This is a genomic window from Pseudomonas sp. CMR5c (assembly GCF_003850545.1).
In the GTDB taxonomy this organism is placed as follows: domain Bacteria; phylum Pseudomonadota; class Gammaproteobacteria; order Pseudomonadales; family Pseudomonadaceae; genus Aquipseudomonas; species Aquipseudomonas piscis.
Genome location: NZ_CP027705.1, coordinates 167,943 through 393,392 on the forward strand (window position 1 = coordinate 167,943; position 225,450 = coordinate 393,392).

Annotated in this window: 214 protein-coding genes and 3 tRNA genes (2 of these 217 running past the window's edge); 111 read left to right on the plus strand and 106 right to left on the minus strand. The window is 63.9% G+C overall.

Translation table 11 applies throughout. The features are described from left to right. The 3 genes from C4K40_RS00745 to C4K40_RS00755 all read left to right on the plus strand — a co-directional run. A protein-coding gene (locus C4K40_RS00745) for a glycosyltransferase family 39 protein (protein WP_053132909.1) crosses the window boundary here: on the plus strand, positions 1-589 show its final stretch. Its footprint begins 998 nt before the window's first position; only the last 589 of its 1,587 coding nucleotides appear in the window; the start codon falls outside the window, past its left edge; the stop codon is at positions 587-589. Positions 590-742: 153 nt separating this feature from the next. After that, positions 743-1,204, plus strand: a complete 462-nt coding sequence (locus tag C4K40_RS00750; protein WP_031321297.1) for an aminoacyl-tRNA deacylase — start codon at positions 743-745, stop codon at positions 1,202-1,204. Positions 1,205-1,218: 14 nt separating this feature from the next. Next, positions 1,219-1,464: a DUF2789 domain-containing protein gene (locus C4K40_RS00755; protein WP_022643262.1), complete on the plus strand. Its 246-nt coding sequence runs from the start codon at positions 1,219-1,221 to the stop codon at positions 1,462-1,464. A gap of 1 nt (position 1,465) precedes the next feature. On the opposite strand, the gene C4K40_RS00760 is transcribed toward C4K40_RS00755, so the two are convergent. Together C4K40_RS00760 and C4K40_RS00765 are read right to left on the minus strand one after the other, a co-directional pair. After that, positions 1,466-1,753, minus strand: coding sequence for a type II toxin-antitoxin system RelE/ParE family toxin (locus C4K40_RS00760; RefSeq protein ID WP_022643263.1), 288 nt, complete (start codon positions 1,751-1,753; stop codon positions 1,466-1,468). Then, complete coding sequence (locus C4K40_RS00765; RefSeq protein ID WP_022643264.1) at positions 1,750-2,028, minus strand: hypothetical protein; 279 nt, start codon at positions 2,026-2,028, stop codon at positions 1,750-1,752. Before C4K40_RS00765 ends, C4K40_RS00760 begins: the two co-directional genes overlap by 4 nt. A 194-nt stretch (positions 2,029-2,222) precedes the next feature. On the opposite strand from C4K40_RS00765, the gene C4K40_RS00770 reads away from it, so the two are divergent. From C4K40_RS00770 to C4K40_RS00830, 13 genes are all read left to right on the plus strand, one after another. Next, on the plus strand, positions 2,223-2,651 hold the full coding sequence (locus tag C4K40_RS00770; RefSeq protein WP_022643265.1) for a MarR family winged helix-turn-helix transcriptional regulator: 429 nt from the start codon (positions 2,223-2,225) through the stop codon (positions 2,649-2,651). Beyond that, complete coding sequence (locus tag C4K40_RS00775) at positions 2,648-4,735, plus strand: FUSC family protein (RefSeq protein ID WP_053132905.1); 2,088 nt, start codon at positions 2,648-2,650, stop codon at positions 4,733-4,735. The genes C4K40_RS00770 and C4K40_RS00775 overlap by 4 nt, the downstream gene beginning before the upstream one ends. Next, positions 4,732-4,941 (plus strand): DUF1656 domain-containing protein, encoded by a 210-nt coding sequence (locus C4K40_RS00780; RefSeq protein ID WP_022643266.1) that lies wholly within the window; start codon positions 4,732-4,734, stop codon positions 4,939-4,941. Before C4K40_RS00775 ends, C4K40_RS00780 begins: the two co-directional genes overlap by 4 nt. After that, entirely contained in the window at positions 4,938-5,828 is an 891-nt protein-coding gene (locus C4K40_RS00785) for an HlyD family secretion protein (RefSeq protein WP_031321298.1), read from the plus strand. The genes C4K40_RS00780 and C4K40_RS00785 overlap by 4 nt, the downstream gene beginning before the upstream one ends. Further along, positions 5,825-7,270, plus strand: a complete 1,446-nt coding sequence (locus tag C4K40_RS00790) for an efflux transporter outer membrane subunit (protein ID WP_053132902.1) — start codon at positions 5,825-5,827, stop codon at positions 7,268-7,270. The genes C4K40_RS00785 and C4K40_RS00790 overlap by 4 nt, the downstream gene beginning before the upstream one ends. Positions 7,271-7,360: 90 nt before the next feature. Beyond that, entirely contained in the window at positions 7,361-7,996 is a 636-nt protein-coding gene (locus C4K40_RS00795) for a hypothetical protein (RefSeq protein WP_053132899.1), read from the plus strand. A 217-nt stretch (positions 7,997-8,213) separates the two neighbouring features. Continuing rightward, positions 8,214-9,716: a YdgA family protein gene (locus C4K40_RS00800; protein ID WP_053132897.1), complete on the plus strand. Its 1,503-nt coding sequence runs from the start codon at positions 8,214-8,216 to the stop codon at positions 9,714-9,716. 282 nt (positions 9,717-9,998) lie between these two features. Then, positions 9,999-12,476: a poly-beta-1,6 N-acetyl-D-glucosamine export porin PgaA gene (gene pgaA / locus C4K40_RS00805; protein ID WP_053132893.1), complete on the plus strand. Its 2,478-nt coding sequence runs from the start codon at positions 9,999-10,001 to the stop codon at positions 12,474-12,476. Between the two features lie 12 nt (positions 12,477-12,488). Beyond that, positions 12,489-14,486, plus strand: coding sequence for a poly-beta-1,6-N-acetyl-D-glucosamine N-deacetylase PgaB (gene pgaB, locus C4K40_RS00810; RefSeq protein WP_022643273.1), 1,998 nt, complete (start codon positions 12,489-12,491; stop codon positions 14,484-14,486). 3 nt (positions 14,487-14,489) lie between these two features. Further along, positions 14,490-15,839, plus strand: coding sequence for a poly-beta-1,6-N-acetyl-D-glucosamine synthase (gene pgaC / locus C4K40_RS00815; protein WP_053132890.1), 1,350 nt, complete (start codon positions 14,490-14,492; stop codon positions 15,837-15,839). After that, positions 15,839-16,351: a poly-beta-1,6-N-acetyl-D-glucosamine biosynthesis protein PgaD gene (pgaD, locus tag C4K40_RS00820; RefSeq protein WP_022643275.1), complete on the plus strand. Its 513-nt coding sequence runs from the start codon at positions 15,839-15,841 to the stop codon at positions 16,349-16,351. Before pgaC ends, pgaD begins: the two co-directional genes overlap by 1 nt. A gap of 569 nt (positions 16,352-16,920) precedes the next feature. After that, positions 16,921-17,172: a hypothetical protein gene (locus C4K40_RS00825; protein WP_083456924.1), complete on the plus strand. Its 252-nt coding sequence runs from the start codon at positions 16,921-16,923 to the stop codon at positions 17,170-17,172. A gap of 152 nt (positions 17,173-17,324) precedes the next feature. Then, the gene (locus C4K40_RS00830; RefSeq protein WP_124421252.1) at positions 17,325-17,666 is read left to right on the plus strand and encodes a hypothetical protein; all 342 of its coding nucleotides are present in this window, start codon (positions 17,325-17,327) and stop codon (positions 17,664-17,666) included. On the opposite strand, the gene C4K40_RS00835 is transcribed toward C4K40_RS00830, so the two are convergent. From C4K40_RS00835 to C4K40_RS32070, 3 genes are all read right to left on the minus strand, one after another. Continuing rightward, positions 17,622-18,215: a DUF4291 domain-containing protein gene (locus C4K40_RS00835; RefSeq protein WP_022643470.1), complete on the minus strand. Its 594-nt coding sequence runs from the start codon at positions 18,213-18,215 to the stop codon at positions 17,622-17,624. The two genes, C4K40_RS00830 and C4K40_RS00835, sit on opposite strands and share 45 nt — an antisense overlap. A 113-nt stretch (positions 18,216-18,328) precedes the next feature. Beyond that, positions 18,329-18,790, minus strand: coding sequence for a hypothetical protein (locus tag C4K40_RS00840; protein WP_022643471.1), 462 nt, complete (start codon positions 18,788-18,790; stop codon positions 18,329-18,331). Positions 18,791-18,795: 5 nt separating this feature from the next. Then, a complete protein-coding gene (locus tag C4K40_RS32070; RefSeq protein WP_053132887.1) occupies positions 18,796-20,022 on the minus strand; it encodes a PAAR domain-containing protein in 1,227 nt (408 codons plus the stop codon). A 440-nt stretch (positions 20,023-20,462) separates the two neighbouring features. Between C4K40_RS32070 and C4K40_RS00850 the strand changes: the two genes are divergently transcribed. The 5 genes from C4K40_RS00850 to C4K40_RS00870 all read left to right on the plus strand — a co-directional run bounded on the left by C4K40_RS00850 (position 20,463) and on the right by C4K40_RS00870 (position 24,435). Beyond that, positions 20,463-21,023 (plus strand): YbhB/YbcL family Raf kinase inhibitor-like protein, encoded by a 561-nt coding sequence (locus C4K40_RS00850; protein ID WP_053132885.1) that lies wholly within the window; start codon positions 20,463-20,465, stop codon positions 21,021-21,023. An 88-nt stretch (positions 21,024-21,111) separates the two neighbouring features. Next, positions 21,112-22,860 carry a VWA domain-containing protein gene (locus C4K40_RS00855; protein WP_053132882.1) on the plus strand — a complete coding sequence of 583 codons (1,749 nt, stop codon included), beginning with the start codon at positions 21,112-21,114 and terminating at the stop codon, positions 22,858-22,860. Positions 22,861-22,897: 37 nt separating this feature from the next. Then, complete coding sequence (locus C4K40_RS00860) at positions 22,898-23,479, plus strand: RNA polymerase sigma factor (protein WP_022643476.1); 582 nt, start codon at positions 22,898-22,900, stop codon at positions 23,477-23,479. Next, positions 23,476-24,177, plus strand: a complete 702-nt coding sequence (locus C4K40_RS00865; RefSeq protein WP_053132879.1) for a hypothetical protein — start codon at positions 23,476-23,478, stop codon at positions 24,175-24,177. Before C4K40_RS00860 ends, C4K40_RS00865 begins: the two co-directional genes overlap by 4 nt. Before the next feature lie 72 nt (positions 24,178-24,249). Then, positions 24,250-24,435, plus strand: coding sequence for a hypothetical protein (locus tag C4K40_RS00870; RefSeq protein WP_022643478.1), 186 nt, complete (start codon positions 24,250-24,252; stop codon positions 24,433-24,435). Between the two features lie 270 nt (positions 24,436-24,705). On the opposite strand, the gene C4K40_RS31825 is transcribed toward C4K40_RS00870, so the two are convergent. The 5 genes from C4K40_RS31825 to C4K40_RS00895 all read right to left on the minus strand — a co-directional run bounded on the left by C4K40_RS31825 (position 24,706) and on the right by C4K40_RS00895 (position 29,357). Continuing rightward, a complete protein-coding gene (locus C4K40_RS31825; protein WP_256224065.1) occupies positions 24,706-24,915 on the minus strand; it encodes a hypothetical protein in 210 nt (69 codons plus the stop codon). Next, the gene (locus C4K40_RS00880; protein WP_053132876.1) at positions 24,899-25,750 is read right to left on the minus strand and encodes a hypothetical protein; all 852 of its coding nucleotides are present in this window, start codon (positions 25,748-25,750) and stop codon (positions 24,899-24,901) included. Before C4K40_RS00880 ends, C4K40_RS31825 begins: the two co-directional genes overlap by 17 nt. 443 nt (positions 25,751-26,193) lie before the next feature. Further along, entirely contained in the window at positions 26,194-26,826 is a 633-nt protein-coding gene (locus C4K40_RS00885) for a hypothetical protein (RefSeq protein WP_124421253.1), read from the minus strand. Continuing rightward, a complete protein-coding gene (locus tag C4K40_RS00890; protein WP_053132869.1) occupies positions 26,826-28,850 on the minus strand; it encodes a DEAD/DEAH box helicase in 2,025 nt (674 codons plus the stop codon). Before C4K40_RS00890 ends, C4K40_RS00885 begins: the two co-directional genes overlap by 1 nt. A gap of 231 nt (positions 28,851-29,081) precedes the next feature. Then, the gene (locus C4K40_RS00895) at positions 29,082-29,357 is read right to left on the minus strand and encodes a helix-turn-helix domain-containing protein (protein WP_053132866.1); all 276 of its coding nucleotides are present in this window, start codon (positions 29,355-29,357) and stop codon (positions 29,082-29,084) included. A gap of 99 nt (positions 29,358-29,456) precedes the next feature. Here C4K40_RS00895 and C4K40_RS00900 point away from each other — a divergent pair, with 99 nt between their 5' ends. From C4K40_RS00900 to C4K40_RS00915, 3 genes are all read left to right on the plus strand, one after another. Then, positions 29,457-29,996 (plus strand): hypothetical protein, encoded by a 540-nt coding sequence (locus C4K40_RS00900; protein WP_053132863.1) that lies wholly within the window; start codon positions 29,457-29,459, stop codon positions 29,994-29,996. Positions 29,997-30,275: 279 nt separating this feature from the next. Further along, on the plus strand, positions 30,276-30,584 hold the full coding sequence (locus C4K40_RS00910) for a hypothetical protein (RefSeq protein ID WP_053132857.1): 309 nt from the start codon (positions 30,276-30,278) through the stop codon (positions 30,582-30,584). Between the two features lie 777 nt (positions 30,585-31,361). Further along, on the plus strand, positions 31,362-31,946 hold the full coding sequence (locus C4K40_RS00915) for a hypothetical protein (protein WP_053132853.1): 585 nt from the start codon (positions 31,362-31,364) through the stop codon (positions 31,944-31,946). 43 nt (positions 31,947-31,989) lie between these two features. Here C4K40_RS00915 and C4K40_RS00920 read toward each other — a convergent pair whose 3' ends face one another. Continuing rightward, positions 31,990-32,781: a hypothetical protein gene (locus C4K40_RS00920; RefSeq protein WP_083456923.1), complete on the minus strand. Its 792-nt coding sequence runs from the start codon at positions 32,779-32,781 to the stop codon at positions 31,990-31,992. A gap of 208 nt (positions 32,782-32,989) precedes the next feature. Between C4K40_RS00920 and C4K40_RS31470 the strand changes: the two genes are divergently transcribed. From C4K40_RS31470 to C4K40_RS00935, 3 genes are all read left to right on the plus strand, one after another. Continuing rightward, entirely contained in the window at positions 32,990-33,130 is a 141-nt protein-coding gene (locus tag C4K40_RS31470; RefSeq protein WP_157064361.1) for a hypothetical protein, read from the plus strand. 200 nt (positions 33,131-33,330) lie between these two features. Further along, positions 33,331-33,555: a hypothetical protein gene (locus C4K40_RS32075; RefSeq protein WP_097083288.1), complete on the plus strand. Its 225-nt coding sequence runs from the start codon at positions 33,331-33,333 to the stop codon at positions 33,553-33,555. A 10-nt stretch (positions 33,556-33,565) separates the two neighbouring features. Then, the gene (locus tag C4K40_RS00935; protein WP_053132851.1) at positions 33,566-34,138 is read left to right on the plus strand and encodes a hypothetical protein; all 573 of its coding nucleotides are present in this window, start codon (positions 33,566-33,568) and stop codon (positions 34,136-34,138) included. Positions 34,139-34,451: 313 nt separating this feature from the next. Here C4K40_RS00935 and C4K40_RS00940 read toward each other — a convergent pair whose 3' ends face one another. The 4 genes from C4K40_RS00940 to C4K40_RS00955 form a co-directional block, all read right to left on the minus strand. Then, a complete protein-coding gene (locus tag C4K40_RS00940; RefSeq protein WP_027601721.1) occupies positions 34,452-34,805 on the minus strand; it encodes a hypothetical protein in 354 nt (117 codons plus the stop codon). 83 nt (positions 34,806-34,888) lie between these two features. Beyond that, positions 34,889-35,995, minus strand: a complete 1,107-nt coding sequence (locus C4K40_RS00945; protein WP_124421254.1) for a hypothetical protein — start codon at positions 35,993-35,995, stop codon at positions 34,889-34,891. A gap of 901 nt (positions 35,996-36,896) precedes the next feature. Continuing rightward, positions 36,897-37,979 (minus strand): site-specific integrase, encoded by a 1,083-nt coding sequence (locus C4K40_RS00950; RefSeq protein WP_256224052.1) that lies wholly within the window; start codon positions 37,977-37,979, stop codon positions 36,897-36,899. A gap of 105 nt (positions 37,980-38,084) precedes the next feature. Then, positions 38,085-38,161, minus strand: a tRNA-Arg gene (locus tag C4K40_RS00955). 187 nt (positions 38,162-38,348) lie between these two features. On the opposite strand from C4K40_RS00955, the gene C4K40_RS00960 reads away from it, so the two are divergent. The 8 genes from C4K40_RS00960 (at position 38,349) to gabT (ending at position 44,599) form a co-directional block, all read left to right on the plus strand. Continuing rightward, a complete protein-coding gene (locus C4K40_RS00960) occupies positions 38,349-38,891 on the plus strand; it encodes an RNA polymerase sigma factor (protein WP_022643481.1) in 543 nt (180 codons plus the stop codon). Between the two features lie 118 nt (positions 38,892-39,009). Continuing rightward, on the plus strand, positions 39,010-39,237 hold the full coding sequence (locus C4K40_RS00965) for a RebB family R body protein (protein WP_031321382.1): 228 nt from the start codon (positions 39,010-39,012) through the stop codon (positions 39,235-39,237). 24 nt (positions 39,238-39,261) lie between these two features. Further along, positions 39,262-39,894, plus strand: coding sequence for a hypothetical protein (locus tag C4K40_RS00970; protein WP_053132840.1), 633 nt, complete (start codon positions 39,262-39,264; stop codon positions 39,892-39,894). 138 nt (positions 39,895-40,032) lie between these two features. Then, positions 40,033-40,539 carry a hypothetical protein gene (locus tag C4K40_RS00975; RefSeq protein WP_053132837.1) on the plus strand — a complete coding sequence of 169 codons (507 nt, stop codon included), beginning with the start codon at positions 40,033-40,035 and terminating at the stop codon, positions 40,537-40,539. 100 nt (positions 40,540-40,639) lie between these two features. Then, positions 40,640-40,954, plus strand: a complete 315-nt coding sequence (locus tag C4K40_RS00980) for a RebB family R body protein (protein ID WP_022643485.1) — start codon at positions 40,640-40,642, stop codon at positions 40,952-40,954. A 55-nt stretch (positions 40,955-41,009) separates the two neighbouring features. After that, on the plus strand, positions 41,010-41,324 hold the full coding sequence (locus C4K40_RS00985; RefSeq protein WP_022643486.1) for a RebB family R body protein: 315 nt from the start codon (positions 41,010-41,012) through the stop codon (positions 41,322-41,324). Positions 41,325-41,696: 372 nt separating this feature from the next. Further along, positions 41,697-43,139, plus strand: a complete 1,443-nt coding sequence (gene gabD, locus C4K40_RS00990) for an NADP-dependent succinate-semialdehyde dehydrogenase (RefSeq protein WP_053132835.1) — start codon at positions 41,697-41,699, stop codon at positions 43,137-43,139. A 176-nt stretch (positions 43,140-43,315) separates the two neighbouring features. Next, positions 43,316-44,599, plus strand: a complete 1,284-nt coding sequence (gene gabT, locus C4K40_RS00995) for a 4-aminobutyrate--2-oxoglutarate transaminase (RefSeq protein ID WP_053132832.1) — start codon at positions 43,316-43,318, stop codon at positions 44,597-44,599. A 75-nt stretch (positions 44,600-44,674) separates the two neighbouring features. Here the strand turns inward: gabT and C4K40_RS01000 are convergent, their stop codons facing one another. From C4K40_RS01000 to C4K40_RS01025, 6 genes are all read right to left on the minus strand, one after another. Further along, a complete protein-coding gene (locus C4K40_RS01000; RefSeq protein ID WP_053132829.1) occupies positions 44,675-45,688 on the minus strand; it encodes a PLP-dependent cysteine synthase family protein in 1,014 nt (337 codons plus the stop codon). A 55-nt stretch (positions 45,689-45,743) separates the two neighbouring features. Continuing rightward, entirely contained in the window at positions 45,744-46,880 is a 1,137-nt protein-coding gene (locus C4K40_RS01005) for an aminotransferase class I/II-fold pyridoxal phosphate-dependent enzyme (RefSeq protein ID WP_053132825.1), read from the minus strand. Next, a complete protein-coding gene (locus C4K40_RS01010; RefSeq protein ID WP_218188668.1) occupies positions 46,877-48,301 on the minus strand; it encodes an MATE family efflux transporter in 1,425 nt (474 codons plus the stop codon). The genes C4K40_RS01005 and C4K40_RS01010 overlap by 4 nt, the downstream gene beginning before the upstream one ends. Then, positions 48,298-49,296 carry an ornithine cyclodeaminase gene (locus C4K40_RS01015; protein ID WP_053132822.1) on the minus strand — a complete coding sequence of 333 codons (999 nt, stop codon included), beginning with the start codon at positions 49,294-49,296 and terminating at the stop codon, positions 48,298-48,300. Before C4K40_RS01015 ends, C4K40_RS01010 begins: the two co-directional genes overlap by 4 nt. A 27-nt stretch (positions 49,297-49,323) precedes the next feature. Next, a complete protein-coding gene (locus C4K40_RS01020; protein WP_053132819.1) occupies positions 49,324-50,700 on the minus strand; it encodes an alanine racemase in 1,377 nt (458 codons plus the stop codon). A 64-nt stretch (positions 50,701-50,764) separates the two neighbouring features. Then, a complete protein-coding gene (locus C4K40_RS01025; protein ID WP_164485009.1) occupies positions 50,765-52,762 on the minus strand; it encodes a TonB-dependent siderophore receptor in 1,998 nt (665 codons plus the stop codon). Positions 52,763-53,296: 534 nt separating this feature from the next. On the opposite strand from C4K40_RS01025, the gene C4K40_RS01030 reads away from it, so the two are divergent. After that, positions 53,297-54,511, plus strand: a complete 1,215-nt coding sequence (locus C4K40_RS01030) for a response regulator (protein WP_053132813.1) — start codon at positions 53,297-53,299, stop codon at positions 54,509-54,511. Positions 54,512-54,517: 6 nt separating this feature from the next. On the opposite strand, the gene C4K40_RS01035 is transcribed toward C4K40_RS01030, so the two are convergent. The 3 genes from C4K40_RS01035 to desA all read right to left on the minus strand — a co-directional run bounded on the left by C4K40_RS01035 (position 54,518) and on the right by desA (position 57,221). Beyond that, positions 54,518-54,766, minus strand: coding sequence for a hypothetical protein (locus tag C4K40_RS01035; protein ID WP_022643500.1), 249 nt, complete (start codon positions 54,764-54,766; stop codon positions 54,518-54,520). Between the two features lie 69 nt (positions 54,767-54,835). Then, a complete protein-coding gene (locus C4K40_RS01040; RefSeq protein ID WP_053132811.1) occupies positions 54,836-55,828 on the minus strand; it encodes a sensor domain-containing diguanylate cyclase in 993 nt (330 codons plus the stop codon). Between the two features lie 208 nt (positions 55,829-56,036). Continuing rightward, positions 56,037-57,221 carry a delta-9 fatty acid desaturase DesA gene (desA, locus tag C4K40_RS01045; RefSeq protein WP_031321390.1) on the minus strand — a complete coding sequence of 395 codons (1,185 nt, stop codon included), beginning with the start codon at positions 57,219-57,221 and terminating at the stop codon, positions 56,037-56,039. A gap of 145 nt (positions 57,222-57,366) precedes the next feature. Between desA and dibA the strand changes: the two genes are divergently transcribed. The 6 genes from dibA to C4K40_RS01075 all read left to right on the plus strand — a co-directional run bounded on the left by dibA (position 57,367) and on the right by C4K40_RS01075 (position 63,686). Then, positions 57,367-59,286 carry a phosphodiesterase DibA gene (gene dibA, locus C4K40_RS01050; protein WP_022643502.1) on the plus strand — a complete coding sequence of 640 codons (1,920 nt, stop codon included), beginning with the start codon at positions 57,367-57,369 and terminating at the stop codon, positions 59,284-59,286. Between the two features lie 264 nt (positions 59,287-59,550). Further along, positions 59,551-59,733 (plus strand): sulfur starvation response protein OscA, encoded by a 183-nt coding sequence (gene oscA / locus C4K40_RS01055; protein WP_022643503.1) that lies wholly within the window; start codon positions 59,551-59,553, stop codon positions 59,731-59,733. A 157-nt stretch (positions 59,734-59,890) separates the two neighbouring features. Next, positions 59,891-60,901, plus strand: coding sequence for a sulfate ABC transporter substrate-binding protein (locus C4K40_RS01060; RefSeq protein WP_053132808.1), 1,011 nt, complete (start codon positions 59,891-59,893; stop codon positions 60,899-60,901). Between the two features lie 90 nt (positions 60,902-60,991). After that, positions 60,992-61,810 carry a sulfate ABC transporter permease subunit CysT gene (gene cysT / locus C4K40_RS01065; protein WP_022643505.1) on the plus strand — a complete coding sequence of 273 codons (819 nt, stop codon included), beginning with the start codon at positions 60,992-60,994 and terminating at the stop codon, positions 61,808-61,810. 13 nt (positions 61,811-61,823) lie between these two features. Further along, complete coding sequence (gene cysW, locus C4K40_RS01070) at positions 61,824-62,693, plus strand: sulfate ABC transporter permease subunit CysW (RefSeq protein WP_022643506.1); 870 nt, start codon at positions 61,824-61,826, stop codon at positions 62,691-62,693. Between the two features lie 3 nt (positions 62,694-62,696). Next, on the plus strand, positions 62,697-63,686 hold the full coding sequence (locus tag C4K40_RS01075) for a sulfate/molybdate ABC transporter ATP-binding protein (protein WP_022643507.1): 990 nt from the start codon (positions 62,697-62,699) through the stop codon (positions 63,684-63,686). Positions 63,687-63,893: 207 nt separating this feature from the next. Here C4K40_RS01075 and C4K40_RS01080 read toward each other — a convergent pair whose 3' ends face one another. Then, a complete protein-coding gene (locus tag C4K40_RS01080; RefSeq protein WP_053132805.1) occupies positions 63,894-64,418 on the minus strand; it encodes a DUF962 domain-containing protein in 525 nt (174 codons plus the stop codon). A 100-nt stretch (positions 64,419-64,518) separates the two neighbouring features. Between C4K40_RS01080 and C4K40_RS01085 the strand changes: the two genes are divergently transcribed. Beyond that, positions 64,519-65,208, plus strand: coding sequence for a Crp/Fnr family transcriptional regulator (locus C4K40_RS01085; protein WP_053132802.1), 690 nt, complete (start codon positions 64,519-64,521; stop codon positions 65,206-65,208). Between the two features lie 74 nt (positions 65,209-65,282). On the opposite strand, the gene C4K40_RS01090 is transcribed toward C4K40_RS01085, so the two are convergent. After that, positions 65,283-66,287, minus strand: a complete 1,005-nt coding sequence (locus C4K40_RS01090; RefSeq protein WP_031321394.1) for an AraC family transcriptional regulator — start codon at positions 66,285-66,287, stop codon at positions 65,283-65,285. Positions 66,288-66,387: 100 nt separating this feature from the next. Between C4K40_RS01090 and C4K40_RS01095 the strand changes: the two genes are divergently transcribed. Next, on the plus strand, positions 66,388-67,461 hold the full coding sequence (locus tag C4K40_RS01095) for a fatty acid desaturase (RefSeq protein WP_053132799.1): 1,074 nt from the start codon (positions 66,388-66,390) through the stop codon (positions 67,459-67,461). An 81-nt stretch (positions 67,462-67,542) separates the two neighbouring features. Here C4K40_RS01095 and C4K40_RS01100 read toward each other — a convergent pair whose 3' ends face one another. Genes C4K40_RS01100 through C4K40_RS01110 form a run of 3 tightly spaced genes read right to left on the minus strand, consistent with a single transcriptional unit; the run spans position 67,543 to position 71,572 of the window. After that, positions 67,543-69,153 carry an arylsulfatase gene (locus C4K40_RS01100; RefSeq protein WP_053132796.1) on the minus strand — a complete coding sequence of 537 codons (1,611 nt, stop codon included), beginning with the start codon at positions 69,151-69,153 and terminating at the stop codon, positions 67,543-67,545. A 14-nt stretch (positions 69,154-69,167) separates the two neighbouring features. Next, positions 69,168-69,983 carry an ABC transporter ATP-binding protein gene (locus tag C4K40_RS01105; RefSeq protein ID WP_022643513.1) on the minus strand — a complete coding sequence of 272 codons (816 nt, stop codon included), beginning with the start codon at positions 69,981-69,983 and terminating at the stop codon, positions 69,168-69,170. Beyond that, positions 69,980-71,572 (minus strand): ABC transporter permease, encoded by a 1,593-nt coding sequence (locus C4K40_RS01110; RefSeq protein WP_053132793.1) that lies wholly within the window; start codon positions 71,570-71,572, stop codon positions 69,980-69,982. Before C4K40_RS01110 ends, C4K40_RS01105 begins: the two co-directional genes overlap by 4 nt. Positions 71,573-71,908: 336 nt before the next feature. On the opposite strand from C4K40_RS01110, the gene C4K40_RS01115 reads away from it, so the two are divergent. After that, the gene (locus tag C4K40_RS01115) at positions 71,909-72,931 is read left to right on the plus strand and encodes an ABC transporter substrate-binding protein (protein ID WP_053132790.1); all 1,023 of its coding nucleotides are present in this window, start codon (positions 71,909-71,911) and stop codon (positions 72,929-72,931) included. A 170-nt stretch (positions 72,932-73,101) separates the two neighbouring features. On the opposite strand, the gene C4K40_RS01120 is transcribed toward C4K40_RS01115, so the two are convergent. Next, the gene (locus C4K40_RS01120; protein ID WP_022643516.1) at positions 73,102-74,022 is read right to left on the minus strand and encodes a LysR family transcriptional regulator; all 921 of its coding nucleotides are present in this window, start codon (positions 74,020-74,022) and stop codon (positions 73,102-73,104) included. Positions 74,023-74,206: 184 nt separating this feature from the next. On the opposite strand from C4K40_RS01120, the gene C4K40_RS01125 reads away from it, so the two are divergent. Further along, positions 74,207-75,112 carry a TauD/TfdA family dioxygenase gene (locus C4K40_RS01125; protein WP_053132786.1) on the plus strand — a complete coding sequence of 302 codons (906 nt, stop codon included), beginning with the start codon at positions 74,207-74,209 and terminating at the stop codon, positions 75,110-75,112. 224 nt (positions 75,113-75,336) lie between these two features. Here C4K40_RS01125 and C4K40_RS01130 read toward each other — a convergent pair whose 3' ends face one another. Further along, positions 75,337-76,953, minus strand: a complete 1,617-nt coding sequence (locus C4K40_RS01130) for an alkaline phosphatase family protein (protein ID WP_053132783.1) — start codon at positions 76,951-76,953, stop codon at positions 75,337-75,339. Between the two features lie 283 nt (positions 76,954-77,236). Between C4K40_RS01130 and C4K40_RS01135 the strand changes: the two genes are divergently transcribed. Continuing rightward, positions 77,237-78,325, plus strand: a complete 1,089-nt coding sequence (locus C4K40_RS01135) for an ATP/GTP-binding protein (RefSeq protein ID WP_256224049.1) — start codon at positions 77,237-77,239, stop codon at positions 78,323-78,325. A gap of 5 nt (positions 78,326-78,330) precedes the next feature. After that, positions 78,331-78,828 carry a hypothetical protein gene (locus C4K40_RS01140; protein ID WP_031321548.1) on the plus strand — a complete coding sequence of 166 codons (498 nt, stop codon included), beginning with the start codon at positions 78,331-78,333 and terminating at the stop codon, positions 78,826-78,828. Between the two features lie 115 nt (positions 78,829-78,943). Here C4K40_RS01140 and C4K40_RS01145 read toward each other — a convergent pair whose 3' ends face one another. Further along, positions 78,944-79,888 carry a LysR family transcriptional regulator gene (locus C4K40_RS01145; protein WP_053132780.1) on the minus strand — a complete coding sequence of 315 codons (945 nt, stop codon included), beginning with the start codon at positions 79,886-79,888 and terminating at the stop codon, positions 78,944-78,946. 153 nt (positions 79,889-80,041) lie between these two features. Between C4K40_RS01145 and C4K40_RS01150 the strand changes: the two genes are divergently transcribed. Next, complete coding sequence (locus C4K40_RS01150; RefSeq protein WP_022643910.1) at positions 80,042-82,408, plus strand: TonB-dependent receptor; 2,367 nt, start codon at positions 80,042-80,044, stop codon at positions 82,406-82,408. 64 nt (positions 82,409-82,472) lie between these two features. Then, positions 82,473-83,813 carry an aryl-sulfate sulfotransferase gene (locus tag C4K40_RS01155; RefSeq protein ID WP_053132777.1) on the plus strand — a complete coding sequence of 447 codons (1,341 nt, stop codon included), beginning with the start codon at positions 82,473-82,475 and terminating at the stop codon, positions 83,811-83,813. A 37-nt stretch (positions 83,814-83,850) separates the two neighbouring features. On the opposite strand, the gene C4K40_RS01160 is transcribed toward C4K40_RS01155, so the two are convergent. The 8 genes from C4K40_RS01160 to C4K40_RS01195 all read right to left on the minus strand — a co-directional run bounded on the left by C4K40_RS01160 (position 83,851) and on the right by C4K40_RS01195 (position 88,902). Beyond that, positions 83,851-84,192, minus strand: a complete 342-nt coding sequence (locus tag C4K40_RS01160; RefSeq protein WP_031321549.1) for a hypothetical protein — start codon at positions 84,190-84,192, stop codon at positions 83,851-83,853. After that, on the minus strand, positions 84,189-84,617 hold the full coding sequence (locus tag C4K40_RS01165) for an SMI1/KNR4 family protein (protein WP_246196016.1): 429 nt from the start codon (positions 84,615-84,617) through the stop codon (positions 84,189-84,191). Before C4K40_RS01165 ends, C4K40_RS01160 begins: the two co-directional genes overlap by 4 nt. Positions 84,618-84,714: 97 nt before the next feature. After that, on the minus strand, positions 84,715-85,380 hold the full coding sequence (locus C4K40_RS01170; RefSeq protein WP_022643914.1) for a hypothetical protein: 666 nt from the start codon (positions 85,378-85,380) through the stop codon (positions 84,715-84,717). Between the two features lie 87 nt (positions 85,381-85,467). Further along, positions 85,468-85,674, minus strand: coding sequence for a helix-turn-helix transcriptional regulator (locus C4K40_RS01175; RefSeq protein WP_022643915.1), 207 nt, complete (start codon positions 85,672-85,674; stop codon positions 85,468-85,470). A 9-nt stretch (positions 85,675-85,683) separates the two neighbouring features. Next, entirely contained in the window at positions 85,684-86,262 is a 579-nt protein-coding gene (locus C4K40_RS01180) for a hypothetical protein (protein WP_022643916.1), read from the minus strand. Positions 86,263-86,557: 295 nt separating this feature from the next. Continuing rightward, positions 86,558-87,763, minus strand: a complete 1,206-nt coding sequence (locus tag C4K40_RS01185; protein ID WP_022643917.1) for a CynX/NimT family MFS transporter — start codon at positions 87,761-87,763, stop codon at positions 86,558-86,560. Beyond that, positions 87,750-88,211, minus strand: a complete 462-nt coding sequence (locus C4K40_RS01190; protein ID WP_022643918.1) for a nucleoside deaminase — start codon at positions 88,209-88,211, stop codon at positions 87,750-87,752. The genes C4K40_RS01185 and C4K40_RS01190 overlap by 14 nt, the downstream gene beginning before the upstream one ends. Positions 88,212-88,239: 28 nt before the next feature. Further along, complete coding sequence (locus C4K40_RS01195) at positions 88,240-88,902, minus strand: ankyrin repeat domain-containing protein (RefSeq protein ID WP_053132771.1); 663 nt, start codon at positions 88,900-88,902, stop codon at positions 88,240-88,242. Between the two features lie 106 nt (positions 88,903-89,008). Between C4K40_RS01195 and C4K40_RS01200 the strand changes: the two genes are divergently transcribed. From C4K40_RS01200 to C4K40_RS01255, 12 genes are all read left to right on the plus strand, one after another. Beyond that, positions 89,009-89,857 (plus strand): LysR substrate-binding domain-containing protein, encoded by an 849-nt coding sequence (locus C4K40_RS01200; protein ID WP_053132962.1) that lies wholly within the window; start codon positions 89,009-89,011, stop codon positions 89,855-89,857. Positions 89,858-90,035: 178 nt separating this feature from the next. Further along, positions 90,036-90,359, plus strand: a complete 324-nt coding sequence (locus C4K40_RS01205; RefSeq protein ID WP_053132768.1) for a hypothetical protein — start codon at positions 90,036-90,038, stop codon at positions 90,357-90,359. Between the two features lie 398 nt (positions 90,360-90,757). Further along, complete coding sequence (locus C4K40_RS01210) at positions 90,758-91,573, plus strand: energy transducer TonB (protein ID WP_053132766.1); 816 nt, start codon at positions 90,758-90,760, stop codon at positions 91,571-91,573. A gap of 41 nt (positions 91,574-91,614) precedes the next feature. Continuing rightward, entirely contained in the window at positions 91,615-92,340 is a 726-nt protein-coding gene (locus tag C4K40_RS01215) for a MotA/TolQ/ExbB proton channel family protein (RefSeq protein WP_053132762.1), read from the plus strand. A 1-nt stretch (position 92,341) separates the two neighbouring features. Then, positions 92,342-92,743, plus strand: coding sequence for a biopolymer transporter ExbD (locus tag C4K40_RS01220; protein WP_053132759.1), 402 nt, complete (start codon positions 92,342-92,344; stop codon positions 92,741-92,743). Between the two features lie 296 nt (positions 92,744-93,039). Beyond that, entirely contained in the window at positions 93,040-93,621 is a 582-nt protein-coding gene (locus C4K40_RS01225) for an alpha/beta hydrolase (protein WP_053132757.1), read from the plus strand. Between the two features lie 58 nt (positions 93,622-93,679). Next, entirely contained in the window at positions 93,680-94,600 is a 921-nt protein-coding gene (locus C4K40_RS01230) for a sigma 54-interacting transcriptional regulator (RefSeq protein WP_053132755.1), read from the plus strand. A gap of 442 nt (positions 94,601-95,042) precedes the next feature. Further along, positions 95,043-95,825, plus strand: a complete 783-nt coding sequence (locus C4K40_RS01235) for a MetQ/NlpA family ABC transporter substrate-binding protein (RefSeq protein ID WP_053132753.1) — start codon at positions 95,043-95,045, stop codon at positions 95,823-95,825. A gap of 446 nt (positions 95,826-96,271) precedes the next feature. Further along, positions 96,272-96,937, plus strand: a complete 666-nt coding sequence (locus C4K40_RS01240) for an amino acid ABC transporter permease (protein ID WP_053132750.1) — start codon at positions 96,272-96,274, stop codon at positions 96,935-96,937. Then, positions 96,918-97,577 carry an amino acid ABC transporter permease gene (locus tag C4K40_RS01245; protein WP_053132748.1) on the plus strand — a complete coding sequence of 220 codons (660 nt, stop codon included), beginning with the start codon at positions 96,918-96,920 and terminating at the stop codon, positions 97,575-97,577. The genes C4K40_RS01240 and C4K40_RS01245 overlap by 20 nt, the downstream gene beginning before the upstream one ends. After that, complete coding sequence (locus C4K40_RS01250) at positions 97,574-98,356, plus strand: amino acid ABC transporter ATP-binding protein (RefSeq protein WP_022644163.1); 783 nt, start codon at positions 97,574-97,576, stop codon at positions 98,354-98,356. The genes C4K40_RS01245 and C4K40_RS01250 overlap by 4 nt, the downstream gene beginning before the upstream one ends. Further along, on the plus strand, positions 98,353-99,237 hold the full coding sequence (locus tag C4K40_RS01255; protein ID WP_053132745.1) for a transporter substrate-binding domain-containing protein: 885 nt from the start codon (positions 98,353-98,355) through the stop codon (positions 99,235-99,237). The genes C4K40_RS01250 and C4K40_RS01255 overlap by 4 nt, the downstream gene beginning before the upstream one ends. Before the next feature lie 105 nt (positions 99,238-99,342). On the opposite strand, the gene C4K40_RS01260 is transcribed toward C4K40_RS01255, so the two are convergent. After that, positions 99,343-100,539, minus strand: coding sequence for an AAA family ATPase (locus C4K40_RS01260; protein ID WP_053132734.1), 1,197 nt, complete (start codon positions 100,537-100,539; stop codon positions 99,343-99,345). Positions 100,540-100,776: 237 nt separating this feature from the next. Between C4K40_RS01260 and C4K40_RS01265 the strand changes: the two genes are divergently transcribed. The 4 genes from C4K40_RS01265 (at position 100,777) to C4K40_RS01280 (ending at position 108,360) form a co-directional block, all read left to right on the plus strand. Beyond that, positions 100,777-101,871: an efflux RND transporter periplasmic adaptor subunit gene (locus C4K40_RS01265; RefSeq protein WP_053132731.1), complete on the plus strand. Its 1,095-nt coding sequence runs from the start codon at positions 100,777-100,779 to the stop codon at positions 101,869-101,871. After that, positions 101,868-102,938: an efflux RND transporter periplasmic adaptor subunit gene (locus C4K40_RS01270; RefSeq protein WP_053132729.1), complete on the plus strand. Its 1,071-nt coding sequence runs from the start codon at positions 101,868-101,870 to the stop codon at positions 102,936-102,938. Before C4K40_RS01265 ends, C4K40_RS01270 begins: the two co-directional genes overlap by 4 nt. After that, positions 102,935-106,000 carry an efflux RND transporter permease subunit gene (locus C4K40_RS01275; protein ID WP_022644168.1) on the plus strand — a complete coding sequence of 1,022 codons (3,066 nt, stop codon included), beginning with the start codon at positions 102,935-102,937 and terminating at the stop codon, positions 105,998-106,000. The genes C4K40_RS01270 and C4K40_RS01275 overlap by 4 nt, the downstream gene beginning before the upstream one ends. Positions 106,001-106,104: 104 nt before the next feature. Further along, on the plus strand, positions 106,105-108,360 hold the full coding sequence (locus C4K40_RS01280) for a glycoside hydrolase (protein WP_053132726.1): 2,256 nt from the start codon (positions 106,105-106,107) through the stop codon (positions 108,358-108,360). Between the two features lie 24 nt (positions 108,361-108,384). On the opposite strand, the gene C4K40_RS01285 is transcribed toward C4K40_RS01280, so the two are convergent. The 11 genes from C4K40_RS01285 to C4K40_RS01335 form a co-directional block, all read right to left on the minus strand. After that, positions 108,385-109,011 (minus strand): class I SAM-dependent methyltransferase, encoded by a 627-nt coding sequence (locus tag C4K40_RS01285; protein ID WP_053132725.1) that lies wholly within the window; start codon positions 109,009-109,011, stop codon positions 108,385-108,387. A gap of 194 nt (positions 109,012-109,205) precedes the next feature. Continuing rightward, on the minus strand, positions 109,206-109,850 hold the full coding sequence (locus C4K40_RS01290) for a methionine ABC transporter permease (protein ID WP_022644172.1): 645 nt from the start codon (positions 109,848-109,850) through the stop codon (positions 109,206-109,208). Further along, complete coding sequence (locus C4K40_RS01295; RefSeq protein ID WP_053132722.1) at positions 109,840-110,964, minus strand: methionine ABC transporter ATP-binding protein; 1,125 nt, start codon at positions 110,962-110,964, stop codon at positions 109,840-109,842. Before C4K40_RS01295 ends, C4K40_RS01290 begins: the two co-directional genes overlap by 11 nt. Before the next feature lies 1 nt (position 110,965). Beyond that, positions 110,966-111,775 carry a MetQ/NlpA family ABC transporter substrate-binding protein gene (locus C4K40_RS01300; protein WP_053132720.1) on the minus strand — a complete coding sequence of 270 codons (810 nt, stop codon included), beginning with the start codon at positions 111,773-111,775 and terminating at the stop codon, positions 110,966-110,968. A gap of 126 nt (positions 111,776-111,901) precedes the next feature. After that, positions 111,902-113,269, minus strand: coding sequence for an LLM class flavin-dependent oxidoreductase (locus tag C4K40_RS01305; protein WP_053132717.1), 1,368 nt, complete (start codon positions 113,267-113,269; stop codon positions 111,902-111,904). Continuing rightward, positions 113,269-114,468, minus strand: coding sequence for an SfnB family sulfur acquisition oxidoreductase (locus C4K40_RS01310; RefSeq protein ID WP_022644176.1), 1,200 nt, complete (start codon positions 114,466-114,468; stop codon positions 113,269-113,271). Before C4K40_RS01310 ends, C4K40_RS01305 begins: the two co-directional genes overlap by 1 nt. Positions 114,469-114,507: 39 nt before the next feature. Then, entirely contained in the window at positions 114,508-115,749 is a 1,242-nt protein-coding gene (locus C4K40_RS01315) for an SfnB family sulfur acquisition oxidoreductase (RefSeq protein WP_022644177.1), read from the minus strand. A 428-nt stretch (positions 115,750-116,177) separates the two neighbouring features. After that, entirely contained in the window at positions 116,178-116,927 is a 750-nt protein-coding gene (gene tcyN, locus C4K40_RS01320; RefSeq protein ID WP_053132714.1) for an L-cystine ABC transporter ATP-binding protein TcyN, read from the minus strand. 4 nt (positions 116,928-116,931) lie between these two features. Continuing rightward, positions 116,932-117,597, minus strand: a complete 666-nt coding sequence (gene tcyL / locus C4K40_RS01325; protein WP_022644179.1) for a cystine ABC transporter permease — start codon at positions 117,595-117,597, stop codon at positions 116,932-116,934. Next, complete coding sequence (tcyJ, locus tag C4K40_RS01330) at positions 117,597-118,394, minus strand: cystine ABC transporter substrate-binding protein (protein ID WP_022644180.1); 798 nt, start codon at positions 118,392-118,394, stop codon at positions 117,597-117,599. Before tcyJ ends, tcyL begins: the two co-directional genes overlap by 1 nt. A 282-nt stretch (positions 118,395-118,676) precedes the next feature. Then, positions 118,677-119,672 carry a D-cysteine desulfhydrase gene (locus tag C4K40_RS01335; protein WP_022644181.1) on the minus strand — a complete coding sequence of 332 codons (996 nt, stop codon included), beginning with the start codon at positions 119,670-119,672 and terminating at the stop codon, positions 118,677-118,679. 190 nt (positions 119,673-119,862) lie between these two features. On the opposite strand from C4K40_RS01335, the gene epsC reads away from it, so the two are divergent. Together epsC and betT are read left to right on the plus strand one after the other, a co-directional pair. Continuing rightward, complete coding sequence (epsC, locus tag C4K40_RS01340; protein WP_022644182.1) at positions 119,863-120,789, plus strand: serine O-acetyltransferase EpsC; 927 nt, start codon at positions 119,863-119,865, stop codon at positions 120,787-120,789. 412 nt (positions 120,790-121,201) lie between these two features. Beyond that, positions 121,202-123,163 carry a choline transporter BetT gene (gene betT, locus C4K40_RS01345; RefSeq protein ID WP_022644183.1) on the plus strand — a complete coding sequence of 654 codons (1,962 nt, stop codon included), beginning with the start codon at positions 121,202-121,204 and terminating at the stop codon, positions 123,161-123,163. Between the two features lie 45 nt (positions 123,164-123,208). Here betT and C4K40_RS01350 read toward each other — a convergent pair whose 3' ends face one another. Both C4K40_RS01350 and C4K40_RS01355 read right to left on the minus strand, forming a co-directional pair. Next, entirely contained in the window at positions 123,209-123,472 is a 264-nt protein-coding gene (locus C4K40_RS01350) for a hypothetical protein (RefSeq protein WP_053132711.1), read from the minus strand. A gap of 69 nt (positions 123,473-123,541) precedes the next feature. Next, positions 123,542-124,282, minus strand: coding sequence for an SDR family oxidoreductase (locus C4K40_RS01355; protein WP_022644186.1), 741 nt, complete (start codon positions 124,280-124,282; stop codon positions 123,542-123,544). A 133-nt stretch (positions 124,283-124,415) separates the two neighbouring features. Between C4K40_RS01355 and C4K40_RS01360 the strand changes: the two genes are divergently transcribed. Further along, positions 124,416-125,306 carry a LysR family transcriptional regulator gene (locus tag C4K40_RS01360; protein ID WP_053132707.1) on the plus strand — a complete coding sequence of 297 codons (891 nt, stop codon included), beginning with the start codon at positions 124,416-124,418 and terminating at the stop codon, positions 125,304-125,306. A gap of 896 nt (positions 125,307-126,202) precedes the next feature. Next, the gene (gene mgrA, locus C4K40_RS01365; RefSeq protein WP_053132700.1) at positions 126,203-127,240 is read left to right on the plus strand and encodes an L-glyceraldehyde 3-phosphate reductase; all 1,038 of its coding nucleotides are present in this window, start codon (positions 126,203-126,205) and stop codon (positions 127,238-127,240) included. A gap of 84 nt (positions 127,241-127,324) precedes the next feature. On the opposite strand, the gene C4K40_RS01370 is transcribed toward mgrA, so the two are convergent. Further along, on the minus strand, positions 127,325-128,512 hold the full coding sequence (locus tag C4K40_RS01370) for an HlyD family secretion protein (RefSeq protein ID WP_022644189.1): 1,188 nt from the start codon (positions 128,510-128,512) through the stop codon (positions 127,325-127,327). A 76-nt stretch (positions 128,513-128,588) separates the two neighbouring features. On the opposite strand from C4K40_RS01370, the gene C4K40_RS01375 reads away from it, so the two are divergent. Beyond that, the gene (locus C4K40_RS01375; protein ID WP_053132696.1) at positions 128,589-130,181 is read left to right on the plus strand and encodes a DHA2 family efflux MFS transporter permease subunit; all 1,593 of its coding nucleotides are present in this window, start codon (positions 128,589-128,591) and stop codon (positions 130,179-130,181) included. A gap of 6 nt (positions 130,182-130,187) precedes the next feature. Here C4K40_RS01375 and C4K40_RS01380 read toward each other — a convergent pair whose 3' ends face one another. Then, complete coding sequence (locus C4K40_RS01380) at positions 130,188-131,234, minus strand: GlxA family transcriptional regulator (protein WP_235777385.1); 1,047 nt, start codon at positions 131,232-131,234, stop codon at positions 130,188-130,190. A 292-nt stretch (positions 131,235-131,526) separates the two neighbouring features. Here C4K40_RS01380 and C4K40_RS01385 point away from each other — a divergent pair, with 292 nt between their 5' ends. Genes C4K40_RS01385 through lpdA form a run of 8 tightly spaced genes read left to right on the plus strand, consistent with a single transcriptional unit; the run spans position 131,527 to position 140,254 of the window. After that, positions 131,527-133,386, plus strand: a complete 1,860-nt coding sequence (locus C4K40_RS01385) for a fatty acyl-AMP ligase (RefSeq protein WP_022644192.1) — start codon at positions 131,527-131,529, stop codon at positions 133,384-133,386. After that, positions 133,383-134,291 carry an acyl-CoA desaturase gene (locus C4K40_RS01390; RefSeq protein WP_022644193.1) on the plus strand — a complete coding sequence of 303 codons (909 nt, stop codon included), beginning with the start codon at positions 133,383-133,385 and terminating at the stop codon, positions 134,289-134,291. The genes C4K40_RS01385 and C4K40_RS01390 overlap by 4 nt, the downstream gene beginning before the upstream one ends. Before the next feature lie 31 nt (positions 134,292-134,322). Next, positions 134,323-135,279: an acyl-CoA desaturase gene (locus C4K40_RS01395; protein WP_022644194.1), complete on the plus strand. Its 957-nt coding sequence runs from the start codon at positions 134,323-134,325 to the stop codon at positions 135,277-135,279. 51 nt (positions 135,280-135,330) lie between these two features. Then, positions 135,331-135,651 carry an acyl carrier protein gene (locus C4K40_RS01400; protein WP_022644195.1) on the plus strand — a complete coding sequence of 107 codons (321 nt, stop codon included), beginning with the start codon at positions 135,331-135,333 and terminating at the stop codon, positions 135,649-135,651. Positions 135,652-135,669: 18 nt separating this feature from the next. Further along, positions 135,670-137,634 carry an alpha/beta fold hydrolase gene (locus C4K40_RS01405; protein WP_053132693.1) on the plus strand — a complete coding sequence of 655 codons (1,965 nt, stop codon included), beginning with the start codon at positions 135,670-135,672 and terminating at the stop codon, positions 137,632-137,634. A gap of 7 nt (positions 137,635-137,641) precedes the next feature. Beyond that, positions 137,642-137,839: a rubredoxin gene (locus C4K40_RS01410; RefSeq protein WP_022644198.1), complete on the plus strand. Its 198-nt coding sequence runs from the start codon at positions 137,642-137,644 to the stop codon at positions 137,837-137,839. Between the two features lie 37 nt (positions 137,840-137,876). Then, a complete protein-coding gene (locus C4K40_RS01415; protein WP_172681642.1) occupies positions 137,877-138,803 on the plus strand; it encodes an alpha/beta hydrolase in 927 nt (308 codons plus the stop codon). After that, positions 138,800-140,254 carry a dihydrolipoyl dehydrogenase gene (gene lpdA, locus C4K40_RS01420; protein ID WP_022644200.1) on the plus strand — a complete coding sequence of 485 codons (1,455 nt, stop codon included), beginning with the start codon at positions 138,800-138,802 and terminating at the stop codon, positions 140,252-140,254. The genes C4K40_RS01415 and lpdA overlap by 4 nt, the downstream gene beginning before the upstream one ends. Positions 140,255-140,312: 58 nt before the next feature. On the opposite strand, the gene tauD is transcribed toward lpdA, so the two are convergent. The 7 genes from tauD to C4K40_RS01455 form a co-directional block, all read right to left on the minus strand. After that, a complete protein-coding gene (gene tauD / locus C4K40_RS01425; protein ID WP_022644201.1) occupies positions 140,313-141,152 on the minus strand; it encodes a taurine dioxygenase in 840 nt (279 codons plus the stop codon). A gap of 276 nt (positions 141,153-141,428) precedes the next feature. Next, positions 141,429-142,265, minus strand: a complete 837-nt coding sequence (gene tauC, locus C4K40_RS01430) for a taurine ABC transporter permease TauC (RefSeq protein WP_053132690.1) — start codon at positions 142,263-142,265, stop codon at positions 141,429-141,431. After that, entirely contained in the window at positions 142,262-143,053 is a 792-nt protein-coding gene (gene tauB / locus C4K40_RS01435) for a taurine ABC transporter ATP-binding subunit (RefSeq protein ID WP_053132687.1), read from the minus strand. The genes tauC and tauB overlap by 4 nt, the downstream gene beginning before the upstream one ends. 30 nt (positions 143,054-143,083) lie before the next feature. After that, positions 143,084-144,061, minus strand: a complete 978-nt coding sequence (gene tauA / locus C4K40_RS01440) for a taurine ABC transporter substrate-binding protein (RefSeq protein ID WP_053132682.1) — start codon at positions 144,059-144,061, stop codon at positions 143,084-143,086. 231 nt (positions 144,062-144,292) lie between these two features. After that, on the minus strand, positions 144,293-145,876 hold the full coding sequence (gene gshA, locus C4K40_RS01445; RefSeq protein ID WP_022644204.1) for a glutamate--cysteine ligase: 1,584 nt from the start codon (positions 145,874-145,876) through the stop codon (positions 144,293-144,295). Positions 145,877-146,092: 216 nt separating this feature from the next. Further along, positions 146,093-146,476, minus strand: a complete 384-nt coding sequence (locus tag C4K40_RS01450; RefSeq protein WP_022644205.1) for a PaaI family thioesterase — start codon at positions 146,474-146,476, stop codon at positions 146,093-146,095. Next, on the minus strand, positions 146,476-148,800 hold the full coding sequence (locus C4K40_RS01455) for a Tex family protein (RefSeq protein ID WP_053132679.1): 2,325 nt from the start codon (positions 148,798-148,800) through the stop codon (positions 146,476-146,478). The genes C4K40_RS01450 and C4K40_RS01455 overlap by 1 nt, the downstream gene beginning before the upstream one ends. A 349-nt stretch (positions 148,801-149,149) precedes the next feature. Here C4K40_RS01455 and ompR point away from each other — a divergent pair, with 349 nt between their 5' ends. Next, complete coding sequence (ompR, locus tag C4K40_RS01460; RefSeq protein WP_022644207.1) at positions 149,150-149,890, plus strand: two-component system response regulator OmpR; 741 nt, start codon at positions 149,150-149,152, stop codon at positions 149,888-149,890. Positions 149,891-149,991: 101 nt separating this feature from the next. Then, positions 149,992-151,305, plus strand: a complete 1,314-nt coding sequence (locus C4K40_RS01465) for an ATP-binding protein (RefSeq protein WP_031321644.1) — start codon at positions 149,992-149,994, stop codon at positions 151,303-151,305. A gap of 68 nt (positions 151,306-151,373) precedes the next feature. Here C4K40_RS01465 and rimK read toward each other — a convergent pair whose 3' ends face one another. Both rimK and C4K40_RS01475 read right to left on the minus strand, forming a co-directional pair. Beyond that, entirely contained in the window at positions 151,374-152,279 is a 906-nt protein-coding gene (gene rimK, locus C4K40_RS01470; RefSeq protein ID WP_022644209.1) for a 30S ribosomal protein S6--L-glutamate ligase, read from the minus strand. After that, complete coding sequence (locus C4K40_RS01475) at positions 152,276-152,758, minus strand: ATP-dependent zinc protease (protein ID WP_022644210.1); 483 nt, start codon at positions 152,756-152,758, stop codon at positions 152,276-152,278. The genes rimK and C4K40_RS01475 overlap by 4 nt, the downstream gene beginning before the upstream one ends. A 370-nt stretch (positions 152,759-153,128) precedes the next feature. On the opposite strand from C4K40_RS01475, the gene C4K40_RS01480 reads away from it, so the two are divergent. Beyond that, on the plus strand, positions 153,129-153,539 hold the full coding sequence (locus tag C4K40_RS01480) for an RNA-binding S4 domain-containing protein (protein WP_053132677.1): 411 nt from the start codon (positions 153,129-153,131) through the stop codon (positions 153,537-153,539). A gap of 48 nt (positions 153,540-153,587) precedes the next feature. On the opposite strand, the gene C4K40_RS01485 is transcribed toward C4K40_RS01480, so the two are convergent. Further along, on the minus strand, positions 153,588-154,400 hold the full coding sequence (locus tag C4K40_RS01485) for a phosphatase PAP2 family protein (protein WP_022644212.1): 813 nt from the start codon (positions 154,398-154,400) through the stop codon (positions 153,588-153,590). Positions 154,401-154,499: 99 nt separating this feature from the next. On the opposite strand from C4K40_RS01485, the gene hslO reads away from it, so the two are divergent. Both hslO and C4K40_RS01495 read left to right on the plus strand, forming a co-directional pair. Continuing rightward, positions 154,500-155,402 (plus strand): Hsp33 family molecular chaperone HslO, encoded by a 903-nt coding sequence (gene hslO, locus C4K40_RS01490; RefSeq protein WP_022644213.1) that lies wholly within the window; start codon positions 154,500-154,502, stop codon positions 155,400-155,402. Positions 155,403-155,583: 181 nt separating this feature from the next. Then, on the plus strand, positions 155,584-157,125 hold the full coding sequence (locus tag C4K40_RS01495) for a phosphoenolpyruvate carboxykinase (RefSeq protein WP_022644214.1): 1,542 nt from the start codon (positions 155,584-155,586) through the stop codon (positions 157,123-157,125). 109 nt (positions 157,126-157,234) lie between these two features. Here C4K40_RS01495 and C4K40_RS01500 read toward each other — a convergent pair whose 3' ends face one another. Next, positions 157,235-158,089: a DMT family transporter gene (locus C4K40_RS01500; RefSeq protein WP_152899190.1), complete on the minus strand. Its 855-nt coding sequence runs from the start codon at positions 158,087-158,089 to the stop codon at positions 157,235-157,237. Positions 158,090-158,131: 42 nt separating this feature from the next. After that, positions 158,132-158,485 (minus strand): DUF1493 family protein, encoded by a 354-nt coding sequence (locus C4K40_RS01505; protein WP_053132670.1) that lies wholly within the window; start codon positions 158,483-158,485, stop codon positions 158,132-158,134. Positions 158,486-158,719: 234 nt separating this feature from the next. Between C4K40_RS01505 and C4K40_RS01510 the strand changes: the two genes are divergently transcribed. The 5 genes from C4K40_RS01510 to C4K40_RS01530 all read left to right on the plus strand — a co-directional run bounded on the left by C4K40_RS01510 (position 158,720) and on the right by C4K40_RS01530 (position 165,007). Further along, positions 158,720-159,883, plus strand: a complete 1,164-nt coding sequence (locus C4K40_RS01510) for a tetratricopeptide repeat protein (protein WP_053132667.1) — start codon at positions 158,720-158,722, stop codon at positions 159,881-159,883. 69 nt (positions 159,884-159,952) lie between these two features. Next, positions 159,953-161,083, plus strand: coding sequence for a polysaccharide deacetylase family protein (locus C4K40_RS01515; protein WP_053132664.1), 1,131 nt, complete (start codon positions 159,953-159,955; stop codon positions 161,081-161,083). A gap of 139 nt (positions 161,084-161,222) precedes the next feature. Beyond that, the gene (locus tag C4K40_RS01520) at positions 161,223-163,157 is read left to right on the plus strand and encodes an ATP-dependent DNA helicase RecQ (RefSeq protein WP_053132662.1); all 1,935 of its coding nucleotides are present in this window, start codon (positions 161,223-161,225) and stop codon (positions 163,155-163,157) included. A 132-nt stretch (positions 163,158-163,289) separates the two neighbouring features. Continuing rightward, positions 163,290-164,516, plus strand: coding sequence for a 3-hydroxyacyl-CoA dehydrogenase (locus tag C4K40_RS01525; protein WP_053132660.1), 1,227 nt, complete (start codon positions 163,290-163,292; stop codon positions 164,514-164,516). Positions 164,517-164,572: 56 nt separating this feature from the next. Further along, positions 164,573-165,007 (plus strand): thioesterase family protein, encoded by a 435-nt coding sequence (locus tag C4K40_RS01530; RefSeq protein WP_031321646.1) that lies wholly within the window; start codon positions 164,573-164,575, stop codon positions 165,005-165,007. 168 nt (positions 165,008-165,175) lie between these two features. On the opposite strand, the gene C4K40_RS01535 is transcribed toward C4K40_RS01530, so the two are convergent. From C4K40_RS01535 to C4K40_RS01545, 3 genes are all read right to left on the minus strand, one after another. Beyond that, the gene (locus tag C4K40_RS01535; protein WP_022644221.1) at positions 165,176-165,646 is read right to left on the minus strand and encodes a YMGG-like glycine zipper-containing protein; all 471 of its coding nucleotides are present in this window, start codon (positions 165,644-165,646) and stop codon (positions 165,176-165,178) included. A gap of 225 nt (positions 165,647-165,871) precedes the next feature. Beyond that, positions 165,872-168,220 carry an FdhF/YdeP family oxidoreductase gene (locus C4K40_RS01540; RefSeq protein ID WP_053132658.1) on the minus strand — a complete coding sequence of 783 codons (2,349 nt, stop codon included), beginning with the start codon at positions 168,218-168,220 and terminating at the stop codon, positions 165,872-165,874. A gap of 267 nt (positions 168,221-168,487) precedes the next feature. Continuing rightward, complete coding sequence (locus C4K40_RS01545; protein WP_022644223.1) at positions 168,488-169,375, minus strand: LysR family transcriptional regulator; 888 nt, start codon at positions 169,373-169,375, stop codon at positions 168,488-168,490. Between the two features lie 135 nt (positions 169,376-169,510). On the opposite strand from C4K40_RS01545, the gene lysM reads away from it, so the two are divergent. Further along, positions 169,511-169,951, plus strand: a complete 441-nt coding sequence (lysM, locus tag C4K40_RS01550; protein WP_022644224.1) for a peptidoglycan-binding protein LysM — start codon at positions 169,511-169,513, stop codon at positions 169,949-169,951. Positions 169,952-169,996: 45 nt separating this feature from the next. Here the strand turns inward: lysM and yrfG are convergent, their stop codons facing one another. Next, complete coding sequence (gene yrfG / locus C4K40_RS01555) at positions 169,997-170,665, minus strand: GMP/IMP nucleotidase (RefSeq protein WP_053132655.1); 669 nt, start codon at positions 170,663-170,665, stop codon at positions 169,997-169,999. 212 nt (positions 170,666-170,877) lie between these two features. On the opposite strand from yrfG, the gene nudE reads away from it, so the two are divergent. Next, positions 170,878-171,444 carry an ADP compounds hydrolase NudE gene (gene nudE / locus C4K40_RS01560; protein ID WP_053132652.1) on the plus strand — a complete coding sequence of 189 codons (567 nt, stop codon included), beginning with the start codon at positions 170,878-170,880 and terminating at the stop codon, positions 171,442-171,444. 11 nt (positions 171,445-171,455) lie between these two features. Further along, entirely contained in the window at positions 171,456-172,295 is an 840-nt protein-coding gene (cysQ, locus tag C4K40_RS01565) for a 3'(2'),5'-bisphosphate nucleotidase CysQ (protein ID WP_053132650.1), read from the plus strand. 43 nt (positions 172,296-172,338) lie between these two features. Here the strand turns inward: cysQ and C4K40_RS01570 are convergent, their stop codons facing one another. The 7 genes from C4K40_RS01570 to rfbB all read right to left on the minus strand — a co-directional run bounded on the left by C4K40_RS01570 (position 172,339) and on the right by rfbB (position 179,535). Continuing rightward, positions 172,339-172,794, minus strand: a complete 456-nt coding sequence (locus C4K40_RS01570) for a YiiD C-terminal domain-containing protein (protein WP_022644228.1) — start codon at positions 172,792-172,794, stop codon at positions 172,339-172,341. Positions 172,795-172,831: 37 nt separating this feature from the next. Further along, positions 172,832-174,238: a sigma-54 dependent transcriptional regulator gene (locus C4K40_RS01575; protein ID WP_053132649.1), complete on the minus strand. Its 1,407-nt coding sequence runs from the start codon at positions 174,236-174,238 to the stop codon at positions 172,832-172,834. Between the two features lie 79 nt (positions 174,239-174,317). Next, positions 174,318-176,126 carry an ATP-binding protein gene (locus tag C4K40_RS01580; RefSeq protein ID WP_053132648.1) on the minus strand — a complete coding sequence of 603 codons (1,809 nt, stop codon included), beginning with the start codon at positions 176,124-176,126 and terminating at the stop codon, positions 174,318-174,320. Between the two features lie 34 nt (positions 176,127-176,160). Next, positions 176,161-177,042, minus strand: a complete 882-nt coding sequence (rfbD, locus tag C4K40_RS01585) for a dTDP-4-dehydrorhamnose reductase (protein WP_053132645.1) — start codon at positions 177,040-177,042, stop codon at positions 176,161-176,163. Beyond that, positions 177,039-177,584 (minus strand): dTDP-4-dehydrorhamnose 3,5-epimerase, encoded by a 546-nt coding sequence (gene rfbC, locus C4K40_RS01590; RefSeq protein ID WP_053132644.1) that lies wholly within the window; start codon positions 177,582-177,584, stop codon positions 177,039-177,041. Before rfbC ends, rfbD begins: the two co-directional genes overlap by 4 nt. Further along, positions 177,581-178,456, minus strand: a complete 876-nt coding sequence (gene rfbA, locus C4K40_RS01595; protein WP_053132642.1) for a glucose-1-phosphate thymidylyltransferase RfbA — start codon at positions 178,454-178,456, stop codon at positions 177,581-177,583. The genes rfbC and rfbA overlap by 4 nt, the downstream gene beginning before the upstream one ends. Continuing rightward, positions 178,453-179,535 carry a dTDP-glucose 4,6-dehydratase gene (gene rfbB, locus C4K40_RS01600; RefSeq protein ID WP_053132634.1) on the minus strand — a complete coding sequence of 361 codons (1,083 nt, stop codon included), beginning with the start codon at positions 179,533-179,535 and terminating at the stop codon, positions 178,453-178,455. Before rfbB ends, rfbA begins: the two co-directional genes overlap by 4 nt. A gap of 229 nt (positions 179,536-179,764) precedes the next feature. On the opposite strand from rfbB, the gene C4K40_RS01605 reads away from it, so the two are divergent. From C4K40_RS01605 to C4K40_RS01620, 4 genes are all read left to right on the plus strand, one after another. Beyond that, entirely contained in the window at positions 179,765-182,683 is a 2,919-nt protein-coding gene (locus C4K40_RS01605) for an aminotransferase (protein WP_053132632.1), read from the plus strand. A 275-nt stretch (positions 182,684-182,958) separates the two neighbouring features. Next, a complete protein-coding gene (gene aguB, locus C4K40_RS01610) occupies positions 182,959-183,837 on the plus strand; it encodes an N-carbamoylputrescine amidase (protein WP_053132629.1) in 879 nt (292 codons plus the stop codon). Positions 183,838-183,842: 5 nt separating this feature from the next. Then, positions 183,843-184,949: an agmatine deiminase gene (aguA, locus tag C4K40_RS01615; RefSeq protein WP_053132627.1), complete on the plus strand. Its 1,107-nt coding sequence runs from the start codon at positions 183,843-183,845 to the stop codon at positions 184,947-184,949. Between the two features lie 246 nt (positions 184,950-185,195). After that, a complete protein-coding gene (locus C4K40_RS01620) occupies positions 185,196-185,396 on the plus strand; it encodes a hypothetical protein (RefSeq protein WP_031319890.1) in 201 nt (66 codons plus the stop codon). Positions 185,397-185,466: 70 nt separating this feature from the next. Here the strand turns inward: C4K40_RS01620 and C4K40_RS01625 are convergent, their stop codons facing one another. Continuing rightward, positions 185,467-187,566, minus strand: coding sequence for a TonB-dependent siderophore receptor (locus tag C4K40_RS01625; protein ID WP_053132625.1), 2,100 nt, complete (start codon positions 187,564-187,566; stop codon positions 185,467-185,469). A gap of 285 nt (positions 187,567-187,851) precedes the next feature. Here C4K40_RS01625 and C4K40_RS01630 point away from each other — a divergent pair, with 285 nt between their 5' ends. From C4K40_RS01630 to C4K40_RS01650, 5 genes are all read left to right on the plus strand, one after another. Then, entirely contained in the window at positions 187,852-188,547 is a 696-nt protein-coding gene (locus C4K40_RS01630) for a DsbA family protein (protein ID WP_053132622.1), read from the plus strand. A gap of 27 nt (positions 188,548-188,574) precedes the next feature. Next, positions 188,575-188,964 carry a nuclear transport factor 2 family protein gene (locus C4K40_RS01635; protein ID WP_022638836.1) on the plus strand — a complete coding sequence of 130 codons (390 nt, stop codon included), beginning with the start codon at positions 188,575-188,577 and terminating at the stop codon, positions 188,962-188,964. 238 nt (positions 188,965-189,202) lie between these two features. Continuing rightward, complete coding sequence (locus C4K40_RS01640) at positions 189,203-190,489, plus strand: OprD family porin (protein WP_053132620.1); 1,287 nt, start codon at positions 189,203-189,205, stop codon at positions 190,487-190,489. A 158-nt stretch (positions 190,490-190,647) separates the two neighbouring features. Beyond that, on the plus strand, positions 190,648-191,313 hold the full coding sequence (locus C4K40_RS01645) for a hypothetical protein (protein WP_256224033.1): 666 nt from the start codon (positions 190,648-190,650) through the stop codon (positions 191,311-191,313). 35 nt (positions 191,314-191,348) lie between these two features. Beyond that, entirely contained in the window at positions 191,349-192,014 is a 666-nt protein-coding gene (locus C4K40_RS01650; RefSeq protein ID WP_256224032.1) for a tetratricopeptide repeat protein, read from the plus strand. Between the two features lie 233 nt (positions 192,015-192,247). Here the strand turns inward: C4K40_RS01650 and C4K40_RS01655 are convergent, their stop codons facing one another. From C4K40_RS01655 to C4K40_RS01670, 4 genes are all read right to left on the minus strand, one after another. Further along, the gene (locus C4K40_RS01655; RefSeq protein ID WP_053132613.1) at positions 192,248-193,378 is read right to left on the minus strand and encodes a lysozyme inhibitor LprI family protein; all 1,131 of its coding nucleotides are present in this window, start codon (positions 193,376-193,378) and stop codon (positions 192,248-192,250) included. 31 nt (positions 193,379-193,409) lie between these two features. After that, entirely contained in the window at positions 193,410-193,796 is a 387-nt protein-coding gene (locus C4K40_RS01660; RefSeq protein ID WP_022638841.1) for a c-type cytochrome, read from the minus strand. A gap of 123 nt (positions 193,797-193,919) precedes the next feature. After that, a tRNA-Thr gene (locus C4K40_RS01665) sits at positions 193,920-193,995 on the minus strand. Between the two features lie 133 nt (positions 193,996-194,128). Beyond that, positions 194,129-194,920, minus strand: a complete 792-nt coding sequence (locus C4K40_RS01670; RefSeq protein ID WP_022639205.1) for an SDR family NAD(P)-dependent oxidoreductase — start codon at positions 194,918-194,920, stop codon at positions 194,129-194,131. Positions 194,921-195,048: 128 nt separating this feature from the next. Here C4K40_RS01670 and C4K40_RS01675 point away from each other — a divergent pair, with 128 nt between their 5' ends. From C4K40_RS01675 to C4K40_RS01685, 3 genes are all read left to right on the plus strand, one after another. After that, the gene (locus C4K40_RS01675) at positions 195,049-195,945 is read left to right on the plus strand and encodes a LysR substrate-binding domain-containing protein (protein WP_053132611.1); all 897 of its coding nucleotides are present in this window, start codon (positions 195,049-195,051) and stop codon (positions 195,943-195,945) included. A gap of 159 nt (positions 195,946-196,104) precedes the next feature. Further along, positions 196,105-197,115 carry an aldo/keto reductase gene (locus tag C4K40_RS01680; protein WP_053132609.1) on the plus strand — a complete coding sequence of 337 codons (1,011 nt, stop codon included), beginning with the start codon at positions 196,105-196,107 and terminating at the stop codon, positions 197,113-197,115. 85 nt (positions 197,116-197,200) lie between these two features. Further along, the gene (locus C4K40_RS01685; RefSeq protein ID WP_022639208.1) at positions 197,201-197,611 is read left to right on the plus strand and encodes an SRPBCC family protein; all 411 of its coding nucleotides are present in this window, start codon (positions 197,201-197,203) and stop codon (positions 197,609-197,611) included. 73 nt (positions 197,612-197,684) lie between these two features. Here the strand turns inward: C4K40_RS01685 and speB are convergent, their stop codons facing one another. Together speB and C4K40_RS01695 are read right to left on the minus strand one after the other, a co-directional pair. Further along, entirely contained in the window at positions 197,685-198,641 is a 957-nt protein-coding gene (gene speB, locus C4K40_RS01690) for an agmatinase (RefSeq protein ID WP_022639209.1), read from the minus strand. Positions 198,642-198,669: 28 nt separating this feature from the next. Beyond that, the gene (locus tag C4K40_RS01695) at positions 198,670-200,055 is read right to left on the minus strand and encodes a sodium:solute symporter (protein WP_053132607.1); all 1,386 of its coding nucleotides are present in this window, start codon (positions 200,053-200,055) and stop codon (positions 198,670-198,672) included. 217 nt (positions 200,056-200,272) lie between these two features. Here C4K40_RS01695 and C4K40_RS01700 point away from each other — a divergent pair, with 217 nt between their 5' ends. After that, the gene (locus tag C4K40_RS01700; protein ID WP_053132604.1) at positions 200,273-200,917 is read left to right on the plus strand and encodes a hypothetical protein; all 645 of its coding nucleotides are present in this window, start codon (positions 200,273-200,275) and stop codon (positions 200,915-200,917) included. Between the two features lie 49 nt (positions 200,918-200,966). On the opposite strand, the gene C4K40_RS01705 is transcribed toward C4K40_RS01700, so the two are convergent. The 9 genes from C4K40_RS01705 to C4K40_RS01745 all read right to left on the minus strand — a co-directional run bounded on the left by C4K40_RS01705 (position 200,967) and on the right by C4K40_RS01745 (position 211,795). Then, positions 200,967-201,188 carry a formate dehydrogenase subunit delta gene (locus tag C4K40_RS01705; RefSeq protein ID WP_053132601.1) on the minus strand — a complete coding sequence of 74 codons (222 nt, stop codon included), beginning with the start codon at positions 201,186-201,188 and terminating at the stop codon, positions 200,967-200,969. Beyond that, a complete protein-coding gene (gene fdhF, locus C4K40_RS01710) occupies positions 201,185-204,082 on the minus strand; it encodes a formate dehydrogenase subunit alpha (RefSeq protein ID WP_053132598.1) in 2,898 nt (965 codons plus the stop codon). Before fdhF ends, C4K40_RS01705 begins: the two co-directional genes overlap by 4 nt. After that, positions 204,079-205,635 (minus strand): NADH-quinone oxidoreductase subunit NuoF, encoded by a 1,557-nt coding sequence (locus C4K40_RS01715; RefSeq protein WP_053132595.1) that lies wholly within the window; start codon positions 205,633-205,635, stop codon positions 204,079-204,081. Before C4K40_RS01715 ends, fdhF begins: the two co-directional genes overlap by 4 nt. Then, positions 205,635-206,111, minus strand: a complete 477-nt coding sequence (locus C4K40_RS01720; RefSeq protein WP_022639215.1) for a formate dehydrogenase subunit gamma — start codon at positions 206,109-206,111, stop codon at positions 205,635-205,637. The genes C4K40_RS01715 and C4K40_RS01720 overlap by 1 nt, the downstream gene beginning before the upstream one ends. 513 nt (positions 206,112-206,624) lie before the next feature. Then, positions 206,625-207,440, minus strand: a complete 816-nt coding sequence (locus tag C4K40_RS01725; protein WP_022639216.1) for an ABC transporter permease — start codon at positions 207,438-207,440, stop codon at positions 206,625-206,627. Between the two features lie 7 nt (positions 207,441-207,447). Then, positions 207,448-208,284, minus strand: a complete 837-nt coding sequence (locus tag C4K40_RS01730; RefSeq protein ID WP_022639217.1) for an ABC transporter permease — start codon at positions 208,282-208,284, stop codon at positions 207,448-207,450. 10 nt (positions 208,285-208,294) lie between these two features. After that, the gene (locus C4K40_RS01735; protein ID WP_053132592.1) at positions 208,295-209,407 is read right to left on the minus strand and encodes an ABC transporter substrate-binding protein; all 1,113 of its coding nucleotides are present in this window, start codon (positions 209,405-209,407) and stop codon (positions 208,295-208,297) included. Between the two features lie 207 nt (positions 209,408-209,614). Further along, complete coding sequence (locus C4K40_RS01740) at positions 209,615-210,706, minus strand: ABC transporter ATP-binding protein (RefSeq protein ID WP_022639219.1); 1,092 nt, start codon at positions 210,704-210,706, stop codon at positions 209,615-209,617. Between the two features lie 171 nt (positions 210,707-210,877). After that, complete coding sequence (locus C4K40_RS01745) at positions 210,878-211,795, minus strand: LysR substrate-binding domain-containing protein (protein WP_022639220.1); 918 nt, start codon at positions 211,793-211,795, stop codon at positions 210,878-210,880. Positions 211,796-212,097: 302 nt separating this feature from the next. Between C4K40_RS01745 and C4K40_RS01750 the strand changes: the two genes are divergently transcribed. Continuing rightward, positions 212,098-213,681 (plus strand): peptidase M20, encoded by a 1,584-nt coding sequence (locus tag C4K40_RS01750; RefSeq protein WP_053132589.1) that lies wholly within the window; start codon positions 212,098-212,100, stop codon positions 213,679-213,681. Between the two features lie 259 nt (positions 213,682-213,940). On the opposite strand, the gene C4K40_RS01755 is transcribed toward C4K40_RS01750, so the two are convergent. The 5 genes from C4K40_RS01755 to C4K40_RS01775 form a co-directional block, all read right to left on the minus strand. Then, complete coding sequence (locus C4K40_RS01755; protein ID WP_053132586.1) at positions 213,941-215,149, minus strand: methyltransferase; 1,209 nt, start codon at positions 215,147-215,149, stop codon at positions 213,941-213,943. A gap of 46 nt (positions 215,150-215,195) precedes the next feature. Further along, positions 215,196-215,885, minus strand: a complete 690-nt coding sequence (locus C4K40_RS01760) for an ABC transporter permease (protein ID WP_022639223.1) — start codon at positions 215,883-215,885, stop codon at positions 215,196-215,198. After that, a complete protein-coding gene (locus tag C4K40_RS01765) occupies positions 215,882-216,577 on the minus strand; it encodes an ABC transporter permease (RefSeq protein WP_022639224.1) in 696 nt (231 codons plus the stop codon). Before C4K40_RS01765 ends, C4K40_RS01760 begins: the two co-directional genes overlap by 4 nt. A 73-nt stretch (positions 216,578-216,650) precedes the next feature. After that, positions 216,651-217,412 (minus strand): ABC transporter substrate-binding protein, encoded by a 762-nt coding sequence (locus C4K40_RS01770; RefSeq protein WP_022639225.1) that lies wholly within the window; start codon positions 217,410-217,412, stop codon positions 216,651-216,653. Between the two features lie 13 nt (positions 217,413-217,425). Further along, on the minus strand, positions 217,426-218,199 hold the full coding sequence (locus tag C4K40_RS01775) for an ABC transporter ATP-binding protein (RefSeq protein ID WP_022639226.1): 774 nt from the start codon (positions 218,197-218,199) through the stop codon (positions 217,426-217,428). Between the two features lie 1,016 nt (positions 218,200-219,215). Between C4K40_RS01775 and C4K40_RS01780 the strand changes: the two genes are divergently transcribed. Further along, positions 219,216-219,536 (plus strand): hypothetical protein, encoded by a 321-nt coding sequence (locus C4K40_RS01780; protein WP_022639227.1) that lies wholly within the window; start codon positions 219,216-219,218, stop codon positions 219,534-219,536. Positions 219,537-219,610: 74 nt separating this feature from the next. Here the strand turns inward: C4K40_RS01780 and C4K40_RS01785 are convergent, their stop codons facing one another. From C4K40_RS01785 to C4K40_RS01795, 3 genes are all read right to left on the minus strand, one after another. Beyond that, positions 219,611-220,021 (minus strand): hypothetical protein, encoded by a 411-nt coding sequence (locus C4K40_RS01785; RefSeq protein WP_053132583.1) that lies wholly within the window; start codon positions 220,019-220,021, stop codon positions 219,611-219,613. 134 nt (positions 220,022-220,155) lie between these two features. Continuing rightward, on the minus strand, positions 220,156-221,130 hold the full coding sequence (locus C4K40_RS01790; RefSeq protein WP_053132582.1) for an alpha/beta fold hydrolase: 975 nt from the start codon (positions 221,128-221,130) through the stop codon (positions 220,156-220,158). A 38-nt stretch (positions 221,131-221,168) separates the two neighbouring features. After that, positions 221,169-221,501, minus strand: coding sequence for a hypothetical protein (locus C4K40_RS01795; RefSeq protein WP_053132580.1), 333 nt, complete (start codon positions 221,499-221,501; stop codon positions 221,169-221,171). A 124-nt stretch (positions 221,502-221,625) separates the two neighbouring features. Between C4K40_RS01795 and C4K40_RS01800 the strand changes: the two genes are divergently transcribed. The 4 genes from C4K40_RS01800 (at position 221,626) to C4K40_RS01815 (ending at position 224,565) form a co-directional block, all read left to right on the plus strand. Further along, the gene (locus C4K40_RS01800) at positions 221,626-222,216 is read left to right on the plus strand and encodes a hypothetical protein (protein ID WP_152899024.1); all 591 of its coding nucleotides are present in this window, start codon (positions 221,626-221,628) and stop codon (positions 222,214-222,216) included. Between the two features lie 231 nt (positions 222,217-222,447). Continuing rightward, positions 222,448-222,900: a hypothetical protein gene (locus C4K40_RS01805; RefSeq protein WP_053132953.1), complete on the plus strand. Its 453-nt coding sequence runs from the start codon at positions 222,448-222,450 to the stop codon at positions 222,898-222,900. 86 nt (positions 222,901-222,986) lie between these two features. Then, a complete protein-coding gene (locus C4K40_RS01810; RefSeq protein ID WP_053132577.1) occupies positions 222,987-224,006 on the plus strand; it encodes a MerR family transcriptional regulator in 1,020 nt (339 codons plus the stop codon). Between the two features lie 34 nt (positions 224,007-224,040). Further along, positions 224,041-224,565, plus strand: coding sequence for an ATP-binding protein (locus tag C4K40_RS01815; protein ID WP_053132574.1), 525 nt, complete (start codon positions 224,041-224,043; stop codon positions 224,563-224,565). A gap of 202 nt (positions 224,566-224,767) precedes the next feature. On the opposite strand, the gene C4K40_RS01820 is transcribed toward C4K40_RS01815, so the two are convergent. From C4K40_RS01820 to mutY, 3 genes are all read right to left on the minus strand, one after another. After that, positions 224,768-224,843, minus strand: a tRNA-Phe gene (locus C4K40_RS01820). Positions 224,844-224,949: 106 nt separating this feature from the next. Then, positions 224,950-225,222 (minus strand): oxidative damage protection protein, encoded by a 273-nt coding sequence (locus tag C4K40_RS01825; protein ID WP_022639236.1) that lies wholly within the window; start codon positions 225,220-225,222, stop codon positions 224,950-224,952. Next, a protein-coding gene (mutY, locus tag C4K40_RS01830; RefSeq protein WP_053132573.1) for an A/G-specific adenine glycosylase crosses the window boundary here: on the minus strand, positions 225,219-225,450 show its 3' portion. The gene runs 836 nt beyond the window's last position; 232 of the gene's 1,068 nt are visible here — the last part of the coding sequence; the start codon falls outside the window, past its right edge; the stop codon is at positions 225,219-225,221. The genes C4K40_RS01825 and mutY overlap by 4 nt, the downstream gene beginning before the upstream one ends.

The following is a 225,450-nucleotide window of genomic DNA, read 5'->3' on the forward strand; positions in this document are numbered from 1 at the left end:
CGCGGTGTCGTTCATCTCCCCGGTATTCATCGAGCGCTACCTGACGGTGCCAGCCCTCGGGCTGCCGTTGTGCCTGGCCCTGGCCATCGACCGGTTGGCGCAACGCTTCAAGATCCTGGCCGTGGCGCTGCTGCTGGTGGTGCTGGCGGTGTTCGGAGTGGGCCTGAAGAACAACTACACCGTGGATGCCGACGACCAGTTCAACAACATGGTCGAGTACATGAATCGCCATACCCTGCCTGGCGACCAGGTGGTGCTGGGCGACATGTTCTGGTACCTGACCTGGGGTTACTACGACCGCAGTCATACCGCTCCGCGGCTGTTCACGCCGCCTGGCGCGGCAGGCGTGTCGACCCGGCCCAACCGCTATGGCTTCGGCACCCTGATCGATGAAAACGCCGAGGTCAGCCTCGATCGCCTGGACGACCTGCCGCCGGGCAATGGCCGGGTCTGGCTGGTGATGAGCCGGGTCGATCCGGACGAGTTCCCAGTGATTCCAGCTCATTGGCGCAAGCTCGACCAACATGCCGGCGGCGACACCCAGGCCGTGCTCTATGAAACCTGCGGCTGGGCTTGTCCGGGGAGCTGAGCAGGCGCTCTCCCGGCCTGTGGATAACGCCGGCTCGCCGCGAGTGTCCGGGATCACCGTTGGGAAGTTGTTCCGGCACCTGGCCGCACCCGGCCTAGACTTGCATCAGGGAGTCACAGTCCTGTCCCCGTGGCCGGGGCACCGAGGTGCATCATGCGTATGGCAAGAACCGTGCAACACAGTCTGGAGCAAGCCCACTGCCAGTTCGACCTGGTAACCCATCCCCATTCGGCCAGCAGCCTGGAAACGGCTCGGGTGGCGGGAGTGCCGGCAGAGCGCCTGGCCAAGTCGGTGATCCTCGACGACCAGCACGGGCGCTACCTGATGGCGGTGCTACCGGCCAGCCGCCACCTGGACCTGGACAAGGTACGCGGCAGCGACCAGTGGCGAGTCACCCGGGAAAGCACCCTGGCGTACCTGTTCAACGACTGCGAGCGTGGCGCGGTGCCGGCCCTGGGTGAGTCTTACGGGCTGGACGTGGTCATCGACCCATTGCTGACCCGCCAGAAAGACATCTACCTGGAGGCCGGAAACCACCACAGCCTGGTGCACATGAGCATGGCCGAATACTTGCGGATGGTGCCCAATGCCGAGGTCTGCGAAGTCTGTCACTGATCAGGAGCCCTACCATGGAATCACCGACCCACAACCTGCCAGCGCTGTTCAAGCAACTGGGGCTGGCCGATGACCCGGTGAGCATCGACCGCTTCATCACCACCCATTCCCCGCTGAAACCGGAACTGCACCTGGCGGATGCGTTTTTCTGGAGCAAGAGCCAGGCGGATTTTTTACGCGATGAAATCCTCGACGATGCCGACTGGGCCGAGGTGGTGGACCAACTGGATGTGTTGTTGAGGAAGGGGCGGGGAGGTTAGCTCAGCGAGTGCGCATGGGGGGCCACAGGCGAGCGGTATGCAGGAGTGCCAGGATCCAGATTCGCTGTTGGTCGATCTGGTAGACCAGGCGATAACTGGGATGGGGTATCAGTTCACGGGTTCCGGTAACCAGCCCGATCGAGCCGGAATAAGGATTCTTGGCCAGTTGCCCCATGCACTGGCTGAAGCGGCTGTCCATTTCGATGGCCGCCCGTGGATTGTGGGCATGCAGGTAATCCCAGATATCGGCACGATCCTGTATGGCTTCGGGTGTCCAGACAATGTTCATTCTCGCTTTGCTGCCCGCGTGCGCCTGGCCGCGAACTCTGCTTCCACTTCCTCATGGCTGTGGCCCTGTCCAGCCGCCATGGATGTGCGCGCCAATTGCACTTTCTGCTGCAGGAATTCTTCATATTCGCGAGTTTCACGTTGCTTCTGAATGAACTCGCGCATCATCTCCCGCACGATCTGCGAAGCCGGGCGATGCGAGGCCTGCGCTTCGGCCATGAACTGATCACGCAATTCGGTCTCCAGCTTCATGGTGAAAATGGCGTGCTTGGACATGGGGCAAACCTCGAGAAAGTAATGAAAAAGTATATACCTTTTCTGTACTAGGCTCTTTCAGGCGTCGAACTAAGCGAATGACCCGGATATTTGTTACAAAACTTGACTGAAAATATTCGTTGATGTCATATTGATAGTTAGCAAACTATCAGTATGCGAACAGTCTTGTGCCCAATTCCCTTGAATCTCTTCACATGAACATCAGCAGTGGCATGGTGGTCGCGGCGCGGCATTGGCGTCGGATCTGCCAGAACACCCTGATCAACTTCGGGGTCTCCGAAGCCTGCGCAGTGCCCCTGTTGATGATCGGGCGGCTGGGCGAGGGCGTGCGCCAGGTCGCCGTGGCCCAGGCTGCAGGCATGGAAAGCCCGTCCCTGGTGCGCCTGCTGGACCAGCTATGCACCGCCGGTTATGTCTGCCGCAGCGAAGACCCCCATGACCGCCGGGCCAAGTGCCTGAGCCTGACCGACAGTGGTCGCGAGCTGGTGCAGGCAGTGGAGGGCGAACTGGTGCGCCTGCGTCACGAAGTCCTGGCGGGCATCAGTGCCCAGGACCTGGAAGCGGCCTTGCGGGTGATCCAGGCCTTCGAATCCGCCAACCACTCGCCGGTGCAGCCATCTTGAAAGGATTTTTTACCGGTGTGCCTCCCGCGCGGGACTGGTTCTACGGCGTGCGCACCTTCGCCGCATCGATGATCGCCCTGTACATCGCCATGCTGATGCAGATGCCCCGTCCGTATTGGGCCATGGCCACGGTGTACATCGTCTCCAGCCCGTTCGTCGGCCCTACCAGTTCCAAGGCGCTGTACCGCGCCATCGGTACCCTCCTTGGCGCCTCGGCCGCGGTGCTGTTGGTACCGATGTTCGTGCAGAGCCCCTACCTGCTGGTGGTGATCATCGCGCTGTGGACCGGCATCCTGCTGTTCCTGTCCATGCACCTGCGCACCGCCAACAACTATGCGCTGATGCTGGCCGGCTATACCTTGCCGATGATCGCCCTGCCGGTGGTGGACAACCCCCTGGCCGTGTGGGACGTGGCGGAAGCGCGAACCGAGGAAATCTTCCTCGGCATCATCTGCGCGGCGGTGGTCGGCAGCATGTTCTGGCCCCGGCGCCTGGCCCCGGTGTTCGTCGGATCGGCCGGCAAGTGGTTCGCCGATGCCGCGACCTACAGCCGGCGCTTTCTCACCCGCGATGTGCGGCCCGAGGAGGTCAGTGCCCTGCGCGCCTCGATGGTGGCGACCTTCAACACCCTGGAAATGATGATCGGCCAGTTGCCCCATGAAGGCGCGCGGCCGCAGACGGTGCGCAACACCAAGGAACTGCGTGGGCGGATGATCCACCTGCTGCCGGTGGTGGACGCCCTGGATGACGCCTTGTCTGCCCTGGAGCGCCGGGCGCCGGAGCTGGCCGAACGCTTCGCGCCCTTGCTGGCCAAGGCCGACGAGTGGCTGGAAAGTACCGCCCAGGATGCCTCGACGCAGCGCTGGCAAGCCCTGCGCGGCGAGCTCGAAGCCCTGCAGCCCGATGCCCGGGCCCTGGACGACCGGAGCCAGTTGCTGTTCTCCAATACCCTGTACCGCCTGGGCGAGTGGATCGACCTGTGGCAGGACTGCCGCAGCCTGCAGCACGCCATCCAGTGCGAAAGCCAGGACACCTGGCGCGCGGTCTACCGCCATTGGCGCCTGGGCCGGCTGACGCCCTTCCTCGATCGTGGGCTGATGCTGTACTCGGCGGGCTCCACGGTGCTGGCGATCATCGTCGCCTCGGTGCTGTGGATCCTCCTGGGCTGGACCGACGGCGGCAGCGCGGTGATCCTGGCGGCGGTGGCTTGCAGTTTTTTCGCCGCCATGGACGACCCGGCGCCGCAGATCTACCGGTTCTTCTTCTGGACCGCGCTATCAGTACTGTTCGCCAGCCTCTACCTGTTCCTGATCCTGCCCAACCTGCACGATTTCGCCATGCTGGTGCTGGTGTTCGCCGTGCCCTTCATCTGCGTCGGCACCCTGACCGTGCAGCCCAGGTTCTACCTGGGCATGCTCCTGACCATCGTCAACACCGCGTCCTTCATCAGTATCCAGGGCGCCTACGACGCCGATTTCCTGAACTTTTCCAATTCCAACCTGGCAGGCCCCATCGGCTTGCTGTTCGCCTTCATCTGGACCCTGGTCGCCCGGCCGTTCGGTTCGGAACTGGCGGCCAAGCGCCTGACCCGCTTCAGCTGGCGCGACATCGTCAGCCTCTCGGAGCCTGCGACCCTTGCCGAGCACCGGCACATGGGCGCGCAAATGCTCGACCGGCTGATGCAGCACCTGCCGCGCCTGGCCATGACCGGCCAGGACACCGGCATCGCCCTGCGCGAACTGCGGGTGGCGCTCAACGTGCTGGATCTGCTGGCCTATGCGCCCCGGGTCCAGGGCGTGGCCCAGGGCCTGTTGCGCCAGGTGGTGGCCGAGGTGGGCGAGTACTTCAAGGCCTGCCTCAAGGCCGGTGAGCGCCTCGAGGCGCCGAGCCCATTGCTGATGACCCTGGACCGCACCCGCCGGGCCCTGGACAGCCAGCGCCTGCAAGGCGACGACGAAACCCGCCGGCACCTGCTGCACGCCCTCAGTGGCCTGCGCCTGGCGCTGTTGCCGGGCGTCGAGTTCGTGGCCTCGGGCGAACATGAAGCACCCCTTCCCCCTGGCATCGATGGAGCGCCCCTATGATCGGTGATCTGGATATCAGCGGGGTGTTCCTGCCCACGCTGCTGGTGCTGATGGGCATCACCTATGGCGTGTACCTGCTGGTGCACGGATTGCTGACACGCCTGCATTTCTATCGCCTGGTCTGGCACCGGGCACTGTTCAACGTGGGTCTCTACGCCTTGTTGCTAGGCGTCGTCGACTCTCTCAGCCGATACCTGATGACATGAAAAAACCTTTATTGACCATCGGTCGTGTGGTCCTGACGTTATTGGTGGTGACCTTCGCGGTCGTGGTGGTCTGGCGCATGGTGATGTACTACATGTTCGCGCCCTGGACCCGGGACGGGCATATCCGTGCCGATATCGTGCAGATCGCTCCGGATGTCTCCGGGCTGATCCAGCAGGTAGAGGTCAAGGACAACCAGCTGGTCAAGCGTGGCCAGGTGCTGTTCAGCATCGACCAGGACCGCTTCCACCTGGCCCTGCGCCAGGCCCGGGCGAACCTGGCCGACCGCCAGGAAACCCTGGCCCAGGCCCAGCGCGAGGCCAAGCGCAACCGCGGCCTGGGCAACCTGGTGCCGCGCGAGCAACTGGAAGAGAGCCAATCCCGCGAGGCCCGGGCCCAGTCGGCCCTGGCCGAGGCCCAGGTGGCGGTGGACAGTGCCCAGCTCAACCTCGACCGCTCGGTGGTGCGCAGCCCGGTGGATGGCTACGTCAACGACCGCGCGCCACGGCCCCAGGAATTCGTCACTGCCGGGCGCCCGGTGCTGTCGGTGGTGGACAGCAATTCCTTCCATATCGACGGCTACTTCGAGGAAACCAAGCTCGACGGCATCCATATCGGCCAGGCCGTGGATATCCGCGTGGTGGGCGACCGTGCGCGCCTGCGCGGGCATGTGGAGAGCATCGTCGCCGGGATCGAGGACCGTGACCGCAGCAGCGGCAGCAACCTGCTGCCCAACGTCAACCCGGCTTTCAGCTGGGTGCGCCTGGCCCAGCGGATCCCGGTGCGTATCGCCTTCGACGATGTGCCGGCGGACTTTCGCATGATCGCCGGGCGCACTGCCACGGTGTCGATCATCGATGACCAGCCGCGGCAGGAGCCCGGGCAATGAACCACGGCGCGCGTTTGGCCCTGCTCGGGTTCGGCTTGCTGCTCTCGGCCTGCCAGGTCGGGCCGGATTACCAGTTGCCCAAGGATGCGGCGCTGCAACGCCCGGACCTGCAAGGCGAGTTGGCGGGCAAGGGCGCCAATGTGGTCTCGGCCCCGGTGCCCGGCGATTGGTGGCGCCTGTACCACGACCCGCGCCTGGACCAGTTGGTGCAGCAGGCCCTGGCTTCCAGCACCGATTTGCGCGTAGCGGCGGCCAACCTGGCCCGGGCTCGGGCCCAGGTGGACGAAGCCCAGGCCGCTGGTGGCTGGGGCGGTGGGGTCAAGGCCGGGGTCGAGCGCTTGCAGGAGTCCGGCGAGGCCTTTCTGCTGCCGGAGAAAGTGCCGGTGGCCAACGTCGGCAACCTGTCCATCAGCACCTCCTACCAGTTCGACCTGTTCGGCACCCTGCAGCGCGGCATCGAGGCGGCCAAGGCCAATGCCGATGCGACCCAGGCCGCAGCGGACATCGCCCGCATCACCCTGGTGGCGGATGTGGTGCGGGCCTACACCCAGGTCTGCGCGGCCAACGAAGAACGGGAAATCGCCGAGCACTCCCTGGGCCTGCAAGCCCAGAGCACCGAACTGACCCAGCGCCTGCGCGATGCCGGGCGTGGCGATGAAACCCAGGTCACCCGCTCCCAGACCCAGTTCAAGTCCTTGCGGGCCGAGTTGCCGCGCTACGAAGCGGCGCGCCAGTCGGGGCTGTTCCGCCTGTCGATGCTGCTGGCCAGGCCGGTGGACCAGTTGCCGGCCGGCACCGCCAGCTGCGCCGAGCTGCCGCATATCGCTCAGCTGTTGCCGGTGGGCGATGGCGCTGCGCTGCTCAAGCGCCGTCCCGATGTACGCCAGGCCGAACGTCACCTGGCGGCGGCCACCGCGCAGATCGGCGTCGCCACCGGGGCCCTGTACCCGGACATCAGCATCGGTGCCACCGTGGGCACCGTGGGTATCCTCGATAACCTGGGCAAGGCTTCCACCAATCGCTGGGGTTTCGGCCCGGTGATCAGCTGGACGGTGCCGGCCAACGGTGCCCGTGAGCGCATCCGCGAAGCCGAGGCGACGAGCCAGGCGGCCCTGGCGCATTTTGACGGGGTGGTGCTCAACGCCATTCGCGAAACCCAGACCGGCCTGGCCCAGTACAGTGCCCAGCTGCAACGGCGCGATGCCCTGGCCGACGCCGAGCAGTCGGCACAGGTGGCGGCGGACCAGACCCACCGCTTCTTCCAGGCCGGACGGGCGTCGTTCCTCGCCGACTTGCAGGCCACTCGTACCTACACCGACATGCGCGCCCAGCTGGCGGCGGCCAACACCCAGGTAGCGATGAGCCAGATCGACTTGTTCCTGGCCCTGGGTGGCGGTTGGGAAAGCGGACGAACGCAAGCTCCGCCAGCCACGAAACCCTGAGGCCGTTGCTATGCTTTGATCAGTTGGCAAGACGCCGAGTGCCGGGCGCCTTGCCATGATCAAAGCGTGATGGCCATGGGGATTCCAATAATGAAAAACCCTTATGCTCCGGGCTTCTGGTGCGCGCTCTGCGCCCTGATACTGATGTCTGCCACCTACTTCTACGGGGTCATGCTGGCCCACCAGATCGACAAGGCCATGGTGTTTCTCGACAGCGTCAGCGCCTTGATCGCGGTGATGGCCATCGGCGTGGTGGCGTGGTCTTCGTTCCAGGGCCAGAAAATCAAGAAGAGGCAGCTCGAGCAGAGCAAGACCCTGGTGGCCATCTGGGACACCAAGGTGGCCCTGCGCCGGGTCGAAACCGTTTTCGACCGATACTTCTGGGGCAGCTACTGGCAGCCCGGGCGGACCTTCGCCGAGGTCATGGGCGAACTCACCGGCACCCCGCTGGAAAAAAGCCTGGAGGCGCTGAAGGCGCAGTGCATGCGGCTCGACAAGCAGGCCGACGACGGCCACCACTGGCTGAGCAATGCCCGGGAGCTGTCGGATGTCGCCACGGCCATGGCCCGCGAGCGCTACCAACTGGATTTCTGCGACCCCCGCGGCGAGTCCCGAGGCAACAGCGCGGTGATCGATCGCGACTTCGAAGTGCTGGTCTACACCTGGAGCGCTCGGCTCAAGAGCTTCGACCATCAGCTCGATGCCCTCGAGCTCGAATTTTCCTAACGACAGGCGGCAAGCCGCAAGCCACAAGCCAGCAGGCCCCTGCCTTTCGCTTTTGCTTGGAGCTTGCGGCTTGGCGCTTGCAGCTGCGCCACTGTTGCACTCCGCCCCATCGCCAATGCTAATCTGCGCCGGTTTCACGCGGAGTCGAGCCGCGACCCATCATGGGTTCAGGGAAGACCAGCACACTTTCAAACTATGGATATCGATCGGGTCAAACATGAATAAGTCAGCAGGCGTACTGTTAGGAATCGTCGTCGCAGTGGGTGCAATCAGTGCCGGCGGCGCCTGGTACACCGGCACCAAGCTGGAAGGGGTTCTGCAGCAGCAGATCGTGGAGAGCAACAAGGAGCTGCAGGCAGCGCTGATCGGCTACGACGCCACGGCGACCCTGGAACTGGTGTCCCTGGAGCGCGGTGTGTTCAGCAGCAACGCCCGCTATCGCTTGAAGGGCCAGGGCGATGTGTTTCACGGTGACCTGGAACTGCTGATCGCCGACCACATCGAGCACGGCCCGCTGCCGTTCTCGCGTCTGGTTCGCTTCAAGTGGCTACCCGTCATGGCTTCCAGTCATTACGAGCTGGTGAACAACTCCCAGACCGACAAATGGTTTGCGGCCACCAAGGGCGCTGCACCGTTCAGCGGCGTGGTCAATGTCGGCTATGACCTGTCCGCCGAGGGCACCCTGGATTTCGCTCCGATGGAACTGGCCCTGGATGAGCTGAACAACCTCAAGTTCTCTGGCCTGAACGCCATCTTCAGCGTCAGCGAGAATCGCCGCAAGGCCAAGGTCGACGGCTATATGGACAGCCTGGACCTGTTCCTCAGCTCGCCGGACAAAGCTCCGCTCAAGATGGAAATCAAAGGCTTGACCCTGGCCAGCAACCTGCACAAGAGCAGCTTCGACTACTACCTGGGCCAGAACACCCTGGAGCTCAGCGGCCTGAAGGCTACCTTCGGCGACAAGCAGTCGGTACTGACCCTGAAGAACTTCGAACAGAAGACATCCACTGAAGAAACCGGCAGCAACGTGGCCGGTCGCGCGGATTACCGTGTGGGCGAGATTGTCTTCGATGGCAAGGCCGTGGGTTCCGCCGAGATGCTCTGGAGCATGAAGGACCTGGATAGCCAGGGCATGCTGGAGCTGGTCCAGGTCTATCAGAACGTCTTGCAGCCGTACCAAAAAACTGCCGCCGAGGCCTCGGCCAAGGGCGAAGAGGCACCTGAGCTGCAAATGAGCGAAGCCGAGGAGGCCAAGGTCCGTGCGGCGGTGAACAAGGTCCTGGCCGCCAAGCCACAGATCGCCCTGGAAAGCCTGGCGCTCAAGACCGGCAACGGCGAAAGCCGCTTCAGTCTGGGCCTGAACCTGGCCAAGCCGCAGAGCCTGGAACTGCCCACTGCAGAACTGGGCAAGCAACTGATCAGCCAGCTCGACGCCAAGCTGTCGCTGTCCAAGCCGATGGTGGCGGACCTGGCCGCATTGCAGGCCCAGGCCGAAGGCATGACCGACGCCAAGCAGATCGCCGAACAGGGCGCGGCGACCGCAGAAATGCTCAGCGCCATGGCCGTTGCCACCCAGCTGGCGAAGCTGGACGGCAACAACGTGGTTTCGGCGCTGCACTACGCCAACAACGAAGTGAACTTCAACGGCCAGAAGATGACGGTCGAGCAGTTCATCGGCTTCGTCATGAGCAAGGTGGCTGGCGCCGGCGCACAGCAATAAGCGACCGCCGCTCGATCGCCATTGGCGATCGGTTGCATCACCCTCGACGCCCGGTGCCGTGGATGCCACAGCCCGGGCGTCGTGCTGTCCAAGGCCCCGGTGCACGGGGCCTTGGGGACGTTTTGCCGATCTGATTCTGAATAATTATTGCGTTGCAATTTCTGAACTAACCTACGTGGAAGACTTCTCCCGGAAAGCTTCGCCGGGTCGCTTGGTCCCGGTCGCCGGGGCGTACAGGCGTGGACGCGGCACTCCGGCCAGCCATGTAAAGGTGCTGACGAAATGCAATGCACTGTTCATCCTGCTCGCCGCTTTGGCCTGCGCCCGTTGTTTCGTCTGGCACTGTGCAGCCAACTGTTGTTGCCCGGGCTGGCGTTCGCCGACGCCGCCTATGACCAACTGATCATCCAGGCCCGGGCGGGCAGTTATGCCCCGGCCCTGAGCCACTTGCGCCAGGTACCGGCCAACCAGTTGACCAACGGGCTGGTCAGCGACCATTTGCAGATCGCCAGCTGGGCCGGGCTGGATAGTGAAGTGGTGAATGTCTACGAGACCCAGGGGCGCAATCGCGTGCTGCCGGTGCAGGCCCTGACCGCCACCGCCCGGGCCTATCGCAACCTCAAGCAATGGGACAACGCCACCCGGCTCTATCGCCAGGCGCTGGAGCGCAACCCCAAGAACCCCGACCTGCAACTGGGCCTGGCCCTGACCCAGGCCGACGCTGGCCAGCCCGCTGAAGCCGTGGTCCGGGCCCGGGCGCTGGTCGCCGCCAAGCCGGATGATCCGAATCGGCGCCTGGCCCTGGGCTACGCCCTGACCCGGGCCAACCAGCCCCAGGATGCCCTGGTGGAATACGACCAGGCCTTCGTGCGTGCCGGCGAGCGGCCCGACGTACTGCGCGAGTACATCTATGCCCTGCAACGCGCCCGCCTGCCGGAGCCGGCCGTGCGCCTGGCGCACCAGCATCCGGGGTTGATCGATCCGGTCATCCAGCGACGCATGGAAGCCGACCTGGCTGCCGAGCGGGTGCGCCTGTCGGAGCTGGCCAGCCGCAGCGAGAAGGAACGCTTCGTGGTGGCCGATCGCGCCCTGGCCGACTACGACGCGCTGTTCGCCGCCTGGGGCAACGATCCCAAGGCCCAGGACGACGTGACCCGCTGGCGCATCGACCGCCTGGGGGCGCTCAAGTCCCGGGCGCGTACCGCCGAGGTGATCAGCGAGTACGAGCAGCTGACCGCCGCCGGCGTTGCCATCCCTACCTACGCCCTGCGCTGGGTCGCCTCGGCCTACCTCGACCAGCGCCAGCCGGAGGTCTCCGCCGACCTGTACCGCAAGGTCCTGAGCGCGCCGGATGCCGACCGGGGCAACCGCGTCGAAGACACCACCGGCCTGTACTACTCGCTGCTGGAAAGCGAGCAACCCGAGGCGGCGCTGAAAGTGGCCACCGACCTGGCCAACAGCGAACCCCAGCGCATCCAGCTGGTGGGGCAGACGGTGGGCGATCCCAACGACGATTGGCTGGACGCGCAATTGCTGGCGGCCCAGGCCGGCACCTACGGCAATAACCTGCCTGACAGCGAGCAGCGCCTGGACGACCTGGCCACCAAGGCCCCGGGCGACGTCAATGTGCGCCTGGCCCAGGCCAACCTGTACCTGGCCCGGGAGTGGCCGCGCCGCTCCGAATACCTGCTCAAGGAGGTCGAAAGCGTGGCGCCGCGCGACGTCGCCCTGGAGGTCGCCCAGGGACACACCGCCCAGGACCTGCAGGAATGGCGGCAGATGGATGCCCTGACCGACGATGTGGTCGCGCGCTATCCGGAGAACCGCGCGGTGCAGCGCCTGGCCCGGGAGCGTGAGGTCCACGACATGGCCGAGCTGCGGGTCTCGACCTATGGCGGCAAGAGCAATGGCGGTGGCAACAACGGCGCCGGAGCGGTCTCCGGGAGCCGCGATTTCGGCATCGAGAGCCGGCTCTACAGCCCGCCCATCGATGAAGACTGGCGCGTGTTCGCTGGCGTCGGCTACGCCATGGGCGACTTCCAGGAGGGCAAGGGCAACCACCGCTGGCAACTGCTGGGCGTGGAACGGCGCACCCGCGACATGACCCTGGAGGCCGAGGTCTCCAACCACTCCTACGGCTACGGCAATAAGACCGGCGCCCGCATAGCCCTGGCCCGGGACATCGACGACCATTGGCAGTACGGCGGCAGCCTTGACTACCTCACCGCCGCGACGCCGCTGCGGGCCCTCAAGAACGACATCAGCGCCAATGGCGGCAGCGCTTTCCTGCGCTGGCGCGCCAATGAAAGCCGGGAGTGGAAACTGTCCCTGAGCCCCTCGCACTTCAGTGATGGCAACAACCGTTTCGAAGCCCTGCTCACCGGCCGCGAAGGGGTGTACCGCTCTCCCGAAGTCCAGGTCGACCTGGGCCTGGAGGTCGGTACCAGCCACAACACCCGGGACGACGCGCCGTACTTCAATCCCAAGTCCGACTTCAGCGTCCTGCCGACGGTGAACGTCAACCATGTGCTCTACCACCGCTACGAAACCTCCTGGAGCCAGCAGTTCCAGTTCGGCGTCGGCACCTACAGCCAGCGCGACTATTCCACCGGCGGTGTCGGCCTGGTCAGCTACGGCCAGCGCTATAGCTGGAACGACGTGTTCGATATCGGCGCGGTGCTGAGCGTGATCAACCGACCCTACGACGGCGAGCGGGAAACCGACTTGCGCCTGGCCGTGGACCTTACCTATCGCTTCTAGAGGACGGTGACGATGAGCCTGATCGAGCGTTGCATCCTCTTGCTGGGCGCGCTGCTGCTCAGTGCTTGTTCCCAGCCTGCCGCGGACTTCGTCGCCCCGGCGCAACGGCCGCTGCCGAACAACGAAGCGCCCTGGCCGAAGAACCACGTGCTGGGCATCGCCTACCACGATATCGAGGATCGCAACCCGGACCAGCGCGTGGTGGCGGTGCGCACCGACCGTATGCTCCAGCAACTGGCCTGGCTGCGCGAGAACGGCTACAAGCCGGTCACCGTGGACCAGATCCTGGCGGCCCGTCGGGGCGGTCCGGACTTGCCGGCCAAGGCCATCCTGCTGAGTTTCGACGACGGTTACTCAAGCTTCTATACCCGGGTCATGCCGGTGCTGCGCAGTTATCGCTGGCCGGCCCTCCTGGCCCCGGTGGGCACCTGGATCGACACCCCGGCCGACCAGCCGGTGAACTTCGCCGGCGACCTGCGGCCGCGCTCGCAATTCTTGACCTGGGCGCAGATCCGCGAGATATCCCGTTCCGGCCTGGTGGAGATCGCCGCCCACACCGACAGCAGTCACCTGGGCATCCTCGGTAACCCCCAGGGCAACATGCAGCCTGCCGCGGCGACCCGGCGCTACGACCCGCGCACCGGGCGCTATGAAAGCGAGGCGCAGTTCCAGGCGCGCATGCGCAAGGATGTGAGCACCATCTCGGACAAGATCCAGGCGGCTACCGGCTATCGTCCGCGGGTCTGGGTCTGGCCCTATGGCACGGCCGATGGCTCGACGCTGCAGGTGGTCGATGGCCAGGGTTTCAAGCTGGCCCTGACCCTGGACGATGGCCTGGACAGCCTCGACAACCTGATGAGCAGCCCGCGTTTCCTGGTGGTCTCGGACCCTGACGGCATGCACTTCTCCAACAGCATCGTCGGCACCGAGACCATGGCGCCCATGCGCGTGGTGCACGTGGACCTGGACAACGTCTACGACCCGGACCCCAAGCAGCAGGAGATCAACCTCGGCAAGCTGGTGCAGCGCATGGCCGACCTGGGGGCCAATACCGTGTTTCTCCAGGCCTTCGCCGATCCCAAGGGCGACGGGCTGGTGCAGTCGCTGTACTTCCCCAATCGCCACTTGCCGATGCGTGCCGACCTGTTCGACCGGGTTGCCTGGCAACTGCGCACCCGCTCCCACGTCAAGGTCTATGCCTGGATGCCGGTGCTCAGTTTCGACCTGGATGCCAGGCTGCCCCGGGTCACGCGCTGGGATCCGCAAACCGGCCAGGTGGCGGTCGATCCGAAGCAATACCGGCGCCTGTCGCCTTTCGATCCGCAGGTCCGCCGCCTGATCGGCGACCTGTACGAGGATGTGGCGCGCATGACCTCGGTGGACGGCATCCTGTTCCATGACGACGCTGTGCTCTCGGATTTCGAGGACGCCAGCCCCGAAGCCTTGCGTGCCTATGCCGCCCAGGGGCTGCCGGGCTCCATCGCCGGGCTGCGCGACGACCCCGCCGCGTTGCAACGCTGGACCCGCTTCAAGAGCCGTTACCTGATCGACTTCACCCATGAACTGACGGCCAAGGTCCGGGCGATCCGTGGGCCCCAGGTGCAGACCGCGCGCAACCTGTTCGCCGAGCCGATCATCAATCCCCAGAGCGAAACCTGGTTCGCCCAGAACCTCGACGATTTCCTCGCCAGCTATGACTGGACCGCGCCCATGGCCATGCCGCTGATGGAAGGGCAAAGCCCACGGCACTCCGGGCCCTGGCTGGAAGCCCTGGTGGATCAGGTGCGCACACGCCCCGGTGCCTTGCAGCGCACGGTATTCGAACTCCAGGCCCGGGACTGGACCCAGAAGCCCGCCAGCGATTTACCGGCCGGGCAGATGGCCGACTGGATGGGCCGGCTCAAGCGCCAGGGTGCCATCAACTTCGGTTACTACCCGGACAACTTCCTCGAGAACTCACCGGACCTGAAGACCTTGCGGCCCGCGCTCTCCAACAAATGGAGTCCATGAATCATGATGGATCGTATCTTCGCTGTGGTGGTCCTGGCGCTGGTCATGGGCGTGCCCCTGGGCCTGATCTTCGTGGTGACTGGCGAATTCCTCATGGATTTCGTCTTCTACTACCCATTGTTCATGTCGGCCCTGTGGATCGCCGGGGGCCTGTATTTCTGGCTGCACTGGGAGCGGCACTGGCCGTGGGACGACGACACCTTGCCGCCACCGCTGGCCGGCGAGCCGCTGATCAGCATCCTCATCCCTTGCTACAACGAGGGGGATAACGTCGCCGATACCATCCAGGCGGCCCTGGCCCAGCACTATCCGAACATCGAAGTGATCGCCATCAACGATGGCTCCAAGGACAACACCGGGCAGATCCTCGACCAGTTGGCCGTCCTCGACCCCCGCCTGCGGGTGCTGCACCTGGCGCAGAATCAGGGCAAGGCGGTGGCCCTGCGCATGGGCGCGGTGGCGGCCCATAGCGAATACCTGGTGTGCATCGACGGCGATGCGTTGCTGGCGCCCAACACGGCGGCCTACCTGGTGGCGCCGATGCTGGATAACCCGCGCCTGGGCGCGGTGACCGGCAACCCGCGCATTCGCACCCGTTCGACCCTGGTGGGCCGGGTGCAGGTGGGCGAGTTCTCCTCGATCATCGGCCTGATCAAGCGTACCCAGCGGGTGTTCGGTAAGGTCTTCACCGTCTCCGGGGTGATCGTCGCCTTCCGCCGCACGGCGCTGCATCGGGTGGGCTACTGGAGCCCGGACATGATCACCGAGGACATCGACGTCAGCTGGAAGCTGCAACTGGACCATTGGTACGTGTTCTTCGAGCCCCGGGCGCTGTGCTGGATCCTGATGCCCGAAACCCTGCGCGGCTTGTGGAGACAGCGGCTGCGCTGGGCCCAGGGTGGCGCCGAGGTGCTGTTCAAGAACATCCGTGGCATCTGGGAATGGCGGCATCGCTATCTGTGGACCCTGTTGTTCGACTATTGCCTGTCCACCGGCTGGGCCTTCACCTTCCTGCTGTCGGTGATCTTCTGGGCCCTGGGCAAGTTCATCGTCATGCCCGAGGCCATAGCGGTGCACAGCATCGTGCCGCCGGCCTTCACCGGCCTGGTGCTAGCGATGGTCTGCCTGGCCCAGTTCGCGGTGAGCATCCTGATCGACCGCCGCTACGAGAAGGACCTGTGGAAAACCATGTTCTGGGTGGTCTGGTACCCACTGGCGTTCTGGTTCATCAGCCTGTTCACCACCCTGGTGAGCTTTCCCAAGGTGTTGTTCAGCGAGCACCGCAAGCGCGCGCGTTGGATCAGCCCGGACCGAGGGATCAAGCCCATCGATGACAAAGAGGAGGCGCGCTGATGAAAATCATCCGTACCCGCCAGCGCCCCTTTCTGGTGATAGTCGATGTCTTCTTCACCCTGTTGGCCTGGGCCGCGCTCTTCTACTTGCTGGTCCGGGGTCTCTGGCCGCTGCTCTATACCCACGAAGGGCCCAGGTTCGAGGCCGGTGTACTCGATGCCCTGACCACCTTGCAGTTCTATGGGTTGGTGGCGGTGATCAACGCGGTGCTGCTGATCTCCTGGGCCCGCTATCGCCAGCGGCGCAATCGCAAGTACCCGCCACGCCTGCCGGCGCCGGCGGTGGACGACAAGCGCCTGAGCGAGACCTTCAAGATCAGCGACGAGACCTTCGCCCAGATGCGCCAGCCCGGCAGCCTGGTCGTGCACAACGATGCGGAGGGCGGCATCAGCCATGTCACCACCCAGTTCTACCGCATCCAGCCCGAGGACCAGCCTCACCCGCCCCTGGTAGCGGAGCCACCACCACGGGTGATCCACCTGCGCTCGGAGGGGGATGAGGGCAAGACCTAGCGCGATGACCATGACCGAAGCACCAGCATGGCTGGTTTGAAATGAGTAACCCGGGCTTTGAGGCCCGGGTTTTTTATTACCGTTCGTTGGCAATATGAAGTGTGCAATGAGAAATTTATAATTTCTTTTTATATCAACTAGTTAGTTTGATTTATAGGAAATTTCCGAAATTCCGTAAATTATTGACGCCATGGGTGACTGCTGACTTTTTGCCCGGATATGCTCTGCAGCGCTGTTCGGCAACTTGTACGCCAGCGTTTCAAGCAACCTGGCAGTACCTGTGCCTGAAACCGAAATGCCGTTGTTAATGCAGCGCATTTTTTGCGGGCAACCCCCCTGGATCAAAGGGGTTGCCGGTGTTTTGCAGGGCTGGCGCGAATAGCGGATAACACTTTGATATATATGTTTTTTTCATGTTCATGGTGACTATTTAGTGAGGTTGTAGCTTCGTTGAATAGTCCTAAATTTCATACATGAGATAGGATTCGACGATGGCAGTGGTGGCCGACCTAGCAAGATGAATTTGAAGGGTCTATTCGATTTTTTATAATTATATGCTGTGGTAATCAATGGAGATTTTAAGCAAAGAGTGCATTGCAAGTGTCACGCTGTATGATCTTTGCGTCTCTGAGGGCGAATTAATGGTTTTTGCAGATAGCATAGCGATGGTAATGAAAAATTTTAGTGACTCTGAGATTGAACAAAATACAGTTTGCGAGTCTAGAGAAGAGCTTTCTTATTATCTTGATGAACTTAAAGGGCTACTTAAAGGTATGGTTCGGCAAGAGTACCTGCCAGAAAGATTTAAGGATGACTCGTAAGTTTAGGGAAAATTGAAACGAGACCAATTGCAATAGTGGTGGCGACGTAGTTATCGGGTGCGTAGGAGACGAGCAAACGTTGCTTCGGTCGCCGATGCCGATAAGGTCAAGAACAAGGAAGTCGATTTGTCCAGGCTCTCGGCGGAGGAGCAATGGCAGCGCTGGCCACGGTTCTGCTGTATCAAGCATCGACGCCTGACAATCAGGAAAGAATGCGTGGCGCAGCCAATTCGATGGTCGAGAGCGCCAAAAGCGCAGGCGGTACAGCGAAAGGAGAGATAGAGCGGCAGCTGAAGATCTCAATAGGCCTCTGGGAAGTGGTAACCCTAACGGCGTTCCCAATTCACCTGCTTGATGATGAAAACAGAAAGCTGGTCAATCCGATTGTTGATGCGTCAGGCAGGAATCCCACCAGTGGCGGCTATGCTGAAGGTGGCGCGCCAAGCGGTTTACGCAGCAGGGCCCGCCATGGGGTATTCGCGCTCCTGGGGTAGCAGGCGCCGCGCCTCTTCCAGGTCGCCAGCCAGCACCCGCTCATGGATGCGATGCGCCAGCGGCGTGACGTCGCTGATGCGCTGGATCCACTGGTTCACGTACAAGCCCACTGCTTCCTGGCCAAGGCCGATCTGGATGGCCCGGTGTTCCTGGGGCCGCAGGTGCAGGTCGCGTTCCGGGTCCCACTGGATGCGCACCGGCGACTGGTCTTTCAACTGCAACCATTGCTCCTTGCTCATCCCCTCCTCGGCGTGGCTCGGGCAGCTGTGGGCCAGGGCCCATTCGAAGCCTTCGCGGCTGATGTCGATGGCCAGGATGCGGCTCTGCCCAGCGTCTTTGAAGCCCCAGCCGGCGCGATACATCATCCAGAGGAAGGAGGGCTTTATCCAGGTCATGCGCTCCATCTTGAACGGTGGCGAGACGAAGGTGCCATGGGCCAGCGCCGCATCGGCAATGCTTGCCGAGTAGGCCTGGTAGACGCGCAGGGTGCTGGCGTCGTAGACCGCCCGGATCTGGCGCAGAGGGATGTTGTCGGCCGTTGCAGGCATGGTGTTTCCTTGTGAAAACGGGCGGCTGAGTGGCCGCCCATGATGCGCCTGGTGCGCTGCGCCATGCACTGTTGCGCGGTATTTGTGTGCTGATGCAGCAGGCGCAAGGGTATTCAGCGGGAATGCTGTACCGAAAGAATGTCGCCGGTCGCCGCATCGATATCCACCCTGAACATCGCCTGGTCGCGTTGTCGGCTGAACATGCAGGTGAAGACGCTGGGCGAATCCTGCGGGAACTGTTCGAACCAGCTGTAGACCCCGGTCTCGAGCTGGCCATCGATCAGCAACTGGTCGGTAATCCGGATCTGTTGCTGGCGGTCGCCGGAGACCACGTAGAGGGTCGCGGCTATGCCCGTGTCGTCATCGTTCCACAGGATGGCGAGGTGTTGCCGATCCGGTACCACGATCGCCAGCAGGCCGCGGCTGTTGACCACGCTAAGGAGCTGTTCCTGCCAGCGCCAGCGTGCCTCGACGACCAGGCAAGGAGACCACCCGAGGGCGATCATCCGGTCCACTGTCATGTTTTCGTCGATGACCTTGCCGTCTTCCCGGATGCGTTCGAAATCACTGATCACAATTTTCACTCCACAGGCAGCACTTCAGGCGTGCCGACTATTTTCAGAAACCTCTCGTCGAGGAACTCCACTTGCCTCACCCCGCCCTTGTAGTTCTCCAGCGGACCGGTGATGCCACTGTGAATCTTTTGCGGGGCGGTGGTTTCGACGGTGATCACATGGGACACATCTGTCTTGAACCGATCGAGGATCACCAGTTTATCCCGGGCATAGGCCTGGTTGGGAATCGCATCGGGGGTGGCGAAGCCGCCGAAGGCCTTTTTGCCCTGCATGATGGCTTCGGCCTGGCCCTTGGCGACCACCATCTGGTATTGCGTTCCCGGTGGCACTATCTCGGTCTTGACCTGGGTTCCTTCCAGCCATGCTGGCAAGTCGCCCTTGGCGATCATCACCTTGTTGACCTCCGCGGCCGTGCGCACTTCCAGTACCTGTGACTGGTTGGCCAGGCGCGCGGCGTTGCGCTCCGCGCTCATCTTGGCCATTTTCGGCCCGGCGCCGAGCAGTGCCAGGCCGGCGATGCCCTGCAGCAGGTCACGGTAGCCCGGGCCGAGCCGATCGCCGATCTGTCCGAGCAATTCCATGCCGCCATAGATTGCAGCTCCCACCGCCACAGTGGTCAACAGGGCTGCCACGCCGGCCATGGCCGCCAGCACCAGGGCTCCTGCGGCAGCGACCAGGCCCAATGCCTCCAGGCCGGTATGCAGCCAACCCTCGATATCCAGCACGAACTCCACCCGCAGCGTCGGGCCGCCGATGAATGTGTTCTGGCTACCGGACTTGATGTGCGCCCCGCAGGTCATCTTGCTGGTCAGGCGCGCCGCCGGCTTGCCGTTGATGTACACGGTGGCGCTGCCTTCGGCGATGGTGACCGGGAACGGCCAGGGCGGATGCCCCAGGGGAAAGCCGGTACAGGAACTCGATACATCCTCACCGGCCCGCATGGCGTTGCGCAGGTTGACGAAGACGTTGGGGCTGCCTCTTATGAGCTCGCCGGTGGTTGGCTCGGGCAAATCGAAGATGGTCGACAGGCCTTTCACCAGCTGGAACATAGACAGGCCGCCAGCGGCGACCGAGCCCGCCAGGATCACCACCGCCAGGCCGCCTGTTGCGGCAGTTGCCGCGACGATGGCTGCACCGATGAGAGCCCCGGCGACCGCGCCGGCGATCATCGCCGCAACTCCGAATCCATGGGCGATTTCATCGCCAAACCGCGCTGCGGCCTGTACATCCATGCTGAGACTCCGCCCTGGGTGCGCCAAGCACCTTTTTGAGCTACTGATTGTCGTGAGCGGCGGATTATCGAAGAGCGACCCGGGGGCAGCAAGTCCTGGAAGTTACCCGGCATTCGCCAATGCCGGACACCGTCACACCGGCCAGGGCTCGCCGGGTGGGCAAGGCGTGCCAGCGAGCCAATGTCACAAGCCGCAGCAGGGGGGCGGAAGATTCACGCCAATGATGCAACCCTGTTCGAAGAGCCCTCAGCGCCTGATTGCTGGCTTGAACTCAGTGTTCTGAATGGTCGTGGCTGGAAAATTCCACTTTTTTTTAATTTACAACCACCCCTGCGCTCAAGCTCAATCTCCCACCGCGCCTTGCGTGAAGGGGCGCATTCATTCAAGCCGGCTATAGTCTGGTGCTCACCCCGTTTCCATCCGCAAAAAGGTGCTTTCGTATGTCTCGCTTTGCCTCCCGCAATACTTGGCTGGCCGCTGGTGCCGTGCTGTTGTGCCTGCAACTTCCCGTGCAGGCCCAGGAGCGTTTCACCCTGAATGTGCCCGGGGTGTCGGATGACCGGCTGTTCACCACCGGCAATGCCAGTGATGCAAAGGGCTGTGGCGGGCATAACAACTCTCCGGCGCTGAGCTGGACCGCAGGCCCTGCCGGGACCTTGAGCTACGCCATCGTCATGCACGATCCGGATGGCGCCAAGGGCCAGGGTGTCGATCACTGGGTGCACTACGGCCTCAAGGCCAGCACCCGGCAGCTCCCGGCCGGCGCCGGCACCAAGCCGAACCTGGAAGGCCTGGCCGGTATCAACAGCCGCAACAGCACCACCTACATGGGGCCGTGCCCGCCGGTGGGCGACAGCGCCCATCACTACATCATCCAGATCTTCGCCCTGGACATTTCGCCCGAGGCCTTGCCTGCCGGGCTGACCCGCGCCCAGCTGCTGGAGAAGATCAACGGCCATGTACTGCGCAATAGCAGCGTGGTGCGCCGCTACTCGCGCTGACGAATTTTTTTCCGGGGGCTTAACCCGAATCGCCAAGGCGCTTCGTCTGAAGGGGGAATGGATCATTTCTTCCCCGAGGTCAGCCCCCATGTTCCTTCCTCTGCATTTCCTTCGCCCGGCCACCCAGGGTTTCGCCATCGCTGGCTTGCTGCTGGCGATTGCCGGTTGCGGCGTGTCGTCCAAGCCTGAGGCCACTGCGGAGGCTGCGGCCCAGGGCACCCTGCAGGCGGCGCCTGAGGCCCAGTACGATATGCCGCGTGCCGATACGTCCCTGGCCAAGCGTGGCCTGCGCCCGGTATCGATGATCGCGCCCATGCCGGCGCCGGCGGTGTACCGCGAGTCATTCCAGGTCTACCGGGACGAGCCGCGCGAGCAGTACCAGGCCCTGCCGGACAACCCGATCCACAGCGTGGCCGAGGCCCCGGTATCGACCTTCAGCGTCGACGTGGACACCGGCGCCTACGCCAACGTCCGCCGCCTGCTCAACCAGGGCAGCCTGCCGCCCGAAGGCGCGGTGCGCCTGGAAGAACTGGTCAACTACTTCCCCTACGACTACGCCTTGCCCAGCGATGGCTCGCCCTTCGGCGTGACCACCGAGCTGGCGCCCACGCCGTGGAACCCCCATACCCGCTTGCTGCGCATCGGCATCAAGGCTTCGGATCGCGCAGTGGCCCAGTTGGCCCCGGCCAACCTGGTGTTCCTGGTGGATGTCTCCGGCTCCATGGACCGTCGCGAAGGCCTGCCCCTGGTCAAGAGCACCCTCAAGCTGCTGGTGGACCAACTGCGCGACCAGGATCGGGTATCGCTGGTGGTCTATGCCGGTGAATCGCGGGTGGTGCTCGAGCCCACCTCAGGTCGCGACAAGGCCAAGATCCGCAACGCCATCGACCAGCTCACCGCCGGAGGTTCCACCGCTGGTGCCTCGGGTATCGAGATGGCCTACCAGATGGCCCAGCAGGGCTTCATCGACAAGGGCATCAACCGCATCCTGCTGGCCACCGACGGCGACTTCAACGTCGGGGTCAGCGACTTCGACAGCCTCAAGGCCATGGCGGCGCAGAAGCGCAAGAGCGGCGTGTCCCTCACCACCCTGGGTTTTGGTGTGGATAACTACAACGAGCACCTGATGGAGCAGTTGGCCGACGCCGGCGATGGCAACTACGCCTACATCGACAACCTGCGCGAGGCGCGCAAGGTGCTGGTGGACCAGCTCAGCTCGACCCTGGCGGTGGTAGCCAAGGACGTGAAGCTGCAAGTGGAATTCAACCCGGCCCAGGTCAGCGAATATCGGCTGCTGGGCTATGAGAACCGGGCACTCAAGCGCGAAGACTTCAGCAACGACAAGGTCGATGCCGGGGAAATTGGCTCGGGGCATACCGTCACGGCGCTGTATGAAGTTGTCCCGGTGGGCGAGAAGGGCTGGCTGGAGCCGCTGCGCTACGGCCAGGCCAAGACTTCTGCCACCAGTGGTAAGGCCGATGAGCTGGCCATGCTGCGGGTGCGCTACAAGGCGCCGGAAGGGGGCAGCAGCCGGTTGATCGAGCGACCGATCAGCACCCAGCAGCCGACGGAGTTGGCCAAGGCCAGCCCCGACCTGCGGTTTGCCGCCGCCGTGGCGGCGTTCTCCCAACAGCTCAAGGACGGTCGCTACACCGCGGATTTCAGCCTGGCCGACACCGCCAAGTTGGCGCGGGGAGCCAAGGGCGATGACCCCTACGGGTTGCGTGGTGAGTTCGTACAACTGGTGGAGCTGGCGCAAAGCCTGCAAACTCAAGCTCCCAAAGACCGGGCGGCCGATGCGCTGGGCCAGCATGCCGTGCAAAGCCGCCTTGAGTAGAGCCATGACGAGCAGTGAACAGGAGTTCCAGCGCCCTATGTCTGCTCCCCATCCGTCCCCCGACGCCAGCAGCGACGAAGCGCTGCTGGCGCGTTATCGTGCTGGCGAAGGTGCGGCCTTCGAACTGCTGTACCAGCGCCATCGCCAGGGCCTGTACCGTTTCCTGCTCGGTTTGTCCGGCAAGGCGGAGCTGGCCGAAGAGGTCTACCAGGAAACCTGGCTCAGCCTGATCCGCAGCACCAGCGGGCCATCGGGCCGGGCCAGCTTCCGCACCTGGCTGTACCAGATTGCCCGCAATCGGTTGATCGACCACTGGCGCAAGCACGGTGTGCGCAACCCACTGCACGACAGCTATGACGAACAACTGCATGCCGAAGCTGACGAAACCCCAGGGCCCGAGCAGCAATTGAGCCTGTGCCGCGACCGGCAGCGCATCGATGCTGCCCTGCAGGATTTGCCCGAAGACCAGCGCGAAGTGTTCCTGCTGCGGGCCCATGGCGAGCTGGAATTGCCACAGATCGCCAGCCTGACCCAGGCACCTTTGGAGACGGTGAAGAGCCGTTTTCGTTATGCACTGAAAAAACTGCGTCGGCTCCTGGCCGAGGAGGTACTCACATGACTGACGCCCGACAGACCCCATCCGCCGAGGAGCAGATGCTGGCCCATGTGCGCGAGCACAGCGCCATGGAACCGCCCGCCCATCTCGACGCCCTGATCCTGGCTGCTGCCCGCCGCGAGGCTCCCGCCCCCCGTCCCGGGTGGTGGCAGCGCTGGCTGCAGGCCTGCCAGCGCCCGCGTTATCAGGTGGCCTTTGCCAGCCTGTTCGGCGTGGCCTTGATCATCGGTATGGTGCAGCGCACTCCGGAGCAGTACCCGACCCAGGTCTTCGCCCCGGTGCGAGCCCCGGCCCCGGTGCCTGCGGCAGCCAAGGCCAGGCCCCGGACCATGGAACAGGCCGAGATGGCCCCGGCACCAGCCCCGGAACCGGCACCGGCCGAGACATCCGGTGCCCTGAGCGCTCCCGCCCCGGCGGCGCCCACCAGCAGCTTCGCCATGGCACCGCACATGGACCGGCTCGAGGAACGGCTCGCGCAATCGGACGTCCCCACCGAGGCCCATGCATCGCACCTGGCCAAGCGCATGGCCGCGACGCTCGGTCCGAGCCCCATCGAGCGGCTGGACCCGGTCCTGAAGGAGGTGTTGCGCCTGTGGGACGGCGGCCATAACCGAGAGGCGGCCGAGCTGTTGCTCAAGCTCTATGCCGCCTACCCGGACGAGGACCTGGACGGCCGCTTGCACGCCTTGCGTCGGCGGTGAGGCACAAGGATTGGCCCTCAAGGCGGAAAACGCGCACTATCGTGGCCGTTTCCAGAACTTGAGAGGCCGTCCATGGCACCTCGCATCGACCGCATTGCGGCAATGTTGAACTGCCCGATCAAGGGCGCGCAGATCCGTCAGGCCATCAAGGAGAGTCGCAAGGACTTCGACCTTGAACAGGCCGAAGAGGACGATGCCGAAGCGCTGGCGCCGCAGGCCCAGGCGAACCCGCCGGCCGAGGCCGACGAGGCTCAATGAGCCCGGCAGCCTGAACCTTCAGGAAGGCATGGCAGGCAGGTCAAGGAACTCGGCGCAGGCGCCATCCGCGCTCATGCGCCGGGCCCGCTCCGGCAGCAGCCGATGGTGGTTTTCCACTTGCCAGCGATACCAGCTCAGGCGTTGGACGATCCGCCGCTTGCAGGCCGGCGGCAGTTGCCCCAGCAGGTCGGCGCTGCCAGGCGCCAGGTGGGCTCGGGTCGAGTAGTAGTTGAACAGGTTTTCCCGCAGGCCGAAGCAGTCTTCCAGGGTTTACTCGATGCTGTAGGCGTACAGCTCGAAGCTGGCACTGAGCTGCTGCGCGCCGTCGGCGTTGTCGCGCAGGTAGCTGAAGATTCCCGGCCAGTTGATGCAGTACAGGTGCTCATCCCAATCGCCGTCCCGGGTCAGGTACTGGCCCTGGCCACGAAAGAACTGCAGCACTTCCTGGCGCTCCAGCGCCTCTTCAAAGTTGCTTTTCATCTTGTGTTCCCTTGACCTGGGCAATGCTCACAGATAGCGCCACGCATTCGATCACGCTGTCGAAGCCGATCTCCAGGCGCACGTAGTAACCGGGGTTCAAGCGCGTGAGCTGGGTGCGCATGGGCCCATCGAAGCGTGTGCCGCTCATGGCCAGCTCGCTGATGCCCAGGATCTCCAGCACCAAGCGGCAATGGCTTGGCCCTGGCGAGCTGTTCCAGCTGGCGGGCAGCAGTTGGCGGGGCAGCTCCCCGGACAGGGCCAGGCGCAGTCGCTCGCCGTAGAACTGTGGGCCGGGCGTCTCCAGTTCGTAGGGCGTGGCGGCGAGGCCGAATTGCGCTTTCCAGGCCTCGGGGTTATCGACGCTGAACAGCCAGTCGCGGCTGCCGCGATCCCGTTCGGCTATTTCCTGGCATTGCTTGAGCGTGGGCAGCTGCGCACGGGTCAGGTCGTCGTGCCACAGCTCGCGGGCAGCGCGCAGCAGGCGCTGGAAAAAGTCGCGGCTATCGATCACTCGCTCCGGCCAACCACTGGGCCACTGCGGGTCTTCGTAGTCGTCCTCGGGCGGTTCCCAGACCTGCCCGAAGTCGTAGTGCGCATCGGCCACGGCCGCTTGTAGCGCCAGGACCCGCTGCTGCCGATGGCGGAAGTTCTCGCGCACATCGTCCCGCGCCAGGCAATAGCGGCGAATCAGCTGCTCACGGTCGTCGGGATCATTGGGGTCATAGCGGCTCAACTCGGCATCCAGCGCCTCGGGCATGCGGTAGCCGGTGAAACAGGCGATCCAGCTCTGCAAGGTTGGCTGGTACGGTTGGTCGAGCAAGGGGTGGCGCAGCATCGGGACCTCCTGTCCTGGGGGGGAGGAATGTAGCAAGTTGTCCACCGCCTGGGCAGGCCCGGCTGGCCATGCCCTTGTCGTCCGATCTTGGCCGGGCCAACAAAAAAGCCCCGGGCCATGGGCCTGGGGCTTTCTCGTTGAAGCTGGCGCACTCGGCGGGATTCGAACCCACGACCCCTGCCTTCGGAGTCCTAAAAGTCGGCGTTTGGAATCAGTACGTTAGCGGGGATTAGCTGGGAAATCAATGGGTTGTGGTAGCTGCTGTTAGCGGGCTTTCGCCCCGTTTAGCGGGGCGAGTGTGGCAAATTTGTGGCATTTATGAGTGAGGTGGCTACGTTTCCAACCCATAACACCGAGCGTTAACGCTATTCAAAAGAGCCAAAAAGCCTTCATCAAGGGTGAAATTCGAGTTCTCTAATTCAATAGTGATGATAAATTGAATCTTATTTTCTCGGATTTAGATAGTGGCAAGGCGTCTGAGAATCTAGTGCATCGTGTAGATGCCTCCGATCAATCTTCGTGGTCAATCCTATTTTAAATGTCTGGCGAGTCCCGTAGAAAACGTCTAGGTGGTGTAAAGGGTGTATGTCGCCTTTTACATGAACTGGGTCGTGATCATACCTAATGTACCCATCTTCAGCCATCAGCAGCTCTCTCAGTATACTCCACCCTCCTTTGTTGTAGGTGAAGTAATCTGACACGGGAGAGGCAAAGTCGATAATATCTTCATAGTGAAATACGGCCTCGCTTGCCATAACGCCAAGTATGTCTGAAGTCATCTGACTATCAATGGCTACGCCAGATAGCGACTTGAAGATTAGCTGCTCGTTTTCCATTGTTGCATTGAAGGGGAATCCAATGGAAAAGTGCTTGTCCTCCGAATAGAAGAAGAGTCTGCTTGTGTGAGATATTACTAGCTCGAAATATTCGTCCTCAGGAGGCGCAGCAAGAGAAGGTCCGACGTCCATTATTTTTATAACCTTCATCAGCAGGACGATAATGTCCTTTTTTGTTCTGACGGGGCTAAATATCAAATCCGAATTCCAGGGCTCAATTGAAAATGTAAAGCGCTTCATTATCGTCCCGCCATTTTCCGATAGTTAAACTCGACGACCTCCATTACTTCGTCTCGATCAAAACTATCGCCAAGCGTATAACGGACTGTCTCCGTGAGATCGCTGCGGAAAATGGGTAATACATTCAGTTCGTTAAAGATTTCATTCAGGAATTCGTAATAGGACACTGTTCTGCTAGTAAAGTTAATTTTCGTTCGTATTTTTTCAATTTCTTTAGCCGATGGTGCAATCACTTCGATCGCATCAGATTTATTGATGCCGTCCAGGCCAGACGCCAGTTGTTCGTAAATTACTTGGTTTGGGTCTTTTGGAATTAGGAGATAGGTTTTTATAAATGAGCGAGTGAGCATCATGTATAATGCATTGCGGAGGCTATGGCTTCTAGAAATAGTTTCTGCGACGCAAATTACGAAGGGAAACTCAAGTCCCTTTACGTGATTTCGGTTGCTGACAAACAAGGTATCTTTGATCTTGCGCTTGGATTCGTAGGCTTTATTTACTTTCCACGAGATTGTTTTAGGGATCGATTGCTCCAAAACGTCAGCCAGCCTGAAGCTACGTTTATTGGCGCTAAGGAATATTACTCCGATATCTTCTACGGTTGCCGTTGGGTTGGTTTGTTTAATTTCAGATATTAGTTTTATAATTGTGCTGGCCGTATCAGAACCGTCTCGTGCATCATCGTCCCCGGTTAGCACGATTTCAGTACTAGTGAAAGAATTACTGTCCACATCTTCAAAGCGTCTAAGAGGCTCTCTAGAAAGTCTGTAGAGCGTGTTGGTTCTGTCCTTGTCTACAATGTATCCACAAGACTGCCACTCTTCATCTGCTAGCCATTGCAGCTTCTCTTTCTCGAATAATCCCATGCCTAAAGAGTGCGCAAACATTAAGGTTCTGGGGTCAGTCCTGTAGCATTTGCTGAGAAGGAAGTCGGGCTTAATATCTCCTACTACGTCGGAGAAAATATTTTGAAAAATGTCGCCTGCTATATATACGGTGTTGCTTGTGACTTTCTGGCATAACTCAAAGAAAGATTCGGGGAAATCCTGGCTCTCATCAATTAGCATGTAGTCTAGTGCTGGTTCGATTTCATAATCTAGAGCCGCGATTTCTTCAAGCGCAATCTTGCATGCGCGATCAAATGACATTGTAGGGCTGTAGCGATGAAATGTTAGTCCATAGAAATGGCAGATATAGCGATATGCCCCCGAGTTATAGTCTCCACCAGACCCCCATGCGTTATCACACCACAGCCGTTCGGACCATTCAATTTGTTGCTCTACCTTCATGAAGTTGAAGAAGTCGGGGATTCTTTTTTTTAGGCTGTCAGCGAGAATCTTGTTATGACAAGTGAAAAATATTTTTGTGCTTTCAGATGCGGTGTATATTTCTTTGAGTTTGTGAAGGAGTAGTTCAGTTTTGCCTGTTCCAGATAAACCTTGAATTCTGACTACTGGTTTTGTACTTTTTTGGTATACAAATCGGGTCTGCTCGCCATCGAATAGCAAAATTTTCTGCTTGACTTTGTCTAGCAGGTTGTCGGGGACTTGCTCTTTGACTCTGTCGATGTCATTGATGCTGCCGGTAATTAACGATATAAGAAGTTCGCATTTTTTTTGTCTGTCATCGCTTGGGATGAGATGCTCATCTAATATATCAGGAAGACTGAAGCTTTCTGGATCAATTGTTATGCTACTGTAGAGATCGCTCCATGTGCGTGGGCGACCGATAATTGTTTTATATCTATATTTGTCTGCGACAGCGCTGAGGTCCTCTAGGAAGTCTTCTTGAAATTCTTCGAAGGCTTCTTCGTCTGAACCAAAATTGATGAATAGCATCTTGTGCTTGGGGACTAATAAAACAAACCCCTCACTAAAGCTGTACGAGTATTTATTGTCGCCTAATGGTTTATTGACAATGTATACTTGCTCGAGCTCATTTTCGGCATATTTTCTAGCAGCCTCGATGATTGTATGGTTGTTGTCGTCCTCGTCAACGCTCATGTAGAAGAAGCTACTCGACATTTTCGTATTCCTGATCTGTCCGTGAATGCTGAACTCCTTTTAGCATCAAGCTACATCTTCGTCAATGTATGGCGCTGGTGAATAATTGGTTTTTTTAACTTAAGGTTTCAGTCCGAGGTTTTTTCAATGGCTTCGAATCGTTTTTAGAAATTTATTTAGCTGTCTTTTTGATCTTTTTGATCTTTTGGATGTTTGTGGTGGTACATGTTTGTTGTTGCGCAGATCGATAAATTAGATTTCGGGTTTGCTTTTGAAGGTTTCGTCGTTTTTTAGTGCCTGCTCATACGTGATTACGAAGCTTATGAGATTCGTTTTTAGAGCTATGCACAGGTCCCTTAGTTGAACTGTGTCCAAACGTCTGATGCCTCTTTCTACATCGCTCATAAATGATTGCGGCCTTCCCAGCGCAGCAGAGCACTGGGCCTGGGTCATCCCCGACTCGACACGCATGCGCTTTAGCTCCTGCAGGAAGATCACATGCTCTCGTCGATAGATAGCTTTGGTCATAGCCGTATCCGGGCAAAGGGCGGCTGATCAAGCTATATCTGCTTTTGGGATATCTGATTTTCAGGTATTTTAAGTGGTGCAGTCTGTCTAGGAGGTTGTATGAGACTGGTCTGGGAGCTATTTCGAGTCGCGTGGGCCGTGGGGTGCGTGCCGGTGGGTGTGCTCTTACTGGTTGTGGTGGTTTTCTCTGGCTTCAACCTGCCATTTTTTCTTGGGTTCACCAGCGGCGAAGACCCGGCAATCCGCTGGCTGTTCTGGGCCCTGGCCCTTTATTTTGTTGGAGGGGGGTGGCTGTTCTATCGAATCAACCAAAGCTATGCCGAAAAGCTGAGGAGCATGGCCGCTGGTTATCGAGCTGACGGATTCAACCCTGAGGTAGAGGTGTACGCAAAAATCAACGATGCGTACGTTGGTGTCGATCTGAAATCGAATCGGTTGCTAGCCTATCCAGTAGGCCGCGAGGCCCACTTCTTCCGATTAGACGAAGTTCGTTCGTGGCGCATCCTGCCCGTGGGCAAAAGCAATCACCGGCTTGAGCTGTTGACCAGCGATCTGAAGGTCCCAACGTTCAGCCTAGCGCTGAGGTCGTCTGACGTCGCCAATACTGAGGCGCGGTTGCGAACCGTCTTCGACACCTAAACTGCTGAAGGAGCCTTTAGTTATCCATTCGGGGTGGCCTAATGAGTGACGTGAGCGTTGATAATGTTTGGCATGAGGATATCGCCCAGCTGAAACGGGCGAATGCCACCATGCGGTTAGCCAATCAAGCGCTGGTTTCTAGGGACCGTGCCACTTTGTGCGCGCTGGGGTTCTCGCATGCTCACATTCGAGAGCTGGAGATCAAAGGTGGTTTCCGACCATCCACCATTGGGCAGAACACTCGGTTGATCAATCTCCTGCAGAAAAAGGGACTAGCCCATGCTGACTGATCACGAACCGTTAACAATTGCCTCTGGGGTCTTGGCGCGTACGACCATCGATTCTGTCTTCCGGTCGACGTCGTATCACGCACGTGGTTGGAAGATCCTCGACCGCTGGGCACTCAATTCTTCTGGGCGACTTCGTGAGCTTGAAGCCGATGGCGAGTTGTTGTTGCTGGAGCGATTGCTCGAACAGCAACGTCTGGAGCAAGAGGCGCTCGTATCACCTCACGGGCTGGCGCAGCGGGCCCAAGGATTGGCTGAACATGAGATTCTTGCTCTGTGTGGCATACCTGACGGTCTGTGACACATCAGCTTCAGGGGTGTAGATGAACACCATGAGGCTTTTCGCTTCAACGGGTCTCGGGGCTTGCCCTGAGCAGGGACGGTAGGCAAAGCAAGGGAGTGGAACGACTGCCGCTTTGCCGGTTGTACGTACGCCATTCATGGCGGGAGTACAAACCCTACCCTGTCCTGATTCCAGCTAGCTTCGACGTAACAACTTCGGAAATAGGCGAATGAGTTTGCGGGTTGCAGGTTCATAAGGATGCCAAAGTCGAGTATGGGGAAGCAGGAAAAGCATCCTTTGAGGGATGGTGGTGGGGACGTGGCCGATGAGTAGGCAGAGACTCGTCCGCGTACATATTCGCGACCCTAGCGGTTTACGGTATCTGCAAAAAACAGGACCTCGATAAGCTTTCTGAAGAAGCATGTTGAAGACGATTGAGGCAACGGTGAAGTAGCAAGAACGGAAGATTTTTGCCTACCGCTAGCGCACAAATGGCCAGGTACGAGGTGCAGTGAGATGGTGACTGAGTGGTTGAAGAAAAATTGGCGGCTGGCATTACGGTCAGTACAGGAAGCCGAATCTGACAGGAGTGCAGTATTTACCAAATGCGGCACACCATTGGTTTACTCGGGTGAGGTCGAAATTGAGCCCGGCTTGCTCCAGGGCACCCGTCCCAACGGTGGGCAGGTGATGACGGCCCAAAATGAACGAGGGCACCCACAGGGGGCACGAAGGCCACGCTTTGAATAGTTGCATCGCTTTGACAGATCAGCGGAGTGATCGAACAATAGCTGTATGAAGCTAAGCACCCAGGATATCGAGCCAACTGAAGCCCTGCAGGCTGTCTTTCGTGAGATCAAGCATCACCAAGACACCGGCAGGAAAAACTTCGTGGTCCGCGTGCCCGTTGATTTGATCGAGTACCTGTTCACCGGGATTGGCCTGAAATCAGGCATGTCTAAAGTGAAGCTTGAACGTCAGCTTGCTGAGCTGAAAGTGTCTGGCTTCGGAGATGCTGACGGTCGAGTGCTCAGGCGCTACCTCAGCGGGCAATCACGCATGGCTTGGGATACCTTCCAGCGTTTGGTGTTTTGGGCATTTACGAAAGGTTGGATTTCGGACTGGGTGTTTCGAGATCTTCTCATGCGTGCGCATGTGCGAGAGGCAGCCCAGCTCAGCGCTCGAAAGATAATCAATCGGCTAAAGCGACAGGTCTCGGCGAAAATCCTGAATGAGCATGACATCGTTCAATGCTTTGACGATGCCTATCTGCTCAAACAGCGGGAGCGAGATCAAGGACTGGTTAGCCGCCTGCGTGTCGATTCATCCAATCGCGAATTGGCACGGATCCTAGGTTTCGAATCAGTCCCTGACGAATGAAAGCAACCGTCGCCGTCGCCCCGCATTTTTCGCTCGAACGAGCTTACGACCTTGAACCGTTGGCTGAGGGGGCGTTGTTCAGGTGCTCCGCTAAGTACAGTGTGAGGGCCATTGCGTTTTGTGGCTTGCTTGAGGCCGAGCGGTAATTTTCAGCCATTGCGTTAACGACTACCTGGGGCGCAAAGCGGAGCTTACCGCTGGTCATTGCTTTGACTATTCCCCTGTGTACATCTGTCTGGTGTTCGGAAGGGATGCCCGACATATCCAGCTTACGAGAGCTCACGCTCGACGTTTCGGTTAGTGATTTTTGTTGAGGTTTGTTGTTAGGGCGGACGTTGGTGGATAGGGTATCTATACCGCATTGCTGTGGTATCGGTATGTCTGCAGGTGTACGTGGACGGTCTGGTTGGAGCAAGTCCTCAACCAGCCGTTGCTGCTCGCCGGTTAGTCGCTCTTTGAAGTCATCCAGGAATTCATCAAGCCATTCGCCAGGTATGCGACGGATTTCTCCGATCGCTCTGTCTCTCAGCTTCGGACCCGTTACTTGGCTTGCCGAGTGGTGGTCCCACCAAAGGCGCACCCAGACAACGAAGCGTTTCAAGTCATACCTGACAAGGTCTTCGTCCTGCAGCCGATGGATAACCTGTAGCCATTGATCTGCGGTCCATCCAAGCTCTGCGCCCGCAATTCGCGGTACAAGCGGGTAAACACCTGTGATGTTGCTGTCAGGCGCGGTCAGTAGGTGTAGCAACGCAACCTTATCTTCGGTTGTGCAATTCAGGAGGCGTGGCGAGCGCCAGAAGTTCTGATCTCTGATGGTTCTCTGTCTGCCCATGATTATTGCTCCGCGGTAGACAATAATAGGAGCCGGATCGAAGCATCGATCATTGCCGCGCCTCCACTTGTGCCTTTTTCGTAGGCCGGCCCGTGCGCTTCGGCTTTGAAAGCACAACCTCTCTTGGTGGCTGATGCGGGGTACTTGTATCCCCGGTACGCATCCAGGTCCTGAGGTCTCCGAGTCTCCACCTAAGCCTCGATAACCCATGTACTGGCTCAAGGCCGGGCAGTTTGCGCTGGCGTACAGTGAGTACGCTGAACCCGGTCAATGCGGCGACCTCTGCAACACCCACGAGAACGTCGTCGCCGAGCTTCTGTATTTTTTGGATGGTTTCGTAATCTACTGACATCTGGCTATCTCTCAATTGATCTGAGAGGTCAGTTTTTGCTTGTGGCGAAGCGATCAGGTAGGACAGATTTTTAACCGGATCTTCGCTTAGTGATTTCAAGCGGACCGCACTCGCTGAGTAAGGATTCCACGACCATCATCCCTCGCTGATCCTCTACGCCTGAGGTTTGGGCGGTTAACGCTGCGCAACGACACAACATGCTCGAGTCGCTGAACGACCGCTACTGCAATCGGGCGGCGCTGATGAGCAGCCAGATGCCGGTGGACAAGTGGCACGCGCAGTGGCGTAACGAAATTGACGGCGGCGGGGGCTTCAGACTAACAATGCCAACCTGCGTCGATGCACTCCTACTGCCAGCTCGGGCGGCCGGATGCGTTGGAATCCGCGCTGCAGGGACGGTGGTGGATTATGTCGCCAAGTAAGGAGCTAAAAGTGGAAATCGAAAGCAAGCCCTGGCATGTCGCATGTTTCTTGACAATCGTTATGTCGATTGCCACTGGCATAGGCACGGTGTGCTCGTCATACCTTCTTTTGACCGTAAAAAACGAGGAAGAGGTGAGTCGGGCTGAGATTGCTAGGAAAGCAAGAGGGGCAGAAATGCATTGCGACAAACTGCGCGAGGCGGCTTCACTAGCGGCTGAAATCGAATTCAGTGCCGATAGGGGATATCCCAACAGGGTCAGCATCAGTGATCTCCTCGCTGGAGAAACATTTGAGCAGCATCAAAAGGTTCCACGTGAGGTGATCATCGATGAGCAGTTGGCGTACGAGAAAAGAGCATCCGCGCTTGTACCAATGCTCACCGAGAACGAGGCCAGGATTCTTAATAGAGTGACGCTGCACCATTACGTCGTTACGAGTTTGCGAACCAGTAAAGTCCCGCCTGAGTTACGAGCATCTCCCCGTGAAGGGGGATTCAACGCAAATGAGGAGTTGCAAGGTATTCGCGACGGCGGAGCTTTGCTTGCGGCTACCTACAGGCAGATCTGTACTGAAGTGCGGTGAACCCTAAAAGTGGTAATTGCGCTGATTTGCCCCCTGTTTGCATTCGACTTGGCCAGCACCGGATATGACCAGCGCACGGGTACGTCTTGACCGGCTGGAATCGACCCGAAGCTGCCCTTCACGAAGGGCTGAAATCGGCCAATTGCTGCCCTTCGTGGATGGCTTGAACCGGCCATTAGGGATCGTCTGGCGTCTACGAAGCTAGGCGCGCGATTCACCGCGTTTCGGGGGACTGGGTCGGTTTAGTGTCGGGGGCTTGGTGACTACCTGGATGGGTTGGGCGGAGGCTTTGGCCCCCCACCCAACCGTTGGATCAGGTGTTGATTTCCTCGAACAAGGACTCGATTGCATCAGCGCAAGTACCAGTCACCGCGGCGGGCTTTGCATGGTGCAGTTCGGGGACCTTCGGCAGGCTCGCCAGGTGATGGGTAAATTCCGAGCCGCTTAGGTTGCCCAGGTCCTCTTTCACCAGTGCTCGGGCTGCAAGTTTCGTGATGACTGTTGCGGCGTCGATGCTCTTTGCGACATCTCCACCAGTGCTGAGAACAAGGCGCAGATGGATGCGCATGGCGTCTGCGGTGGCGTCGGTGTAATGCATGACCCCATTGGGCATGCCGATGTTCTGTTCAGTGTGCTCAACCTGGGTGCTGGGGGTGAACTCTTTCATGTCGGATCTCCTGAATAGGGAGTAGGAGCGCGCGGCTGCTCTGTAGCTCGCGCACTCAGGGTCAGCGTTGGGAATGGCTCGAATCAGAGCGCCTGGCGCTCTGCGATTTCATCCGCGATGGCGTCTTCCAGTTGCCTGGAGCATCGGGTCGACGCCAGGTGGCGACAGCCTTCCGCCGCAACTCTCAGAGGCTCCAGTTCTAGGAGCTCGAGTGACTCAGCAGTATCAAGCGCCAAATGGAAGGCCTTGTACGACTGCCCCGTGGACATGTGGCCCCAGGCCAGGCCGTCCTTCCAGTTCAGGACGTAGCCAGCCATCCACGCGAGCGAACCGTTTTTCTCTACGGGGATTTCGGCGCACATGCGCCCTGCTGCCCTACCCGCTTCGAATTCGTCATCGTCGAGGTCTTCGCCAGGCTGCACGTACGGTACCTTATCCCGTTCAGCGTCGGTGCGTTGATCGTATGTGGGCGTTTCGTTCAGCTTGAACGTGGGGTAACGCCAGCCTCTACGGCCACTGGGCACTATCCGTACGGTTCCACTGAAGGCGAGCTGGCGGTTGTATTTGAAAAACGAGGCTTCTTGATCGGCGCCCAGATCAAGGTCGTAGCTGACGGTCAGCGGAAAGCTGATGGTGCGGCCCAGGTGGTAGCTGCTTGGGAAGTCGCGCGGGACATTGAGCTCGTAGGTGAAGTGGTCTTCTGGGTTGTCGTCACGAATGAATTTCCAGAACCACCGGCGCAGGGGGCGGTGTTCATCGTCATCCAGATCATCGATGAACTCGCGCTTCAACCTCTCGCGGTTGGCGTAGTCCTTGGTACCGTTTATGAGTGTCCGGGGACCGGAGAGGTCATCGTCATATCCCATGCGGCATTTGACTGCAGGACCGTAGGTGCCGGCGCTCTCAAACAGTCTGACCAGCACCGGCAGCAGTTGCTCGGGGTACTGGAGGCCGTTAACCATCCGTTGCGCGATCATCTTGCTGTCGGGGATGTAGTACCCAACGCAGTGTTCTACGCGGTTTTTGACGGCTTTGAGGTAGTCGAATTGGTTGCGATAGCCGAAGCCGGCTGCTGCAAGAGTTTCAGCGTGGCGCGGAGAGAAGTTCTCCAGCTTGCTGATGGTGGGGTGTTCGTTGAGCAGCTTCGTAAGGTGGGATACGAGCAGTTTGAAACGCGTCTGTGCGCTCATGGTGATCCTCGGTTTTTGTGCCATGTGAGGTGGACTAAGAAAACTTTCGTTGTGGGCTTGTTTTCCTAGCGCACCCACGGACCAATCCGCGGATGAACGGGACAGCCATTGGCAAGCTAATGGCCGTCAGTAACGCACTTTGTACGTAGGTGGTTCACAGACAGGAGATGCCCACGCCTCGTGTCCAAGGAATGCCGTTTAGGCGATTCCAGCCGCTATCTAGCCGTGAGTGGCTCTGCAAAGTCAATCCTTTCGAATCCGTTGAAGGCGCAGCGTACTGACCATGAAGCTTTCAGGGTGGTCCGCCCCGGGCTGAGTGGACACTGACTTAATGAGGAGAATATCCACCGCAAGAAGTGTTCATGACCCAGACCAGACGACGTTTCCCGAATCCTTCAAACGCGAGGCGGTAAACCAGGTGCTTGCCGGCCTTGGAAATATCGAAGGTGCAGGAGTCGGAATGGTCAGCGAAGGTGGTGGCTTTCGACTGGGCTTGATCCTGGAAACCCAAGGAGATTGGCTGCTGTTCAATATCCCTGATGGCGGCCCAACCGGAGGTACAGCTGGTGAGGTCAGGGCCCTCCCAGCGGTAGAGGTGATAGTCACCGACATACCATGACTATCACTTCAGGCGTGCCTACGTCGTGGAGGAAGAGGCACTCTGGAACTAGCGGCCAGTTACCTCGACGCCGGCAAGCCGACTGCTCTGACTCGGCCAGACTGACTGCCCAACGTCCGCTATGGGTCGATTCCTGCCGATCAACACGTACCCGTGCGCTGGTGCATCCGATGTAAAGGGCAGGTCAAGTCGAATGCAAGCAAATGGTCAAGTAGGATGCAAACGCTTGGTCAAACTAGGTGCAATTTCCCAAAAAGCATTCGTTGACACGGCGAGGGGGCGTCACGCCAGCTTCGCTGCCAGCTCCTCCGCCGTAATGTTGTAATACCGCTTCAGCATGTTCACCTCCCGGTGCCCTGTCACGCTTGCCAGCTCAATCAGGTTCGGCAGCTTGGTCGCGAGCCTGCATGTAGCTTCATGCCGTAGATCGTGGAAACGCAGGTCGAGCAGAAAGTCCTCCTGCGGCGCCACACATGCCTGCTCGCAGTCAGCTAAGTATTTTGACCGCGCGCGCTCCAGCCCCCGCGCAAAAGCCTTTTTGAGAGCATCAGCTGTAGTTGGGAATACTCGACCGCACAGGGATCGTGGTATTCCTCTCAACACTTGGATCGCATTGGGTGAGAGCGGAATCGTCCTCGGTAACCCATTCTTGGTCGCTGGCAAATGCGCGGTCCGGCGGTCTAGGTTTACGTGCTTCCAGCGCAGCTCGAAAATCTCGCCACGGCGCATGGCTGTCTCGATCGCTAACTGGACGATGGGCCGTATCCAAGGATTGTGAGAGGCATCAGCATAAGTCCCGTCCGCACGACGTTCGCAAAGCTCCAGCGCGCTCAGGATGTATTGTTCTTCAACTGGCTCGAGCCGCCGTGAGCGTTCGTCGTTGTAGCTTGGGCGGCTAACCATCCGCACTGGGTTCTCCGCAAGATGAATACCCCACTCGCGGCGAGCGACCTCAATCACGCACTGGAACAAAGCCAGCTCACGCTTCACCGTATTGCCCTTGCGGATCTTCAGGCGCTCATCACGGTAGCGGGCAAAATCTGAAGAGGTGAGGGTGGCGACGATGCGCGTCGCCAGCGGATGACGCTTGAGCGCTTCCAGGCGTTTGATTTCCGAGTATGCACCTTTGTGCTTCGGGGCAATCTCGGAGATGTAGCGATCAATGAGTTGATGAAAGGCGGTGCGTTCAGCCTCGACCCGAGAGACAAAGATGCCCCGGTCGATTTCGCTTTCGATCATACGTGCCCAGGCTTGGGCATCGGCTTTCGTTTCGAAGGTTTTGCGCTGGGCTGGATAGCCCTTACGGCGAATTTGCGCTTCCCACTGATACTCGCCGCGATTCCTGATTGTTGCCATTTCGACCATTCCCGCCACGCTTGAGTGTGGCAAATTTGTGGCAAAAACGACTTTCAGGACTAGGACAGGTTTCTGTCAGAAGCGCTAACCCCTTGTGACACAAGGGAAAGAAGATGGCGCACTCGGCGGGATTCGAACCCACGACCCCTGCCTTCGGAGGGCAGTACTCTATCCAGCTGAGCTACGAGTGCAGTGCGGGCGACATCATACCTATGTCGACCCAAGGCGTCCACGCTGGTTTTCATGCGCGTGTGGTTGCCGGTTGCGATCCCCGGAAACCCCGGGGCCAACGGTAGTTTTTCCCGCTGAATCGTCCTCGCGCCTTCGCGCACCCTGCAGCCATGTCCGTGCGATCACGGGGCACAGGGAGGTGCGGGGATGAACTGTTCCATGCAAGGGGAGCTGTCGGCGGCGTTGGCGGACCATCTGTTCGAGTCCAGTTGGCGGGCGGTGCTGCCCGGTTTGCAACGCCGTGCCCGGCAGTTGGCACGAGGCAATGCCGATGGTGCCCAGGAGTGGCTGGCAGCCACGGCGATCAAGGCCTTGCTGTTCTTTCGCCGGTCGCCGGAGCGGATCCGCGACCCCCAGGGTTTCCTGTTCCTGGTCCTGGAGCATGTGTTTCTCGACAGCTGCCGGCGGCGGACCCGGGAACAGCGGTTGTTCGTCGACCTGAGCGATGTCGAGCAAGACCCCTTGCAGCAACTGGAAGCCCCGCAGATCTCGGTGCTCGAGCATGTGGAACTGCAAGAAACCCTGGCCCAGCTCAGCCGACGGGTGGCGCAGTTGCCCCTCAAGAAGCGCAGGCTGTTTGAACTAAAGTTCATCGAGGATCTGCCCTACCCGCACATCGCCGCCGAGCTGGGTATCAACCAGCCCCTGGTCCGCAAGCATGTGCAATTGCTGCGCGAGCAGCTGCGCTGAAGTTCGACGAGGATTCACAACTGGCGCGCCGGAGCGTTTTCTTTCAGTGAGCCTGTTTTCGACGCTGTAGCCGGCGCCGCCGCCCCTGCGGTGGGCCATTCCATCTAAGGAGAGATGTATGCCAGATCCAATGGTCAACTCGCAGATCACCGATGCCGTCACCCAGACCAACGTCAAGGTGGTGGCCGAGGCGCCCGCCCAGTCCATTGCCTCGCTGTACCAGGTGGCCAGCCATTCCGCGGGCTTGTCGTTGCAGAACGCGGTCAACAGCCAGCAGGCGCTGAACCAGATCTCCAACGCGGTGGTGTCCAAGGCCGTGGCCCTGATCATGGCGATCGGCGAGTAGGGCTGATGGCCCGGGAGAAGCGTCATGGCTTGGTTCAAGAAGAAAACCCCGCGTGCGGCTGAAGTCGGTGCAAACCCCGACCCCGTGATAACGCTAGAGCCGGCCCCGCAAAAGGCGCCGGACCCGGCGCCACAGCCTGAGCCGGCCCCGCAAGTGCCGCCGTCCACGGGCGGCGACAAAGTCTCGATCATGGGCATGTTGAACGATCAGTTGCTCAAGAAGGCCAACAACCCGGACACCGGCAACACCTCTGCCTTGAACAGCCAGATCGTGCAGGCGGTGCAGTTCACCAATGCCGAGGCCTTCAGCTATGCCCCGGCGCAGATCGCCGTGCCTCCGGACATGATGATCAGCCAGGCGGCCGGCCTGGTGGCGCAGTCGGCCGCCGGTTATTTCGATGGGGTCAGCAAGCTGGCCCTGGCGGCCCAGGCGGTGCTGATCAAGCAGATGACCGAAAACATCGTCAAGGAAAACGTCACGGGGGCCGCCGAGGATGCATTGGGCGTGCTGGCCACCGACTTGATGGTGGGGGCTGCGGCGGCAGTGGCTGCGGCGGCCGGGGCGATGGAAGCCGATGCCGCGGCCGGGGCCATCGATAAGATTGACGCCAGCATCGCCAAGTACGCCGACACCCTGGCCAACCGTTCGGCATCCTGAACACCGCTCCCCGGGCGTGCAAGACGTCCGGGGAGGTTGTACTTGGGCCCGCGTGGGCTCTTTTTTCATCCCGGGCGCTGAAGCCCGATCAAGCCGACTACCAAGGCTTCAGCGCCATTCATCGACAAGGAGCATGAGATGGCGAATGAAGACCTAAATGCGTTGGAAATGATCCAGCGTTTTGCCGAAGCCTACCTGAATCGCCCGCTGACCCAGGTCGAAAGCCAGGTGCTCGATGCGTTCATCCGCGACAAGCCCCTGGACTTTTCCCAGAACGCCCAGCAGAGCATCGAGCAGGCCCGCAAGCAGGCCATGGAACTGATCCGCTCCGACAGCCAGCGCACCCGCAGCATTCTCGAGCAGGTGACCAGCCCCAGGGCCAACGACAGGGCCGACCCCCAGGCCCGGGAGTTGGTGCTCTCGCAGTTGCTCGCGGCCATCGCGGCCCAGGGCCAGGCGGCGCCACCTGCGCCACCTGCGCCTGCAGGCCCAGCGGACGATCCGGCGCTCAAGGCGATGCTCAGCACCATGGTGCAGGCCGAGGTCAAGAGCGTGATCGAGAAGCAGATGGCCGAGCTCTCGCGGCAGGTCGAGCAAGCGCTCAAGCAGCTCAATGCCTCCGGCGGCAAGCCAGGGGGGCGTTGACGGCGGATCACCGGTATCCGGCCCCGTTCACAGTCCCCAGGCTGCCACGTTCACTCAATGACACGGAATGCTCCGTGTGCCAAACAAAGGAAGTTGAGCCATGCCACTCGTAAATGAACAAATCACCGATGCCGTCACCCAGACCAACGTCAAAGTCGTCGCCGAAGCGCCGGCCATGGCGATGGGCACCATCTACCAATCCATGGCCCAGGCCACCGCGATCCTGTTCCAGAACTCGGTCTCGGCGCAGCAGCAGCAAAACACCCTGGCGCAGGCCGCGACCAACCAGGGCGTGATGCAGATCTACAGCGTCGACACCACCGCCGGTGCCGCGGCTACCGAGAAGGTCGCCCAGGGCGGGGTTGCCGACAACCTCACCAGCCTGCTGACGGTGCTCAAGTCCTTCCAGTCTTGAGGGCCTGACGGTTTAGCCCCGAGTTGATTCTTCTTGCTGAAAAAATGGAGTTTTTATGAGCACAGTTAGTCCGCAAATCACCGACGCCGTGACCCAGAGCAACGTCAAGGTCGTCGCCGAGGCCCCGGCTGTTTCCATGGGTACTGTCTACCAGTCCATGGGCCAGTCCGTGGCCATCCTGTTCCAGAACTCGGTCTCGGCGCAGCAGCAGCAAAACACCCTGGCGCAAGCCGCGACCAACCAGGGCGTGATGCAGATCTACACCGTCGATACCACCGCCGGTGCGGCAACCGCCGAGAAAGTCGCCCAGGGCGGTGTGGTCGACAACCTGACCAGCCTGTTGACCGTGCTCAAGTCGCTCAACAGCTGATCGTCCCCCTGGCAACATGCCAGCGCCCCCGCTGTCTTCCGGCAGCGGGGGCGTTGTCTTTAGGGCGTGACGTTGATCCGAAAGTTTTCGCCTTGGGGACGTTTACGTTCTTTTTTTCGAACGGCCTATTGTCCTTTTACCCCCTTTGCTCCTAGGATTCGTTTGAGATTTCAAACGCTCTTGCCTGGGTGTCCAAGCGCACGTCTATCCTTGTGTGCGACATTTTTCATGCTTCGACCCAGTGAACGATTTTCCTGACGGCAGCTTTGCCTCGGATCGTTGAATGCGCTGCCGCGCTCAATGGCCGACAAGGCGCCTTTTTTACAATCACAATTTGCCCCGCGTATGCGCGGTGCTGTTAAGGAAGCCGACATGCAGCTCAAAGACGCCCAGTTGTTCCGCCAACAAGCCTATATCGATGGTGCTTGGGTGGATGCGGACAGCGGCCAGACGATCAAGGTCAACAACCCTGCCACCGGCGAAATCCTCGGCACCGTGCCGAAGATGGGCGCCGCTGAAACCCGCCGCGCCATCGAGGCCGCCGACAAGGCCCTGCCGGCCTGGCGTGCCCTGACCGCCAAGGAGCGCGCCACCAAGCTGCGCCGCTGGTATGAGCTGCTGATCGAGAACCAGGACGACCTCGGTCGCCTGATGACCCTGGAACAAGGCAAGCCACTGGCCGAGGCCAAGGGCGAGATCGTCTACGCGGCGTCCTTCATCGAGTGGTTCGCCGAAGAAGCCAAGCGCATCTACGGCGATGTGATCCCCGGCCACCAGCCCGACAAGCGCCTGATCGTGATCAAGCAGCCGATCGGCGTGACCGCGGCCATCACCCCGTGGAACTTCCCGGCGGCGATGATCACCCGCAAAGCCGGCCCGGCCCTGGCCGCTGGTTGCACCATGGTGATCAAGCCTGCTTCGCAAACTCCGTTCTCGGCCCTGGCCCTGGTCGAGCTGGCCCACCGTGCCGGCATCCCGAAAGGCGTGCTGAGCGTGGTCACCGGCAGCGCCGGCGACATTGGCGGCGAGCTGACCAGCAACCCGATCGTGCGCAAGCTGTCGTTCACCGGCTCCACCGAGATCGGTCGCCAACTGATGGCCGAATGCGCCAACGACATCAAGAAGGTGTCCCTGGAACTGGGCGGCAACGCGCCGTTCATCGTGTTCGACGACGCCGACCTGGATAAGGCGGTCGAGGGCGCGATCATTTCCAAGTACCGCAACAACGGCCAGACCTGCGTCTGCGCCAACCGCCTGTACATCCAGGATTCGGTCTACGACACCTTCGCCGAGAAGCTCAAGGCCGCCGTGGCCAAGCTGAAGATCGGCAACGGCCTGGAAGAGGGCACCACCACCGGCCCGCTGATCGACGAAAAAGCCGTGGCCAAGGTCCAGGAACACATCAAGGATGCCCTGGACAAGGGCGCCACCCTGCTGGCCGGCGGCAAGCCCATGGAAGGCAACTTCTTCGAGCCGACCATCCTGGTCAACGTGCCCAAGGGCGCGGCCGTGGCCAAGGAAGAAACCTTCGGCCCGCTGGCGCCGCTGTTCCGCTTCAAGGACGAGGCCGAAGTCATCGCCATGTCCAACGACACCGAATTCGGCCTGGCCTCCTACTTCTATGCCCGCGACCTGGGGCGCGTGTTCCGTGTGGCCGAGGCCCTGGAGTACGGCATGGTCGGGGTCAACACCGGCCTGATCTCCAACGAAGTGGCACCGTTCGGCGGCATCAAGGCTTCCGGTCTGGGTCGCGAAGGTTCCAAGTACGGGATCGAGGATTACCTGGAAATCAAATACCTCTGCCTGGGTATCTGATCCGGTTTCAAGCGCGCAGGGCACGAGAGCGCTGTCCCCGCGCGCAGCTTTAAAACCGCACTATTCAAGGTGGCCCGGGACCACGGCGGCAGTCGATCATCGCATGCTGCCGCCGTCGCCTCCCCGCCCCGCAACCCTTGAACCGCACCGCGGCCGCCGCGGTGAATGAGGACACTATGAGCAAGACCAACGCATCCCTGATGAAACGCCGTGAAGCCGCCGTACCGCGTGGCGTGGGCCAGATCCACCCGATCTTCGCCGACAGCGCGAAGAACGCCAGCGTCACTGACGTCGAAGGCCGCGAGTTCATCGATTTCGCCGGCGGTATCGCCGTGCTCAACACCGGTCACGTACACCCGAAAGTCATCGCCGCGGTGACCGAGCAACTGAACAAGCTGACCCACACCTGCTTCCAGGTCCTGGCCTACGAGCCCTACGTTGAGCTGTGCGAGAAAATCAACGCCAAGGTGCCAGGCGATTTCGCCAAGAAAACCCTGCTGGTGACCACCGGCTCCGAAGCCGTCGAGAACGCCGTGAAGATCGCCCGCGCCAGCACTGGCCGCGCCGGCGTGATTGCCTTCACCGGCGCCTACCACGGCCGCACCATGATGACCCTGGGCCTGACCGGCAAGGTCGTGCCGTACTCGGCTGGCATGGGCCTGATGCCAGGCGGCATCTTCCGTGCGCTGTACCCCAACGAACTGCACGGCGTGAGCATCGACGATTCCATCGCCAGCATCGAGCGCATCTTCAAGAACGACGCCGAGCCTCGTGACATCGCCGCGATCATCATCGAGCCAGTGCAGGGCGAAGGTGGCTTCTACGTCGCGCCGAAGGAATTCATGAAGCGCCTGCGCGCCCTGTGCGACCAGCACGGCATCCTGTTGATCGCCGACGAAGTGCAGACCGGCGCTGGCCGTACCGGCACCTTCTTCGCCATGGAGCAGATGGGCGTCGCCGCCGACCTGACCACCTTCGCCAAGTCCATCGCCGGTGGTTTCCCGCTGGCTGGCGTATGCGGCAAGGCCGAGTACATGGACTCCATCGCCCCAGGTGGCCTGGGCGGCACCTACGCCGGTAGCCCGATCGCCTGCGCCGCGGCCCTGGCCGTGATGGAAGTGTTCGAGGAAGAGCACCTGCTGGACCGCTGCAAAGCCGTGGGCGAGCGCCTGGTGACCGGCCTCAAGGCCATCCAGGCCAAGCATCCGGCAGTGATCGGTGAAGTTCGTGCCCTGGGCGCGATGATCGCGGTCGAGCTGTTCGAGAACGGCGACAGCCACAAGCCGAACGCCGCCGCCGTGGCCCAGGTTGTGGCCAAGGCCCGTGACAAGGGCCTGATCCTGCTGTCCTGCGGCACCTACGGCAACGTCCTGCGGGTGCTGGTGCCGCTGACCGCGCCGGACGCGCAACTGGACAAGGGCCTGGCCATCATCGAAGAGTGCTTCGCTGAGCTGGCGTGACCCTCGGGCCTGAAGGCCCGCTGTGCAAAAGCCGCTGGCGCCTCCTGGGCCCAGCGGCTTTTTCTTGCCGGCGACTCAGTCGCCGGCCAGCCAACCGGCCAAGCGTCGCTGGACCTCGGGGTCGAACAGTTGGTGGCGATCCATCCACTCATCGTTGAATACCGTGTCCAGGTACTTTTCCCCGCCATCGCAAACCAGGGCGACGATCACGCTGTGGGCCGGGCAATCCTGGGCTTGGCGCAGCGCGTGGTAAATCACCCCGCCGGCGGAGCCGCCCACCAGCAGGCCGTGATGGCGCGCCAGGTAGCGGGCGGTTTCGAAGGCTTCGGCATCGCTGGCTTTCAGGCCGCGATCGATCAGCGGGTAATCGATCAGTGCACCGATCTCGGCGCCTTCCGGCGTACCGGTGCCGGACTGCAGGTAGGGGCCGCCGGGGCCGCCGAAAATCACCGAGCCTACCGGCTCCACGCCCACCACCTGCACCTGCTGGTGATACGCCTTGAGCGCGCGGGCGGTGCCACACAAAGAGCCGCCGGTGCCGACCGCGCCGAACAGGTAATCCAGGCGCCCGTCGAGGGCCTCCTGCAGCTCCTGCGCCAGGGCCCGGTAGCCGTTGGCATTGGCCGGATTGTGGTGCTGCTGGGTCCAGTAGGCGCCCTGTTCCCGGGCGATGCGCTGGGCGGTGGCGTCACGGTCGGCGGTGGCCAGCCCGCCCTCCGCGCTGCCGACCCGCACCAGCTGGGCGCCGAAGGCCTGCATGCCGCGCAGCTTGTCGACGCTGGAGTGATGATCGACCACTGCGGTAAAGCGGTAGCCGCGCTCGGCGGCGATCAGCGCCAGGCCCAGGCCGGTGTTGCCGGAGGTGGACTCGACGATCTGCCCGCCCGGCAGCAACAGGCCCTGGGCTTCGGCTTCGTCGATCATCTGCCGGGCCATGCGGATTTTCGCGGTGCCGGTGGGGTTGAACTGTTCGAGCTTGAGCAGCACGCGGCTGCCGTTGGCGGTTTCATGGAGCTGGAGCAAGGGAGAAGCGCCGATCAGCTCGGAAACCTGGTGCTTGATGACGCAAGCGGATTGTCGCGAATGCATGGGGATCTCCAGGGAGTGAGCGGCCAGGCAGTGCTGCCGGACCGCGCAGGTGGATTCAGCGCAGGGTTTGTACAGCCCGTTGCAGGCCGGCGAGCAAGCGTGCGTTGTCGTCGGGCCGGCCCAGGGTCATGCGGATGCAGGTTTCATAGCCCGGCTCGCGCCAGGCCTTGATGATCATGGCTTGCTCCAGCAGGCGCCGATTGACCTCCAGGGCATCGATCCCGGTGTCGATGAACAGGAAGTGGGTGCGCGAGGGCGCGACCTGGAAACCGGCCGCGCCCAGTGCCTCGATCATCGGTGCCCGCACCTGGGCGGCGAAGGCCCGGCTGCGGGCCACATGCTGCTGGTCGCCGAGGGCCGCCAGCGCCGCCTGCTGCGCCAGTTGGTTGATGTTGTAGGGCGTGCGCACCCGATCCAGGGCGGCTACCAGACTGGCATCGCTGGCAATCCCGTAGCCCACCCGCAGTCCGGCCAGGCCATAGGCCTTGGAGAAGGTACGCAGGACGATCCAGGGCCGATGCTGGGCGCGCAGCAGGCCCAGCACCTCGGGAAAGTCCGGGTCGGCGCAGGCGTACTCGTAGTAGGCCTCGTCGATCACCAGCAGGGTGTCGCTGGCGCTCGCATCGATCAGTTGGGCCAGGGTCTGCTGGTCGAAGATGGTGCCCAGGGGGTTGGACGGGTTGCTGATCAGCAGCATCTTGCTTGGCCCGGCCAGGGCACTGCGCCAGGCGCCGAGGTTGCAGGAAAAGTCCGCATGCGGCGCGACCTTGGTTACCTGCGCCGCCATCATCAGGGGAAAGATCTCGTGCAGGCCGAAGCACGGTGACTGGGTCACGACCCGGTCGCCAGGGTCGAGAAAGGCCAGGCACAGCAGCTCCAGCAGATTCTCCGAACCGTTGCCGATGATCAGCTGGGCAGGGTCGGTATCCAGCCGCTCGCCCAAGGCCCGGCGCAACGCCAGGCAGGCAGGGTCGGGGTACAGGCCGAGGAGCTCCGGGCGATAGTCGCGCAGCACCGCGAGGGCTGCCGGCGCCACGCCCAACGGGTTCTCATTGTTGCTGAGCTTGAGCAGTGGCTGCCCGGCGCAGTGCTGCGCCACCTGCTCCGGGTCCGCTCCGGGGTCGTACAGGGGCAAGGCCTGGACGCTGGGTCGCAGCAGCTTGAGGACAGCGGCGGATCGATCGCGGGTCATGTCGGTTCCTTGGCAGCATGGATGCCGCCTGCTTGGGTTTGGCTGGGATGACGTTGGGCCAGCAGGGCCTTGATCTGGCGCTCGAACGACAGCACCAGCAGCACTGCGGTAGCAGCGAGGCCGATGGCCAGGCCGATCCAGATGCCGAAGATGCCGTGGGCGCCGAGCACGCCCAGCCCGTAGGCGGCCGGCAGGCCCACCAGCCAGTAGCCGTACAGGGACAGGCGAAAGGGCCCGGCCGTGTCGCCCAGGCCCCGCAGGATGCCGTTGCCGATGTTTTGCGCGGCATCGAAGAACTGCAGCAGCGCGGCAATCAGCAGGCCATTGACAGTCAGGCTCAGCACCTGCTGGTTGGTGGCCTGTTCGGCGGAAATGAACAGCGCCACGATCTGCTGCGCGAACAGCAGGTAGAGCAGCGCGAACAGCAGCATCAATGCGGCGCCGGCCACCAGGCCCATGTGCCCCAGCTGGCGGGCGCGGTGGTACTGGCCGGCGCCATGGGCTTCGCTGATGTGGATCGAGGCCGCGTGGGAGACCCCGGCCGAAAACATGAAGACGATGTAGATGATCTGGTTGAGTACCGTTTGTGCCGCCAGCGCTTCCATGCCCAGGGTGCCGATCAGCAGGGTCAGCACGCTGAAGAAACCGGCTTCCGAAGCGTAGGTTCCTGCAATCGGCAGGCCGAGCCGCCATACCGTGCCCAGGGTCGCCCAGGAGCAGCGCAGCTGCTTGAGGTCCAGGTACTGCGCGAGCTGGCGGTCCTTGAGCACCACCGTGAGGAACATCAGCAGCGACAGCAGGAACACCAGGCTGCTGGTCAACGCCACGCCCTTGAAGCCAAGGGCCGGCAGGCCGAGCTTGCCGAACACCAGCCCGTAGTTCAGCCCGGCGCTGAGCACGATCGATACCAGGGTAATGGCCAGCAGCGGCCCCGGGCGCTTGAGGCCGACGGTGAAATGCCGCAGGGCCTGGAACCACAGGCAGGGCAACAGGCCCGGGGCGATGACGGCGAGGAACTGCACCGTGTCCCTGGCCACCTGCGGGTCTTGCCCGAGCCAGACCAGGGGCCGCTCCAGGAGCAGCAGCACGGCGATGAACAGCACGCCACTGAGGGTCGCCCAGAACAGCCCGGCCACCAGCAGCTGGCGGATCTGTCCGTGGTCCTGGCGTGCGTTGGCCTGGGCCACCAGGTTGCTGACGCCGGTCACCAGGCCGGTGCCGGTGGTGCGCAACTGGTTGAACAGGGCCAGGGCCAGGCCACCGGCGGCGATCTCCCGCGCACCCAGGGCGCCCAGCACCACGATGTCGATGGTGGTCAGGGCGACGTGGGCCAGGTTGGTGAGGATCAGTGGGCCGGCCAGCAACAGCAGCGGCAGGAATTCCTGGCGCCACGGCGATGGGCTGCGGGAAGTCGGGCTCACCATAGCTTGACCCTCTGCCCGCGCCGGCTGGCCAGGGCCAGGTCCGCCAGGTAGCGCCCCAGGGCCACGTCGGTGACTACCATGCCGCTGTTGTAGGCGAACACGATATCCCGCTCATGGCGGCGTGCTGGGGCGTGGCCGAGGAGGATGTCCGGCAGCTGTGCGTCCATGTCCGGCAGGCTGCCGTCGGCGGCGGCCAGGTCGGCGCTGGTGACGCGCATCTGCGCGCTGTCGGTGGCGATGCGGTAGTCGGCGCCGTGCAGTACATCGGCATCGATGCCGTAGCCCACCAGCACCGCCACGGCCCCGGGCTTGAGCCAGGCTCGCTTGACCTGCTGGCGGGCGGTCAGGCCGGCGACGCCGAGGATGATGTCGGCCTGCGCAGCAGCCTGTGGCAAGTCTTCGATCACCTCGACCTCGCGCCCCGGGCAGTGTCGCCGGAGGTTCTCGCGCACCGCCTTGAGGCCGTCGGCGTAGTGGCCGTAGACCTGCAGGCGTTGCAGCCCGGGCAGGGCGGCCAGGAGCATCGGCAAGGCGATCTGCCCCTGCACGCCGCTGCCGACCACCAGTGCCGTGCGGGCGTCGGGGCAGGCAGCCCGGGCCATCAGCGCCGAGGTCGCGCTGGTGCGCATCGGCCCCAACTGGGCCACGTCCATCAAGGCGATGGGCTGTCCGCTGCGGTCGTCGCAGAGAAAGATGAAGGAGTGGAAGCGGTAGGCCTCGCGCTGGCGCTGCGGGTCATGCTCGTACACCACCTTGAAGCCCAGGGTCTGGCTGGCGCCGTCGCGTCCCACCATCGAGTAGCTGATGGAGCGCTGGTCCGCCGGCTCGACGATGGTCTTCAGCGGGTTCTGCGAGTCGCCATTGCGCAGGGCGACATAGGCCTGTTCCACCACTCTGAGTACATCTTCGTGGCGCACCCCGAGGTCTTCCAGGTCGGCCTGTGCAAGCACCCACAGTTCGCCGGGCGCGGCGTATTGCGTTGAGCTGTTCATCCTGACTCCTTGTTGACAAGCAAAACCTCACGCCAGCCCATCGAGCTTCCAGCGCAGGGTGGGGCCGTCGAGTTCGATGACGACCTTGTGGGGCAACCGGGCCTCGTGGAACGGCGACTCGTTGGAGTCCATCTGGTAGCCGGCGGTGTTGAGGTAGATCAGCAGGTCGCCGGGGCGCACCGGGTGGTCGAAACGGATCTTGCGCCAGGTCAGCATGTCGGACTCCAGGCAGGTCGAGCCGCCCACGCAGGCGAAGAAGGGGGCGGCCGGGCGCGGCTCGGTCGGTAGCAGCAAGGGTTCGGGCAGGAACTCGCTGTTGAACCACTGCTCGGAGAGGCTGAAGCTGCTGCCCTGCACGGTGACCACGGCATAACCGTCATCGCGCTCCTTGACCCCCTGGACGCGAAAGACGCTGATGCCGGCCTGGTCGAGCAGGGCCCGGCCGGGCTCGATCAGCAGTTCGATGGCGTCTCGCTCGGCCTTCTGCGCCAGGGTCATGGCTGCCTCCACCGGGGTTGCGAGAATGTCTGCCAGGGCGTCGCTGGCGGCACGTGGCGCGCCGTAGGGGTAGAAGCCGCTGAAGGTGCGGGCACCGTGGTAGTGGCTCGGCCGATCCTGCTGGCGAAAGCGAGCCCAGGCCTCGGGATTGACGTACCGCACGGCAAAGCCGCCCCCCAGGTTCACGCGCCGGCAATGTTCCAGGCCCGCCGCGCGGGTGCTCACGCAGAGGTCGAGCAAGCGATTGGCGGCCTGGACGCGCTGCTCGCTGGAGTAACCGCCGAGGTGGAAGGAAAACCCCATCAGGCGTAGCCAGCGCGGATGCTCCCGGCACAGTGCGATGGCCTGCGTGCACTGCCCAGGATCGAGGCCAAAGCGGCTCTCGGGCTGGCTCTCGGGGCGATAGCGCAGCAGTACCCGGGCTTGTTGTTCACGGCTGCGCGCCAGGTGCAGCAGGCGTTGCAACTCACTGGGCGAATCAATGGCCAACAGGCATTGGTGACTCAGGCACAGTTGCAGCAGGCGATCACTTTTCTCCGGGCCGGAGACCCCGATGGCGTGGCCCGGTACGCCGCCGCCCAGGGCCTTTTCCAGCTCGCCGACGCTGGCCACATCGACGCCGATGCCCTCTTGGCTGCAAGCCTGGATCAGGCAGTCGGCCTTGTTGGCCTTTTTCGCGAATAGCAGCGAGCCCCGGGCCGGCGCCTGTTCGAAAGCGCGCCGGAACCGGCGGATGTTCTCCACGAACACCTGCGGCAGCATCAGGTGCAGGGGCGAACCCAGGCCCTGCACCAGCTCGCGCAGGGTTGCCGGGTGCTGGCGCAGCAAGTCGTCGACGTGGGTGTGTCGCAGGCTGGTCAGCGGGGCGGAGGGTTGGGGAGCGTTGGCGCGGGACGGCAGGTGCATGACAGGCGTTTCATCCTTGGCAGGGACGCGGGCGTCGGCAACCGGGTGTCGACGCCGTGTCAGGTCAGAATTCGAAGCGCGCCGAGAGGAATATCTCGCGTTCGCGACCCACTTCCAGGCCACCCTGGTAATAAGTACTGGCGTAGTAGTAGGTGTTGGTCAGGTTCTTGCCGTGGAGCCGATAGGTCACTGGCGTTTCGCCTAGTCGGGTGCGGTAGCTGGCACCTGCGTCGAGCAGGGCGTAGCCGGGGATGTAACCGCTGTTCTGGGCATCCACCGGACGGCTGCCGACCAGGCTCAGGGTGCTGTCCAGGGACAGGCCGGGAACGCTTTGCAACTGGTATTGGGCACCGAAGGTCCCCTTCCATTTCGGCACGCCTTCGGTGCGCTTGCCGGCGACGCTGAGGTCGTCCACGTTCTCCAGGCGGGTTGCCAGGTAGGCCAGGTTGGCGTCCAGGGTCAGCGAGTCGGTGGGCCGATGGCTGAGGTTCAGCTCGATGCCGCGATGGCGATACTGGCCTTTGCTGACGAAGGTATTGCTGGTGTCCAGGTAACTGGCATTGCGGCGGATCTCGAAGAGCGCAAGACCCAGGTTGGAACGCGAGTCGAGCTCGGCCTTGAGCCCGACTTCGTATTGCTCGGACTCGATGGCATCGGTGGGCTGGTTCTTGTTGGTGGCATTCCAGGGCGCGTAGTCGCCTTTTTCCAGGCCGCGTGAATAGCTGACGTAGGTCATCAGGTTGTCCAGCGGACGGTAGATCAGCGCACCGCTGGGAACGAACACGTCATGGCGCTGGGGCAGGGCGGTGGCCGACAGATGATCGGCGCGGTACCAGATGTAGCGCCCGCCGAGCAGTACCTGGAATTGTTCGTTGAGGGACACCAGGTCGCTGGCGAAGACCGAGCTTTCCTTGATCCGCGAGACGAATTCGATGTCGTTCTCCGGGCCGAAGTGATGCTTGGGCGGCTGCACCGGGTGGCGGATGTTGCCCACCGAAACGTCGCTGACGCGAACGCCGGGATTGGCGCTGTTGATATCGTCCCAGGCCGGGCTACGGTCCTTGAACTGCTTGTAGCCGGTGCCCAGGAACACATCGTGGTAGAGGCTGCCGGTGTTGAATTTGCCGGCCAGGTAGGACTGCAGCGACCAGGTACTGAACACCTCGCCACGGGAAACGTAGAGGTCGGCGGTGCCGATGTCGCCATTGGGCTGGATGTTGAACAGGTCGTTGTAGCCGCCGTGGCGCTCGACTCGCGAGTAGTTGGCCTGGGTGATGGAGGTCCAGTTGTCGCTGAGGGTGTATTCGAACTTGGCGTCCAGGTTCTTGCCCTCGGTCTGGTGGCGAAACCAGGAGCCGGTAAGCAGGTCGCGACGGTTGATCTTCGGCGGCCTGACGTAGCTGGAAGCATCCAGTGGGTTGGCGCGGTGGCTCTGGTCGGCCCGCAACAGGGGGTCGGCCACCGTGGACTTCCACGACCAGTCGCCGTTGAGCTGCAGCAGCGCACGTTCGCTCAAGCGCCAGTCGGTGGCCAGGCCGATGAACTTGCGCTCCATGTCCCGGGCGTGATCGTAGTCGCCGTTCTTTTCGTAGCCGGCATTCAGACGGTAGCCGAACGCGCCGTCGACGGTGGAGTTGCTGTTGTCGATGGCGATGTAGCGTCCGGCCAGGGACGAGCCCTGGACCGTGAGGTTGAGCAAGGGATCGAGGGTCGGGCGCTTGGGGATGTAGTTGATCGTGCCGCCAGGGGAGTTGATCCCATACAGGAATCCCGACGGGCCCTTGAGTACGTCGATGCGCTCGACGTACTCAAGGGGGAAGTCATGGTGCGGGGCCAATGCCAGGCCATCGCGGCGGATGGTATTGAAGTTGTCCATCGCAAAGCCGCGCAGGCGGAAGTTGTCGAAGCCGCTGCCGGCCGAGGCGCTGAGGATGGAGGGATCCAGGCTCAGCACATCGACGGCGGTACGCGCCGACGAATCGGCGATGGTCTTGGCGTCGTAGCTCTGGATGACCAGGGGTATTTCCATGGCCGTCTTGGCACCGAAGGCCCCGGCATTCACCTCGTAGGCCTCGTTGAGGGGGGGGCGAGGATATGGCTGGTGTCCAGGCTCAAGGATGCGGCCTTGCGTTCCTCGGATGCCTCCTGCGCTTCGACGGTGGACAGGCTGCAACAGGCAGAAAAGACGCCGGCCAAGACCGTCCATGCACACCGTGGAGCTGATCCGTACAACTGGTTCATCTGTAGTCCCTTAACTCGACGGAGCATGAAGTTCGCCGCTATCCAGCCCGCTGCCTGCCCTGGCTCGCCGATGAGCCTTGCATTGTTGCCGAGGCCAAAACCGTGCTGGCGGCAATTCCAATCGTGAGAATTGTTCTCGAATGAAACATTATAACGTTTTTATTTTTCATGCAACGCCCACCCCCCGGCAGGCTATCCCAGGGCTTTGGTACGCAGGTTCGGTGATGGTGGTTGAAGTGCTGAAGAGCCGCTTGGCTAGCACTTTTCCTGGTTTTTGCGGGGCGATTGGTGTTTTCGGCTGTATGAATCCGGCCGCTTTGACTAAGGTGCACCCATAGTTACCGGAGCGTGCCGCATGACCGCTGTTGATCTACCTGCTGTTCCCCGCGTGTTGATTGCCGAGGCCGATCCCTGGTCCCGCGACCTGCTCGAGCAAGTGCTGCTTAACGTGCGTTGCGATGCTCGCCTGGATCTGTGCGCCGACGGCCAGGAAGCCATGGACCTGCTCAACGCCAAGCCCTACGACCTGGTCATCGCCGACTGGGAGCTGCCGGGCATCGACGGCCTCTCGCTGCTGCGTGCGGTGCGCCAGCGCAAGCGCAATCCGCCGCAGCCGTTCATCCTGCTCAGCGTGCGCAGCGACAGCGCCAGCGTGCGCGAGGCCCTGCCCCTGGCCCCTACCGCGTACCTGACCAAGCCCCTGAACATGGAAGGCCTGACCCAGCGCCTGCAAGGCTTGCTGCTGGACGCTGGCCAGGAGGTCTCCTGCGAGATCCCGAGCCTGACGCCCGGCACGACCTTGTACAGCTTTCTCGAACACCGCCGCGAACTGGCCGACGGCGCGCCCCTGCTGACCGACGTGCAACTGGCGGTCAAGCGCAGCCTGCATCCCGAGGGGCTGGACCTGCGGCTGCTGGAGGACGAAATCCGCACCGACCCGCAAGTCACCGCCGTGCTGATCGCCGCCGCCAACAGCGCCGCCCAGCACCATGGCGACGGTGTGCAGACCCTGTCCCAGGCCCTGCACCGGCTCGGTACCGGGCAGAGCATGAACCTGATCCTCGGCCTGACCCTCAAGCGCAGCGCCCGCCTCAGCGACCCGGTCCTGGCCGACTATGCCGAGCGCTATTGGGGGCTATCGCTGCACGCCGCCGAGTACGGCCGGACCCTGGCCCGCCTGCTGGACCTGGACCAGGAGCGTTGCTACTGCGCCGGCTTGCTGCACCGCCTGGGCGACCTGGCGCTGCTGCGTTGCCTGCAAGAGTGGAAGCAGGCCGGCGGCGAGCTGGACGACCAGGAAGAGATCGGCGATGCCCTGGAGCGCTATGGCGCGGCCTACGGCTCGGCCCTGCGTACCCGCTGGCGCATGCCCCTGGAGCTGCGCGAGCTGATCGCCGCGGTCTACCAGCTCGGTGGCGGGGTCTACTCCCGCGAAGCCCTGGCGATGAACCTGGCGGGCCAACTGGCGCACCTGACGCCCACCGAGGGCGTCGAGGAAGTGGCCCAGGGCAAGACCGCGCGGTTGCTGAAGATCGGCCTGCCGGAGCTGAGTCGCCTGCGCAAGGGTTGAGTGAAGTCAGTTGCCCATAAGCTCGAACAGCGCGAACCAGCCATCGACCGTCTGGTCTTCGGCCAGGAAGGCCAGGTAGAAGAACGGCCAGGCTGCCAGCAGGGTCAGCAGCTGCGCTGGATGCGGCCCGAGCTTGACGGCCAGGGCCACCCCAAGCAGTACCAGGGCCAGTCCGACCAGGAAGCTCGCCAAGCGTTTGCCTCGATAACCATTGCGTTTGCTGTTGACGCGTTTGAGCAACTGTTCTTCGTTCATCGGGTGATGCGTTCGGCTGGGGCCGCCATGGCCGGGGGAGTCGCAGTCTAGCCTGCTCCTGCTGGCGATTCACCCGGTGACGATGCGGTTCTTGCCCTGGCGCTTGGCTTCGTACATCGCTGCGTCGGCCCGGGCGAACAGGCTATCCAGGCTCTCGTCTTCTGCCAGCAGGCTGGTCAGGCCCTGGCTGACCGTGATGCTGAAGACCTGGCCCTGGTGGCTGAAGTGCTGGCGCTGGATCTCCCTTTGCAGGCGTTCGGCCACCTGGCGCGCCATGTCGGCGGCGCAGCCGGGGAACAGTGCGGCGAACTCCTCGCCGCCGATACGCCCGAACAGGTCGCCCCGGCGCAGGGCGGCGCGTCCGCTCTCGGCGATGCGTTGCAGGACGATGTCGCCCTCGGGGTGGCCGTAGGTGTCGTTGATCACCTTGAAATCATCGATGTCCAGCAACAGGAAGGACAGGGGCGAGCCTTGCAGGCGGGCCTGTTCGAACTCGCGATTGGCACACTCGAAGAAGTGCCGGCGGTTGCTGCTCTGGGTCAGCGCGTCGGTGGTGGCCAGGCGCTGCAGCTCGTTCTCCAATTGCTTCTTTTCGCTGATGTCCTCGGCGATCCCCACCACGATCAGGCGCTGCCCGGGTTCGGCATTGCGGTTGATGAAGCATTTGTCGCTGAGCCAGCGCACCTGGCCCGTGGCGTCGATGATGCGGTACTCGCGGTCTTCCACCGCGCCTTTTTCCAGGACCTGGGCCAGGCTGCGCTCGGCGTATTCCAGGTCGTCGGGGTAGATGCTGTCGCGCCACTGGTTGTAGTCCGCCAGCAGCAGGCCGGCGGGGCGGCCGAAAATGCGTTCATAGGCCGGGCTGACGTACAGCACCTGGCGGCTTTCCCAGTCGAAGGCCCAAAGCACGGCGTTGACGCTGACCAGCAGCGAGTTGAACAGCTGCTCGCGTTCGGTCAGGCGGGCGACTTCGCCCTGGGCATGCATCAGGGCCATGAGGGTTTGCGCGGCCTCGGGCCACAGGGGAAGCGAAGATGGAATATCTGGATTCTTGTTGACCATCGGCACAATTCTCGAAGGGCGTGCCGCGTGGTGTTCGACAGCGGCTACAACCAAGCCCGCCTGGATGGCGAAGTGTTGCTTGAGATAGAGGATGGAACGCTAAGTTCCCGTGTGCTCCGGCGACGCGCCGGACGGTCGGCAGATGCGGGTTGCGGGTGAGGCCGGAGGGGGTGGGCTCCCTCGCCACGGGCGTGGCGAGGGATGCGGGTCAGGCGGCGCTGGGGCGCAGGGAGTAGGTCTTGAGCTGGTTGGCGAAGTCTCGCAGGGACTGGATGCCGCTGGCCTCGGCCTCGTGGACCCAGTCCTTGATGGCGGCCAGCATGTCGTGGCCGTTGGAGCTGGTCTTGACCCAGATCTGCTGCAGCGCCAGGCGCTTCTCGTAGATCACCTTCAACGCCTGGCTGTGTTCCAGCATGTTCTGGATACGCAGGTGGTGGCGGTCTTCCAGCAGGCTGGTTTCCCGGGACAGCAAGCGCTTGGCGCGGTGGAACTGGTGGCGCACCGAGTGATCGACCTTGGCCAGTTCCTGCTTGACCAGCGGGCCGATCACCAGCTTGCGGTACTGGGCCATGATCTGGAAGCGGTTGTTGAGGATCGCCATGGCGGTGTCCATGTCCAGGTGGCCCTTGCCTTCGACCCGATGGGCGATGGGCGCCACTCGCTGGACCTTGGCCAGGCCCAGCAGGCTGAACAGCTTGATCCAGCCCCAGCCCATGTCGAATTCCCACTTCTTCACCGACAGCTTGGCCGAGTTGGGGTAGGTGTGGTGGTTGTTATGCAGCTCCTCGCCGCCGACGATGATGCCCCAGGGCACCAGGTTGGTGGCCGCGTCGCGGCATTCGAAATTGCGGTAGCCCACGGCATGGCCCAGGCCGTTGATCACGCCGGCGGCCCAGAACGGGATCCACATCATCTGCACCGCCCAGATGGTGATGCCGATGGTGCCGAACAGCAGCAGGTCGATCACCGCCATCAGCGCCACGCCACCTAGCTTGTAGCGGCTGTAGAGGTTGCGCTCGATCCAGTCTTCCGGGCAGTTCTTGCCGTAGATGCGCAGGGTCTCGGGGTTGCGCGCTTCCTCGCGGTACAGCTCGGCGCCCTTGCGCATGACTGTGGACAAGCCCTTGATCACCGGGCTGTGCGGGTCGTCGACCGTCTCGCACTTGGCGTGGTGCTTGCGATGGATCGCGGTCCACTCGCGGGTGTTCTGCGCCGTGGTCAGCCACAGCCAGAAGCGGAAGAAATGCTTGAGCCCGGCATTGAGCTCCAGGGAGCGATGCGCGGAGTAACGGTGCAGATAGACCGTGACCGCAACGATGGTCACGTGGGTCATCAACAGGGTGACTGCCACCAGTTGCCAGGCGGACAAGCCAAGTAAACCTTCATACCACATAGGCGATAAGGCCCTCGATAGAGAAAAAACAGCCCAGGCATTATCACTAAGCCCGGTGAGAAAACCAGTCGCCCTTTCAGATAAGAGTGGCGGGATGTTTCTTCCTCTATAATCCCAAACTTTTCGTGTGGAAATAGACGGGCTTATGTCGGTTTCTTATCGCAATGGCTTGCGTGCTGCGCTGCTCTACCTGCTGCTGTCCATGGCCTGGCTGCAGCTCAGTGGCTATTTATTGAGCAGTTTCTTCGATGGATCGATCGACCAGGTCCTGTGGCAGCAAGCCAGCTGCTATGCCTGGGCCCTGGTCAGCGCGGTGCTGATCTTCTTTGCCCGTGCCCGCTTGCTGCGGGTGCTGGGCGCCGATCGCTGGTTGCGCCACCAGCAGAAGGACCGCGAGCGCCTGCGCCAGGCCGCGGCGGTGTTCGACTGTACCCGCGAGGGGGTACTGGTGAGCGACACCCAGGGGCAGATCGTCCACGTCAACCGCGCCTTCATGGAGATCACCGGCTACCAGCGCGAGGAGGTGCTGGGGCGCCAGCCGAGCATGTTCAAGTCCGGCCATCATTCGGTGGATTTCTACAAGGCGATGTTCGGCGCGTTGCGCCAGACCGGCGAGTGGAGCGGCGAAATCTGGAACCGGCGCAAGAGCGGTGAAATCTATCCGCAGTGGCAGACCATCCGTGCGATCCGCGACGAGCAGGGCGAGCTCACCCACTATGTGGCGGTATTCTCCGACATCAGCGCGATCAAGGATTCCGAGCATGAGCTGGCGCACCTGGCCCACCACGATCCGCTGACCGACCTGCCCAACCGCCTGCTGCTCACCGACCGCGCCGAGCAGGCCCTGGCTTCGGCGCAGATCCACAAGCGCGGCTGCGCCATGCTGATGATCGACCTGGACCACTTCAAGATGGTCAACGACAGCCTCGGGCATAACGTCGGCGACCAGTTGCTCAAGGCTTTTGCCCAACGCCTGCGGGAGATGTTCGGCCCGGGCGTGACCCTGGCGCGCCTGGGCGGCGACGAGTTCGCCGTGCTGGCCGAAAGTTGCCCGCAGCTGGTACAGGCGGCCGCCCTGGCCCAGCGCATCCTCGATGGTCTCAAGGAGCCGTTCCAGCTGGACGGCCACCAGGTGCTGATCAACGCCAGCATCGGCATCAGCCTGTTTCCCAGCGATGCCCGCAGCGCCAGCCAGTTGCTGCGCAACGCCGATGCCGCGCTGTTCAAGGCCAAGAGCGCCGGGCGCAATGGTTATGCGTTGTACACCGAGGAGCTCACCGCCCATGCCCAGCAGCGGGTGGAGACCGCCTTCGAGTTGCGCCGCGCCCTGGACCGCCAGGAGCTGCGGGTCTACTACCAACCCGTGCACGACCTGGCCAGCAGTCGCCTGGTGGGCGTCGAGGCCCTGGTGCGCTGGCAGCACCCGCACCGGGGCCTGGTGCCGCCGGCGGAGTTCATCCCTATCGCCGAGCGCACCGGGATGATTGCCGAGATCGATGCCTGGGTCATGGGCGAGGCATGCCGGCAGATGTGCCAGTGGCAGGCCGAGGGCGTGGTGCTGTCGTTCATCGCGGTGAACGTCTCGACCCGCCTGTTCGCCCGTAGCGAGCTGTACCAGCAGGTGGCCCAGGTACTGCACGACACCGGGCTGGACCCGGCCTACCTGGAGCTGGAGGTCACCGAAAGCGCGCTGATGGATGACCCGGAAGTGGCCCTGGAACAGATGCATCGCCTGCGCGAGCTGGGCATCCGCCTGGCCATCGACGACTTCGGCACCGGCTATTCGTCGTTGCTGCGGCTCAAGCGCCTGCCGGTGCAGAAGCTCAAGATCGACCAGGGTTTCGTCGCCGGTTTGCCCTGGGACGAGGACGATGCGGCGATTTCCCGGGTCATCGTGGCCCTGGCCCAGAGCATGGGCATGCAGGTCCATGCCGAAGGTATCGAGCAGATGGAGCAGGCGCGGTTCCTCCTCGACCAGGGCTGCGATCTGGGCCAGGGCTACTGGTTCGGCCGGCCGATGCCGGCATCGCTGCTGGACTGGGACAACGCCCCGCAGATCCTCTGACGCGCCTGATGTAGCTGGCGGGCGCTGCGCCCCCGGTCGCAGCCTCGCTACGCTCGACGACGGCTACAGGTGCTTCGCGTAGCGGCCGCAAGAGGGTGGGCACGGACTCAGGGGCCCGTAACTGCGCGTCCCGCCGAATAATTTCCGTTGGTTATATAAACATTCTTAAATAGTATTTTTAAGAATATCCCTGCCTATCTACTATTGCTCCACGCCACCCGCAGTGCCGCCACTGCACGGCACATCCCACTCAGGAGCAACACCATGAGCGCATCTCTACGTAGCGTCGACGGACAGGACGAAGCAACCATCTTGCGTGAAATTCAAAGTGCACTGCGGGACCTGCGCTTCGGGGCAGTGGAAATCACCGTGCACAACGCCCAGGTCGTGCAGATCGAGCGCAAGGAAAAATTCCGCCTGCAGCAACCTGGCAACAAGCCCAGCTGAATCGCGCGTCACCCTCTCGCGAGCGAGAGGCCCGACTGGTCAACCGGAGGGCGTCACCCATGACCCCCAGTTCGTTCCCCAGCGTTCGCCCGCGAATGCGAGCCTGATTCGCCATAAGAAAAATGCCAGCACATTAGAAAATTTCGGGAGCTCTACCATGTCGTCGATTCGCCGTTATGCCCTGGCTGCCCTCGCCAGCGCCGTTTTTGCCGGTTCCGCCGTAGCCAAGGACTATGAGCTGCTCAACGTGTCCTACGACCCGACCCGCGAGCTGTACCAGGACTACAACGCCGAGTTCGTAAGCTTCTGGAAGAAGGAGCACCCCGGCGACAACGTGAAGATCCAGCAATCCCACGGTGGTTCGGGCAAGCAGGGCCGAGCGGTGATCGATGGCCTGCGCGCCGACGTGGTGACCCTGGCCCTGGCCGGCGACATCGACGAAATCGCCAAGCTCGGCAAGACCCTGCCGGCGGACTGGCAGCAGCGCCTGCCCGACGCCAGCACGCCCTACACCTCGACCATCGTGTTCCTGGTGCGCAAGGGCAATCCCAAGGGCATCAAGGACTGGGGCGACCTGATCAAGAAGGACGTCTCGGTGATCACCCCCAACCCGAAGACCTCCGGCGGCGCCCGCTGGAACTTCCTGGCCGCCTGGGCCTACGGCCTGAAGGCCGGTGGTAGCGAAGCCAAGGCCAAGGAGTACGTGCAAGAGTTGTTCAAGCACGTACCGGTGCTGGATACCGGAGCCCGAGGCTCGACCATCACCTTCGTCAACAACGGCCAGGGCGATGTCCTGCTGGCCTGGGAAAACGAAGCTTTCCTGGCGCTCAAGGAAGACGGTGGCGCCGACAAGTTCGACATCGTCGTGCCGTCGCTGTCGATCCTCGCCGAACCGCCGGTGGCGGTGGTGGACAAGAACGCCGAGAAGAAGGGCAACACGGCGATCGCCGAAGCCTACCTCAAGCACCTGTATAGCCCGGCCGGCCAGGAGATCGCGGCGAAGAACTTCTATCGTCCACGGGACAAGGACGTGGCGGCCAAATACGCCCAGCAATTCCCGAAACTGGAGCTGGTGACTATCGACAAGGACTTCGGCGGCTGGAAAACTGCCCAACCGAAATTCTTCAATGACGGTGGCGTGTTCGACCAGATCTACCAGGCCCAGTAACAGGAGGAGCCACTCTAACCGCCATCGCTTGGAGCCCCGGAATCACTTCGGGGCTTCGTGCGTTTCACCTGCGTTCAACCAAGGACTCTTATGTCGCGTCGTATCTCCCCCGTCATACCCGGCTTCGGGCTGACGCTGGGCTACACCTTGGTGTACCTCAGCCTGATTGTGCTCATCCCCCTGGCGGCGATGTTCGTCCATGCCGCACAACTCACCTGGGACCAGTTCTGGGCCATCGTCTCGGCACCTCGGGTGCTCGCGGCCCTCAAGCTCAGCTTCGGCACCGCCTTGTGCGCGGCGATCATCAACGGCCTGATCGGCACGCTGCTGGCCTGGGTCCTGGTGCGCTACAGCTTCCCCGGACGGCGGATCATCGATGCGATGATCGACCTGCCCTTCGCCTTGCCCACCGCGGTGGCGGGCATCGCCCTGACCGCGCTGTACGCGCCTACCGGGCTGGTGGGCCAGTTCGCCACCGACCTGGGCTTCAAGATCGCCTACACGCCCTTGGGCATCACTCTGGCGCTGACCTTCGTCACCCTGCCGTTCGTGGTGCGCACGGTGCAGCCGGTGCTGGCGGACATCCCCCGTGAAGTGGAAGAGGCCGCCGCCTGCCTCGGCGCCAAGCCCTGGCAGGTGTTCCGTCATATCCTGGTGCCGGCGCTGCTGCCAGCCTGGCTCACCGGTTTCGCCCTGGCCTTCGCCCGGGGCGTGGGCGAGTACGGTTCGGTGATCTTCATCGCCGGCAACATGCCGATGAAGACCGAGATCCTGCCGCTGCTGATCATGGTCAAGCTTGATCAGTACGATTACACCGGCGCCACGGCCATCGGCGTGCTGATGCTGGTGGTGTCCTTCATCCTGCTGCTGCTGATCAACCTGCTGCAGCGGCGTATCGAAACCCCATAAGGAGGCGCGAACCATGTCCCAATCGTCCATCGCCGCCTCGTCGGCCAACGCTGCCCGCCGTGGCAACGCCACTTCGCGGCGGGTATTGATTGGCCTGGGCTGGCTGATCTTTGCCCTGTTCCTGCTGTTGCCGCTGTTCATCGTCGTGTCCCAGGGGCTCAAGCTTGGCCTGGGGGCATTCTTCGAGGCGATCTTCGAGCCCGACGCGCTGTCGGCGCTCAAGCTCACGGTGATCGCGGTGCTGATCTCGGTGCCGCTGAACCTGGTGTTCGGCGTCTGCGCCGCCTGGTGCGTGAGCAAGTACTCGTTCCGTGGCAAGAGCATCCTGGTGACCTTGATCGACCTGCCGTTCTCGGTGTCGCCGGTGATCGCCGGCCTGGTCTACGTGCTGATGTTCGGCGCCCAGGGGCTGTTCGGCCCGTGGTTGTCGGATCACGACATCCAGATCGTGTTCGCCCTGCCGGGCATCGTCCTGGCCACCATCTTCGTCACCGTGCCCTTCGTCGCTCGCGAGCTGATCCCGTTGATGCAGGAGCAGGGCACCCAGGAAGAAGAGGCCGCGCGCCTGCTGGGGGCCAACGGCTGGCAGATGTTCTGGCACGTCACCGTACCCAACATCAAATGGGGCCTGATCTACGGCGTGGTGCTCTGCACCGCCCGGGCCATGGGCGAGTTCGGCGCGGTGTCGGTGGTCTCCGGGCACATCCGCGGGGTCACCAACACCCTGCCGCTGCACGTGGAGATCCTCTACAACGAGTACAACCACGTCGCCGCCTTCGCCGTGGCCAGCCTGTTGCTGATCCTTGCGTTGTTCATCCTGCTGCTCAAGCAGTGGAGCGAATCCCGAATCAACCGCCTGCGCGCCAGCGCCGCGGAGGAATAAGACATGTCGATCGAAGTCCGTAACGTCAGCAAGAATTTCAACGCCTTCAAGGCCCTGGACAGCATCAACCTGGATATCCACAGCGGTGAGCTGGTGGCGCTGCTCGGCCCCTCGGGCTGCGGCAAGACCACCCTGCTGCGGATCATCGCCGGCCTGGAGACTCCCGATGCCGGCAACATCGTGTTCCACGGCGAGGACGTCTCCGGCCACGATGTGCGCGATCGCAACGTCGGGTTCGTGTTCCAGCACTACGCGCTGTTCCGCCACATGAGCGTGTTCGACAACGTCGCCTTCGGCCTGCGCATGAAGCCCAAGAACCAGCGCCCCAGCGAAAGCCGGATCGCCGAGAAGGTCCATGAACTGCTGAACATGGTGCAGCTGGACTGGCTCTCCGATCGCTATCCGGAGCAGCTCTCCGGCGGCCAGCGCCAGCGTATCGCCCTGGCCCGGGCCCTGGCGGTGGAGCCCAAGGTGCTGCTGCTGGACGAGCCCTTCGGGGCGCTGGATGCCAAGGTGCGCAAGGAGCTGCGCCGCTGGCTGGCGCGGCTGCATGAAGACATCAACCTGACCTCGGTATTCGTCACCCACGACCAGGAAGAGGCCATGGAAGTGGCCGACCGCATCGTGGTGATGAACAAGGGCGTGATCGAGCAGATCGGCTCACCTGGCGAGGTCTACGAGTATCCGGCCAGCGATTTCGTCTATCACTTCCTCGGCGACTCCAACCGCCTGCGCCTGGGGGAGGACAACCATGTGCTGTTCCGGCCCCATGAAGTGTCGCTGTCGCGTTCGGAGCTGGAGGACCACCACGCCGCCCAGGTCCGCGATATCCGCCCGCTGGGCGCCACCACCCGGGTGACCCTCAAGGTCGAGGGCCAGGATGAACTGATCGAGGCCGAAGTGGTGAAGGACCATGACAGCCTGGTGGGCCTGGCCAAGGGCGAGACGCTGTTCTTCAAGCCCAAGGTCTGGCAGAAGGTCGCCAACCTCTAACAGGCCGTTTAAAAACTACCTGCGTTGCCATCGCTGCGTTGAAAACAGGCTCGCCTACATTTTTCAACGGCCTGCTAAAGCATCGCGGGCAAGCCGGATCGTCGCCCACTCGCTCCTGCGGATCGAAGTGGTTCGCCAATACTGCGAACGACACGAACCTGTAGGGGCGAGGCTTGCCCGCGATCCGGTTTTGCCTGCGATATCGATCTAGATCGCGGCACGCTTTGGATTGGCCCGCACACCCCCCGCCTGTGCTTCGATCTGCTGCTTGAGGTCATGGCGCAGGCCCAGCAGGAAGGCCAGCTCGGCCACCACGAACAGCGGGCCGATGATCAGCCCGGAGACGTCATCGACGAAGGCCGGCTTGCGCCCTTCGTAGTAATGGCCGACGAACTGGATCACCCAGCCCACAACGAACATGCCCACGCCACTGGCCAGCCAGACCAGGGTGCTCTGTTGCGCCAGTGCCTGGCCAGCCCACACCGACAAGCCCATCAGCACGCTCATCAATAACCCCAGGCGCAGTTCCAGGCGCAGGTAGTACACCGCTGCGAACAGGGCCAGCAGCAGCGCCGGCGAGAGCATCAACCCGGCCACCGGCCAGGCCGGACGGGACAGCAGTACGGCCACGGCGACCACGATCATCGGGATGCCGATGAAGTGGCTGGCGATATTGCGTGGGTCGCGGTGATAGGCCGCGTATTGACTGAGGTGATCGACGAGGCTTTTCATTGTTGTTCCTCCGTTGGGGTAACGGGATCATGCCGGACGCCCGATCACAGCTCTGTCGGCTAGGCGACAATCAAGGCGATGCCCTGGGAAAACACGGTCCATGAATATGCAGCAATGGCGCGAATGCCTGATGGCCGGCCAGTGGTTCAGCCACTTGCCGGCCTCTCTACAGGATAGTCTGCTCGACAATGCCCGCCTGCGGCGGCTGGCGCCGGGGCAGTACCTGTTTCGCCGTGGCGATCCACCCTGCGGCCTGTATGCGGTGGTCGAAGGCATGGTGCGGGTCGGCGCGGTCAGCGAACAGGGCAAGGAGGCCTTGCTCAGCCTGGTGGAGGCGCCCCACTGGTTCGGCGAGATCTGCCTGTTCGATGGCCAGCCGCGTACCCACGATGCCTGCGCCGAGGGCGCCTGCACCTTGCTCCAGGTACCCCAGGCAAGCCTTGTGCGGCTATTGGACGAACAACCCGCCTACTGGCGCCAGTTCGCCCTGTTGATGAGCCACAAGCTGCGCCTGGCCTTCATCAACCTGGAGCAACTGAGCCTGATGCCGGCTCCGGCGCGGGTGGCCAACCGCCTGCTGGCGATGGCCGCCGGTTATGGCGAGGTGGCCCAGAGCCGGCGCCTGCTGCAACTGCCCCAGGAACAGCTGGCGCTGATGCTCTCGCTGTCGCGCCAGACCACCAACCAGATCCTCAAGGACCTGCAGCACCAGGGCATCCTGCGCCTGAGCTACGGCGAGATCGAGATCCTCGATGCCGAACGCCTGCGTGCCCTCGCCAGTTCCGTGTAGCCGCTGCCGCAGGCTCGGCACGCGCCGCCATCTGGCGGTGCCTGGTTCTATGCAGGTCAGGGATGGTTCGGGGATCAGCGCAGGCCGTCGCGAAATTGCCCGGGGGTCATGCCGGTCCAGCGCTTGAAGGCCCGACTGAAGCTGCTGGCGTCGGCGAACCCCAGCAGGTAGCTGATCTCGCTCAGGGAGCAGGCCGGGTCGCGCAGGTGCAGCAGGGCGAGGTTTTCCCGGCATTCGTTGAGCAGGGTGTCGAAGCGCGTGCCTTCGTCCGCCAGGTGCCGTTGCAGGCTGCGCAAACTCAGGTGCAGGGCCTGGGCCACCCGCTCGGCGGACGGTTCGCCATCGGGCAGTTGGGCCTCGATCACCTCGCGCACCTTGCGCTCCCAAGTCAGAGGTCGCAACTGTGCCAGGGCACGCTTGAGCACTTGCTCGTTATGTTCGGCCAGCTCCGGGTTGGCGTCGTCCAGGTGGCTTTCGAAATCCTGCACGCGAAACTCCAGGCAATCCTCGCTGGCCGCGAAGTGCACCGGGCAGCGGAACACCCGGTGCCATTGGCTGGGGTCCTCTGGCTGCGGCCGCCGCAGGTGTACGGCCAGCGGCGCGTACTCACGGCCCAGGCGGCTGCGACAGGTGCGCACGTGGATCGCGGCGAACGCGTCGATGGCCTCGAACGCCGGCTGCTGGGCGCCTTCGGGCATCTTCAGGACGAAGCGGTAGCGGTCCGAGTCGCGGATCAACTGCGGAACCAGGGCATCGCTGACCACCTGGTGATAGCGCAGGATGCGCTCGAACACCTCGCGCAAGCTGCCGCTGGCCACCAGCGCATACCCCAGGGCATGGAAAGTGGTGGGGCTGACGAAGCGCGACACCCGCAGGCCGATGGCCGGATCACCGCTGGCCTGTACCGCCAGTTGCCACAGACGAGTGGTGGCCGACAGCGGATAGCGGGCGTTGGGATTGTCCATCAATTGGGGGTCAAGTCCGGCCTCGCGGCACAGGGCCGCGCTATCCAGGTCCAGGGCATCCAGCTGCTTGCGCAGGGCGCGGGTCCAGCTGGCGAGAGAGGTGGCTTCGGTCATGCGATTGGCGCGTCCGGTCAACAGGTTGGCGTTCACAGCTAGCGCCCCGGGCCGAGGCTCGGGGCAGGATGCACACATCACTGACCCAGAGGATGGAATCATGCACGGTACTTGCGCAAGCCCCGAACGAATGGACGCGCAACAACGCGCGGCGCATATTCGCGAAGTGGTCGTGGCCCGGGGCGACGAACTGCGCCGGCGCTATCCGCTCCTGCGCCACCAGGACGCCCTGGGCGCGGCGATCCTGGCCTTCGCCCTGGCCGGCATGGTCGGTTCCGCGGCGCTCTATCTCAATGGTCACCTGGCCTGGTGGGCCTGCCTGCTGCTCAATGCGTTCTTCGCTTCGCTGACCCACGAACTGGAGCACGACCTGATCCACAGCATGTATTTCCGCAAGCGGCGGGTGCCCCATAACCTGATGATGGGTTTGGTCTGGCTGGCTCGCCCCAGCACCATCAACCCCTGGATACGCCGCCAATTGCACTTGAACCACCACAAGGTCTCGGGCACTGCGGGCGATCTCGAAGAACGTGGCATCACCAACGGCGAGTCGTGGGGCATCGCGCGACTGCTGATGGTGGGCGACAACATGATCTCGGCCTTCGTCCATACGCTCCATGTGCCGGGCTGGAAGGCCAAGCTCAAGCGTTTCGCCCGGCTGATGGCAGCCTATGCTCCCCTGGCGCAGTTGCACTGGGGGGCCTGGTACGTGTTTCTCGGCTTCCATGGAGCCAATGGCGTCGCCGCGCTGCTGGGCACTTCCATCGAGTGGTCGGCCAGCACCCTGGCGCTGATGCAGGTGATCGACATCGCCGTGGTGGTGATCGTCGGCCCGAACGTGCTGCGTACCTTCTGCCTGCACTTCGTCAGCTCCAACATGCACTACTACGGTGATGTCGAGCCGGGCAACGTGCTCCAGCAGACCCAGGTGCTCAACCCCTGGTGGATGTGGCCGCTGCAAGCATTCTGCTTCAACTTCGGCAGCACCCACGGCATCCACCACTTCGTGGTCAAGGAGCCCTTCTACATCCGCCAGATGACCGCGCCGGTGGCCCACCGGGTGATGGCGCAGATGGGCGTGCGTTTCAACGACATGGGTACCTTCACCCGGGCCAATCGCTTCGCCGCCAAGGAGCAGGCGGCGACGGAGGCGGTGCAGGGGGTGAAGGCTTGAGGTGTGTTGGTTGAGCCAATCGCGGGCAAGCCATGCCGGTAGGAGCGAGGCTTGCCCGCGATGGTGATTGCCCGGTCGCTATCAGTCCGGCTGGAACGGCGACTCGCTGAGGATCACCCCGGTTTCGTCCACGTAGCGCTGCCACTCCTGCAACAGGATTTGCAGCTTTTGCGGGTGGCTGCCGGCCAGGTCGTGGATCTCCCCGGGATCGCGCCCCAGGTCGTACAACTGCCAGGTGGCCGGGCCCACGGGGCCTGGAATGTACACCGCCTTCCATTGCCCCTGGCGGATCGCCCGGCGGCCGAACAGCTCCCAGCCGGTGACCGTGTGCTCGTCATGTACCTGCGCGGTCTCGCCGGACAGGAACCCCAGCCACGACTTGCCCCGTAGCGGTGCGATATCGCGCCCGCGCCAGCGCTTGCCCGGATGGCGCACGCCGGCGAGGTCCAGCAGGGTCGGGGTGATGTCCATCACCGTGCCGAAGCCATGGCTGACCTGCCCCTTGAGCGGCAACTGCGGGTAATGCAGCAACGCCGGCACGCGAATCCCGCCCTGGGTGGTGAAGGCCTTGAACAGCCGCGACGGCGCGGTGGCGGCCTGGGCCCAGGCCGGTCCGTACCAGACATAGGAATTGGCCCGGCCGATATTCTGAAGGCGGTTGTCGTAATGCTGGTCCAGGTAGCTCAACAGCTGCGGGCCGAACTTGGGGAAGGCTTCCAGCAGCGCCCCTTCGGCTCCGTTGTCGGACATGAACAGGATCAGCGTGTTGTCCAGCTGGCCCTGCTGGCGCAGGTAATCCACCACCCGGCCGATGTTCCAGTCCATGCGCTCCACCATCGCCGCATACACCTCCATGGCCCGGGCCGAGCGCTGGCGCTGATCGTCGCTGAGGGCGGCCCACTCGGCGTCCAGGCCGATCAGCGGGTGCGGCTCGACCTGGGCGTCCACCAGCCCCAGGGCCTTGAGCTTCTCCAGCCGTTCCAGGCGCAGGGCCTCGGGGCCGGCGTCGTAGCGCCCGCGGTACTTGGCGACGATCTCTTCAGGGGCCTGCAACGGCCAATGAGGCGCCGAGAACGGCAGGTAGGCGAAAAACGGCCGGCTCTGGTCGCGCTCCTTGAGGTACTGCAAAAGCTTGTCGCCGAAGGCATCGGAGGAATAGAACCCCTGCGGCAGCCCGTCGAGGAAGCGATCGTCCTCGATATACAGCGCCGGGGTGGACTTGAGCAGGCCCGGGGTGTGCTCGTCGTAGGTGGGTTCGAAACCATAGTGGTTGGCCGCCCCGGGCAACAACGCGAAAGAGCGCTCGAAGCCCCGGGCGTGGGGTGCGCGGTCCACGGTCAGCCCCAGGTGCCACTTGCCGCTCATCAGGGTCTGGTAGCCGGCTTCGCGCAGCAGTTCGGGCAGGGCCGCTACCCGGTCGTTGAGGTGGCCCTCGTACCCTGGCTTGCCGATCAGCTCCGGGGTCAGGGCCTCGGCCATGGTGCCGATCCCGGCGATATGGTGGTCGGTGCCGGTGAGCAGCATGGAACGGGTCGGCGAGCAGGTCGGGGCGGTATGGAAATCGGTCAGGCGCAGGCCGTTGAAGGCCAGGGCATCGAGGTTCGGCGTGGCGATCTCGCCCCCGAAGGCGCCGAGGTCGGAAAAGCCCAGGTCGTCGGCCAGGATCACCAGGAAGTTGGGACGTTGCGGCATCGAGTCACTCCTGTTCAGCAAGCAATGAAGGTCAAGGGCAGGTCGCTGATCCGTACCGGTGGCGGGGCCTGGTAGTGATCGTCGCTGGTCAGTTCGTGCAGCAGTTCCTCGCGCAACTGGTGGAAGTCGAAGCTGCTGCGCTGGCGCGGATGGGGCAGGGCCACCTCGACCACGCGCTTGATCCGCCCCGGGCGTGGCTCCATCACCACCACCCGGTCGGCGAGGAAGATCGCTTCCTCGACATCGTGGGTCACCAGTATCGTGGTGATCCGTGCCCGCTCGCGGATCGCCAGCAGCTCATCCTGCATCTGCTGGCGGGTCAGCGCATCGAGGGCGCCGAAGGGTTCGTCCAGCAGCAGGATGCGCGGGCTGGCCACCAGTCCCCGGGCGATGGCCACCCGCTGCGCCATGCCGCCGGATAGCTGGTGCGGGTAGGCCTTGGCGAAGTCCTTGAGGCCCACCAGCTCGATGAACTCGGCGATGCGCCGTTGGCGTTCGGCGGCGCCCAGCGGTTCGTTGACCAGGCCCAGGCCGATGTTCTCGGCCACGCTCAGCCAGGGGAACAACCGGTGCTCCTGGAACACGATGCCGCGTTCGCTGCCGATGCCCTCGACGGCCTTGCCGTCGACGCGTATCTGGCCACGGAACTCGGTGTCCAGGCCGATCAGCAGGCGCAACAGGGTGGACTTGCCACAGCCGCTGGAGCCGACGATGGCGACGAATTCGCCTTCGGCGATGTCCAGGTTGAATTCGCGGATCGCCTCCAGTTCGCCACCGGCGACGGGAAAGCTCTTGCCCACGTGATTGAAGCTGACCAGAGGTGCGTTCATGCGTGTCTCCAACGGGTGGCGTGGCGTTCCAGCCATTGCCCAAGGAAGTTGATAAGGGCGCCGGTCAGGCCCACCAGCAGCATCCCGGCCATGATCAGGTCCATGCGCAGCAGCTGCTGGGCGCTGATCATCTGGCTGCCGATCCCACCGTCGGACGGCATGAAGTACTCGGCGCCGATGGTGCCCAGCCAGGCGTAGATCAGGCTCACCCGCAGGCCGGCGAAGATCCCCGGTGCGGCCCCGGGCAACACCAGGCGCCGCAGGCGCTGCCAGAGGCCCAGACGCAACACCTGGGCAGCCTCCGCCAGTTGTGGCGAGAGCTGGGCGACGCTGCGCTGGGTGGCGATGAACAGAGGGAAGAAGGCGGCCAGGGCGACGAAGACCCACTTGGCCAGCTCGCCCAGGCCGAACCAGGCGGTAAGCAGCGGCACCCAGGCGAAGATGGCGATCTGGCGCAGGGCGGCCAGGGTCGGCCCCAGCAGGCGCTCGCTCAGGCGCGACAGGCCCAGCAGCAGTCCCAGCCCCAGGCCCAGGCTGCCGCCCAGCAACAGGCCGGTGAGGGTACGTCCCAGGCTCAGGCCCAGGCCGCCCAGCAGGCTGCCATCGACCAGGCCGTCGAAGGTGGTGGCCAGCACCACCAGGGGGCTGGGCAGGATGTTGGCGTCCAGCCACTGGCGTTCGCTCGCCAGTTGCCACAGGGCCAGCAGCGCCAGGGGCAGCAGCCAGGGTTGCAGGCGCTGCCAGCCCTGGTAGCGCGGGCCACGGCGAAACTCGGCGGTGGCCGGGTGCGGCCAGTACACCAGCTTGCGGTCCAGCCAGCCGATGCCGCGATCCATGGCCATGCCCAGCACGCCGATCACCAGGATGCAGACGAAGACGATATCCAGCATGAACAGCTGCCTGGCCCAGACCATCAGGTAGCCGATGCCTTCGCTGGAGGCCAGCAACTCCACCGCCAGCAACGAGGTCCAGCCGGTGGCCAGGGCCAGGCGCACGCCCGCCATGAAGGCCGGCAGCGCGGCGGGCAGCACCAGGCGCCGCAGCAGCAGGATCGGTGGCAGGCGCAGCACCGCGGCGGCTTCGCGCAGCCGCGGTTGCGCGTCGCGCACGCCCACCAGGGTATGCAGGGTCACCGGGACCACCACCGCCTTGAGCAGCACCACCAGCTTGAGCAGTTCGCCGATACCGAAAAACACCATGAACAGCGGTACCCAGGCCAGGGTCGGGATCTGTGCCAGGGCACCGAAGGTGGGAAACACCAGACGCTCCAGGCGGCGACTGAAGCCCATGGCGCCCCCCAGCAGGGCGCCGGCGCCGATCCCGACCAGCAGGCCCCAGCCCAGTCGCTGCAGGCTGATCGCCAGGTGGCTCCAGAGTTCGCCGGCGGCCAGCTCCCGGGCGCTGTTCCAGACCAGTTCCGGGGCCGGCAGGATCTGCTCGCTCATCCATTGGTTGCGGCTGGCCAGCCACCACAGGCCGAACAACCACAGTGGCAGCAACCAGGGCAGCAGGTGCTTGGCCGCCGGCCAGTGTTGGCGCTGGCCGGAGGGTGCCCACAGGGGCAGGCTGAGCAGGGAAACACGGGCCATGGAGGACCTCCGTCGTCGGGTGCGGCATGGCATGGGGCGGGCCACGTCCAGGCGTGGCGGAACCGATCGCTCCTACAATATGCATTTGTGTTCTATTAAAAATCACATCAATGCTATTGAGCGATAAGAGAGGCCATTTAAGGCTTCACTTCGCCACGCATCCAATGCATTTGGAGAATATTTTCCATGCATTTTCCGCATGTTCCCGGGGGAGCCCCGTACTGACTGATTTATTTCTTTCGGTTATTAAAATGTGAATTTTTAGTATTTAAATGCCTTGCCCTGCTGGGCCTACCTTGGGCTCCTCAACGCCTTTGCCCTCCAGGAGCCGTCCCCATGAACCTTCCCTTCAAACGTGTGATCAGCCTGTTGGCCGCGCCGGCCCTGGCCGGGCTGCTGGGCTACCTGCCGCTGCAGGCCCAGGCTGGCGAACTCAAGGAAATCCGCATCGCCGTGCCCGACCTCAGCGCCGGTACCCAGCACAGTTCCGGCGGGGTGGTGGATGTGCTGCGCCACCAGCAGATCCTGGAGAAGGCCTTCGCCGACCAGGGCATCAAGATCCAGTGGAATTTCTTCAAGGGCGCGGGGCCGGTGATCAACGAAGCCTTCGCCAATGGCCAGGTGGACCTGGCCTACCTCGGCGACTTGGCGGCCATCATCGGCAAGTCCAATGGCCTGGATACCCGCCTGCTCAGTGCCACGGCCCGTGGGGTCAAGCATTACCTGGGGGTTGCGCCGGGGTCGGGGATCAAGACCCTGGAAGACCTCAAGGGCAAGCGCGTGGCGGTGTTCCGTGGCACCGCCACCCAGTTGTCGTTCGATGCGGCCCTGGCCAGCCGGGGCCTGAGCGAAAAGGACCTGAAGGTGGTCAACCTCGACTTCAATGCCGCCGTGGCGGCCCTGGCGGCCAGGCAAATCGACGCTTCCTGGGGCAGCACCGGGCTGTCCGCCCTGCGCAGCAAGGGCCTGGCCGAACTGCCCCTGAGTACCAAGGACCTGGGCGATGCCGGCAGCGTGCAGGCGGTGCTGGTAGGGGCGGGCAAGTTCGTCGACGAGCATTCCGAGGCTGTGGAAAAACTGCTCAAGGCCCAGCAGCAGGCGGTGCAATGGCTGACCCAGGACAGCAACAAGGAGGCCTATATCCAACTGGTGTCGGGGCTGGCCAGTTATCCACCGGTGATTCTCCAGGATGACCTCAAGGACCAGCGCCTGAGCGAGATCTTCCCCTCGACCCTGGACCCGGTGTTCCTCGGCCGGTTGCAGGACGCCGTGGACCTGGCGGCCAAGGAGCGGCTGATCCGCAAGCCGTTCAAGGTCAGCGAATGGGTCGCCCCGCAACTGGCCGCCGCCGGCCTGTAGCACCCGGTCGAAATGTAGCCGCTGCCGAGCTTGCGAGGCTGCGACAAGGTCCGCAGGACCTTCAGCGATCCTTGATACCTGGGCCGTTGCGCGGTTTGCCTGATGCACGGTGTCGCCTGGTTTTGCGGGCGCTGCGCACCCGGTCGCAGCCTTGCGCTGCTCGTCAGCGGCTACAGGGCCATGGCCACTTGCTGCTGGTCCACGCTCACCAGCACTTCGATCATCTTGCGGGCCGCCGGCGACAGGCGAAACCCACTGCGGCTGACGATGCCGCAGCGGGCGTTCAGGCTGTCGATGTTCTGCGGCAGGTTGCGCCAGTGCAGCAGGGCCAGCGAACCCTGGGCGATATCCTCGGCGAACGCCTCGGCGGTGCCCACGCCGATGGCATTGGACTGGCGGACGATCTTCACCAGCGCCGGGAAATGCTCGGTCTCGATGGTCGGCGAAAAATCGATGCGCCCGCTCAGGTTGGCCAGCAGCTTGCGAATGCCCGGCGGGATCAGGGTGGTGGCCAGGGGGTAGTCGAACATGTCGTTGGTGGACAGGCTTTCCTTGGCCAGCAACGGATGCCCGGGACGGCAGAAGAACACCCCGCGCTTGGGCGTCAGGGCCTGGGTCTGGTAGTTGGGGTCGGCCTCGAAGTGGCGGATGTCGGCGATGAAGAACTCGATCTCCTCGCGGTTGAGGCTGCGGCTGAGTTTTTCCCAGTTATCCACGGCAAAGCAGGTACGCACCCGCGGGTGGGCGCTGGTGAACTGCGCCACGGCGTCGGGCACCAGCTTCACCGCGGGCGCCGGGCCGCAGCCGAAGCGCACCTCGCCAGCATCGAGCTTGGTCATCTGGGTCACTTCACTGCTGAGCAGGGCCGCACCCTGCACCAGGCTCAAGGCATGCTGCAGCACCACCTGGCCCTCGGGCGTGGGGCGCAGGTCCTTGTTGCCCCGGTCCACCAGCACGCAACCGAACTCCTGCTCCAGGCCCTGGATACTGCGGCTGAAGGCCGGCTGGGTGATGCCCATGGCATCGGCGGCGCGGACAAAACTGCGGTGCTCGTTGAGGGCGATGAAGTAACGCAATTGGCGAAGATCCATATGCTTTCCCGGCATCCGAAAAATAGCTCGAAGGCATTTGCGACGAGTGAGGAATGAGGTTTTAAATGCAAGCTCTTATTCCGTCAACGAAGCATGTATTTATCTATTAGATCTAAAATGAATATAGATAGAGCGTTGTTTCGCGGCGGTGCCTACCGTGATCAGTCCGCTGAGGGTGTCTTCGATGAGTAATGCCGCATTAGCTGTCAAACCCGTTGTCCAGGCCCTTGAAATCCACCCGGTGGCCGGCCGTATCGGCGCCGAGATCCGTGGCGTGCAACTTTCCGGCGAGCTCGATGCCGCTACCGTGCAGGCCATCGAGCAGGCGCTGGTGCAGTACAAGGTGATCTTCTTCCGTGGCCAGGCCCACCTCGACGACCAGAGCCAGGAAGCCTTCTCCCACCTGCTGGGCGAGCCGGTGGCCCACCCCACCGTGCCGGTGCGCGACGGTACCCGCTATCTGATGGAGCTCGATGGCGCCCAGGGCCAGCGAGCCAACTCCTGGCACACCGACGTGACCTTCGTCGACGCCTATCCCAAGGCCTCGATCCTGCGCTCGGTGGTAGCCCCGGCCTTCGGCGGCGACACCGTGTGGGCCAACACCGCCACCGCTTATAACGAGCTGCCGGAGGAGCTGCGAGCCTTGGCGGACCGGCTGTGGGCGGTGCACAGCAACGAGTACGACTATGCCTCGGTCAAGCCCGACGTTTCGGCGGAACGGCTGGAGCGCTACCGCAAGATCTTCACCTCCACGGTGTTCGAGACCGAGCACCCGGTGGTCCGCGTGCATCCCCAGAGCGGCGAGAAGAGCCTGGTGCTGGGGCATTTCGTCAAGCGCATCAAGGGCTATTCCCAGGCCGATTCGGCGCACCTGTTCAACCTGCTGCAAAGCCATGTCACGCGCCTTGAAAACACCGTGCGCTGGCGCTGGAGCGCCGGTGACGTGGCGATCTGGGACAACCGCTCGACCCAGCACTACGCCGTCGACGACTACGGCAGCCAGGACCGCGTCGTGCGTCGGGTGACCCTCAAGGGCGACGTCCCGGTGGGTGTCCAGGGCCAGCGCAGCCAGACCACCAAGGGGGCTTGAACGCCCCCGACGGTTGCAGGTCACCACCAACCCTGCCGCTGCCGAGCTTGCGAGGCTGCGCAGGGCCCGAAGGCCACACAATCGCCGCAGCGGCTCCGGGACGGTGGCGGATTGGCGTTTTTTCGCGGGCAAGTCGGATCGCCGCCCGCTCGCTCCTACGCAAGAACGCGTATGCCTTTGTAGGAGCGAGGCTTGCCCGCGATGAGGTCCTTGAAGTCAGCGCCTCACCACACACCGATCTGCACCAGCTTCTCCGCCTCCGGTTCGCCGTAGCGGAAACGCTGGCCGCGCAGGTCGATCTCCCCATGGCTGATGGTGGTCCGGCGCTTGAGGCCGCGCAGCCATTCCAGCAGGTAGCCCAGGTGTTCTTCGCGTACCGACGCATAGGCCGGATCGGCCCCCAGGTCGTGCAGCTCCTGCGGGTCGTTTTGCAGGTCGAACAGCTGCGGGCGAAAACCGTCGTAGGCCAGGTACTTCCAGCGCTCGCTGCGCACCATGGTCATGCGGCAACGGTCGATGGGCTGGCCCAGGCGCTCCCGGGCCGGGGCCTGGAAGGCGTAGTCGTATTCGCTGATGGCGTAGCGGCGCCAGGGCGGCGTGGCGCCATGCAGCAGCGGGATCAGCGAGCGGCCTTCCAGGCGGTGCTCGGCACCCGGCAAGCCCAGGGCCTCGAGGAAGGTCGGCAGGGCATCGATGGTTTCCACCAGGCGGGCATCCACCGTGCCCCGGGTGCCGTGCGCCGCTGGCCGTGGATCGCGGACGATCAGCGGCACGCCTACCGCCGGCTCCAGCAGGAATTCCTTTTCCCCCAGGTAGTGATCGCCGAGGAAGTCGCCATGGTCGCTGGTGAAGACGATCAGGGTGTCGTCCCAGCGTCCGCTGCTGTGCAGCACATCGAACAGCCGGCCTAGCTGGTCGTCCACCTGCTTGATCAGGCCCATGTAGGTGGGCACCACGTTGGCGCGCACCTCATCGCGGGAGAAGTTCAGGCTTTCTTCGTGCTGGCGGAAGGCCTGGTACACCGGGTGGTCGCTGGCTTCCTGCGGCGCGGCCCGCACCGGCGCCAGTACCTGCTCTGCACCGTAGAGCGCGTGGTAGGGCGCCGGGGCGATATAGGGCCAGTGCGGCTTGATGTAGGACAGGTGCAGGCACCAGGGGCGCTCGCCCTGTTCGTGGATGAAATCGATGGCGCGGTCAGTGGTGTAGACGGTTTCCGAATGCTCTGCGGCGACCCGCGCCGGCAGGTGCGCGTGGCGCATCTTCCAGCCGCTGAGGATCTGCCCCTGCTCGCCGGCCGCGGCGTTGGCCCAGTCATGCCAGGGGTTGCGCCCGGCGTAGCCGCGCTCACGCAGGTAGTGGGTGTAGGGCGCGGACTCGCGCTTGTCGTCGAACAGCGGGTCGTCGGGGTAGATGCCGTCGTGGCGGAACCAGGGCTCGAAGCCTACTTCGTTCAACTGTTCGGCCTGGGGGCTGTCGGCGGCGATATCCAGCCGCTGCTGGGCATCCAGGTTGGGCGTGGCGTGGGTCTTGCCCACCAGCGCGGTGCGGATGCCGTGGGGCCGCAGGTAGTCGCCCAGGGTCAGTTCCTCAAGCGGCAGGGGCACGGCGTTCCACGCCACCTGGTGGCTGCTGACGTAGCGCCCGGTGTAGGCCGACATCCGCGACGGGCCGCAGATGGTGCCTTGGGTGTAGGCGCGGCTGAAGCGCACTCCGGCGGCGGCCAGGCGGTCGATGTTTGGGGTATGCAGGTGCGGGTGGCCGTAGCACGACAGGTAATCCCGGCGCAGTTGGTCGCACATGATGTAGAGCACGTTGCGCACGGGTTGGGGGGTAGGGGACATGGGCTTCACCGATCGAAAGACAGGTGAGGGTTTTCGCCTTCGCCAGGGGATGCCGGCAAGCGCATTTGCCGAATAGCTTTGATGCATGGCTTGCATAGCGGAAGGCATTGGCTCCGTAGGGGTACGAAAGCGTTTTAGCGGCAGGTGTGCTGGTTATCAGTGGAGCGTCTGTTAGCAGAGCAAGCTATTATCCCCCGTCATGTTTCTGTGTGATCTCAGCGTCATTCAAACCTTGATAACAAGATTTACCAAGGACGATTCCTGACAGTGTTAACGTCTGCCGGTGGCTATTTTTCAAATCGCCGCCGCTCTTATATTCGAGGAAACCATGCTCAAACGACTCCACATCAAAAACTTCACAGTCTTTGAAGAGGCCGATCTGCAGTTCAGTAAACAGCTGAATGTGATCGTGGGGGAGAATGGCGCGGGAAAGACACATCTGTTGAAGCTGGCGTACGCCGGGCTCGCGACCAGTTCCGAGGAGCGCAACCGGCCGAATGCGGCATCCGTGGAACCGACAAAATCTGTTTTGCAGTTGCGAATGGCCGACAAGCTGGTGGGGGTATTCCGTCCTGAGTCACTAGGAAGACTGGCCCGGCGCAAGCGAGGCCGCGAGCGCTGTGATGTGAAGTTTTTCTTCGATAAGAGTGAATACGACCTGGCTTTCAGTTTCGCCACTAACAGCAAGACCGAAGTCAGTGTCGAACATCTGCCCAAATGTTGGCTCAAGGCAACACCTACGTATTTACCGACTCGTGAGTTGCTGAGCATCTACCCAAACTTTCTCGCGGTTTATGAGAACCACTACCTGGAGTTTGAGGAAACCTGGCGCGACACCTGCAGATTGCTTGGCGGGTTATTGCGTAAGGGGCCGACCGAAGATCGTATTCGCGAGTTGCTCGGCCCTCTGGAAACCGCAATGCAGGGCAGTATTGAACTGGATAAAAACGGGCGTTTTTATCTACGTAACGCCAGCGGCAGAATGGAAATTCCACTGGTAGCCGAGGGCTTGCGAAAGTTGGGCATGCTGGCCCGCCTGATCAGTACGGGGGCCCTGCTGCATCAGGGCTATCTGTTCTGGGACGAACCGGAAGCGAACCTGAACCCGCGTTTGATCAAGCAAGTGGCTAAAACCATCGTTGACTTGAGCGCAAGTGGCATCCAGATCTTTATTGCCACCCACAGCCTGTTTTTACTGCGTGAGCTGGAAATCCTGTTAAGTGAGAAGCCTCAGGAGGCGGCGTTTTTTGGTCTTCACAGCAGTGATGGCGGGATTACCGTGCAACAAGGCGGGAGTTTGGAGGACATCGGCGATATCACCGCTCTTGAAGAAAGCCTGCAACAGTCCGACCGTTATCTGGCATTGGAGTGAAGGGCATGCCGGCGTTGAATGTTGATGGGTTGACCTTTACGTTTCCACTCCATTGGCAAGCCAGTAAGTTTGATGAATGGAGCTTTTATCGAAATCATTTCGTTAAGCAACGCTCGAACATTCAAGCTGTGGATATCCTGGCGCTGTCTCCGAGCCAGGTAGCCTTTCTTATCGAAGTCAAAGACTATCGTCACCCTCTGGCGCTCAAGCCATCAGCATTACCCGAGGCAATTGCCAACAAGGTATTTTGCACTTTGGCCGCTTTGCTACCGGCCCGACTGAATGGTAATACCCCAGCCAATGAACAAGCTTTGAGTCAGGCCGTTCTCAACTGCCGGGAGTTGCACGTGGTGGTACACATCGAACAGCCTGCTGCTCATCAACCTAAAGTCGATCTGGCAGACATCAAGCAAAAACTCAAAAAGCTGTTACGCGCTATTGACCCTCACCTGAAAATTGTCAGCAAGCAAAAGCCGCAGGCAATGGCCTGGACTGTTACCTAGCTTTAATCAGAACCTTCGCGACAATCTCGCGGTGTTGGAATTCACTTCCACACCACCTTCAGCAGGTGTCTATCGCCATGCATCCGTGATCCTCGAAGGCCGGTCTTGAGGCGGCTCAGACCGCCAGGTTGTCCAGGTTGCATGCTTCCTCGTCCTGCTCATCGATACGCTTGATCTCCTCGATCATCGCCTGGGCCAGCGGCGACAGCCGATACCCGGCGCGGCTGACGATGCCGTAGCGGGTGTAGAGCTCTTCCAGGTCGTCGGCCAGCCCCTCGATTTTCAGGCACACCAGCTCGCCCTTGGCCTGGTGCAGGGCATCGCTGTAGGAGCCGACGATGCCGATGGCGTCCGAGCACAGCACCACCCCCAGCAGGCTGTAGCTGTTCTCGCATTCCACATTGGGCGTGAAGTCCGGCTTGCCACTGAGATCGACAATGACCTTGCGCAGGTTCGGCGGGCGGATGGTCACCGCCAGCGGGTAGCTCATCAGCTCGCTGGCGCTGACGCTGTCGCGCCCGGCCAGGGGGTGGCCGGCGCGGCAACAGAAGTGCCATTTGCGCGGGCGCAGGCGCTGGGTCAGGTAGTCCGGGTCGGCCTCGAAGTGCCGGGTATCGGCGACGAAAAACTCGAACTCCTCGCACAGCAGGCGCTTGCCCAGGCTCTGCCAATCCTCCACCTGGAACTGCACCCGGGCCTTGGGATAGCGCCCGATGAAGCTGCCGATGGCCCGGGGGATCAGCCCGGCCGCCGGTGCCGGGCCGCAGCCGAAGCGCAACTCCCCGGCTTCCAGGCCATTGAACTGGCTGATTTCGTTGGCCATCTGCTGGGCGCCGCTGACCAGCCGCCGCGCGTGCTCCAGCAGCAGCTGGCCCTGCTTGGTCGGCGCCAGGTCCTTGCGCCCACGGTCCACCAGCTGGCAGCCGACGCTGTGCTCCAGCGCCTGGATGCTGCGGCTGAAGGCCGATTGCGAGAGGTTCACCGTGGCCGCGGCCGCGACGAAGCTGCGCTGCTCGGCGAGGGCGATGAAGTGGCGGAGCTGGCGCAGGTCGATATGCATTTTTCACATAAAAAATATCGGGGAAATGCATTGGCTATGCATTAGGTCGACTCCTTATAAAGGCAATCTCTTATGCAGTAAATCTTTGTAAAAACATAAATAAATAACTTTAGGGAATATACGAGCTGTATGTTTTCTGACCAGGAGCCGCCCATGAGCCCGTTGTCCATCGCTTCACCCCTCACGCCTCGGCGGCTCAAGCGCCTGCCCCTGGCCCTGCTGTTGGCCGGCAGTGCCGGCTGGAGCGCGAGCTGGGCCGAGGAGGCGCCGGTGCCCCAGGCGAGCCCGGCCAAGAGCAGCGCCAACAAGGTCGACGACGGCCAGTTGCAGACCGTGACCGTGACCGCCCGGCGCCGCGAGGAAAGCTCGCAGAACGTGCCCACGCCCATGAGCGTGATCGGCGGCCAGGCCCTGGAGAGCCAGCGGGTCTATCGCATCCAGGACCTGCAACAGCTGGTGCCCAGCGTCAACGTCGCCTACATGCATGCGCGCCAGTCCAGCGTGTCGATCCGCGGCCTGGGCAACAACCCGGCCAGCGACGGCCTGGAAGGCAGCGTCGGGCTGTACATCGACAACGTCTACCTGGGGCGGCCGGGAATGGCGGTGTTCGACCTGATGGACATCGAGCAGCTGGAAGTGCTGCGTGGTCCCCAGGGCACCCTGTTCGGCAAGAACACCACCGCCGGGGTGATCAACATCAGCACCCGCGCGCCGAGCTTCACCCCCGAGCGCAGCATCGAGACCTCCCTGGGCGAGGATGGCTACTTCCAGACCAAAGGCACCATTTCCGGGCCGCTGACCGATGAGCTGGCGGGGCGTTTCTCGGCCTATCGCACCCGCAGCGACGGCGATATCAAGAACGAGCACGACGGCCACGACCTCAACGGCGGTTCGCGCCAGGGCTTTCGCGGCCAGTTGCTGTACAAGCCCAGCGACCGCTTCAACCTGCGCTGGATCGGCGACTACAACGAAGAGGATTCCAGCGCTGGCACCCGGGTGCTGTACAGCACCGGGCCGACCATCAACGGCAGCAATGTCTATGAGTCGCGCGCGGCGGCCGCCGGGGCGACCCTGGTCAACGGCAGCCATCGCAAGGTCAATCTGGACAACGACCAGCACGTCACGGTGTTCCAGGGCGGTACTTCGCTGGAGGCCAACTGGATCCTGCCCAGCGACTTCACCCTGACCTCGGTCAGTTCCTACCGCTGGTGGAACTTCACCCCGCGCAACGACGATGGCCTCAACGTGCCGGCCACCTACAACGCCGGGGTCTCGGTGGAAGATAAACAGTGGTCCCAGGAGTTTCGCCTGGCCTCGCCCAGCGGCGGGTTCTTCGACTACGTGCTGGGGGCCTACTACTTCGGCTCGGACCTGGATAACAAGTCCTTCGCCTACTACGGGCCCAAGGCCGATATCTGGAACGGTACGCCCACCGGTGCGCTGAACGACGTCACCAGCATCGGCAAGGGCAAGATCCGCACCGACAGTTTCGCCCTGTTCGCCCAGGGCACCTGGCACCTCACCGAGCGCCTGGATTTCACCGCTGGCCTGCGGGGTTCCTACGAGGAAAAAACCGCCTCGGTCGGCCGCGACGCACCCCTGGGCGGTGTAGCGGTCACCGGGGCTGCGGCCAATGCCCGGCGTGGCCGGGCCGGGGCCTACGATTCCGGCGACCTGAACCAGTACAGCACCAGCCCCTCGGGGTTGCTCAACCTGAGCTACCGCTTCAGCGATGACCTGCTGGGCTATGCCACCTTGTCCCACGGCGAGAAATCCGGCGGGGTCAACCTGGCGGTAGGTTCGGCGCCCACGGCCGGTGCCGACTCCTTGCTGATCGGCACCGAGCGCGCCAACAACGCCGAGCTGGGCTTCAAGAGCACCCTGTGGGACCGGCGCCTGCAACTCAACGCCAACCTGTTCTGGACCCAGGTCAACGGCTACCAGACCAACGCCTACGACTATGGCAACCGCGTGCAGTACCTGACCAACGCCGGTTCGGTGCGCTCGCGCGGGGTCGAGGTCGAAAGCACCCTGGTGCCGCTGCGCGGCCTGACCCTGAACCTAAACGGTTCCTACAACGACGTGCGCTACCTGTCCTACAAGGATGCTCCATGCCCGCCGGAGGTCAGCTTGCGTCCCGGGGCGCCGGCGTCCTGCGATCTCACCGGACACCAGGTGGTGGGTGCTTCGAAATGGATCGCCAACGCCAACGGCGAATACAAGTGGAACCTGGACAACGGCCTGGAGGAGTACGTCACCGCCAGCTATGCCTTCCGTTCCAAGGCCGTGGGCACGGTGGAGGATTCCCAGTACGGGCAGATCCCCAGCTACGCCGTGGTCAACCTGTCCACCGGCCTGCGGGGCAACTACGAGCAGGGCCAGTGGGACGTCTCGCTGTGGCTGAAGAACGCTTTCGACAAGACCTACTACACCACCCTCTGGACCGGCGGCAACGGTGGTTACGAGGGCCTTTTGGGCACGCCGCGAACCCTGGGCGTGACCGGTCGCTACGACTTCTGAAGTCCGCTTTCGCACCTGGCGCCGGGACTGTCGGCGCCCTTCAATCCGAACAGGAGTGCCTGCCATGCCACGCGCCACAATCCCCTTGGCCTTGTTGACCACCACCTTGCTGGCCGGAGCGCTGCACGCGGCGCCCAGCGTCTACCCCACCGGCGTGACCCGCTACGACCCGGCCAAGGCCTATAACCAGTACGTGATCTTCAGCGGTGCCGACAAGCAGACCCACTTGATCGACATGAACGGCAACGAGGTCAGGAACTGGCCCCAGGCCGGTTTTCCCTCAGCCATCATCGACCCGCAACTGGTGGGCGGCGAGCGTGGCCGAGTGCTGTTGCAGCTCAAGGACAAGGACCCCGGCCCGCTCGGTTCGGCGGGCAACGGCCTGGGCAACCAGAGCGTCGGCGAGCTGGACTGGAACGGCAAGCTGGTCTGGCAATGGGGCGACCAGGCCCCCGGCGGCGCGGCCCAGCAGCACCATGACCAGCGCCGGTTGAGCAATGGCAACACCCTGGTGCTGGCCAACAAGGTGCACAAGGTGGCGGGTTTCAAGGTGCCCCAGGTGATCGACGACGTGATCTACGAAGTCAGCCCCGACGGCCAGGTCAAATGGCAGTGGCTGGCCTCCGAGCACCTCAAGGAGTTCGGCTTCACCCCCGCCCAGTTGCAATTGGTGCGCGGCACCAGCAACCCGGACTACCTGCACATCAACAACCTCAGCGTGGTAGGCCCCAACCGCTGGTTCGACGCCGGTGACAAACGCTTCGCCCCGGACAACCTGCTGATCGACTCACGCAACGCCAACTTCATCGCCATCATCGACAAGCACAGCGCCAAGGTGGTCTGGCGCCTGGGGCCGAACCTGGCGCCGATCGAACCCAAAAGCGCCGGCAAACTGCCGCGCCCGGTGGACCAGTTCGTCGGCCAGCACGATGCCCACATCATTCCCGCCGGCCTGCCGGGGGCCGGCAACCTGCTGGTGTTCGACAACCAGGGTACGGCCGGCTACCCCCCGGTACCCCTGGGGCTGATCGCCGGCTCCCGGGTGCTGGAGATCGATCCGATCAAGCGTGAAATCGTCTGGCAATACAGCGCCGCCAGTTCCAGGCAACCGGGCTGGGCCTTCTACAGCTCGTTCATCAGCAGCGCGCGGCGCCTGCCCAACGGCAACACCCTGATCGACGAGGGCATGAACGGGCGTTTCTTCCAGGTCACCGGTGCTGGCGACATCGTCTGGGAATACGTCAGCCCCTACCTGGGCAAGGCCCAGGGCAGCGAGGCGGTGAGCAACTGGGTGTATCGCGCGCTGCCGGTGAACTACGACTGGGTGCCGGAGGGCACGCCGCGTTCGCAAACCGCCGTGCAGGCGCCAGAGCCGCAGTTGAAACAGGCCAGCGCCGGGATCTGACCCCGCAAGTTCACCCCTGGCGAAGGCGCCTGCCCGTTCAGAAGTAGAAGTACAGGCCGGTGTCCCGCTCCAGGGCCAGTCGATTCAGGGCGATCAGCCTGTGGATAAGTTCATCCCCGGCGGTCGCGGTCTGGGTGAGGATCGCCAGCGCCGTGGCGAGGTCGGCCTGGCCCTGGATCGAGGCGTCTTCGTAGTCGTCGATCAGGGTGCCCAGGGCGCGGTTCAAGCTCGGCAGCAGGTCGCTGCGCCACAGGCTCGCCCACTGCTCTGGGGACAGGGCCAGTTCTTCCAGGTCGCCCGGCAGGCACTGGTCCAGGTCCAGGCGTTGCATGGCGCCCTGGCTGGTGGGCACGACTATCCATCTGCGCGGTGTGTTCATGGCTGCCACAGCTCGACGAAGGCCCGGAAGTCAGCCGCCACCGGGTAGCGATTGGCGCTGTCGGGGTCGAAGATTTCCACCGCCACGCGCGGGCTGTTGAAGTCCAGGCAGACCAGCAAGCCGCCGGCATCCCGGGCAATCGCCAGGCAGCCGGCGGCGAGCCCCGGCACGCGGCCAGGGGTGGCGTACCAGGGCAGGGTCCAGGGTTCGTCGTTCATGCTGAAAGCGAAGAACTCGCTGATGCAGGCGTAGCCGTTGCCATAGGCGAAGGTGCCGATCCCTGGCGTGGCGGCCTCGGCGTAGCGCACCAGCTCCAGGTACAGCGGCGGCAACTCCAGGCCCAGGCGCTGCTGTACCTGGGCGATCAGTTGTTCGTCCACCGTCGATCCGGGTTCTATTTCCCAGGCGTTCCAATCCAGGGTCATGCTCGACATGCACCTTGTGCTCAAGGGCCGTGCCCGCCCGATGGGGGACGGCATCGAGGGGCGATTGTAGGCGCGTCGACTGGTGCGCGGTAGGCGCTTATTTGCAGCTCTGGCCTTCGGGCAGGGTCACGCTGTAGTTGCGCTGGACCCGGTTGCGGAAGTCCAGGTTGTCCAGGCTCTCCTGCACCAGGAAATCCTCGATCTTGGCGTCTTGGCAATCCTCGTTATAGGACGAGGCTCGCAGTACGAACACCGTGCGCCGGCTCTGCTCGTCCTTGGCCTTGATGTTGAAGGTCGAGAGGGTGGTGTAGGCGGTGCGCTCCGAGGAGCCGACGGCGCGGTAGGACATGGTCGGCGTGCTGGTGCACACGGTCTGCTGGTGCTTGCCGGGCATGCACGTGGTCTTGGTACTGCTGGGCACCGAGGCGTAGTCGGTGGCGGTGTAGCGGTAGCTGGTCCTTTTGCTGCCCACATCCAGGGCGATGTTCATGCGAAACGGTGGATGATCCTTCGGCAATGCCGACTCGGTATACACCTTGGTGAAACCCATGCCATGCAGGGCGGCGACCATGTCGCGCAGGTAGTAGCTGGCCTTGAGGGCCTGGGCATCCTTGGCGCCGTTGACGGTCACCAGTACCGGAGCCTGGCGATCGAAGTAGTAGTCTTGGGCGGGGGTGGCGTCGATCGCCACGTCGAGTTTGTTGGCGCAGCCGGTCAACAGGGAGACGAGCAGCAACAGCGGGTAGAGCAGAGTACGAGTCATGAGTCAGCCATTGGATAACAGGAGGGCTTGGAACAGGCTTTAACGGTCTGGACTCGATCAAACACACGCGAAGGGGGAGACGCAGTCTCAGTCTGCCTGGTACTCCAGCAAGTCGCCGGGTTGGCAGTCGAGTGCGGCGCAGAGTTTGTCGAGGGTCTCGATTTTCATCCCCTTGACCTTGCCATTTTTCAGCAACGACAGATTGGCCTCGGTAATGCCCAGGATGGCGGCCAGCTCTTTCGAGCGAATCTTGTTTTTAGCCATGACAACGTCAAGCCGAACGATAATGGTCATCTCATTGTTCTATATGTAGTGACTGTGCTCATCACTGAGGATTTTCGCGTCGCGCATGATAATGGAAAACGAGCACAGCAAGATTCCTTTGACCACCTCGTAAGCGGCGTAGGACGAGAAGCCAGCGGAGATCTGCAGGATGCGTTCGCCGGGCGGCAGGTCGATGGACAGGGCCAGGCCTTGCAGGGTCTCCATCATCGGGAAAGTGGCCGGGGCGATGATCCACAGCATGCCTACGCGCCAGAGGATGCGGATGTTGCGATCGCTCCAGGTTTCCCCCCGGGACAGGCGCATGAAGAACACCCCGGTCAGCCACAGGGCGAAGCTCGACAGCAGCAGTGGCAGGAAGTCCAGGATCACCAGCAGGGTGAAGCTCAGGGTGGAGGGCTTGAAGTCGGCTTCCAGCAGGCGTGGCCAGTGTTCGGCGAACACTCCGAGCAGGGCGCCCAGGACCTGGTCCTTGCTGTAGATCCAGAGCCCGGCGTTGCCGCCGATTTCCACGATGCCCATGACCCAGGCCAGGATCGCGGCCAGCATGCCGACCCGGCGTAACCGGTATTGGGCAGAACCATTGTTTTGGAGGGGCATCGGGTATTCCTTGCAAAGCTGTGGGGGTGGCGGATTATTTATAAATAATTATCGAATTACAATAATTTATTTCACTAATAATTCTCCGACCCCCAACGTCTATTGCTTTGGTCCCCTCCATCGAGTCCCGGCCTGTGGCCGCTCTCCAGAGTTTGCCAGTCGTACTGCGGCGCTGGGTGTTGCGGGCGCTGTGGGCTCGGTCGCAGCCTCGCGCCGCTCGACAGCGGCTACAGGGTTCTGTGTAACCGCTGGCGCCCGGCTCGGCACGAGTCGCCTGCTGGACCCGGCCCCAGGCTCATGCTGCTTGTGCGGCGGTGTCGAAACTGGCCCTGGGCTGGTAGCTGGACGGGCTGAAGATGCGGGTCAGGAGCAGCATCGCCACGGCACCGGCGACCAGCACCCACCAGGCGCTGGTGAACTCGCCGGTGACCTGGCGCAGCCAGCCGGTGAGCCAGGGCGAGACAGCATTGAGCAAGAACCCCACGCCCTGCACGAAGGCCGCCAGTTGCCCGGCTTCCCGGGGGTCGCGGCGGTGGTCGAGGGTGAGGATCAGGCTCAGGCCGAAGCAGGCGCCCAGGCCGAAGCCGATCAGCGCCACCCACAGGTGCGGTGCTTGCAATGGCCACAGCACCAGGCCGAGAAAGCCCAGGGCCTGAGCGGCGAGGCTGATGCCCAGCAGGGGCCGGCGGTCGACGCTGCGTTGGGCCAGGGCCGGCATCAACAGCGCGGCGATGACTTGGAACACGGTCATGAACGCCAGCAGCGAACCGCTCAGCGTGGCGCTCCAGCCCATCTGCAGGTAGTAGGCCGGCAGCCAGGCCACCATGCTCATGTAGCCGCAGTTCACCAGGCCGAAGTACAACGCCAGCAGCCAGGCCCGGCGGTTGTTCCACAGGCTGTCGCTCTTGCTTCGGGAGCCTTGGCGGCGGGCGGCGCCCAGGGGCAGGCAGGTCCACAGCATCAGGGCCGCCATGGCCGGCAGCAGCCAGACCCCCAGGCCCACCTGCCAGTTGGCGAAGTGCAGCGCCACCTGTGGGCTGAGCAGCGCGGCGAGCCCGCCACCGCCCATCAGCGAGGCCGAATACACCCCCATCGCCAGGGCCACTCGATGCTGGAACTGGCGCTTGATCAGCGCCGGCACCAGGGCCTGGATCAGCGCGACGCCGGCACCGCCCAGCAGGGCGGAAGCCAGCAGGGCTGGCGCCTGGCCGAAGTACAGGCGCGCCAGGCAGGCCAAAAGCACCAGCAGCAGGCCCAGGGAAACCCCGTGGCGCTCTCCCAGGCGCGCTTCGATGCGTACGCCCAGCAGTGCCACCAGGCCCATGCAGATCACCGGCAGGCTGGTGAGCCAGGCGCTGCTCTGGAAACTCATGCCGGTGGCCTCGCGGATCTGCCCCAGCAGCGGGCTGACCGAGCTGAGGATCGGCCGCAGGTTAAGCCCCAGGCACACCAGCAAGGCCCAGCCGGCGAAGGTCTTGAACGCTGATTCAGTGCGCGGCATGACGGTCCTGCCAATCCTGGTAGATAGCGTTCATCGCCGCCTGCGGCAGGTGCTGCACAGGCAGCTTTTGGGTCGCCAGGGGCTGGCCCAGTTGTTCGTAGATCGCCGCGGTGGACAGGCCGAACGGCGCCGCCTGCTGGTTGCTGGCGGCGAACACTGCCCGGGATACGCCGCACAAGTACATGGCGGCCAGGCACATCGGGCAGGGCTGGCCGCTGGCGTAGATCACGCAGCCGTCCAGGCGCGGGCCCAGTTGCTGGCTGGCGCTGCGGATCGCCAGCAGTTCGGCGTGGGCGGTGGGGTCCTGGCTGAGGTGGATTTCGTTGACCGCCTCGGCCAGTACCTGGCCGTCGCGTACCAGCAAGGCGCCGAAGGGCCGGCCGCCCTGCTCGACGTTGCGCCGGGCCAGGGCCACGGCTCGTTCGAGGAAGTGTTGATCGTTATGCATGCAAATCTCCGGCGTGCGCCGCGCGAGTTCAGGAGGCCCCGGCCTCGCGCAGCAGTTGGGCAGTGGCCTCCTGGCCGCGTTGTTCGGCATGGCGCAGGGGGCTGATCCCGGCGCGGTCCGGCAGGTTCAGGTCGGCACCGGCGGCGATCAGCCGGCTGACGATGCGCTGGTGCGCCGGGCCGCCATCGGAGAGCAGGATCGCCTCCAGCAGGCAGGTCCAGCCCAGGCGGTTGACGTGGTCCAGGTCGACCCCGGCGGCGATCAGCAACTCCACGGTGGTCTCGTGGCCACGCTCGCAGGCCGGGATCAGCGCCGTGCCGCCGTAGCGATTGGTGCTCTTGAGGTCGGCGCCATGGGCCAGGGTCAGCTTGAGGATCTCGTCGTGGCCGCTGGCACCGGCCAGCAGGTAGGGGCTGTCTTGCATCAGGTTCTTGCGGTTGACGTCGGCGCCGGCCTCGATCAGCACCCGGGCGATCTCCACCTGGTTGCCGCGAGTGGCCAGCAGCAGCGGGCTGCTGCCATCCAGGCCCCGGTCGTCGAGTGGCGCGCCCTGGGCGATGAGCTCGCGTACTTGCTGCAACTGTCCGTTGCGTACCGCTTCGAGCAATGCATTGTCGCTGGCCATTACCACTCCCGCCGTGAGCAGACCGGCGGCCAACAGGCCGCGTTTGAAGGACAGGTTGAACCCCATGCAAACCTCCCGTTCCGACTGATGAGCGACGAGTATGGGCAAGCTCCTGGGTATTCTGAAATTAAATATAATCATGCTAATCAGTGGCTATCAGAATGGTTTGGCGATGTTCGATCCCGTGTTGTTGCGCAGTTTCGTGGCGGTCGCCGACTGCCAGAACTTCACCCGCGCCGCCGAGCGCCTGCACCTGACCCAGTCCACCGTGAGCCAGCAGGTGCGGCGTCTGGAGGAGAGCCTGGGCTGCCAGTTGCTGGACCGCGACCAGCGCCGGGTGGTGGCCACGGTCGAGGGCGAGCGGCTTTTGGCCTATGCCCGGCGCATCCTGGCGCTGCACGAAGAGGCCAGCGATGTGCTGATCAACCAGCGCAGCGAAGAGGTGCTGCGCCTGGGGGTGCCGGAGGACTATGCCGCCGAGCGCCTGATGCCGTTGTTGTCACGGTTTGGCCGCGACTACCCGGCGGTGCGCCTGGAGGTCACTTGCGGCCTGGGGCCGGAGTTGCTGCGCCAATACCGGCGTGGCGAGTTCGACCTGTTGCTGGTCAAGCAGATGGGCCATGGCGACGACTGCCTGGGCTCCTGGCCCGAGCCGCTGTGTTGGGCCGACAGCCTCCGGCAACCGGCCTTCGGTCGCGAACCGCTGCCCTTGGTGGCCTTTGCGGTGGGGGGCTTGTACCGCCAGGAAATGCTCCATCACCTGGAAGTGGGCGGTTGGCCCTGGCGCATCGCCTATTCCAGCGCCAGCCTGGCCAGTGTCTGCTCGGCGGTGGGCGCAGGCTTGGGGATCAGCCTGCTGCCGGTGCGGGTGCTGGGCAAGCAGCACCGCATCCTCGATGCCGACAGCGGCCTGCCGGATATCCAGGGCGTGCGCCTGGCCCTGTATGCCGGCAGCGGCTTGAGTCGGGCAGGCAAGGCATTGCAGGAGCAGTTGCGAGTGCTGGCGGCCGGAAAGTTATAAGTTGCCTTGGCGTGGATATAGCTTATATGGACCGTGCTGGACTCTATAGCTATTTGATTAGTTGTAAATCAAGTTTGTCTTGGACAACTTTCCGGGTGCCGGCCATGCTGGTTTCGTGAGTTCTTTTTGAACTTGCCTCATTGGAAGAAACCTTTAACTGCATAAGGAAACCCGCATCATGTCGAGCATCAATGGCACCTATGTAAACTCCAACGCCGACGCCCGCCTGGTCGTGACCGACGGCAACGATTCCAACGGTTCGTTCAGTGGAGAGTTGACCCAGGCCGGGGTCAAGTACAGCGTCGCCGGGCATTACCACTTCCAGAACAGCACCGGCCAGCCCACCATCATCAACGTTTCCGGCTACAACGATGGCTATGGCTACCAGGCCTGGGCGCTGTTTTCCGCCGATCACAACTACGCTCGGTTGCGCGCTTCCGGAGCCCGCAGCAACTTCAGCGGTGATGTGGTCGGCTTGAGTGGTGAATTCCTCAAGCAGTAACGAGTTCGATAACTGACAGCCGCTGGATATCCGTTAGTTGATATGAAACTTGCGTGATTTTCCAGCGGCTTTGTCGTGCCTGTAGTTTGAATTTAGTTGTGGATCGGTGTTTCTGATTAGTTGTATCGAGGCGGATATCCAGGTGTTTTCGATGCCTTGCGGGAATATTTTTAATGCCGGCAAGGCATGGGCTTTCGCTGTTGTGGCTGCAGCCCTTGATTCACGCGGCCTGCAGGGTTTCACGGGTTTTGTATATTCCATGTAGGTCTATATATAACTTGAAAGATTACTTTAAGAGATAAGCGAGGGGCGCGGATCATGGATCCCACGGCACCGTTGCGCGGGGGAGTCAGAGCGCTGGTGCCGGTTATCCGCAGAAGATCGTAGGGAGTGAATCAATGGGCAATGTCCAGACCGTCGCCAGCGCGCAGGAGGTGCCGTGGCGCCAGGCACCGAGCGGCGAGTTGGTCGATCTTGGCCGGCCGCATCGCTTGCCGCTGGGCCAGGCTCGGCTGCAACGCACACCCAAGCGGGTGCTGCGCCGGCGCGAGGCGATTCTCCTGGGAGTGGCGGCCCTGGTGTTGCACGGCGCGGTGATCTACTGGCTGAGCCAGAAGCCCACTCCGGTGCTGCCCATCGTGCCGCCGGAGATCCCGCCCATGACCATCGAGTTCTCGCATCCGGCGCCACCGGTGGTCGAGCCACCGCCTCCGCAGCCGGTCCAGCCGGTAGTGGAGCCACCGCCGCCGGTGGAGGACGAACTGGCGGTGAAGCCGCCACCACCCAAGCCGGTGCCCAAACCCAAGCCAAAACCGGTGCCCAAGCCCGAACCCAAGCCCGCGCCCAAACCAGTGCAGCAGGCTCCGGCAGCGCCGCAACCGGTTGCGCCGGTGGCCGCCCCGGCCCCACCCGCGCCACCGGCTCCCGCTCCGGTGACGCCGGCTTCGGCCAGCGCCGCGTACCTGAAGAACCCGGCGCCGGAGTATCCGTCCCTGGCCCAGCGCCGGGGTTGGGAAGGCACGGTGCTGCTTCGGGTGCACGTGCTGGCCAGCGGCAAGCCGGGAGAGATCCAGGTCCAGAAGAGCAGTGGGCGCCAGCAACTCGACGATGCGGCCCTGGCCGCGGTCAAGCGCTGGAGCTTCGTCCCGGCCAAGCAGGGCGACGTGGCCCAGGACGGCTGGGTCAGCGTACCTATCGATTTCAAGATCCATTGAGCCGCAAGGCCCGATCCACACGCTTATAGAGGGAACACATCATGACGTTACTGGCATCTCCACTGGAATCCATCGAAAGCGCGGTGATCTGGCTGCTGGTGGTCTTTTCCGTCGCTACCTGGGGCCTGGCCCTGGTCAAGGGCGTGCAGTTCGCCCGCCTCAAGGCCCAGGATCGCAAGTTCCACAATCAGTTCTGGGCGGCATCGAGCCTGGACTCCGCCGCGCCCCTGAGCGAAACCCAGCCCGGTGCGGCGGCGCGAGTGGCCCAGGCCGGCTACGCGGCGATCCAGGTGGGCGATGCCTCCCACGCCGCCGACCTGAGCCAGGCGATCAACCACCAGGACCGGCTCGAGCGCGCCCTGCGCCAGCAGATCGTGCGTGAGCGCCGCTCCCTTGAGACGGGCCTGGCGGTGGTGGCGAGTATCGGTAGTACCTCGCCCTTCATCGGTCTGTTCGGCACCGTGTGGGGGATCATGGAAGCGCTCAAGGGCATCAGCGCCGCTGGTTCGGCCAGCCTGGAAACCGTGGCTGGGCCTATTGGCGCGGCGCTGGTGGCCACTGGCGTGGGGATCGCCGTCGCCGTGCCGGCGGTGCTGGTCTACAACTACTTCCTGCGGCGCCTGAAGCTGACCGCCGCCGATCTCGATGACTTCGCCCATGACTTCTACAGCCTGGCGCAGAAGAGTTCGTTCCGTGTGCTGATCCACCCGGCCGCGCACAAGGTCGCGGCCCAGGGCTCCGGCCACAAAGTGAAGGAGGCCTCCTGACATGGCCTTCTCCACCCAAGACAGCGATGAAGTGCTGAGCGAGATCAACGTCACCCCGCTGGTGGACGTGATGCTGGTGCTGCTGGTGGTGTTCATCGTCACGGCGCCGCTGCTGACCAACGCCATTCCCATCAACCTGCCCAAGACCGAGGCCGTGGCCCCGGTGGAGCAAAAGGACCCGCTGGTGGTGAGCATCGATGGCACCGGCAAGCTGTTTATCAACAAGGACGAGATCCAGCCGGATCTCCTGGAAACCAACCTGCAAGCGGCCAAGCAGAAGGACCCGGAAGTCCGCGTCCAGCTGCAGGCCGACGATGGCGTCAACTACGGCGAGGTGGCCCGGGCCATGGCGTCCATCGAGCGTGCGGGCATCACCAAGCTGTCGGTGATTACCGCCCGCTGATACCGAGCAACAAAGCCACGACTTTTCAGGCCGTCTCCTTGGCAGGGTGCGGCCTTTTTTTTGTTGTGGCGCTGTAGCTGCTGTCGAGCGCAGCGAGGCCCGCAGGGCAGTTCAAGTGTGCGGTCGAACGGGCTCCCTGGCGGTCGCTGCGCGTCCTGCGGCAGTGGTTGCATGAGCCGGAGCAGTGTGGGTTTATATTCTTTATGGGTCTTAATAAATAGCTTCTTATTCCTTAACCAATATAAATCCCCTCCCTATACTCGTTCGGGAACAGACACGCAGCAGGAGAGTTCCCCATGCGCAACGAATCCATTCGCTACTTGATTGTGCCGGGCTGGCAAGGATCGCCAGAAGATCATTGGCAAAGCCACTGGCAGCGCAGCCTGCCCAACAGTGCGCGAGTGGAGCAGGCCGACTGGCTGACGCCGCGCCGGGAAGATTGGGTAGCCGCGCTGGCCGAGGCCATTGCCGCCGATGACACCCCGGTGATCCTGATCGCCCACAGCCTGGGTTGCGTCACCGTGGCCCATTGGGCAGCCCGGGCGCCGTTGGCCGCCCTGCGCCAGGTACGTGGCGCGCTGCTGGTGGCGCCGGCGGATGTGGAACGTCCGGCCTGTGCCCCGGCGCTGCGCAATTTTGCCCCGATCCCCCGGAGCCTGCTGCCGTTCCCCAGCCAGGTGGTCAGCTCGGACAACGACAGCGCGGTCAGCGCGGCGCGAGCCCTGGAGCTGGCCCGGGACTGGGGCGCCGAGGCCGGGATCCTGGCCGGTGCCGGGCATATCAACGTCAAGTCCGGCCACCATCGCTGGGAACAGGGTTTCGCCTATCTCTACCGCCTGCAAAACCGCATGGAACAGCACGCCCTGCGTCGTGCCTGAATTTTCTTCTTTCGTTTAAACGCCCCCGCCCCCAGGCGCCTTGGGGCGGGAGCCAGCCATGAGTTCGCATACCCCCTTCGGCCAGCCGCTGCTGACCTTTCCCGATGCCGAGAAAAGCCCCCTGAGCATCCGCGCCAAGGCGCTGGTGTTCGTCGATCCGCGTTCGCGCCAGCTGCGCGAGGAGCTGGAGCAACTGGCGCCGCGTTCGACCTCGGTACTGATCCGTGGCGAGACCGGCACCGGCAAGGAGCTGCTGGCCCGGCATATCCACCGCGCCAGCGATCGTGGTGGGTTGTTCGTCTCGGTCAACTGCGGGGCCATCAGCCCGACCTATGCCGATGCCGAGCTGTTCGGTTACGCCGCGGGCAGCTTCAGCGGCTCGGCCAGCAGCCGGGCCGGCTGGTTCGGCTCGGCCAATGGCGGGACCCTGTACCTGGACGAGATCGGCGACCTGCCGCTGCCGATCCAGACCAAGCTGCTGGCGGCCCTGGAGAACCACGAAGTGACCCGGGTCGGTGCGCAGCAGCCAAGCCCGGTGGATGTGCGCCTGGTGGCGGCCACCAGCATCGACCTGGCCCAGGCGGTGGCGGCGGGCAAGTTCCACGAGCGCCTGTACCGCTACCTGGGCGAGGGCCAGCTGGAGCTACCGGCCCTGCGTGAGCGGGTGGGGGATATCGAATCGTTGGCCGAATACTTCCTGGGGATCTACAGCCAGCGCCTGGACCTGCCGGTGCCGCTGATCAGCGAAGCCGCGCAGCAGGTCCTGGAGCGCCACAGCTGGCCGGGCAATACCCGCGAGCTGGAGAACGTCATTCACTTCGCCCTGCTGGTCAGCGATGGTGGGGAAATCCTTCCGGAACACCTCAACCTGCCATCCCAGGCCGCGCCCCTGGAGCAGGTGCGCTTGCTGGTACGCGGGATTCTCGAGTCCGGCACCGAGGCGGACCGCGCCGCCCTCAAGCAACTGCTGGCGGTGTAGGCACTGGAGCAGGCTGCGCCTGGGTGCGTAGCGCCTGTCTATCCCGGCGCTACGAGCTTTGGGAGGGGTTCGTTTCGCGAGGACTGCGTCCTCGTGCGCAGCCTCGCAGGCTCGGCAGCGGCTACAGGCTGCGTAAGGGCGCGTAGCGGCCGCCAAGAAGTGCGCTCAATTGCCTACCTGAAGGCCCAGCCTACCTGGACCCAGCCTTGCCGCGCTCGACAGCGGCCACACCACTTCACCGGGCGCCGCGGTAGGCGGGAGCTCTGGCCAGGGGCTTCCCGGCTGTATGAACAAAATGGAATATGAACTTGAATAAAAGATATTGTTCGGGAATAAAAAATCTCGGTATTGTCCGATCCACGCCAAAAGTGGCACTTCACCAGTATCCCGATCCACTTCCTGTTTGAAGCCGTCGTCGGACCCCGACACCTAAGGACATCGCATGAAAAAAGTTCTGTTGTTCACCGCACTGGCGGCAGCCCTGGGCGCCGGTATCGCCCAGGCCGGCGAGAAGCTGGTCGTCGCCGCGACCCCGGTGCCCCACGCCGAGATCCTCGAGCTGATCAAGCCGACCCTGGCCAAGGAAGGCGTGGACCTGGAAGTGAAGGTCTTCACCGACTACGTGCAGCCCAACGTGCAAGTGGACCAGAAGCGCCTGGACGCCAACTACTTCCAGACCCTGCCGTACCTGAAGAACTTCAACGAAGGCAAGGGCACCCACCTGGAGACCGTGATCGGCGTGCATGTCGAGCCTTTCGGCGGCTACTCGAAGAAGGTCAAGAGCCTGGCCGAACTGAAGGACGGCGCCAGCATCGCCATCCCCAACGAAGGCAGCAACAGCGGACGTGCGCTGATCCTGCTGCACAAGGCCGGCCTGATCGAGCTCAAGGATCCGAAGAACGCCGTGTCCACTCCGAAGGACATCGCCAAGAACCCGCACAACTTCAAGTTCAGGGAACTGGAATCGGCCATGCTGCCACGGGTCCTGGATCAGGTTGACCTGGACATGATCAACACCAACTACGCCCTGGAAGCCGGCCTGAACCCGGCCAAGGATGCGCTGGTGATCGAAGGCGCCGACTCGCCCTACGTGAACTTCCTGGTGGCCCGTCCGGACAACAAGGACAGCCCGGCCATCCAGAAGCTGGCCAAGGCCCTGACCAGCCCTGAAGTGAAGGCTTTCATCGAGAAGAAATACAGCGGCGCGGTATTGCCGGCCTTCTGATGGGCTAGGCTGTCCACCGGACCAACCCCTTCAAGGTTCGAACGCCGACGGCTAGGCCAGCGTCGGCGTTTTTTATTGCCCGCAATTTTTGACCAGCGTCAGCCTGCCGGCTGCATGGCCCGGCGCAAGGCCATGAGCCATTTGAGCAAGTCATGGGGATCGAGCGGTTGCGGAGTCTTTTCATTGGCCATGGTCATCGTCCTTGTGAAGCTGCGCGTCCTGGGAAATGCCCCGGTCCTCATGAACCCGGCAGGCAGGCAAAAAGGTAGTCGCTCGACGCCAGCCCGGCAAATCCGCGGGTTAGGTTTTTGGGTGATATCAATATGCCTTAACGGTATTTAAATTCTGCTTTTTATAGCTTTAGAGTCGCGCTCAGCCGGGCGATTACCCATCGCCCCATGGACTGCATCACCGTCGCCGTATCCCGGCGACGTCCAGGACGTTCAATGACCCTCGACTACGCTTTCATCCTCAGCACCCTGCCGGCGTTCCTCAAGGCCGTGGGGGTGACCCTGCAGGTCGGCCTGATCGCCATCGGCACTTCCCTGCTGGTGGCGCTGATCAACGCTGCTTTCCTAGTGTTCCGTACGCCCTATGTGCACCGCCTGATCGGCCTGTACGTGGAACTGGCGCGCAACACGCCGTTGCTGATCCAGCTGTTCTTCGTCTACTTCGCCCTGCCGGCCCTGGGGATCAAGGTCTCCGGCTTCACTGCGGCGATCATCACCATGACATTTCTGGGCGGTGCCTATCTCACCGAGGTGCTGCGCGCCGGGGTCGAGGCGGTGCCGCTGGCCCAGCTGGAATCGGGGCGCTCCATCGGCCTGTCGCGCTGGCAACTGCTGCGCTACGTGATCCTGCCCCAGGCGGGCATCCTCAGCCTGCCGTCGCTGTTCGCCAACTTCATCTTCCTGCTCAAGGAAACCACCGTGGTCTCGGCGGTGGCGGTGCCGGAGATCCTCTACACCACCAAGAGCTACATCGCCCTGTACTACAAGACCTACGAGATGCTGGCGGTGCTGACGCTGATCTGCGTGCTGCTGTTCCTGCCACTGTCGCTGTTGCTCGGCTACCTGGAAAGGAGGCTGCAACATGGCCAGTTCGGGTCTTGAGCTGCTGCTGGTGTCCCTGCCGCAACTGGCCCGGGGCGCCGAGCAGACCTTGTCGATCTCCTTGCTGAGCATTCTCTTCAGCACCCTGGGCGGTGTGCTCTATGGCGTGCTGCGCAGTCTGCAGCGGCGAGTGCTGGATGTACCGCTGCGCATCTACCTGGAGCTGTTCCGGGCGATCCCGGTGCTGGTCTGGCTGTACTTGCTGTTCTTCGGCTTCCCGATCTTCTTCGGTATCAGCATTCCCAGCTTCACCTGTGCGGTGCTGGTGTTGTCGCTGTGGGGCGCCAGCGAGGTCGGCGAGGTGGTGCGCGGGGCGCTGCGTTCGCTGCCCCGGGGCCAGCGTGAGGCGGGGCTGTCCATCGGCCTGTCGACGTTACAGCTGTATGGCCACGTGCTGCTGCCCCAGGCCCTCAAGCGCATGACGCCGCCGACCATCAACGTCTACACGCGGATCATCAAGACCAGCTCCCTGGCGGTGCTGATCGGCGTGGTGGACGTGATCAAGGTCGGCCAGCAGATCATCGAGCGCACCTACGAGTCGGTGCTGATCTACGGCGTCCTGTTCCTGTTCTTCTTTTTCATCTGCTACCCGCTATCGGCCGCCTCCCGCGTGCTGGAGCGGCGCTGGACGCAAGCATGAGCGCATTGATCGAGTTCCAGGGTTTCAACAAGTTCTTCGGCTCGCAGCAGGTGCTGCGCGACATCGACCTGAGCGTAGCGTCGGGCGAGGTGATCGTCATCCTCGGCCCCAGCGGCTGCGGCAAGAGCACCCTGCTGCGCTGCCTCAACGGCCTGGAAAGCGCCCAGGGCGGCCATCTGCGCTTCGCCGGCCGCGAGCTGCTGGACCCGGCCACCGACTGGCGCCAGGTACGCCAGCAGATCGGCATGGTGTTCCAGAGCTATCACCTGTTTCCCCACATGAACGTGCTGGACAACATCCTCCTCGGCCCGCTCAAGGTGCAGAAACGCCAGCGCCGCGAGGCCCAGGCCCAGGCCGAGGCGCTGCTGGAGCGGGTCGGCCTGGCGGACAAGCGCCAGGCGTTTCCCCGGCAACTGTCCGGCGGCCAGCAGCAACGCATCGCCATCGTCCGCTCGCTGTGCATGAACCCCCAGGTGATGCTGTTCGACGAGGTCACCGCGGCGCTGGACCCGGAGATGGTCAAGGAAGTGCTGCAGGTGATCCAGGGCCTGGCCCGGGACGGCATGACGCTGCTGATCGTCACCCATGAAATGGCCTTCGCCCGGGCCGTGGCCGACCGCATCGTGTTCATGGACGCTGGCCGCATCCTCGAGCAGAACACCCCCGAGGCTTTCTTCACGAACCCGCAGACCGTTCGCGCGCAGCAGTTCCTGGAGAAGTTCTCGTTCGTCGAAGCATTACCCAAGAAAGCCCCTAGAAAGGAACTGGAGCTCTTATGAAAACCGTCAAGTCTTCACTGTTGTTGCTGCCACTGTTCGGCCTGGCCCTGCTGGCCGGCTGCGATAAATCCTCCGAGGCCCCCAAGCCTGCGGCCAGTGCCGCCAGCGCTGCGCCGGCGGCCAGCTACCTGGACAAGATCAAGGCCCGGGACAAGCTGATCGTCGGCGTGTTCACCGACAAGCCGCCGTTCGGTTTCGTCGATGAGGCCGGGCGCTACGTGGGCTTCGATACCGACATCGGCCGGCAGTTCGCCAAGGACCTGCTGGGCGACGAGAACAAGGTGGAGTTCGTCGCCGTGGAGCCGGCCAGCCGCATTCCGTTCCTGCAAAGCGACAAGGTCGACCTGATCCTGGCCAACATGACCGTGACCCCCGAGCGCAAGGAAGCGGTGGAATTCACCAACCCCAACCTCAAGGTCGCGGTCCAGGCCCTGGTGCCCGAGGGCAGCCCGGTGCAGAGCCTGGATGACCTGGCGAGTCGCACCACCATCGTCACCACCGGCACCACCGCGGATATCTGGCTGACCCAGAACCGCCCGGACTGGAAGCTGCTCAAGTTCGAGAAGAACACCGAGTCCCTGCAGGCCCTGGCCAATGGCCGTGGCGATGCCTACGCCCAGGACAACCTGATCCTGTTCAGCTGGTCCAAGCAGAACCCGGGCTACCGCGTACTGCCCCAGACCCTGGGCGAGCAAGCGCCGATCGCCCCGGCGGTGAAGAAGGGCAACACCGAGCTGCGTGACTGGGTCAACGCCGAGCTGGCCAAGCTGGGCGAGCAGAAGTACCTGCTCAAGCTGTACGACCAGTACGTGCGCAAGGAACTGAGCGACGACACCAACCCCGACAGCGTGATCGTCGAAGGCGGCAAGTGGCAGGGGTGATCCGCCCCGGGCGCTTGAGGCGCTCTTGAGCACGCCATCGCGGGCAAGCCTCGCTCCTACGCAGACCTTAGGAGCGGAGCTTGCCCGTGATGCTTTTGGGGCTGCTCAATCCGGCCAGTACCAGGCGGGCTCGTCGAGCAGGCGCTGGCCGACGATGCCTGTCTGGCCCAGTTCCTTTTCCAGCACGATGCAGTTGCATTCCGGGTCTTCCTGCAGGGCCGCGATCAGGCGCCGGGCGTGGGACACCACCCACACCTGGCACTGCTCCGAGGCACGGATGATCAGGCGCGCCAGCGCCGGCAGCAGGTCGGGGTGCAGGCTGGTTTCCGGTTCGTTGAGCACCATCAGCGTTGGCGGTCTCGGGGTCAGCAGGGCCGCCACCAGCAGCAGGTAGCGCAGGGTGCCGTCCGATAGCTCCGCCGCCGACAGCGGGCGCAACAAGCCTTCCTGGCGGAAACGCACCTCGAACAAGCCTCCGGGTACAGCATCGATCTCCAGGCTGGAACCCGGGAAAGCATCGCTGATGGTGTCGTGCAAGGCTTGTTGGTCGCCGACCTCGATGATGGTTTGCAAGGCCGCCGCCAGGTCCCGGCCGTCATGGTGCAGAACCGGGGTGCGGGTACCTAGTTGCGCTCGGCGCGCGGGGGCCTGGCTGTCGGTGCGTAAGTGATCGTAGAAGCGCCAGCCGCGGATCTGCTCGCGCAGGTGCAAGACTTCTGGCGATGAGCGCAGGTTGCCCACTTGGTCGAACAGACTGTCGCCGCTGGAGATGTGTTGCGTCAGTACTTCCCACTGTCGCCCGTCGCGAGCCCGTACCATCGGACCCTGGCGATCCACGAGCACGCTGGCCGACCGATACAGCGCACCGCCCCAGATACTTTCGCGCTTGATGCTGGGGTCGAGGGTGAAGCGCGATGGAATCGGCAGGCTGTGGTCGGGAAGCATGAAATGCCCACTGGAGTCGGGTAGTCCGAGGCCGATGGCGTAGCCGAAATCTTCACTGGCAAAGCCCAGTTGCAGGCGCTTCACCGTCTTGCGTGGACCGCCCTGGACTGCCACGTCGCCCCGGCTCATGCGTCGGCTGATGGTTTCCGGCCCGGCCCAGAAGGTCGAGTCCAGGCCGCCTTCGCCGGCCAGGGCGTTGACCACCCCGCCCTGGGCGGTTTCCGCCAGCAGGCGTAGTGCCTTGTACAGATTGGATTTGCCGCTGCCGTTGGCGCCGGTGATCAGGTTCAGCCGAGCGAGGGGAATCACCAGTTTGTTGATGGAGCGGTAATTGGCCACCGCCAGGGTCTTGAGCATGCCGGATCTCCTTTGCGTGCCGCGCAGTGTGCCCAATCCCCATGGCTCTTGTCGCGCCATCCCTGCGGCGGCGACACGAAGCGAACCTGTAGCCGCTGTCGAGCCTGCGAGGCTGCGCCAAGGCCAGTAGGGCCTTCAAGTGCGCGATGTCCAGGCCCGGCAGTGCAAGGGTGGAACCCTGTTCTAAGCTCACAGTCGTAAACGTCACGGCGCATCGATCAAGCAAAAGGAGCCTGCATGGCTGGTCTCGATACGAAGTGGGTAGTGGGGCTTTGCCTGTTGGCCTTGCTCGCTGGTTGCGGGGCGGAGCAACCCACGGAAAAGAATCATCCGCGGGTACGGGTCCAGCAAGTGCAGAGCAGCGAGTTCGCGGCGTCGGTGACCCTCACCGGCGACGTGCAGGCACGGGTCCAGACCGACCTGTCGTTTCGCGTTGGCGGCAAGATCATCCAGCGCATGGTGGATGTCGGCGACCGGGTCGCGGCCCGCCAGGTGCTGGCCCGGCTCGACCCCAAGGACCTGCAGACCAACGTCGACTCGGCCAATGCCGCGGTGTTCGCCGAGCAGGCACGGGTCAAGCAGACCAGCGCCGCGTTCGTCCGCCAGCAGAAACTCTTGCCCAAGGGCTACACCAGCCAGAGCGAATACGACTCGGCCCAGGCCGCCCTGCACAGCAGCCAGAGCGCCTTGAGCGCGGCCCAGGCCCAGTTGGCCAACGCCCGCGAGCAACTGGGCTACACCGCGCTGGTGGCCGAGGTCCCGGGGGTGATCACCGCCCGCCAGGCCGAGGTCGGCCAGGTGATGCAGGCGACGCAGCCGATCTTCAGCCTGGCCCAGGACGGCGAGCGCGATGCGGTATTCAACGTCTATGAGTCTCTGGTGATGCAGCCACCGGGCCAGGAAACCATCCACATCGCCCTGTTGGACAACCCCAAGGTGACCACCACCGGCAAGGTCCGCGAAGTGACCCCGGTGGTCTCGGCCCAGAGCGGCACGGTACAGGTCAAGGTCAAGCTCGATTCGCTGCCGGCGGGCATGGAGTTGGGCTCGGTGGTCAGCGCCACCGCTCGCGCCAATGCCAAGGCCAGCGTGGTGCTGCCCTGGTCGGCCCTGGCCAAGGATTTGCGCGATCCGGCGGTATGGCTGGTGGGCGCCGACGGCAAGGCGCAGTTGCACAAGGTCAAGGTCGGACGCTACCTGACCGGCAAGGTGATCATCAGCGAAGGCCTCGAGGGCGGCGAGCAGGTAGTGGTGGCCGGCGGGCAGTTGCTGTATCCGGGAGTGCCGGTGGAGATCGCCGGCAAGACCACCGGCCAGGAGCAGCAGCCATGAAGCGCCTGGCCTTGTTGTGGTGCGCTGCTGTGCTGCTGCCTGCTTGCTCCAAGCACGACGCGCCGCCGGAACCGGTGCGCCCGGTGCTGTGGATCCAGGTGACGGCGCAGTCCGAGGAAAGCCTGGGGCGCTTTGCCGGCAATATCCAGGCGCGCTATGAGACCAACCTGGGCTTCCGGGTGCCGGGGCGCATCGCCAAGCGCAATGTCGACGTCGGGGCCGAGGTGGCCCCCGGGGACTTGCTGGCGACCCTGGACCCCACCGACCAGCAGAACCAGTTGCGGGCGGCCCAGGGCGACCTGGCCCGGGTCCAGGCGCAGTGGATCAATGCCCAGGCCAACGCCCGGCGCCAGCAGGAACTGTTCGACCGTGGGGTCGGGGCCCAGGCCCAGCTGGACCTGGCCCAGACCGACATGAAGACCACCCGCGCCTCCCTCGACCAGGCCAAGGCCTCGATGCAGCAGGCCCGGGACCAGCTCGGCTACAGCGAGCTGCACACCGATCACGGTGGCGTGGTCACCGCCTGGAAGGCCGAGGCCGGGCAGGTGGTGAGCGCCGGCCAGCAGGTGGTGACCCTGGCCCGGCCGGAGGTCAAGGAAGCGGTGATCGACCTGCCGGCGAACCTGGTGGACCAGCTGCCGGCGGACGTGGTGTTCCAGGTCGCGGCGCAACTGGACCCGAGCATCGGCACCAGCGCCACGGTGCGCGAGATCGAACCCCAGGCCCAGAGCGCGACCCGCACCCGCCGGGCCCGCCTGACCCTCAAGGACACCCCCGAGGCATTCCGCCTGGGCACCGCCATCAGCGTGACCCTGAGCTCGGCCATCGCGCCACGCACCGAGCTGCCGTTGAGTGCGTTGCAACAGGTGGATGGCAAGAGCCGGATCTGGGTCATCGACCCCAAGGCCCTGACCGTCTCGCCCCGTGAGGTGACGGTACTGAGCCGCGATGACGATTCGGTCCTGATCAGCCAGGGCGTGCAGCCCGGCGAGCGGATCGTCAGCGCCGGCGTCAACAGCCTCAAGCCGGGGCAGAAAGTCAAAATCGATGAGGACCGCGCACAATGACGCCCGCCAGCAAAGGGAGCTTCAACCTGTCCGAGTGGGCGATCAGGCATCAATCCTTCGTCTGGTACCTGATGTTCGTGGCGCTGTTGATGGGCGTGTTCTCCTACATGAACCTGGGGCGCGAGGAAGACCCGTCCTTCACCATCAAGACCATGGTCATCCAGACCCGCTGGCCCGGCGCGACCCAGGAGGAAACCCTCAAGCAGGTCACCGACCGCATCGAGAAGAAGCTCGAGGAACTCGACTCCCTGGACTACGTGAAGAGCTATACCCGCCCCGGCGAGTCGACGGTGTTCGTCTACCTGCGCGACACCACCAGCGGCAAGGACATCCCCGACATCTGGTACCAGGTGCGCAAGAAGATCAACGACATCCGTGGCGATTTTCCCCAGGGTTTGCAGGGGCCCGGGTTCAACGATGAATTCGGTGATGTGTTCGGTTCCATCTATGCCTTCACCGCCGATGGCCTGAGCATGCGCCAGCTGCGCGACTACGTGGAACAGGTGCGGGCGCAGATCCGCGAGGTGCCGAACCTGGGCAAGGTGGAGATGGTCGGCGAGCAGGACGAGGTGATCTACCTGAACTTCTCCACCCGCAAGCTGGCGGCTCTGGGGATCGACCAGCGCCAGGTGCTGCAGAGCCTGCAATCGCAGAACGCGGTGACCCCCTCCGGGGTGATCGAGGCCGGGCCGGAGCGGATCTCGGTGCGCACCTCGGGGCAGTTCGCCTCGGAGAAGGACCTGGCCTCGGTCAACCTGCGGCTCAACGACCGCTTCTACCGCCTGGCGGATATCGCCGAGGTCAGCCGTGGCTATGTCGATCCGGCGACGCCGATGTTCCGCTTCAACGGCCAGCCGGCCATTGGCCTGGCCATCGCCATGAAGAAGGGCGGCAATATCCAGGACTTCGGCAAGGCTCTGCATGCGCGCATGGACCAGCTGACCGCCGACCTGCCGGTGGGCGTCGGCGTGCACAAGGTCTCCGACCAGGCCGAGGTGGTGGAAGAGGCGGTAAGCGGCTTTACCAGCGCCCTGTTCGAGGCGGTGGTGATCGTCCTTGTGGTGAGCTTCATCAGCCTGGGGTTTCGTGCCGGATTGGTGGTGGCCTGCTCGATCCCGCTGGTGCTGGCCATGGTCTTCCTGTTCATGGAGTACAGCGGCATCACCATGCAGCGAGTGTCCCTGGGAGCCTTGATCATCGCCCTGGGCCTGCTGGTGGATGACGCGATGATCACCGTGGAGATGATGGTCACGCGCCTGGAGAAGGGCGAGAGCAAGGAGCAGGCGGCGACGTTCGCCTATACCTCCACGGCCTTCCCGATGCTCACCGGGACCCTGGTGACCGTGGCCGGGTTCGTGCCCATCGGCCTGAACGCCAGCTCCGCCGGGGAATACACCTTCACCCTGTTCGCAGTGATCGCGGTGGCGATGCTGGTGTCGTGGGTCGTCGCGGTGCTGTTCGCCCCGGTGGTCGGCGTGCATATCCTGAGCACCGACGTCAAACCCCACTCTGAGGAGCCAGGCCGCATCGGCCGGGCTTTCAACAATGGCTTGCTGTGGGCCATGCGCAACCGCTGGTGGGCCATCGGCATCACCGTGCTGTTGTTCGTTGCCTCGGTGTTCGGCATGGGCCTGGTGCAGAACCAGTTCTTCCCGTCCTCGGATCGGCCGGAGATCCTGGTGGACCTGAACCTGCCGCAGAACGCCTCGATCAACGAGACCCGCAAGGCGGTAGATCGCCTGGAGGCGACCCTCAAGGACGATCCTGACATCGAGCGCTGGAGCACCTACATCGGCGAAGGCGCGATCCGTTTCTACCTGCCGCTGGACCAGCAATTGCAGAACCCCTACTACGCCCAGCTGGTGATCGTCAGCAAGGGCCTGGAGCAGCGCGGGGCCTTGATCGAGCGCCTGCAAAAACGCCTGCGCCAGGACTTCGTCGGCATCGGCAGCTATGTCCAGGCCCTGGAGATGGGGCCGCCGGTGGGCCGGCCGATCCAGTATCGGGTCAGCGGCAAGGACATCGACCAGGTGCGCAAGCACGCCATCGCCCTGGCGGCCGAGCTGGACAAGAATTCCCACGTCGGCGAGATCATCTACGACTGGAACGAGCCGGGCAAAGTGCTGCGCATCGACATCGCCCAGGACAAGGCGCGGCAACTGGGCCTGTCTTCGGAAGACGTGGCGCAGCTGATGAACAGCATCGTCAGCGGTTCCACCGTGACCCAGGTGCATGACGACATCTACCTGATCAAGGTGGTCGGCCGCGCCGACGACAGCGAGCGCGGTTCGCCGGATACCTTGCAGAACCTGCAGATCGTCACCCCCAGCGGCACCTCGATCCCGGTGCTGGCTTTTGCCAGCGTGCGCTACGAACTGGAGCAGCCCCTGGTGTGGCGCCGCGATCGCAAGCCGACCATCACCATCAAGGCGGCGGTGCGCGATGGGATCCAGCCCACCGACCTGGTCAAGCAGCTCAAGCCGACCATCGACAGGTTCGCTTCCGGCCTGCCGGCCGGCTATTCGGTGGCCACCGGCGGCACCGTGGAGGAGAGCGGCAAGGCCCAGGGGCCGATCGCCAAGGTGGTGCCGCTGATGCTGTTCCTGATGGCGACCTTCCTGATGATCCAGCTGCACAGCGTGCAGAAGATGTTCCTGGTGGCCAGTGTCGCGCCCCTGGGACTGATCGGCGTGGTCCTGGCCCTGGTGCCGACGGGGACGCCCATGGGCTTCGTGGCGATCCTCGGGATCCTGGCGCTGATCGGCATCATCATCCGCAACTCGGTGATCCTGGTGACCCAGATCGATGAGTACGAGCAGGCCGGCTACGACCCCTGGGATGCGGTACTGGAAGCCACCCACCACCGGCGGCGGCCGATCCTGCTGACCGCCGCGGCGGCCAGCCTGGGGATGATCCCCATCGCCCGGGAAGTGTTCTGGGGGCCGATGGCCTACGCCATGATCGGCGGCATCATCGTCGCCACCTTGCTCACCCTGCTGTTCCTGCCGGCGCTGTACGTGGCCTGGTACAGGATTCGCGAACCGCAGAAAGAAGCCGGTTGAGGCAGGGCCCTGCGCGTGTTGCGCACAGGGTTTTTCCCGGATGCCGGCGGGACGGGCTGCGCTTGGCTTTACACTCTGGCCATTCATTCGAGAAGAGATTGCCCATGTCCTGCGTTGCCCGGCCTCTTCGTGGCCTGTTACTCGCCGCCGCCCTGCTGCTGTCGCCCTGGGCGCTGGCCCAGCCGTTGTTGGAAAACTCGCTGTGGCAGGTCGAGATCGATCCGGCGACCCTGGCGATTCGCGTCACCCCTGCCGGTCATCCGGCCGTGCAAGCCTCGGCGGGTGTGGACAGCCACCGGGTCAGCGCCTTGCAACAGACGCCGCAGCAGCTCAGCTGGCAATGGGACGATGGCGCCTGGAGCCTTAGCGCGACCCTGCGCCAGCGCGACCTGGTGTTCTCCATCCAGGCCCGGGAGGCGGGCTCGCTGACGTTCCTGCGCCAGCCGGCCAGCGCCATGGGCAGGGGGCTGGTCTGGCCTTTGGCCGAGGGGCACTACGTACCGACGGGGGACCTGCGCTGGCAACGGTTTCTAATGGACCAGGGCGAGGTCAACAGTACCCAGGACCTGAGCCTGCCGCTGTGGACCCTGGATCACGGCGCCTTCACCCTGAGCTGGCTGCTGACCCGACCCTATAACAACCGCCTGAGCCTGAGCGCCGAAGGGCCGGCCATGGCGCTGACGGGGCAGCATCAGTTCACCCGCCTGGAACCCGATGCGCCGCTGACCATGACCTTGTACCTGGGGGACGCCGACCTGCTGGCGGGCGCCAAGCGCTACCGCCAATGGCTGATCGACAACGGGCGCTACGAGACCCTGGAGGCCAAGCTGGCGCGCACGCCGCAAGGCAGCAAGTTGCTGGGGGCCAGTCATGTTTATCTGTGGGGCAACGATCTGCTGGGGGACGCCGATGTGCGCAACTGGCCGCAGTTGCTACAGGACTTGCAGGGTAACGAGCCGCTGGCGATGAAGCTGCGGGCCGGCCTGGACAAGGACAGCGCGAAGATCCTCAAGGCGCCCGCGGCCAACCTGGATGCCTATCAGCGCACCACTCTGTTGCGCAGCCTCAACAGCGCGCTGAACCAGCAGGCCCGTCTGGGCTGGCAGGGCGCGGACGAGCCCGACATGCAAGCCCTGGCCCAGGGGTACGGCGAGCTGCGCACGCAGATGGCCAAGGTCTTCGCCAAGGCCTTGAACACCGACCCGGCGCATTGGGGCAGCAGCCTGTCGCTGGCGACCATGGAGCGTTTGCAGGCGGCCGGGCTGAGCCGTTTGTGGCTGGGCCTCGGCGAAGGTTGGGAGGGCGGGCTATGGCACCCCGAAGCGGTGCGGGCCGGGGTGGCCGCGGGGTATCTGGTGGCGCCCTACGACTCCTACGAGACCGCGTTGCGCAGCAATGAAAACCCCGACTGGAGCACCGCCCACCTGGGCTCGCGGGCCAACCGCGAGTGCGCGATCGTGCTGGAAAACGGCCAGTTCAAAAGCGGTTTCCAGCAGTCCGGGCATTACACTGACCCACGTTGCGTCAGGCCACTGCTGGAGGCCCGGGTCAAGGCCGTGCAGGCCCGGGTCGGGTTCAACAGTTGGTTCCTCGATGCCTACGCCACCGGCATGCTGTTCGACAGCTACCGCGCCGAGAGGCCGATGACCCAGGCGCAGAACGCCGAGGGCAATATCGATGCTTCGCGCTGGATTGCCGAGCAGCAGCAACTGGTCAGCGGTTCCGAAGACGGCAATGGGGTGACGGCTGGCGGCGTGCTGTTCGCCCATGGCATGCAGACCCCGGTCATGGGCTGGGGCGATGAGCAGATGAGCAAGGAGGTGAAGTCGCCCTACTACCTGGGCAACTGGTACCCGCCGGAGCAGCCCGCGGTGTTCTTCAAGAGCGCGCCGCTCAAGGAGCCCTACCGCACGGTGTATTTCGCGCCGGCGACACGTGTGCCGTTGTACCAGGCGGTGTTCCATGGGTCGCTGGTGACCAGCCACCATTGGCTGTTCGACAGCCTCAAATTGAGCAATGTGCGGGTCGAGAACGAATTGGCCCAACTGCTCTACAACGTGCCGCCCTTGTATCACCTGAGTGCCGCTACCCTGCGCCAGCGCCTGCCGCCGATGGTCCGCCAGGATGCATTTTTCCGGCCTTTGCACCAGCGCCTGGGCACCCAGGCCCTCACGGATTTTCGCTGGCTGACGGCGGACCGCCAGGTGCAGCAGACCACCTTTGCCGACGGTTCGCGGCTGCTGGCGAATTTCGATGCCCAAGCCCGTGAAGTGCAGGGCGTGAGGTTGCCGGGGCAGAGCATCAAGGCGCTGCTGGCGGACGGCGAGGTACGTGAGTATCAGGTCGCGCGCCAGCCCTGAGCCGCCCGGCGGCAGGCTGTGGCCTCAGGCCTTGCGCCAGACGCTGGCCAGCCAGGGTTGTTGTTCCCGGGGTAGGCCGGCGGGGCGGTAGTAGTGCTCCAGTTCGATGAAACCTGCGGCGGTGAGCAGTGCCTGCCAAGCCGCGAGGTCGTGGTAGGCGCCGTAGCGTGCGCCGTTCCAGCCTTCCTGGTTGTCGCCCCTGGGGTTGGAGCTGAACAGCACGCCGCCGGGCTTCAAGGTGCCGTGCAGTTGCTTGAGCACCCGGGGCAGTTCCTGGCCGGGAACGTGGAACAGCACGGCGTTGGCGAAGATCCCGTCGAAGCGTGCCGCTGGCAGGTCGAGCTTGAGGAAGTCTTGCTGCCAGACCTCGCAGCCGCTGTCTTGCCGGGCCATCCGGGCGAACTCCTGGCTGCCGTCCAGGCCGACGGCCACATGGCCCAGGCGGGTGAAGGTGCGCAGGTCGCGCCCCGGGCCGCAGCCGAAGTCCAGCAGGATGAAGGGCGCGGTGCCCTGGATATGCCGCAGCAGGGCGTCGATGTTCTGGCTGACGTCGTGGTCGCGGGTGCCTTCGCGAAAGCCTCCGGCCACCTGGTTGTAGTGGCCCAGGGTGGTGGCGGTGATGGTGTCGAGATCGTCGGGGGCGAGTTTCATGGCGGCAGGATGGCGTGATGGGGACCGGCTCAATATACACCTGTGCAAAGGCAAGGTTGGCGGGTGCTGCGCGCCCGTGCGCAGCCTGCGGCAGCGGCTACACGAAGCGGGTCTTGTGGGTACGCGCTTGGAGCCGCTGTCGAGCCTGCGAGGCTGCGCCAAGGCTCGCAGGGCCTTCAGGTGCGCGAAGCGGCTCAGCGCTTGTTGAGGCGCCGGGCCAGGCGGTCGCCGCCGAGCTGGATCGCCGCGACCAGGAGCACCAGCAACACGATCACCGTGAGCATGATCTGGCTGTCGAAGCGCTGGTAGCCGTAGCGGTAGGCGATGTCTCCCAGCCCGCCGGCCCCGATGGCCCCGGCCATGGCCGAGGAGTTGATCATGGTCACCAGGGTGATGGTGAAGCCGCCGACTATGCCCGGCAGCGCCTCGGGCAAGAGCACGTGCCAGACAATGTGCCAGCGTCGGCAGCCCATGGCCTGGGCCGCTTCGATCAGCCCATGGTCGACCTCGCGCAGGCTGACTTCGGCGATCCGCGCGAAGAACGGGGTGGCGGCGATGGTCAGCGGCACCACGGCCGCCCATACCCCGTAGGTGGTGCCGACGATCAGCCGGGTGAAGGGGATCAGCGCCACCATCAGGATCAGGAACGGGATCGAGCGGAACAGGTTGACGAAGGCCCCCAGCGCCCGGTTCAGCGCTGGAGCCTGGTAGATCCCGCCCTTGCCGCTGGTGACCAGGATCACCGCCAGGGGAATCCCCGCCAGCAGGGCGATCAACGACGACACGCCGACCATCAGCAGGGTATCCAGGACGCCCTGGAGCAAACGTTCAAACCACATAACCCAGTACCTCTACCTGTTGTGCCCATTGCCTGGCTCGCTGGCGCAGTTCCTCGGCGCCCAGGGACGAGCCCTGCACCGCCAGCAGCAGCTGGCCCAGGGCATGGCCCTGGATGCGCTCGACCCCGCCTTGCAGCAGCCGCACGCGCCCGCCCAGGGCGTTGAACAGCGCCGCCAGGTCCGGCTCGTCACGTTGTGCGCCGGTAAAGCGCAGGCTCAGTACCACGGCCGCTGCGGCGCTCTCGGGATGGCTGCGCAGGCGTTGGCGCAACTCCTCGGGCAGTTCATGTTGCAAGGGCGCCAGCAGGGTCTTGCTGACCTCGTGCTGTGGGTCGCCGAAGACCTTCCACACCGGGCCCTGCTCGACGATCCCCCCACGCTCCAGGACCACCACCCGGTGGCAGATATCGCGGATCACCGCCATCTCGTGGGTGATCAGGATGATGGTCAGGCCCAGGCGCTGGTTGATCTCTTGCAACAGGCCGAGGATCGACTGGGTGGTCTCCGGGTCCAGGGCCGAGGTGGCCTCGTCGCACAGCAGGATCTCGGGGTCGTGGACCAGGGCCCGGGCGATTCCCACCCGCTGCTTCTGGCCGCCGGACAGCTGCGCCGGATAGGCCTGGTGCTTGTCCTTCAGGCCTACCAGTTCCAGCAGTTCGCGGACCTTGCGCTGGCGCTGGGCCTTGGGCACCCCGGCCACCTTCAGCGGCAACTCGACGTTGTGCCACACGGTCTTGGCCGACATCAGGTTGAAGTGCTGGAAGATCATGCCGATGCGTCGGCGCAGGGCCACCAGGCGGTCTTCGTCGAATTCGCCGATGTCCACCTGGTCGATCAGCACCCGGCCGCTGCTGGGGCGTTCCAGGCGGTTGATGGTGCGGATCAGCGATGACTTGCCGGCACCGCTGCGGCCGATGATGCCGAACACCTCGCCGCGCTGGATCGCCAGGTCGATGCCGTGCAGGGCCTGGACCGGACCCTGCTGGCCCTGGTAGGTCTTGCCCAGGCCGATGAAGCGCACCTGGGCGCGGTTCAGGTCCGGATGCAGCTCGGTCCGTTCGGCGCTCTGGGGTTCGGGTTCGGGGAGCGGGAGCTTGCGTGTGGCGACTGTCATCTCAACCTTCCCAACCGGCCTGGTAGAGCTTGCCGTGGGCCTGGTCCAGGGCGGCGCGCACGGCGGGCGAATGCTGGTAGATATCGACGAACTTGATCAGCCGCGGGTCGTTCTTGCTCTTGGGCTGGATCACGAACTGGATCACGTACTCCTTGTGGTCCAGGCCATCGAACAGCAGCGCCGAGCCGGCATCGAAGGTCTTGGCCAGGCGGATGTAGGCCGGGTAGCCCTGGACCAGGTCGGCGTCGTCGTAGGCGCGCACCAGTTGCACAGCCTCGACCTGGAGAATCTTGATCTTCTTCGGGTTGGCGATGATGTCGTCCTCGGTTGCCTTGTAGCCGACCCCGGGCTTGAGGTCGATCAGCCCGGCCTTGGCCAGCAGCTGCAGGCCGCGACCGCTGTTGATCGGGTCGTTGGCGATGGCCACGCTGGCGCCTTGGGGCAGTTCGTCGAAGCTTTTGTACTTCTTCGAGTACAAGCCGACGTTGTTGATGATCCCCGGGGCGAAGGGCACCAGGTCGAAACCGGCGGCGGCCTTGGCGTTTTCCAGGAACGGGATGTGCTGGAAGTAGTTCACGTCGATGTCGCCGGCGGCCAGGCTGACGTTGGGCGCGATCCAGTCGCTGAACTCCACCAGTTCCACCTTCAGGCCTTGCTTGCCGGCTTCGGCGACGGCGGCCTCCAGGGGAATGGCGAAGGCGGCGGTGGTGCCGACCTTGAGTGGCGGTTCGGCGGCGAAGACGCTGCCGGCGAAGAGCCCGAGGGCGAGGGCCAGTGCTTTGACCGGATGGCGCGGGAGCTTGGTGTTCATGGTCTTGGGTTCCAGTCAGTGCATCGAGGTTTTTGGGGTATTACGGTCTTATCGCGGACAAACCTCGCTCCTGCGCATGCCTCTGCAGGAGCGAGCGGGCGGCGATCCGGCTTGCCCGCGATGCCGTTAGCGGCGGTAGGCCGCGCCGGTGTGGCGAGCGGGCAGCTTGCGGTCCTGGTGGAAGAGCTTTTCGCGCAGGGTCCCGGTCTCGTAGGCGGTCTTGTAGGACCCGCGTCGTTGCAGCTCCGGGATCACCAGGTCGATGAAGTCGACATAGCTTTCCGGGGTGACGATGCGGGTCAGGTTGAAGCCGTCCAGGCCGGTCTCGGCGATCCAGGATTCCAGGTCGTCGGCCACCTGCTGCGGTGAACCGACCACGGTGAAATAGCGTCCGCCCAGGGCGTGCTGCTCCAGGAGCTTGCGCCGGGTCCAGTCGTTGTTCTGCAGGTGCTTGGTGGCCGACTGGATGGCGTTGTTCTTCACGTACTGGATAGGTTCGTCGAGTTCGTACTGGGCGAAGTCGATACCGGTGGAGGCGGAGAAGTGCGCGACCCCGGCCTCGGCGCTGGCATGGCTGCGGTACTCGGCGTGCTTCTTCCAGGCCAGCTCCTCGGTGGCCCCGACGATCACGTTCAGGCCCATGAAGATCTTGATGTCCTCGGGGTTGCGCCCGGCGGCCACGGCGCTGGCGCGGACCTTGTCTACCTGGGCCTTGGTCGCGGCCTTGTTCTGCCCGCTGATGAACACGCATTCGGCGTGGCGCCCGGCGAACACCAGGCCGCGCTCCGAACTGCCGGCCTGGAACAGCACCGGGGTGCGCTGGGGCGAGGGCTCGCACAGGTGATAACCACTGACCTGGTAGAACTCGCCCTGGTGCTCGACCTTGTGCACCTTGTCCGGCCGGGCATAGATGCGCTGCTCGCGGTCGTTGACCACGGCGTCGTCTTCCCAGCTGCCTTCCCAGAGCTTGTACAGCACCTCCAGGTATTCGTCGGCCTGGTCGTAGCGGCGGTCGTGCTCGATCTGCTCCTTGAGGCCCATGGCCTGGGCGGCGCTGTCCAGGTAGCCGGTGACGATGTTCCAGCCGACCCGGCCACGGCTCAGGTGGTCGAGGGTGGAAAGCCTGCGGGCGAACAGGTAGGGCGCCTCGTAGGTGAGGTTGGCGGTGAGGCCGAACCCCAGGTTGCGGGTGACCGCGGCCATGGCCGAGACCAGCAGCAGCGGGTCGTTGACCGGCAGCTGGATCGACTCCTTGAGCGTCACGTCCACCGAGTCCTGGTAGACGTCGTAGACCCCGACGATGTCGGCGATGAACAGCCCGTCGAACAGTCCGCGCTCCAGCAACTGGGCCAGCTCGGTCCAGTACTCGAGGCTCTGGTACTGGGTGGAGGTGTCCCGTGGGTGGGTCCACAGGCCGTGGTTGATGTGCCCGACGCAGTTCATGTTGAAGGCGTTGAGCAGGATCTTCTTCTTGGTGGGAACGAGGGCGCTCATCAGATGGTCCCCCGCAGTGGCGGGTTCTGCTGGTTGAGGTAGTAGTTGCCCACGGCGTGGTACTTCCAGCGCACCGGGTCGTGCAGGGTGTGCACCCGGGCATTGCGCCAGTGGCGGTCCAGGCCGTACTCGGCCAGGGTCGCCTGGCTGCCGGCCAGTTCGAACAGGGTGCTGCCGGCCGCCAGGGAAATTTCCGTGCTCAGGGCCCGGGCCTCGGCCACGGCGATGGAGGCGGCCGCCACGGTCTCGGCGTTGGTCTGGGCCTGGGCGTGGTCGAGGAATTCCCCGGCCCGTTCCAGCAGGGCCTCGGTGGCGTGCAGGCGAATGCTCAGGTGGCCGAAGCTCTTGATGGTCAGCGGGTCGTCGGTGGCCTTGTCGTGGCCGGAATCGATCCACGGCCGGCTCTTGGTCCGTACGAAGCGCAGGGCGTCTTCGTAGGCGGCGCGGGCGATGCCGGTGTCGATGGCGGCGTGGAGAATCTGCGCCAGGGGGCCGACCGGGGTCGGACGCTCGAAGGCGCTCTGGAACGGCACCACGTCGGCGGCGTCCACCGCCACGCTTTCGAAGACCACCGAGCCACTGCCGGTGGTGCGCTGGCCGAAGCCGCTCCAGTCGTCGATCACGTTCAGGCCCTGGCTGTCGGCGGGGACGAAGGCCAGTTGCTGGATGCCGTCCTCATCCACCACCGAGGTGGGGATGCGCTGGGCGTAGATGGCGCCGGTGGCGTAGAACTTGCGCCCGTCGATGCGGTAGCCCTGGCCGCTGCGGTCGCGGCTCAGGCGGGTGGTGCGGTCGTGGGCGGTCTTGGTGCCCAGCTCGGCCAGGGCGTTGCCGAAGCGTCGGCCGGCCAGGACCTCGGCGTACAGCCGTTGCTTCTGCTGCTCGCTGCCGTTCACCCGCAGCACTTCGAGGGCATAGAAATGGTTTTGCGGGATCTGGCCCAGGGAGGCGTCGGCCTCGGCGATCAGCGCGGTGACCTTGGCCAGGGTGACGTTGGAGACGCCAGCGCCGCCGTATTCCTTGGGTACGCTGATGCCCCACAGGCCGGAGCGGCTGAAGGCTTCCAGCTCGGGGTGCGGCAGGCGCCGTTCGCGATCGCGCAGGGCGCTGTCGCGCTTGAAATCTTCCGCCAGGTCGCTGGCGACAATCAGGGCTTGCTCGTCGCTGGTGATGACCGCGACGTGTTGAGAAAGAGACATGTGTTTCTCCAGAGATCTGGTCAAAAGCGTTCTGGGCGGTTAAATCCAGGAGTGACGGGCCGGCAGCGTGCCGTTCAGGTGATAGGCGCCCACGGCGTGGTACTTCCAGCGCACCGGGTCGTGCAGGGTGTGCACCCGGGCGTTGCGCCAGTGACGGTCAAGGTTGAATTCGGCGAGGGTGGCGCGGCTGCCGGCCAGCTCGAACAGTTTCTCGCTGGCTTGCAGGGAGATCTCGGTGGTCAGCACCTTGGCTTCGGCCACGGCGATGGAGGCGCGGGCCGCGGACTCGACGGTGACCGGTGCCGCGTTGACCTGGTCCAGTACTTGGCCGGCCTTGCGCAGCAGGGCCTCGGCGGCGTGCAGTTCGATCTGCAGCTTGCCGATGTCGGCGATCACATAGAGGTCGTCGCTGGCCCGTTCGACGTTGGCGTCGATCCACGGCCGCGAGCGTTCACGGACGAAGCGAATGGCATCGGCCAGGGCTTCGCGGGCGATCCCGGCGTCGATGGCGGCCTGGATCAGTTGCGAGGCGGCGCCCTGGATGTTCGGGGTCTCGTTGATCTTCCAGTTGTCCAGCACCAGATCGGAGTCCACCCGCACGTTGTTCAGCAAGATGGTGCCGCTGGCGGTGGTGCGCTGGCCGAAGCCCGACCAGTCATCGATGATGCGCAGCCCCGGGGTGCCACGGCGGACGAAGGCCAGGACCTGGCGACCATCGTCGTTGAGCGCCTTGACCGCCACCCAGTGGGCGAACAGCGCACCGGTGGAATAGAACTTCTGGCCATTGAGCACATGGCCGTCGGCATCGGCGCTGATCCGCGCCTTGAGTTCCAGGGTGTTCTTGGTGCCGCGCTCCGGGCCGGCATTGCCGATGCGCCAGCCTTCCAGGACGCTTTGCAGCAGCTGTTTCTTCTGGCGCTCGGTGCCGCAACCGAGGATCAGGTTGAGGATCCCGAACTGGTTCTGCGGGATCTGCCCGAGGGCCGGGTCCGCCGCGGAAATGATCGCGAAGACCTCGGCCACGGTCACGTAGGAAACCTGTGGGCCGCCATAGGCCCGGGGAATGGCGATACTGCCCAGGCCGCTGCGGGTGAACTGCTCGACCAGCGCCCAGGGCAGCTTGCGCTGGCGGTCGCGCTGGGCGGCCTGCTGGCGGGCCACGTCGGCCAGTTCATGGGCGGCTTGCAGGGCCTCGGCGTCGTTACGCAAGACCTGTGCGGGCAACAACAGGGGGGCAATGTCCAGGTCGCTCTGGACCTGTGCTTCTACCAGACTGGACATCAGTGCCACTCCTTGGCTGCACGCAATGCCCTGGCGATCTGCACTGGGGTGATTGTGTTCCGAACCATACCTACCTCACATCTTTGGATAGGCCGCGTCATGCGGCGAAATCAGGATCAAGAATGTCCGGTGGTCCGGTGGCATATACCCTAAACGTGGATAAAAATTAAATGAACTAACTTATAGGAATATGTATAGAAGAGGGTTACGTATACGTCAGGCGGGGCATTGGGCGTGTGGGTATCGAGGCTTGTGCAGCTGCTGCCGCAGGCTGCGCATGGGTGCGCAGCGGCTGTGGGTTTTGGGGTTTGAGGGCCCTGCGGGCCTTGGCGCAGCTCGCGCTGCTCGGCAGCGGCTACAGGTGGGGGTGGCGTTTGGCGTGGCCGCTGCCGCAGATTGCGTAGCGGCCTTGGGGTTCTTGGGGTGGGTCAGGCCGAGGTGAGGAACTTGCTGAGGAACTGCCGGGTGCGTTCTTCCCGGGGGTGGGCGAACAGGGCCTTGGCTTCGCCCTGTTCGACGATCACCCCCTTGTCGAAGAAGATCACCCGGTTGGCCACGTCGCGGGCGAAGCTCATCTCGTGGGTGACGATGACCATGGTGCGCTTCTCCTCGGCCAGGCCGCGGATGGTCGCCAGCACCTCGCCCACCAGCTCCGGGTCCAGGGCCGAGGTGGGTTCGTCGAACAGGATCACCTTGGGCTCCATGGCCAGGGCCCGGGCGATCGCCACCCGCTGCTGCTGGCCGCCGGACAGGCGCCTGGGGTAGGCGTCTTCCTTGCCTGCCAGGCCGACCTTGGCCAGGAGCTTGCGGCCCAGGGCCAGGGCCTGCTCGCGTGGGGTCTTCTTCACCACCAGCGGGCCCTCGACGACGTTCTCCAGGGCGGTGCGGTGGGGGAACAGGTTGAAGTTCTGGAACACGAAACCCACTTGCTGGCGCAGTTGGCGGATCCGCCCTTGCTGCTGGCTCAGCGGGACATTGCTGTCGATGGCGATGTCGCCGATGCGGACCCGGCCGCTGGTGGGTTGTTCGAGGAAGTTCAGGCAACGCAGGAAGGTGGTCTTGCCCGAGCCACTGGGGCCGATGATGGCCACCACCTCGCCTTCCTTGACCTCCAGGTCGATGCCATTGAGCACCGTCTGGCCCTTGAACTGCTTGGTCAGTTTTTCCACCACGATCATGGCTTCAAGACTCCTGGTCGTGCCGATTGACCCGCTCTTCCAGACGGTGCTGCAGGTGCGCGAGCACGCTGGCCAGGACCCAGTAGATCAGAGCGGCGGCAAGATACATGGTGAAGATTTCGAAGGTCCGGGCGGTGATCAGCTGCGCCTGGCGGAACAGTTCCGGGACCTGGATGGTGGCGGCCAGGGCAGTGTCCTTGACCAGCGAGATGAAGCTGTTGCCCAACGGCGGCAGGGCGGTGCGCATGGCTTGCGGCAGGATCGCCCGGCGCAGGGTCTGGGCCCGGGTCATGCCGATGCTGGCGGCGGCTTCCCACTGGCCGCGCTCGATGGAACCGATGGCGGCCCTGAGGATTTCACAGGCGTAGGCCGCCATGTTCAGGGAGAAGCCGATCAGCGCCGCAGGCAGCGGGTCCAGCTCCAGCCCCAGTTGCGGCAGGCCGTAGTAGATCACGAAGAGCTGCACCAAGAGCGGCGTGCCGCGAAAGAACGACACGTAGATCCGGGCGATCCAGCTCACCAGCGCGAAGCGCGACAAGCGCATCAAGGCCAGGCCGAAGCCCAGCAGCAGCCCGAAGAACATGCCGCCCAGGCTCAGGATCACCGTGTAGTACGCACCCTTGAGCAGGAATGGCGCCGAGTCCAGCGCCAGTTGCAGGCCTGCTTCCATTATTGGGTGACGTCAGCGTTGAAGTACTTTTCCGAGAGTTTCTTCAGCGTGCCGTCGGCCCGCAGCTCCTCGATCGCCTTGTTCACCGCGGCCAGCAGTTCCGGTTCGCCCTTGCGCAGGGCCACGCCGGATTCCTGGCGGGAGAAGGGGTCGCCGGAGACCACCAGGGTGTCCTTGGTTTTCTTGATCAGCTCGAAGGCCGCCAGGCGGTCCACCAGGATGGCTTCGATACGGCCTACTCGCAGGTCCTGGTACTTGGTCGGATCGTCGTCGTAGGTCTTGATGATGGCGTTGGGCACGTTTTCCTTCAGCCATTGCTCGTAGTTGGTGCCCAGGCCCACCCCGACCTTGTGCCCGGCCAGGTCGGCGGCGGTCTTGAACTTGCCCTCGTCCTTCTTCTGGGTCAGGGCCTGGATGCCGGAGACGGTGTAGGGGGTGGAGAAGTCGTATTTCTTCTTGCGCTCCTCGGAGATGGTCACCTGGTTGACCACGGCGTCCAGGCGCTTGGATTCCAGGGCCGCGAGGATGCCGTCCCACTTGGTCGGCTGCAACTTGACCTTGACCCCGAGCTTGTTGGCCAGGGCTTCGGAGAATTCCACTTCGAAGCCGGTCAGCTTGCCGTTTTCGTCGACATAGCTGAACGGTGGGTAGGTGCCTTCCAGGCCGACGTTGATCACCCCCGCGTCCTTGATCTTCTGCAGTTGCTCGCCGGCAACCGCTTGCCCCATCAGTCCGGCACCGAGGGCCAGGCCCAGTGTGCCAATCAGCAGATTGCGACGCAGTACGGAAAGATTCATGACAAGCCCCTGTGGTTTCTTATGCACGATGCGAATGGGTGGTGCGGGTCGAACGGTGAGCCGGAATGCAGGTTTCATCCTGCCCTAAATGCAGCGTATGCGTCTCCCGGCAAATTCGCCTGCGGCGCGACTATAGGTGCTCTTTTATAGATGTAAAAATAATATAAATTCACATTTATATTCCTGTTGTGAATATTTGATCCGCCTTTCGCAGTCGCTGCCGCCGGCTGCGCACGAGCGCAAGGCACTCGCCTTTGCCGATGTATTTCCTTGCTTTGATCTTCAGCTGAAGGCCCCGGCATAAGCGAACAGCGCCGGGGCTCCGCCGGTGTGCAGGAACAGGATCGGGCCCTCGTCGAATCGCTGGCGACCGATGCCGTCCAGCAACCCGGCCATGGCCTTGCCGGTGTAGACCGGGTCCAGCAGCAAGCCCTCCTGGCTGGCCAGGAGCTTGACTGCGGCCAGGGTGCCAGCATTGGGCTCGCCATAGCGCGGGGCGAAATACTCGTCCCACAGCTGCACGTTGAAACTTTGCGGCAACGGTACGCCCAGCAGTTCGGCGGTGCGCTCGGCCAGCCCCTGGACCTTGGGTCGCTGGTCTTCCTCGGTGCGCGAGACGGTAACGCCGATCACCGGCAGTTGCGGCAAGGCTTCGCTCAGGCCCAGGGCCAGGCCGCTGTGGGTGCCGGCGCTGCCGGAGGCCAGGACTACGGCGGCGAAGCGCAGGCCGCTGTCCTCGATCTGTTGCGCCAGCTCCAGGCCGGCGCGCACGTAGCCCAGGGCGCCCAGGGCATTGGAACCGCCGATGGGCACCAGGTAGGGCTTCTTGCCATTGCTGCGCAGGCGCGCGGCCAGGGCCTGGAGCTGCTCGTCGGCCTGGTCGAGGTTGTCCACCAGCTCGACCTTGGCATCGAACAGTTCCAGCAGCAGGCGGTTGCCGTTGCCCAGGTAGTTGGCATCGTCGGTGCCGATGGGGTTTTCCAGCAGGGCGACGCAACCCAGGCCCAGTTGGGCGGCCAGCGCCGCGGTCTGGCGTACGTGGTTGGACTGGATGGCCCCGGCGGTGACCAGGGTGTCGGCACCCTGGGCCAGGGCATCGGCCGCCAGGTATTCGAGCTTGCGCAGCTTGTTGCCGCCCATGGCCAGGGGCGTGGTGTCGTCACGCTTGATGTAGATGTCGCGGCCGGTCCAGGCCGACAGGCGTTGGAGCTTTTCCAGGGCGGTGGCGTGGCCGAGCAGGTCGAGGCGGTCGAAACGGGCGAGCTGTTGTTTGATCATGAGTCCGCACGGAACAAGGAAGGTGCAACGACTATAGGCAGCGATATTTGGCCGGGCAACCGCCGATCGCTTATGCCAAAAAGTGCTTATATGCGCACAATTAGTTCTTAAGGGTGATCGTGACCGGGCGTAAAGTGATCGCCGTTTGCGCGGCCTGACAGTCCGGCCGCCCGAGTCTAGGAGTCTTATCGTGAGCGAGCGTTCCAGCCATTGGCAATTGCAGACCATCGTCGGTCAACTGCGCGATGCCCGTGATCAGTGGCGTAGCCGCAACGGTCGGGTCAGCGGCGAGCAGGGTGGCCGCGAGCTGCCGTCGCGGGCGGCCATGGCGGAGATCCTCGAGGCCCTGTGCGGTGCGCTGTTCCCCATGCGCCTGGGGCCGGTGGACCTGCGCGAGGAGAGCGAGGATTTCTACGTCGGCCACACCCTGGACGCGGCGCTCAACGCCTTGCTGGCCCAGGCGCGCCTGGAACTGCGCTACGTGGCCCGGCAGAACGGTGAAAGCGATACCGACGTCAATGCCCGGGCGATTCGCCTGATCCAGGATTTCGCCCTGGCCCTGCCCGGCCTGCGCGTATTGCTGGATACCGATGTGCTGGCCGCTTACCACGGCGATCCGGCGGCCCGCAGCGTCGACGAAGTGCTGTTGTGCTACCCGGGCATCCTGGCGGTGATCCACCATCGCCTGGCGCACCACTTGTATGGTGCCGGTCTGCCGTTGCTGGCGCGGATCAGCTCGGAAATCGCCCACTCGGCCACCGGTATCGACATCCACCCGGGGGCGCAGATCGGCAAGAGCTTCTTCATCGACCACGGTACCGGCGTGGTGATCGGCGAGACCGCGATCATCGGCGAGCGGGTGCGCATCTACCAGGCGGTGACCCTGGGGGCCAAGCGCTTCCCGGCGGACGAGGACGGCCAGTTGCAGAAGGGCCATCCGCGCCACCCGATCGTCGAGGACGACGTGGTGATCTACGCCGGCGCGACCATCCTCGGGCGCATCACCATCGGCAAGGGCTCGACCATCGGCGGCAACGTCTGGCTGACCCGCAGCGTGCCGGCGGGCTGCAACCTGACCCAGGCCAACCTGCAGCACGACGACGGCTCGCAGAAGTAACCTGTGGCCGCTGGCGGGCCTGCCACCCTCAATGCAGGCGCTGCGTGCCCGTGCGCAGCGCAGCCTGCGGCAGCGGCTACACGAAGCGGCTACGCATGCCCGGCAGTGCCTTCAGGGGCCGGCCGGGCTTTCTCGCCTCCGATGCGGCCGCAGCGCTGAACGATTGCGCCCGGCATACGTCATACCCTTCCTTGAGCTAGCGTACTGACAGTACCGCTGAGCCCTGCAATTGGTCCTGAACCCCTTATCCATGTTTAACTTGAACGCTTGTTCAAGTTAAACCGGTGGTTCGCTGCCCGCTCACAACAGGAGGCTTGCCTTTGCTGAGTCCGTACATTTCAGCCATGTTTCACCCCTTCGAGGTGCGCCATTCATGAGTGCATCATCCACCCCCGCGAACAGCCTGGTTCGCATGAATCCCCCGGTGTTCTACTTCGCCGCCAGCTTCATCCTGATCTTCGGCGTGGTGGTGATCAGCCTGCCGGAACAGGCCGGTGCCTGGCTGCTGGCCGCGCAGAACTGGGCGGCCAATACGGTCGGCTGGTACTACATGCTGGCCATGACCCTGTACCTGGTCTTCGTGGTGGTCACCGCCTTGTCCGGCTACGGCAAGATCAAGCTCGGTGCCGACCACGACGAGCCCGAGTTCAGCTACCTGTCCTGGGCCGGCATGCTGTTCGCCGCCGGGATCAGCATCACCCTGTTCTTTTTCTGCGTTTCCGAACCCCTGACCCACATGCTCCAGCCGCCCAAGGGCGAGGCGGGCACGGTGGAGGCGGCGCGCCAGGGCATGCAGTTGCTGTTCCTGCACTGGGGCCTGCATGGCTGGGGCGTGTTTGCCTTCGTCGGCATGGCCCTGGCGTACTTCGCCTACCGGCATAACCTGCCGCTGGCCCTGCGTTCGGCGCTGTATCCGCTGATCGGCAAGCGCATCAATGGCCCCATCGGCTATGCGGTGGATGGCTTCGGCATCATCGCCACGGTGTTCGGCCTGGGCGCCGACATGGGGTTTGGCGTGTTGCACCTGAACTCCGGCCTCGACTACCTGTTCGGCATCGCCCACACCCAGTGGATCCAGGTCTTGTTGATCACCCTGATGATGGGCGCGGCGATCACCGTGGCGGTATCCGGGGTCGACAAGGGCGTGCGGGTGATGTCCGACATCAACATGCTGCTGGCGGTAGCGCTGCTGCTATTCGTGCTGTTCGCCGGCCCGACCCAGCATCTGCTCAATACCCTGATCCAGAACCTGGGTGACTACCTGGGCGCGTTGCCGGCCAAGAGCTTCGACGTCTACGCCTATGACAAGCCCAGCGACTGGCTGGGTGGCTGGACGGTGTTCTACTGGGCCTGGTGGATTGCCTGGTCGCCGTTCGTGGGGCTGTTCATCGCGCGGATTTCCCGGGGCCGAACCATCCGTGAATTCGTCTTCGGCGTGCTGCTGATTCCCCTGGGCTTCACCCTGGCGTGGATGTCGATCTTCGGCAACAGCGCCATCGACCAGGTGCTCAACCACGGCATGAGCGCCCTGGGCATGTCGGCCATCGACAATCCATCGATGACCCTCTACCTGCTGCTGGAAACCTACCCCTGGAGCAAGACCGTGATCGCGGTCACGGTGTTCATCAGCTTCGTGTTCTTCGTCACCTCGGCGGACTCCGGCACCGTGGTGCTCTCCACCTTGTCGGCGCGGGGCGGCAGCGCGGACGAAGACGGCCCGAAATGGCTGCGGGTGTTCTGGGGCGCGATGACCGCCCTGGTCACCAGCGGGCTGCTGTTCGCCGGTAGCGTCGATTCGCTGAAGTCGGCGGTGGTCCTGACCTCGCTGCCGTTCTCGCTGATCCTGCTGTTGATGATGTGGGGCCTGCACAAGGCGTTCTACATGGAGTCGCAGAAGCGCATCGCCCAGCTGCATTCCCTGGCGCCGGTATCGGCATCGCGCCGAGGCCGGGGTGGTTGGCGCCAGCGCTTGAGCCAGGCAGTGCATTTCCCGTCGCGGGACGAGGTGTATCGCTTCCTCGACCAGACCGTGCGCCCGGCCATCGAGGAGGTGACGGCGGTATTCGTCGAGAAGGGCCTGAACGTCATCACCCAGCCCGATCCGGCCAACGACAGCGTCAGCCTGGAAATCGGCCACGGCGACCAGCATCCGTTCGTCTACCAGGTGCAGATGCGCGGTTATTTCACCCCATCCTTCGCCCGAGGCGGCATGGGCCCGAAAGAGCTGCGCAACCGCCGTTACTACCGTGCCGAGGTGCATCTGTCCGAGGGTAGCCAGGACTACGATCTGATGGGCTACAGCAAGGAGCAGATCATCAACGACATCCTCGACCAGTACGAACGCCACATGCAGTTCCTGCATCTGGTGCGCTGATCCGGGGTCTTGCGGCCGGGGGCGCTGCTGCCCCTGGCCTGCGGCTCAAGCCCTCGCTCCGCCCATGGCCAGGTACAGCCCCAGGGCTGCCACCGGCAGGGCGAACACCAGGCAGCCGACCAGCAGTTCCGAACCCAGGGGCTGCTTGGCGCTGACCACTCCCACCGCACCGTTGAGCACGCTCAACGCCAGCCACAGCCCGCAAAAGACGTAGCCCAGGGTGTGTTGGCCAAAGCCCAGCCGTTCACCGATATACAGCACCAGGGCCAGCAGGAGCAGGCCGAAGGCAATGACGATGGTGGTGTGCATGAGGGGCATCTCCTGGCGCCAGCCGACAGGCCGGAAAGAGTCCGGCGGCCCTGTTATCCAGCATAGGTCTCAAACCAGCCCGCCGTTGGCCCGCAGCACCTGGCCGTTGATCCAGCCGGCCGCGGGACTGGCCAGGAAGGCGACGATGGCGGCGATGTCCTGTGGCTGGCCCAGGCGCTCCAGGGGCGGCAGCTTGGCGAAGTGCTGCACCTGCTCCTCACTCTTGTCCTGCAGGAACAACTCGGTGGCCACCGGTCCGGGCGCCACGGCGTTGACCCTGATGTTGCGCCCGCGCAGTTCCTTGGCGAATACCCGGGTCATGGATTCCACCGCGGCCTTGCTGGCGATGTACACCGCATAGCCGGGCAGGTCGAGGCCTACGGTGCTGCTGGAGAAGTTGACGATGGACCCGCCCTGGTTGAGGCGCGTGGCCGCCTCGCGCAGGGCGTTGAAGGTGCCCCGGGTGTTGATGGCGAAGGTGCGCTCGAACAACTCGTCGCTGTGCTCGGCCAGGGCCTGGACCTTGAGGATGCCGGCGTTGTTGACCAGCACATCGACCTTGCCCAGCTGGGTTTCGGTGGTTTCGAACAGTTGGCGTACCTGGCTGGCGTCGGCCACGTCGGCCTTGACCGCGATGGCCTGGTGGCCGGCCTGGCGCAACTGCACCACCAGCCGCGAAGCCTCCTGGGCATTGCTGGCGTAGTTGATCGCCACGGCATAGCCGTCGGCGGCCAGTTGGCGGGCGATGGTGGCGCCGATACCGCGCGAGGCTCCGGTGACGATCGCGACTTTGCTGGGTTGAACGGTCATGGCGAGTATTCCTGGGCAAGTGTGGCGGTGAAGGGATGTGGCGCAGGTTCACCGATTTACCCCTGTGGATAAATGCGCCAGAGTTGCCTTGACTGTTCAAGCAACGCCAACAATCTCGCCTGCGGAGCTGCCTGTGGATCAAGTCAAAGCAATGAAAGTGTTCGTGCGGATCTACGAGCGCAGCAGCTTTACCTTGGCCGCCGAGGACCTGAACCTGCCCCGGGCGACCCTGACTCACACCCTCAACCAGTTCGAGGCCTGGCTCGGCACCCGGCTGCTGGAGCGCAGTACCCGGCGAGTGCGGCCGACCCTGGACGGCGAGGCCTATTACCCGCGCTGCGTGCAATTGCTGGCGCAGCTGGAAGAGGCCGAGCTGGCGTTCCGGGCGGTGCAGCCCAAGGGCCGGTTGCGGGTCGACATGCATGGCACCCTGGCAGGGCATTTCGTGATCCCGCGCCTGGGGCAGTTCATGCAGAGTTATCCACAGATCGAGCTGGCCCTCAGCGAGGCCGATCACTTCGTCGACCTGATCGCCGAAGGGGTGGATTGCGTGCTGCGGGCCGGCACCCTGGGCGACTCCACGCTGGTCGCCCGGCGGGTGGCGAACCTGGCCCAGGTGACATGCGCCAGCCCCGCCTACCTGGCGCGCCATGGCGAGCCAGGGAGCCTGCAGGACCTGCCCCGGCACCGGGCGGTGAACTATGTCTCGCGCAGTGCCGGCGGGCCGTTGCCCTTCGAGTTCATGGTGGCTGGCGAGCGGCGTGAACTGGCCATCGACGGCGCGCTCTCGGTGTCCGGCGCCCAGGTCTACGGCGCCGCGGCCCTGGCCGGGCTGGGCATCATCCAATGCCCGCGCTACCACGTGGCCGATTCCCTGGCCCGGGGATTGATGCGCGAGATCCTGGTGGACACCCCGCCACCGCCGATGCCGGTATCGGTGGTCTACCCCCATAACCGCCAGCTTGCGCCACGGGTGCGGGTGTTCGTCGACTGGCTGGCCCAGGTATTCGCCGAAGCCGGCTGACCCACTCCCGCGCTTCCAGGCGCCTGGAGCGCTCCTTTCCACAGGCCAGTCACGGGCTGTTTCTTCTTGCCGACGGTGGCAGCCACGGCCCGGGCAGGAGTGGTTTTTGCCGTCTATAAACAATGGATGCGACCTGCCTGATACCGATCGGTTAAGGCAATGGCAGGAGCGCGGCTTGCCCGCGATGGAACCCAGGGCGCTGTGTTTTCCAGTCAATACGCGCAACCGTTAACGAGCATCGACCGGCTGCTCCTGCAGGAGCTCAACTCGCTTGACTGGCTGGCGTATGGCTTTCGGCGAATTTTTTGCGCGTTGCAAGTGAGTGTCAGCGACTGCGAGCCCTGGGTATTTCTCCAGGACCGGCGTTGGTTGCGGTTTTTGCCTCAGGGGCCGGTGTGGCCACTTTTGAACATCGTCCAGGGGGTGAAAAGGCAAATTGCCATTAGCTACTAAGGATGATTTCGTATTGTACTACGTGGTACGTAATATATTTCATGTCGTGCTTTTCGGCGCGATTCTTCGATCCGTCGATTTCAAGGGTGTGCGATCTGGGTTTCGTGGTACGAAGCGCCAGTCGTTGCGCCTCGTTCAATGCCATTCACGGGGTTTAACCCAGTAAATACGGGACTTCTCGCTGCTGTAGGAAGCCTGGGGCCTGATGCCCTGTGGGCCAGCACTTTTGGGCTGAAAACCGAGAAAAAGGTTGTTTTTCAGCGATTTTATAGTACGGAAACAAGTATGAATTCGGTATGAAATACGGCATTTCATATCGTTTTAGTTTTGCGGAACTGCCTGGAACCGGGTGGTTCACAACAACAGGGGGAGGCTGGCCGTTGCGCCAGCCGCCATGCCGGAACCGGCCATCCAGAGGTGGCCCCAGTCCAGATGAGGATTCGATGACTTATTCAGCTGCTGAACATCGCTACGACTCCATGCCCTATCGCCGCGTCGGCCGCAGTGGCCTGGTGCTGCCGGCCCTGTCCCTGGGGTTGTGGCACAACTTCGGCGACAGCACGCCGATCGATACCCAGCGCGCCTTGCTGCGCACGGCCTTCGACCTGGGCATCAACCATTTCGACCTGGCCAACAACTACGGTCCGCCCTATGGCAGCGCCGAGATCAACTTCGGCCGTCTGCTGCGCGAGGATTTCCAGGCCTATCGCGATGAGCTGATCATTTCCAGCAAGGCGGGTTGGGACATGTGGCCCGGGCCCTACGGCCAGGGCGGCGGCTCGCGCAAGTACGTGCTGGCCAGCCTCGACCAGAGCCTGCAGCGCATGGGCCTGGACTATGTGGATATCTTCTACTCCCATCGCTTCGACCCGGACACGCCCCTGGAGGAAACCGCCAGCGCCCTGGCCAGCGCGGTGCAGCAGGGCAAGGCGCTGTACATCGGTATCTCTTCATACTCCGGAGCGAAGACCCGGGAGATGGTCGCCTTGCTCAAGGAGTGGAAGGTGCCGCTGCTGATCCACCAACCGGCCTACAACATGCTCAATCGCTGGGTGGAAAGGGACCTGCTGGAGACCACCGAGGAGCTCGGCGTGGGAGTGATCGCCTTCACCCCGCTGGCCCAGGGATTGCTCACCGACAAGTACCTGGACGGCATTCCCGAGGATGCGCGGGTCAACCGTCCTGGCGGCGGATCATTGCAGGCCTCCCACTTGTCCGAGACCAACATCGCCCATGTGCGGGCCCTCAACGATATCGCCAGGAACCGTGGGCAGAGCCTGGCCCAGTTGGCCCTGGCCTGGACCCTGCGGGATCCGCGAGTGACCTCGGCCCTGATCGGCGCCAGCCGGCCGGAGCAGATCGTCGAGAACGTCGGGGCCTTGCAGAACCTGGGCTTCAGCGTGGAGGAGCTGGCGGAAATCGATCATTTCGCCCGGGAAGGGCGGATCAACCTGTGGGAAAAACCTTCCACCGCCGAGTAGTGTGTACCGCCGCCAGGGCCATGGGCCTGGCGCCCGGAGCCTGCCGGTCGCCTGGAGCATGGCGCCCGGCAGTGCGCGTGAGCTTCACTGGCTGTTGGCGCTGACCTTGAGCTCGGAGTGGGTACTGCCTGCGTTGCGCTGCTGGGGTTCGTCCAGGTCGACCTTGGCGATCACCGACAGGCCCGGACGCAGCCGTTCCAGGCCTGGCTGGTCGGCATCGAAGCGGATGCGCACCGGCACCCGCTGGACGATCTTGGTGAAGTTGCCGGTGCCCGGCTCGAAGGGCAGCAGGGCGAAGGTCGAGCCCGAACCCGGGGCCAGGCTTTCCACGGTGCCGGTAATGCTGACCCCCGGCAGGGCGTCGATCTTGATGCGCGTCGGCTGGCCGGGAAGCATGTGCTGGGTCTGGGTTTCCTTGAAGTTGGCCAGGACGTAGAGCTCGTGCAGCGGGACCAGGGTCAGCAGGCGCGAGCCCGGCTGTACGTAGTCGCCCACCTGGACCTGGCGATTGCCCACGGTGCCGTCCATGGGTGCATAGATGGTGGCGTGGCTCTGGTCCTGCTGCGCCAGCTCCAGCCGGGCCTTGGCGGTCACCACCTTGGCCTTGGCCATCTGCAATTGCGCTTGCAGGCGTTCGCGCTGGGCTGAAGTCACGGCCTGGTCGTTCTCGGCCACTTGCAGCATGGCCTGGGCATGGGCGTGGTTCTGCTCGGCGGAGATCGCCTGGGTGCTGTATTTCTCCACTTCGTTGCGCGCCACGGCGCCGGTGGTGACCAGGGTGTCGAAGCGGTTGCGCTCGTCCCCGGCGCGCTTGGATTCGGCCTGGGTGGTGCGGATCGAGGTGCGGGCCGCGAGTACCCGGGTATTGGCCAGGCGCTGTTCGGCGTCCTGGATGGTCAGCGCCGCCTGGGCCAGGGCGACCTGGGCCAGGCTATCGGCCAGGTCGCCTTCGGCCAGGGTCACCCGGCTGTCGAACTCTTCGCTGTTGATGCGCACCAGGGGCTGGCCGGCGGTGACGCTCTGGTGGTCCTTGACCAGCACCTCGGTCACCAGGCCGTGGACCCGTGGCGCGACCGAGGTGGCGTCGGCGGCGATATAGGCATCGTCCGTGGATTCGGTGGACGGCGCCATCAGCACCCAGCCCACTCCAACCGCCACCAGGGTCAGGGCGACGGCGCCGGCAATCAGCGGCCGCTTGGAGCGCTTGCGCGGCTTCTCCGTGTCCTGGGCGGCTTGCAGGATAGCGTTCTGGGTCTGGGTGCTCTGCTCCATGTTGAAGCTCCATGCGGTTTTGAATTACGATCATAATATTCACATGACGACCGCAATACTACAGGGAAGTAACCACGTGACGACAAGCGCATCCGACCTCCCTGGCGCGGGCGAGCAGCCGGCTCAAGCGACCCTGCGACGCAAGTTCCTGGTCTTCACCATCATGGCCTTCGGCATGTTCATGGCCCTGATCGACATCCAGATCGTGGCCGCTTCGCTCAACGACGTGCAGGCCGGCTTGAGCGCCGGTCCCGATGAAGTGAGCTGGGTGCAGACCGCCTACCTGATCGCCGAACTGATCATGATTCCCTTCTCGGCCTTCCTCGCCCAGGCGATTTCCACCCGCTGGCTGTTCGCGACCAGCGCGGCGCTCTTTACCTTGTTCAGCGTCGGTTGCGGCATGGCCTGGAACATCGAGTCGATGATCGTGCTGCGGGCGCTGCAGGGCTTCACTGGCGGGGCCATGGTGCCGACGGTGTTCGCCGTCGGCTTCGTGTTGTTCGAGGGCAAGCAGCGAGCGATGGTCCCGGCCATCCTCGGCATGACCGCGGTCCTGGCGCCGACCCTCGGGCCCACCGTAGGCGGGCTGGTGACCTTCTACCTGGACTGGCGCTGGATCTTCTTCATCAACGTGCTGCCGGGCCTGGTGATCTGCATCGGCGCGGCGTTGTTGATCGATGTCGACCGTCCCGACCTGCCCATGCTGCGGCGCATCGACTGGCTGCATTTCGCGGCCATGGCCCTGGCCCTGGGCTGCCTGGAATACGTGCTGGAGGAGGGGCCGCGCAAGGACTGGTTCAGCGATACCGGGATCGTCATCTCGGCCTGGGTGTCCCTGGTGTCCTTCGGGTTGTTCATCGAGCGGTCCTTGTATTCGGACAACCCCATCGTGTCGTTGCGACCGTTTCGCGATCGGACCTTTTCCATCGCCTGCCTGCTCAACCTGGTGATCGGCTTCGGCCTGTACTCCTCGACCTACCTGGTGCCGGTGTTCCTGGGCCGGGTGCGCGGCTTCGACAGCCTGGAGATCGGCACCACGGTGTTCGTCGTGGGCATCGGGCAACTGTTCAGCACCATCATCGCTGCCCGGGCCTCGGAGAAGGTCGACCGGCGCCTGATCATCTCGGTGGGGTTCCTGGGCCTGGCCCTGAGCCTGTGGTTGACCTCGCAGATCACTTCCAACTGGGGTTTCGACGAGTTGCTGGTGCCCCAAGTGGCGCGTGGCCTGTTCCTGATGCTGTGCATCGTACCCAGCGTCAACATGGCCTTGAGTTCGTTCCAGGGGGTGGAGCTGCGCCAGGCGTCCGGCCTGTTCAACCTGATGCGCAACCTGGGCGGGGCCATCGGTATCGCCACGGTCAACACCTGGCTGCAGGACGATGCGCGGACCCAGGTCCTGCACCTGTCGGAGTCCCTTGGCGCCAAGGCGGTGGCGGCCCAGGAACTGATGAGCGAGCTGGCACTGAAGATCGCCGCCGACACCCCGGACCCCAGCCATGGCTTCCTCATGGCCCAGGGCATCCTCGGCCGGCTGGTGGGGCGCGAAGCCCTGACCCTGGCCTTTGGCGACGTGTTCCGGCTGATGGCCATGATGTTCGTGGTGGCGCTGCTGCTGGTGCCGCTGTGCAAGGTGCCCCCGGCCGCCCCCGCGGCCGAGGAGGAACGGTGAGCAGGGCTACATGATGGGCGGGCCGGACCTGGCCTTGCGCAGCTGGCTGGGGGTGCAGCCCATGTTTTTCCACATCAACCGGCGCAGTGCGGTGGAATCGGCATAGCCCACTTTGAAAGCAACTTCTTCAATACTCATATTGGTTGTTTCCAATAAGCTCTGGACATGTTGCAGGCGAACTTTCTGGATGAAAGCCATGGGCGGTTTACCTGTGGCGCTGCGAATCCTGCGGGACAAGGTTTTCTCGGTGATTCGCAGATGTTCGGCGATAGTGCTCAGTGGGGGAACGTTTGGCAGGCAGTCTTCGATGAACTTTTCCAGCATCAGGACTTCGCGATTTTCTGTCTGCAAGTTCGATAAGGCCATGTAGTGGTATTGTGCGGGGCGCCCATCTATCAGCAAGTAGCGCATGGTCAGCTCTGCAACTTGATTACCCATCTTGTTGCGCAGGATATATAGCATCAAGTCCATTTGCGACATGCCAGCCCCGGCGGTAATCATATTTCCGTCATGAATAAGCATGCGTTTGGTATCGAGTATCGCCTCGGGATAACGCTGCTTGAAAGTGTCATACAGTTGCCAGTGGGTAGTGACGGTCCGGTCCTGCAGGATGCCCGCTTCGCCGAGGACGAAAACCGCCGAGCAGGAGGCCGCGGTCTGCTGCCCGCGCAGGTGGTGTTCGCGGACCAGCTTGCTCAGCTTGTGGATGTCGCCATGGTCGAGCCGGGAGAGAAGCTCCGTGGACAGGCTCAGGCCTGGCTGGCGCTTTTCCGTACGGCAACCGAACAGATTCAGCTCCTGGGTGTTCTCCAGGCCCAGCCCGGGGATGACCAGCATGCTGCCTTCGATGGCCTGGACGCGCTCCAGGGGCTGCGCATCCAGGCGCATGCCGTTCCTCATTCTTACCGATTCGCTGCTGCCGATGATTTGCCAGGTGATGGTGGGCCGCCCCATGACTTCGGCGACCTGATTGGCGGTGCGCAACACGTCCAGCGTGATCGCGACACTCGACCCCATAGCTCCTTCCAGTGCGATAAGAGTGAGCACATCCATGTCCATTTTCTCCCTGTAACTGTCCATTTGCGCATTAGCAAAATATACAAGCCGGTGGCAGACTTCACAACGCATCCAGGTTTCACTATCTCTGCCCGCGTTAGTTGTCGCGGGACATAAAAATATGCAGTCACCAAGTGATTGCGTTGTTCTGTCAGCAAAATGACATCTTAACTACTGCCTCTGTAATAGCTCCCTGTCGTTGAGGGGGTGTTTGTTCGGTTCCTTAGTGCTGAAAATAATAAGTGACCATCAGGTCGATATAAGGCTCTCCATTTAAAAAGGATTTTGAATGAACTACGCCGTGCCTAGTGACTATCTAATCGATGTCAATCAGACCTTCTCAGCACAACTAGCAGCCGATGATCAGTCGCTGGCTGCAAACCTGGGTATCGAATGTTTAAGTTCGGTTACCGAAGTGCTGGCCTACCGCGCCTGGCGCCAACCCGAGGCGATAGCCTTCATCCACCTGCTCGACGGCGAGCAGGAGCAGGTCGCCATCAGCTACGCGGAACTCTGGAAGCGTAGTCAACAACTGGCGGGTGCGCTGCAGATCTTCGAACCCCGGGGCAAGCGGGTGCTGATGCTGTTCGAAACCGGCATCGACTACATCGTTTCCCTGTTCGGCCTGTTCCTGGCCGGCGCCGTGGCGATCCCGGCGTTCCCGCCCGTGGGCACCCGGGGGCTGGAGCGGCTGGCGCTGATCTGTGCCGATGCGCATCCGCAGATCGTGCTCACCAGCGCGCGCTTCATGCGTTCCCAGGAACGGGTGAACGCCCTGCTCAGCGGCGAGCTGCCGGCGCCGCAATGGGTCGACCCGGAGCAACTGGCCGCCACGGATTCGGCCTGGAGCGCCCGGGACATCCCTCCCGGCCAGTTGGCGCTGCTGCAGTACACCTCGGGTTCCACCTCGGCACCCAAGGGCGTGATGCTGACCCACGCCAATCTCTACAGTAATTGCCGCAGTGCCAGTCAGTGGATGGGCCCGGCGCAGCAGCGGGTGGGTTGCAGCTGGTTGCCGCCCTACCACGACATGGGCCTGATGGGCGGGATCCTGCAACCGATCTACGACGCTTTCCCGACTGTGCTCATCAGCCCCGGGCATTTCGTCCAGCGGCCGTTGCGCTGGCTGGATGCGGTGTCGCGCTTCGGCGCCAGCGTGACCATCGCGCCGAACTTCGCCTTCGATTTGTGCGTGGACAACATCAGCGATGCCGAGCTGGCCGCGCTCGACCTGAGCAAGCTCAAGGCCATCTATTGCGGGGCCGAACCGGTCAGGCAAGGCACCCTGGCGCGTTTCGCCGAGCGTTTCGCCGCCGCCGGTTTCGATCCGGCGGCCCTGGGGCCTTGCTATGGCTTGGCCGAATCGACGGTACTGGTCTCGGGCAAGCCCCATGACGAACCGGCGTTCGGCGTCCAGGTCGACCGCGACCAACTGGCCACCGGCACCCTGGCGGTGGTCGAGGCCGGTCATGCCCTGGCCTTGCCGCTGGTCAGCAGTGGCCGGGTGGCGCCGGGCCTGCACCTGGCGATCGTCGACCCGGTCAGCCTGCTACCCGTGGCGGACGGCCAGGTCGGCGAGATCTGGGTCCAGGGCGGCAATGTCGGCGCCGGCTACTGGGGCAAGGACGTGCTGAGCGAGCAGGTGTTCCGCGCTCGCCTGCCGGGTGTCGAGGGGCACTTCATGCGCACCGGCGACCTGGGCGCGTTGCACCTGGGCGAGCTGTTCGTCACCGGGCGCCTCAAGGACCTGATCATCATCGCCGGGCGCAATCTTTATCCACAGGACCTGGAGCTGGCGGTGGAGAGCGCCGACCCGCGCATTCGCAGCAATGGCTGCGTGGCGGTGGGCCTGGATAACGGCCAGCAAGAGCAATTGGCGATCGTGGCCGAGATCAAGCGCAGCGAGAAGCTCGACGAGGCCCAGCAGGAACAACTGCGCCAGGTGCTCACCAGCGCCCTGGTCAGCCAGTTCGGCGTGGCTCCGGCGCGCATTCACCTGGCGCCCATGGGTGGCATTCCGCTGACCACCAGCGGCAAGGTCCAGCGCCAGGCCACCCGCAAGGCCCTGCTCGACGGCAGCCTGGCGCGGTACGGCGCCGGACGTGCGGCGGCACAACCTCTCAAAACTGCTACGGATGCCCTGTCATGACCGCGATGAATCCTCCTGTCGATCGTACTGGCCAGCGCGAGCGCCAACTGGCTTGGCTGACTGTCGGCGTACCGGCGGTCGGCACCGTGGTCGCGCTGGTCCTGGCCTGGCACCAGGGGATCAGCTGGCTGGAAGTCGGCGCCCTGGCCAGCATGTACCTGCTGACTGCCCTGGGGGTGGAGGTGGGGATGCACCGCTTCTTCTCCCACCACGCGTTCAAGGCCGGCCCGGTGGTCACCGCGTTCTTCGGGATCGCCGGGTCGATGGCGGCCCAGGGGCCGATCCTGTTCTGGGCCGCGACCCATCGCCAGCACCATGCGTTCACCGACAAGGAGGGCGACCCGCATTCGCCGCGCGCCCTCAAGGAAGGCCTGGCCGGCAGTCTCCAGGGGTGGTGGCATGCCCACCTGGGCTGGCTGTTCAGCCTGCGCAAGCAGAACTGGAGCCAGTTCGTCCCCGACCTGCTGCGCGATCGCCTGGTCATGCAGATCAACCAGCGCTACTACCTGTGGATCATCCTCGGCCTGTTGCTGCCGACCCTGGTCTGCGGGCTGATCACCCGTAGCTGGGAAGGCGCCCTGAGCGGCCTGCTGTGGGGTGGCTTCGTACGGATCTTCCTGGTGGACCACGCCACCTGGTGCATCAACTCCTTCGCCCACAAGGTCGGCGGCCGCGATCACAAGACCCGGGACACCAGCCGCAACGTGTTCTGGCTGGCGATCCCCACCGTCGGGGGCGGCTGGCACAACAACCACCATGCCTTCCCGGCACTGGCCCATGCCGGCCTCAAGCCCTGGCAGCTGGATATCGGTGGGCTGTTCATCGAGACGCTGGCGCTGTGCGGGCTGGTCTGGGACGTGAAGCGCCCTGGCCCGAGCGCGGCGGCGGAACCTTCAGAAAGCTGATAGTCGGTACTCACCTCACAGGAAGCTATTCATGGACGAAATACTTTCAACCACGGCTACTCCCGAGATCGGCGGGGTTGCCCAACTGAGCCCCCAGGCGGCGAAAACCAAGGCGCGCATCGCCCTGGCCGTGATGCTGGTGCCGCTGTTCGGGACCTTCGAGGCCATCCGCCTGTGGGTCACCGGCCAGGCCCATGCCTTGGACTTCATCCTCTTCGGGGTGTTCTACGCGGTGCAGATGTTCGGGGTTTCCATGGGTTACCACCGTTACCTGGCGCACCGGGCCTTCAAGACCTCGCGGCTGATGAGCGGCTTGATGCTGATCGCCGGCTCGATGGCGGCCCAGGGGCCGATTCTGTTCTGGGTCACCACCCATCGGCGCCACCACACCTACAGCGACCAGCAGGGCGATCCGCATTCGCCCAACCTGCTGGGCGAGGACCGTTGGGGCCGGGCCAAGGGCCTGTGGCATGCGCACATGCCGTGGATGCTGACCCCGGACATCTCCAGCTGGAACTACTTCGCTCCCGACATCCTGCGTGACCGGCGGCTGTTCTTCTACAACCAGACCTACCTGCTCTGGGTGGTCCTGGGCGTGCTGCTGCCCGGTGCGATCGGCGGCCTGGTCACCCAGAGCTGGGAGGGCGCCTGGAGCGGCCTGATCTTCGGTGGCCTGGCCCGGCTGTTCATCGCCAACCAGGCGGCCTGGTGCGTGGGCTCGGTCTGCCATCGCTATGGCAGCCGGCCGTTCGTGACCCACGACCAGAGCACCAACAACTGGTTTATCGCGTTCCTCACCTTCGGCGAGGGGCTGCAAAACAATCACCACGCATTTCCTGCCTGGTACCGGCACGGCGTGCATTGGTGGGAGCCCGACCTGTCGGGCTGGACACTGGCGTTAATGGGCAAGCTGAGACTGGTCTCAGACCTGCGTTCACCATCCCAGGCAATGATCGACAAGGTCCGTAAGCGTCAGGCCTCATCCTGAACAGCGGGATTCCCAGGTCGTACAACACCCCACTCATCAAGGAAGAAACCTATGTCCAACTTCATTTCCAATTTGCTGAGCACCTTGAGTTTTTCGGAGAAGAAACAGGCTCCGGTGGAACTCAACGAGGAAAACATCAAGCACTGGCTGGTGCAGCGCATGGCGACCCTGCTGAAGATCGAGCCGTCGCAGGTCGATACCGCGCGCACCTTCGAGGCCTATGGCCTGGATTCGCTGGTGGCGGTGAAGGTGGCGGGCGACCTGGAGAAGTTCATGGAACAACGCCTGTCGCCGGCGTTGCTGTTCGAATACTCCAGCATCGATGACCTGTCCAAATACCTGGCCAGTGAACTGACCACATCCGAAGTTTGACTTCGCAGGAGCTAGGCCATGGCCTTTGTACAGATGCCCACGCAAAAAACGGACAAATTCAACGAGCTGCTCCGACGTTCACAGGAGATCGAGGGCCTGCGTCTGACCGACGCCATTCCCAAGCACCTGTATACACCCCGCGTCTGGCGCGGGATGCTCAGCTTCGTCGTCAGCTATGCGCTCTATATCGGCGCGGTGGTGGCGGTCGCCCATGTGCACTGGGCCTTCTACCTGCCGCTGTGGCTGATCGCCGGCCTGGGGGGCTGGGGCCTGTTCTGCGTGGCCCACGATTGCGGCCACAACTCGTTTTCCCGCAACCGCAGCTTCAACCACATCCTGGGGCACATCGCCTTGCTGCCCCTGCTGTACCCGTTCCACGGCTGGCGCCACATGCACAACATGCACCACGCCAACACCAACAACCTGGAGATGGACGTCGACTGGCGCCCGGTGCTGCGCGTGCAATATGACGCCATGCCCTGGTGGGACAAGCTGGTCTACAGCAGCACCCGCACCTGGCTGTTCTGGCTGGGGACGGTGAACTACCAGCGGCACTCGGGGTTCCGGCCGGAGATGTTCCCCAAGCTCGAGGCGCGCAACGAAGTGCGTCGTTCGATCCTGTTCATGGCCGTGGCCGCGGTGATCTACCTGCCGACCCTGGTGTACTTCACCGGTTTCACCGGGCTGTTCCTGTACTTCGTCGCCCCATGGCTGGCGATCCATGCCTGGTTCAGCCTGACCACCATGATGCATCACATCAGTGACGAGACTCCGTTCCTGACCAAGGAGCACTGGAGCTTCAACAGCAGCCGCCTGCTGCTGACCACCGACTACATGTATCCGAAGTGGCTGCTGTTCCTGACCCACTACATCTCGGTGCACACCGCCCACCACGTGGCGCCGATCATTCCCCACTACAACCTGCCCGAGGCGCAGGCCGCGCTGAAGTCCGCCTTCCCCGGGATGGTCCGGGAAAAACCCCTGACCGTGCAGGACGTCTGGCATGTGGCGCGCCATTGCCACCTGTACGATCCGGTCAACGGCTTCTACGAGTCCTTCGATCGGTCGCCGGCAGCAGGCGACACCCGCACCGGCTACAGCGGCCCGCTGACCATGAAGCAGCAGGCCCTGCGCAGCTACATGAGCGTGCTGGGCTCGCTGGCCCCCGATCGCGCCGGTGCCCGGGCCACCGACCTGTTCGGCTACACCCGCGAATACATCAAGCAGCCGGACAAGGAAATGAGCCCCCTGGGAGCCCAGCGCTTCCACATCAAGGGCATCCCCGGCGTTCCCCATGGCTACCAGTGGGGCACGGGCGAGCAGACCATCCTGCTGGTCCATGGCTGGGGCGCCGACAGCCGCAGCATGTACTCCTTCACCCGGGTACTGCAGCGCCAGGGCTTCAAGGTCGCGACCTTCGATGCGCCGGCCCACGGTATCTCGCCGGGCTCGCTGAGCACCATGACCGAGTTCAAGGACGCGGTAAAAGCCGCCATCGTCGCCCTGGGTGACGTGGTGGGCATCGTAGCCCATTCCCTGGGCGGTATCGCCGCTACCGGCGCCCTGGCCGAGCTGGCCGAGACCCATCGGATCAAGGCCATGTGCCTCCTGGGTTCGCCTGCCAACCTGCCGGTGGTGATCGATCGCTGGGCCAACGGCTACCTGCAGCTCAAGCCGCAGATCGTCCAGGCCATGCACCGCGAGCTGTGGAAGCGCAATGGCGTGCCGGTCCAGCACTGGGACATCCCCGCGCTGGGCAACGCCCTGCAACTGCCGATGCTGGTGCTGCACGACCAGGAGGACCCGACCGTGCCGTTCTGCGAGGCGCAGCAGATCACCACGCTGATGCCGTGGGCCAAGCTGGAGCCGGTATCCGGCCTCGGCCATGTGCGGATCCTCTCCGACGCCGCGGTGCTGGAGCAGGTGGCGCGGTTCCTCGCGGAGAACATCAAAGTGGCCGAAGTGGCCCAGGCCAGCGCATGAGAACGATATGACGACCTATGCTGAAAACGCTGTGGCCGAGTCCGGCCTGTGGATGTGCCTGATCTGCGGCTGGATCTACGACCAACGGCTGGGAGATCCGGATTCGGGGGTGCCTCCGGGCACTGCCTGGGACGACATCGCCGATGACTGGACCTGTCCTGAATGCGGCGTGGGCAAACTGGACTTCAACATGGTGAAGCTGTAACCCGACGCTTGAAATCTGTAGTCGATGAGGAAGGAAGATGGCGACTCAAGAACACCCGCCGGTGGCGGCCAGGGCCCGGCGCAGCAGTTTCAGGAAGGTGCTGTTCAAGGGCATCTACAACACGATCCTGGGCGCGCTGCGCTGCAGCTTCTGGATTGAGTCGCGGCTTCTTCCGCAGCGGGCTGCGCAGCGGGCGTTGAAGATCTTCACCACGCCACAGCGGCTGCGCCAGCATTTCCCGCAGACGCTGCCCAGTGCCACGGTGCAAGACCTGGAAACCGGGGACGGGCGCTTGCGCTGCTTCCGCTGGACGCCTTCGCAGGTCCGGCGCCGGGTGGTACTGGTACATGGCTGGAGTGGTGCCAGTACCCAGTGGCAGTACTTGATCCCGCTATTGCTGGAGCAAGGCTGCGAAGTCTTGTCCTTCGACTGCATCGGCCATGGCGGCAGCGGTGGCCGGCAGGCGTCGCTGCCGACCTTCGTCAGCATGCTCGACCAGGTCCAGCAGCAGTTGGGCCCCTTCGATACCGTGATCGGTCATTCCCTGGGTGGCGCCGCAGCGGGCTACGCTTTGAGCACCGACATCGGCAAGGGTTTCCAGCGCGCGGTGCTGGTGGCGGCGCCGGCCGACATTGAAAACGTCGTCCGGCGTTTCGCGGCGTTCCTCTGGATCAACGACGACGTCAGGCGGCGCATGCAACGCCTGGTCGAGCAACGCTATCAGAAAGACATGGGCAGCCTGGCGGTCAGCCGTTACGGCCAACAGGTAGACATCCCGGTGCTGCTGGTCCATGACCAGCAGGACCAGGAGGTTCCGGCAGACGACCTGCAATCCTTCGCCCAGGGGTTGCGGCACCGGCAGGTCCTGCAGACCCGCGGGCTTGGTCATCTGAAAATTCTCAAGGACAGGGCGACCATGGGAGCCGTGGTCGATTTTGTCTGTGCAAAGGACGGCAACCTATGAGTGAAAGTTACGATGTGATCGTTATCGGCGCGGGCCCCGGTGGTTATGTAGCCGCGATCCGCGCGGCGCAACTGGGACTGAAGACGGTCTGTATCGAGCGCTACAAGGGCAAGGACGGCAAGACCGCCCTGGGCGGTACCTGCCTGAACGTAGGCTGCATTCCCTCCAAGGCACTGCTCGACAGCTCCCATCACTACTATGAGGCGCGCCACGGCTTCGAGGTGCACGGCATCGGCATCAGCAACCCGCAGATGGACGTGGCGACGATGCTGGCCCGCAAGGACAACGTGGTACGCAACTTCAACGGCGGCATCGCCTCGCTGTTCAAGGCCAATGGCGTGGCGGTGCTGGAAGGCCACGGCAAGCTGCTGGCCAACAAGGAAGTGGAGGTCACTGCCGCCGACGGCAGCACCCAGCGCATCAGCGCCGAACACGTCATCCTGGCCCCCGGTTCGCAGCCGATCGACATCCCGGCAGCGCCCCTGACCGGGGAGGTGATCGTCGACTCCACCGGCGCCCTGGAATTCACCAGCGTGCCCAAGCGCCTCGGGGTCATCGGCGCCGGGGTCATTGGCCTGGAGCTGGGTTCGGTTTGGGCCCGCCTGGGAGCCGAGGTGACGGTACTCGAAGCCCTCGACAGCTTCCTGCCGGCGGTGGATGCGCAGATCGCCAAGGAAGCGCAGAAGATCCTCGGCAAGCAGGGCCTGGATATCCGCCTCGGCGCCCGGGTGACCGCTTCCGAGGTGCAAGGCGATAGCGTCAAGGTCAGCCTGACCGAGGCTGGCGAGGACAAGCAGCAGACCTTCGACCGGTTGATCGTTGCCGTTGGCCGGCGTCCCTTGACCACCGACCTGCTGGCCGCCGACAGCGGCGTGCAACTGGACGAGCGGGGTTTCATCCATGTCGACGGCCAGTGCCTGACCAGCGTTCCCGGGGTGTATGCCATCGGTGACGTGGTGCGCGGGCCGATGCTGGCGCACAAGGCTTCGGAAGAGGGCGTGATGGTCGCCGAAAGCCTTGCCGGGCATTCGCATCCGCTCAACTACGAGCTGATTCCCTCGGTGATCTACACCCACCCGGAAATCGCCTGGGTCGGCCAGACCGAGCAGGCGCTCAAGGCCGCGGGCGTCGAGCTGAACATCGGCACCTTCCCCTTCTCCGCCAGCAGCCGGGCCATGGCGGCCAACGACACTGCGGGGCTGGTCAAGGTGATCGCCGATGCCGGCACCGACCGGGTGCTGGGCGTGCATGTGATCGGGCCCGGCGCCGCAGAGCTGGTCCAGGAAGGCGCCATCGGCATGGAGTTCGGCACCAGCGCCGAAGACCTGGGGATGATGGTGTTCTCCCATCCGACCCTGTCCGAGGCACTGCATGAGGCGGCGCTGTCGGTGAATGGCCACGCCATCCACATCGGCAACCGCAAGAAGAAACCGGCCGCCAGCGTCAACTAGCGAGCCGTGCCCGGCCCCGTGATTCAGCGGGGCCGGGACCTGTCAGTGCCGCCGCGTTTCAGCGGAAGAACGGCGCATCCCCGAGAATGGTCGCGCGCTGCATTACCCGGCGCTGTGGACGGTAGTCATCCACGGCGTAGTGCTGGGTCACGCGGTTGTCCCAGAACGCCACGTCGTTTTCCTGCCAGCGCCAGCGAATGGTGAATTCCGGGCGCGTGGCGTGGGCGAACAGCAGCTTGAGAATGGCTTCGCTCTCGCTGTCCGACAGTTCGTTGATCCGGGTGGTGAAGCCATCGTTGACGAACAGCGACTTGCGCCCGCTCACCGGGTGGGTGCGAATCACCGGGTGCGACAGCGGTGGGTTCTTGCGCCGGGTCTCTTCCCAGCGCGCCAGGTCTTCGGGGGTATTGCCGAAGCGCTCCAGGGGGAAGGACTTGATGAACTCGTGGGTGGCGGTCAGGCCTTGCAGCAGGTTCTTCATCGGTTCCGACAGCGCCTCGTAGGCAGCGATGCCGCTGGCCCACAGGGTGTCGCCGCCGAACTTGGGCAGCAGCTTGGCGCTGAGCACCGCGCCCAGTGCCGGGGTCGGCAGGAAGGTGACATCGGTGTGCCAGATGGCGTTGTCGCGCACGTCGGTCTCGGCGGTGTCGAGGATCAGTACTTCCGGCTGTTCCGGTACGTTGGGGTAGATCGGGTGGATATGCAGGTCACCGAAGTTGGCGGCGAAACGCGCCTGCTGCTGCGGGGTGATCGGCTGGTTGCGAAAGAACAGTACCTGATGCTCGAGCAGGGCCTGCTCGATGGCTTCGCGCTGCTTGTCGTCCAGGGGCTGGCTGATATCGATGCCGTCGATCTGCGCGCCGAGGGCGGAACTCAAGGGGGTGATGGTCAGGCTCATGCTGGTTCTCGTGTGCGGCGCCGAACGGTCGGCGTGGTCGGATTCGGTTTTATCTGTATCGATCTGAATGTTGCTGGCTTGCATGGGCCTGGTGGCCCCTGTCGAGCCATGGCGAGGCTGCTATCGAGCGCGTAGCGCTCGCAGCGATCAGCCAGGCAGGCCGCGGTGCATGGCTTGGCGTCTGCTGCGCAGCCGTACGCAGCCTCGCCAGAGCTCGGCAGCGGCTATAGACAGCCGACGCAGCAAGCAACGCAGTCGACGCAAGGCAGGCGCCAGTCAATGGCTCTGGCCATGCCAGGGCACCAGCTTGCGCTGCAGGGCCCGTAAGCCCATCTCCATGGCGAAGGCGATCACCGCGATCACCAGGATCCCCAGCACCACTACATCGGTGACCAGGAACTGCGCGGCGGACTGCACCATGAACCCAAGGCCGCTGGTGGCGGCGATCAGTTCGGCGGCCACCAGGGTCGACCAGCCCACGCCGAGGCCGATGCGGATTCCGGTGAGGATGTCCGGCAAGGCGCTGGGCAGGATCACATGGCGGATCAGCTGGGCCCGGGTCGCCCCCAGGGACTGCGCCGCCCGCAGCTTGGCCGGGTCGACTGTGCGCACGCCGGTGGCGGTGGCGATGGCGATCGGGGCGAAGATCGCCAGGTAGATCAGCAGCACCTTGGACAGCTCGCCAATGCCACACCAGATCACGATCAGGGGCAGGTAGGCCAAAGGCGGAATCGGCCGGTAGAACTCGATCAATGGGTCGAGCACGCCCCGGGCGACGCGGTTGGCGCCGATGGCGATGCCCACCGGGATTGCCGTCAGCACCGCCAGGCCCAGGCCCAGGCCGATACGTTGCAGGCTCGCGGCCAGGTGCTGCCACAAGGTGGCGTCCATGTAGCCGCTGGTGGCCAGCAACCAGCCCTTTTGCAGCACGGCCCCAGGCGAGGGCAAGAACAGCGGTTCCACCAGGCCGCTGGCGGTGACCGCCCACCACAGCGCCAGCAGGCCGACCAGGGTCAGCACGCTGATCCAGCGGGTGCTCAGGCTGCGCCGCGCCGACAACGGCCTGGAGTGGGCCTCGTGGCTGGCGGTGGCGGGAATCTCGTAGCTGCTCATGGGCGCTCCTGCTGCTGGCTGCTGCGTTGGGAGAACACCCGCGCCAGCACGTGCTCGCGGGTTTCGATGAAGCGTGGATCGGACTTGATCGCCCGGGCCGACTCGCCAGCGGCATATCGCTGACCGAAGTCCAGGTGCAGGCGCTCGACGATCTGGCCCGGGTTGGGCGCCAGGAGAATCAGGTCGGTGGCCAAGAACACCGCTTCCTCGATGTCGTGGGTGATGAGGAACACCGGCTTGGCGGTGCGTCGCCAGACTTGCAGCAACAGTTCCTGCATCTGCTCGCGAGTGAAGGCGTCCAGGGCGCCGAAAGGCTCGTCCATCAGCAGCAGCCGTGGATCGGCGGCCAGGGCGCGAGCCAGGCCGACACGTTGCTTCTGACCCCCGGAGAGCTGCCAGATGCGCCGCTTGTCGAAACCGGCCAGGTCCACCAGGGCGAGCATTTCCCGGGCCCGGGCTGCGCGCTTCTCACGCGGCACGCCAGCCAGCTCCAGGCCAAAGGCGACGTTGGCCAGTACGTCCTGCCAGGGCAGCAGGGCATCGTCCTGGAACACCACGCCACGCTCGGCGCCAGGGCCTTGCACCGGTACGCCATCGAGGCTGATGCGCCCGGCGCTGGGCTCGACGAAACCGGCGATCAGGTTAAGCAGCGAAGTCTTGCCGCTGCCGGAGGGCCCCAGGGCGACCAGCAGTTGCTGTGGCCCCAGGGTCAGGGAGATATCGGCCAGCACCGGTTCGGCGGCGCCGGGGTACTGTGCGCTGATGCGCTCCAGTTGTAGCAAAGCCATGACGGCTGTCTCCTTTGCGAACGCGCAGCCTTAGTTGCTGATGAACCGGGCGCTGACGTAGGGGGCGTAGTCCGGCAGCACCGCTTCGACCTTGCCTTGTTCCTTGAGGAATACCGCAGTGTCGGTGATGGCCTTGGTGGTCGGCGCGCCGAGGCTTGCGACCTGGTCGGCGGCCAGCGGGTAGACGTTGCCTTGCAGCAGCAGGGGGATGTCGCCGGCCTTGGCTCCGGAGAGCTTCACCAGCTTGTCGACGTTGCCCTGGTTGGCCAGCCAGGCCTGCGGGTCCTTGCGGTATTCGGCGTAGGCATCCAGGGTCACCTTGGCGAAAGCGCTGACGATTTCCGGGTGCTTCTGGGCGAAATCCTTGCGCACGATCCAGGCGTCGAAGGTCGGCGCGCCGGATTTGGCCAGCTCGCCCGAGGTGATCAGCACCTTGCCGTTTTCCTTGGCCACGCCCAGGGCCGGGTCCCAGACGTAGGTGGCGTCGATGTCGCCGCGCTTCCAGGCGGCGATGATCGCCGGCGGCGCCAGGTTGAGTACCTGGACCTTGGCCGGGTCGATGTTCCAGTGCTTGAGCGCCGCCAGCAGGCTGTAGTGGCCGGTGGAGACGAAGGGCACGGCAATCTTCTTGCCCACCAGGTCCTGGGGGGTGTTGATCCCGGAGCCGTCGCGGGCCACCAGGGCCTCGGCGGCGCCGATCTGGGTGGCGATCAGGAAGGTTTCCACCGGCACCTTGCGGGTGACGGCTGCGGTCAGGGGGCTGGAGCCCAGGTAGCCGATCTGCACGTCACCGGAGGCGATGGCGGCAATGATGTCGGCGCCGTTGTCGAACTTGCGCCAGTCGATGCTGGCCTTGGTGGCTTTTTCGTAGCTGCCGTCGGCCTGGGCGACCTTGGCCGGATCGACGGTGGTCTGGTAGGCGACGGTGAAATCGGCCGCCTGGGCAAGGAAGCTCGCTGCGGCCAGGGAGGCGGCCGCCAGGAGGCGAAGGGGGAAATGCAGTTTCACGATGAAGCTCCTCATAGGCGGCCGTTGATCGGCGTGGGAGGAGCCTAAATGATCTAAGAATTATAAAATAAATAACGTTTTAGAATTAGCTTAGAAAGAGAGAACGAGTTGAAGAGGGGAAGCGCGTCGCGCTTCATCGCGGGCAAGTCGGATCGCCGCCCGCTCGCTCCTACAGGACGGCGCCGTGTAGGAGCGAAGCTTGCTCGCGATGCATGCAGCGCGGTGTATCTATCAGTTGCTGATGGCCAGGATGCTGGCCTGGTAGGCACCGACGAAGACGTCGAAATCCCCCACTTCGTTCTGTTCCAGTTCGGCCTGCTGTTCCAGGGACTTGCGCGCCGCGTCTTCGAACGCCGCCTGCTCTTCCTTGGCCAGGGCCTGGCTACGGAAATGCTCGGCGTGGGCCAGGCTCTGGCGCAGGGAGAACTGGCTGAAGCTCTCCTTGTGCTCGGTCATGGCCGCCAGGACCTGGGCCGATGGCGTCAGGGACGAATCCTTGACCTTGGCCAGCTGGGCGTCCAGCGCCTTGCTGTGCTCATCGCTACCGTGGCTCTGGTCCAGCAGGGCGGCCAGCGGGGCGATGTTCTCCAGCAGCTCGGCGGCCCATTCCTTCATGTCCACCGCTTGCCCGCGACGCTGCAACTGCAGGCCCGGACGCCGGCCTTCCTTGACCACGCTGAGGAAGTTCGAGGTGGCGTTGCCGCACTCGGTGTTCTCCAGCAGCGGGCTGTCGTTGAGGGCGCAGTACAGCAGGAAGGCGTCGAGGAAGCGGGCTTCCTGCACGTCGATGCCCAGGGGCAGGAACGGGTTGATGTCCAGGCAGCGCACTTCCACGTACTGCACGCCCCGGGCCATCAGGGCCTGGATCGGCCGTTCGCCGGTGTAGGTCACGCGCTTGGGACGGATGTTGGAGTAGTACTCGTTCTCGATCTGCAGGATGTTGGTGTTCAGCTGGACCCACTCGCCATCCTTGTGGGTGCCGACCTCCACGTAGGGTGCATAGGGCGTGGCCACCGCCTTGCGCAGGCTGTCGGTGTAGCTGTTCAGATCGTTGTAGCAAGGGGTCAGGCCGGCCTGGGCCTTGCTCTGGTAGCCCAGGTCGCTCATGCGCAGGCTGGTGGCGTAGGGCAGGTACAGGGTCTCGGCGTCGAACTGCTCCAGCTGGTGCGAGCGGCCCCGCAGGAAACCCGCATCCAGGGCCGGCGAGGCGCCGAACAGGTACATCAGCAGCCAGCTGTAGCGGCGGAAGTTGCGGATCAGGGCGATATAGGCGGCGGACTGGTAGTCACGGTCGGTGCCGACGAAGCCCTCGGCCTCCCTGAGCAGCGGCCACAACGGCTCGGGCAGGGAGAAGTTGTAGTGGATGCCGGCGATGCACTGCATGGTCTTGCCGTAGCGCAGGGCCAGGCCCTTGCGATAGACGTACTTGAGCTGGCCGATATTGGAGGTGCCGTAGTAGGCGATCGGGATGTCTTCCTCGGCCGGCAGTGGGCACGGCATCGATGGACTCCACAGGTACTCGTTGCCGAGTTTGCTGTAGGCGAAGCGATGGATCTTGTCGAGGCTGGCCAGGGTGTCCGCCGGGTCCTTGAGGGCCGGGGTGATGAACTCCAGCAGCGACTCGGAATAGTCGGTGGTGATCTGTTCGTTGGTCAGCGCGGAACCCAGTTCTTCCGGATGCGGGGTCTGGGCCAGGCGGCCTTCGCCGGTAACCCGCAGGCATTCACGTTCGATGCCGTGCAGGCACTGCTCGAGCAGGGAGAGGTTAGCGCGCTCGCCGAGCAAGGCCAGGCGGCGGTTGAGAAGTTCGCTCAAGTTGGATTCCTTCACGCGTCAGTCGCCCCAATATGGGGGTGGGCAGGACGGTCTACAAGGGTGGAGTTAAAACTGGCGTTTTCGCCTGGTTCCTGAGTCAAGCCGACTCACCTGAAAACGCCAGTGCTCCGTCCCTGAATCTGGCTCTAGCGTGGGCAGGAAAACCCCGACGCCGCTTTCGCAGCGCCGAAATTAACCCAATTCGATGACGGGCAGCTATAGGACCGCGAAGGTGCCTTGCGCTTTTGCGACCAGTTTTTCGCCCTGGATCACGTCTGCCTCGACCACCAGGGTACGGCGGCCGGGGTGGATCACCCTGGCCCGGCACAACACCTCACCTTCGGCGACCGCGCGGATGTAGTTGATCTTGCACTCGATGGTGGCGCTCTGCTGGTCGAAGCCATGGGTACTGGAACAGGCCAGGCCCATGGCGATGTCAACCAGGCTGAAGATCGCCCCGCCGTGGAGCTTTTGCCCGCGATTGCGCAATTGCGGGGTCAGCTCCAGGGCCACGTCCGCCTCGCCGACCTCCAGGCGCTGCAGGCGGCAGCCGAGCAGTTGGCTGAAGGCGCTTTCGGTCAGGCCGGCTGGAATCTCCATCAGCGCTTCTTCAACTGCTTGGCGTTGGCGAACAGCGAGGCCATGGCGTTGTTGGCCGGTGCCGCGGTGGTGGTTTCCTTGCGCGGGGCATTGCCCTGGGAAGAGCGCGGGCTCGCCCCCGGACGGCTGCCGCGGGCGCCATCGATCTTCTCGCCGGGGGTGTCGCTCATGCGCATCGACAGGCCCACGCGCTTGCGCGGGATATCCACTTCCATGACCTTGACCTTAACTACGTCGCCGGCCTTCACCGCTTCACGCGGGTCCTTGATGAACTTCTCCGACAGCGCCGAGATGTGCACCAGGCCGTCCTGGTGCACGCCGATATCGACGAAGGCACCGAAGTTGGTGACGTTGGTCACCACGCCTTCGAGGATCATCCCCAGTTGAAGGTCCTTGAGGTCTTCGACGCCTTCCTGGAACTCGGCGGTCTTGAACTCGGGGCGCGGGTCGCGGCCGGGTTTGTCCAGTTCCTGGAGGATGTCGGTGACGGTGGGCAGGCCGAAGGTCTCGTCGGTGAACTTCGATGGCTCCAGGCGCTTGAGGAAGCCGCTGTCGCCGATCAGCGAGCGGATGTCACGGCCGGTGTCGGCGGCGATGCGCTGCACCAGTGGATAGGCTTCCGGGTGCACCGCCGAGGCGTCCAGCGGGTTGTCGCCGTTCATTACACGTAGGAAGCCGGCGGCCTGTTCGAAGGTCTTTTCACCCAGGCGGGCGACTTTCTTCAGGGCGGCGCGGGTCTTGAAGGCACCGTGCTCGTCGCGGTGGCTGACGATGTTCTGCGCCAGGGTCGCGTTGAGGCCGGAGATCCGCGCCAGCAGGGCCACGGAGGCGGTATTGACGTCGACGCCCACGGCGTTCACGCAGTCTTCCACTACCGCGTCCAGGCCTCGGGCCAGTTTCAGCTGCGAGACGTCGTGCTGGTACTGGCCGACACCGATGGACTTCGGATCGATCTTCACCAGCTCCGCCAGCGGATCTTGCAGGCGGCGAGCGATGGAGACCGCGCCACGGATCGACACGTCCAGGTCCGGGAATTCCTTGGCCGCCAGTTCCGAGGCCGAGTACACCGAGGCGCCGGCTTCGGAGACCATGACCTTGGTCATGCGCATGGCCGGGTACTTCTTGATCAGGTCGGCGGCCAGCTTGTCGGTCTCGCGGCTGGCGGTGCCGTTGCCGATGGCGATCAGGTCCACCGAGTGCTTGGCGCACAGGGCGGCCAGGGTGGCGATGGTCTGGTCCCACTTGTTGTGCGGTACGTGGGGGTAGACGGTGGCGTGGTCCAGCAGCTTGCCGGTGGCGTCCACTACCGCCACCTTGCAGCCGGTCCGCAGGCCCGGGTCCAGGCCCAGGGTGGCGCGCGGGCCGGCTGGGGCGGCCAGCAGCAGGTCGTGCAGGTTGTGGGCGAAGACGTTGATCGCCTCGGTCTCGGCGCCGTCGCGCAGCTCGCCCAAGAGGTCGGTCTCCAGGTGGGTGTAGAGCTTGACCTTCCAGGTCCAGCGCACCACTTCGCCGAGCCACTTGTCGGCCGGACGGTTCTGGTTCTGGATGCCCACATGCTGGCCGATCATGCCTTCGCAGGGGTGCATGGTGCCTGGTAGCTCGTCGCCGACCTTCAGCGCGGAGCTGAGGATGCCTTCGTTGCGCCCGCGGAAGATCGCCAGGGCGCGGTGCGACGGCATGCTCTTGAGCGGTTCGTCGTGTTCGAAGTAGTCGCGAAACTTCGCGCCTTCCTCTTCCTTGCCAGCCACCACGCGGGCGCTGAGGGTGGCTTCCTGCTTGAGGAAGTTGCGCAGCTTGTCCAGCAGGCCGGCGTCTTCGGCGAAGCGCTCCATGAGGATGTACTTGGCGCCTTCCAGGGCGGCCTTGATGTCGGCCACGCCTTTTTCCCCATCGACGAAGCGTGCGGCTTCGGCTTCCGGAGCCAGGCTCGGGTCGTTGAACAGGCCATCGGCCAGCTCGCCGAGGCCGGCTTCCAGGGCGATCTGGCCCTTGGTGCGGCGCTTCTGCTTGTACGGCAGGTAGAGGTCTTCGAGGCGGGTCTTGGTGTCGGCCAGCTTGATTTCGCGAGCCAGTTCCGGGGTCAGCTTGCTCTGTTCCTCGATGCTGGCCAGGATGCTGGCACGGCGCTCGTCGAGTTCGCGCAGGTAGCGCAAGCGATCTTCCAGATGACGCAGTTGGGTGTCATCGAGGCTGCCGGTGACTTCTTTGCGGTAACGGGCGATGAAGGGCACGGTGGAGCCTTCATCCAATAGGGCGACGGCCGCTTCGACCTGTTGTGGGCGTACGCCGAGTTCCTCGGCAATGCGGCTGTTGATGCTGTCCATAAAACCACCTGGCAAATGTTTGAAAGCAGGCTCGCGGGTACGACGAAAAAGCCCGGCGAGTCTGGTTGAGCGGCCTGGTACGCGCCGCCACCTGGATCAAAAGGCTGGCTGTTGACCCGTGAAATAGTGGAAATGCTGCCGGTCGTGGCAAAAAACAAAGCGACCGCTGGGTACTGATCAAGGGTTGCCCGACACAAAAGGCGGCGCATTATACCCAGCTGTGAAGCGATCGCCGACCTCAGGCCGACAGCGGGTTTGCTGGCTATGGAGGAAAAATCTGCTAACAATGCACACGGTGCGCATAGCGGCAGCTACGCCATAATGCGCACCGAGATTAGAGGAGCATCCAATGAGCAGCACTGCACAAACTGCTGAAGGCGAAAAAATTCTTATTGTTGACGATGACCCGGGGCTGAGCAGCCTGCTGGAGCGTTTCTTCGTCAGCAAGGGCTACCGTGCCCGCGCGGTCCCGAACACCGAGCAGATGGACCGCCTGCTGGGTCGCGAGGTATTCAACCTGGTCGTCCTCGACCTGATGCTGCCCGGCGAAGACGGCCTGACCGCCTGCCGCCGCCTGCGTGGCGCGAACAACCAGATCCCGATCATCATGCTCACCGCCAAGGGTGACGAATTGAGCCGTATCAAGGGCCTGGAGCTGGGCGCTGACGACTACCTGGCCAAGCCGTTCAACCCCGACGAGCTGATGGCCCGGGTCAAGGCCGTGCTGCGTCGCCAGTCGGCACCTGTCCCTGGTGCCCCGGGCAGCGAAGACGAAAGCGTGACCTTCGGTGACTACGAGCTGTCCCTGGCCACCCGCGAGCTCAAGCGCGGCGACGAGGTGCACATGCTCACCACCGGTGAGTTCGCGGTACTCAAGGCGCTGGTGATGAACGCGCGCCAGCCGCTGACCCGCGACAAGCTGATGAACCTGGCCCGGGGCCGCGAATGGGACGCCCTGGAGCGCTCCATCGATGTGCAGATCTCCCGCCTGCGCCGGATGATCGAACCCGATCCTTCCAAGCCACGTTATATCCAGACCGTCTGGGGCGTGGGTTATGTGTTCGTGCCGGATGGCACAGCGACCAAGTGATCGGTGATTTGTAGGAGCGAGCGCCCGGGCCCTGACCCGGGCGTTCGCATTCCGCAACGCTGCGAGCGCGACTCGCTCCTGCAAAGTGTGTATTGGCTGTCATGAAAACCCCCTTGTGGTTCCCCCAGAGTTTCTTCTCCCGCACCCTGTGGCTGGTGCTGATCGTGGTGCTGTTCTCCAAGGCATTGACCCTGGTTTATCTGCTGATGAACGAGGACGTGCTGGTGGACCGGCAGTACAGCCATGGCGTGGCCCTCACCCTGCGCGCCTATTGGGCCGCCGATGAATCCAACCGCGACCAGATCGCCGAGGCCGCCGGCCTGATCAAGGTGGTGGGCAGCGGCGTGCCGGCCGGCGAGCAGCACTGGCCCTACAGCGAGATCTACCAGCGGCAGATGCAGGCCGAGTTGGGGGCCGACACCGAGGTGCGGCTACGCATGCATGCGCCGCCGGCGCTTTGGGTCCGGGCGCCGAGCCTGGGCGATGGCTGGCTCAAGGTGCCGCTGTATCCACACCCGTTGCGCGGGCAGAAGATCTGGAGCGTGCTGGGCTGGTTCCTGGCCATCGGCTTGCTGTCCACCGCGTCGGCGTGGATCTTCGTCAGCCAGCTCAACCAGCCGCTCAAGCGCCTGGTCTACGCCGCCCGGCAACTGGGCCAGGGGCGTAGCGTGCGCCTGCCCATTAGCGATACTCCGAGCGAGATGACCGAGGTGTACCGCGCCTTCAACCAGATGGCCGAAGATGTGGAACAGGCCGGGCGCGAGCGCGAGCTGATGCTGGCCGGGGTATCCCATGACTTGCGTACGCCACTGACCCGCTTGCGCCTGTCACTGGAACTGATGGGCGATCACACCGAGCTGACCGACGACATGGTGCGCGACATCGAAGACATGGACGCCATCCTCGATCAGTTCCTGGCCTTCATCCGCGATGGTCGCGACGAGTCGGTGGAGGAGGTGGACCTCAACGACCTTGTGCGGGAAGTGGCGGCGCCCTACAACCAGAGTCAGGAACGGGTGCACCTGCGCCTGGAGCCGATCCAGGCGTTCCCGTTGCGCCGGGTCTCGATGAAGCGCCTGCTCAACAACCTGATTGGCAACGCCCTGAACCATGCGGGGACGGACGTGGAAGTCGCCGCCCACCTGTCGGGCGACGTCAACGCGCCCTATGTGGTGCTGAGCGTGATGGACCGTGGCGCGGGGATCGACCCTTCGGAGCTGGAAGCGATCTTCAACCCCTTCACCCGTGGCGATCGCGCCCGGGGCGGCAAGGGTACTGGCCTGGGGCTGGCCATCGTCAAGCGGATCGCCGCCATGCATGGCGGTAATGTCGAGCTGCGCAACCGCCCGGACGGCGGGCTGGAGGCGCGGGTGCGCCTGCCGTTGGGCCTGCTGTTGCCACGTGATGCGGATTAGCGGCAGAGGCCAGTTTCAAGCTGCAAGCTCTTATCTTGCCGCTTGACGCTCGCCGCTTGTAGCTGCCTTTAGCCTTTGCCCTTGGTGCGGGTCATGTTCGGCCCGCCATTCTTCTCGATGTGCTCGATGATGATCCCCGCCACGTTCTTGCCGGTGGTGGTCTCGATGCCTTCCAGGCCCGGGGACGAGTTGACCTCCATCACCAGCGGCCCGTGATTGGAGCGCAGGATGTCCACCCCGGCCACGCTCAGGCCCATGACCTTGGCCGCTCGCAGCGCGGTCATGCGTTCTTCCGGGGTGATCTTGATCAGGCTGGCGCTGCCGCCACGGTGCAGGTTGGAGCGGAACTCCCCGGGTTTGGCCTGGCGCTTCATGGCCGCGATCACCTTGTCGCCCACCACGAAGCAGCGGATGTCGGCACCGCCGGCTTCCTTGATGTACTCCTGGACCATGATGTTCTGCTTCAGGCCCATGAATGCCTCGATCACCGACTCCGCCGCGGTGGCGGTTTCGCAGAGCACCACGCCGATGCCCTGGGTGCCTTCCAGCACCTTGATCACCAGCGGAGCGCCGTTGACCATCTCGATCAGGTCGGGGATGTCGTCCGGGGAGTGGGCGAAACCGGTCACTGGCAAGCCGATGCCGCGCCGCGACAGCAGTTGCAGCGAGCGCAGCTTGTCCCGGGAGCGGGCGATGGCCACCGATTCGTTGAGAGGGAATACCCCCATCATTTCGAACTGGCGCAACACCGCGCAGCCATAGAAAGTCACCGAGGCGCCGATCCGCGGGATCACCGCATCGAAGCCTTCCAGGGGCTTGCCGCGATAGTGGATCTGCGGCTTGTGGCTGGCGATGTTCATGTAGGCGCGCAGGGTGTCGATCACTACCATTTCATGGCCACGCTCAGTGCCGGCCTCGACCAGGCGGCGAGTGGAATACAGACGCGGATTACGCGACAGCACGGCGATCTTCATGCAACACCTGTGGCAGAGGTAGTGGATACCGGGAACACCGGTTTGTCTTGTACGTACTTGAGGCCGGGATTGACCACCAGCTGGCCATCGATCAGGGCCTTGGAGCCCAGCAGCAACCGATAGCGCATGGCCTTGCGGCAGGCGAGGGTGAACTCCACCCGCCACACGTGATCGCCCAGGGCCAGGGTGGTGCTGATCACATAGCGGACCTGGGCCTGGCCGTTGGAGCTCTTGATGGTCTTCATTGCCACCAGTGGCGCTTCGCAACGCCGGTGACGCAATTGCACCACGCTGCCCAGGTGCGCGTTGAAACGCACCCACTGCTGGCCATCGCGCTCGAACGGCTCGATCTCGGTGGCATGCAGGCTGGAGGTGCTGGCGCCGGTGTCGATCTTGGCGCGCAAGCCAGCCACTCCCAGGTCGGGAAGCGCCACCCACTCGCGTAGACCGACAACGGTCAAATGATCAAAGGTCTTCAATAAAGGAACATCCGTAATTGGTCTTTCCGGACCAGGGTTCTGATACGGGCCGGGCGTCGGGGCGAGCCTGCGCCAGGTGGACTCCACGCTTGCCGGGAGGGGCGCGCCGAGCGCTGCTGGCGTACCTTCTCGGCGACGACTCTAACTGCCGACTCCGCATAGATTGTGACAATCTCCCGGACGTTCGCCCGGCCTGTCCCGGGTCTTGGTCCGAGACCGCGGTATTCACGCAGAATCGGCGGCAAATGGCGATAGTTATCTCCATGGCGATCCCTCGGGCAACCTGAGGTATTTTAGGTGAGCGGTCAGGTTTTCGAGAGCTCGTCTGCGAGCCGTACCGTTGCGATATTTTTCATCGAGAGGAATCACCGTGGCGCAAAAGCAGCAACAGGAAGAAGAGGACAAGGTCCGCCTGGACAAGTGGCTTTGGGCAGCACGCTTCTACAAGACCCGGGCCCTGGCCAAGGCGGCCATTGAAAGCGGCAAGGTGCATCACCGGGGCGAGCGTTGCAAACCGGGCAAGGAGCCGCGGGTTGGCGACGAGTATGAGCTGCGTACCGGTTTCGACGAGCGCACGGTCGTGGTCCAGGCGTTGTCCATCGTGCGTCGTGGCGCACCCGAGGCACAGGCGCTCTATGTCGAGACCCCGGCCAGCATCGCCAAGCGCGAGACCGCCGCAGCCCAGCGCAAGGCAGGCGCCCTGGGCGTGAGCACCGAGGGCAAGCCCACTAAGAAACAGCGTCGGGATCTATTCAAGTTCCATGGCAGCAGCCATGAGTGATGGAGGGCGAGGGAGCCTGCCCAGGCTGCCCTCGCCACAGCGGCTGGCTTAGCGCAGCAGGCTGCTGGCGCGAACCACGCTCATGTTCGACAGCACCGGCATCCGGCTCATCAGGTTGAACAGCGGGTGGGTCAGGCGCAGCAGGAAGTTCGACATCCGTGCCGCGTAGGGGGTGTAGTAGCCCCAGCCGAGGGCCAGTACGGCCAGCAGCACACCGCCGATGTAGTCATCCTGGCCCCAGTGGGCCCCTGCAACCAGGCGCGGCAGCATGAACAGCAGGGTCAGGCCCCAGACCAGCAGGAACTGGCCGACGCTGCGGCTGAACACTCCCATGAACAGGCCCCAGATCAGCAACACCGAGGCATGGTCGCCAGGGAAACTCTGGCTGGAGCGGTCCTTGAGTTCCCAGGTCTTTTCCCAGCCCGGGAAGTAGTCGCTCATGTGCACGGCACCTTCGAGCACCATGGACGGGCTGTTGTGCTGCCAGTTCATCACGGCCACCAGCTTGGAAAACAGCGCGCGAATCACCACCATCAGGATCAGGATCGACAGGAAACCGAAGAAGGCGCGGCGTACGTCCACCGCCTTGAAGACCCAGTCACCGCGGATCAGCAGGCCGAGCATGATCAGGCCCACCACCACGTCGAACGGCCGCAGGCTGGCCACGGCCCAGATATGCAGCCAGGTGGAGTTGTTGGCGAGGGGAGCGTTGAGCAAGTGAAACAGCCACTCGTCGAACATGGTGCAAAGCACTTGCCCGGTGGGCCACAACCAGAAACCCAGCAGGGCCAAAGGGAGTACATTGCACAGAACCAGCTTGCCGAGGTTCCACCTTGCTTGGAACAAACCCGGATTGTTCATAAAATATCTCCAATCACCGCAAAAACTGCACCCTCATGGTGCAAAGCTGCAATTTTCGGTGCTTGTAACCTTTTTGTCACCTTTCAGATGCCCAGACCTATGACTGATTTGCCGGATACCGACTTCACCCAACGCTTCATCTTCGATGAGAGCGACGCCCGTGGCGAACTGGTGACGCTGGAGCGCAGCTACGCCGAAGTCCTTGCCAAGCACGCCTATCCCGAGCCGGTGGCGCAACTGCTGGGCGAGCTGATGGCGGCGGCGTCGTTGCTGGTCGGCACCTTGAAGTTCGACGGCCTGCTGATTCTCCAGGCTCGCTCCGAAGGCCCGGTTCCCCTGCTGATGATCGAGTGCTCCAGCGAGCGCGAGATCCGTGGCCTGGCCCGCTACGATGCGGCGCAGATCGCTGCGGATGCGACCCTGGCCGACATGATGCCCAATGGCGTCCTGGCCTTGACCGTGGACCCGACCCAGGGCCAGCGCTACCAGGGGATCGTCGACCTGGACGGCGCCACCCTGGCCGAATGCTTCACCAACTATTTCGTCATGTCGCAGCAGACCGGCACTCGTTTCTGGCTCTACGCCGACGGCCGCAATGCCCGTGGCCTGCTGCTGCAGCAACTGCCGGCCGACCGCCTGCGCGATCCCGAAGAGCGCGATGCCAACTGGCAGCACCTCACCGCCCTGGCCAGCACCCTGACTGCCGATGAGCTACTTAGCCTGGACAACGAAACCGTGCTTCATCGCCTGTACCACGAGGAGGCCGTGCGCCTGTTCGACGTGCAACCGCTGCGCTTTCGCTGCAGCTGCTCGCGCGAGCGCTCGGGCAATGCCCTGGTCAGCCTGGGGCTGGAGGATGCGCAGCAACTGGTGGCCGAACATGGCGGCAGCGTCGAGATCGACTGTCAGTTCTGCAACCAGCGCTATCTGTTCGACGCAGCCGACATCACGCAATTGTTCGCCGGTGCGGGCGTCGAGTCACCGTCAGATACTCGTCACTAAAACGTTTCAGCGAAGGTAAATCACCTAGCGAACGCCGGAATTACGCCATGCTGACGGGAGGACCCTACTATTTTCGGGCTTTTCTGGCATAATCCGGCGCACTTTTTTCGCGGTAGTAGTGCGCGAGTTTCTACTACAAAACGTTTGAGCAATCGGCCATTGGCCGACGACGGGGAACCTCATGACGCAAGCCAAGAACACCGTGTACACCGACCTGAGCGTCGATGAGCTGGTAAAAGAAGCGCTGTCCCGCGGTGAAGGCGAGTTGGCCGATACTGGCGCGCTGACGGTCAAGACCGGCCACCGCACTGGCCGTTCGCCGGCGGACCGTTTCATCGTCGAAGAGCCTTCCACCCAGGATGCGATCGCCTGGGGCCCGATCAACCGCAAGTTCCCGGCCGACAAGTTCGATGCCCTGTGGGCTCGCGTCGAGGCGTTCAACAACGCCCAGGAACACTTCGTTTCCCACGTCCACGTAGGGGCTGCCGCCGAGCACTACCTGGCCGTCAAGATGACCACCCAGACCGCCTGGCAGAACCTGTTCGGCCGTTGCCTGTTCATCACCCCGGAGCAGTACAACCCGGCTGGTCGCGAAGAGTGGCAGATCCTCAACGTCGCCAACTTCGAGTGCGTGCCCGAGCGTGACGGCACCAACTCCGACGGCTGCGTCATCCTCAACTTCGCCCAGAAGAAAGTGCTGATCGCCGGCATGCGCTACGCCGGTGAAATGAAGAAGGCCATGTTCTCGGTGCAGAACTTCCTGCTGCCGGCTGTCGACGTACTGCCGATGCACTGCGCCGCCAACATCGGCGAAGAAGGCGACGTGACCCTGTTCTTCGGCCTGTCGGGTACCGGCAAGACCACCCTGTCGGCCGACGAAAGCCGCTACCTGATCGGTGACGACGAGCACGGCTGGGGCGAGGGCGTGGTGTTCAACATGGAAGGTGGCTGCTACGCCAAGTGCATCGACCTGTCCGAGAAGAACGAGCCGGTCATCTGGAAAGCCATCAAGCACGGCGTCGTGCTGGAGAACGTGGTCCTGGACGATGCCAAGCGCGCCGACTACGCCGATGCCAGCCTGACCCAGAACACCCGCGCCGCCTACCCGCTGGAACACGTCGAGAAGCGTTCCGAGCACAACCTGGGTGGCGAGCCCAACGCGGTGATCTTCCTGACCTGCGACCTGACTGGCGTCCTGCCGCCGGTGTCGATCCTGAACAACGAGCAGGCGGCCTACCACTTCCTGTCCGGCTACACCGCGCTGGTCGGTTCCACCGAAATGGGTTCGGGCGGCGGCATCAAGTCGACCTTCTCCACCTGCTTCGGCGCACCGTTCTTCCCGCGTCCGGCGGGCGAATACGCTGAGCTGCTGATCAAGCGCATCAACGGCTTCGGCTCCAAGGTCTACCTGGTCAACACCGGCTGGACCGGCGGTGGCTACGGCGTCGGCAAGCGCTTCAACATCCCGACCACCCGTGGCGTGATCGCAGCGATCCAGAGCGGTGCCCTGGTCGGTGCCGAGACCGAACACCTGGACATCATCAACCTGGACGTGCCTAAAGCCGTTCCGGGTGTCGATACCGAGCTGCTCAACCCACGCAACACCTGGACTGACAAGGCTGCCTACGACGAAGCCGCCAAGGCCCTGGCTGGCCTGTTCATCGAGAACTTCAAGAAGTTCGAAGTGAGCGACGCCATCAAGGCTGCCGGTCCGAAGCTGTAAGCCTCGACCTGCCATGAAAAAGCCGCCCTTCGGGGCGGCTTTTTTGTGCGCGGCGTATCGGCAGGGCGGCGTTCCGGGTGCGGACGTTTACCTGGCTTCAACCCCTGGCTCAGCCCTTCAAGTGCAGCGCCAGCGCGCCCAGCAGCACCAGCGCCACTCCTGTCACTTGCACCTTGGACAAGCGTTCCTTGAAGAACAGGTAGCTGAGTACCGCGGCGATGCCGCCGGACAAGGTACTGATCACCGTCACCACCGACACCGAGCCGTGCATGGCCCCCCAGGAAAAGGCGAAGAATGCGCCGAGGTTCATCAGGCTGGAGCTGGCCAGGGTGCCGCAGCTCTTCAGGGGGGGCAGCTTCAAGCCGTCCGGGACCTTGAGCATCATCAGCAGCGATACGCTCGATCCCACCACGTAACCCAGCCACAGCATGCTGACCGGGCCCAGTTGCGGCAGGGTATAGCGCCCCTGCAACCAGAAACTGGTGCCGTACAGGCAGGCCGACAGCAGGGCATAGACGATCGAGCGACTGGCATCGGTGTTCTGCGGCAGCTTGGGGCCCGAATGAATGCTGGAGAGAATCACCCCCACCACGCAGACCAGGATGCACAGCAGCTGGACCAGGCTGATGTGCTCGCCGCTGGCCCAGGACAGCAGGGTGGTGACCACGCCGTAGGAGGTCACCAGCGGGGCGATGATGGCGGCCTTGCCCAGGGCGAAGGCCTTGCCCAGGGCCAGGGCGCCGGAGAGGGTGAAGCAGGCGGCGAGCATGCCCATCAGCCAGACATCCAGCGGCGCGGCCAGGGCCTTGAACAGGAAGGCGGGGAAGAGTGCCAGCAAAAGGCTCATGAGGATCACGCCCAGTGTCTGGCTGAAGAACACGGCGCGCTTGGCGCCTACGGCCCGGACATTCAGGCCCACGAGAAAGTCGGTGCCGCCCCAAAGCACGGCGGCGAGCAGCCCCATCAGTACATCCACGGTTTCTTCCTTGTCTTATTGTTGTAGGTCCTAGAGGCTTTCCAGCGCCCGGGTGTCCCAGCGGCGCAGCCTGATCGCCTGGTACAGCATGCCGATGGTCAATGGCAGCTTGTCGCCCCGGCCCTTGGCCCGGAGCTTGAGGTATGGATCGAAACCTTCGGGCTGGAAGTAGCGATAGCTGTCGAAGTCGGCGAGGTCGAGCTCGAACTGTTCTTCCAGGGCCAGCAACAGATGCCGGGCATCGGCACCATCGCAACCCAGGTCAAGGTTGATCGCGGTCTTCAGATGCAAGGCCTTGCGCTCGGGCAGGCCGATCTCCTCATGCAGCAACTGCATCAGCTGGCGCATGTTCGCGTCGTCGGGAAAACCGGGGGCCAGATGCATGGTCGCGATTCGCTACGGCTCTTGGAAGGGATGGAGTGTAAGGCGATCCGATGGTGGTTTTTCAAGCCCCTCGCAGCAGATCCGCACAAGTCCCTGCGAACTTTCGACTGCATCCCATTGCGCAGTATTTTCCTGCCCTGGGTCGAGCATTGGCGGGCGAAAATGTGTATGGTGCGCCGCTGGTTGATAGGCCGCGTTCGAGCTGCGGCCAGATTCGTTTACAGGGATTTTGCTATGGCTTGTATGCGCCTGTTGGCGGTGTTGTGGCTAGGGATGGTGATAAGCGTGGTGCACGCCCAGCCGTTGTCGATCCAGGTGCTGGACGCCGTGGCCAAGGGCTCGCCTGTGGCCGAGGCCCAGGTGCAGTTGCAGCGGGGTACGAACCTGGTCGCGGGGGCTACCGATGCCCAGGGGCGAGTGGTGCTGGACGTCCCTGGCGATGCCGGCGGGCTGCTGATCCGCAAGCCCGGTTACGCCGACCTGCGAACCCAATGCCCCTGCCAGGGCCTGGTCTACGCCCTGAATCCGGTAATGGACAAGCCCTCCAGCCTGCGGGTGGTGCTGACCTGGGATGCCCCGGGCGAAGACCTGGATGCCCGGCTGATCTATTCCCGCAAGGCCTTGTCGTTCGTTGCCAGCCAAGGGCCCGGGGCGCGCCTGGAAAGAACCAGCGATGACCATCAGGGCGCGGAGACCATCACCATCGATGAGCTCTTGCCCGGCGAGGCCTACTTGTATGCCGTGCATGACTTCATCCATGGCAACCATCCCGAATCCCTGCACCTGGGCCGCAGCCGGGCCCAGGTCTTCGTCTACCGTGGCACCAGCCTCATTCGTAGCTATCGGGTACCGGAGCAGCGCCAGGGCAACCTCTGGGCCGTGTTCCGCCTGAATGCCGATGGCCAGATGGAAGATATCGACCGGGTGGCGCAGACCAGCAGCGAACCGAACGGCACCTACAGCGACCTGAATTCGTTGCTCGAGCAGATGCGCACCAGCGACCAGCAAGTGCCTGCGGACATGGGCCCAGCCGAAGCCAAGGCGCTCAACCGCAAGGGCGAAGAGGCCTACCGCAAGGGCGACTTCGGCGGGGCGGGTATCTATTACCGCGAGGCTATCGAAATGGCGCCGGGTTTTGCCCAGGCCTACAGCAACCTGGCCTTGAGCCAGCGCAAGAACAGCCGGCCCGACGAGGCCATACGCGCCGACCGTCAGGCCATCGCGCTGGCCAGCGGTCCGGCGGCGGCGACGATCCGGGCCAGTGCCTATTACGACATGGGTCGAGTCTTCGAGGGGGCCGGGCAGTTGGCCATGGCCTTGGAGAATTACCGCAAGGCCCGCGAGCAGAAGGCCAGCCCGGTGTACGACCAGGCCATAGAGCGGCTGCAAAAACCCTGAGCCCCAGGCTGGACGTTGTTTTTGCGCGGCGCGCTGGCAGGAGCGTCCCGTGCATCCATGGAGATTGATATGCGCAATGCTGTTTTCCCCTGGCTGTTGGCGTTGTGCCTGTGCAGCGTCTCGGTCCAGGCGGCAGGCCCTCTGGTGTTCGCCACCATCGACCGCAGTGGCTGGCCGGCGCCCCTGACCAGTTCGGTGGACTTCGACACCGCCTCCCGGGCGGAAATCCTAATGTTCGGCAAGGCTTTGCTGGCCAGTGAGAGCCTGGATGAGGGAGCCCTGAAGCAACGTCTCGGGGTACGGCAGCTGGACCTCAAGTCCATCGACCGGGTGCGCCAGCGCTTCTGGGAGTTGCTGCTGGTCAACTATCGTCTGGCCAGCCACGACTGTGACAGCGCACCGTTCTGCCAGCCCGTGCGCAATCTCGCCGAGTTGCGCCAGCTGGTGGCCGGCTTCACCGGCGAGAGCAAGGACACCTACGATGCCTGGGCCCAGGCCAGTTCGCGCTTCCACCAGCAGTACCTGCATGAGCAACTGCGCCTGGCGGCCCTGTTTCCCACGGTCAGCAGCGAGATCCAGCGAATGGATCCGGCGGAAAGACTGGGCGACGAACTGGCTGACCGACAATTCCTGCTGACCTTCGACGATGGTCCCAGCCCGCGCGGTGGTCATAGCGACGAGCTGGCGGCGGTGCTGCAGGCCCATGACCTGCATGGGTTGTTCTTCGTCCTGGGGGCGCCGTTCCAGGCCCGTTTGCAGCGGACCTCGACCGAGCAGTTGCGCGAGCTCTACAACGGTCAATGCGTGGGCCTGCATGGCTGGGAACACAAGTCCCATGCCTCCTGGAGCCGGTGGCAGGATTCCCTGGTCGACAGCGCCAGCCTGGTCGGCCATTCCCTGGAAGGGGAATACCTGCCGTTGTTTCGCCCGCCCTATGGGCAACGTCGCGCCGACGCTGGTGTTTTCCTCAAGGGCCACGGCCTGCAACTGATGCTGTGGAACATCGATTCCCAGGACTGGAGCAAGAAGGTCAGTGCCCAGGCCGCCGCCCAGCGGGTACAGACGCTGATGCTGTTGTGGCGGCGCGGCATCGTGCTGTTCCACGACGTCCATCCCAAGGCGGCCCAGGCCGTACCGCTGCTGGTCGAGGGCAACCAGCACAATGGCGTGCAATGGCTGGACTGTCGCAGCCTGCGCTAGCCGCTACTTGCCAATGAACCGGCCACCGCCCTGGTGTGCCGGTATCATCCGGTAGCGCTTTGCTCCACGACCTTTCCTCGATCCGCCGGCCCACCGCGCTAGTCTTCAACGACGGTCAGCGGTCAAAGGAGTGACTCCCATGTACAGCACCCTCGAACAGGTCTTTGGTTATCCAGGCTTTCGCCCGGGCCAGGAGGCCACCATCAGCGCGGTGCTGGCCGGGCGCTCGGCGGCGGCGATCTTTCCCACCGGTTCCGGCAAGTCCCTGTGCTACCAGCTGCCGGCCCTGCTGCTGCCGCACCTGACCCTAGTGGTGTCGCCGCTGCTGGCCTTGATGCAGGACCAGCTGGCCTTTCTCCAGCGCCATGGCATCGCCGCGGCGAGCATCGATTCGGCCCAGGGTCGCGATGAGGCCAACCAGGTAATGGCCCGCGCCCGCTCCGGGGAACTGAAGATCCTGATGATCTCGGTGGAACGCCTGAAGAACGAACGCTTTCGCAACTTCCTGCAGCAGGTGCCCATCTCCTTGCTGGTGGTGGATGAGGCCCACTGCATTTCCGAGTGGGGGCACAACTTCCGGCCCGACTACCTGAAGCTGCCGGACTACCAGCGCCAGTTCAATATCCCCCAGGCCCTGCTGTTGACCGCCACGGCCACTCCCCAGGTGATCGCCGACATGCAGGCGCGCTTCGCCATCGCCGCCACCGATGTGGTGACCACCGGTTTCTATCGACCCAACCTCAACCTGCTGGTGGAGCCGGTCGCCGGGATCGACAAGCGCCGGCGGCTGGTGCAGTGGTTGGGCGAGCGGAATGGGCAGCCGAGCATCGTCTACGTGACCTTGCAGAAGACCGCCGAGCAGGTCGCCGAGTACCTGGGCCAGCAGGGCATTGCCGCCCAGGCCTACCACGCCGGTTTGCCCCATGAGCAGCGTGAGGCGATCCAGCGCCGCTTCATGCAGGGACACAGCCAGTGCATCGTCGCCACCATCGCCTTCGGCATGGGCATCGACAAGAGCGATATCCGCAACGCCGTGCATTTCGACCTGCCCAAGTCCATCGAGAACTACAGCCAGGAAATCGGCCGCGCCGGGCGCGATGGGCAACCCTCGGACTGCCTGGTGCTGGCCAACCGCGACAGTCTCAACGTGCTGGAGAACTTCGTTTATGGCGATACCCCGGAGCTGAGCGGGATCCGTTGCGTGCTCGATGAGTTGCTGGCCGCAGCGCCCACCGGGCAGTGGGAACTGTTGCTGGGCCCCTTGGCGGACCAGAGCAACATTCGCCAGTTGCCGCTCAAGACCCTGCTGGTGCAACTGGAACTGCGCGGACTGATCGCTCCGCGCTATGCCTATTTCGCCGAATACCGCTTCAAGTTGCTGCTGGAGCCGGCTGATCTGCTGGGGCGTTTCGAAGGTGAACGGCGGGACTTCGTCGAGGCCATCCTGCACACCTCCAGCCGCGCCCGGACCTGGGCCACGGTGGATTTCGACGCACTCTACGACCACTGCCAGGCACCGCGCCAACGGGTGGTCAAGGCCCTGGACTACTTCCAGGAAAAAGGCTGGGTGGAGTTGGAAAGCAAGCAGATGACCGAAGTCTACAGCCTGCTGCAGGGCGACTTCGATGCGCCGGCGCTAAGTGCCGAGCTGCACGCCTACTTCACCCGCCATGAGGCTGGCGAGATCGCGCGGATCCACGCCATGCTCGACCTGTTCGCCAGCGAGCAGTGCCTGGGGCATCGGTTGGCGGAGTATTTCGGTGACCAGCAGGCTCCTCGGCAGTGTGGGCATTGTTCGGTGTGCCGGGGCCAGGTGGCGCGCTTGCCCGAGCCACCCGAGCTGCCTGCGCTTGTGGATAAGAACTTCGCCGGCTTGTGTGGCGACTTTATCCACAGGCACCAGCAGCACACCGGGGTTCTTCCCGGGGCGGAGCGCCTGACGCGTTTTCTCTGTGGCATCAGCGTGCCGTTGTTCACCAAGCTCAAGGTCCGTGGTATCCCGGGGTTCGCCGCGTTGGAGGACTACCCCTACGCCGAGGTACGGCAATGGTGCGAGAGCCATTTGCCGGCCTGAAGCCAACTGCCTTGTTCCTTATGGCGATCCATCTGCTGAATGTTGGGCATCACAGGAATAAATTTCAAAAATGATGCTCGCCTGACTATGGTGGTGCCTGAGCCAGGATCACCTACAGGAAGGAGAGCCGCCATGAGCCAGACAGCATTCGATATTCAGCGCGCCGCGGTGATTGGCGCCGGCACCATGGGCCGTGGCATCGCCATGTGCCTGGCCAATGCCGGTCTGCCGGTACTGTGGCTGGACAAGGATCCGCAGATGCTCCAGCAGGCGCTGGCGGCGGTGGCCCAGACCTATGCCCACAATGTGCGCCAGGGTCGTATCGAGCAGGCCGAAGCCGACGCGCGGCTGGCACGGATCGGCATTGCCGAAGGTTATCCACAGCTGGCCGAGGTGGACCTGGTGATCGAGGCGGTGTACGAGAACCTCGAGCTCAAGCAGCAGATCTTTCGCCAGCTGGACGCCGCCCTCAAGCCATCGGCGATCCTGGCCAGCAACACTTCGGCGCTGGATATCGACGCCATTGCCGCTGTCACCCAACGGGCGCCCCAGGTGTTGGGAATGCACTTCTTCAGCCCGGCGCACATCATGAAGCTGCTGGAGGTGGTACGCGCGGCCAGGACGGCACCGACGGTGCTGGATGCGGCCCTGGCCCTGGGCCAGCGCATGGGCAAGGTCAGCGTGGTGGCTGGCAACTGTTTCGGGTTCATCGGCAACCGCATGCTCAACACCTATGTCCTCGAGGCCCGCAAGATGCTCCTGGAAGGGGCCTTTCCCTATCAGGTGGACGGCGCCTTGCAGGGATTCGGTTTTGCCATGGGGCCGTTTCGCATGTACGACGTGGTGGGCATCGACCTGGGTTGGCGTGCCCGGCAACTGGCCGGTGCCGGGCAGGACGCGCCGCAGGTCCAGGTCGACAATCGCCTGTGCGAACTGGGCCGTTTCGGTCAGAAAAGCGGCGATGGTTATTACCACTACGAGCCCGGTAGCCGCCAGGCCGAACACGACCCGCAAGTGGATGCGCTGGTGCTGCAGGTCAGTGAGGGCCTGGGTTACCAGCGGCGGGACATCGGCCCCGAGGAGATCCTCGAGCGCTGCCTGCTGGCACTGGTCAACGAGGGGGCGAAGATCCTCCAGGAAGGCATTGCCGGCTCGGCCCATGACATCGACCTGGTCTATCTCAACGGTTATGGCTTTCCCAAGGAGTGGGGCGGACCGATGAGCTGGGCCGATAACCAGGGCCTGGAGCCGATCCGGCGCCAGTTGCTGCGCCTGGAAGCCGAGCATGGTGCCCATTGGCGGCCGGCGCAGTTGATCGAGGATCTGGCTGGTGCAGGAAAAGGGTTTGCCCAGGCTTAGTCGCCTGGGGTGAAATGCCCGGCGACCAATCGCTCAACCCATGGGAGACCGTCCTGATGTCCGAGCCTGTGCCACAACGCAGCGACTACCGCCATTTCCAGCCGATCACCACCCGCTGGCACGACAATGATGTCTACGGCCACGTGAACAACGTCACCTACTACAGCTTCTTCGACACGGCGGTGAATACCTACCTGATCGAGCAGGGTGGCCTGGATATCCACGATGGTGAGGTGGTGGGGTTCGTGGTCAGCTCGGCTTGCGACTACTTCGCGTCCGTCGCCTATCCCGAACGTATCGAGGTCGGCCTGCGGGTCGGCAAGCTGGGCAACAGCTCGGTGCAATACGAGCTGGCGGTATTCAAGCTGGGGGAGGGGGAGCCGTGCGCGGCGGGGCGTTTCGTCCATGTGTTCGTGGATCGGGCGTCGAACCTTCCGGTGCCGATTCCAGCGGTCCTGCGCGCAGCCCTGGAACAGCTGCTGGTGGCCTGAGTCTCGAAACCTGATTGCACTGCGGGACCCGTAGCCGCTGCCGCAGGCTGGGATCGGCGCCGCAGCAGAGGCCTGGCCTTCCTCGGGGTCAGCACTGCAGCCCCTGGTCTGGCGAGGCCCTTGGCCTCGCGCCCAGTGAGCGGTAGCGGCTACGAGGTACCGGGTCGATCAGTCGTGATGACGATGCTTGCGGTGGCCATAGGCATGGCCACGGCCACGGTGGCCGTCGCGGTAGTAGCGGCGGTCGCGATCGCGGCGGTATTCGCGATCTTCCCGGGCGCTTTCGTTACCCATGTAGTTACCCAGTGCGCCGCCGGCACCACCGCCGGCCGCCGCACCGATCAGGCTGCCGGTGTTGCCGCCCATGCTGCGGCCCACGACGTTGCCGCCAGCCGCACCCAAGGCGCCACCGATGGCTGCCTGGCCACGGCTGCGTTTGTCGGCGCCGACCGCGCTGCCGCCCGCACCGCCGATGGCCGCGCCAATGGCCGAACCGGTATTGCCGCCCAGCTGCTGGCCGACCACCGAGCCTAGAACCCCGCCCAATGCGCCGCCCACACCTGCTTCAGTGGTGCCACCGGCAGAGGCGACGCCGCTGACCAGGCCAAGGGACAACAAGAGAATCGAGGAGAACTTCATACATGAGCCTCAAAGGGATGACGGCGCGATCCTGAGGCTGTACCGCGAGGCTTACAAACGAAATCCGACGAATAGCACGAGTTGTACACAATCGCGTAACTTATTGTTTTTAATGGGGAACTTAAGTGATTTTCGCAGGTCTACGGTTACTTGACGAAGGCCGCTCCCTGCATGCAGGGGCGGCCTTTTTCGTGCCTGGGGCAACGCTGTTGCAAGCGCAGTGGATCAGGCCGAGCGGGCCATGATCAGGCCGTTGTCACTGGCAGCTTCCAGGCGGATGGCGATGAACTTGGAGGTCGGGGTGTGGCTGCCGTCGCCGGTGCTTTCCAGCGGCACCAGCGGATTCACCTCCGGGTAGTAGGCCGCGGCCTGGCCGGCCGGGATATCGAAGGCCAGCAGGGTGAAACCCTTGACCCGCCGTTCGCGGCCATCGTTCCACAACGACACGATGTCGGCTTTCTGCCCCGGCTTGAAACCCAGGCGGATGATGTCCGCTTCGTTGGCGAACAGCACGTCGCGCTGACCCTTGACCCCACGGTAGCGGTCATCGAGGCCGTAGATGGTGGTGTTGTACTGGTCGTGGGACCGCATCGATTGCAGGATCAGGTCCGGCAACTGGCCACTGGCCCGGGTGCGTTCGTCGATCAGGTCCCTGGGCAGCAGGTTGGCGCGGAAGTTGGCGCGCCCCGAGGAGGTGTTCCACTGGCGGGCGCCGGCGGCGTTGCCCAGGTAGAAGCCGCCTGGGTGCTTGAGCCGCTCGTTGAATTCCTTGAAGCCCGGGATGGTGTCGGCGATCAGGTCGCGGATGCGCCCGTAGTCGGCTGCCAGCCAGCTCCAGTCCACCGGGCGGTTGCCCAGGGTGGCCGAAGCGATGCCGGCGAGGATCCAGGGTTCGGAACGCATGTGCACCGACAGCGGCTGCAACTGGCCGTTGGAGGCGTGGACCATGCTGAAGGAGTCTTCCACGGTCACCGCTTGCGGGCCGCCGGCCTGCAGGTCGATGTCGGTGCGGCCCAGGCACGGCAGGATCAGCGCATCCTTGCCGTGGGCCAGGTGGCTGCGATTGAGCTTGGTGCTGATCTGCACGGTGAGGTCGCAGTTGCGCAGGGCCTGGAACGTCCGCTCGCTGTCCGGAGTGGCCTGGGCGAAGTTGCCCCCAAGGCCGATGAATACCTTGGAGCGGCCTTCGAGCATGGCGTGGATCGCCTCGACCACGTTATGGCCATTGTCCCTGGGCACCTTGAACTGGAAACGCCGCTCCAGGGAATCGAGGAAGGCCACCGGCGGCCGCTCGTTGATGCCCATGGTGCGGTCGCCCTGGACGTTACTGTGGCCGCGGACCGGGCACAGGCCGGCGCCTGGCCTGCCGACGTTGCCGCGCAGCAGCATCAGGTTGGCGATTTCCTGGATGGTCGCCACCGAATGGCGATGCTGGGTAATGCCCATGGCCCAGCACATGATGACGTTCTTGCCCTTGGCGTACATGCGCGCCGCCTGCTCGATCTCCACCAGGGTCAGGCCCGACTGCTCGACGATCTGCTCCCACGGGGTGTCATCGATGGTGCCCAGGTATTCCAGCACCTGGGCGGTGTGGGTGTTGAGGAAGTCGTGGTCGAACACGGCCGCGGTCCCGGCCTTTTGCGCATCGCGTTCCCATTGCAGGAGGAACTTGGCCATGCCGCGCAGCAACGCCATGTCGCCACCCAGGGCCGGGCGGAAGTACGCGGTGTTGGTCGGACGGTTGCCGTTGGTGAGCATCTCCAGGGGGTTCTGCGGGTGCTGGAAGCGTTCCAGGCCGCGCTCTTTCAGCGGGTTCACGCACACTACCTGGGCGCCGCGCTTCACCGCCTCGCGCAGGGGCTCGAGCATCCGCGGATGGTTGGTGCCGGGGTTCTGGCCCCAGACGAAGATCGCGTCCGAGTGCTCGAAGTCGTCGAAGGTCACCGTGCCCTTGCCCACCCCGACGCTCTGCGCCAGGGCCACGCCACTGGCTTCGTGGCACATGTTCGAACAGTCGGGGAAGTTGTTGGTGCCGTAGGCCCGCACGAACAGCTGGTAGAGATAGGCCGCCTCGTTGCTGGCCCGGCCCGAGGTGTAGAACTCGGCCATGTCCGGGCTCGGCAGGTTCAGCAGGTGCCGGGCGATCAGGCTGAAGGCGTCTTCCCAACTGATGGGACGATAGCGGTCGGTCTCGGCGTCGTAGCTCATCGGCTCGGTCAACCGGCCCTGGTACTCGAGCCAGTAGTCGCTCTGTTCCAACAGGGAGCTGACGCTGTGCTTGGCGAAGAAGGCGCCGTCCACCCGGCGTTTGGTGGCTTCCCAGTTCACTGCCTTGGCGCCGTTTTCGCAGAACTTGACCATGCCGCTTTCCGGCGAGTCGCCCCAGGCGCAGCCCGGGCAGTCGAAGCCGCCGTTCTGGTTGGTCTTGAGCATCATGCGGATGTTCTTCAGGGCGTTGTCGCTGGTCAGCCAGGCCTGGGCCACGCTGATCAGGGCGCCCCAACCGCCGGCCGGTCCCTTGTAGGGCTTGTAGCGGGCCACGGGTTTCTGGTCGGCTTGGTTATGTGTACTCACGGGCGACTCTCCATCGCGGGGCTGTCGGGCCGCAGTGCGCTGCGATGCGGCAGGTGGACAAGGTAGTGACGGTGATGACGCGGCCCTTGCCGGGTGTGGCGCAAGCTCGAGAAGCGAGCATGGGGGCGGGCCTCGCAGGAGCTGGCGCTGCGCAGGGCGGGCGTTTGGCGTTCATCGGGGGATCAGCGGCGTACTGGTGGCCAAGCCTAAGCGCGGCATTGTGTTGCGTCTAATTGCTAGTACTGATCCTTTGATAGATGGCGTCGATCAAAGACCGTCGAGGAGTTTGCGGTAGAGGGCGAAGCAGGCCTCGGCCAGGGCCGAGCGTGGCGCGCTGCGGCGCATGATCAAGCCCAGGCGGGCCAGGGTCTGGGCATCTTCTATCGGCTGCAGGCGCAGGTGTTCGGTCATGGCTTCCAGGCCGCTGTCCAGGGGCATCACCGCACAGCACAGGCCGCCGTGGACCATCTGCACCAGCTGATGGACGGCATCGGTCTGCAGGACGGGGCGAGGGTGCAGTCCGCGGATATGGAAGTTGTGATCGATGGACTGGCGAAAATGCATGCCGCTGGTCAGCAGGCCCAGGGGCAATTCGGTCAGCGCCTCCCAGCTCAGCGGTTGCTCGCCGAAGCTGAAATGCCGTTGGTCGTACAGCAGCCCCATATGCGTCTGGGCCAGGGTCAGGGAGTCGAAGTGCTCGCCGTCCAGGCGTTCCAGGTAGGACACCCCGAGGTCCAGGCGATTGCTCGCCAACTGCTCGAGAATCTGTTCCGAGCTCAGGGACGAGAGTTCGAAGCGCAAGTGCGGGTGTTCGGCGTGCAGGCGCTGCATCAGTGGCTGCGGGTCGAAGCTCGACAACGGGACCACTCCCAGGCGCAGGGTGCCCACCAGGTTGCCGCGGCAGGCAGCGGCTTCGGCCAGCAGCCCGTCATAGGCGGTGAGCACGGTGCGGGCCCAGGCCAGGACGCGCTCGCCGGGTGCGGTGAAACCTTCGAAACGCTGGCCACGGTTGACCAGCGGCAGCTCGAGCTCTTCCTCGAGGTTGCGCAGGCGCATCGACAGGGTCGGCTGGGTGATATGGCAGCGCGCGGCGGCCTGGCCGAAGTGGCGGGTTTCGTCCAGGGCGATGAGGAATTTCAGCTGCTTGATGTCCATCTTCGCTCCGGTGCGACAAAAGGCCGGGATTCTACCGTGCCGGCGCGGCCTTGGTCAGTGGTCGGCCGGGAACCTCGATCGGCCGGGCTGGTCTAGTCTTTCGCATCTGGATCTATCAACCAAGGAGTGTGCGACATGAGCATTTTCAGCTTTGTGAAGGAAGCGGGCGAGAAACTGATCGACCTGCTGACCCCCGGTAACGCCAACGCCAGTGAGCAGCTCAAGGAGCACATCGCCAAGGTCGGCCTGGGCAACCCCAACGTCCAGGCGACGGTGGAAGGCGACAAGGTCATCGTCAAGGGCGAAGTGGCGAGCCAGGAAGAGAAGGAAAAGATCCTCCTGGCCCTGGGCAACATCGCCGGTGTCGGCAGTGTCGAGGACCAGATCACCGTCAGCGGCCCGGTCGCGGTTACGGCGGTCTTCGTCACCGTGAAGAAGGGCGATACCCTGAGCGCCATCGCCAAGGCGCAATACGGCGATGCCAACAAGTACAACAAGATCTTCGAGGCCAACAAGCCCTTGTTGTCCCATCCGGACAAGATCTATCCGGGCCAGGTCCTGCGCATTCCCGAGTGAGCCGATAGCCCGGGTTGCCAACAGGCTCGCATGGATGCGGGCCTGTTACTCGGCCAACCCGTCGAGCAACTCCCGATAATCCCCTACCGCGGCGAATTCCGCCGTGTCCTTCGGTCCCTTGCGGCTGTCCGGCTGGCTGACCGCGAGCAATTGCGCGACCCCGAAGTCCCGGGCGGTGCGCAGGATCGGCAAGGTGTCGTCGATGAACAGGCTGCGGGTCGGATCGAAGCGGATATCGGCCTGCAGGGCTTCCCAGAATTGCGGGTCCTCCTTGGGAAAACCGTAGTCGTGGGAGCTGATCAGGCGTTCGAAGTAGGGCGCCAGCTCGATCCGCTCCAGCTTCAACGACAGGGAGTCGCGGTGGGCGTTGGTGATCAGGATCACCCGCTTGCCGGCGCGTCCCAGTGCTGCGAGGAAGGTGTCGGCGTCCGGACGCAGGGCGATCAGGTGGGCGGTCTCCAGCTTCAGCTCGCGTACCGGCAGCTTCAGTTCGGTGCTCCAGAAGTCCAGGCAATACCACTGCAACCGACCGGCGTTACGCTCGAACAGCGGGCGCAGTTCCAGCTCCGCCATGGCCCGGCTCACCCCGTGCAGCTCGGCATAGCGCTGGGGCAGGTGCTCCAGCCAGAAATGGTTGTCGTAGTGCAGATCCAGCAAGGTACCGTCCATGTCCAGCAGGACGGTATCGATATCGCGCCAGGGCATCAGGGCCATTGACTACTTCTCCAATGGAAAACGGTCGACCGGCAGGGCCGACGAAGCGGGAGGGGCCAAGGCCATGTACCCGGCGTAAAAAAACGCCCCCGGCAGGGGCGATCACATGCAGTAAACAATAGGTCTCGCAGCGCCTGCGCGCCGCCGCAATCTGCAACCCAGTCACTTTCAAACAGGCTGTATAGTAACCCGCTATCGCCAAGGAGCCCGCCATGCGTCAGAAACCCACCGTACTTGCCCGAGAGATCGTCGCTTCCAGTCGCCTGTTCTGTGTCGAACAGTTGCAACTGCGGTTCGCCAATGGTGCCGAACGTACCTACGAGCGGTTGGTGGGGCGGGGCGCGGGTTATGGTGCGGTGATGGTCGTGGCGATGCTCGATGCCGAGCACGCGGTGCTGGTGGAGGAATACTGTGGCGGCACCGATGCCTACGAGCTGTCCCTGCCCAAGGGCCTGATCGAGCCTGGCGAGGACGTGCTGGCGGCGGCCGAGCGTGAGCTCAAGGAGGAAGCCGGCTTCGGGGCGCGGCAGCTGGAGCACCTGACCGAGCTGTCGTTGTCCCCGGGCTACATGAGCCAGAAGATCCAGGTGGTGCTGGCCACCGACCTGTACGAAGAGCGCCTGGAGGGCGATGAGCCCGAGCCGATGCGGGTCGACAAGGTCAACCTGCGAGAGTTGTCCGGCCTGGCGCAGAATCCCCAGTTCAGCGAAGGCCGGGCCCTGGCCGCGTTGTACCTGGCCCGCGACCTGCTGAGCCAGCGCGGGGTCTTTCAAGCATGAGTGAGATACCGATGACGCTTCCCCATCCTTTCCTGGCTCCGGTAATGGAGTTGGCGCTGCGTGCCGGCGACGCCATCCTGCCGTTCTGGCGCGCCGATGTGGCGGTCGAGCACAAGGCCGACGATTCCCCGGTGACGGCGGCCGACCTGGCCGCGCACCACCTGATCGTCGCCGGTCTCAAGGCCTTGGCCCCGGACATCCCGGTGCTGTCCGAGGAAGACGCCGACATTCCCCAGGCGACCCGGGCCAGCTGGCAGCGCTGGTGGCTGGTGGACCCGCTGGACGGCACCAAGGAGTTCATTGCCGGTAGCGAAGAGTTCACCGTCAACATCGCCCTGATCGAGCAGGGGCGCGTGGTGTTCGGCGTGGTGGCGATGCCCACCAATGGCCGTTGCTACCTGGGTGGCGCCGGCCTGGGTGCCTGGCGTGCCGAGCGTGGCCAGGCGCTGCAGGCGATCGCCGTACGTGAGCAGCCGGTGGGCCAGGCCTTCACCGTGGTGGCCAGCCGGCGCCATTCGAGCCCGGCGCAAGAACGCCTGCTCGGTGGCTTGAGCGCTACCCTGGGTGAGCTGCAACTGGCCAACATCGGCAGCTCGTTGAAGTTCTGCCTGCTGGCCGAAGGGACGGCGGATTGTTATCCACGGCTGGCGCCCACGTCGCAATGGGACACGGCGGCGGCCCAGGGCGTGCTCGAAGGCGCCGGGGGCGAGGTGCTGGATCTTGCCGGCGCGCCGTTCTGTTATCCGCCTCGGGAATCGCTGCTCAACGATTTCTTCGTGGCATTGCCCGCCAAGGCCCCTTGGCGGGCCAGGCTGCTGGAACTCTGTGGCACCCAGGACGGGCAGCGCTGATGCCACAGCCGAGCCCCGGGTAAAGTCCCGGGGCAGGCTGATTTCAGCGGTGCAGCACGTACTGGCCGGCGAACAGCACCGCGTCTTCTTCGCTGCCGGCATTCACCACCTTGGTGTGCAGGGTCAGGCGTGCCCGACCGTAGCGCTGGTACATCGACAGGAATTTCTTCCAGACCTTGTCCTCGGGGGCCGCGCATATCGCCTGGGCGTCACCGGTGACCGGCAGTGGGTAGCTGATCTGCCCCTCCTGGATGACGATGTGCCCATCCTCGATTCCCTCCTCCCGCAGCCGCAGGTGCAGCCAGCCCCAGCCAGCCAGTACCGCGCCGCAATAGAGGCTGCCACCGAACATGGTGCTCTTGTGGTTCACGTTGGCTTCCAGGGGCAATTGCAGGCGTAGTTGCTGCGCCTGCCAGTCGAGCACCTTCAGGCCCATTTCCCGAGTCAGGGGAATGTCATGGTGGAGGATGGATTCCAGGTATCGACTGTCGCGGTTCATGCATGGGCCTCGGGGTCGGGAGTTGGCTGGGAGTGGTTCATTCCGATTCGTCGCCGGGTTGTCCGGCGCCGCTGTCTGCGAAGTTCAGGCCGTGCTTGCGCAGCTTGTCGTGCAGGGTCTTGCGCGGGATGCCCAAGGCCTCGGCGAGACTGCGCAGCGAGCTGTGGGGCTGGGACATTTCGGCGGCGATCAGCGATTTCTCGAAATGCTCGACCTGTTCGCTCAGGCCGCCGCTGATCAGCGGTGCGGTCGCGGCCGCGGCCTGTCCCGGATCGCCGTTGTCCAGGGCCAATTCCAGGCCCAGGGCGAAGCGCTCGGCGACGTTCTGCAATTCGCGCACGTTGCCCGGCCAGGCGTGGCGCAACAGCAGGGCCCGATGTCCGGGTTGCAACTCCTGGGCCGGCAGGCCGTGGCGGCTGCTGGCTTCATCGGCAAAGTGCTGGAACAGCATCAGCACATCCTCGCCGCGCTCGCGCAGTGGCGGAATCCGCAGTGGCGCCACGTTCAGGCGGTAGTAGAGGTCGGCGCGAAAACGCCCCTGGTCCGCCGCCTGGCGCAGGTCTTCCTTGGTCGCGGCGATGATGCGGATATCCAGCGGGATCAGTTGGTTGCCGCCCAGGCGCTCCACCACTCGCTCCTGGAGCAGGCGCAGCAGCTTGACCTGGACATCCAGGCTCATGCTTTCGATTTCATCGAGGAACAGCGTGCCGCCATTGGCGAACTCGAACTTGCCGATGCGCCGCTTCTGCGCGCCGGTGAAAGCTCCAGGTTCGTGGCCGAACAGCTCGCTCTCCACCACCGACTCCGCCAGGGCCCCGGCGTTGATCGCGACGAACGGTCCGTTACGTCTTCCTGACAGATCGTGCAGGGCCCGGGCCACCACCTCCTTGCCGGCCCCGGTTTCGCCGAGGATCAGCACATCGGCGCGGGTCGCCGCCAGGGCGCCGATCTGCTGGCGCAGGCGCAGGATGGAAGCCGACTGTCCCACCAGCCTGGCGCTCAGTTCCTGGCGATCGCTCAGGGCCAGGCGCAGGCTGCGGTTGTCCAGCACCAGGCGGCGCCAGGCCAGGGCGCGGCGCACGCTGTCCAGCAGGGCATCGCTGGCGAAGGGTTTTTCCAGGAAGTCGTAGGCCCCGGCGCGCATCGCCTGTACCGCCAGGGGCACGTCGCCATGGCCGGTGATCAGCAGCACTGGCAGTTCCGGGTCCTGGGCATGCAACTGGCTCAGCAGTTCCATGCCGTCAATGCCGGGCATGCGGATGTCACTGACCACCACCCCCGGCCAATCCCGTTCCAGGCGCTCGGCCAGGCCCTGGGCCTCGCCCAGGGACAAGACCTTGAGCCCGGCCAGGTCCAGGGTCTGGCTCAAGGCCTGGCGCAGGTGCGGGTCGTCGTCGATCAACACCACTTGCAACTGGGGGTCGAGGCTGTCGGGACGGGTCATCGGTGGCTTTCCAGATCGTGTCGTGGCCGGCCATGCCAGGCCGGTCCATGGATTATCGGCTTGCGGGCTGCGCCGTGTCTCATACTCCGCGATCCTCGGACGGCTGCGGGCTGACGCCCGGAGCCCCGGCACGCAGGCGCAGGGTGATCAGCGCACCGCCTTCGCGGTGGTTGGCGAACGACAGCTCGCCGCCGAAGGCCCGCATCAGGGTGTCGCAGATCGCCAGTCCGAGCCCCAGGCCCTGGGTGCGCGTCTTGGTGGTGTAGAACGGTTCGCCAGCACGGCCCAGGGCTTCCATGCAGAAGCCCGGGCCGTTATCGCGAATGTACAGGTTGACGGCCGTGGCGGTGGATTCGGCACTCAGCCACAGTTTGCGCGGCGGGCCTTTTTCGGTGAGGGCATCCAGGGCGTTGGCCAGCAGGTTGCCCAGCACCTGGCGCAGGCGGGTTTCCCCGGCTTGGACCCACAGGGTAGCGGCCGGCAGGTCGCGGATCAGCTCCACATCCATGGCCCGGCGCCGCTTGGCCAGCAGGGCCAGGGCATCGTCCAGGGCCGGCTGCAGGGCGACGCTCTCCGGTGCGTGGTGATCGCGCCGGGCAAAGGCCCGCAGGTGGGTGATGATCGAGGCCATGCGCCCGGTCAGTTCGCTGATCAGCTTGAGGTTGCCCCGGGCGTCGTCGGTGCGTTGATGGTCCAGCAGCACCTCGGCGTTCTCCGCGTAGCTGCGGATCGCCGCCAGGGGCTGGTTGAGTTCGTGGCTGATACTGGCGGACATGGTGCCCAGTGCCGAGAGCTTGCCGGCCTGGACCAGATCGTCCTGGGCGCGCACCAGATCCTGCTGGGCGTTCTCACGCTCCAGCACTTCCTGTTTCAGGCGTCGGTTGAGGTTTTCCAGGTCGCTGGTGCGTTCGGCCACGCGCATCTCCAGCTCGCGCCGCGCCTTGCCTTCGAAAGCGATCCGTTCCAGGTAGTGCCGACGCCGCTGCATCATCAGCCCGAGCAGCAGCATCAGCACCAGCAGCGCGGCGGCGCCCACCGCCACCACGGTTCGTACTGGACGGTCGATGAGCGTGCGCGGGGCGAGGATGCTGACGCTCCAGCCGGTCTCCTCGATCTGTTGGGTCTGGGTCAGCCAGGCATCGGGATTGAGGTTCAGTGGGCGTGGGTCGCGGGTCGGGTAGGGCTGGATGGCGATGATCGCCTGGTGTTCCTGCTCGCTCAGGGTCCGGGTCGCGCGAAAGCGCCATTCCTGGCGCGAGGTCAGGATCACCACGCCATTGTGGTCGGTCACCAGCAACTGCTCCGGGGTCTTGCCCCAAAGTCTCTCGGTGTGGTCCAGGTCCACCTTGACCACCAGCACGCCGAGCATGCGCTCGCCGTCGCGCACCGCGGCGGCGAAGAAATAGCCACGTTTGGCCGAGGTAGTGCCCAGGCCGAAGAAGCGCCCCAGGCGCCCGGCCATGGCTTCGCTGAAATAGGGGCGGAAGGCGAAGTTGCGCCCGACGAAGCTGTCGTGCTTGTCCCAGTTGGAGGCCGCCAGGGTATTGCCGCTGGTGTCCATCAGGTACATGACCTCGGCACCGGTCTGGGCGCTGATGTTCCTCAGCAGGCGGTTGGCGTTGCCTTGGGTCACGCCATCGTCCGGGGCGCCCAGTACCGCCCGTAGTGCGGGCAGGTCGCCGAGGATCTGCGGCAGCACCTCGTAGCGATGCAGGGTGCCCAGCAGGTTGGCCACGTACAGGTCCAGGGTCTGGCGATTCTGCCCAGCCAGCTCATTGCGGTAGTAGCGTTCCGCCAGGTGCTGCAGCGGCCACAGCAGTGGAGCCAGGCACAGCGCCAGCAGGGCCAGGCTGCGCCAGCGGGGACGACGGGGAAGGGGTGGGGTCATGGGAACGGCGCCTGTGGTTACAGGCGCATTATGCCTAGCCCTGCTCGGCAAGACACTCGCGCAATGCGGTGTGCCAGTCCGGCTGGATCACGCCCCACTCCCGCTCCAGGCGGCTGCAGTCCAGGCGCGAGTTCAGCGGTCGTGGTGCCGGGGTCGGGTAGGCGCTGGAGGGAATGGCCTCTAGTACCGCGCAAGGCTTGTCCATGGCCAACAACTGCTCGCCGATGGCCTGGGCAAAGCCGAACCAGGACGTCTCGCCATGGGCGGTCAGGTGGTAGGTGCCCCAGGCTCCGGGGTTTCCTGCCTGCCAGCGTTCGATCAGGGCCCGGGTGCTATTGGCGATGGTGCCGGCCCAGGTCGGGGCGCCGACCTGGTCGGCTACCACGCGCAGTTCCGGGCGCTCCTGCAACAGGCGCTGCATGGTCAGCAGGAAGTTCTTGCCATGGCTGGAATAGACCCAGCTGGTACGCAGGATCAGGTGCTGGCCCTGCACCAGGTTGATGGCCCGTTCGCCGGCCAGCTTGCTCTGGCCATAGACGCTCAGCGGATGGGGCTCGTCTTCCTCGACGTAGGGGCTGTCCTTGCTGCCGTCGAACACATAGTCGGTGGAATAGTGGATCAACGGGATGCCCAGCTCGAAGGCCTCCTGGGCGAAGATCCCGGGCGCGGTGGCGTTGATCGCGTAGGCCAGTTCCGCCTCGCTTTCGGCCTGGTCGACCGCGGTGTGGGCGGCGGCGTTGATGATCAGGTCGGGGCGCAGCGTACGCACCTGCTGGCGGATCTGCTCCGGATGGCTCAGGTCCAGCTGGTCGCGACCCAGGACCAGCAGTTCGCCCAGGTCGCCCAGGCGCTTCTGCAGTTCGCGGGAAACCTGGCCGTGCTGGCCGCTGATGAGGATCTTCAGTGAAGTGTTCATGGGAACAGGTCGGCCTCAGTCAACAGGCTTCCTGCCTGGTCCTTGGCGGAGAGTTGCGGGGGCTCGCTGAGCTCCCAGTCGATGGCCAGCGTCGGATCATCCCAGCGGATGCTGCGCTCTGCCGATGGCGTGTAATAGTCGGTGGTCTTGTAGAGGAACTCGGCGCAATCGCTTAGCACCACGAAACCATGGGCGAAGCCCTCGGGTACCCACATCTGGCGATGATTGGCCGCCGATAGGCGTACTGCCACCCACTGGCCGAAGTGTGGTGAGCTGCGACGGATATCGACGGCGACGTCGAGCACTTCGCCCTGGGTCACGCGCACCAGTTTGCCCTGGGTGTTCTGCAACTGGTAATGCAGGCCGCGCAGCACGCCCTTCTGCGAGCGCGAGTGGTTGTCCTGGACGAACTGCACATCGACCCCCGTCGCTTCGGCGAAGACCTTGGCATTGAAGCTTTCGTAGAAGAAACCACGTTCGTCGCCGAACACCTTGGGCTCGATGATCAGCACGCCGGGCAGTTCGGTGGCAATGACCTTCATTGGTTTTCTCCAGCCAGGGTGAACAGGTACTGGCCGTAGCCGGTCTTGCCGAAATAGGCCGCGCGCTCGAGCAGATGCTCGCGGCTGATCCAGCGGTTTTCGTAGGCGATCTCTTCCAGGCAGGCGACCTTCAGGCCCTGGCGGTGCTCGATGGTCTGCACGTATTGCGAGGCTTCCAGCAGGCTGTCGTGGGTACCTGTATCGAGCCAGGCGAACCCACGGCCGAAGCGCTCCACATGCAGGTCGCCGCGCTTGAGATAGGCGTTGTTGACGTCGGTGATCTCCAGCTCGCCCCGTGGCGAAGGCTTGACCTGCTTGGCGATCTGCACCACGTCGTTGTCATAGAAGTACAGGCCGGTGACGGCATAGCTGGACTTGGGTTTCTTGGGCTTTTCCTCGATGGACAGGGCCCGCCCTTCTTTGTCGAAGTCGATGACTCCGAATCGCTCGGGGTCCTTGACCCAGTAACCGAACACCGTGGCGCCGCTGGAGCGCTTGGCGGCCGCGCGCAATTGCTCGCCGAAATACTGGCCGTGGAAGATGTTGTCGCCCAGGATCAGGCACACCGGGTCATCGCCGATGAACTGCTCGCCGATCAGGAAGGCCTGAGCCAGGCCGTCTGGCGAAGGCTGCTCGGCGTAGCTGAAGCGCACGCCGAACTGGCTGCCGTCGCCCAGCAGGTTGCGGTACTGAGGCAGGTCCTGGGGGGTGGAGATGATCAGGATGTCCTGGATGCCAGCCAGCATCAGCACCGAGATCGGGTAGTAGATCATCGGCTTGTCATAGATCGGCAGCAGTTGCTTGGAAACGCCGAGGGTTATGGGATGCAGGCGGGTGCCGGACCCGCCTGCCAATACGATGCCCTTGATCATGCAATCAGATCCTTGATGTCGGTGGAGCCCAGGCGTTCGCCCTGGTAGCTGCCGTCTTGTACCCGACGGCACCATTCGAGGTTTTCCAGGTACCACTGGACGGTCTTGCGCAGCCCGCTGGTAAAGGTCTCCTCGGGCACCCAGCCCAGTTCGCGTTCGATCTTGCCGGCGTCGATGGCATAGCGCAGATCGTGACCGGGACGGTCCTGGACGAAGGTGATCAGGTCGGCGTAGTGGGCCACGCCCTCGGGTTTGTGTGGGGCCAGCTCTTCCAGCAGGCTGCAGATGCCGCGCACCACGTCGATGTTCTTCTGTTCGTTATGGCCGCCGATGTTGTAGGTCTCGCCCACCACGCCCTCGGTAACCACCTTGAACAGGGCCCGGGCATGATCCTCGACGTACAGCCAGTCGCGCACTTGCAGGCCGTTGCCATAGACCGGTAGTGGCTTGCCCGCCAGTGCATTGAGGATCACCAACGGGATCAGCTTCTCGGGGAAGTGGAACGGGCCATAGTTGTTGGAGCAGTTGGTGATCAGGACCGGCATGCCGTAGGTGCGCTGCCAGGCGCGGACCAGGTGGTCGGACGCGGCCTTGCTCGCGGAATAGGGCGAACTGGGGGCATAGGGCGTGGTTTCGGTGAACAGGTCGTCGACGCCATGCAGGTCGCCGTAGACCTCGTCGGTGGAGATGTGGTGGAAACGGAACGCGGCTTTTTCCGCATCGGGCAACCGGTGCCAATAGGCGCGGGTCGCTTCCAGCAGGCTGTAGGTGCCGACGATGTTGGTCTGGATGAAGTCCGACGGTCCGTCGATGGAGCGGTCCACGTGGGACTCGGCTGCCAGGTGCATGATGGCGTGGGGCTGGAAGCGGGCCAGCACGGCACTGACGGTGGCCTGGTCGACGATGTCGGCCTTGACGAATTCATAGCGGCTGTTGCTGGCGATGTTATGCAGCGATTCCAGGTTGCCCGCATAGGTCAGCTTGTCCAGGTTCAGGACTTCATGTTCCGTGTGCTGGATCAGGTGGCGGACCAGGGCCGAGCCGATAAAGCCGGCTCCGCCGGTGACAAGAATGCGCATGTGTAAGGGCCTGTGTCCTTGAAAGATCATTTACTGCGGAAAATGCAGCATAGCTTGTCGGCACGAAGCCCGTGGTGCAATAGGGTGCTGCCCATCGATTACATCCCTGGCGCGTTGAATATCCCGGGGACGCGGTCGGAACCAACGTCCGCTCGACGGGCCGGGGGTTGCGCAACGCCCCGGCCAGTGGCGATATAGGCGGCCAATGACAATTTCCGGGGGTCGTCGTATGTTGCTCGCCACCTTGATCCATCGTGCCAGCCTGCCCAGTCCACAGGTCACGGCGCAGCAGGCGCTGGAGTTGCTGCAGGCCCACTATGGGCTGTACGGCAGCTTGCAGTCCCTGGGCAGCCAGCAGGACCTCAACTACCGCGTCGACACTGCCAATGGCCGCTTTGTCCTGAAGATCTGCCGTGGCGACTATGCAGCCCTGGAGTTGCAAGCCCAGCACGAGGGCCTCAGGCATTTGCGCCAATATCCCGGGCTACGGGTTCCCAGGGTCATCCCGGCCAGCAACGGCGAAGAACTGCTGACCCTGGAGATCGCCGGGCAAGTCCTGCATGTGCGCCTGCTCGACTATATAGACGGTCGCTCCCTGACCCACTTGCCGCACTTGGGGGTGGAACTGGTGGCCGGCCTGGGTCGGCTCTGCGGGCAGATGGACCTGGCCCTGGCGGATTTCCAGCACCCAGGACTGGAGCGCACCCTGCAGTGGGACGCCCGGCATGCCCAGGCCCTGACCGAACACCTGTTGCCGGTCATCGAGGATCCCCAGCAGCGTGCCCAGCTCGCCGCTGCCGCCCAGGGTGCCGAGCATCGCCTGCGCCCGCTGGTCGAGCAGTTGCCAGTGCAGGCGATCCACATGGACATCACCGATGACAACGTGGTCTGGCAGCGTGACGCGGCGCGCCACTGGCAGGTGCAGGGAGTGATCGACTTCGGCGACCTGGTCCGTACCTGGCGCATCACCGACCTGTCGGTGACCTGTGCCTCGCTGCTGCACCATGCCGAGGGCGATCCGCTGCGCATCCTGCCGGCGATCCAGGCTTATCACCGGGTCAATCCGCTGCAACGGGCGGAGCTGCTGGCGCTCTGGCCGCTGATCGTGGCCCGGGCCGCGGTGCTGGTGCTCAGTGGCGAACAGCAGGTGGCTATCGACCCGGACAACCAATACAGCCGCGCCAACTTGAACCATGAGTGGGAGATCTTCCGGGTCGCCGTCTCGGTGCCGTTCGAGCTGATGGAGGCGGCCATTCTCAGCGCCGTCGGCCAGGCACTGCCGACCATTGCCAGCGAAGGCTTCGTTCCTCTGTTGCCGAGCCTGGTGGGGCGTGAGTTCGCCCTGATCGATCTGGGGGTGCTCAGCCCGCATTTCGAGGCGGGCAACTGGGAGCAGCCAGGCATCGACGACCGCTTGCTGACCGAAGCCGGGGCTGCCCATGGCCTGGCCGCCAGCCGTTACGGTCAGTACCGCTTGTCCCGGACCCAGCCCGACTGCGCGCACGAACCCCAGACCTGCCCGTTGCATGTGCAGTTGCAAGTGCCTGCGGGCACAGCGGTGGAGGCGCCGTTCGCCGGCGTCCTGCACGCGGCCGCGGATGGCTTGCTACGCCTGGACGGCCCGGGCTCGAGCCTGCGCCTGTGGGGCGTCGAGGCCTCGGTGCATGCAGGGGCGGCGCTGGTCAAGGGCCAGGTGCTGGGAACAGTGGCCGCCGACGGCCGGCTCAAGGTCCAGCTCTGCCGCAGTGCCGAGCTCGCGCCGCCGTTGTTCTGCAGCCCTTCATGGGCCCCGGCCTGGCAGGCCCTGTGTCCGTCGCCGGCGGCGCTGCTGGGGCTGGCCTGCGATGCCGAGCCGGAAGTGGACGCCCAGGCCCTGCTGGCCCGGCGCGACGCCAGCTTTGCCCGTACCCAGAAGCATTATTACGTCGATCCGCCACGGATCGAGCGCGGCTGGCGCAACCACCTGATCGACATGCAGGGGCGTTCCTACCTGGACATGCTCAACAACGTCGCGGTGCTCGGTCATGGCCACCCGCGCATGGCCGCCGAGGCGGCGCGCCAGTGGTCGTTGCTCAATACCAACTCTCGCTTTCACTACGCGGCCATCGCCGAGTTTTCCGAGCGCCTGCTGGCCCTGGCCCCGGACTCCATGGACCGGGTGTTCCTGGTCAACAGCGGCACCGAGGCCAACGACCTGGCGATCCGCCTGGCCTGGGCCTACAGCGGCGGCCGCGACATGCTCAGCGTGCTGGAGGCCTACCACGGCTGGTCGGTAGCCGCCGATGCGGTCTCCACCTCCATCGCCGACAACCCCCGGGCCCTGGACAGCCGTCCGGACTGGGTCCATCCGGTGACCGCGCCCAACACCTACCGCGGCCAATTCCGTGGCCCGGACACCACGGAACAGTACCTGCGCAGTGTCGACCAGCAACTGGCCAAGCTCGACGCGACGGGTCGCCAGCTGGCCGGTTTCATCTGCGAGCCGGTATATGGCAACGCCGGCGGCATCTCGTTGCCCCGGGGCTACTTGCACGAGGTCTACCAGCGGGTCCGGGAGCGGGGCGGGGTGTGCATCGCCGACGAGGTCCAGGTGGGTTATGGCCGCATGGGCGAATTCTTCTGGGGCTTCCAGGAGCAAGGCGTGGTGCCGGACATCATCACCATGGCCAAGGGCATGGGTAACGGCCAGCCCCTGGGCGCGGTGATCACCCGGTGCGAGATCGCCGAGGCGCTGGAGGCCGAGGGGTACTTCTTCTCCTCGTCCGGCGGCAGTCCGGTCAGTTGCCGCGTCGGCATCGCGGTGCTGGATGTGATGCGCGACGAAGGGCTCTGGGACAACGCACGGGTAGTAGGCGAGCATTTCCGCCAGCGCCTGGAAGCGCTCAAGGAGCGGCATCCGCTGGTGGGCGCGGTGCATGGCTCGGGGTTCTACCTGGGCCTGGAGTTGATTCGCGATCACCAGACCCTGGAACCGGCCACCGAGGAAACCGCCCTGCTCTGCGAGCGCTTGCGCGAGCTGGGGATCTTCATGCAGCCCACCGGCGACTATCTCAACATCCTCAAGATCAAGCCGCCGATGGTCACCACCCGGCAGAGCGTCGATTTCTTTGTCGACATGCTGTCCAAGGTGCTCGGCGAGGACCTCTAGGATCCTTGCCCATCCTGGTTCTTTCCTGGCCGGCCATCCGCCCGCAGCATCCTGCCTGCGGGAGAGGAGGCCGGCCAAATGTTTTATCCGCCGATTACGTGGCCTAAAAATCGATTTATATCTGTGTTTTATCAATTATTTATTTATTAAACTGATTTATAGGCTTCTAAAGCCGATTTTTATCGGATATAAAATGGCCGTTATCGGGCCCGCACTGCTGCGTCCTGCCCATTACCGTCGTCATCGACTGCGTCCATTCGTCCAGGAGTTGATCCATGAGCCGTACCGTTACCGTCGCCGCTACCCAGATGGCCTGTTCCTGGGACCTTGAGGCCAACCTCGAAATCGCCGAGAAGCTGGTGCGCGAAGCCGCCGCCAAGGGTGCGCAGATCATCCTGGTCCAGGAGCTGTTCGAGACCCCGTACTTCTGCCAGAAACCCAATCCGAACTATCTGCAACTGGCCACTGCGGCCGAGTCCAATGTGGCCATCGCGCATTTCCAGAAGCTTGCCCGGGAGCTGCAGGTGGTGCTGCCCGTCAGTTTCTTCGAGCTGGCCGGCCGGGCGCGTTTCAACAGCATCGCGATCATCGATGCCGATGGCAGCAACCTTGGGATCTATCGCAAAAGCCATATCCCGGACGGCCCCGGTTACCACGAAAAGTACTACTTCAACCCGGGGGATACCGGCTTCAAGGTATGGAACACCCGCTACGCCAAGATCGGCGTGGGCATCTGCTGGGACCAGTGGTTCCCCGAGTGCGCACGTAGCATGGCCTTGCAGGGGGCAGAGATCCTGTTCTACCCCACCGCCATCGGCAGCGAGCCTCATGATTCGAGCATTTCCTCTCGCGACCACTGGCAGCGGGTGCAACAGGGCCATGCCGGCGCCAACCTGATGCCGCTGGTGGCCAGCAACCGCATCGGCAACGAGGAACAGGACGGCTACGACATCACCTTCTACGGCTCGTCCTTCATCGCCAACCAGTTCGGCGAGAAGGTCCAGGAGCTCAACCAGACCGAAGAAGGTATCCTTGTGCACAGTTTCGACCTCGACGAGCTCGAGCACATCCGCAGCGCCTGGGGCAGTTTCCGTGACCGCCGTCCGAACCTCTATGGCGCCTTGAAAACCCTCGACGGTTCCCTGGAGTCCTGAACACTATGAGTACTTTGCACAGCACGCCGCGCGCCGACGGTTTCTACATGCCGGCCGAGTGGACCCCCCAGACCCAGGCCTGGATGATCTGGCCCGAGCGCCCGGACAACTGGCGCCTGGGCGGTAAGCCGGCCCAGGCGGCCCACGCTGCGGTGGCCAAAGCCATCGCCCGCTTCGAACCTGTGACCGTGGCAGTCTCCGCGGCTCAATATGAAAACGCCCGGGCGCGCCTGGACGTACCCAACATCCGTGTGGTGGAGATGTCCAGCGACGACGCCTGGGTCCGCGACACCGGCCCGACCTTCGTCATCAACGACGCCGGCGAAGTGCGTGGCGTGCACTGGGGCTTCAACTCCTGGGGTGGCTTCGAGGGCGGCCTGTACGCGCCGTGGAACCGCGACGAGCAGGTAGCCAGCAAGGTGCTGGAGATCGAGCGTTGCCAGGAATACCGCACTGAAGGCTTCGTGCTCGAGGGCGGTTCGATCCACGTCGATGGCGAAGGCACCCTGATCACCACCGAGGAATGCCTGCTCAACCACAACCGCAATCCACACCTGTCCCGCGAGCAGATCGAAGCAGTGTTGCGCGATCACCTGGCGGTGGAGCAGATCGTCTGGCTGCCCGATGGCCTGTACAACGACGAGACCGACGGCCATGTGGATAACTTCTGCTGCTACGTGCGCCCGGGTGAAGTGCTGCTGGCCTGGACCGACGACCCACAGGACCCGAACTATCCGCGTTGCCAGGCGGCCATGCAGGTCCTGGAAAACACCCGTGACGCCAAGGGACGCGCCTTCAAGGTGCACAAGATGCCGATTCCCGGCCCGCTGTTCGCCACCGAAGAAGAGTGCGCCGGGGTCGATGTGGTGGCCGGCAGCCAGGAGCGCAACCCATCGGTGCGCCTGGCCGGTTCCTACGTGAACTTCCTGATCGTCAACGGCGGGATCATCGCCCCGAGTTTCGATGATCCGATGGACGCGCCAGCCAAGGCGATCCTGCAGCAATTGTTTCCCGAGCACGAAGTGGTGATGGTGCCTGGGCGCGAACTGTTACTGGGCGGCGGCAATATCCACTGCCTTACCCAACAACAGCCCGCCCCGCACCGGGTTTGAGTGCCGTTGTAACAGAACTTGTCGCCTGTTCGACGGCCTCGACCCCGGGCCTGCCCCGGGGTCTTCCAGCCAGCCCGCGGCCCAGATGGGCCGCGGGCTTTTTCATGGCCGCACATCGGCGCGCCAGGCACATTGGCATAGCTCTTGTATCTGCCTGGTAGTGATTCTGAGACATGTGGAACTCTGATGTTCTGTCATAAACCTTGGATAAGTTAGGCCGCTCAGAAACCGGGAGAGAGCGCTGGAATGAATATGATCAGCGAGCGGGCATCGCATCCCTTGGCAATGAGCAATGAAGCGCTGCAAGTTCTGGTGCAATGGTTGAAATCCAATGGAACGCGTCAGATCAGGGAACCTGATCCGCGCCGGATCATCATTGAGCGTTACCCCGCTGGTTTGCTCAGCGAGGCGGAACTGCAAGCGTTGTGGGACGTGGTGAAAGGATAGAAAGACAAGGATCGTGAAAAAGCGCTGCCGGGATGGCAGCGCTTTTTTTTTCGCTGGTGATCCGGGTGGATCAGAAGCTGTAGGTACCGGTGACCACCAGGCTGCGCGGATCGCCCGGCTGGATCTGGGAAGCGCTGGTGGCGGAGCTGTAGTAGTCGCGGTTGGCGATGTTGTTCAGCGCCGCGCGTACATCCCAGTCCTTGTGCCGGTAGCCGGCCAGGGCATCCCAGCGGCCGTAGCCTGGCAGCACCACGGTGTTGGCGTTGTCGGCGAAACGGTCGCCCACCAGGGTCAGGCCGGTCTCGGCATACCAGCCCAGTTCCGGCTTCCAGGTGACGAACAGGCTGGCATTGCGCTTGGCCACATCATTGATGCGCTTGCCCTCGAAACCGTTGTTGTCCTTGACCACGATGGCGTCCTGCAGGCCGATCCCGCCGCGTAGATACCAGTTGCCGACGATCTTGCCGCTACCGGTCAGTTCGATTCCTCGAGAGCGTTGCAGGCCGGTGAGTAGGACGATGTTGCGGTCCAGAGGGTCGCTGGTACGACGGTTGTAGAGCTCAAGTTCGTATACCGCCAGGGTGGTGCTGAAGCGCTCATCGAACCAATCACTCTTGATCCCGATTTCCTTCTGCCGAGTGAGCTCCGGGCTCAGGTCGTTGCCGTTACCGTTGGCGTTCGGAGTGATGCCGATCAGACCGCCGCCTACCGGGGCGAACGACTTGCTCCACGAAGCGTAGAACGAGTGATGTTCCAGTGGCGTCCAGACCACGCCCAGGCGAGGGCTAACGCTGTGGCTGTCGCGGCTGTCCTTCAGATTGCGCAACTGGTTGGTGGTTTCCACCTCGAAGCGGTCGTAGCGTAGGCCAGCGAGCACTTGCCATTGATCGTCCAAGCGCAACTGGTCTTGGACGTAGAGAGCACGGCTTTCCACCTCGGTGTGGTTGTCGCTCGATACCTGCATGCGACCAGTGTGGCTCTGGTACGGATTGGGATTGTACAGATCCAGTCCCGGTACAGGCTGACTGCCGGGCCCCGTGGGCGCGGCGTTGTATAGCTTGGGATCACGGCGCTGGCTGCCGATCTCCAGTCCGGTGAGCAGGCGATGTTCCAGGCCGAAGGTGTCGAAGCGGCCTTCGAGCTCGGTGTTGTTGAAGATGTTGCGGGTTTTGAGGTCCTGCTGCCAGCGTTGGCGTTGGACCTTGGCGGTCTTGGCGTCGTAGCCGACTTGGTAGGTGTTGTCGAAGTCGCTGTCGAGCTTGAACACACCCAAGGTGTGGCGTAGTTGCCAGTTGTCGCTGAGTTCGTAGGTCAGTTTCGAACGCAGGGATTGAGTCTTGTCGTCGATGTAGTCGCGCTTGTCGCCGTAGGCAGTGCCGCGACCGACATTGGCCGGCCGGCCGTTGAGGCTGGTGATGCCTCGGTCCGGGGTCCGGTCGTAGCGGCTGTATTCGTATTGCACCAGCCAGTTGAGGTCAGGGCTCAACTGCCAGCTCATGGACGGAGCAAAGAGCTTGCGGTTGCCGCTGACACCATCGCGAAAGCTGTTCTTGTCCTCGTTGCCCAGGTTCAGGCGCAGGCTGATGTTGTCCGTCGGGTCGGCGCTGAGATCGGCGTACAGGCTGCGCAGGTCCTGGCTGCCGCCCTGGACTTCGATGCTGGAGCGGCGGCCGGCTTCGGGCAGCTTGCTCACCCGGTTGATGATGCCGCCCTGGCTGCCACGGCCATAGAGCACTGCTGCAGGACCTTTGAGTACTTCGATCCGCTCGATGTTGTGCAGGTCGCGCACGTATTGGCTGTCGTCGCGGACACCATCCAGGTAGAAGTCGTTGCTGGCGTCGAAACCACGGATGCGCACGCTGTCGAAGCGGGTGTCGGCACCGCTGCTGACGTTGGGGATGCCACTCAGGGCGCTGCCCAGGTCGTTGGTGCCGTAATCCCGCAGGTTGGCGGTCTTGACCGTGTCGATGGCCTGGGGCACGTAGCGTGCGGGAGTCGAAGTGCGGGTCGCGGTACTGACTTCCCTGACCCGCGGATCATCGGGGTCGGACTCTGCCTGGGCACGAATGGAAGTCGTCGGCAGGGTGGTACCGGCGGCGCAGGCGAAACCGGCGGCCAGCAGGGTGCAAAGTCCCAGGGACAGGGGAGTGAGGCGGAAATGGGCAGGCATTTTTGTCGCGCATCCGAGAGGGGGTGATTCGGGAAGGCGCGAATGGTAATGGTTGCTATTTGCTTGTGTTAACTATTTGCTAAAACTCTTCCGCTTCTATTGTTTCTAATTATGTCAAAGCTGTAACGGTTCATCTCCTGGCATCCACCTGTCCATTCATGGGCATCTAGCGGCGCGATTCGACCGGATCCTGAAACAGTCTGGAAGGCATTTCGAGGTTTTTCCCCTGGCCTTTGGGGCATAGGCTGCACCTATCGAATTTTCAAGATCCTGCTGGAGCCCCGTATGTCCTCGGCCACCCTTCATTACATTCACGACCCCCTGTGTGGCTGGTGCTATGGCGCCAAGCCACTGGTCCAGGCCGCCCAGGCAGTGCTGCCGGTGGTGGCCCATGGTGGCGGCATGATGACCGGCCGCAACCGCCAGCCGGTATCGCCGCAATTGCGCGACTACGTCATGCCCCATGATCGGCGCATTGCCGAGTACACCGGGCAGCCGTTCGGCGAGGCCTATTTCGAAGGTCTGTTGCGCGATCACACGGCGGTCTTCGACTCGGCGCCGCCGATTGCTGCCGTACTGGCGGCCCAGGCCCTGGCTGGCCGTGGCCTGGAAATGCTCGGTCGGTTGCAAACCGCCCACTACGTGGAGGGGCGGCGGATTGCCGAGCCTGAGGTGCTGCTGGAGTTGGCGCAAACCTTGGGTTTTTCCCGGGAAGCTTTTGCCACGGCTTTCGACCAGGCGCTGGCCCACGAGGTGGACGCACATATAAAGGCCAGCCGGGCACTGCTGTCCGAGGTTGGCGGCCAGGGCTTCCCGACCCTGGCCCTGGAGCGCGACGGGCGCTACCAGTTGCTCGACATCAGCTCCTGGCTGGGCAAGCCCGAGGCCTTCGCCCGATGGCTGCAGGATTCACTGGGCCTGGACAGCGGCGTGCGCGCCGGTGCGCTCCCAACCTGTGGCCTGGACGGTTGCACACCCTGAATTCACCTGAACCCAGTGGAGTCACCCATGGATAACCTTGCGTTGATCAAAAGCACCTACGAAGGCGCCAACTCCCAGGAAAACGCGCGCAACACCGCGGCGGCCCTGGCCCCCGACGCGCGCTGGACCGAAGCGGCGGGCTTTCCCTATGCCGGTACCTACGTCGGTTTCGAAGAAGTGCTGGAGCATGTCTTCAAGCGCCTTGGCAGCGAGTGGCAGGACTTCACCTTCAAGGTCGAGAACTATGTGGCCCAGGGCGACAAGGTCTTCGCCTATGGCAACTACCGGGGCATCTATAATGCCTCGGGCAAACCTATCGATGTGCGGGTAGCCCACCTGTGGACGCTAAAGGACGGCAAGGTGACTCATTTCGAGCAGTTCGTGGACAGTCACAGCGTGCAGCTGGCGATGCTCTAGCCCGCTATTCTTAGAACATTTTCAGCTATTTAAAGACGATTCACGAAATTGACACGTTGTTGAGGGCGCAGATAGGATTCGCCCCAACGCCTGTGGCTAAGAGCCATATTTCAGAATGATAAAAGTCCCGCCACTATCCCATGTCGGCGGGCTTTTTGTTTCGACGGTAGAAGAGCGTTCAAACGCCATAGCCGCACAAGCTCACAGCGCGTCATCAAACCGTAATAAGGAAAATAAAATGTCTAAACAGCGGATCTGCTTGATTGCACTGGGGATTTTGAGCGCTACACAAGCCATGGCCGACGGCCAGGCCGACGCCAAGGGCTTCGTTGAAGACAGCAGCCTGAAAGTGCTGCTGCGCAACGCCTACATCAACCGTGACTACAAAGACGGTAACAAGGACAAGGCTGAGTGGGGCCAAGGCTTCATCGGTACCTTCTCCTCCGGTTTCACCCAGGGCACCGTGGGCGTGGGCGTTGACGCCTTTGGCCTGTACGCACTGCGCCTGGACGGCGGCAAGGGTCGCAGCGGTGCCGGCGGCATCGACTTCTTCAAGCAAGACAACAGCGGCAAGGCCGCCAACGACCTGGCCAAGGCCGGCGCCGCGGTCAAGTTCCGCATTTCCAACACCGTGCTGACCTACGGCGACCAGATGCCGGCCCTGCCGGTACTGAACTACGACAACGCGCGCCTGCTGCCGGAAAGCTACACCGGCACCCTGATCACCTCCAAGGAGATCAAGGGCCTGGAGCTGAACGCCGGTCATTTCAGCGCCGAATCGCGCAAGAGCGACGAAGGTCGTGACAGCGGTGGCCTGAAGTCCATCAACGTCCTGGGTGGTAGCTACCAGTTCACCGAGCAGTTCAAGGGCGCCCTGTACGCTTCCGACGTCGAAGACGTGCTGAAGAAGCAGTACATGAACCTGAACTATGTGTTCCCGCTGGCCACCGACCAGTCCCTGACCCTGGACTTCAACGGCTACCGCACCAAGCTGGACAAGTCCTACGCCAACAAGGCCAAGGCCGGCGGCCAGGACAACAAGATCTGGAGCCTGGCGGCCACCTACGCCACTGGTCCGCACTCCTTCACCCTGGCGCACCAGCGCAGCACCGGCGACAGCCACCTGGGTTATGCCTATGGCGGCTACCAGCGTGATCAAGGTCGCGTGGGCGATGGCGGCAATACCATCTACCTGGCCAACTCCTACTGGTCCGACTTCAACGCCGAAGACGAACGCAGCTGGCAGCTGGGCTACGGCCTGGACTTCGGCGCCTTCGGCGTACCGGGCCTGACCTACAACGTGGCCTATGTACGTGGCGACAACATCACCACCGCGACGTCTTCCGGCGGCAGCGAGCGCGAAATCTTCAACCAGTTCAAGTATGTGGTACAGAGCGGCCCGGCCAAGGACCTGAGCGTGAAGGTTCGCAGTTCGGTCCTGCGCGTATCGCAGAAGTCTTCCGACTACAACGTGGGTGGCAACGAACTGCGCGTATTCGTCGACTACCCGATCAACGTGTTCTGATGAACGCCTGATCACCACCTGGCGACAGGTGGCGCAATGCAAGAAGCCCCGACTGGTTCGGGGCTTTTTCATGCCTATAAGGTCGCGGACGACTTGTGGCCGTTTGATATCGATCTTGCTAAATTCCGTCCCCACTTTCCCCCTCACGGATGATCTTGATGTTCCGTTCCCTGTTGTCCGGCCTGTGCCTGCTGGGTGTCGCCAGCATCGCCCAGGGCCAGCAAGCGACCTCGCCCGAGCAGTTGCTGAGTGATTTCTCCCGCTGCGACGCGCAGTTCTTCCAGAGCCTGAACACCGCCCAACTGCCGGCCGGTACCTTGAGCCTGGCCCAGTACGGCGCGGTCAAGGCACCCCAGGTCATGAACCCGCTGCAGGAAGGCGGTCGCTACCAGCCGTTCGCGCAGCCCTTGGTGGTCAAGGGCGTGCGCCTGGTGGGCTACTACAACGAAGCCATGTCGATGAAGTCGGTGGGCAACATGTTGTTCTGGGGTTTCGTCGCCGAGGGCACGCCCCGGGACGTGGCCGCGCGCCTCAAGCCGCTGCTGGCGGATAACGCCCGCTTGAAGGACGACCGCGGTGCTTTCAGCCGAGTGGAGATTCGCCGGGTCGGCGATCCGATCCTGCAATGGCGGACCCAGGGCCAGGCCGGTGGTGGCGTGGCTACGCCGTTCGGTTTCGTCGAGCGGGTCCTGAGTATCGACAAAGGTATCGACAAGGAGCCGATCGCCGGCCGCACCACGATCTTCTGCAGCTTGCAGGGCACCGTCACCGCGCCGTTGCTGCAAGTCTATCGCCCTGACCTCAACGCCCATCTGCTGGATTGAAAGCCATGCCTTCATCGTCTGTTCGTGGAGCGCTATTGCTCCTGGGATCCGTGCTGCTGACCGGTTGTGCCGGCCTGCAGAGCCAGGACCAGATCAACTATGCCCATTGCCGCATGGTGGGCCAGGCCGCCAAGGCCGAGAAATTCGACGTGGTGCTGCAACAGGCCGACCTGTGCCTGGAGAAGAACCAGTTGCCGCCGGGCATGCAGAGCCTGGTGTACTGGCTCAAGTCCGATGCCTACGCCAGCTTCAAGCGCTATCCGCAAGCGATTGCCGCCAAGGAAAAGTCCATCGCCCTGGAAGGCAAGCCCGATGCCCGCGCGGTGCTGGACCTGAGCCGCCTGTATCGTGAGGCGGGCAACCCGCAAAAATCCCTGGAGCTGGTGCAATCCAACCTCGACGCCAACCTGGGCGAGACGGGCAAGGGCGGCGGCTTCAACATGCCGACCTACTACCATCTGGGCCAGACGCTCTACGACCTGGGGCAATACCGCGAGGCCGCCGAAGCCTACAGCACCGGCCTGCTACGCCAGCCAGACTATGCCTGGGCCTTCTATCACCGCGGTCTTGCCTACGACAAACTGGGCCTGACCGACGATGCCCGCAGCGACTTCAGCAAGTTCGCCAAGCTGGTGAACCAGAAGTACGTCGAGCCCCAGCACCAGGCCAAGCTGGTTCAGTACAAGATCAGCCTGCCCTGAGGCAGATGCGGGTCGCACCATGAAACAGCTCGCCTGGCGCAGTGCCGTTCACCTGAATCCAGGTGATTCCTGTAGGAGCAGCCGGTCGACACTCGATCGCTTGCGATGGTCGGGTAGCGGTGGTTTACGGAGTAAACGCAGTGCCCTGAAGCCCATCGCGGGCAAGCCTCGCTCCTGCCAGTGCCTTGACTGATCGGCATGGGCGAGGCTTGTTCATGGCCTGGCACTTGCCCTCAGTCGTCGTACTTGAAGGCGAACTTCAGCTGGTCCCCTTCCAGGTAGACCACCGCCTCGCGGCCATGCAGGTCGACCGGGCGTGCCGAGACGGCATCATGCTCGGGCACGATCTTGAACAAGGTCTTGTACTGCGTGTCGACTCGCCAGATGCAGGCCCGCGGCCCTTCGTTGTCGAAGTACATGATCGGGCGGGTAGCGCTCCAGGTCGGGTTGACGATGCTCCAGCCCTCCTCGGTGTCGTTGTGCGCGGTGACATTCTCGCTGTAGGTATTGTGGCTCTGCTGGTCGTAGTCCAGGGACAGGCTGTAGTTATCCACATTCAAGTCCTGGCCCACCCGCGCCCGGGCATGGCGCAGGGTATTGGAGGGCGTCTGGTACGACTTCAGGCTGGCCTCGGGCGCGCTGCGTGAACCCAGGCGGTAGGTCATGCTTTGCTGCAAGTCGCCACCGATACGCTGGCGGTAGTACAGCAACCCACCGTCGAACCCGGCGAAGCGCAGGCCCTGGTCGTTGTTGCCCTGGGCGGCCCAGCCGGTGAAGGCGATGTCCCGGGCGATGGGGTACAGGCCCGGCTGGTCATCGGCATATTCATACAGGGTCCCGACAAAGCCGCCTTGCTCCTGCTGGTACAGGCCGGTGAACAGCACCACGCGCAACACGCCATCGATCACCTGGGCGTCGACGATCTGCTTGTCGCCCCGAGGCGCTACGGCAGGGAAGGAAGCCAGTGGGAAGCGCTGCCAGTGCTCGGCTTCATCCAGACGGTACTGGCGCGTCGGGTCCATGGGCAGCAACTGGTTCTTGCCCGGGGCCGGGGGGATCGGCAGCGGCGCGAGCATCTTCAACTGGGCGCGGTAGGCCCCCTCCAGGCAGTCGTCCGAGGTACAGGTATCGCGAACCTCGCGCAGCCAGCGCACTTGCAGCAGGCGAAACACCTGCAGGTGCTTGAGTCCGTTGTAGCGACGATTCAATTCATCGTCCTGGGCGGAGAGCTTCGGCGCGTTGCAAACCGCCTTCTCGACCGAGGTCGAGGCCTTGGCACAGTCGAAACCAGCGGCGCCCGCTTGCGGCGCGAGCACGGCCAGGGCCAGGCCGGCGGTCGCCAGGGACAGCAGGGAAAGCTTCATCGAAACATCCTTGTAGGGAAGCGAAACGGAATCAGGGATTGGGGAAGGTCTGTAGATAGGCCAGCAGGTTGTCGATTTTTTCTTCGTCGCTCAAGCCCCAGAAAATCATCCGGGTGCCGGGCACCACGCCCTTGGGATCTTGCAGGTACTGGGTGAGCTTGTCCCGGGTCCAGACGATGCCCGAGGACTTCATCGCCGTCGAATACTGGTAGTCCTGGGCGCTGCCGGCCGGGCGGTCGATGATGCCGTTGAGCTCTGGCCCGAACGAACTGCGCACCGAAGGCCCGATATTGTGGCAACCACTGCACAAGCGCTTGAACAACTTGGCGCCGGTTTCGGCATCGCCGGCCACAGCCGGGGCGCTGAACAGCATGGAGTGGAGCAACAGGGCGAGGATGGATGCAGCGATGGGTTTCATGTTGTGCCTGGGTAGCGCTGGAATCGGCGGCTATTGGAGCACGAAGCGTGTCTGGATGGGGAGCTTGGAGCAGATGCCAGAAACGACAAAGCCCTCGCATCGCTGCGAGGGCTTCGTTTTATATGGTGCCGGCACCAGGAGTCGAACCCGGGACCTACTGATTACAAGTCAGTTGCTCTACCAACTGAGCTATACCGGCGTGTTAGGGCGACGATTATAGCGATTGGCGGGGTTCTGTAAACCCCTGAAAACTGACTATTTTTGCCCGGGCCTCGGCGCCGGGTGGCCCCGCAACCTGTGGTGGTTGCGGGCTAGGCGCCTGGTGTGGCGACTCAAATCGCCAGGCTGTCCACTACGCCGCCGTCCACGCGCAGGGCCGCGCCGGTGGTGGCCGAGGAGAATGGCGAGGCGATGTAGGTCACCAGGGAGGCCACTTCCTCGACTTCGGCCACGCGCTGGATGATCGAGCTGGGGCGCTCGCGGCGCACGAAGGCGTCGGCTTCTTCCCGCGGGCTGCGGCCGGACTGGCGCACCGCGTCGGCCACCAGGTTGGCCACGCCTTCGGTGAAGGTCGGGCCCGGCAGGATCGCATTCACGGTCACGCCGGTGCCGGCCAGGCGCTTGGCCAGGCCATGGGAGACGGCCAGGTTGGCGGCCTTGGTGACGCCGTAGTTGATCATCTGCGCCGGGATGGCGACGCCCGATTCCGAGGACAGGAAGATCACCCGGCCCCAGCCGCGCTCGACCATCCCCGGGGTGTAGTGGCGGGATAGGCGCACGCCGGAGAGCACGTTGATTTCGTAGAAATCCATCCATTGCTGGTCGTCGGTGTCGAAGAAGTCGACATCGTTGTAGATGCCCAGGTTGTTCACCAGGATGTCGGCCTGGGGCTCGGCGGCGAACAGGATATCGGCGCCGGCCGCGGTACCGAGGTCAGCGACTACGCCACGGGCGCTGCCGTTGCTGGCGTGGATGCCGGCGACGGCTTCTGCCACCGAGGCCGCGTTGCGGCCGACGATGACCACACTGGCGCCGGAGGCCGCCAGGCTACGGGCGATGCCCAGGCCGATACCGCCGGTGGAGCCACTGATAATGGCGGTCTTGCCGCCCAGATCGATTTGCATGTTCGGATTCCTCATCTTGGGGGGCACAAGACCTGTGCCGGTGATCGATTCGAGATGGCGCCATCCTATTGAACGCCAGTAAGATCGTATATGACTTAATTGGTCATACTTGAGTCCCTGAGGGTCATATGCTGGATCTTAGACAATTGCGTTATTTCGTTGCCGTCGCCGAAGTCGAGCACGTCGGCAAGGCGGCCGGGCAACTGCACATCTCCCAATCGCCGCTGAGCCGGCAGATCGCCCAGCTGGAAGAGCGCCTCGGCCTGCAACTGTTCGAGCGTAGCCAACAACGCCTGCGCCTGACGTCCGACGGTCGCACCTTCCTCCACGAAGCCCGGGCCCTGCTCAAGCATGCCGAGCGCCTGGAGTCCCTGGGCCGGCGCCTGGGACGTGGCGAGACGGGTGGGTTGTGCATCGGCTACGTCAGCCATGCGATCCATGCCGGGGTGCTGCCAGGTGCCTTGCGCCATGTGCGCGAGGAGCGCCCGGGTATCCATATCGCGCTGTACAACCTGTCGGCCCAGGAGCAGTTCGAAGGGCTGCGCCAACGCAGCCTGGACATCGCCCTGGTCTGCGAACCGCCGGCCACCGACGATCCGGAGCTTTTGGCCGCCCGGGTGTTCGACGACCCGTTGCGCCTGGCCTTGCCCCTGGGGCATCCCTTGGCGGACAAGCCCAGCATCGAGCCGGCCGATCTGCACGAGCAGGACTGGATCATGGTCGAAGGCCAGTTGCAGCCCAGCCGGCGCGAGCGCTTCCTGGCCAGTTGCGTGGCCGCGGGCTTCACCCCGCAGATCCGCCTGGAAGCCGCCGAACCGCTGAGCGCCCTGGGCCTGGTATCCGCCGGCCTGGGCCTGGCGCTGATCCAGCAGAGCATCAATGGTGAAGGCAATCCGAACGTGGTCTTGCGTGAACTGCCCTGGTTGCAGCAGAGCACCGGCCTGTGGGCGGCCTGGCACCGTGTCGACCTGCGGCCGATAGTCGGGGATTTCCGCGAGATGGTGCTGGCAGGGGCGGCAAGCTGAAATTGAAGGGACCTGGATGGGGGCGGGAAGCGGTCCTAGAGCGATTTGACCTGTTTGGTCTTAAGTCTGTCGAATTATGACTTGGACGGTCTCGATTGGCTGGTTTTAGGATGCGCTCACTGGAGTTCACAAGCGACTCCCCCCAACCAGGAGCAATCCATGAGCCTCAAATCCTTGATCCCAACCCGCCTAGGTTTCGGCAGCGCCCCACTGGGCAACATGTTCCGCGCCGTATCCGCCGAAGAAGTACAGTCCACCGTCGATGCCGCCTGGAACAACGGCGTGCGTTACTTCGACACCGCGCCCTTCTACGGTGCCGGCCTCTCCGAAAGCCGCCTGGGTGCCGCACTGGCCAAGCGCCCACGCAACGAATACGTACTGAGCAGCAAGGTCGGCCGCATCATCCTCGACGAACTGGAAGACCCTGCCGCCCGTGAACTGGGTGAGAAGAGCGGCCTGTTCGAACACGGCAACCGCAACCGCATAGTCAACGACTACAGCGCCGATGCCACCCTGCGTTCCATCGAAGACAGCCTCAAGCGCATGGGCACCGACCATCTGGACATCGTCTGGATCCACGACATCGCCCAGGACTTCTACGGCGACGAATGGCTGACCCAGTTCGAAATCGCCCGTACCGGCGCCTTCCGCGTGCTTTCCCGCCTGCGTGAAGAAGGCGTGATCAAGGCCTGGGGCCTGGGCGTCAACCGCGTCGAGCCGATCGAACTGACCCTGGACCTGGACGAACCACGTCCCGATGGCTTCCTGCTGGCCGGCCGCTACTCGCTGCTGGACCACGACCGCGCTCTGCAACGGGTCATGCCGCAAGCGCTGGAGCAAGGTGTCGGCATCGTCGTCGGCGGTCCGTACAGCTCGGGTGTCACCGCCGGTGGCGAGCACTTCGAGTACCAGAAGGCCAACCAGCAAGTGCTGGCCAAGCTGGAGCGCATCCGCGCCGTGGCCCGTGCCCACGATGTGGACGTCAAGGCCGCTGCCCTGCAGTTCGCCCTGGCCCATCCGGCGGTGGTCTCGGTGATCCCCGGTTCGACCCGCCCACTGCACGCCAATGAAGATCACGCCGCCATGAGCGCGGTGATCCCGGCCGCCTTCTGGCAGAACCTGCGCGAGCAGGGCCTGATCAACCCAGTGGCGCCTGTTCCAGCCCAGTGATCCTACCCGCGCGGGGCCGCCTGGCGGCCCTGTCGCAAGCGTTTACGACCTTATTGAAGGGGCTGTAGCCCCAGGAGAAATCATCATGGCCCAGGCCAAAGCTTCCATCGAACTGAACATCGACGCTGCGCGCGTCTGGCAACTGATCGGCGGTTTCGACTCGCTGCCCGACTGGCTGCCCTTCATCCCCCAGAGCGCCCTGAGCGAAGGCGGCCGGGTCCGCAGCCTCAAGAGCGCCGAAGGCGACACCATCATCGAGCGCCTGCTGGACTTCAACGAAGCCGGTCGCAGCTACAGCTACACCATCCTCCAGGGGCCAGCCCCCGTGCGCGACTACCAGTCGACCCTGCGCGTGGTAGAGAACGGCAAGGGCTCGCGTGTCGAGTGGTCCGGCTCGTTCGTGCCAGCCGGCATCAGCGACGAACAAGCCATCGAGCTGTTCACCACCATCTACGCCGATGGCCTGGCAGCGCTCAAGCAAGCCCTGCAAGGTTGATCGCGGCACCCAAGGCGCCTTGCCCGGCGGCGATCACTCGTCGCCGGGCAAGGCGCTTTTTCATGGGCGCGTTTCAACCCCGATTCGCCACCGACTCGGCCAGGATGCACAGCAGCTCGAACATCAGGGTCGCGCCGGCCAGGGCGGTGGCGCCGCCGAGGTCGAAGGGCGGCGAGACTTCCACCACGTCGGCGCCCACCAGGTTCAGGCCGCGCAGGCCGCGGATCAGCTGCTGGGCCTGCAGGGTGGTCATGCCGCCGATTTCCGGGGTGCCGGTGCCGGGGGCGAAGGCCGGGTCGAGCACATCGATGTCGAAGCTGATGTAGGTCGGCTCAGCGCCCACCACGCGCCGGGCTTCGGCCAGGGTCGCCTCGACGCCCAGGTCGGCGAATTCCTCCATGTGGATCACGCGGATCCCGCAGTCCTTGGCGAAGTCTTCGTCGTCGGCCGAGTAGATCGAGCCGCGGATGCCGATCTGCACCGTGCGCCTGGGGTCCAGCAGGCCCTCTTCGATGGCCCGGCGAAAGGGCGTGCCGTGGGTGTAGAGGTTGTCGCCGAAGTAGCGGTCGTTGGTATCGGAATGGGCATCGAAGTGCACCATGCCGATCGGCCGCTGGCGGGCCAGGGCCCGGAAGATCGGCAGGGTCACCAGGTGATCGCCACCCACCGACAGCGGCACCGCGCCGGCCTGGTGCAGCTGGCTGAAGAAACCCTCGATCTGTTTCAACGAGTCCAACAGGTCGATGGGGTTGACCGGGGCATCGCCCAGGTCGCCGACCCGCACCAGGTCATAGGGGGCGATGCGGCTGACGTGGTGCACCTTGCGCATCAGGCTCGACTGGTTGCGCACCTCGCGCGGGCCATGACGGGCCCCGGCGCGGTTGGTGGTGCCGCCATCCCAGGGCACCCCCACCAGGGCGATCTGCACCTGCGCCGGGTCGTCGAACAGCGGCAGGCGCATGAAGCTTGGAATACCGGCGAAGCGCGGGACCAGGGCAGCGTCTATCGGCTGCGGGAAAGACTGGGACATGGGCGATTCCTCGTTGTGGATTCAGGGATCAATCGGCGGTGCTGCGCAGGGCTGGTGCCGGCTGGCTCACCAGGCTAACGGCGACGAAGGTCAGCAGGCTGACGCCCAGGCCGTAGTAGATCGGGGTGTTGGCCAGGATGCCGTCGCGAGCCATGCAGCCGATCACCGTCAGGCCGCCGCTGACCATGCAGGCGATGGCCCCGGCAGCCGAGGCCCGGCGCCACAGCAAGGCGCCGATGATCGGCACCAGCAGGCTACCCACCAGCAGGTTGTAGGCGATGCTCAGGCCGGCGATCACGTCGTTGACCAGGCAGGCCATCAGCAGCATCGCCACCCCCAGGCCGAGGGTGATCCAGCGGCTGCTGGCCAGGTGGTTTTCCCGGCCGCGGGTCAGGAAGCGGCTGTAGATGTCTTCCTTGAGCACCGTGGCCGAGGCCAGCAGGCAGGCACTGGCGGTGGACATGATGGCGGCCAGGGCCGCCGCCACCACCAGCCCGCGCAGTCCGGCCGGCAATACGTTGCGGGTGACTTCGGCGAAGGCGTTCTCGGCCACCGAGAGGTCCGGTAGCAGCAGCTTGGCAGCGGCCCCCACCAGGGCACAGGCGGCGCCATAGAACATGCAGTAGACCCCGGCGCCGAGGCCGGCGTAGCGCACCACCCGTTCGCTGCGGGCGGTGAACAATCGCTGCCAGATGTCCTGGCCGATCAGCGCGCCGAAGAAGTACAGCAGGAAGTAGGCGAGGATGGTGTCCAGGCCGATGTTGCCCCACTCGAAGAATCCCGCCGGCAACCTCGCCTGCATGGCTTCGAGGCCGCCGGCTTGGCCGATGCTCATGGGCAGCAGGACGCAGAAGATGCCCAGGGTCATGATCACGAACTGGATGATGTCGGTGAGGGTCAGCGACCACATGCCGCCGATCACCGAGTAGAAGATCACCAGCGCGCCGCCGCAGAGAATCGCCGGGATGCGCGGGATGTCGAACACCACCTCGGTGATCGAGCCGATGGCGATGGTCGCGGTGACCGCCACCATCAGGTCGTAGGCCACCATCACGCAGCCGCCGATCAGGCGCGACGACGCCTGGTACCTTTGTTCGAGGATCTGGGTCACGGTGAACACCCGCAGCTGGGCGATCTGCCGGGACAGCACCAGGCTCAGGACGATGATCCCCAGGCCGAGCATGAACACCAGCCACAACCCGGAGATTCCGTAGCTGTAGCCCAGGCGTACCGAGCCGATGGTGGAGGCGCCGCCGAGCATCACCGCCGACAGGGTGCCCAGGTACAGCGCCGGGCCCAGGCGTCGCCCGGCCACCAGGAAATCGTCCTGGTTGCGTACTTTGCGCATGCCCCACCAGCCAAGGCCGGCCATCAGCAGGACGTAGACCAACATGACCGCATAATCGAGTGCCATAACGGGTGCTCCCTGGTTGTTCTTGTTGTGCAGGCAGGTGAGCGCAGGGTAGATCGTGGATTGGCCGGGATACATCCCGGCAGGCGCAAGCTGGCTTGTGTTTTCACGCAAGTGGCCCGGTGGCGTGGTTTTGCCCGGGCCGCCATGAAGTCTGCGCCATTCCTGCCGATAGCCTGCCCGGGCCACGAGGCGCAATCAGTCAAAGGAAGCAGTAGCGATGAATGTCAGAAGTCTGGCCCTGGTGGCGTTGTTGGGCTCGCTTGGTGCGTGCAGCGTCAAGCCGGTGGAGCCCTATTCGGAGCCGCCCCTGGGCGCATCGGTGGCGCAGTTGCGGGTGATCACCAACGGTGAAGTGCGTGGAGGGACCTATGTCGGCTGCATCGGCGACAACCAGCGCCTGGCCAAGGCCGGGCGCTTTGGCAGCGAGCACCGGGCGAACGTCAATTACCCGCAGTACCCCGAGGTTCCACGGCAGATCGACATGCTGCCGCGATTCGCCCCGAAGCTGCCGGACTACCCCGGAGCCATTCGCCGCGGTGAAGGCGAATACTCCGAGATCGCCACCGAATACCGCGTACCCGCCGGACGCCCGTTCCTGCTGGAGGGCGGCGGGGTGGCGGCCGGGGGAACCGGCAATGCCTACCGCACCTGCCCGCAGGTACAGAAGGTGGTGGTGTTCGAACCGGGCAAGAGCTACGAGGCCTATGCCGGCCTGAACTACATTCCGGTGGCCGGCGGCGAGGTGGAGGCGCTGTGCGTATTCACCGTGTACCAGCTGCTGCCCCTGAGCAAGCCGGGGGCCAGCATGCCTTTGGCGTTGCAGACCAGCGCGCCGGCGCAGCAGCGCTGTTCCGGCCGGTGAGGGGATGACGCCTGGGCCTGCGGTGATGGCAGGCCCGGGCGCGTCTGGGCTAGGTGGCCTTGCCGGGGGCGTCGATGGCTTGGCACACCAAGGGATGCAGCTCGCTTTGCCGTTGCTGCTGGTGCCAGGCCAATAGCTCCTGGCGCATGGCTGGGGTCCAGAACAGCTGCATGTGGTTGCGCACGCTGCTTACCGCCTGGGCCTGGTCCGGCTCGTTGGCGAAGTACGAAGCGATCTGGTTGGCCATCTTGACCAGGTTGGCGGTGCTCATCGGCGCACCTCCGCCTTGTGGCCCCGGGACCGGTCGCGGGCTTGCAGCAAGCGCTGCTGCTCGTCACTGAAGGCCTGGTAGCGCTTCTGCCACTCGGACGGATGGTAGACCCGGCTGACCTCCACCGCCGTGACCTTGTACTCCGGACAGTTGGTGGCCCAGTCGGAGTTGTCGGTGGTGATCACGTTGGCGCCCGACTCGGGGAAGTGGAAGGTGGTGTAGACCACCCCCGGCGCTACCCGCTCGGTCACTCGGGCGCGTAGCACGGTCTGCCCGGCGCGGCTGCCGATGCCGACCCAGTCGCCTTCGCTGATGCCCCGGCTCTCGGCATCGGTGGGGTGGATCTCCAGGCGGTCCTCGGCGTGCCAGGCGACGTTGTCGGTGCGCCGGGTCTGGGCGCCGACGTTGTACTGGCTGAGGATGCGCCCGGTGGTCAGCAGCAGCGGATAGCGGCTGTTGACCTTCTCGTCGGTGGGCACGTAGCCGGTGAGCATGAAGCGCCCCTTGCCACGCACGAATTCATCGATGTGCATGGTCGGCGTACCGTCCGGGGCCAGGGCGTTGCACGGCCATTGCAGGCTGCCGTGACGGTCCAGGCTGGCATAGCTGACGCCGGTGAAGGTCGGGGTCAGGCGGGCGATCTCGTCCATGATCTGCGACGGATGCTCGTAGTGCATCGGATACCCCAGGGCCGCCGCCAGGGCCAGGGTGCCTTCCCAGTCGGCCTTGCCGCCCAGCGGCTCCATGACCTTGCGCACCCGCGAGATGCGGCGCTCGGCGTTGGTGAAGGTGCCGTCCTTTTCCAGGAACGAGGCCCCGGGCAGGAACACATGGGCGAACTTGGCGGTTTCGTTGAGGAAGATGTCCTGCACCACCACGCATTCCATGGCCGACAGGGCGGCGGTCACGTGCTGGGTGTTGGGGTCGCTCTGGGCGATGTCCTCGCCCTGGCAGTACAGGCCCTTGAAGCTGCCGCCCAGGGCCGCCTCGAACATGTTGGGAATACGCAGCCCCGGATCGGGTTGCAGGCTGACGTTCCACGCCTGCTCGAACTCCTGGCGCACGGCCTGGTTGGAGATGTGCCGGTAGCCCGGCAGCTCGTGGGGGAAGGAGCCCATGTCGCAGGAACCCTGGACGTTGTTCTGGCCCCGCAGCGGGTTGACCCCGACCCCTTCGCGGCCGATGTTGCCGGTGGCCATGGCCAGGTTGGCGATGCCCATCACCGAGGTGCTGCCCTGGCTGTGCTCGGTGACGCCCAGGCCGTAGTAGATCGCCGCGTTGCCGCCAGTGGCGTAGATCCGGGCGGCGGCACGGATGTCGGCTGCCGGGACCCCGCAGATGGCGCCCAGTACCTCCGGCGAGTTGTCCGCACGGCTGACGAAGGCGCTCCACAGGGCGAAGGCCTCGGGCTCGCAGCGGGCCTCGACGAACGCCTGGTCCACCAGGCCCTCGGTGACGATCACGTGGGCCAGGGCGTTGAGCATGGCCACGTTGGTTCCCGGGCGCAGGGCCAGGTGCAGCTCGGCGCGGGCGTGGACCGAGTCCACCAGGTCGATGCGCCGAGGATCGATGACGATCAGCCGCGCCCCTTCACGCAGGCGGCGCTTGAGCTGGGAGCCGAACACCGGATGAGCGTCGCTGGGGTTGGCGCCCATCACCAGGATCACGTCGGCCTGCATCACCGAATCGAAGCTCTGGGTCCCGGCGGATTCTCCCAGGGTCTGCTTGAGGCCGTAGCCGGTGGGCGAATGGCAGACCCGGGCGCAGGTGTCGACGTTGTTGTTGCCGAAGGCCGCCCGCACCAGTTTCTGCACCAGGTAGGTTTCCTCGTTGGTGCAGCGGCTGGACGTGATGCCGCCGATGGAGTCGCGACCGTACTTGAGCTGGATGCGCCGCAGCTCGCTGGCGGCGTATTGCACGGCCTCGTCCCAGCTGACCTCCTGCCACGGGTCGCTGATGTGCTTGCGGATCATCGGCTTGGTGATGCGGTCCGGGTGGGTGGCGTAGCCCCAGGCGAAGCGGCCCTTGACGCAGGAGTGGCCATGGTTGGCCTGGCCGTTCTTGTCCGGGACCATGCGCACCAGCTGCTCGCCCTTCATCTCGGCGCGGAACGAACAGCCCACGCCGCAGTAGGCGCAGGTGGTGATCACTGCCCGGTCCGGCTGGCCCATTTCCACCACGCTTTTCTCCATCAGGGTCGCGGTGGGGCAGGCCTGTACGCAGGCGCCGCAGGATACGCATTCGGAGTCCAGGAAGTTGTCGCCGCCGGCCGCCGCGACCCGGGATTCGAAGCCCCGGCCGCTGATGGTCAGGGCGAAAGTGCCCTGGGTTTCCTCGCAGGCGCGCACGCAGCGGTTGCAGACGATGCACTTGCTCGGGTCGTAGTCGAAGTAGGGGTTGGAGCTGTCCTTCTGGTCGCTCAAGTGGTTGGCGCCGTCATAGCCATAGCGCACTTCGCGCAGGCCCACCTGGCCGGCCACGGTCTGCAGCTCGCAGTTGCCGTTGGCCGAGCAGGTCAGGCAGTCCAGCGGGTGGTCGGAGATGTACAGCTCCATCACATTGCGGCGCAGGCTCGAGAGTTTCGGCGTCTGGGTATGCACCACCATGCCCTCGCTGACCGGGGTGGTGCAGGAGGCCGGGTAGCCGCGCATGCCGTCGATTTCCACCAGGCACATGCGGCAGGAACCGAAGGCCTCCAGGCTGTCGGTGGCGCATAGCTTGGGAATGCTGGTGCCCAGCAGCGCGGCGGCGCGCATCACCGAGGTGCCCTGGGGCACGCTGATGCTGCGGCCGTCGATGCTCAGGCTGACCTGTACCTGGCTGTCGCGGGCCGGGGTACCCAGGTCCACGGCGTTGAGGTCGATGTCCTTGGCGGGGTCGAAGAGCGTGATCATTGGTCGGCCTCCGTGGTGTGCAGACCGAAGTCGGCAGGGAAGTGCTTGAGGGCGCTGGCCACCGGGTAGGACGTCATGCCGCCCAGGGCGCACAGCGAGCCGTATTGCAGGGTGTCGCACAGGTCCTTGAGGATCAGCGCCTGGTGCTGGCGCTCCTCGGGGCCGGGAGCCGCCAGCAGGCGGTCGATGACTTCCACGCCACGGGTCGAGCCGATACGGCACGGGGTGCACTTGCCGCAGGATTCCTCGGCGCAGAACTGCATGGCGAAGCGCGCCATGTGGGCCAGGTCGAGGCTGTCGTCGGCCACCACCACGCCGCCGTGGCCGAGCATCGCGCCCATGGCGGCGAAGGCCTCGTAGTCCAGCGGTGTGTCGAACTGCGTGGGCGGGACCCAGGCGCCGAGGGGGCCGCCGATCTGGGCCGCCTTCAGTGGCCGGCCGCTGGCGGTGCCGCCCCCGTAGTCATGCAGCAGCTCGCCCAGGGTCAGGCCGAAGGCCCGTTCCACCAGGCCGCCATGGCGGACATTGCCCGCCAGCTGGAAGGGCATGGTGCCCAGGGAGCGGCCCATGCCGTAGTCGCGATAGAACGGTGCGCCCTTGGCCAGGATCAGCGGCACCGAGGCCAGGGTCAGCACGTTGTGCACCAGGGTCGGCTGGCCGAACAGGCCTTGCAGGGCCGGGATCGGCGGCTTGGCGCGAACGATCCCGCGCTTGCCTTCCAGGGAGTCGAGCAGCGCGGTTTCCTCGCCGCAGATGTAGGCCCCGGCGCCGACCCGCACTTCCAGGTCGAAGGGCTGGCCGCTCCCGCCGGCATCGGCCCCCAGGTAGCCGGCGTCCCGGGCCAGGTCCAGGGCCGCGCGCAGGGTGGCCACTGCCTGGGGATATTCCGAGCGCACGTAGATGTAGCCCTGGCTGGCACCGACGGCGATGCCGGCGATGGCCATGCCCTCGATCAGCAGGAAGGGGTCGCCCTCCATCAGCATGCGGTCGGCGAAGGTCCCGGAGTCGCCCTCGTCGGCGTTGCACACCACGTACTTCTGCTGCGGCGGGGTCTCGCGCACCGTGCGCCACTTGATCCCCGCGGGGAAGGCCGCGCCGCCTCGGCCACGCAGGCCGGAGTCGAGCACCGCGGCTACGGTCTGCTCGCCGCCCAGGGCGATGGCGCGCTCCAGGCCGACGAAACCGCCGTGGGCCCGATAGTCCTCCAGGGACAACGGCCGGGTGATGCCGGCGCGGGCGAACAGCAGGCGCTGCTGGCTCTTGAGGTAGGGAATCTGCTCCACCAGGCCCAGGGCCAAGGGGTGGCTGGTGGGATCGGCTTGCAGGGCGTCCAGCAGCGCCGGCACGTCGGCCACGCTCAGCGGACCGAAGCCCAGGCGGCCCTCGGGGGTATCGACTTCCAGCAGCGGTTCCAGCCAGTACAGGCCACGGGAGCTGGTGCGTTGCAGTTGCAGCGGCAGTTGGCGCTGGCCGGCCCGGGCCAGCAGGGCATCGGCCACCTGGTCGGCGCCCACGGCGCGGGCCAGGGAGTCACAGGACAGGTAGAGGTTCATCACGCGTCCTCCCGGCAGCTGTCGAGCAGTGCATCCAGGCGTTCGGCGCTGAGCCGGGCATGCAGCTGGCCGTCCAGCTCCAGGGCCGGCGAGCAGGCGCAGGCCCCCAGGCAGTACACCGGCCGCAGGCTGATGCGGCCATCGGCGCTGCTGCCATGGTCGTCCAGTTGCAGGCGCTCGCGCAGTTGCGCCGCCAGTTGCTCGGCGCCCCGGCTCTGGCAGGATTCGGCGCGGCACAGGCGCAGGATGTGCCGCGCGGGCGGCGCAGTGCGAAAGTCGTGGTAGAAGCTGATCACGCCGCGCACTTCGGCCTGGCTCTGGTTGAGCCCATGGGCGATGGCGGGGATGGCCACGTCGGGGATGTAGCCCAGCTCTTCCTGGATCTGGTGGAGCAGCGGCAGCAGCGCCCCGGGAACATCCTTGTAGCGCTCCAGCAGGGTATGGATCACAGGCAGGTGCAGCGATTCATCAGGCATACAGCATTCCTCACGGTCACGGACATACCTGGTGGTTGTCGGTTGTCCGAAAGTCCCGGCTGCGGCCCTGGTTGCCACGTCACGGTAGCGCGGCGATCCGGCCGGTAGCCATGCACCCTGAATGGGTATCTTGTCGTACCCGGTGCGGTCGTCGCCGCACCTGTTCAGGGCATAAAGGGCAGCTTGACACGCTGCCTCTGATTGCTCCGCACGAAAGCGACTTGCTCAGTTCCGAAAGCGACTATCCATTGAGTCTAGAAGAGACGGCGCAAGCCCGTGGGACGAGCCGCGCACTATGGAACCAAACCCATGGGTCCAGAAGTGACTTCGGTCAGTTCCTGGCCGAATAATCCGGGTGATCGGAGGCGGTTGTGGCGAGGGAGCTTGCTTCCGCTCGGGCGCGCAGCGGCCGTAGAACCTGGGTCCGCGGCGCGTCGTTGGGAACCGGGACTCAGGTATTGGGCCGGCGCTGCCAGCCAGCGCGAGCAAGCGCCCCCGCCACCAGAAGGTGGGTCAGGAACGGGCGCGGCGCTGGGCGTAGTACTGCAGCACCAGGCGGCCGACGAGCACCAGCAGGGTCAGGCTGATCAGCAGCACGGAAATGGCCGCCACGCTGGGGTCGACGTTGTCCCGCAAGCCGCTCCAGATCCGCCGGGGCAGGGTGTTGACGTCGACGCTGGTGATGAACAGGGTCACTGCCACCTCTTCCCAGGACAGGGCGAAGCTCAGCAGCGCGGTGGAGAAGATCCCCAGCTTCAGGTTCGGCAGGATCACCAGGAAGGTGGTCTGCATCAGGCTGGCCCCCAGGTTGCGCGAGGCCAGCTCGATGCGCCGGTCCACCTGGCTCAGCGCCACCAGCATGGTCACCACGCCGTAGGGCACCACCATCACCACGTGGGCGATCACCACCCCGGGCAGGCTGTCGTAGCCCCAGCCCGGAGCGATGCTGCCCAGCTTGGTTTCCATGAAGTACAGGACCAGGGCCGAGATCACCGGCGGGATCGCCATGGGCAGCAGCACCAGGCCGATTAGCAGGGTCGCCAGGCGCGAGCGCAGGTACCAGATGCCCAGGCTGAAGCTCACCGCCAGCAAGGTGGCGATCAGGCTGGTGGCCGTGGCGATGACCAGGCTCTGGCCGATGCTCGACAGCCAGTCGGGATTGCTCAGCAAGGCTTCGTAGTGGCGCAGCGACCAGTTGCCCTCGGGCATCGACAGGTAGCGCTTGGCGGTGAAGGACACCGGGATCACCGTCAGCAACGGGAACAGCATGAAGGCCATGGCGACCACGGCGATCAGCCGGGTGCTCAGGGCAGTGCGATGTGTATTCATAGTGACCTCAACCCACCAGTCGATTGACACGGGTGATGCGCATCAGCAGCCAGATCAGCGCGCTGACCAGGGCCAGCAGCACCAGGCTCAGGGCCGCGCCCAGCCCCCAGTTGCTGGTCTGGAACATCTGTAGGAATACGTACTCGGCGATCATCACGGTTTGCCCGCCACCCAGCAGCACCGGGGTGATGAAGAAGCCCAGGCAGAACACGAAGACCATGATGAAGGCCCCCAGCAGCCCCGGCAGGGTCTGCGGCAACAGCACTTGCCAGAACGTCCGCAAGGCCCCGGCGCCCAGCCCGCGCGAGGCCAAGAGGACCCGCTGGTCCAGCTGGCGCATGCTCGACAGCAGCGGGAACAGGGCATAGGGGATCATGAAGTGGAGCATGCCGATCACCACCCCCAGTTCGTTGCGGGTCAGTTGCAGTGGATGCTCGATCCAGCCCAGGGACAGCAGGCTGTCGTTGATCACGCCGTTGCTGCGCAGGGCGATCAGCCAGCCGAAGGCCCGCACCAGCACCGAGATCCAGAACGGGATGAACACGCAGATCTCCACCATGCGCTGCCAGAACGGCGGGCTGAAGACCCAGCAGTAGGCCAGCAGATAGCCGATGACCAGGGCCAGCAGGCTTACGGTGAGGCACAGGCGCAGGGTGCGCAGCAGCATGTCGTGGATCGCCGGGTCGCTGGCGATGCGCTGGTACTGCTCGATGCCGGGTTCGGGCAGGGTGAAGCTCCAGCTCACCACGCCGATGAAGGGCAGCAGGTAGAACAGCACCAGCAACAGCGGCAGCGGTACCAGCAGCAGGCTGCGTTCCAGGCGCGCGGTTTGGGTCGCACTCATGGTCGGCGCCTCACTTGGACAGGTGGGTCAGGTACTGCTCCAGGGTGCTGGAGTAGTGATCGGCGTACCACTGGGTATCCAGCAGGATCTGCTTCTTCATGTTGGCTTCGGACGCACAGCTGAGCTCCAGCTGCTCGGGGCTCATCAGTTTCTGGGTGGCAGGGTTGGATGGGCCGTTGCCGAGGATCTCGAACAGCTTGAGCTGGCCTTCCGGTTGCAGGGCATGCTGGATGAACTGCATGGCCGGGGCGGTACCCGCCGGGTTGTTGCTGAGCACGGCCCAGCTGCTGTTGGTGAGGAAGGCGTTGTCGTAGCCCCATTTGATCCGGCCCCCGCTGTCCTCGCGCAGCAAGGTGGCGCGGGTGTGCCAGAGCATGCCCATGGAGGCTTCGCCTTCGATCATCAGTTGCTGGCTTTCCGCGCCCGAGCCCCAGAACGACAGGACGTGGGGCTTGAGTTCGTCGATCTTGCGCAGGGCCCGTGGCACGTCCAGTGGATACAACTTGTCGACGCTTACGCCGTCGGCCAGTAGGGCGGCCTCGAGCATGCCGTTCATCCATTTGTAGAGGGTGCGCTTGCCGGGGAATTTCTCCACGTTCCAGAAATCCGCCCAGTCCCTGGGGCCGTTGTCGCCGTACTTCTCGCTGTCCCAGGCCAGCACATAGCTGAGCATGTAGCCGGCGATCCCGTAGTCATGGCTCATCCCCGGGGCTACCTGGTCGCGCTGCACCACGCTGTAGTCCAGGGGTTGCAGGATCTTCTCGCGGCCCAGGTTCAGGGCGCTGTAGCCTTCCATGTCCACCACGTCCCAGCTGGGCTGGCCGCTGGCCAGTTGCGAGCGTACCGCGCCTTCGGTGGGGCCGGCGCCGTCGATGCGCACCGGGATGCCGGTGCTCTTGGTGAAGCTGTCGGTCCAGGCCGCGCGAAAGGCGTTCAATGCATCGCCGCCCCAGTTGACCAGTACCAGGGGTTTGCCCGCCGACCAGCTGATCCCGCTGCGCAGGGCCAGGGGCACGGCGGCCAGCAGGCCCATGGCCTGGACGAAGGTGCGGCGGCTGATCTGTCCGCCACGGGCTTTTTCGATGAGGATTTCGATGCAATCGCGCTGGTGGTGCTGGCTCATGGGGGCAAGTCCTCGCAAGGCCGGTGCCCGAGGCGCCAGCCGTTGATTGTTGTTCTGTACGAAAATCGGGGTGGTGGTCCTCTGTAGGAGCAGCCGGTCGACGCTCGAGTGCTCGCGATGGTCGTGAACGTTACGGGGTCAACGCAGCGCTCTGCAGTCCATCGCGGGCAAGCCTCGCTCCTGCAATTGCCTGACTGATCGCGGGGCTCAGGCTTCCAGCAGGAAGCTGTGGCGTACCGGCCAGCTCAGCCACACCGGGGTGCCGCTGGGCAATCGGGCGCCGGGATGATCGCCGGGTACCGAGAGGTTCACCGGTGCCAGCTCCGGGGCGATGTTCAGCGCCAGGTGGGTGCTGGAGCCCTGGTACACCCGTTCGCCCAGGTGCGCCGGCAGCACGTTGTGCTCGCCTGCTTGCGGTCGTTCGGTGTGCAGCGTCATGTGCTCGGGGCGTACCGCCAGCAACTGTGGCTGGCTGCTCAGTTCCCCGGGAAGCGCGGCATGCAGGGCGACGTCGCCACAGCGGCCACTGGCGTGGCCGCCATTGCGGGCAATGTCGCGCAGCGGGAACAGGTTCATCTTGCCCAGGAACTCGGCGACGAAGCGGTTGCTGGGGCGGTCGTAGATGTCCTGGGGCGAGTCGATCTGCGCCAGGCGTCCCTGGTTGAAGATGGCGATGCGGGTCGACAGGGCCAGGGCTTCGCCCTGGTCGTGGGTGACGAACACGAAGCTGGTGCCCACCTGACGATGGATGCGCTGCAGCTCGGCTTGCAGTTGTTCGCGCAGGTTCTTGTCCAGGGCCGAGAGCGGCTCGTCGAGCAGCAGCATGTCCGGCTCGAACACCAGGGCCCGGGCGATGGCCACCCGCTGCTGCTGGCCACCGGAAAGCTCGGACGGTTTCTTGTGCAGGTGTGCACCCAGGCCCACCACTTCGAGGATGTGCTTGACCCGGCGCTGGCGCTCCTCGGCCTTGACCCCGCGGATGCGCAATGGGTAGGCGACGTTGTCGGCCACGCTCATGTGCGGGAACAGCGCGTAGCCCTGGAACACCATGCCGTAGTTGCGTTTTTCCGCCGGGCGCCGGCTGATGTCGACACCACGCTCCATGAGCTTGCCGGCGCTGGGGGATAGGAAGCCTGCGAGGATCATCAGCAGGGTGGTCTTGCCTGAGCCGGAGGGGCCCAGGAGGGTGAGGAATTCGCCTTGGCGAACGTCGAGGTCAATGCCGTCCAGGGCTGTGAAGTTGCCGTAATACTGGCTGATTCCCTGGGCGCTGAGCTGGGTCGAAGGACTGCTGGACACTACAGAGTTCTCCTGCGGAAACCGACCTGCGCTGTGGAGTTTTTATTGTTGGAACAGCAGGCGGTTGGCTCATTATTGGCAAAAGCAACGGCACATCAATGGAATAATTTTTGCCTCATTGGTGAGTGAAATTATCCATTGGCCAGGGGCCGTTGCCGCCTTCGCCCAGGTTCAAGGCTTGATCAGCAAGCTGTCGGTAATGCCTTGGGTGGTGTTTTGCAGCTGGTATTTCAGCCACGTCGAGAAGGCCCGCACCGCCGGCCGCTCGGCCTTGGCCGGATCGATCGCCAGGAAGTAGCCGCGCCGGGCGCTGATGGCGATATTGAACGGCCGCACCAGCAGTCCCCGGGCCAGGGCGTTGCCGCTGAGCAGGCTGTCGCCGATGGCCACGCCTTGGGCGGCGATGCACGCCGACTGCGCGCAGTGGGCGTCGGAGAAGGTGATGCCACTGTCCGCATCGACCTGGTCGACCCCGGCAGCGGCCAGCCAGGCGCGCCAGTCGCTGGTGTCGTTCATGTGGATCAGGGGCAGGCCGGCCAGGTCCTGTGGCGTTTTCAAGCCGCCGATGGCGTTGACCAGACGCGGGCTGCACACCGGCGAGAAATGCAGGGTGAAGATCGGCTCCACCAGCAGCCCGGGCCAGTCGCCGATGCCGTAGGTAATGAACAGGTCGGCCTCGGGATCGCTGGTATCGTCCCAGGAGCGCGGGTTGACCACATGCAGCCGTACCTCGGGGTATTGGCGCTGGAAACTGTTGATGTGGTTGCACAGCCAGAAGCTGGTGAACCCCGGGTTGCAACTGATGCGCAACTTGCCGGATACCGCCGGCCCATCGAACAGCCGGCCGGCGTCCTGGATATCGGCGAGGATGCGCCGTACCTCGCGGGCATAGCACTGGCCCTGGTGAGTCAGGCCGATGCCGCGCCCGACCCGTTCGGTCAGGGCGAACCCCAGGCTCTGTTCCAGGCTGATGATCTGGTGGCTGATGGCGCTGCGGGTCAGGCTCAACTGCTGGGCGGCGGCGGTCACGCTGCCCAGCCGGGCGACCGCATCGAGGGCGCGCAAGGCGCTGATCGTGGGAAAACGCATACAACCTCCGGGTCGGGGGAACGGGTTTTCGAATGCGTCCGGCCTGGTGCGTCCAGGAACTTGCAACGCAGCAGGTCGCGCCGAAGTATGGGTCGCGGCAGCGTGGAATTGGTTAGTTTTTTTGCCCATTGCTGGCGAAATAATTTGATTGATGTAGCCAGCGCTTCACCAATACTGGCCCTCGATCCGGGCTGAGCCAACCGGACCATTCCCATAACAACAACAGGTCCGGCCGGCCCGGGTGGATGCCGATGCGCCCAGTTCGTGACTGGCCGGGACCTGGATAACCAGGAGTGCCGAGGATGTCGCGCTACAAAGAATTCGCGCTGGATTGGGTCGAACGCCACCGCCAGCAATTGTCGGACTGGCACCAGCTGATCTGGCACTACGCCGAGCCGGCGTTTCGCGAGTACAAGTCCAGTGCCTGGTACGTGGAGTTGCTGGAGGCCGAAGGCTTCACCGTCGAGCGCGGCAGCGGCGGCATGCCCACCGCCTTCTGCGCCACCTTCACCCAAGGCCAGGGGCCGCTGCTGGCCACCTATGGCGAGTACGATGCGGTACCGGGCAACTGCCAGGCCGCCACCACCTGCAAGCAGCCCCGCGATGGCCTGTCGCGCTTCGCCCCGGGACATACCGATCCGCACTCGGCCCTGGGCATCAGTGCCCTGGGCGGGGCCCTGGCGGCCAAGGCGACCATGCAGGAATTCGGCTTGCAGGGCAGCATCCGCTTCTTCGGCGAGCCGGCGGAAAAACTCCGCGCCTCCAAGCCGGTACACGCGGCCAAGGGTTACTACGACGACCTGGATGCGGCCATCAGCTTCCACCCCACCTACATGCTGCCACTGAACAACACCACCACCTGGGATACCCACTGCGGCATCGCCTACGCCTACATCTACAGCTTCACCTGCGAAGACCCGGAGAACTGGATCGCCGCCGATCGCTACAGCCCGATCCCGCAGAACCACCTGGCGGCCCGGGCCCCGGGGGCCAACGATGCCCTGGTGCATTTCTACACCCTCAACGAAAGCCTGCGGCGCTCGACCCTGCCGTTCACCGGGCTGTGGAGCTACAACGAGGCGATCCTCACCGCCGGCCAAGCCACGGCCGACAACCTGCCGCCGCATTTGTCGCAGATCCAGTACCTGCTGCGCTGCGATTCCATCGAGCAGGCCGAGACCATTTCCCAGGTCATGGACAACAACGCCGCGGCGGCGGCCATGGCCACCGGTTGTCGCTGGAAGAAGACCTGGGTGTGCAAGTCTCGCGGTGGCCTGCCCAACCATGTCATGGCCCAGGCCACCTACGACAACCTGGCGGCGGTGGGCGCCCCGCAGTGGGACGAAGAAGCCCGGGAGATCGCCCGCCAGATCCAGCGCAATCTGGGCCTTGAGGCCATGGAACGGCCCTTCCTGCCGGCCACCGAGGCGCTGATCGAACCCCAGGAATGCGAGCGCCAGCTGCGCCTGCAAATGCCGGCCTGGCAGAAACACCTGACCTCCGACGACTACCCGGAATACACCTGGCACTGCCCGACCGTGCGCTTGCTGGTGGCCCGGCCGATGCTCAGCGCGCCACCGGGAGTGGTCTATCCGGATTGGGTCTCCAACGCCCTGGGCGGGATTCGCCAGACCATCGACCCGATGATCGAGGTGGCGGCCAAGACTATCGCCGCGACTCTGGTGGACTTGCTCACCGACGAGGCATTGCTGGCGGCGGCCAAGGCCGAGTTCGTCGAGCGCACGGGTGGCGGGATCGGTGGCAGTCACTGGCAGGCACCGCTGCTGCCCAAGGACTTCCAAGTGCCCCACGACTTCCGCTGGCCGGAATACATCAGCACGGCGCGGGGCGAGGAATGGTGGATTCCGGCGCGGGCCGACGAGTAGCCGCCGCAGCCTGGGCGAGGGGGCGTTATACCGCTTCGCTCAGGCGCTTATGCACAATGGATGGGTTTTTCGACCGGGCAGATGACGAATCTGTGGAGCCATTCTCATCTTTTTGCAACTGGCTGTTTTTTCGATGGTTTATTTTTGTGAATAAAAAATGACCAGTTGCGTGCGGGGGCTCCATACCCCGTTTTCACGGGACTTGCCAGGATTTGATCAACAGACTTATCCACAGGTCGCGACGGGCTGTCGCAGGGCTTCAGCGCTGGGCCAGGAGCAGCAGATTGCGCGGGGTCAGGTGCGCAGGGCAGAAGGTCCCCAGGCGTACCTGATAGCCCTGCTGTTGCAGAAACAATGCCCGGTCCAGCACCAGCCACAGTTCCAATGGCCGGCGGAACAGGCCGCGCAGCAGTTCCAGGTTGCGCACCTGGGCCAGGCGTTGCCAGCCGGCGGCTTCCAGTGCCGGCCAGTCTTGCACGCCGATTGTGGGTAACTTCTTGAGGGCCGCCAGGTCGCGGCAGTATTCGGTGAACGGCTTGTCCAGCCAGTGACTGGGCAGCGACGGCGTGGGCAGGTAGTCGTCGACGCCTCGCAACTGACGTTGCAGCAGGTCGAAGCCCAGGCGCCAGGCCATGGACTGGTCGCGCTGGCGCCGGACCCGGGCCCCGGCGGTCACGGTCTCGCTCATGGGCAGGCCCAGGTCGTCCAGGGACAGCTGCAGGACGGACGCCTGGCCGGCTGTGGATAAACCCTGGTACTGGCTGGCGCTGGTGCGGTTGTAGCAGCACGGGGCGATGGCCAGCTGGCGGCAGCCGGCCTGGCTGGCGAGCTGCATCAGGCGCACGTGCAAGTCGCCGCAGGCATGCAGCGCCACCGGGCTGTGTCCGGCAGCCAGCTGCGCGGCGACCGTATCGGCCAGTACATCCTGCTGCACATGGCTGGCGGCCAGGCCATGGTGGCGGCTCAGTTGTTCGCCGCTGGCCACCAGCGCCGGGTCGTATTCGAGGCAGGTCAGGCATTGCCCCGGTTGCAGCAGGCGCCGTCCCAGGTGGCCCTTGCCGGAACACCAGTCGAGCCAGTGGGCGGGAGCCTGGTCGAATTGCAGGCGGGCGGCGAAGGCTTCGATCTGCTGCCATTTGCGTCCGGGCACATCGACATTCAGCCGCGCTCGCATGGCCGGCAGGTCATTGGCGGGCAGTTCTGCCAGCTCGGCCAGGCTCCGCGACTGGGCCGCCAACTGGGCGAAGGGGGCGGGCGCGTCCAGTTGTTCCGGGTGATTGTGGGCGGTTTCGGCGTCTGCCAGGGAGCGCTGGCGCAGCCACTGGGCGAGTTCGGGGTAGCGGGCTTCCCAGGGCAGTTGCAGATGCTGGAACGGGCGTGGGCGCCAGAGCCCCTGGTGTTCCAGGAGAAAGGCATCCAAGGCCTGGAAGCGGTTCAGTAGTGCAGGGCCTTGGAGGATCGAAGACATGGGCGTGGTGTCCGGCTGGCCCGCTCCCTGGCGGGAGCGGGAGGGCTCAACGGCCCTGGCAGGCCTCGACCCGCAACCAGCGCTCCAGCAGCTTGAAGCCGCGCACCAGGATGTAGGCCATCAGCAGGTAGAACAGCCCCGCGGCGAAGAAGATCTCCACCGGCAGGTAGGTCCGGGCAATGATGGTCCGGGCCATGCCGGTCAGCTCCAGCAAGGTCACGGTGCTGGCCAGGGCGCTGGCCTTGAGCATCAGGATCACTTCGTTGCTATAGGCCGGCAGGCCGATGCGCGCGGCGCGCGGCAGGATGATGTAGAACAGCGCCTTGGGCTTGGACATGCCCAGGGCCCGCGCCGCTTCGATTTCACCGGGCGGCACGGCCTGGATCGCGCCCCGCAGGATCTCGGCGATATAGGCCGCGGTGTGCAGGGTCATGGTGGCGGTGGCGCACCAGAACGGATCGCGCAGGTAGGGCCACAGGGCGCTTTCACGCACGCTGTCGAACTGCGCCAGGCCGTAGTAGACCAGGAACAGCTGCACCAGCAGCGGAGTACCGCGGAAGAAGAAGATGTAGCAGTAGGGCAGCAGGCGCACGTACCACAGGCGGGACGAGCGGGCGATGCCCAGGGGGATGGCCAGCAGCAAGCCGGCGATGACGGCGATGGCTACCAGTTCCAGGGTCAGGGTGGCGCCCTGGGCCAGTTTCGGCAGCCATTTGATGATCACTTCCCAGTTCATTGCGTGCTCCTCGCAAAGCCGCGAGCGGCGCGTTTTTCCAGGAAGTGCATGGCGGTCATGGCAATGATGGTCAGGCCCAGGTACATGAAGGCCGCGACCATGAAGAAGGTGAAGGGCTGCTTGGTGACGGTCACGCCAATCTGCGCGTGACGCATGATCTCTTCCAGGCCGATCACCGAGACCAGCGCGGTGTCCTTCATCAGGATCATGAACAGGTTGCCCAGGCCCGGCAGGGCGATGCGCCACATCTGCGGCATGATCAGCCGGGTGAAGATGCGCCGCTTGGACAGGCCCAGGGCCATGCCGGCTTCACGATGGCCCTTGGGAATCGCCAGCAGCGCTCCTCGGAACACTTCGGTGGCATAGGCGCCGAAGCACAGGCCAAGGGCGATGACCCCGGCGGCGAAGGCGTTGAGTTCGAGTTCGGGGTAACCGAGGAACTCGCCCAGGGCACGCATCCCGTTCACCGTGCCGAAATAGATCAGCAGGACCCAGAGCAATTCCGGAACGCCGCGCACCACGGTCGAATAGGCACCGCCCAGCCATTGCAGGGGCTTGTAGGGCGAAGTCTTGGCCAGTGCGCCGGCCAGGCCGAGCACCAGCCCCAGGCATAGGGCGGCCAGGGCCAGTTTGACGGTCATCAGCGCACCGGCGGCGAGCGCCGGGCCGAATCCGTATAGGTCGAAATTCATGGTCTAGTCATATCGCAAGGCGTTGCAGGAGAGCGGCGCACTCAACGGAGTGCGCCGGCCGGGCAATGCAGGATCATTCGATGCTGAAAGGGAAGTACTTGTCGTTGATCTTCTTGTAAGTACCGTCGGCCTTGATCTCGGCCAGGGCCTTGTTCAGGCGCTCACGCAGCGGATCGCCCTTGCGCACGGCGATGCCGATCTTGTCGCTTTCGACCACGGGCTCGCCCTTGAACTCGAAGTTCTGGCCGTCCTTGCTCTTGAGCCATTCGTACTGCACGTACTTGTCGGCCAGGATGCCGTCCAGGCGACCGGAGAGCAGGTCCAGGTAGGCGTTTTCCTGGGTGTCGTAGAGCTTGATGCTGACGCCGTAGTCGTCTTCCATGTTGCGGTCGTCCAGCCAGGTACCGGCCAGGGTCGCGCGCTGGGCACCGATCACCTTGCCCTTGAGGTAGGACTTCTCGACCTTGAAATCGACTTTCTTCGGTGCGATGAACTGCAGCTTGTTGGAGTAGTACGGATCGGTGAAATCCACTGCCTGCTTGCGCTCGTCGGTGATCGACAGCGAGGACACCAGGAAGTCGAACTTCTTGGCGTTCAGGGCCGGGATGATGCCGTCCCAGTCGGAGGTGACCACTTCGCACTTCTCGACCTTCAGCTTGGCGCACAGGGCGTCGCCGATGTCCTTGTCGAAACCGACGACCTGGCCACTGGCGTCCTTGTTGTTGAAGGGAGGGTAGGCTGCCTCGATGCCCATCTTCAGGGTCTCGGCGGCGGCGCTGGCGCTGAAGGCCAGGGTGACGGCAGCGGCCAGGAGGATTTTCTTATAGCTCTGCATGCGTTTAGCTCCGTTAGCGGTTGCTGGACATGAATTGTTTGCAGCGTGCCGAAAGCGGGTTCTCGAAGACCTGCTCGGGCGAACCTTGCTCTTCTACCAGACCCTGGTGCAGGAACACCACTTCGCTGGAGACCTGGCGGGCAAAACTCATTTCATGGGTGACCAGCAACATGGTGCGGCCTTCTTCGGCCAGGGCGCGGATCACGTTGAGGACTTCCTGGACCATTTCCGGGTCCAGGGCCGAGGTCGGCTCGTCGAACAGGATGACCTTGGGTTGCATCGCCAGGGTCCGGGCGATGGCGGCGCGTTGTTGCTGGCCGCCGGAGAGCTGGGCCGGGTAGGCGTGGCGCTTGTCGGCGATGCCGACCTTGGCCAGCAGGGCCTCGGCCACCTCGATGGCCTCGGCCTTGCTCTGGCCCAGCACGCGACGCGGTGCCTCGATGATGTTGTCGAGCACGCTCATGTGCGGCCAGAGATTGAAGTTCTGGAATACGAAACCGATTTCGCTGCGCAGGCGGTTGATCTGCTTGCTGTCGGCGGCAATCAGCTCGCCGTTCTTCGCGGCCTTGAGCTTGAGCTCTTCGCCGGCTACCAGGATCTGGCCCTGGTGCGGGTTTTCCAGCAGGTTGATGCAGCGTAGGAAAGTGGACTTGCCTGAACCGGAGGAACCCAGGATCGATATCACGTCACCGTCGCGAGCGGTCAGCGAGATACCCTTGAGTACCTCCTGGGAGCCGTAGCGTTTGTGCAAGTTGCGGATTTCAAGCGCGGGCGTGGCCTCAGCCATGTGCGGTCCTCATAGAGTTCAATGTGCTCCTGCTGTTGGGCTGCCTTCCTGGCGAGGCGCCAAGCTAGCATAGGGTTCGAATCGCAGCCAACAGCGCTGCCGGAGGTAAACGAGCGACGTGTGGCAGGTTGTCGCATCGGCACAGCTGACTGTCGCCCCATCAACAACCGAACGCCCGTTTGAACCCTGGATCCGGCGGGTGTCGCGTAAAAAAAGGCGCGATGGTGCCAGCTTTGGCCGGGTGTTGGAAGGGTTAACGGGCCAAAGGTCATGGATCTGTCGGTTAATTGGGTATCCCACGCTTTTTGACCGTGTTTTTGCCGGACGAGGTCGTCTGATGGCGGCGATGCCGAGCAATGACCTGGAAAAAAGCCATCGAGTTCAATGAGTTGCCGATCTTTATCAAAAAGGTTCGGCAATCCCGGGCCGCGGCTCTGTACTTGCCTTCATGGCCTGGGTGATCAAGGCGTGCTGCGAGACTGCCCTTTTGCGAGAACGAACCCGGGCCGGGTGGAGTTAGTCTTTTTTTGTTCCGGCAGGCCATGGGTGTCCAGCTTCTGATCCGGCGTGGGGCTGCCGGCGCCGCTGTGGCGGTATCCGGGGACATGTCGGTCGAGCTTGCGTGTGGGAGTGGGGCGGATCAATTGATCGCCTGGAATTCAAAAAGACCGTTGCCGACATAGACAGAGGGCGTTTTTATTGGATTTGTGACTTGTTACATGAGGTTTCGTGGACAGCATGCAGGCGAAATAGTAGCCTGCGCGCTCTTCGATAAGAGCTCTTGCGTGCCAGCGTGAGAGGAGCTATGGAATAGCGCTGTTGTACAAGGGATTGAACGCTTGTCGGAACCTGCGGGTCCGCCGCTTTCCCTTGAAACGCCTCGCCTTTCCAGCTCTTGACCGGTTTGCACTCGCCCTTGGCGTGGTCGATGGTCCCTGCCCGAAGAACCTAGCACTGGTTCCAATGGTGATCGCCCGGTCATTGGTTCCTCATAACGGGGCGGCAAGGAGACGCACATGGCGTTCACCAAAATCATCTTCAAAAACCCGAACACCGGGGCCATCAAGGAAGCGCCAGTCGGTTTCTCCTGGACCGTGTTCTTCTTCGGTTTCATCCCGGCTCTGTTCCGCGCCGACTGGAAATGGGCAGCCATCATGTTCCTGCTGTCCATGTTCACTTTCGGCCTGAGCAACCTGGTGTTCATGTTCATCTACAACAAGCTGTTCGTCCGTGACCTGATCGGCGCCGGCTTCAAGGCCCAGTCCATCGCCAGCGGCGACCTGAGCTTCGCCAGCTCGCGCATCGGCATGGAAATCCCGCGGCTGGAAGCGGCCTGAGTATCGGGCGGCTCTAGTAGCTGAAATGCAAAAGGGCGCATCCACAGGATGCGCCCTTTTTTCTTGCCGCTCGTTCAGCCTTCGGTGCTGAACAGGGCCTGGGAGGCGGCGAGGTAGTCGGCCTGGAAGGCCTCGGATTCGATCCAGGCCAGCGCCGTGGCTTCGTCGGCCTCGGTGGACCAGTTACGGTATTCGATGAGTGCCGCGAGGATGAAGTCGGTGGCGCCTTGTTCGCCCTCCTGCTCATACACCAGTTCCAGCAACGGGTCCGCCAGGAACGCCGCGCACATGGCCTGCTGGCTGGTTTTCTCGGCGTCGCGCATTTTCACGAACAGCTCGGTCAGGTCCACCGATTCGAAATCGATACGGCTGTCGTTGGGGTCCAGGTCCAGTTCCGAGGTCGGTGCAGTGCGCTTGACGCGGTTTTGCTTGGCCTTGGTTTTCGCCCGCTGGGCCCTTTTGTGTTGCTTGTTCGCAGATGCCATGGGCGTGTTACCTGGTTGCCTGAAGATGTATCGCATGGGCCGCCGTGCAGGGGCGGCCGGTGAGGCGGGCAAGGATGCCAGTAAATCGACGGTGGGGCACCTGCCTTCGGCCGGGAGGTGGTGTCGGTCGCGGCTCAGTTCCTGGGGATCAGGCGCCCCGGGCTGCGGCTATCCAGTTCGCCGTGGCGCAGCCAGCCGAGGATGATCGGCCACAGCCGGGTCTCGAAACGGCTGTGGAAGAACGCGAAGTGGCCGACGGCGGTCTCGCCGATGTCCTGCGGACGGATACGCAAATGGGTGCGCGGGCTGTTGTGGAAATAGCCCAGCAGGCGTTCGATGGCGGCCACGGTGCCGAACGGATCGTCGCTGAGGCTGATGGCCAGGATCGGTGCCGTGACATGGGCGAAAGGCTGGCCATTGCGCTCGGTGGCAATCTTGCGGCCACTGGGGCGCCCTTCGTAGCGCGGGTGCGGGGTGCTCCAGTCGCGGACCACCCCAGCCGGGGTGTCTTCCATCCACCCCAGGCGCTTGCCGGGGAAATAACCATAGAGGCGGGTCAGCAGGGGCATCGCCAGGTGCCATTTGCCCAGCATCCGCCAGCGTTCTGCCGGGGCGTAGTCACGCCAGTAGGCGAATTGCGCGCCCATGGTCGCCATGCGCCGGATCACCCCCGCCGAGTTGCCCAGGCCTGCCGCGCAACCGCCGAAGCTGTGGCCGACGACGTCGATCGGCTGGCCGGGGAATTCGCGCTGGGCGCGTTGCAGCATCGCCTCGAAATCCAGGGCGCCCCAATCCGACCAGGAGGCCTTGAAGCCCTTGAGGGATGCCGGCCGCGATTCGCCGATGCCACGGTAGTCGTAGGTCATGACATCCAAGCCGTGGGCGAACAGGTAGTCGGCGAAGCGAAAGTAGTAGCGGCAGCGCACCGAGGTGGCGGCGCTGATGATCACCACCGGGCGTTGTGGATCCGGCTGGGCATGGCGCCAGGCAAAGCCGCCGAGCATGACGCCGTCGGCCGCGGGCTCCTTGAAGCTTTCGCTGGGGCCACTGGCCGGTTCGACGGTGGCGTGGCGGGTGGCTGGCTGCTCGGGAGGGGATAACAGGGACATGGGAACGTGTTCCTGAATGGCTGAAGTGGGGCCCTGGCTCAGCGGCGGGGTCTATCGGCGACCATCAATGACCGTCCGATCCACAGGGCGGCAGCGGCCAGTGCGCCCAGGAGCAGGGTAGTGAGGCCCTGCCACAGCAGCTCGCCATAGAACTGGGTGGGCTGCAGCGCCATGCTGTAGACGTGCCTGGGGCCGGCGCGGTTGCCGGTGACGATCTGCCCGTCGACCAGCGCGCCGGCCAGGGTCCAGGCCAGCAGCCCGCTGAGCAACAGCAGCACGGTCCCGACCACCAGCAGCAGCAGCCAGGCGCCGCTACGGTTGTCGACGGGCTTGGGGTGGGGCAGGGGGATGCGGGTTCGTTTCTGGTTCACTGCGGGCCGTTCCTTTGCGAGGCGATGGTCACTTTACTCTGCGAGAGGCCCTTGGTGATAACACCGTGGCCTGTCATTGGCGGCGCAAAGGTATGCTGGCGCTCTTTTTTTGCAAGGATCGGGAATGACGATGATGCGGTGGTGCTCATGGAAGGGGCTGGTGCTGGCGGTGCTCATGGCCGCTGGCGGACAGGTGCGGGCGAACGAGCCGTCTTCGGTCTATCTGCGCTGCAACATGACGCCGGAAGACTATGCCAAGGCCATGGCGGCGACGCCGCGCCCGGCACTGGCCTATGGCGACTGGCAGCAATGGTTCAACAGCAAGCAGATGTACGGCCCGGGCCTGGTGGACGCCGAGTCGTTGCGCGATTCCGGGGCGCGCAGCCTGCAGGAAACGGTGGAGATCTGGATGGGCCCCGGTGCGTATTCACGTTATGACCCCAAGGCTGGTCGCTGGCAGCTCGCCTTGCTGGAGTTCACCGACAACTACGGCGAGATGATCCAGTTGCTGGCGCCCTTGCGCGGTGTCGCCGCCTTCTGCCAGCCCGACTCCGACAGCTTCCTGTTCATCTACTCCTACATCTGGGGCGATGGCGACAATGCCTACCTGGCCCTGGACCAGGGGCGTAGCCGGTTCGCCACCGGGCCGACCCCGGCGCAGCGGGCCGAGGCCGACGCCGCGCTCGAGGGGCTGATGGAGGCAGGCGCTGACTGAGGCGCCTTAGGCGCCTTCGCTCAAGCCCTGGTGCCGAATCGGTCTAAAACCGCCGGTATCGAGGCGTACACTGAAGCTTGGGAGCTTGAGGCGGGCCAGTTGTGCAGGGCTGCCGTGGCTTGGCCATTCGCGATGCAATAGGGGAGGCCCGGGCGCTACCGATCCTGGGGCTGGAGGCTTGATGGTGGCGCCCCATTGCAGGGGTTCGAAACGAACCCGGGAGTGGTCATCATGAAATGCTCTTCCAGCAGAGTCATGTCGGCGCTCGCCGTGCTGCTTGCGCTGGCATCACCCAGCGTACTGGGCGCCGTCGCCAGCAGCGAGCCGATTGATCCGGCCGGCGTCCAGTTGGTGCCGCAGCAGCAAAACGGAATCGCCTACCTCAGCGGCGGGATCGGCCTGGATGAGTCGCGGGCCATCCAGCAGGTAACGGGCTACAACCTGCACCTGACGTTTTCCGTCGGCCCGCAGAACCAGTACACCTCGGATGTGGACGTGGCGATCGAGAATGCCCAGGGGCATTCCCTGTTGAGCCTGGCCGGGGTGGGGCCGATCGTCTATGTGCAACTGCCCCCCGGCAAGTTCCAGGTCGTGACTACCCGCAAGGGCCTGGAGCGGCGTAGCACTATCGATGTCGCCGCTAGCGCCCGGCGCGATCTCAACGTCCATTGGGATAACTTTTGAGCGCAGCCCTGGGGGCTTGAACCTGACGTAGCGTGAGGATTTATCCTGTCTTCAACCATTGCTCGGCGTAGGGAGGCAGATGAGGAATGTTGAAGATCGGTGAACTGGCTCTCAGGGCTGGCGTTACAGTGCGCACCTTGCATCATTACGATGGGCTGGGACTGCTTTCTCCATCCACACGCTCCAATGGCGGCAATCGGCTGTATTCAGAGGCCGACGCCGCTCGTTTGGGGCGTATCCAGGTGCTCAAGCAGGGCGGGCACTCGCTGGAGCAGATCAAGCAGATGCTGCAAGCGGACAACCTGTCTCCCGCAGAGCTCATTTCCCGGCAACTTGAATCCCTGGCTGCGCAGCAACGCCATATCGAGAAGCTGCGTGTGCGCCTGTTGAGGCTGAACCAGAAGATAGGCAAGGGCACCGTGCTTCTCGGCATCGACTGGATCGACATGCTGGAGATGCTGGCCCTGCAAGAGGAAGTCTTGTCCGCAAGCGATATCGCGGCCTTGCTGGCCGTCGAAGAGCGGCTGGATGATGTCGAGCGGGACTGGGAACTGCTGGTGGCCGACGTCCAGTCAGCCATCGCGGCGCAGACGCCAGGGCACAGTCCGCACGCACAAGCATTGGCCTGGCGCTGGATGCGTCTGGTGCATTTGACCGTCGCCGAGGATGCCGAGCTGGCCTTCAAGCTGACGGCGCTCCAGCGAAACTCCCGGCGAGCGCAGCAGCTCAACGGGATTCATGACGCCATGCTGGATTGGGTCATGGTGGCATTCGTCCATGCTCGAGCAGCGCTAATGGTCAACTACCTGACCCCCGCCGAGCAGCAAGACCTGACGCAGCGCCAACTCGAGCATCTTTGGCAGTGGCAGCCCTTGATCGCGCAGGCCCGCGAGCATCAGCGCAACGGCCTCGAAGCCGCATCCCCTGGTATGCAGGAGCTGGCTCGGCAGTGGCTGGGGTTGTTTCGTGCCTCCCATTACGGTGACGACCTGGAGCTTGAGCGCAAGGTGCGCCATGCCTACGCACAAGAACCTGGCTTGAGTGCATACACCGGCCTGAACGACTCGCTGGTGCATTTCATCAACCGCGCCCTGGCGCTGATCTAAATCGTGCCGCTGAACTTTCAATAAGGAATCGATCATGGAACACAGCGCTGTCCACCTGGTTTGCGGGCCCGTGGGAGCGGGCAAGTCCACTTATGCCCATGAACTCTCGAGCGGCGGTAGCGCCGTGGTTTTCTCCATGGATGTCTGGATGGCCAAGTTGTTTGCGCCTGACATCGCATCGGGCACCACTGTCCAGACAATGAACCCGGCATGGTTCGCCGAGCGAGTGGATCGTTGCGAGGCAGTCATCTACTCGATGGCTGCCGAGGTGTTGCGCTGTGGCGGCTCCGTCATCCTCGACCTGGGCTTTCTTCGTCGCCAGCGACGCGATACGGCGTACGCCTTTGCCGCCCGGCACGGCAGCCCGACCGTACTCCACTACGTCACCGCGGAAGCGGAAGCTCGGCGCGATCGGGTAGCGCGCCGCAATGAGCAGCGGGGGCAAACGTACGCCATGGAGGTCACCCCGCAGATGTTCGATTTCGCTGAAAGCGTATTCGAAGCCCCGCAGTCGGAGGAGCTGGCAGGTGCGCGGATGGTATTCACCGATCGTGAATAGGCGCAGGTTGTAGCGCGTTATCCACTGAGGCTGGCTATGGAGCGATGCGCTGGCTGATCACGGCATCGCTACCGTGCTGCGGGCGGGACTCCGGGCCGAATCGGCGGGGAAGAGTTGGCAAATCGTAGAAAGCAAAAAGCCCGCACTAGGCGGGCTTTTTGTGTGCTTTCAGGTGTGCTTGGCACCACCTGAAAACTGAAGGTGGTGCCCAGAGACGGAATCGAACCGCCGACACGGGGATTTTCAATCCCCTGCTCTACCGACTGAGCTATCTGGGCAACGGGGCGCATTAAACGGGTTTTTCAGGGGGGCGTCAAGCAAGTTTTGAAAAAAAGTTTAATTATTACCGCCGCTTACGATCCGACCCCCGAATTTGCAGCGGTTTCACTCCGCTGGCGGCACGTAACCTTCGGCCTTGGCGTATTCCTCGCCAGAGAAGTACTTGTCCATTTCCGCCTGGATGAACTTGCGATCCTCGGCGTTCATCATGTTCAAGCGCTTTTCGTTGATCAGCAGGGTCTGGTGCTTCTGCCAGTCGCCCCAGGCCTTGGCCGAGACGTGCTCGTAGATATCCTGGCCCTTGGCGCCCGGGTACGGCGGACGGTCCAGGCCTGGCAGTTCTTCTTGGTACTTGCGGCACATTACGGTGCGGGTCATGACGACTCTCCTGCATTCAATACTTCAGCCGCGCGTTTGAGCAGTGTCTTCACCGGGGCGGCAAGGCCCAGGCGCGGCGGGGTGGCGAGGTTATACCAGAGCCAGTCGGCCTCGGCGACGTGCAGGGCCGACTCTTCGACCCGGATCAGCCAGGGCTCGATGGCCAGCTGGAAGTGGCTGAAGGTGTGTACCAGAGCAGGCATCTGCTGTTGTTGACCCAGCTCCAGA

Coding starts and splice junctions, on each gene's coding strand:
- C4K40_RS00750 (WP_031321297.1), top strand. CDS start 743: ATGCGTATGGCAAGAACCGTGCAACACAGTCTGGAGCAAGCCCACTGC.
- C4K40_RS00755 (WP_022643262.1), top strand. CDS start 1,219: ATGGAATCACCGACCCACAACCTGCCAGCGCTGTTCAAGCAACTGGGG.
- C4K40_RS00760 (WP_022643263.1), bottom strand. CDS start 1,753: ATGAACATTGTCTGGACACCCGAAGCCATACAGGATCGTGCCGATATC.
- C4K40_RS00765 (WP_022643264.1), bottom strand. CDS start 2,028: ATGTCCAAGCACGCCATTTTCACCATGAAGCTGGAGACCGAATTGCGT.
- C4K40_RS00770 (WP_022643265.1), top strand. CDS start 2,223: ATGAACATCAGCAGTGGCATGGTGGTCGCGGCGCGGCATTGGCGTCGG.
- C4K40_RS00780 (WP_022643266.1), top strand. CDS start 4,732: ATGATCGGTGATCTGGATATCAGCGGGGTGTTCCTGCCCACGCTGCTG.
- C4K40_RS00785 (WP_031321298.1), top strand. CDS start 4,938: ATGAAAAAACCTTTATTGACCATCGGTCGTGTGGTCCTGACGTTATTG.
- C4K40_RS00790 (WP_053132902.1), top strand. CDS start 5,825: ATGAACCACGGCGCGCGTTTGGCCCTGCTCGGGTTCGGCTTGCTGCTC.
- C4K40_RS00795 (WP_053132899.1), top strand. CDS start 7,361: ATGAAAAACCCTTATGCTCCGGGCTTCTGGTGCGCGCTCTGCGCCCTG.
- C4K40_RS00800 (WP_053132897.1), top strand. CDS start 8,214: ATGAATAAGTCAGCAGGCGTACTGTTAGGAATCGTCGTCGCAGTGGGT.
- pgaA (WP_053132893.1), top strand. CDS start 9,999: ATGCAATGCACTGTTCATCCTGCTCGCCGCTTTGGCCTGCGCCCGTTG.
- pgaB (WP_022643273.1), top strand. CDS start 12,489: ATGAGCCTGATCGAGCGTTGCATCCTCTTGCTGGGCGCGCTGCTGCTC.
- pgaC (WP_053132890.1), top strand. CDS start 14,490: ATGATGGATCGTATCTTCGCTGTGGTGGTCCTGGCGCTGGTCATGGGC.
- pgaD (WP_022643275.1), top strand. CDS start 15,839: ATGAAAATCATCCGTACCCGCCAGCGCCCCTTTCTGGTGATAGTCGAT.
- C4K40_RS00825 (WP_083456924.1), top strand. CDS start 16,921: ATGGAGATTTTAAGCAAAGAGTGCATTGCAAGTGTCACGCTGTATGAT.
- C4K40_RS00830 (WP_124421252.1), top strand. CDS start 17,325: ATGGCAGCGCTGGCCACGGTTCTGCTGTATCAAGCATCGACGCCTGAC.
- C4K40_RS00835 (WP_022643470.1), bottom strand. CDS start 18,215: ATGCCTGCAACGGCCGACAACATCCCTCTGCGCCAGATCCGGGCGGTC.
- C4K40_RS32070 (WP_053132887.1), bottom strand. CDS start 20,022: ATGGATGTACAGGCCGCAGCGCGGTTTGGCGATGAAATCGCCCATGGA.
- C4K40_RS00850 (WP_053132885.1), top strand. CDS start 20,463: ATGTCTCGCTTTGCCTCCCGCAATACTTGGCTGGCCGCTGGTGCCGTG.
- C4K40_RS00855 (WP_053132882.1), top strand. CDS start 21,112: ATGTTCCTTCCTCTGCATTTCCTTCGCCCGGCCACCCAGGGTTTCGCC.
- C4K40_RS00860 (WP_022643476.1), top strand. CDS start 22,898: ATGTCTGCTCCCCATCCGTCCCCCGACGCCAGCAGCGACGAAGCGCTG.
- C4K40_RS00865 (WP_053132879.1), top strand. CDS start 23,476: ATGACTGACGCCCGACAGACCCCATCCGCCGAGGAGCAGATGCTGGCC.
- C4K40_RS00870 (WP_022643478.1), top strand. CDS start 24,250: ATGGCACCTCGCATCGACCGCATTGCGGCAATGTTGAACTGCCCGATC.
- C4K40_RS31825 (WP_256224065.1), bottom strand. CDS start 24,915: ATGAAAAGCAACTTTGAAGAGGCGCTGGAGCGCCAGGAAGTGCTGCAG.
- C4K40_RS00880 (WP_053132876.1), bottom strand. CDS start 25,750: ATGCTGCGCCACCCCTTGCTCGACCAACCGTACCAGCCAACCTTGCAG.
- C4K40_RS00885 (WP_124421253.1), bottom strand. CDS start 26,826: ATGAAGCGCTTTACATTTTCAATTGAGCCCTGGAATTCGGATTTGATA.
- C4K40_RS00890 (WP_053132869.1), bottom strand. CDS start 28,850: ATGTCGAGTAGCTTCTTCTACATGAGCGTTGACGAGGACGACAACAAC.
- C4K40_RS00895 (WP_053132866.1), bottom strand. CDS start 29,357: ATGACCAAAGCTATCTATCGACGAGAGCATGTGATCTTCCTGCAGGAG.
- C4K40_RS00900 (WP_053132863.1), top strand. CDS start 29,457: ATGAGACTGGTCTGGGAGCTATTTCGAGTCGCGTGGGCCGTGGGGTGC.
- C4K40_RS00910 (WP_053132857.1), top strand. CDS start 30,276: ATGCTGACTGATCACGAACCGTTAACAATTGCCTCTGGGGTCTTGGCG.
- C4K40_RS00915 (WP_053132853.1), top strand. CDS start 31,362: ATGAAGCTAAGCACCCAGGATATCGAGCCAACTGAAGCCCTGCAGGCT.
- C4K40_RS00920 (WP_083456923.1), bottom strand. CDS start 32,781: ATGGGCAGACAGAGAACCATCAGAGATCAGAACTTCTGGCGCTCGCCA.
- C4K40_RS31470 (WP_157064361.1), top strand. CDS start 32,990: ATGTACTGGCTCAAGGCCGGGCAGTTTGCGCTGGCGTACAGTGAGTAC.
- C4K40_RS32075 (WP_097083288.1), top strand. CDS start 33,331: ATGCTCGAGTCGCTGAACGACCGCTACTGCAATCGGGCGGCGCTGATG.
- C4K40_RS00940 (WP_027601721.1), bottom strand. CDS start 34,805: ATGAAAGAGTTCACCCCCAGCACCCAGGTTGAGCACACTGAACAGAAC.
- C4K40_RS00945 (WP_124421254.1), bottom strand. CDS start 35,995: ATGAGCGCACAGACGCGTTTCAAACTGCTCGTATCCCACCTTACGAAG.
- C4K40_RS00950 (WP_256224052.1), bottom strand. CDS start 37,979: ATGGTCGAAATGGCAACAATCAGGAATCGCGGCGAGTATCAGTGGGAA.
- C4K40_RS00960 (WP_022643481.1), top strand. CDS start 38,349: ATGAACTGTTCCATGCAAGGGGAGCTGTCGGCGGCGTTGGCGGACCAT.
- C4K40_RS00965 (WP_031321382.1), top strand. CDS start 39,010: ATGCCAGATCCAATGGTCAACTCGCAGATCACCGATGCCGTCACCCAG.
- C4K40_RS00970 (WP_053132840.1), top strand. CDS start 39,262: ATGGCTTGGTTCAAGAAGAAAACCCCGCGTGCGGCTGAAGTCGGTGCA.
- C4K40_RS00975 (WP_053132837.1), top strand. CDS start 40,033: ATGGCGAATGAAGACCTAAATGCGTTGGAAATGATCCAGCGTTTTGCC.
- C4K40_RS00980 (WP_022643485.1), top strand. CDS start 40,640: ATGCCACTCGTAAATGAACAAATCACCGATGCCGTCACCCAGACCAAC.
- C4K40_RS00985 (WP_022643486.1), top strand. CDS start 41,010: ATGAGCACAGTTAGTCCGCAAATCACCGACGCCGTGACCCAGAGCAAC.
- gabD (WP_053132835.1), top strand. CDS start 41,697: ATGCAGCTCAAAGACGCCCAGTTGTTCCGCCAACAAGCCTATATCGAT.
- gabT (WP_053132832.1), top strand. CDS start 43,316: ATGAGCAAGACCAACGCATCCCTGATGAAACGCCGTGAAGCCGCCGTA.
- C4K40_RS01000 (WP_053132829.1), bottom strand. CDS start 45,688: ATGCATTCGCGACAATCCGCTTGCGTCATCAAGCACCAGGTTTCCGAG.
- C4K40_RS01005 (WP_053132825.1), bottom strand. CDS start 46,880: ATGACCCGCGATCGATCCGCCGCTGTCCTCAAGCTGCTGCGACCCAGC.
- C4K40_RS01015 (WP_053132822.1), bottom strand. CDS start 49,296: ATGAACAGCTCAACGCAATACGCCGCGCCCGGCGAACTGTGGGTGCTT.
- C4K40_RS01020 (WP_053132819.1), bottom strand. CDS start 50,700: ATGCACCTGCCGTCCCGCGCCAACGCTCCCCAACCCTCCGCCCCGCTG.
- C4K40_RS01030 (WP_053132813.1), top strand. CDS start 53,297: ATGACCGCTGTTGATCTACCTGCTGTTCCCCGCGTGTTGATTGCCGAG.
- C4K40_RS01035 (WP_022643500.1), bottom strand. CDS start 54,766: ATGAACGAAGAACAGTTGCTCAAACGCGTCAACAGCAAACGCAATGGT.
- C4K40_RS01040 (WP_053132811.1), bottom strand. CDS start 55,828: ATGGTCAACAAGAATCCAGATATTCCATCTTCGCTTCCCCTGTGGCCC.
- desA (WP_031321390.1), bottom strand. CDS start 57,221: ATGTGGTATGAAGGTTTACTTGGCTTGTCCGCCTGGCAACTGGTGGCA.
- dibA (WP_022643502.1), top strand. CDS start 57,367: ATGTCGGTTTCTTATCGCAATGGCTTGCGTGCTGCGCTGCTCTACCTG.
- oscA (WP_022643503.1), top strand. CDS start 59,551: ATGAGCGCATCTCTACGTAGCGTCGACGGACAGGACGAAGCAACCATC.
- C4K40_RS01060 (WP_053132808.1), top strand. CDS start 59,891: ATGTCGTCGATTCGCCGTTATGCCCTGGCTGCCCTCGCCAGCGCCGTT.
- cysT (WP_022643505.1), top strand. CDS start 60,992: ATGTCGCGTCGTATCTCCCCCGTCATACCCGGCTTCGGGCTGACGCTG.
- cysW (WP_022643506.1), top strand. CDS start 61,824: ATGTCCCAATCGTCCATCGCCGCCTCGTCGGCCAACGCTGCCCGCCGT.
- C4K40_RS01075 (WP_022643507.1), top strand. CDS start 62,697: ATGTCGATCGAAGTCCGTAACGTCAGCAAGAATTTCAACGCCTTCAAG.
- C4K40_RS01080 (WP_053132805.1), bottom strand. CDS start 64,418: ATGAAAAGCCTCGTCGATCACCTCAGTCAATACGCGGCCTATCACCGC.
- C4K40_RS01085 (WP_053132802.1), top strand. CDS start 64,519: ATGAATATGCAGCAATGGCGCGAATGCCTGATGGCCGGCCAGTGGTTC.
- C4K40_RS01090 (WP_031321394.1), bottom strand. CDS start 66,287: ATGACCGAAGCCACCTCTCTCGCCAGCTGGACCCGCGCCCTGCGCAAG.
- C4K40_RS01095 (WP_053132799.1), top strand. CDS start 66,388: ATGCACGGTACTTGCGCAAGCCCCGAACGAATGGACGCGCAACAACGC.
- C4K40_RS01100 (WP_053132796.1), bottom strand. CDS start 69,153: ATGCCGCAACGTCCCAACTTCCTGGTGATCCTGGCCGACGACCTGGGC.
- C4K40_RS01105 (WP_022643513.1), bottom strand. CDS start 69,983: ATGAACGCACCTCTGGTCAGCTTCAATCACGTGGGCAAGAGCTTTCCC.
- C4K40_RS01110 (WP_053132793.1), bottom strand. CDS start 71,572: ATGGCCCGTGTTTCCCTGCTCAGCCTGCCCCTGTGGGCACCCTCCGGC.
- C4K40_RS01115 (WP_053132790.1), top strand. CDS start 71,909: ATGAACCTTCCCTTCAAACGTGTGATCAGCCTGTTGGCCGCGCCGGCC.
- C4K40_RS01120 (WP_022643516.1), bottom strand. CDS start 74,022: ATGGATCTTCGCCAATTGCGTTACTTCATCGCCCTCAACGAGCACCGC.
- C4K40_RS01125 (WP_053132786.1), top strand. CDS start 74,207: ATGAGTAATGCCGCATTAGCTGTCAAACCCGTTGTCCAGGCCCTTGAA.
- C4K40_RS01130 (WP_053132783.1), bottom strand. CDS start 76,953: ATGTCCCCTACCCCCCAACCCGTGCGCAACGTGCTCTACATCATGTGC.
- C4K40_RS01140 (WP_031321548.1), top strand. CDS start 78,331: ATGCCGGCGTTGAATGTTGATGGGTTGACCTTTACGTTTCCACTCCAT.
- C4K40_RS01145 (WP_053132780.1), bottom strand. CDS start 79,888: ATGCATATCGACCTGCGCCAGCTCCGCCACTTCATCGCCCTCGCCGAG.
- C4K40_RS01150 (WP_022643910.1), top strand. CDS start 80,042: ATGAGCCCGTTGTCCATCGCTTCACCCCTCACGCCTCGGCGGCTCAAG.
- C4K40_RS01155 (WP_053132777.1), top strand. CDS start 82,473: ATGCCACGCGCCACAATCCCCTTGGCCTTGTTGACCACCACCTTGCTG.
- C4K40_RS01160 (WP_031321549.1), bottom strand. CDS start 84,192: ATGAACACACCGCGCAGATGGATAGTCGTGCCCACCAGCCAGGGCGCC.
- C4K40_RS01165 (WP_246196016.1), bottom strand. CDS start 84,617: ATGACCCTGGATTGGAACGCCTGGGAAATAGAACCCGGATCGACGGTG.
- C4K40_RS01170 (WP_022643914.1), bottom strand. CDS start 85,380: ATGACTCGTACTCTGCTCTACCCGCTGTTGCTGCTCGTCTCCCTGTTG.
- C4K40_RS01175 (WP_022643915.1), bottom strand. CDS start 85,674: ATGACCATTATCGTTCGGCTTGACGTTGTCATGGCTAAAAACAAGATT.
- C4K40_RS01180 (WP_022643916.1), bottom strand. CDS start 86,262: ATGCCCCTCCAAAACAATGGTTCTGCCCAATACCGGTTACGCCGGGTC.
- C4K40_RS01185 (WP_022643917.1), bottom strand. CDS start 87,763: ATGCCGCGCACTGAATCAGCGTTCAAGACCTTCGCCGGCTGGGCCTTG.
- C4K40_RS01190 (WP_022643918.1), bottom strand. CDS start 88,211: ATGCATAACGATCAACACTTCCTCGAACGAGCCGTGGCCCTGGCCCGG.
- C4K40_RS01195 (WP_053132771.1), bottom strand. CDS start 88,902: ATGGGGTTCAACCTGTCCTTCAAACGCGGCCTGTTGGCCGCCGGTCTG.
- C4K40_RS01200 (WP_053132962.1), top strand. CDS start 89,009: ATGTTCGATCCCGTGTTGTTGCGCAGTTTCGTGGCGGTCGCCGACTGC.
- C4K40_RS01205 (WP_053132768.1), top strand. CDS start 90,036: ATGTCGAGCATCAATGGCACCTATGTAAACTCCAACGCCGACGCCCGC.
- C4K40_RS01210 (WP_053132766.1), top strand. CDS start 90,758: ATGGGCAATGTCCAGACCGTCGCCAGCGCGCAGGAGGTGCCGTGGCGC.
- C4K40_RS01215 (WP_053132762.1), top strand. CDS start 91,615: ATGACGTTACTGGCATCTCCACTGGAATCCATCGAAAGCGCGGTGATC.
- C4K40_RS01220 (WP_053132759.1), top strand. CDS start 92,342: ATGGCCTTCTCCACCCAAGACAGCGATGAAGTGCTGAGCGAGATCAAC.
- C4K40_RS01225 (WP_053132757.1), top strand. CDS start 93,040: ATGCGCAACGAATCCATTCGCTACTTGATTGTGCCGGGCTGGCAAGGA.
- C4K40_RS01230 (WP_053132755.1), top strand. CDS start 93,680: ATGAGTTCGCATACCCCCTTCGGCCAGCCGCTGCTGACCTTTCCCGAT.
- C4K40_RS01235 (WP_053132753.1), top strand. CDS start 95,043: ATGAAAAAAGTTCTGTTGTTCACCGCACTGGCGGCAGCCCTGGGCGCC.
- C4K40_RS01240 (WP_053132750.1), top strand. CDS start 96,272: ATGACCCTCGACTACGCTTTCATCCTCAGCACCCTGCCGGCGTTCCTC.
- C4K40_RS01245 (WP_053132748.1), top strand. CDS start 96,918: ATGGCCAGTTCGGGTCTTGAGCTGCTGCTGGTGTCCCTGCCGCAACTG.
- C4K40_RS01250 (WP_022644163.1), top strand. CDS start 97,574: ATGAGCGCATTGATCGAGTTCCAGGGTTTCAACAAGTTCTTCGGCTCG.
- C4K40_RS01255 (WP_053132745.1), top strand. CDS start 98,353: ATGAAAACCGTCAAGTCTTCACTGTTGTTGCTGCCACTGTTCGGCCTG.
- C4K40_RS01260 (WP_053132734.1), bottom strand. CDS start 100,539: ATGCTCAAGACCCTGGCGGTGGCCAATTACCGCTCCATCAACAAACTG.
- C4K40_RS01265 (WP_053132731.1), top strand. CDS start 100,777: ATGGCTGGTCTCGATACGAAGTGGGTAGTGGGGCTTTGCCTGTTGGCC.
- C4K40_RS01270 (WP_053132729.1), top strand. CDS start 101,868: ATGAAGCGCCTGGCCTTGTTGTGGTGCGCTGCTGTGCTGCTGCCTGCT.
- C4K40_RS01275 (WP_022644168.1), top strand. CDS start 102,935: ATGACGCCCGCCAGCAAAGGGAGCTTCAACCTGTCCGAGTGGGCGATC.
- C4K40_RS01280 (WP_053132726.1), top strand. CDS start 106,105: ATGTCCTGCGTTGCCCGGCCTCTTCGTGGCCTGTTACTCGCCGCCGCC.
- C4K40_RS01285 (WP_053132725.1), bottom strand. CDS start 109,011: ATGAAACTCGCCCCCGACGATCTCGACACCATCACCGCCACCACCCTG.
- C4K40_RS01290 (WP_022644172.1), bottom strand. CDS start 109,850: ATGTGGTTTGAACGTTTGCTCCAGGGCGTCCTGGATACCCTGCTGATG.
- C4K40_RS01295 (WP_053132722.1), bottom strand. CDS start 110,964: ATGACAGTCGCCACACGCAAGCTCCCGCTCCCCGAACCCGAACCCCAG.
- C4K40_RS01300 (WP_053132720.1), bottom strand. CDS start 111,775: ATGAACACCAAGCTCCCGCGCCATCCGGTCAAAGCACTGGCCCTCGCC.
- C4K40_RS01305 (WP_053132717.1), bottom strand. CDS start 113,269: ATGAGCGCCCTCGTTCCCACCAAGAAGAAGATCCTGCTCAACGCCTTC.
- C4K40_RS01310 (WP_022644176.1), bottom strand. CDS start 114,468: ATGTCTCTTTCTCAACACGTCGCGGTCATCACCAGCGACGAGCAAGCC.
- C4K40_RS01315 (WP_022644177.1), bottom strand. CDS start 115,749: ATGTCCAGTCTGGTAGAAGCACAGGTCCAGAGCGACCTGGACATTGCC.
- tcyN (WP_053132714.1), bottom strand. CDS start 116,927: ATGATCGTGGTGGAAAAACTGACCAAGCAGTTCAAGGGCCAGACGGTG.
- tcyL (WP_022644179.1), bottom strand. CDS start 117,597: ATGGAAGCAGGCCTGCAACTGGCGCTGGACTCGGCGCCATTCCTGCTC.
- tcyJ (WP_022644180.1), bottom strand. CDS start 118,394: ATGAATCTTTCCGTACTGCGTCGCAATCTGCTGATTGGCACACTGGGC.
- C4K40_RS01335 (WP_022644181.1), bottom strand. CDS start 119,672: ATGATCAAACAACAGCTCGCCCGTTTCGACCGCCTCGACCTGCTCGGC.
- betT (WP_022644183.1), top strand. CDS start 121,202: ATGAATCCCCCGGTGTTCTACTTCGCCGCCAGCTTCATCCTGATCTTC.
- C4K40_RS01350 (WP_053132711.1), bottom strand. CDS start 123,472: ATGCACACCACCATCGTCATTGCCTTCGGCCTGCTCCTGCTGGCCCTG.
- C4K40_RS01355 (WP_022644186.1), bottom strand. CDS start 124,282: ATGACCGTTCAACCCAGCAAAGTCGCGATCGTCACCGGAGCCTCGCGC.
- mgrA (WP_053132700.1), top strand. CDS start 126,203: ATGACTTATTCAGCTGCTGAACATCGCTACGACTCCATGCCCTATCGC.
- C4K40_RS01370 (WP_022644189.1), bottom strand. CDS start 128,512: ATGGAGCAGAGCACCCAGACCCAGAACGCTATCCTGCAAGCCGCCCAG.
- C4K40_RS01380 (WP_235777385.1), bottom strand. CDS start 131,234: ATGGATGTGCTCACTCTTATCGCACTGGAAGGAGCTATGGGGTCGAGT.
- C4K40_RS01385 (WP_022644192.1), top strand. CDS start 131,527: ATGAACTACGCCGTGCCTAGTGACTATCTAATCGATGTCAATCAGACC.
- C4K40_RS01390 (WP_022644193.1), top strand. CDS start 133,383: ATGACCGCGATGAATCCTCCTGTCGATCGTACTGGCCAGCGCGAGCGC.
- C4K40_RS01395 (WP_022644194.1), top strand. CDS start 134,323: ATGGACGAAATACTTTCAACCACGGCTACTCCCGAGATCGGCGGGGTT.
- C4K40_RS01400 (WP_022644195.1), top strand. CDS start 135,331: ATGTCCAACTTCATTTCCAATTTGCTGAGCACCTTGAGTTTTTCGGAG.
- C4K40_RS01405 (WP_053132693.1), top strand. CDS start 135,670: ATGGCCTTTGTACAGATGCCCACGCAAAAAACGGACAAATTCAACGAG.
- C4K40_RS01410 (WP_022644198.1), top strand. CDS start 137,642: ATGACGACCTATGCTGAAAACGCTGTGGCCGAGTCCGGCCTGTGGATG.
- C4K40_RS01415 (WP_172681642.1), top strand. CDS start 137,877: ATGGCGACTCAAGAACACCCGCCGGTGGCGGCCAGGGCCCGGCGCAGC.
- lpdA (WP_022644200.1), top strand. CDS start 138,800: ATGAGTGAAAGTTACGATGTGATCGTTATCGGCGCGGGCCCCGGTGGT.
- tauD (WP_022644201.1), bottom strand. CDS start 141,152: ATGAGCCTGACCATCACCCCCTTGAGTTCCGCCCTCGGCGCGCAGATC.
- tauC (WP_053132690.1), bottom strand. CDS start 142,265: ATGAGCAGCTACGAGATTCCCGCCACCGCCAGCCACGAGGCCCACTCC.
- tauB (WP_053132687.1), bottom strand. CDS start 143,053: ATGGCTTTGCTACAACTGGAGCGCATCAGCGCACAGTACCCCGGCGCC.
- C4K40_RS01450 (WP_022644205.1), bottom strand. CDS start 146,476: ATGGAGATTCCAGCCGGCCTGACCGAAAGCGCCTTCAGCCAACTGCTC.
- C4K40_RS01455 (WP_053132679.1), bottom strand. CDS start 148,800: ATGGACAGCATCAACAGCCGCATTGCCGAGGAACTCGGCGTACGCCCA.
- ompR (WP_022644207.1), top strand. CDS start 149,150: ATGAGCAGCACTGCACAAACTGCTGAAGGCGAAAAAATTCTTATTGTT.
- C4K40_RS01465 (WP_031321644.1), top strand. CDS start 149,992: ATGAAAACCCCCTTGTGGTTCCCCCAGAGTTTCTTCTCCCGCACCCTG.
- rimK (WP_022644209.1), bottom strand. CDS start 152,279: ATGAAGATCGCCGTGCTGTCGCGTAATCCGCGTCTGTATTCCACTCGC.
- C4K40_RS01485 (WP_022644212.1), bottom strand. CDS start 154,400: ATGAACAATCCGGGTTTGTTCCAAGCAAGGTGGAACCTCGGCAAGCTG.
- hslO (WP_022644213.1), top strand. CDS start 154,500: ATGACTGATTTGCCGGATACCGACTTCACCCAACGCTTCATCTTCGAT.
- C4K40_RS01495 (WP_022644214.1), top strand. CDS start 155,584: ATGACGCAAGCCAAGAACACCGTGTACACCGACCTGAGCGTCGATGAG.
- C4K40_RS01500 (WP_152899190.1), bottom strand. CDS start 158,089: ATGGGGCTGCTCGCCGCCGTGCTTTGGGGCGGCACCGACTTTCTCGTG.
- C4K40_RS01505 (WP_053132670.1), bottom strand. CDS start 158,485: ATGCATCTGGCCCCCGGTTTTCCCGACGACGCGAACATGCGCCAGCTG.
- C4K40_RS01510 (WP_053132667.1), top strand. CDS start 158,720: ATGGCTTGTATGCGCCTGTTGGCGGTGTTGTGGCTAGGGATGGTGATA.
- C4K40_RS01515 (WP_053132664.1), top strand. CDS start 159,953: ATGCGCAATGCTGTTTTCCCCTGGCTGTTGGCGTTGTGCCTGTGCAGC.
- C4K40_RS01520 (WP_053132662.1), top strand. CDS start 161,223: ATGTACAGCACCCTCGAACAGGTCTTTGGTTATCCAGGCTTTCGCCCG.
- C4K40_RS01525 (WP_053132660.1), top strand. CDS start 163,290: ATGAGCCAGACAGCATTCGATATTCAGCGCGCCGCGGTGATTGGCGCC.
- C4K40_RS01530 (WP_031321646.1), top strand. CDS start 164,573: ATGTCCGAGCCTGTGCCACAACGCAGCGACTACCGCCATTTCCAGCCG.
- C4K40_RS01535 (WP_022644221.1), bottom strand. CDS start 165,646: ATGAAGTTCTCCTCGATTCTCTTGTTGTCCCTTGGCCTGGTCAGCGGC.
- C4K40_RS01545 (WP_022644223.1), bottom strand. CDS start 169,375: ATGGACATCAAGCAGCTGAAATTCCTCATCGCCCTGGACGAAACCCGC.
- lysM (WP_022644224.1), top strand. CDS start 169,511: ATGAGCATTTTCAGCTTTGTGAAGGAAGCGGGCGAGAAACTGATCGAC.
- yrfG (WP_053132655.1), bottom strand. CDS start 170,665: ATGGCCCTGATGCCCTGGCGCGATATCGATACCGTCCTGCTGGACATG.
- nudE (WP_053132652.1), top strand. CDS start 170,878: ATGCGTCAGAAACCCACCGTACTTGCCCGAGAGATCGTCGCTTCCAGT.
- cysQ (WP_053132650.1), top strand. CDS start 171,456: ATGACGCTTCCCCATCCTTTCCTGGCTCCGGTAATGGAGTTGGCGCTG.
- C4K40_RS01570 (WP_022644228.1), bottom strand. CDS start 172,794: ATGAACCGCGACAGTCGATACCTGGAATCCATCCTCCACCATGACATT.
- C4K40_RS01575 (WP_053132649.1), bottom strand. CDS start 174,238: ATGACCCGTCCCGACAGCCTCGACCCCCAGTTGCAAGTGGTGTTGATC.
- C4K40_RS01580 (WP_053132648.1), bottom strand. CDS start 176,126: ATGACCCCACCCCTTCCCCGTCGTCCCCGCTGGCGCAGCCTGGCCCTG.
- rfbD (WP_053132645.1), bottom strand. CDS start 177,042: ATGAACACTTCACTGAAGATCCTCATCAGCGGCCAGCACGGCCAGGTT.
- rfbC (WP_053132644.1), bottom strand. CDS start 177,584: ATGAAGGTCATTGCCACCGAACTGCCCGGCGTGCTGATCATCGAGCCC.
- rfbA (WP_053132642.1), bottom strand. CDS start 178,456: ATGATCAAGGGCATCGTATTGGCAGGCGGGTCCGGCACCCGCCTGCAT.
- rfbB (WP_053132634.1), bottom strand. CDS start 179,535: ATGCGCATTCTTGTCACCGGCGGAGCCGGCTTTATCGGCTCGGCCCTG.
- C4K40_RS01605 (WP_053132632.1), top strand. CDS start 179,765: ATGTTGCTCGCCACCTTGATCCATCGTGCCAGCCTGCCCAGTCCACAG.
- aguB (WP_053132629.1), top strand. CDS start 182,959: ATGAGCCGTACCGTTACCGTCGCCGCTACCCAGATGGCCTGTTCCTGG.
- aguA (WP_053132627.1), top strand. CDS start 183,843: ATGAGTACTTTGCACAGCACGCCGCGCGCCGACGGTTTCTACATGCCG.
- C4K40_RS01620 (WP_031319890.1), top strand. CDS start 185,196: ATGAATATGATCAGCGAGCGGGCATCGCATCCCTTGGCAATGAGCAAT.
- C4K40_RS01625 (WP_053132625.1), bottom strand. CDS start 187,566: ATGCCTGCCCATTTCCGCCTCACTCCCCTGTCCCTGGGACTTTGCACC.
- C4K40_RS01630 (WP_053132622.1), top strand. CDS start 187,852: ATGTCCTCGGCCACCCTTCATTACATTCACGACCCCCTGTGTGGCTGG.
- C4K40_RS01635 (WP_022638836.1), top strand. CDS start 188,575: ATGGATAACCTTGCGTTGATCAAAAGCACCTACGAAGGCGCCAACTCC.
- C4K40_RS01640 (WP_053132620.1), top strand. CDS start 189,203: ATGTCTAAACAGCGGATCTGCTTGATTGCACTGGGGATTTTGAGCGCT.
- C4K40_RS01645 (WP_256224033.1), top strand. CDS start 190,648: ATGTTCCGTTCCCTGTTGTCCGGCCTGTGCCTGCTGGGTGTCGCCAGC.
- C4K40_RS01655 (WP_053132613.1), bottom strand. CDS start 193,378: ATGAAGCTTTCCCTGCTGTCCCTGGCGACCGCCGGCCTGGCCCTGGCC.
- C4K40_RS01660 (WP_022638841.1), bottom strand. CDS start 193,796: ATGAAACCCATCGCTGCATCCATCCTCGCCCTGTTGCTCCACTCCATG.
- C4K40_RS01670 (WP_022639205.1), bottom strand. CDS start 194,920: ATGCAAATCGATCTGGGCGGCAAGACCGCCATTATCAGTGGCTCCACC.
- C4K40_RS01675 (WP_053132611.1), top strand. CDS start 195,049: ATGCTGGATCTTAGACAATTGCGTTATTTCGTTGCCGTCGCCGAAGTC.
- C4K40_RS01680 (WP_053132609.1), top strand. CDS start 196,105: ATGAGCCTCAAATCCTTGATCCCAACCCGCCTAGGTTTCGGCAGCGCC.
- C4K40_RS01685 (WP_022639208.1), top strand. CDS start 197,201: ATGGCCCAGGCCAAAGCTTCCATCGAACTGAACATCGACGCTGCGCGC.
- speB (WP_022639209.1), bottom strand. CDS start 198,641: ATGTCCCAGTCTTTCCCGCAGCCGATAGACGCTGCCCTGGTCCCGCGC.
- C4K40_RS01695 (WP_053132607.1), bottom strand. CDS start 200,055: ATGGCACTCGATTATGCGGTCATGTTGGTCTACGTCCTGCTGATGGCC.
- C4K40_RS01700 (WP_053132604.1), top strand. CDS start 200,273: ATGAATGTCAGAAGTCTGGCCCTGGTGGCGTTGTTGGGCTCGCTTGGT.
- C4K40_RS01705 (WP_053132601.1), bottom strand. CDS start 201,188: ATGAGCACCGCCAACCTGGTCAAGATGGCCAACCAGATCGCTTCGTAC.
- fdhF (WP_053132598.1), bottom strand. CDS start 204,082: ATGATCACGCTCTTCGACCCCGCCAAGGACATCGACCTCAACGCCGTG.
- C4K40_RS01715 (WP_053132595.1), bottom strand. CDS start 205,635: ATGAACCTCTACCTGTCCTGTGACTCCCTGGCCCGCGCCGTGGGCGCC.
- C4K40_RS01720 (WP_022639215.1), bottom strand. CDS start 206,111: ATGCCTGATGAATCGCTGCACCTGCCTGTGATCCATACCCTGCTGGAG.
- C4K40_RS01725 (WP_022639216.1), bottom strand. CDS start 207,440: ATGAATACACATCGCACTGCCCTGAGCACCCGGCTGATCGCCGTGGTC.
- C4K40_RS01730 (WP_022639217.1), bottom strand. CDS start 208,284: ATGAGTGCGACCCAAACCGCGCGCCTGGAACGCAGCCTGCTGCTGGTA.
- C4K40_RS01735 (WP_053132592.1), bottom strand. CDS start 209,407: ATGAGCCAGCACCACCAGCGCGATTGCATCGAAATCCTCATCGAAAAA.
- C4K40_RS01745 (WP_022639220.1), bottom strand. CDS start 211,795: ATGCGTTTTCCCACGATCAGCGCCTTGCGCGCCCTCGATGCGGTCGCC.
- C4K40_RS01750 (WP_053132589.1), top strand. CDS start 212,098: ATGTCGCGCTACAAAGAATTCGCGCTGGATTGGGTCGAACGCCACCGC.
- C4K40_RS01755 (WP_053132586.1), bottom strand. CDS start 215,149: ATGTCTTCGATCCTCCAAGGCCCTGCACTACTGAACCGCTTCCAGGCC.
- C4K40_RS01760 (WP_022639223.1), bottom strand. CDS start 215,885: ATGAACTGGGAAGTGATCATCAAATGGCTGCCGAAACTGGCCCAGGGC.
- C4K40_RS01765 (WP_022639224.1), bottom strand. CDS start 216,577: ATGAATTTCGACCTATACGGATTCGGCCCGGCGCTCGCCGCCGGTGCG.
- C4K40_RS01770 (WP_022639225.1), bottom strand. CDS start 217,412: ATGCAGAGCTATAAGAAAATCCTCCTGGCCGCTGCCGTCACCCTGGCC.
- C4K40_RS01775 (WP_022639226.1), bottom strand. CDS start 218,199: ATGGCTGAGGCCACGCCCGCGCTTGAAATCCGCAACTTGCACAAACGC.
- C4K40_RS01780 (WP_022639227.1), top strand. CDS start 219,216: ATGGCGTTCACCAAAATCATCTTCAAAAACCCGAACACCGGGGCCATC.
- C4K40_RS01785 (WP_053132583.1), bottom strand. CDS start 220,021: ATGGCATCTGCGAACAAGCAACACAAAAGGGCCCAGCGGGCGAAAACC.
- C4K40_RS01790 (WP_053132582.1), bottom strand. CDS start 221,130: ATGTCCCTGTTATCCCCTCCCGAGCAGCCAGCCACCCGCCACGCCACC.
- C4K40_RS01800 (WP_152899024.1), top strand. CDS start 221,626: ATGACGATGATGCGGTGGTGCTCATGGAAGGGGCTGGTGCTGGCGGTG.
- C4K40_RS01805 (WP_053132953.1), top strand. CDS start 222,448: ATGAAATGCTCTTCCAGCAGAGTCATGTCGGCGCTCGCCGTGCTGCTT.
- C4K40_RS01810 (WP_053132577.1), top strand. CDS start 222,987: ATGTTGAAGATCGGTGAACTGGCTCTCAGGGCTGGCGTTACAGTGCGC.
- C4K40_RS01815 (WP_053132574.1), top strand. CDS start 224,041: ATGGAACACAGCGCTGTCCACCTGGTTTGCGGGCCCGTGGGAGCGGGC.
- C4K40_RS01825 (WP_022639236.1), bottom strand. CDS start 225,222: ATGACCCGCACCGTAATGTGCCGCAAGTACCAAGAAGAACTGCCAGGC.